At 49.2% G+C, this 230,686-nt stretch carries 204 protein-coding genes, 5 tRNA genes and 1 pseudogene (2 of these 210 only partly in view); 121 read left to right on the top strand and 89 right to left on the bottom strand.

The window, feature by feature from the left end:
* Positions 1 to 358: the final stretch of a mechanosensitive ion channel family protein gene (locus EL216_RS06630; RefSeq protein ID WP_085390027.1), read on the top strand. The gene continues 497 nt to the left of window position 1, outside the view; only the last 358 of its 855 coding nucleotides appear in the window; its start codon lies off the left edge, out of view; the stop codon is at positions 356 to 358.
* Between the two features lie 67 nt (positions 359 to 425).
* Here EL216_RS06630 and EL216_RS06625 read toward each other — a convergent pair whose 3' ends face one another.
* Both EL216_RS06625 and asd read right to left on the bottom strand, forming a co-directional pair.
* Positions 426 to 2,249, bottom strand: coding sequence for a BCCT family transporter (locus tag EL216_RS06625; RefSeq protein WP_232005222.1), 1,824 nt, complete (start codon positions 2,247 to 2,249; stop codon positions 426 to 428).
* A gap of 318 nt (positions 2,250 to 2,567) precedes the next feature.
* The gene (gene asd, locus EL216_RS06620; protein ID WP_085390028.1) at positions 2,568 to 3,686 is read right to left on the bottom strand and encodes an aspartate-semialdehyde dehydrogenase; all 1,119 of its coding nucleotides are present in this window, start codon (positions 3,684 to 3,686) and stop codon (positions 2,568 to 2,570) included.
* 171 nt (positions 3,687 to 3,857) lie between these two features.
* Here asd and EL216_RS06615 point away from each other — a divergent pair, with 171 nt between their 5' ends.
* Positions 3,858 to 4,475 carry an RDD family protein gene (locus tag EL216_RS06615; RefSeq protein WP_085390029.1) on the top strand — a complete coding sequence of 206 codons (618 nt, stop codon included), beginning with the start codon at positions 3,858 to 3,860 and terminating at the stop codon, positions 4,473 to 4,475.
* Positions 4,476 to 4,599: 124 nt separating this feature from the next.
* Here EL216_RS06615 and EL216_RS06610 read toward each other — a convergent pair.
* The 3 genes from EL216_RS06610 to EL216_RS06600 all read right to left on the bottom strand — a co-directional run bounded on the left by EL216_RS06610 (position 4,600) and on the right by EL216_RS06600 (position 6,091).
* A tRNA-Ala gene (locus EL216_RS06610) sits at positions 4,600 to 4,675 on the bottom strand.
* A 6-nt stretch (positions 4,676 to 4,681) separates the two neighbouring features.
* Positions 4,682 to 4,758 (bottom strand) — tRNA-Met (locus tag EL216_RS06605).
* A 184-nt stretch (positions 4,759 to 4,942) separates the two neighbouring features.
* Positions 4,943 to 6,091: a class I SAM-dependent methyltransferase gene (locus tag EL216_RS06600; RefSeq protein WP_085390030.1), complete on the bottom strand. Its 1,149-nt coding sequence runs from the start codon at positions 6,089 to 6,091 to the stop codon at positions 4,943 to 4,945.
* A gap of 319 nt (positions 6,092 to 6,410) precedes the next feature.
* On the opposite strand from EL216_RS06600, the gene mraZ reads away from it, so the two are divergent.
* From mraZ to ftsZ, 24 genes are all read left to right on the top strand, one after another.
* Complete coding sequence (gene mraZ / locus EL216_RS06595; RefSeq protein ID WP_054600487.1) at positions 6,411 to 6,866, top strand: division/cell wall cluster transcriptional repressor MraZ; 456 nt, start codon at positions 6,411 to 6,413, stop codon at positions 6,864 to 6,866.
* On the top strand, positions 6,863 to 7,831 hold the full coding sequence (gene rsmH / locus EL216_RS06590; RefSeq protein WP_085390031.1) for a 16S rRNA (cytosine(1402)-N(4))-methyltransferase RsmH: 969 nt from the start codon (positions 6,863 to 6,865) through the stop codon (positions 7,829 to 7,831). The genes mraZ and rsmH overlap by 4 nt, the downstream gene beginning before the upstream one ends.
* Before the next feature lie 36 nt (positions 7,832 to 7,867).
* The gene (gene ftsL, locus EL216_RS06585) at positions 7,868 to 8,128 is read left to right on the top strand and encodes a cell division protein FtsL (RefSeq protein ID WP_085355564.1); all 261 of its coding nucleotides are present in this window, start codon (positions 7,868 to 7,870) and stop codon (positions 8,126 to 8,128) included.
* A gap of 43 nt (positions 8,129 to 8,171) precedes the next feature.
* Positions 8,172 to 9,923 (top strand): peptidoglycan D,D-transpeptidase FtsI family protein, encoded by a 1,752-nt coding sequence (locus EL216_RS06580; protein ID WP_054600490.1) that lies wholly within the window; start codon positions 8,172 to 8,174, stop codon positions 9,921 to 9,923.
* A 12-nt stretch (positions 9,924 to 9,935) separates the two neighbouring features.
* Positions 9,936 to 11,411, top strand: coding sequence for a UDP-N-acetylmuramoyl-L-alanyl-D-glutamate--2,6-diaminopimelate ligase (locus EL216_RS06575; protein WP_085390032.1), 1,476 nt, complete (start codon positions 9,936 to 9,938; stop codon positions 11,409 to 11,411).
* Positions 11,412 to 11,500: 89 nt separating this feature from the next.
* Complete coding sequence (locus tag EL216_RS06570; protein ID WP_197720421.1) at positions 11,501 to 12,019, top strand: M23 family metallopeptidase; 519 nt, start codon at positions 11,501 to 11,503, stop codon at positions 12,017 to 12,019.
* Positions 12,020 to 12,112: 93 nt separating this feature from the next.
* Entirely contained in the window at positions 12,113 to 12,892 is a 780-nt protein-coding gene (locus EL216_RS06565) for a hypothetical protein (RefSeq protein ID WP_126300849.1), read from the top strand.
* A gap of 83 nt (positions 12,893 to 12,975) precedes the next feature.
* On the top strand, positions 12,976 to 14,340 hold the full coding sequence (locus EL216_RS06560; RefSeq protein ID WP_085390034.1) for a UDP-N-acetylmuramoyl-tripeptide--D-alanyl-D-alanine ligase: 1,365 nt from the start codon (positions 12,976 to 12,978) through the stop codon (positions 14,338 to 14,340).
* Between the two features lie 55 nt (positions 14,341 to 14,395).
* Positions 14,396 to 14,839 carry a lipoprotein N-acyltransferase Lnb domain-containing protein gene (locus tag EL216_RS06555; RefSeq protein ID WP_126300848.1) on the top strand — a complete coding sequence of 148 codons (444 nt, stop codon included), beginning with the start codon at positions 14,396 to 14,398 and terminating at the stop codon, positions 14,837 to 14,839.
* A complete protein-coding gene (locus EL216_RS06550; RefSeq protein WP_085359200.1) occupies positions 14,836 to 15,102 on the top strand; it encodes a DNA mismatch repair protein MutS in 267 nt (88 codons plus the stop codon). The genes EL216_RS06555 and EL216_RS06550 overlap by 4 nt, the downstream gene beginning before the upstream one ends.
* Positions 15,103 to 15,126: 24 nt before the next feature.
* Positions 15,127 to 15,297, top strand: coding sequence for a hypothetical protein (locus EL216_RS11070; RefSeq protein WP_164713859.1), 171 nt, complete (start codon positions 15,127 to 15,129; stop codon positions 15,295 to 15,297).
* Between the two features lie 88 nt (positions 15,298 to 15,385).
* Positions 15,386 to 16,468 carry a phospho-N-acetylmuramoyl-pentapeptide-transferase gene (gene mraY / locus EL216_RS06545; protein WP_085390036.1) on the top strand — a complete coding sequence of 361 codons (1,083 nt, stop codon included), beginning with the start codon at positions 15,386 to 15,388 and terminating at the stop codon, positions 16,466 to 16,468.
* 16 nt (positions 16,469 to 16,484) lie between these two features.
* Positions 16,485 to 16,982, top strand: a complete 498-nt coding sequence (locus EL216_RS06540; RefSeq protein WP_085390037.1) for a group II truncated hemoglobin — start codon at positions 16,485 to 16,487, stop codon at positions 16,980 to 16,982.
* 79 nt (positions 16,983 to 17,061) lie between these two features.
* The gene (locus EL216_RS06535; protein ID WP_085390038.1) at positions 17,062 to 17,562 is read left to right on the top strand and encodes a hypothetical protein; all 501 of its coding nucleotides are present in this window, start codon (positions 17,062 to 17,064) and stop codon (positions 17,560 to 17,562) included.
* A 41-nt stretch (positions 17,563 to 17,603) separates the two neighbouring features.
* Positions 17,604 to 18,941 carry a UDP-N-acetylmuramoyl-L-alanine--D-glutamate ligase gene (gene murD, locus EL216_RS06530; RefSeq protein ID WP_085390039.1) on the top strand — a complete coding sequence of 446 codons (1,338 nt, stop codon included), beginning with the start codon at positions 17,604 to 17,606 and terminating at the stop codon, positions 18,939 to 18,941.
* Between the two features lie 65 nt (positions 18,942 to 19,006).
* Positions 19,007 to 19,210, top strand: coding sequence for a hypothetical protein (locus EL216_RS11300; RefSeq protein ID WP_107878431.1), 204 nt, complete (start codon positions 19,007 to 19,009; stop codon positions 19,208 to 19,210).
* Positions 19,211 to 19,212: 2 nt separating this feature from the next.
* Positions 19,213 to 19,437 (top strand): L,D-transpeptidase, encoded by a 225-nt coding sequence (locus tag EL216_RS11295; protein WP_331852403.1) that lies wholly within the window; start codon positions 19,213 to 19,215, stop codon positions 19,435 to 19,437.
* A gap of 171 nt (positions 19,438 to 19,608) precedes the next feature.
* Positions 19,609 to 20,769, top strand: a complete 1,161-nt coding sequence (gene ftsW, locus EL216_RS06520; RefSeq protein ID WP_085390040.1) for a putative lipid II flippase FtsW — start codon at positions 19,609 to 19,611, stop codon at positions 20,767 to 20,769.
* 3 nt (positions 20,770 to 20,772) lie between these two features.
* Positions 20,773 to 21,840, top strand: coding sequence for an undecaprenyldiphospho-muramoylpentapeptide beta-N-acetylglucosaminyltransferase (gene murG, locus EL216_RS06515; RefSeq protein ID WP_085390041.1), 1,068 nt, complete (start codon positions 20,773 to 20,775; stop codon positions 21,838 to 21,840).
* 191 nt (positions 21,841 to 22,031) lie between these two features.
* A complete protein-coding gene (murC, locus tag EL216_RS06510; RefSeq protein WP_085390042.1) occupies positions 22,032 to 23,429 on the top strand; it encodes a UDP-N-acetylmuramate--L-alanine ligase in 1,398 nt (465 codons plus the stop codon).
* A gap of 63 nt (positions 23,430 to 23,492) precedes the next feature.
* Positions 23,493 to 24,404: a D-alanine--D-alanine ligase gene (locus tag EL216_RS06505; protein WP_085390043.1), complete on the top strand. Its 912-nt coding sequence runs from the start codon at positions 23,493 to 23,495 to the stop codon at positions 24,402 to 24,404.
* On the top strand, positions 24,394 to 25,158 hold the full coding sequence (locus EL216_RS06500; RefSeq protein ID WP_085390044.1) for a cell division protein FtsQ/DivIB: 765 nt from the start codon (positions 24,394 to 24,396) through the stop codon (positions 25,156 to 25,158). Before EL216_RS06505 ends, EL216_RS06500 begins: the two co-directional genes overlap by 11 nt.
* A 21-nt stretch (positions 25,159 to 25,179) precedes the next feature.
* On the top strand, positions 25,180 to 26,415 hold the full coding sequence (gene ftsA / locus EL216_RS06495) for a cell division protein FtsA (protein WP_085390045.1): 1,236 nt from the start codon (positions 25,180 to 25,182) through the stop codon (positions 26,413 to 26,415).
* Between the two features lie 127 nt (positions 26,416 to 26,542).
* Positions 26,543 to 27,715, top strand: coding sequence for a cell division protein FtsZ (gene ftsZ, locus EL216_RS06490; RefSeq protein WP_085390046.1), 1,173 nt, complete (start codon positions 26,543 to 26,545; stop codon positions 27,713 to 27,715).
* A 96-nt stretch (positions 27,716 to 27,811) separates the two neighbouring features.
* Here the strand turns inward: ftsZ and EL216_RS06485 are convergent, their stop codons facing one another.
* On the bottom strand, positions 27,812 to 28,495 hold the full coding sequence (locus EL216_RS06485; RefSeq protein WP_085390047.1) for a 2,3-diphosphoglycerate-dependent phosphoglycerate mutase: 684 nt from the start codon (positions 28,493 to 28,495) through the stop codon (positions 27,812 to 27,814).
* A gap of 389 nt (positions 28,496 to 28,884) precedes the next feature.
* On the opposite strand from EL216_RS06485, the gene metE reads away from it, so the two are divergent.
* Positions 28,885 to 31,161 carry a 5-methyltetrahydropteroyltriglutamate--homocysteine S-methyltransferase gene (metE, locus tag EL216_RS06480; RefSeq protein ID WP_085390048.1) on the top strand — a complete coding sequence of 759 codons (2,277 nt, stop codon included), beginning with the start codon at positions 28,885 to 28,887 and terminating at the stop codon, positions 31,159 to 31,161.
* 349 nt (positions 31,162 to 31,510) lie between these two features.
* Here metE and EL216_RS06475 read toward each other — a convergent pair whose 3' ends face one another.
* The 8 genes from EL216_RS06475 to EL216_RS06440 form a co-directional block, all read right to left on the bottom strand.
* A complete protein-coding gene (locus EL216_RS06475; protein WP_085390049.1) occupies positions 31,511 to 32,854 on the bottom strand; it encodes a sodium-dependent transporter in 1,344 nt (447 codons plus the stop codon).
* Positions 32,855 to 33,032: 178 nt separating this feature from the next.
* Positions 33,033 to 33,461: a hypothetical protein gene (locus EL216_RS06470; RefSeq protein ID WP_085390050.1), complete on the bottom strand. Its 429-nt coding sequence runs from the start codon at positions 33,459 to 33,461 to the stop codon at positions 33,033 to 33,035.
* A gap of 181 nt (positions 33,462 to 33,642) precedes the next feature.
* Positions 33,643 to 34,974: a phosphate regulon sensor histidine kinase PhoR gene (phoR, locus tag EL216_RS06465; protein ID WP_085390051.1), complete on the bottom strand. Its 1,332-nt coding sequence runs from the start codon at positions 34,972 to 34,974 to the stop codon at positions 33,643 to 33,645.
* Positions 34,975 to 34,976: 2 nt separating this feature from the next.
* Positions 34,977 to 35,678, bottom strand: a complete 702-nt coding sequence (gene phoB / locus EL216_RS06460) for a phosphate regulon transcriptional regulator PhoB (RefSeq protein ID WP_331852346.1) — start codon at positions 35,676 to 35,678, stop codon at positions 34,977 to 34,979.
* Between the two features lie 150 nt (positions 35,679 to 35,828).
* The gene (gene proB, locus EL216_RS06455) at positions 35,829 to 36,953 is read right to left on the bottom strand and encodes a glutamate 5-kinase (RefSeq protein WP_085390052.1); all 1,125 of its coding nucleotides are present in this window, start codon (positions 36,951 to 36,953) and stop codon (positions 35,829 to 35,831) included.
* 24 nt (positions 36,954 to 36,977) lie between these two features.
* Positions 36,978 to 37,277 carry a DUF2818 family protein gene (locus EL216_RS06450; RefSeq protein WP_085390053.1) on the bottom strand — a complete coding sequence of 100 codons (300 nt, stop codon included), beginning with the start codon at positions 37,275 to 37,277 and terminating at the stop codon, positions 36,978 to 36,980.
* Positions 37,278 to 37,352: 75 nt separating this feature from the next.
* Entirely contained in the window at positions 37,353 to 38,336 is a 984-nt protein-coding gene (locus tag EL216_RS06445; protein WP_085390054.1) for a TerC family protein, read from the bottom strand.
* A 124-nt stretch (positions 38,337 to 38,460) separates the two neighbouring features.
* Positions 38,461 to 38,907 carry a CopD family copper resistance protein gene (locus EL216_RS06440; protein WP_085390055.1) on the bottom strand — a complete coding sequence of 149 codons (447 nt, stop codon included), beginning with the start codon at positions 38,905 to 38,907 and terminating at the stop codon, positions 38,461 to 38,463.
* Between the two features lie 125 nt (positions 38,908 to 39,032).
* On the opposite strand from EL216_RS06440, the gene EL216_RS06435 reads away from it, so the two are divergent.
* The gene (locus EL216_RS06435) at positions 39,033 to 39,236 is read left to right on the top strand and encodes a glycine zipper 2TM domain-containing protein (RefSeq protein ID WP_085390056.1); all 204 of its coding nucleotides are present in this window, start codon (positions 39,033 to 39,035) and stop codon (positions 39,234 to 39,236) included.
* 68 nt (positions 39,237 to 39,304) lie between these two features.
* Here EL216_RS06435 and waaA read toward each other — a convergent pair whose 3' ends face one another.
* Both waaA and EL216_RS06425 read right to left on the bottom strand, forming a co-directional pair.
* Positions 39,305 to 40,561, bottom strand: a complete 1,257-nt coding sequence (gene waaA / locus EL216_RS06430) for a lipid IV(A) 3-deoxy-D-manno-octulosonic acid transferase (protein ID WP_085390057.1) — start codon at positions 40,559 to 40,561, stop codon at positions 39,305 to 39,307.
* Between the two features lie 150 nt (positions 40,562 to 40,711).
* On the bottom strand, positions 40,712 to 41,257 hold the full coding sequence (locus EL216_RS06425) for a gamma carbonic anhydrase family protein (protein WP_085390058.1): 546 nt from the start codon (positions 41,255 to 41,257) through the stop codon (positions 40,712 to 40,714).
* A 133-nt stretch (positions 41,258 to 41,390) separates the two neighbouring features.
* On the opposite strand from EL216_RS06425, the gene EL216_RS06420 reads away from it, so the two are divergent.
* From EL216_RS06420 to pyrH, 4 genes are all read left to right on the top strand, one after another.
* Entirely contained in the window at positions 41,391 to 41,600 is a 210-nt protein-coding gene (locus EL216_RS06420) for a hypothetical protein (protein ID WP_085390059.1), read from the top strand.
* Positions 41,601 to 41,851: 251 nt separating this feature from the next.
* On the top strand, positions 41,852 to 42,577 hold the full coding sequence (rpsB, locus tag EL216_RS06415) for a 30S ribosomal protein S2 (protein ID WP_085390060.1): 726 nt from the start codon (positions 41,852 to 41,854) through the stop codon (positions 42,575 to 42,577).
* 139 nt (positions 42,578 to 42,716) lie between these two features.
* On the top strand, positions 42,717 to 43,571 hold the full coding sequence (tsf, locus tag EL216_RS06410) for a translation elongation factor Ts (protein WP_085390061.1): 855 nt from the start codon (positions 42,717 to 42,719) through the stop codon (positions 43,569 to 43,571).
* 274 nt (positions 43,572 to 43,845) lie between these two features.
* Complete coding sequence (gene pyrH, locus EL216_RS06405) at positions 43,846 to 44,565, top strand: UMP kinase (RefSeq protein WP_085390062.1); 720 nt, start codon at positions 43,846 to 43,848, stop codon at positions 44,563 to 44,565.
* A gap of 292 nt (positions 44,566 to 44,857) precedes the next feature.
* Here the strand turns inward: pyrH and EL216_RS06400 are convergent, their stop codons facing one another.
* Entirely contained in the window at positions 44,858 to 45,139 is a 282-nt protein-coding gene (locus EL216_RS06400) for a hypothetical protein (protein ID WP_126300847.1), read from the bottom strand.
* 318 nt (positions 45,140 to 45,457) lie between these two features.
* Here EL216_RS06400 and frr point away from each other — a divergent pair, with 318 nt between their 5' ends.
* From frr to EL216_RS06310, 18 genes and pseudogenes are all read left to right on the top strand, one after another.
* On the top strand, positions 45,458 to 46,015 hold the full coding sequence (frr, locus tag EL216_RS06395; protein ID WP_085390064.1) for a ribosome recycling factor: 558 nt from the start codon (positions 45,458 to 45,460) through the stop codon (positions 46,013 to 46,015).
* Positions 46,016 to 46,105: 90 nt separating this feature from the next.
* Positions 46,106 to 46,852, top strand: coding sequence for an isoprenyl transferase (locus EL216_RS06390; RefSeq protein WP_085390065.1), 747 nt, complete (start codon positions 46,106 to 46,108; stop codon positions 46,850 to 46,852).
* A gap of 6 nt (positions 46,853 to 46,858) precedes the next feature.
* Positions 46,859 to 47,656: a phosphatidate cytidylyltransferase gene (locus EL216_RS06385; RefSeq protein ID WP_085390066.1), complete on the top strand. Its 798-nt coding sequence runs from the start codon at positions 46,859 to 46,861 to the stop codon at positions 47,654 to 47,656.
* Between the two features lie 49 nt (positions 47,657 to 47,705).
* Positions 47,706 to 47,900: pseudogene (locus EL216_RS06380) on the top strand (SIMPL domain-containing protein); the annotation flags it as partial.
* A gap of 252 nt (positions 47,901 to 48,152) precedes the next feature.
* A complete protein-coding gene (gene ispC, locus EL216_RS06375; RefSeq protein WP_085390067.1) occupies positions 48,153 to 49,340 on the top strand; it encodes a 1-deoxy-D-xylulose-5-phosphate reductoisomerase in 1,188 nt (395 codons plus the stop codon).
* Between the two features lie 13 nt (positions 49,341 to 49,353).
* The gene (gene rseP, locus EL216_RS06370; protein WP_085390068.1) at positions 49,354 to 50,694 is read left to right on the top strand and encodes an RIP metalloprotease RseP; all 1,341 of its coding nucleotides are present in this window, start codon (positions 49,354 to 49,356) and stop codon (positions 50,692 to 50,694) included.
* 6 nt (positions 50,695 to 50,700) lie between these two features.
* The gene (bamA, locus tag EL216_RS06365) at positions 50,701 to 53,133 is read left to right on the top strand and encodes an outer membrane protein assembly factor BamA (protein WP_085390069.1); all 2,433 of its coding nucleotides are present in this window, start codon (positions 50,701 to 50,703) and stop codon (positions 53,131 to 53,133) included.
* A gap of 30 nt (positions 53,134 to 53,163) precedes the next feature.
* Complete coding sequence (locus EL216_RS11290; RefSeq protein ID WP_085390070.1) at positions 53,164 to 53,676, top strand: OmpH family outer membrane protein; 513 nt, start codon at positions 53,164 to 53,166, stop codon at positions 53,674 to 53,676.
* A 47-nt stretch (positions 53,677 to 53,723) separates the two neighbouring features.
* A complete protein-coding gene (gene lpxD, locus EL216_RS06355; RefSeq protein ID WP_085390071.1) occupies positions 53,724 to 54,779 on the top strand; it encodes a UDP-3-O-(3-hydroxymyristoyl)glucosamine N-acyltransferase in 1,056 nt (351 codons plus the stop codon).
* 3 nt (positions 54,780 to 54,782) lie between these two features.
* Positions 54,783 to 55,238, top strand: coding sequence for a 3-hydroxyacyl-ACP dehydratase FabZ (gene fabZ / locus EL216_RS06350; protein ID WP_085390072.1), 456 nt, complete (start codon positions 54,783 to 54,785; stop codon positions 55,236 to 55,238).
* A gap of 130 nt (positions 55,239 to 55,368) precedes the next feature.
* Positions 55,369 to 56,145: an acyl-ACP--UDP-N-acetylglucosamine O-acyltransferase gene (lpxA, locus tag EL216_RS06345; RefSeq protein WP_085390073.1), complete on the top strand. Its 777-nt coding sequence runs from the start codon at positions 55,369 to 55,371 to the stop codon at positions 56,143 to 56,145.
* Positions 56,146 to 56,312: 167 nt separating this feature from the next.
* Complete coding sequence (pdxA, locus tag EL216_RS06340) at positions 56,313 to 57,293, top strand: 4-hydroxythreonine-4-phosphate dehydrogenase PdxA (RefSeq protein WP_085390074.1); 981 nt, start codon at positions 56,313 to 56,315, stop codon at positions 57,291 to 57,293.
* Positions 57,294 to 57,666: 373 nt separating this feature from the next.
* On the top strand, positions 57,667 to 58,476 hold the full coding sequence (locus tag EL216_RS06335) for an ABC transporter ATP-binding protein (protein ID WP_085390075.1): 810 nt from the start codon (positions 57,667 to 57,669) through the stop codon (positions 58,474 to 58,476).
* 64 nt (positions 58,477 to 58,540) lie between these two features.
* Positions 58,541 to 59,317 (top strand): lipid asymmetry maintenance ABC transporter permease subunit MlaE, encoded by a 777-nt coding sequence (mlaE, locus tag EL216_RS06330; protein WP_085390076.1) that lies wholly within the window; start codon positions 58,541 to 58,543, stop codon positions 59,315 to 59,317.
* 5 nt (positions 59,318 to 59,322) lie between these two features.
* Positions 59,323 to 59,832 carry an outer membrane lipid asymmetry maintenance protein MlaD gene (mlaD, locus tag EL216_RS06325; protein ID WP_085390077.1) on the top strand — a complete coding sequence of 170 codons (510 nt, stop codon included), beginning with the start codon at positions 59,323 to 59,325 and terminating at the stop codon, positions 59,830 to 59,832.
* A 30-nt stretch (positions 59,833 to 59,862) separates the two neighbouring features.
* The gene (locus EL216_RS06320) at positions 59,863 to 60,465 is read left to right on the top strand and encodes an MlaC/ttg2D family ABC transporter substrate-binding protein (RefSeq protein WP_085390078.1); all 603 of its coding nucleotides are present in this window, start codon (positions 59,863 to 59,865) and stop codon (positions 60,463 to 60,465) included.
* 3 nt (positions 60,466 to 60,468) lie between these two features.
* On the top strand, positions 60,469 to 60,747 hold the full coding sequence (locus EL216_RS06315) for an STAS domain-containing protein (protein WP_085390079.1): 279 nt from the start codon (positions 60,469 to 60,471) through the stop codon (positions 60,745 to 60,747).
* Positions 60,744 to 61,673 carry an MlaA family lipoprotein gene (locus tag EL216_RS06310; protein ID WP_085390080.1) on the top strand — a complete coding sequence of 310 codons (930 nt, stop codon included), beginning with the start codon at positions 60,744 to 60,746 and terminating at the stop codon, positions 61,671 to 61,673. Before EL216_RS06315 ends, EL216_RS06310 begins: the two co-directional genes overlap by 4 nt.
* A gap of 103 nt (positions 61,674 to 61,776) precedes the next feature.
* Here EL216_RS06310 and EL216_RS06305 read toward each other — a convergent pair whose 3' ends face one another.
* A complete protein-coding gene (locus EL216_RS06305) occupies positions 61,777 to 62,190 on the bottom strand; it encodes an META domain-containing protein (RefSeq protein WP_085390081.1) in 414 nt (137 codons plus the stop codon).
* 196 nt (positions 62,191 to 62,386) lie between these two features.
* On the opposite strand from EL216_RS06305, the gene murU reads away from it, so the two are divergent.
* From murU to EL216_RS06290, 3 genes are read left to right on the top strand one after another with little or no spacing between them, the layout of a single operon-like run.
* Positions 62,387 to 63,085 carry an N-acetylmuramate alpha-1-phosphate uridylyltransferase MurU gene (gene murU, locus EL216_RS06300; RefSeq protein WP_085390082.1) on the top strand — a complete coding sequence of 233 codons (699 nt, stop codon included), beginning with the start codon at positions 62,387 to 62,389 and terminating at the stop codon, positions 63,083 to 63,085.
* Positions 63,060 to 63,308, top strand: coding sequence for a hypothetical protein (locus EL216_RS06295; protein ID WP_085390083.1), 249 nt, complete (start codon positions 63,060 to 63,062; stop codon positions 63,306 to 63,308). The genes murU and EL216_RS06295 overlap by 26 nt, the downstream gene beginning before the upstream one ends.
* On the top strand, positions 63,298 to 64,539 hold the full coding sequence (locus EL216_RS06290) for an aromatic amino acid transporter (protein ID WP_085390084.1): 1,242 nt from the start codon (positions 63,298 to 63,300) through the stop codon (positions 64,537 to 64,539). Before EL216_RS06295 ends, EL216_RS06290 begins: the two co-directional genes overlap by 11 nt.
* 77 nt (positions 64,540 to 64,616) lie before the next feature.
* Here the strand turns inward: EL216_RS06290 and pyrI are convergent, their stop codons facing one another.
* The 9 genes from pyrI to carA form a co-directional block, all read right to left on the bottom strand.
* Complete coding sequence (gene pyrI, locus EL216_RS06285) at positions 64,617 to 65,075, bottom strand: aspartate carbamoyltransferase regulatory subunit (RefSeq protein ID WP_085390085.1); 459 nt, start codon at positions 65,073 to 65,075, stop codon at positions 64,617 to 64,619.
* A 12-nt stretch (positions 65,076 to 65,087) separates the two neighbouring features.
* Positions 65,088 to 66,008, bottom strand: a complete 921-nt coding sequence (gene pyrB, locus EL216_RS06280) for an aspartate carbamoyltransferase (RefSeq protein WP_085390086.1) — start codon at positions 66,006 to 66,008, stop codon at positions 65,088 to 65,090.
* Positions 66,009 to 66,312: 304 nt separating this feature from the next.
* Positions 66,313 to 66,444, bottom strand: a complete 132-nt coding sequence (locus EL216_RS11435; protein ID WP_267894211.1) for a hypothetical protein — start codon at positions 66,442 to 66,444, stop codon at positions 66,313 to 66,315.
* Positions 66,445 to 66,514: 70 nt separating this feature from the next.
* Entirely contained in the window at positions 66,515 to 69,724 is a 3,210-nt protein-coding gene (carB, locus tag EL216_RS06275) for a carbamoyl-phosphate synthase large subunit (protein WP_085390150.1), read from the bottom strand.
* A gap of 888 nt (positions 69,725 to 70,612) precedes the next feature.
* A complete protein-coding gene (locus EL216_RS06270; protein ID WP_197720420.1) occupies positions 70,613 to 70,816 on the bottom strand; it encodes a PhzF family phenazine biosynthesis protein in 204 nt (67 codons plus the stop codon).
* Between the two features lie 245 nt (positions 70,817 to 71,061).
* Complete coding sequence (locus EL216_RS06265; RefSeq protein WP_085390087.1) at positions 71,062 to 71,565, bottom strand: isoprenylcysteine carboxyl methyltransferase family protein; 504 nt, start codon at positions 71,563 to 71,565, stop codon at positions 71,062 to 71,064.
* Positions 71,566 to 71,618: 53 nt separating this feature from the next.
* Positions 71,619 to 72,269 (bottom strand): leucine efflux protein LeuE, encoded by a 651-nt coding sequence (gene leuE / locus EL216_RS06260; protein WP_085390088.1) that lies wholly within the window; start codon positions 72,267 to 72,269, stop codon positions 71,619 to 71,621.
* 25 nt (positions 72,270 to 72,294) lie between these two features.
* On the bottom strand, positions 72,295 to 72,432 hold the full coding sequence (locus tag EL216_RS11065) for a hypothetical protein (RefSeq protein ID WP_158087725.1): 138 nt from the start codon (positions 72,430 to 72,432) through the stop codon (positions 72,295 to 72,297).
* Positions 72,433 to 72,506: 74 nt separating this feature from the next.
* Positions 72,507 to 73,640, bottom strand: coding sequence for a glutamine-hydrolyzing carbamoyl-phosphate synthase small subunit (gene carA / locus EL216_RS06255; protein WP_085390089.1), 1,134 nt, complete (start codon positions 73,638 to 73,640; stop codon positions 72,507 to 72,509).
* 513 nt (positions 73,641 to 74,153) lie between these two features.
* Here carA and pilC point away from each other — a divergent pair.
* The 10 genes from pilC to EL216_RS06205 all read left to right on the top strand — a co-directional run bounded on the left by pilC (position 74,154) and on the right by EL216_RS06205 (position 86,833).
* Complete coding sequence (pilC, locus tag EL216_RS06250; RefSeq protein WP_085390090.1) at positions 74,154 to 77,501, top strand: PilC family type IV pilus tip adhesin; 3,348 nt, start codon at positions 74,154 to 74,156, stop codon at positions 77,499 to 77,501.
* Between the two features lie 337 nt (positions 77,502 to 77,838).
* Entirely contained in the window at positions 77,839 to 79,251 is a 1,413-nt protein-coding gene (locus EL216_RS06245) for an amino acid permease (RefSeq protein WP_232005282.1), read from the top strand.
* A 306-nt stretch (positions 79,252 to 79,557) separates the two neighbouring features.
* Positions 79,558 to 80,664: a putative lipopolysaccharide heptosyltransferase III gene (gene rfaQ, locus EL216_RS06240; RefSeq protein ID WP_331852402.1), complete on the top strand. Its 1,107-nt coding sequence runs from the start codon at positions 79,558 to 79,560 to the stop codon at positions 80,662 to 80,664.
* A gap of 150 nt (positions 80,665 to 80,814) precedes the next feature.
* Positions 80,815 to 81,645, top strand: coding sequence for a peptide chain release factor N(5)-glutamine methyltransferase (gene prmC / locus EL216_RS06235; protein ID WP_085390093.1), 831 nt, complete (start codon positions 80,815 to 80,817; stop codon positions 81,643 to 81,645).
* Positions 81,646 to 81,891: 246 nt separating this feature from the next.
* On the top strand, positions 81,892 to 82,641 hold the full coding sequence (locus tag EL216_RS06230; RefSeq protein WP_085390095.1) for a Nif3-like dinuclear metal center hexameric protein: 750 nt from the start codon (positions 81,892 to 81,894) through the stop codon (positions 82,639 to 82,641).
* 122 nt (positions 82,642 to 82,763) lie between these two features.
* Complete coding sequence (gene petA, locus EL216_RS06225; RefSeq protein WP_085390096.1) at positions 82,764 to 83,348, top strand: ubiquinol-cytochrome c reductase iron-sulfur subunit; 585 nt, start codon at positions 82,764 to 82,766, stop codon at positions 83,346 to 83,348.
* An 11-nt stretch (positions 83,349 to 83,359) separates the two neighbouring features.
* Positions 83,360 to 84,709, top strand: a complete 1,350-nt coding sequence (locus EL216_RS06220) for a cytochrome b (protein WP_085390097.1) — start codon at positions 83,360 to 83,362, stop codon at positions 84,707 to 84,709.
* A 14-nt stretch (positions 84,710 to 84,723) separates the two neighbouring features.
* The gene (locus EL216_RS06215) at positions 84,724 to 85,512 is read left to right on the top strand and encodes a cytochrome c1 (protein ID WP_164713858.1); all 789 of its coding nucleotides are present in this window, start codon (positions 84,724 to 84,726) and stop codon (positions 85,510 to 85,512) included.
* A 203-nt stretch (positions 85,513 to 85,715) separates the two neighbouring features.
* Positions 85,716 to 86,321 carry a glutathione S-transferase N-terminal domain-containing protein gene (locus EL216_RS06210; RefSeq protein ID WP_085390099.1) on the top strand — a complete coding sequence of 202 codons (606 nt, stop codon included), beginning with the start codon at positions 85,716 to 85,718 and terminating at the stop codon, positions 86,319 to 86,321.
* Between the two features lie 56 nt (positions 86,322 to 86,377).
* Entirely contained in the window at positions 86,378 to 86,833 is a 456-nt protein-coding gene (locus EL216_RS06205) for a ClpXP protease specificity-enhancing factor (RefSeq protein WP_085390100.1), read from the top strand.
* A 55-nt stretch (positions 86,834 to 86,888) separates the two neighbouring features.
* Here the strand turns inward: EL216_RS06205 and hpaC are convergent, their stop codons facing one another.
* The 6 genes from hpaC to rpmH form a co-directional block, all read right to left on the bottom strand.
* Positions 86,889 to 87,347 (bottom strand): 4-hydroxyphenylacetate 3-monooxygenase, reductase component, encoded by a 459-nt coding sequence (gene hpaC / locus EL216_RS06200; RefSeq protein ID WP_085390151.1) that lies wholly within the window; start codon positions 87,345 to 87,347, stop codon positions 86,889 to 86,891.
* A gap of 68 nt (positions 87,348 to 87,415) precedes the next feature.
* Positions 87,416 to 87,853 (bottom strand): homoprotocatechuate degradation operon regulator HpaR, encoded by a 438-nt coding sequence (hpaR, locus tag EL216_RS06195; protein WP_085390101.1) that lies wholly within the window; start codon positions 87,851 to 87,853, stop codon positions 87,416 to 87,418.
* Positions 87,854 to 88,362: 509 nt separating this feature from the next.
* Entirely contained in the window at positions 88,363 to 90,009 is a 1,647-nt protein-coding gene (gene yidC / locus EL216_RS06190; protein WP_085390102.1) for a membrane protein insertase YidC, read from the bottom strand.
* A gap of 131 nt (positions 90,010 to 90,140) precedes the next feature.
* Positions 90,141 to 90,353 (bottom strand): membrane protein insertion efficiency factor YidD, encoded by a 213-nt coding sequence (gene yidD / locus EL216_RS06185; RefSeq protein ID WP_085390103.1) that lies wholly within the window; start codon positions 90,351 to 90,353, stop codon positions 90,141 to 90,143.
* 2 nt (positions 90,354 to 90,355) lie between these two features.
* Entirely contained in the window at positions 90,356 to 90,694 is a 339-nt protein-coding gene (gene rnpA, locus EL216_RS06180; protein ID WP_085390104.1) for a ribonuclease P protein component, read from the bottom strand.
* Positions 90,695 to 90,697: 3 nt separating this feature from the next.
* The gene (gene rpmH / locus EL216_RS06175; protein ID WP_004283944.1) at positions 90,698 to 90,832 is read right to left on the bottom strand and encodes a 50S ribosomal protein L34; all 135 of its coding nucleotides are present in this window, start codon (positions 90,830 to 90,832) and stop codon (positions 90,698 to 90,700) included.
* Positions 90,833 to 91,178: 346 nt separating this feature from the next.
* Between rpmH and dnaA the strand changes: the two genes are divergently transcribed.
* The 3 genes from dnaA to gyrB all read left to right on the top strand — a co-directional run bounded on the left by dnaA (position 91,179) and on the right by gyrB (position 96,434).
* Positions 91,179 to 92,732 (top strand): chromosomal replication initiator protein DnaA, encoded by a 1,554-nt coding sequence (dnaA, locus tag EL216_RS06170; protein ID WP_085390105.1) that lies wholly within the window; start codon positions 91,179 to 91,181, stop codon positions 92,730 to 92,732.
* Between the two features lie 21 nt (positions 92,733 to 92,753).
* Positions 92,754 to 93,857, top strand: coding sequence for a DNA polymerase III subunit beta (gene dnaN / locus EL216_RS06165; RefSeq protein ID WP_085390106.1), 1,104 nt, complete (start codon positions 92,754 to 92,756; stop codon positions 93,855 to 93,857).
* A 183-nt stretch (positions 93,858 to 94,040) separates the two neighbouring features.
* On the top strand, positions 94,041 to 96,434 hold the full coding sequence (gene gyrB, locus EL216_RS06160; RefSeq protein WP_085390107.1) for a DNA topoisomerase (ATP-hydrolyzing) subunit B: 2,394 nt from the start codon (positions 94,041 to 94,043) through the stop codon (positions 96,432 to 96,434).
* Positions 96,435 to 97,164: 730 nt separating this feature from the next.
* On the opposite strand, the gene EL216_RS06155 is transcribed toward gyrB, so the two are convergent.
* The gene (locus EL216_RS06155) at positions 97,165 to 98,154 is read right to left on the bottom strand and encodes an extracellular solute-binding protein (protein WP_172594920.1); all 990 of its coding nucleotides are present in this window, start codon (positions 98,152 to 98,154) and stop codon (positions 97,165 to 97,167) included.
* Between the two features lie 242 nt (positions 98,155 to 98,396).
* Between EL216_RS06155 and EL216_RS06150 the strand changes: the two genes are divergently transcribed.
* The 3 genes from EL216_RS06150 (at position 98,397) to EL216_RS06140 (ending at position 101,429) form a co-directional block, all read left to right on the top strand.
* Positions 98,397 to 100,010 carry an ABC transporter permease gene (locus EL216_RS06150; RefSeq protein ID WP_085390152.1) on the top strand — a complete coding sequence of 538 codons (1,614 nt, stop codon included), beginning with the start codon at positions 98,397 to 98,399 and terminating at the stop codon, positions 100,008 to 100,010.
* A complete protein-coding gene (locus tag EL216_RS06145) occupies positions 100,007 to 101,044 on the top strand; it encodes an ABC transporter ATP-binding protein (RefSeq protein WP_085390109.1) in 1,038 nt (345 codons plus the stop codon). The genes EL216_RS06150 and EL216_RS06145 overlap by 4 nt, the downstream gene beginning before the upstream one ends.
* A gap of 124 nt (positions 101,045 to 101,168) precedes the next feature.
* Positions 101,169 to 101,429 carry an acetamidase/formamidase family protein gene (locus EL216_RS06140; RefSeq protein WP_085390110.1) on the top strand — a complete coding sequence of 87 codons (261 nt, stop codon included), beginning with the start codon at positions 101,169 to 101,171 and terminating at the stop codon, positions 101,427 to 101,429.
* A 354-nt stretch (positions 101,430 to 101,783) separates the two neighbouring features.
* On the opposite strand, the gene adhP is transcribed toward EL216_RS06140, so the two are convergent.
* The gene (gene adhP, locus EL216_RS06135; protein WP_085390111.1) at positions 101,784 to 102,821 is read right to left on the bottom strand and encodes an alcohol dehydrogenase AdhP; all 1,038 of its coding nucleotides are present in this window, start codon (positions 102,819 to 102,821) and stop codon (positions 101,784 to 101,786) included.
* A 614-nt stretch (positions 102,822 to 103,435) separates the two neighbouring features.
* On the opposite strand from adhP, the gene EL216_RS06130 reads away from it, so the two are divergent.
* The gene (locus EL216_RS06130; RefSeq protein WP_085390112.1) at positions 103,436 to 103,744 is read left to right on the top strand and encodes a Kazal-type serine protease inhibitor family protein; all 309 of its coding nucleotides are present in this window, start codon (positions 103,436 to 103,438) and stop codon (positions 103,742 to 103,744) included.
* A 64-nt stretch (positions 103,745 to 103,808) separates the two neighbouring features.
* Here EL216_RS06130 and EL216_RS06125 read toward each other — a convergent pair whose 3' ends face one another.
* Positions 103,809 to 104,318, bottom strand: a complete 510-nt coding sequence (locus EL216_RS06125; protein ID WP_085390113.1) for a protein disulfide oxidoreductase — start codon at positions 104,316 to 104,318, stop codon at positions 103,809 to 103,811.
* Between the two features lie 206 nt (positions 104,319 to 104,524).
* On the opposite strand from EL216_RS06125, the gene EL216_RS06120 reads away from it, so the two are divergent.
* Positions 104,525 to 105,781, top strand: coding sequence for an NRAMP family divalent metal transporter (locus EL216_RS06120; protein ID WP_085390153.1), 1,257 nt, complete (start codon positions 104,525 to 104,527; stop codon positions 105,779 to 105,781).
* A gap of 140 nt (positions 105,782 to 105,921) precedes the next feature.
* The gene (locus EL216_RS06115) at positions 105,922 to 107,391 is read left to right on the top strand and encodes a DASS family sodium-coupled anion symporter (protein WP_085390114.1); all 1,470 of its coding nucleotides are present in this window, start codon (positions 105,922 to 105,924) and stop codon (positions 107,389 to 107,391) included.
* 93 nt (positions 107,392 to 107,484) lie between these two features.
* Here EL216_RS06115 and EL216_RS06110 read toward each other — a convergent pair whose 3' ends face one another.
* From EL216_RS06110 to EL216_RS06100, 3 genes are read right to left on the bottom strand one after another with little or no spacing between them, the layout of a single operon-like run.
* Complete coding sequence (locus EL216_RS06110) at positions 107,485 to 108,111, bottom strand: alpha-ketoglutarate-dependent dioxygenase AlkB family protein (protein ID WP_085390115.1); 627 nt, start codon at positions 108,109 to 108,111, stop codon at positions 107,485 to 107,487.
* Between the two features lie 28 nt (positions 108,112 to 108,139).
* On the bottom strand, positions 108,140 to 109,039 hold the full coding sequence (locus EL216_RS06105; protein WP_085390116.1) for a tyrosine-type recombinase/integrase: 900 nt from the start codon (positions 109,037 to 109,039) through the stop codon (positions 108,140 to 108,142).
* 27 nt (positions 109,040 to 109,066) lie between these two features.
* The gene (locus EL216_RS06100) at positions 109,067 to 109,897 is read right to left on the bottom strand and encodes a mechanosensitive ion channel family protein (protein ID WP_126300846.1); all 831 of its coding nucleotides are present in this window, start codon (positions 109,895 to 109,897) and stop codon (positions 109,067 to 109,069) included.
* Positions 109,898 to 110,030: 133 nt separating this feature from the next.
* Here EL216_RS06100 and hemL point away from each other — a divergent pair, with 133 nt between their 5' ends.
* Positions 110,031 to 111,314, top strand: a complete 1,284-nt coding sequence (hemL, locus tag EL216_RS06095; RefSeq protein WP_085390118.1) for a glutamate-1-semialdehyde 2,1-aminomutase — start codon at positions 110,031 to 110,033, stop codon at positions 111,312 to 111,314.
* Between the two features lie 77 nt (positions 111,315 to 111,391).
* On the opposite strand, the gene hemG is transcribed toward hemL, so the two are convergent.
* The 7 genes from hemG to EL216_RS11430 form a co-directional block, all read right to left on the bottom strand.
* Positions 111,392 to 111,937: a menaquinone-dependent protoporphyrinogen IX dehydrogenase gene (hemG, locus tag EL216_RS06090; protein ID WP_197720419.1), complete on the bottom strand. Its 546-nt coding sequence runs from the start codon at positions 111,935 to 111,937 to the stop codon at positions 111,392 to 111,394.
* A gap of 147 nt (positions 111,938 to 112,084) precedes the next feature.
* On the bottom strand, positions 112,085 to 112,627 hold the full coding sequence (locus EL216_RS06085; protein ID WP_085390120.1) for a carboxymuconolactone decarboxylase family protein: 543 nt from the start codon (positions 112,625 to 112,627) through the stop codon (positions 112,085 to 112,087).
* Positions 112,628 to 113,404: 777 nt separating this feature from the next.
* Complete coding sequence (locus tag EL216_RS06075) at positions 113,405 to 115,612, bottom strand: AAA family ATPase (RefSeq protein ID WP_085390122.1); 2,208 nt, start codon at positions 115,610 to 115,612, stop codon at positions 113,405 to 113,407.
* Between the two features lie 42 nt (positions 115,613 to 115,654).
* Positions 115,655 to 119,809 carry an ATP-dependent RNA helicase HrpA gene (gene hrpA / locus EL216_RS06070; RefSeq protein ID WP_085390123.1) on the bottom strand — a complete coding sequence of 1,385 codons (4,155 nt, stop codon included), beginning with the start codon at positions 119,807 to 119,809 and terminating at the stop codon, positions 115,655 to 115,657.
* Positions 119,810 to 119,904: 95 nt separating this feature from the next.
* Positions 119,905 to 120,906, bottom strand: coding sequence for a S49 family peptidase (locus EL216_RS06065; RefSeq protein ID WP_085390124.1), 1,002 nt, complete (start codon positions 120,904 to 120,906; stop codon positions 119,905 to 119,907).
* 148 nt (positions 120,907 to 121,054) lie between these two features.
* A complete protein-coding gene (locus EL216_RS06060) occupies positions 121,055 to 121,705 on the bottom strand; it encodes an HAD-IA family hydrolase (protein ID WP_085390125.1) in 651 nt (216 codons plus the stop codon).
* 101 nt (positions 121,706 to 121,806) lie between these two features.
* The gene (locus EL216_RS11430; protein ID WP_269471211.1) at positions 121,807 to 121,938 is read right to left on the bottom strand and encodes a hypothetical protein; all 132 of its coding nucleotides are present in this window, start codon (positions 121,936 to 121,938) and stop codon (positions 121,807 to 121,809) included.
* 186 nt (positions 121,939 to 122,124) lie between these two features.
* Here EL216_RS11430 and mgtE point away from each other — a divergent pair, with 186 nt between their 5' ends.
* Entirely contained in the window at positions 122,125 to 123,561 is a 1,437-nt protein-coding gene (mgtE, locus tag EL216_RS06055; RefSeq protein WP_085390126.1) for a magnesium transporter, read from the top strand.
* Between the two features lie 54 nt (positions 123,562 to 123,615).
* On the opposite strand, the gene EL216_RS06050 is transcribed toward mgtE, so the two are convergent.
* The 12 genes from EL216_RS06050 to wecB all read right to left on the bottom strand — a co-directional run bounded on the left by EL216_RS06050 (position 123,616) and on the right by wecB (position 137,544).
* On the bottom strand, positions 123,616 to 124,104 hold the full coding sequence (locus EL216_RS06050) for a TlpA disulfide reductase family protein (protein ID WP_085390127.1): 489 nt from the start codon (positions 124,102 to 124,104) through the stop codon (positions 123,616 to 123,618).
* Positions 124,101 to 124,496 carry an acyl-CoA thioesterase gene (locus tag EL216_RS06045; protein WP_085390128.1) on the bottom strand — a complete coding sequence of 132 codons (396 nt, stop codon included), beginning with the start codon at positions 124,494 to 124,496 and terminating at the stop codon, positions 124,101 to 124,103. The genes EL216_RS06050 and EL216_RS06045 overlap by 4 nt, the downstream gene beginning before the upstream one ends.
* Before the next feature lie 19 nt (positions 124,497 to 124,515).
* Positions 124,516 to 124,878, bottom strand: a complete 363-nt coding sequence (locus EL216_RS06040) for a VacJ (protein ID WP_085390129.1) — start codon at positions 124,876 to 124,878, stop codon at positions 124,516 to 124,518.
* A 199-nt stretch (positions 124,879 to 125,077) separates the two neighbouring features.
* Positions 125,078 to 126,493, bottom strand: a complete 1,416-nt coding sequence (locus tag EL216_RS06035) for a tetratricopeptide repeat protein (RefSeq protein ID WP_085390130.1) — start codon at positions 126,491 to 126,493, stop codon at positions 125,078 to 125,080.
* 193 nt (positions 126,494 to 126,686) lie between these two features.
* Entirely contained in the window at positions 126,687 to 127,988 is a 1,302-nt protein-coding gene (locus EL216_RS06030; protein ID WP_085390131.1) for a capsule biosynthesis protein, read from the bottom strand.
* A 50-nt stretch (positions 127,989 to 128,038) separates the two neighbouring features.
* Positions 128,039 to 130,072, bottom strand: a complete 2,034-nt coding sequence (locus EL216_RS06025; protein WP_197720418.1) for a capsular polysaccharide biosynthesis protein — start codon at positions 130,070 to 130,072, stop codon at positions 128,039 to 128,041.
* Between the two features lies 1 nt (position 130,073).
* The gene (locus EL216_RS06020; RefSeq protein ID WP_232005220.1) at positions 130,074 to 130,970 is read right to left on the bottom strand and encodes a CgeB family protein; all 897 of its coding nucleotides are present in this window, start codon (positions 130,968 to 130,970) and stop codon (positions 130,074 to 130,076) included.
* Between the two features lie 108 nt (positions 130,971 to 131,078).
* The gene (locus EL216_RS06015) at positions 131,079 to 131,918 is read right to left on the bottom strand and encodes an alpha/beta hydrolase (RefSeq protein WP_085390133.1); all 840 of its coding nucleotides are present in this window, start codon (positions 131,916 to 131,918) and stop codon (positions 131,079 to 131,081) included.
* On the bottom strand, positions 131,919 to 132,998 hold the full coding sequence (locus tag EL216_RS06010) for a CgeB family protein (protein ID WP_085390134.1): 1,080 nt from the start codon (positions 132,996 to 132,998) through the stop codon (positions 131,919 to 131,921). It lies immediately after the preceding gene.
* A gap of 3 nt (positions 132,999 to 133,001) precedes the next feature.
* Positions 133,002 to 134,948, bottom strand: a complete 1,947-nt coding sequence (locus EL216_RS06005) for a CgeB family protein (protein WP_126300845.1) — start codon at positions 134,946 to 134,948, stop codon at positions 133,002 to 133,004.
* A 23-nt stretch (positions 134,949 to 134,971) separates the two neighbouring features.
* Entirely contained in the window at positions 134,972 to 136,267 is a 1,296-nt protein-coding gene (gene wecC, locus EL216_RS06000) for a UDP-N-acetyl-D-mannosamine dehydrogenase (RefSeq protein ID WP_331852401.1), read from the bottom strand.
* A gap of 29 nt (positions 136,268 to 136,296) precedes the next feature.
* Positions 136,297 to 137,544, bottom strand: a complete 1,248-nt coding sequence (gene wecB, locus EL216_RS05995; RefSeq protein ID WP_331852400.1) for a non-hydrolyzing UDP-N-acetylglucosamine 2-epimerase — start codon at positions 137,542 to 137,544, stop codon at positions 136,297 to 136,299.
* A gap of 255 nt (positions 137,545 to 137,799) precedes the next feature.
* On the opposite strand from wecB, the gene EL216_RS05990 reads away from it, so the two are divergent.
* The 5 genes from EL216_RS05990 (at position 137,800) to EL216_RS05970 (ending at position 143,877) form a co-directional block, all read left to right on the top strand.
* On the top strand, positions 137,800 to 138,969 hold the full coding sequence (locus tag EL216_RS05990; RefSeq protein WP_269471210.1) for a polysaccharide biosynthesis/export family protein: 1,170 nt from the start codon (positions 137,800 to 137,802) through the stop codon (positions 138,967 to 138,969).
* Between the two features lie 26 nt (positions 138,970 to 138,995).
* Positions 138,996 to 140,201: a capsule biosynthesis protein gene (locus tag EL216_RS05985; protein ID WP_197720417.1), complete on the top strand. Its 1,206-nt coding sequence runs from the start codon at positions 138,996 to 138,998 to the stop codon at positions 140,199 to 140,201.
* Positions 140,201 to 140,998, top strand: a complete 798-nt coding sequence (locus EL216_RS05980; RefSeq protein ID WP_085389139.1) for an ABC transporter permease — start codon at positions 140,201 to 140,203, stop codon at positions 140,996 to 140,998. Before EL216_RS05985 ends, EL216_RS05980 begins: the two co-directional genes overlap by 1 nt.
* On the top strand, positions 140,995 to 141,645 hold the full coding sequence (locus tag EL216_RS05975) for an ABC transporter ATP-binding protein (RefSeq protein ID WP_085389140.1): 651 nt from the start codon (positions 140,995 to 140,997) through the stop codon (positions 141,643 to 141,645). Before EL216_RS05980 ends, EL216_RS05975 begins: the two co-directional genes overlap by 4 nt.
* 63 nt (positions 141,646 to 141,708) lie before the next feature.
* Positions 141,709 to 143,877, top strand: coding sequence for a primosomal protein N' (locus tag EL216_RS05970; protein WP_085389141.1), 2,169 nt, complete (start codon positions 141,709 to 141,711; stop codon positions 143,875 to 143,877).
* A gap of 50 nt (positions 143,878 to 143,927) precedes the next feature.
* Here the strand turns inward: EL216_RS05970 and EL216_RS05965 are convergent, their stop codons facing one another.
* The 6 genes from EL216_RS05965 to EL216_RS05940 all read right to left on the bottom strand — a co-directional run bounded on the left by EL216_RS05965 (position 143,928) and on the right by EL216_RS05940 (position 151,665).
* Positions 143,928 to 145,520, bottom strand: coding sequence for a YtxH domain-containing protein (locus tag EL216_RS05965; RefSeq protein WP_085389142.1), 1,593 nt, complete (start codon positions 145,518 to 145,520; stop codon positions 143,928 to 143,930).
* Between the two features lie 164 nt (positions 145,521 to 145,684).
* Positions 145,685 to 145,900 (bottom strand): 50S ribosomal protein L31, encoded by a 216-nt coding sequence (rpmE, locus tag EL216_RS05960; protein ID WP_085389143.1) that lies wholly within the window; start codon positions 145,898 to 145,900, stop codon positions 145,685 to 145,687.
* Between the two features lie 173 nt (positions 145,901 to 146,073).
* The gene (sodC, locus tag EL216_RS05955; protein WP_085389144.1) at positions 146,074 to 146,598 is read right to left on the bottom strand and encodes a superoxide dismutase family protein; all 525 of its coding nucleotides are present in this window, start codon (positions 146,596 to 146,598) and stop codon (positions 146,074 to 146,076) included.
* 102 nt (positions 146,599 to 146,700) lie between these two features.
* Positions 146,701 to 148,113 carry a cysteine--tRNA ligase gene (gene cysS / locus EL216_RS05950; RefSeq protein WP_085389145.1) on the bottom strand — a complete coding sequence of 471 codons (1,413 nt, stop codon included), beginning with the start codon at positions 148,111 to 148,113 and terminating at the stop codon, positions 146,701 to 146,703.
* A gap of 415 nt (positions 148,114 to 148,528) precedes the next feature.
* Positions 148,529 to 149,680 carry a GTPase ObgE gene (gene obgE, locus EL216_RS05945; protein WP_085389146.1) on the bottom strand — a complete coding sequence of 384 codons (1,152 nt, stop codon included), beginning with the start codon at positions 149,678 to 149,680 and terminating at the stop codon, positions 148,529 to 148,531.
* A 143-nt stretch (positions 149,681 to 149,823) separates the two neighbouring features.
* Positions 149,824 to 151,665 carry a glycine betaine ABC transporter substrate-binding protein gene (locus EL216_RS05940; RefSeq protein ID WP_085389147.1) on the bottom strand — a complete coding sequence of 614 codons (1,842 nt, stop codon included), beginning with the start codon at positions 151,663 to 151,665 and terminating at the stop codon, positions 149,824 to 149,826.
* 637 nt (positions 151,666 to 152,302) lie between these two features.
* Between EL216_RS05940 and EL216_RS05935 the strand changes: the two genes are divergently transcribed.
* Positions 152,303 to 152,692, top strand: coding sequence for an META domain-containing protein (locus EL216_RS05935; RefSeq protein WP_126300844.1), 390 nt, complete (start codon positions 152,303 to 152,305; stop codon positions 152,690 to 152,692).
* A 91-nt stretch (positions 152,693 to 152,783) separates the two neighbouring features.
* Here the strand turns inward: EL216_RS05935 and EL216_RS05930 are convergent, their stop codons facing one another.
* Positions 152,784 to 154,832: a M3 family metallopeptidase gene (locus EL216_RS05930; RefSeq protein WP_085389149.1), complete on the bottom strand. Its 2,049-nt coding sequence runs from the start codon at positions 154,830 to 154,832 to the stop codon at positions 152,784 to 152,786.
* 362 nt (positions 154,833 to 155,194) lie between these two features.
* Between EL216_RS05930 and EL216_RS05925 the strand changes: the two genes are divergently transcribed.
* The 3 genes from EL216_RS05925 (at position 155,195) to EL216_RS05915 (ending at position 157,382) form a co-directional block, all read left to right on the top strand.
* The gene (locus EL216_RS05925; protein WP_085389150.1) at positions 155,195 to 155,491 is read left to right on the top strand and encodes an ArsR/SmtB family transcription factor; all 297 of its coding nucleotides are present in this window, start codon (positions 155,195 to 155,197) and stop codon (positions 155,489 to 155,491) included.
* Between the two features lie 29 nt (positions 155,492 to 155,520).
* Positions 155,521 to 156,291: an exodeoxyribonuclease III gene (gene xth, locus EL216_RS05920; RefSeq protein WP_085389151.1), complete on the top strand. Its 771-nt coding sequence runs from the start codon at positions 155,521 to 155,523 to the stop codon at positions 156,289 to 156,291.
* Between the two features lie 125 nt (positions 156,292 to 156,416).
* The gene (locus EL216_RS05915; RefSeq protein WP_197720416.1) at positions 156,417 to 157,382 is read left to right on the top strand and encodes an MBL fold metallo-hydrolase; all 966 of its coding nucleotides are present in this window, start codon (positions 156,417 to 156,419) and stop codon (positions 157,380 to 157,382) included.
* A 173-nt stretch (positions 157,383 to 157,555) separates the two neighbouring features.
* Here EL216_RS05915 and glnA read toward each other — a convergent pair whose 3' ends face one another.
* Complete coding sequence (gene glnA, locus EL216_RS05910) at positions 157,556 to 158,974, bottom strand: type I glutamate--ammonia ligase (RefSeq protein ID WP_085389557.1); 1,419 nt, start codon at positions 158,972 to 158,974, stop codon at positions 157,556 to 157,558.
* A gap of 301 nt (positions 158,975 to 159,275) precedes the next feature.
* On the opposite strand from glnA, the gene aroE reads away from it, so the two are divergent.
* Both aroE and mtgA read left to right on the top strand, forming a co-directional pair.
* Positions 159,276 to 160,097 carry a shikimate dehydrogenase gene (aroE, locus tag EL216_RS05905; protein WP_085363331.1) on the top strand — a complete coding sequence of 274 codons (822 nt, stop codon included), beginning with the start codon at positions 159,276 to 159,278 and terminating at the stop codon, positions 160,095 to 160,097.
* 1 nt (position 160,098) lies between these two features.
* Complete coding sequence (mtgA, locus tag EL216_RS05900; protein ID WP_085389153.1) at positions 160,099 to 160,785, top strand: monofunctional biosynthetic peptidoglycan transglycosylase; 687 nt, start codon at positions 160,099 to 160,101, stop codon at positions 160,783 to 160,785.
* An 81-nt stretch (positions 160,786 to 160,866) separates the two neighbouring features.
* Here the strand turns inward: mtgA and aroB are convergent, their stop codons facing one another.
* From aroB to pilM, 7 genes are all read right to left on the bottom strand, one after another.
* The gene (aroB, locus tag EL216_RS05895; protein WP_085389154.1) at positions 160,867 to 161,946 is read right to left on the bottom strand and encodes a 3-dehydroquinate synthase; all 1,080 of its coding nucleotides are present in this window, start codon (positions 161,944 to 161,946) and stop codon (positions 160,867 to 160,869) included.
* Positions 161,947 to 162,329: 383 nt separating this feature from the next.
* Positions 162,330 to 162,860, bottom strand: a complete 531-nt coding sequence (locus EL216_RS05890) for a shikimate kinase (RefSeq protein WP_085389155.1) — start codon at positions 162,858 to 162,860, stop codon at positions 162,330 to 162,332.
* Positions 162,861 to 162,907: 47 nt separating this feature from the next.
* A complete protein-coding gene (pilQ, locus tag EL216_RS05885; protein WP_085389156.1) occupies positions 162,908 to 165,091 on the bottom strand; it encodes a type IV pilus secretin PilQ in 2,184 nt (727 codons plus the stop codon).
* Between the two features lie 17 nt (positions 165,092 to 165,108).
* Entirely contained in the window at positions 165,109 to 165,645 is a 537-nt protein-coding gene (locus tag EL216_RS05880; protein ID WP_085389157.1) for a pilus assembly protein PilP, read from the bottom strand.
* A 17-nt stretch (positions 165,646 to 165,662) separates the two neighbouring features.
* Positions 165,663 to 166,307: a type IV pilus inner membrane component PilO gene (locus EL216_RS05875; protein WP_085389158.1), complete on the bottom strand. Its 645-nt coding sequence runs from the start codon at positions 166,305 to 166,307 to the stop codon at positions 165,663 to 165,665.
* Between the two features lies 1 nt (position 166,308).
* Positions 166,309 to 166,911, bottom strand: coding sequence for a PilN domain-containing protein (locus EL216_RS05870; protein ID WP_085389159.1), 603 nt, complete (start codon positions 166,909 to 166,911; stop codon positions 166,309 to 166,311).
* A gap of 1 nt (position 166,912) precedes the next feature.
* Positions 166,913 to 168,010, bottom strand: a complete 1,098-nt coding sequence (gene pilM / locus EL216_RS05865; protein ID WP_085389160.1) for a type IV pilus assembly protein PilM — start codon at positions 168,008 to 168,010, stop codon at positions 166,913 to 166,915.
* Between the two features lie 150 nt (positions 168,011 to 168,160).
* Here pilM and EL216_RS05860 point away from each other — a divergent pair, with 150 nt between their 5' ends.
* Entirely contained in the window at positions 168,161 to 170,602 is a 2,442-nt protein-coding gene (locus EL216_RS05860; protein ID WP_085389558.1) for a penicillin-binding protein 1A, read from the top strand.
* Between the two features lie 290 nt (positions 170,603 to 170,892).
* Here the strand turns inward: EL216_RS05860 and yihA are convergent, their stop codons facing one another.
* The gene (gene yihA, locus EL216_RS05855; RefSeq protein ID WP_085389161.1) at positions 170,893 to 171,513 is read right to left on the bottom strand and encodes a ribosome biogenesis GTP-binding protein YihA/YsxC; all 621 of its coding nucleotides are present in this window, start codon (positions 171,511 to 171,513) and stop codon (positions 170,893 to 170,895) included.
* Positions 171,514 to 171,654: 141 nt separating this feature from the next.
* Here yihA and EL216_RS05850 point away from each other — a divergent pair, with 141 nt between their 5' ends.
* The 3 genes from EL216_RS05850 (at position 171,655) to ccsB (ending at position 175,598) form a co-directional block, all read left to right on the top strand.
* Positions 171,655 to 172,278 carry a c-type cytochrome gene (locus EL216_RS05850; protein WP_085389162.1) on the top strand — a complete coding sequence of 208 codons (624 nt, stop codon included), beginning with the start codon at positions 171,655 to 171,657 and terminating at the stop codon, positions 172,276 to 172,278.
* A gap of 181 nt (positions 172,279 to 172,459) precedes the next feature.
* Positions 172,460 to 174,412, top strand: coding sequence for a cytochrome c biogenesis protein ResB (locus tag EL216_RS05845; RefSeq protein WP_126300878.1), 1,953 nt, complete (start codon positions 172,460 to 172,462; stop codon positions 174,410 to 174,412).
* Positions 174,405 to 175,598, top strand: coding sequence for a c-type cytochrome biogenesis protein CcsB (gene ccsB / locus EL216_RS05840; protein WP_085389164.1), 1,194 nt, complete (start codon positions 174,405 to 174,407; stop codon positions 175,596 to 175,598). Before EL216_RS05845 ends, ccsB begins: the two co-directional genes overlap by 8 nt.
* Before the next feature lie 73 nt (positions 175,599 to 175,671).
* On the opposite strand, the gene mtrR is transcribed toward ccsB, so the two are convergent.
* The gene (gene mtrR, locus EL216_RS05835) at positions 175,672 to 176,307 is read right to left on the bottom strand and encodes a multidrug efflux system transcriptional repressor MtrR (protein WP_085389165.1); all 636 of its coding nucleotides are present in this window, start codon (positions 176,305 to 176,307) and stop codon (positions 175,672 to 175,674) included.
* Positions 176,308 to 176,552: 245 nt separating this feature from the next.
* Between mtrR and EL216_RS05830 the strand changes: the two genes are divergently transcribed.
* From EL216_RS05830 to EL216_RS05820, 3 genes are read left to right on the top strand one after another with little or no spacing between them, the layout of a single operon-like run.
* Positions 176,553 to 177,809, top strand: a complete 1,257-nt coding sequence (locus tag EL216_RS05830) for an efflux RND transporter periplasmic adaptor subunit (protein ID WP_085389166.1) — start codon at positions 176,553 to 176,555, stop codon at positions 177,807 to 177,809.
* A gap of 9 nt (positions 177,810 to 177,818) precedes the next feature.
* Positions 177,819 to 181,088, top strand: a complete 3,270-nt coding sequence (locus EL216_RS05825) for an efflux RND transporter permease subunit (protein WP_085389167.1) — start codon at positions 177,819 to 177,821, stop codon at positions 181,086 to 181,088.
* Between the two features lie 2 nt (positions 181,089 to 181,090).
* Positions 181,091 to 182,524: an efflux transporter outer membrane subunit gene (locus EL216_RS05820; RefSeq protein WP_085389168.1), complete on the top strand. Its 1,434-nt coding sequence runs from the start codon at positions 181,091 to 181,093 to the stop codon at positions 182,522 to 182,524.
* A 149-nt stretch (positions 182,525 to 182,673) separates the two neighbouring features.
* Here the strand turns inward: EL216_RS05820 and speA are convergent, their stop codons facing one another.
* Positions 182,674 to 184,575: an arginine decarboxylase gene (speA, locus tag EL216_RS05815; protein WP_085389169.1), complete on the bottom strand. Its 1,902-nt coding sequence runs from the start codon at positions 184,573 to 184,575 to the stop codon at positions 182,674 to 182,676.
* A 163-nt stretch (positions 184,576 to 184,738) separates the two neighbouring features.
* Between speA and EL216_RS05810 the strand changes: the two genes are divergently transcribed.
* Together EL216_RS05810 and orn are read left to right on the top strand one after the other, a co-directional pair.
* Entirely contained in the window at positions 184,739 to 186,415 is a 1,677-nt protein-coding gene (locus EL216_RS05810; protein WP_085389170.1) for a formate--tetrahydrofolate ligase, read from the top strand.
* Positions 186,416 to 186,528: 113 nt separating this feature from the next.
* Complete coding sequence (orn, locus tag EL216_RS05805) at positions 186,529 to 187,092, top strand: oligoribonuclease (protein ID WP_085389171.1); 564 nt, start codon at positions 186,529 to 186,531, stop codon at positions 187,090 to 187,092.
* A gap of 38 nt (positions 187,093 to 187,130) precedes the next feature.
* Here the strand turns inward: orn and EL216_RS11425 are convergent, their stop codons facing one another.
* The gene (locus EL216_RS11425) at positions 187,131 to 187,253 is read right to left on the bottom strand and encodes a hypothetical protein (protein ID WP_269471209.1); all 123 of its coding nucleotides are present in this window, start codon (positions 187,251 to 187,253) and stop codon (positions 187,131 to 187,133) included.
* 124 nt (positions 187,254 to 187,377) lie between these two features.
* On the opposite strand from EL216_RS11425, the gene EL216_RS05800 reads away from it, so the two are divergent.
* The 3 genes from EL216_RS05800 to aroG all read left to right on the top strand — a co-directional run bounded on the left by EL216_RS05800 (position 187,378) and on the right by aroG (position 190,693).
* Positions 187,378 to 187,692, top strand: coding sequence for a hypothetical protein (locus EL216_RS05800; protein WP_085389172.1), 315 nt, complete (start codon positions 187,378 to 187,380; stop codon positions 187,690 to 187,692).
* 74 nt (positions 187,693 to 187,766) lie between these two features.
* On the top strand, positions 187,767 to 189,407 hold the full coding sequence (pgi, locus tag EL216_RS05795; RefSeq protein WP_085389173.1) for a glucose-6-phosphate isomerase: 1,641 nt from the start codon (positions 187,767 to 187,769) through the stop codon (positions 189,405 to 189,407).
* A 242-nt stretch (positions 189,408 to 189,649) separates the two neighbouring features.
* Positions 189,650 to 190,693 carry a 3-deoxy-7-phosphoheptulonate synthase AroG gene (aroG, locus tag EL216_RS05790; protein ID WP_085389174.1) on the top strand — a complete coding sequence of 348 codons (1,044 nt, stop codon included), beginning with the start codon at positions 189,650 to 189,652 and terminating at the stop codon, positions 190,691 to 190,693.
* 91 nt (positions 190,694 to 190,784) lie between these two features.
* On the opposite strand, the gene folD is transcribed toward aroG, so the two are convergent.
* Positions 190,785 to 191,642: a bifunctional methylenetetrahydrofolate dehydrogenase/methenyltetrahydrofolate cyclohydrolase FolD gene (gene folD, locus EL216_RS05785; RefSeq protein ID WP_085389559.1), complete on the bottom strand. Its 858-nt coding sequence runs from the start codon at positions 191,640 to 191,642 to the stop codon at positions 190,785 to 190,787.
* A 265-nt stretch (positions 191,643 to 191,907) separates the two neighbouring features.
* Between folD and EL216_RS05780 the strand changes: the two genes are divergently transcribed.
* The 7 genes from EL216_RS05780 (at position 191,908) to tldD (ending at position 197,461) form a co-directional block, all read left to right on the top strand.
* Positions 191,908 to 191,985: transfer RNA gene (locus EL216_RS05780), tRNA-Pro, on the top strand.
* Positions 191,986 to 192,031: 46 nt separating this feature from the next.
* Positions 192,032 to 192,108, top strand: a tRNA-Arg gene (locus EL216_RS05775).
* A gap of 18 nt (positions 192,109 to 192,126) precedes the next feature.
* Positions 192,127 to 192,202 (top strand) — tRNA-His (locus EL216_RS05770).
* A 154-nt stretch (positions 192,203 to 192,356) separates the two neighbouring features.
* Complete coding sequence (gene rfaE2 / locus EL216_RS05765; RefSeq protein ID WP_085389560.1) at positions 192,357 to 192,866, top strand: D-glycero-beta-D-manno-heptose 1-phosphate adenylyltransferase; 510 nt, start codon at positions 192,357 to 192,359, stop codon at positions 192,864 to 192,866.
* A complete protein-coding gene (locus EL216_RS05760; RefSeq protein ID WP_085389175.1) occupies positions 192,863 to 194,614 on the top strand; it encodes a bifunctional biotin--[acetyl-CoA-carboxylase] ligase/type III pantothenate kinase in 1,752 nt (583 codons plus the stop codon). The genes rfaE2 and EL216_RS05760 overlap by 4 nt, the downstream gene beginning before the upstream one ends.
* Entirely contained in the window at positions 194,611 to 195,525 is a 915-nt protein-coding gene (locus EL216_RS05755) for a hypothetical protein (protein ID WP_085389176.1), read from the top strand. The genes EL216_RS05760 and EL216_RS05755 overlap by 4 nt, the downstream gene beginning before the upstream one ends.
* A gap of 493 nt (positions 195,526 to 196,018) precedes the next feature.
* Entirely contained in the window at positions 196,019 to 197,461 is a 1,443-nt protein-coding gene (gene tldD / locus EL216_RS05750) for a metalloprotease TldD (RefSeq protein WP_085389177.1), read from the top strand.
* 122 nt (positions 197,462 to 197,583) lie between these two features.
* Here the strand turns inward: tldD and EL216_RS05745 are convergent, their stop codons facing one another.
* The gene (locus tag EL216_RS05745) at positions 197,584 to 198,558 is read right to left on the bottom strand and encodes a KpsF/GutQ family sugar-phosphate isomerase (RefSeq protein ID WP_085389178.1); all 975 of its coding nucleotides are present in this window, start codon (positions 198,556 to 198,558) and stop codon (positions 197,584 to 197,586) included.
* A gap of 84 nt (positions 198,559 to 198,642) precedes the next feature.
* On the opposite strand from EL216_RS05745, the gene tal reads away from it, so the two are divergent.
* Positions 198,643 to 199,698, top strand: coding sequence for a transaldolase (gene tal / locus EL216_RS05740; protein WP_085389179.1), 1,056 nt, complete (start codon positions 198,643 to 198,645; stop codon positions 199,696 to 199,698).
* A 242-nt stretch (positions 199,699 to 199,940) separates the two neighbouring features.
* On the opposite strand, the gene EL216_RS05735 is transcribed toward tal, so the two are convergent.
* On the bottom strand, positions 199,941 to 200,126 hold the full coding sequence (locus EL216_RS05735) for a hypothetical protein (protein WP_197720415.1): 186 nt from the start codon (positions 200,124 to 200,126) through the stop codon (positions 199,941 to 199,943).
* A gap of 264 nt (positions 200,127 to 200,390) precedes the next feature.
* On the opposite strand from EL216_RS05735, the gene fba reads away from it, so the two are divergent.
* Together fba and EL216_RS05725 are read left to right on the top strand one after the other, a co-directional pair.
* A complete protein-coding gene (gene fba / locus EL216_RS05730) occupies positions 200,391 to 201,455 on the top strand; it encodes a class II fructose-bisphosphate aldolase (RefSeq protein WP_085389180.1) in 1,065 nt (354 codons plus the stop codon).
* A 120-nt stretch (positions 201,456 to 201,575) separates the two neighbouring features.
* The gene (locus tag EL216_RS05725; protein ID WP_085389181.1) at positions 201,576 to 201,992 is read left to right on the top strand and encodes an RDD family protein; all 417 of its coding nucleotides are present in this window, start codon (positions 201,576 to 201,578) and stop codon (positions 201,990 to 201,992) included.
* 81 nt (positions 201,993 to 202,073) lie between these two features.
* Here EL216_RS05725 and EL216_RS05720 read toward each other — a convergent pair whose 3' ends face one another.
* Positions 202,074 to 203,414, bottom strand: coding sequence for an NCS2 family permease (locus tag EL216_RS05720; RefSeq protein ID WP_085389182.1), 1,341 nt, complete (start codon positions 203,412 to 203,414; stop codon positions 202,074 to 202,076).
* A 318-nt stretch (positions 203,415 to 203,732) separates the two neighbouring features.
* Between EL216_RS05720 and mnmG the strand changes: the two genes are divergently transcribed.
* From mnmG to EL216_RS05700, 4 genes are all read left to right on the top strand, one after another.
* Positions 203,733 to 205,622 (top strand): tRNA uridine-5-carboxymethylaminomethyl(34) synthesis enzyme MnmG, encoded by a 1,890-nt coding sequence (mnmG, locus tag EL216_RS05715; protein ID WP_085389183.1) that lies wholly within the window; start codon positions 203,733 to 203,735, stop codon positions 205,620 to 205,622.
* A gap of 99 nt (positions 205,623 to 205,721) precedes the next feature.
* On the top strand, positions 205,722 to 206,348 hold the full coding sequence (gene rsmG, locus EL216_RS05710) for a 16S rRNA (guanine(527)-N(7))-methyltransferase RsmG (RefSeq protein WP_085389184.1): 627 nt from the start codon (positions 205,722 to 205,724) through the stop codon (positions 206,346 to 206,348).
* 118 nt (positions 206,349 to 206,466) lie between these two features.
* Positions 206,467 to 207,234, top strand: coding sequence for a ParA family protein (locus tag EL216_RS05705; RefSeq protein ID WP_085389185.1), 768 nt, complete (start codon positions 206,467 to 206,469; stop codon positions 207,232 to 207,234).
* Between the two features lie 162 nt (positions 207,235 to 207,396).
* Entirely contained in the window at positions 207,397 to 207,894 is a 498-nt protein-coding gene (locus EL216_RS05700; RefSeq protein WP_085389186.1) for a GlcG/HbpS family heme-binding protein, read from the top strand.
* A gap of 244 nt (positions 207,895 to 208,138) precedes the next feature.
* Here the strand turns inward: EL216_RS05700 and miaB are convergent, their stop codons facing one another.
* The 4 genes from miaB to EL216_RS05680 form a co-directional block, all read right to left on the bottom strand.
* Positions 208,139 to 209,458 (bottom strand): tRNA (N6-isopentenyl adenosine(37)-C2)-methylthiotransferase MiaB, encoded by a 1,320-nt coding sequence (gene miaB, locus EL216_RS05695; protein ID WP_085359763.1) that lies wholly within the window; start codon positions 209,456 to 209,458, stop codon positions 208,139 to 208,141.
* Between the two features lie 18 nt (positions 209,459 to 209,476).
* On the bottom strand, positions 209,477 to 209,857 hold the full coding sequence (locus EL216_RS05690) for a hypothetical protein (protein ID WP_085389187.1): 381 nt from the start codon (positions 209,855 to 209,857) through the stop codon (positions 209,477 to 209,479).
* Between the two features lie 375 nt (positions 209,858 to 210,232).
* Complete coding sequence (locus tag EL216_RS05685) at positions 210,233 to 211,117, bottom strand: Slam-dependent surface lipoprotein (protein WP_085389188.1); 885 nt, start codon at positions 211,115 to 211,117, stop codon at positions 210,233 to 210,235.
* 361 nt (positions 211,118 to 211,478) lie between these two features.
* Positions 211,479 to 214,754 carry a TonB-dependent receptor domain-containing protein gene (locus tag EL216_RS05680; protein ID WP_085389189.1) on the bottom strand — a complete coding sequence of 1,092 codons (3,276 nt, stop codon included), beginning with the start codon at positions 214,752 to 214,754 and terminating at the stop codon, positions 211,479 to 211,481.
* Positions 214,755 to 215,236: 482 nt separating this feature from the next.
* Between EL216_RS05680 and EL216_RS05675 the strand changes: the two genes are divergently transcribed.
* From EL216_RS05675 to EL216_RS05655, 5 genes are all read left to right on the top strand, one after another.
* Entirely contained in the window at positions 215,237 to 216,709 is a 1,473-nt protein-coding gene (locus tag EL216_RS05675; protein ID WP_085389561.1) for a protein adenylyltransferase SelO, read from the top strand.
* Positions 216,710 to 216,885: 176 nt separating this feature from the next.
* Positions 216,886 to 217,683, top strand: a complete 798-nt coding sequence (locus EL216_RS05670) for a sulfite exporter TauE/SafE family protein (protein ID WP_085389562.1) — start codon at positions 216,886 to 216,888, stop codon at positions 217,681 to 217,683.
* Positions 217,684 to 217,852: 169 nt separating this feature from the next.
* Positions 217,853 to 218,395 carry a crossover junction endodeoxyribonuclease RuvC gene (ruvC, locus tag EL216_RS05665; protein WP_085389190.1) on the top strand — a complete coding sequence of 181 codons (543 nt, stop codon included), beginning with the start codon at positions 217,853 to 217,855 and terminating at the stop codon, positions 218,393 to 218,395.
* A 218-nt stretch (positions 218,396 to 218,613) separates the two neighbouring features.
* Positions 218,614 to 219,483: a lipid A biosynthesis lauroyl acyltransferase gene (locus EL216_RS05660; RefSeq protein ID WP_085389191.1), complete on the top strand. Its 870-nt coding sequence runs from the start codon at positions 218,614 to 218,616 to the stop codon at positions 219,481 to 219,483.
* A gap of 460 nt (positions 219,484 to 219,943) precedes the next feature.
* A complete protein-coding gene (locus tag EL216_RS05655) occupies positions 219,944 to 221,542 on the top strand; it encodes an isocitrate lyase (RefSeq protein WP_085389192.1) in 1,599 nt (532 codons plus the stop codon).
* Between the two features lie 331 nt (positions 221,543 to 221,873).
* Here EL216_RS05655 and fabF read toward each other — a convergent pair whose 3' ends face one another.
* The 3 genes from fabF to EL216_RS05640 all read right to left on the bottom strand — a co-directional run bounded on the left by fabF (position 221,874) and on the right by EL216_RS05640 (position 225,802).
* Positions 221,874 to 223,121 (bottom strand): beta-ketoacyl-ACP synthase II, encoded by a 1,248-nt coding sequence (gene fabF, locus EL216_RS05650; protein ID WP_085389193.1) that lies wholly within the window; start codon positions 223,119 to 223,121, stop codon positions 221,874 to 221,876.
* A 141-nt stretch (positions 223,122 to 223,262) separates the two neighbouring features.
* Positions 223,263 to 223,499, bottom strand: coding sequence for an acyl carrier protein (gene acpP / locus EL216_RS05645; RefSeq protein ID WP_054599558.1), 237 nt, complete (start codon positions 223,497 to 223,499; stop codon positions 223,263 to 223,265).
* A 299-nt stretch (positions 223,500 to 223,798) separates the two neighbouring features.
* On the bottom strand, positions 223,799 to 225,802 hold the full coding sequence (locus tag EL216_RS05640; RefSeq protein WP_085389194.1) for a prolyl oligopeptidase family serine peptidase: 2,004 nt from the start codon (positions 225,800 to 225,802) through the stop codon (positions 223,799 to 223,801).
* Between the two features lie 218 nt (positions 225,803 to 226,020).
* Between EL216_RS05640 and EL216_RS05635 the strand changes: the two genes are divergently transcribed.
* From EL216_RS05635 to EL216_RS05615, 5 genes are all read left to right on the top strand, one after another.
* Positions 226,021 to 226,578, top strand: a complete 558-nt coding sequence (locus EL216_RS05635) for a hypoxanthine-guanine phosphoribosyltransferase (RefSeq protein ID WP_085389195.1) — start codon at positions 226,021 to 226,023, stop codon at positions 226,576 to 226,578.
* Between the two features lie 165 nt (positions 226,579 to 226,743).
* Positions 226,744 to 227,166 carry a PTS sugar transporter subunit IIA gene (locus EL216_RS05630; protein WP_085389196.1) on the top strand — a complete coding sequence of 141 codons (423 nt, stop codon included), beginning with the start codon at positions 226,744 to 226,746 and terminating at the stop codon, positions 227,164 to 227,166.
* Complete coding sequence (locus tag EL216_RS05625; RefSeq protein WP_085389197.1) at positions 227,160 to 227,429, top strand: HPr family phosphocarrier protein; 270 nt, start codon at positions 227,160 to 227,162, stop codon at positions 227,427 to 227,429. The genes EL216_RS05630 and EL216_RS05625 overlap by 7 nt, the downstream gene beginning before the upstream one ends.
* A gap of 1 nt (position 227,430) precedes the next feature.
* The gene (gene ptsP / locus EL216_RS05620) at positions 227,431 to 229,182 is read left to right on the top strand and encodes a phosphoenolpyruvate--protein phosphotransferase (RefSeq protein ID WP_085389198.1); all 1,752 of its coding nucleotides are present in this window, start codon (positions 227,431 to 227,433) and stop codon (positions 229,180 to 229,182) included.
* A 105-nt stretch (positions 229,183 to 229,287) separates the two neighbouring features.
* Complete coding sequence (locus tag EL216_RS05615) at positions 229,288 to 229,707, top strand: DUF2628 domain-containing protein (protein ID WP_085389199.1); 420 nt, start codon at positions 229,288 to 229,290, stop codon at positions 229,705 to 229,707.
* Between the two features lie 130 nt (positions 229,708 to 229,837).
* On the opposite strand, the gene EL216_RS05610 is transcribed toward EL216_RS05615, so the two are convergent.
* Positions 229,838 to 230,686, bottom strand: partial view of an Rne/Rng family ribonuclease gene (locus EL216_RS05610; protein ID WP_085389563.1) — the final stretch only. Its footprint extends 2,022 nt past the window's final position; 849 of the gene's 2,871 nt are visible here — the last part of the coding sequence; its start codon lies off the right edge, out of view; it ends in the stop codon at positions 229,838 to 229,840.

Here is a 230,686-nt window from a genome sequence, read left to right as displayed (position 1 = left end):
TTATTCGGTGCAGCGGGATAATATTTTGGGTATGTATGTAATCCACACATTTGAGATTCCGGTGCCGCTTCATTTGGATTCGGACGAAATCGTGCCGCCGCTGCAAGTGTTGCTTGATCGTTTATGTGCCCCTTATATCCCTTCTGTTGAGCGGCACTTGGAAGAGGTACAAACGCAGAAGTTGTTTATTACGCCGGCTGCCCAACCGCGCATCAGCCGTGTGCCACATGATGATAAAACCTATACGGTTGTGGTGCGGTTTGCTGCACCTGTGGCGAAACGGCTGGAAATCCAACAGGCTTTGCTGGATGAGTTTATCCGTATACAGCACAGGTTGTTGAAAGCAGTAGGAATGTAAATTTGATTACAAAAAAGGCCGTCTGAAAAAATATTTTCAGACGGCCTTTTATATTTTTGCCATGTTGTCAGATATCTTCGGAATCGGTATCGCCGCTACTCTGGCGCTGTTCTTCATATACTGCTTTTTGTGCCAATACCGAACCCTCGGGAGCTTGCGATGTTTCGCCGTATTCCCACGGTGCGTTGTCGGGCAATTCTTCAATATGGATGGTTTTAAGTGAGTAGTCGGGTTGGTAATACAGGTCATATTTTGCGGCTTTAATGATGGAAAGCATCATCATGCTCATAATCACCAGTAACGGTGCGCCGGAGAAAATGGAGGCCGTCTGAAGAGTATCGAGGTCACCGATAAACATCAGTGCGGCAGGCATAAAACAAAGTGTGAATGCCCAGAAAAGGCGGTTCCAGCGGTGTGGCTCGCCGTCCACTTCGTTCTGTACTACCGAAGCGAGAATATAGGAAATACTGTCGAAAGTGGTGGCGGTAAAAATTACGGCGAGCAGGGTAAACACGGCAATCGCCAGCGGTGCGGCGGGCAGGGTGTTTAGAACGGCAAAAATAGTGGCGGTTGCGCCTTTTTCGTTGAGTATGGCAACCACATCCAGTGCGTCGGAAAGCTGGAGGTAAAGGCCGTAGTTTCCTAAAATGATAAAGAATACGGCACAGCCGAGCGAGCCGTAAAACATCGAGCCTATGGTCATCTGGCGGATGGTTCTCCCTTTTGATATTTTGGCGATAAACAATCCGATAGTAGGGGCATAAACCAGCCACCACGCCCAATAGAATATTGTCCAGTCTTTTGGAAAACCAGTGTTTTTGAAGCCGTGATGCCCAAACCGGCCGAACGATTCCGTCCATGTCATCATGCTGAACATTTGTGTGAGCGAACGGCCGAGGCTTTCTAAGCCTGTGTTCAGGATGAATACAGTCGGACCGGTAACCAAGACGAAAACCAGAAAGGCAATAGCCAGATAAAAGTTGATATTGGATAAAAACTGGATACCGCTCCGTAAGCCTTGATAGGCGCTGTATGCAAAAATCATGGTAGTAACCAGCAATACTGCCAGCTGCATAGTCAGGCTGTTGGGAGTGCTGAACAATTCATACAGCCCCTCTGTAATCATCGGTGATGCCAAGCCCAAAGTGGTTGCCCCACCACCTATCATGCCGAATACGAAAAATACATCAATCAGTTTGCCCCAATTACTTTTGGCAAATTTTTCTCCTGTGAGTGGCATAAGGCTTTGGCTGACTTTCAACACAGGAGAGTTGCGCACGTGGGCGAAATAGGCGATGGCGATTGCAGGAACAAGGTAAATCGCCCATGCTACCGGTCCCCAGTGAAAGAGACCGTAAGTGCTGGCCCAACGCACGGCTTCGGGGGAAGCGGGTTTGATGCCGAACGGCGGGCCTTGATAATAATAAGCCCATTCCAACATGCCCCAATACAGGATACTGGCACCGATACCGCCGCAAAACATCATTGCCGCCCACGAGCCTGTTTTGAACTCGATTTCATCTTCGGGTTTGCCGAGTTTGATGTTGCCGATGTCAGAAAACGAAATATAAGTAACAAAGATAAAAGCCAATACGCCGAAAGCCAGATAACCTACGCCGAATGTATCGGTAACAAATGCTTTGGTTGCCGCAACCCAGTCTGCGCCTTGCACAGGAAAAATGATCAGCGGCAGAGTTATACCGAAAAGCAGTACCAATACGCTGAAAAAAGTGAATTTGTCGATACGGGTGTCGGGCATTCCCGATGTGCTGTGGGGTTGGAAGTTTTTATCAGCATCAAATGTACCTAAATGCCGGAAAGACATACGGCGGTCGGCGGGTTTATAGCGGAAATGGATCGATTCGTGGTTGTTTTGGTTTTGAACAGACAATGTTTTACTCCTTAACCAGACTTTAAAAAGTAATGTTTCGTGAGCAGCATGTCGGTTGTTATTGTTTTTTATTGTGGTTAGTTATTATTGATTGAATAATCTTTTGTGAAGATATATAAGTAATTTGTACGGGCAGTTTATTATAGCATATTTATATCCTATTGATTTTTTTAGAAATATTTAAATAAAAGCGTTCATTTTTACATTGGCAGGTTATACGCATATACAGAGGCCGTCTGAAATCTTTTTTCAGACGGCCTCTGTAAAAAAGCAACGGCAAAATACCGTTGCTTCGGAGCAAACCTGTTTAAGCAGACCTTAGTCCAAATTACCCAAAACAATCCGCAACATGCGGCGCAGCGGTTCGGCAGCGCCCCACAAAAGCTGGTCGCCTACGGTAAATGCGCTGATGTATTCGCCGCCCATCCCCAGTTTACGGATACGGCCCACAGGTACGCTTAATGTGCCGGTTACTTTGGCGGGGGTTAGCTCGGTCATGCTGGCTTCTTTTTGGTTGGGGATAACTTTCACCCAATCATTTGCTTCGGCCAGCAGTTTTTCGATTTCTTCCAACGGCAGGTTTTTAGTGAGCTTCAGTGTAATGGCTTGGCTGTGGCAGCGCATCGCGCCTACGCGCACGCACAGGCCGTCGATAACGATAGGGTTGCTGCTGCGTCCAAGAATTTTGTTGGTTTCCACGCCGCCTTTCCATTCTTCTTTCGATTGGCCGTTGCCTAAATCGGCATCAATCCACGGAATCAGGCTACCTGCCAACGGTACGCCGAAATTGGCTTTGGGATAGTTGTCGCTGCGCAGAAAATCGGATACTTTGCGGTCGATATCGAGAATCGCGCCGGCGGGGTCGGCCACTTCGGCTTTGACTTCGTTATGGATGGCTCCCATGCCTTCGATCAGCTCGCACATGTTTTTGGCTCCTGCGCCGGATGCGGCTTGGTAAGTCATGCTGGTGGCCCATTCAACCAAGCCGTTTTGGAACAAACCGCCCAAAGCCATCAGCATCAGCGATACGGTGCAGTTGCCGCCGATATAGTTTTTCACACCGTTTTTCAGGGCGTTGTCGATAACGTTGCGGTTAACGGGGTCGAGGATAATCACGGCATCGTCATCCATACGCAGGGCCGAAGCCGCATCAATCCAATAGCCGTTCCAGCCGCTCTCGCGCAAGGGTTTAAACACGGCTTTGGTATAATCACCGCCCTGACAGGTAACGATAACATCCATCTTTGCCAACTCACTGATATCATTGGCATCCAGCAGGGTTTTGGCTGCTTGGCCGAAATCGGGAGCAGTGCCGCCTACATTGGAGGTGGTGAAAAACACAGCTTCTGGAATATGTGTAAAATCATTTTCTTCCTGCATGCGCTGCATCAGCACTGAGCCGACCATGCCACGCCAGCCGACGAATCCTACTTTCATTATTGTTTGCTCCTTTGAAAAATTGTTTACAAAACGGTGAGTAATGATGAAGATAGCGTTTTAACGCCGAGGGGCATAAATGTAAAGGTTTTTTTGTGGTATTTTGATAAAAAATGGAATAAATACCGGAAGTAAGATCGGATTCGGATAACATTAAAACGGAGTGTATAAATGAACGAAATCAATACAAACGACGTGCAAATGCCGCCGCCGGCAGAAGTGGAAGTTGAAATTGCCTCGGCAGGCCGCCGTATCGGAGCCTATTTGCTGAATGTTTTATTTTCGGTTTTGGCTTATCTGCCACTTATCGGCGGTATTTTCTCATCAGTGAGCGACGGCTATGTAAAACGGTCAAGCGGCATGGAAAATTTGGAGAACCTATCTGTTGAAAACATCAATTTTATGTGGGTGTTTGGCGGGTTGCTGGTATTACTGGCTTATGTAGTGATACAAATTTGGTATATGAGCCGGGATGGCCAATCTCTCGGTAAGAAAGTATTGAATATCCGGTTGCTGAAAACCGACGGCAGCAATCCGGGTTTCTGGGGCGCTGTCTTGCTGAGGGAAGTGGCGTTCAATATTATGCTGACCATCGGTGCTTTGATTGCAGGCTATCTGCTTGCCTTGCTTTTCGGCAGCGGGGGAGAAATCGCAGATGTGATTGCCAATGTTATATCGCTTATCGTTTGGTTGGTTTGCTTCGTGATGTTGTTCAACCGCTCGAAAGACCGCCGCACATTGCAGGATTATCTGGCTGATACTGTGGTGGTGCGTTTGCCGAAACGTTAAATAAATTGCAGGGAAAGTGGCTGCGAAAGCGGAGGCCGTCTGAAAACCTTTTCAGATGGCCTCTAAAGAGTTGGTTATAAAAAAACAAAAAGACTTGGTTTTATACCAAGTCTTTTTTGTTCTATGGTGGAGGTAAGCGGGATCGAACCGCTGACCTCTTGCATGCCATGCAAGCGCTCTACCAACTGAGCTATACCCCCGAAATTTGGTGGCGAATCAGGGACTCGAACCCCGGACACAAGGATTATGATTCCTCTGCTCTAACCGACTGAGCTAATTCGCCGTTTCGTGAAAGCGTGATTATACGTTTTTTTTGCGGTCAAGCAACTGATTTACAGCCTTTCTTTTTTTTTTATTTGATTTTTATGGGAAAAAAATATCAGTGAACCGTAGATGTAAAGGCCGTCTGAATCATCTTTAATAAGTGCCGGAATGGCCGTAACAATGTTTTCAGACGGCCTGCTGCATCATAATTTGTGGCAGATGTCGCCAAACATAAAGCCTTGCCACTCAACATCAATATTTCGACCGAATGCGATAACTTTGAATAATTCCCCCATTTCGTGTTGCCCGAGCAATTTGTGTACGGCGGCAGTTTCACGAATGTATTCGGGTGAGCCGGCAGGTGTGGACTGTGCCAGCAGATCGGTTATGCCTAAATTCATCAGGAAATGAGCTTGCGTGGTGTAGCCGATTAAATCCAAACCCGCATTGGTGCCCGCTTGTGCCGTATCGGTAAAGTTAACATGGGCGGTTAGGTCGGTAAGGCCGATATGGAAAAACGGGTCGTGTACGGTGTGGTGGCGGTAGTGGCCGATGAATGTACCCATGTGCCGTTGCGGGTGGTAATACTGGTCGGCATCGAAACCGTAATCGATAAAAATCATGGCGCCGCGCACGAGTTTTTCAGCAAGGGTGCGAATAAAAGCGTGTTGGGTGGGGTGCAATTCGCTGGTGTATGGCTCGGGCGCGGGGAAGTATTCGGCGGCGGCTTTGAGCAGTTCTTCTTGCACCAGAGGGCGGACGGTTTGGATAAATGATTGGTTTTCTAAGGACACGCCCATCTGCCAAAAGCTGCTGTGTTCGCGTTTAACGATTTCGCAAGGCATGGCATCCAGCACTTCGTTACCGATAATGATGCCGTCGAGCTGCTTGGGAAGTTCGGTAAGGTGGATAACTTTTTCGACAGCATGGGGGGCTTTTTTCAGAATGCGCTGTTTTTGCCGTTCGGCTAATTCATTCGATATTTCAATAATGTAGTAGTTGCTAAGGCCGTCTGAAAGCTGTTGCAGCAGCGTTGCGGCCAACTCGCCCGTGCCTGCGCCGAATTCGTAGATGTTGCCTGCGGTTTGCGGCAATAAGGAGGTTAATTGGCGGGCTAAGGTTTGGCCGAATAAGGGGGATAAGGTGGGTGCGGTAATGAAGTCGCCGGCGGCTCCGATTTTGTGTGCGCCGCCGGTGTAATAGCCGTAGTGAGGGGCATAAAGTGCTAGCTTCATGAAACGGGAAAAAGGAATGAAGTTACCGTTTTGGCGTATTTCTTCTGCAATCAGGTTTTGCAGGGCTTGGGAGGAGGCTGCGGCTGTTGCGGAGGGGGTGGGCAATTGCAGATTCATTAGTGTTAGATAATGTAAATTTTATATGAGTACGGCCATATTATAACGTAGATTGAAACAGTATGTTTTTTATGATTTTTTACTAAATATAGTATTTAGTGTAATTGAACTACACCATATGTAGTATTTTATGCATATGGGGAAGTGGAGAAGGCGGGCATACGGCTGTTTTTTTGAGGTGTAAGTGGTTGTCTGTACATTTGTTTTTGCCAAAAAGCCGATTTGACCGTATCTGCAAAATTTCATATAGTGTGGGCATGTGGGGCAATGTGTGTCAAAGTGTCTGATTTGCCCGATTTTAGCGGCGGAGTGGGATAAAGTGTTTGGTGGCGTTCACGAGTTGAGCATAGACAGCAAAGGGCGGTTGGCGATTCCTGCCAAGTTCCGCGAGCTTTTGCTGCGCCATTACACACCGGCAGTAGTGGCAACGCTGGATTCGCGCAGCCGCCTGCTGATTTATCCCGAGCCAGAATGGGGCAAGGTTGCGGAGCAGTTGTTGTCGTTGAAGGTGGCGGGCAACCCGACTTTGCAGCGCTACCAAAATCTGCTGCTGCACAATGCCGATACGTTGGAACTGGATACCGCCGGCCGTGTGCTGTTGCCTGCCAATTTGCGCCGCCGTGTGGATTTCGATAAAGAAGTAACATTGGTCGGCCGCGCCAACCGCTTGGAGCTGTGGGGTCGCGAACATTGGGAGGCCGAGATGAATCAGGCTTTGGATATTGACCCCGACGAGCTGGCCTTCCAATTAAGCCAAACGGATTTACAGCTGTGAGTATTTGTGAACCTTTACAGCATGTAACCGTGCTGCTGCATGAAGCGGTTGACGCTTTGAATATCCGTCCGAACGGTATTTATGTGGACGGCACGTTCGGCAGGGGAGGGCATTCCCGCCTGATTTTGTCGAAGTTGGGCGAAGAAGGCCGATTGGTGGTTTTCGACAAAGACCCGCAGGCCATTGAGGTGGCAAACGAATTGGCGTCGCAAGACAAACGCGTGAGCGTGGTGCACAACGGCTTTGCTACTTTTCAGACGGCCTTAGACGAACTGGGCATTGAGAAAATCGACGGCGCATTGTTTGACTTGGGCATTTCGTCGCCGCAGATAGACGAAGCGGAGCGCGGATTCAGTTTCCGTTTCGATGCGCCGCTGGATATGCGTATGGACCCCACGAGAGGAATGTCGGCGGCGGAATGGATTGCCGCAGCCGACGAACAGGAATTGCACGAGGTAATTAAGAATTATGGTGAAGAGCGGTTTAGTCGCCAAATTGCGCGCGCCATTGTTTCGCAACGCGAAACGGCACCCATCGATACAACCCGCAAGCTGGCGCAGCTCGTGGCGCAAAACGTCCGTACTCGTGAGCGCGGTCAAGATCCGGCGACCCGGACGTTCCAAGCCGTTCGGATTTTCATCAACCGTGAGCTTGAAGAAGTAAAAGAAGTTTTGCCGCAGGTTACAGGCCGTCTGAAAGAGGGCGGCAGGCTGGCTGTGATTGCGTTTCATTCGCTGGAAGACCGCATTGTGAAGCAGTTTGTCAAGCAGTATTCGCAGCCTCCGCAGCTGCCGCGTTGGGCGGCGGTGAAAGAAGCCGATTTGCCGCAGCCGCCTTTGAAAGCGGTGGGCAAGGCGGTTAAGCCAAGCGAAGAAGAAACCGCCGCCAATCCGCGCGCACGTTCGGCCGTATTGCGTGTGGCCGAGCGCACAAGCGGCAAGTTTGAAGTACAACAGGCCGTCTGAAAAGGCAGATGCAGTCGGAAGGCCGTCTGAAAAAATATGAATAAATTGAATGTGATTTTGCTGGTGTTGGCGTTGTTGTCGGGTTTGGCGGTGGTTACCGTGCAAGACCAGTCGCGCCAATACTACATTTCGCTGGATAAGGCGCAAAAGCATGAAATCCAGCTTGAACAGGATTATGCGCGTTTGAAGCTTGAGCAGGCCAAGTTGTCGAATCATAAATTGATTAAAGAAGCAGCCCAAAAACAAAAATTACAGCCTCCGAGCGCAGCAGACACCCGCATGATTGAAATGAAGTAAATAACAGCACGGCAAGTTGCTGAAATAAAAAAGAGAAGTTGCTATGTTAATCAAAAACGAATATAAGCCGCAGATGCTGTCTAAGCAGCCGAAGGCAAAAAAACCCGTTTCTACCAACGGGCGGATTGCGTTTGTGCTGGGCGGATTGGCATTGGCTTTTGCGGCATTGGTGGGCAGAGGCGTGTATCTGCAAACCACCCAACATGAATTTCTGAAAAATCAGGGCGACCAACGTTTCGTGCGTACCATCACCCTGCCCGCGTCGCGCGGCACGATTACCGACCGCAACGGCGCAACGCTGGCTTTGAGCGCACCCACCGAATCGCTGTATGCCGTGCCCTCCGGCATGGATATCCAACCGACCGGCGAGCAATTGGCCAAACTTTCCGCCTTAATCGGCGTGCCGGTTGAAACCATCGAAGCGCGTTTGGCGAAGAAAGACAAAGACTTTATTTATCTGAAACGCCAATTGAGCAAAGAAACCGCTGATAAAGTGGCCGCTTTGGGCATTAAAGGTTTGGCGTTCCAAAAAGAATCCAAACGCCATTACCCGATGGGCAACCTTTTTGCCCATGTGATCGGCTTTACCAATATCGACGGCAAAGGCCAAGAAGGTTTGGAGCTGGCGCGCGAAGACGATTTGCACGGCAAAAACGGTGCCAAAGTGGTGCTGCGCGACAATAAAGGCAATATCGTCGACAGCCTCGATTCTCCGCGCAACCGCGATCCGCAAAACGGCCACGATATGGTGATGTCGCTCGACCAACGCATCCAAACGCTGGCCTACGACGAGCTGAACAAAGCCGTTGACCACCACCGTGCCAAAGCGGGCAGCGCCATTGTGTTGGACGCGCAAACCGGTGAGATTTTGGCGTTGGTCAACAGCCCCGCCTACGACCCGAACAATCCGGGCGAAGCGGGCAGCGAACAGCGCCGCAACCGCGCCGTTACCGATATGATCGAGCCGGGTTCGACCATGAAACCGTTCCCGATAGCCAAAGCCTTGGATGCCGGCAAGGTAAACGTGAACACCCTTCTCAACACCCATCCTTACAAAATCGGCCCTGCCACCGTGCGCGACACCCATGTGTATCCTTCATTGGACGTGCGCGGCGTGATGCAGAAATCTTCCAACGTCGGCACCAGTAAGCTGTCGGCCATGTTCAAGCCTGAAGAAATGTACACGTTTTATCAGAGCTTGGGCGTAGGCCAGCGCATGCATTCGGGCTTCCCCGGCGAAACTCCCGGCTTGTTGCGTAAGTGGCAAAATTGGAAACCGATCGAGCAGGCCACCATGTCGTTCGGCTACGGTTTGCAGTTGAGCCTGCTGCAACTGGCGCGCGCCTATACCGCCTTAACCAACGACGGCGAACTGCTGCCGGTGAGCTTTGAAAAACAAGTGGCTCCGCCCAAAGGCGTGCAGATTATCAAACCCGAAACCGCCCGTGCGGTGCGTAACATCATGGTTTCCGTTACCGAAAAAGGCGGCACCGGCACTATGGGTGCGGTGGACGGCTTTGATGTCGGCGCGAAAACCGGTACCGCGCGCAAACTGGTTAACGGTCGTTATGCCAGCGACAAACACGTTGCCACCTTCATCGGTTTCGCCCCCGCAGACAAACCGCGCGTGATTGTGGCGGTAACTGTGGACGAACCGACGGCCAACGGTTACTACGGCGGCGTGGTGGCAGGCCCCGTGTTCAAAGGCATCATGAGCGGCAGCCTGAATATTCTCGGCGTATCGCCTACCAAACCCTTAAAAGATGTACCCGTTCAGACGGCCTCCAAAAATTAAAGAGTAAACAATATGTTCAGCGACTTAGTTCCTTTAGCTGAAACCGACTTACCGCCCTTGCTGTGTGAAAACGCAGCAGGGCGTTTGTTGCATTCAGACAGCCGAAAAATCAAACAAGGAGACATTTTCATTGCCTGTCAGGGCGAATACACCGACGGGCGCGAGTATATCCCCGCCGCCGTTGCCAACGGCGCGGCTTTTGTTTTTTGGGACGACGACGGCAAATTCGTGTGGAATCCCGAATGGAACGTGCCCAATCAAGGCATTAAAAACCTGAAAACCCGCGCCGGAATCGTAGCCGCCCAAGTGTACGACAATCTTTCAGACGGCCTCAAAGTGTGGGGCGTAACCGGCACCAACGGCAAAACCTCCGTTACCCAATGGCTGGCGCAAGCAGCGGATTTGCTGGATGAAAAATGCGCCATCATCGGCACCGTCGGCAACGGCTTTTGGGGCGAATTGCAGGAAGCCACCCACACCACGCCCGACCCCGTTTCCGTGCAAACCCTGCTGCACCAGTTCAAACAGCAAGGCGCAAAAGCCGTAGCGATGGAAGTGTCCAGCCACGGCCTCGACCAATTCCGCGTTAACGGCGTGCCTTTTCAGACGGCCGTGTTCACCAACCTCACCCGCGACCATCTCGACTACCACGGCAGCATGGAATCCTACGGCGAAATCAAATCCCGCCTGTTTTACTGGCAAGGTTTGCAACACGCCGTGATTAATGTGGACGACCCGTTCGGCGCAGAACTGGCAGGCCGTCTGAAAACAGAACGCCCCGAATTAAACGTATACGGCTACGGCTTTGCAGAACAGGCCGACATCCGCATCACCCGATTTACCGCCTCTTCAGACGGCATGACCGTGCAGCTCGACACCCCGTGGGGCAGCGGCGAAGTCAAAACCCGCCTGCTTGGTCGCTTCAACGCCCAAAATCTCGCCTCATGCGTCGGCGTATTGTGTTCGGCAGGCTACCCGTTGGCCGAAGTATTGCGCGTGCTTGCCCAAATCTGCCCCGCCACCGGCCGTATGGACTGCATCATGAACACCGGCAAACCGTTGGTTGTCGTCGATTACGCCCACACCCCCGATGCCCTCGAAAAAGCGCTTGCCACCTTGCAGGAAATCAAACCGCAAGGCGCAAACCTGTGGTGCGTGTTCGGCTGCGGCGGCAACCGCGACAAAGGCAAACGCCCGCTGATGGGCGCGGCAGCCGTGGCCGGCGCAGATAAAGTCGTCGTAACCAGCGACAACCCGCGCATGGAAGAACCGGCCGACATCATCAACGACATCCTCCCCGCCGTGCCCCAACCCGAACACGTCGAAACAGACCGCCGCACGGCCATCGAATACGCGGTTAAACACGCCGCCGCCAACGACATCATCCTGATTGCCGGCAAAGGCCACGAAACCTATCAGGATGTGCAGGGTCAGAAACACTATTTTTCCGATTTCGACGAAGCGCAAAAGGCTTTGGCGGGAAGATAGTTTTGGAAAAGCTCACAAAGTTTGCTTTCAGACGGCCTCTTCCTAGCTAGCAGGCCGTCTGAATGGCAAGAAAGGATGTTAACCACGTGATGTTGAAATATACAGGCAAGATATTGTGCGTTATCGGCTTAATCTTTCTATGGGGTTGCCAAACAAAACACACCGCACGCCCCACCCAAGAATTAGCCGCACTCAGAGCCATGCCCGCGCCCACCGAGCAAAGCCTGATCAACCCGGTAAAAGGCCACTCCTTCGACGACAGTTGGCATGCACCGCGTAGCGGCGGCCGCAAACACGAAGGTGTGGATATTTTCGCCAAAACGGGCACGCCGGTACGCAGCACCACCGCAGGCATCGTGACCAAACTCGGCAAAAACCGCTTGGGCGGCAAAGTGATCGGCATACAAGGCCCGGGCGCGTGGCATTATTACGCCCATTTGGACAAATTCGCCAACCGCCAACTCTACCGCCGCGTGAAAGCGGGCGAAGTGATCGGCTATGTCGGTAAAACCGGCAATGCTAAAAACACCCGCCCGCATCTGCATTACGGTGTTTATTTGCCAAGCGGTGCGGTGAATCCTTATCCGTTGATTGATCAGAGTAGATAAGGAAAAGCTTGAGTCAATCAAGGCAATGTTTGGAAAACAAAAAATGAAGTAATTTAATCAAAATATAACAAGAATATTAAGGGGTAAATGTTGATGGATAGCTTACAAGCGATGTTGGTAAAGCGGTATGTTGAAATTCTAAATAAAGCGGAATATCAAGATTTACTGCGAAAAACAGGCTGTAAAGAAAGCGGGTTTTCTAATGTCCATTTGGGTTCCGTTCCTGAAAATTATGAAATTGCAGAACATAAAATTTTAATTGTGGGAAGGGAAACAAGAGGGTGGTTGAAAGGCAAACAGTTTGATGGTTATTGTGCCGAAAATGTTGAGTATTCCATGTGTCGCAGCCAGCATTGGGTTAAAGAAAATTTAACAGGCAAATTGAAGAGAGGTACCAGAGGATCGACGTTTTTTAATTTTGTAAGAAAAGTTGCGAAACGAAGTGGTTATGACGGCATATTGTGGGCAAACATTTTTGCTATCGACTATAAAAAGAGTCATCCGAAATATTCGGATATGTTTGAAGAGATAAAAAAGCTTTCGCGCGAGTTATTGTGTGCACAAATAGATATTTTAAAACCCGATATCATTCTTTTTGTTTCCGGTAATGGCGGTATTAAAGCGCGTCGTGAATATTTCCCAAATTTAGTTGGGTCGGGGGAAAGTATAGATGGAATTGAAAAAAGCCTTTTGGAAAGATTCTTTTTTCAGGATGGTAATTATCAAAAAATAGCATGCTATCGCGCACCACATCCTTCCACAAGAAAACTACACGGCAAAAGAGCCTTGAAAAAACTTATCGAATTACTTCCTGTGCAGATGCCTGAGCATGAGAGAAACAAAAGTAATCAAAATAGCCATGAAGATCGTTGATGCAAAATACTGTATGAAGCAGTCCAAATAATTAACAGGCCGTCTGAAAAATACGCCTGTCTGAAAAAGAAAACAGAAACAACATGAAACCCTTAGACCTAAACTTCATCTGCCAAACCCTAAACCTACCGATGCCGTCTGATAACCAAACCGTCAAACGCATCGTTACCGACAGCCGCGATATTCAAAGCGGCGATGTCTTTTTCGCACTGGCGGGCGAACGCTTCGACGCGCATGATTTTGTGGCAGACGTATTGGCAAAAGGCGCGCTTGCCGCCGTGGTGTCGCGCGAAGATTGCGCCGCTCTGCCGGGTGCGTTGAAAGTGGCCGATACGCTCAAAGCCCTGCAAGATTTGGCGCGCTCGTGGCGGGAAAATATCAACCCGTTTGTGTTCGGCATCACCGGTTCGTCCGGCAAAACCACCGTCAAAGAAATGCTGGCCGCCGTGTTGCGCCACCGTTTCGGCGAAGAAGCCGTGTTGGCGACGGCGGGCAATTTCAACAACCATATCGGCCTGCCGCTCACTCTGCTCAAGCTCACGCCCGCGCACCGCTATGCCGTGATTGAAATGGGTATGAACCACTTCGGCGAATTGGCCGAGCTTACCCGCATTGCCAAGCCCGATGTGGCTTTGGTCAACAACGCCCTGCGCGCCCATGTCGGCTGCGGTTTCGACGGCGTGGGCGATATTGCCAAAGCCAAAAGCGAGATTTATCAAGGGCTGGATTCAGACGGCCTCGCCCTGATTCCCTGCCAAGACCCGAATGCCGCTGTTTTCCAAGCCGCAACACAAGGCTTGAAATGCCAAACTTTCGGCACGGAAGAGGGCGGTATCCGCGCGGAAAATATCGTGTTGAACCCGCTTTCCTGCGAATTTGATTTGGTGTGCGGCAACCGGCGCGCCGCCGTCAAACTGCCCGTACCCGGCAAACACAACGTCCACAACGCCGTGGCCGCCGCCGCGCTCGCCCAAGCAGCCGGATTGAGCCTGCAAGAAATTTCAGACGGCCTCGCCGGTTTTGCCAACATCAAAGGCCGTCTGAATATAAAAAAAGGCATCAAAGGCGCAACCGTGCTCGACGACACCTACAACGCCAACCCCGACAGTATGAAAGCCGCCATCGACGTGCTCGCCCAACTCTCCGCCCCGCGCGTGTTCGTGATGGGCGATATGGGCGAACTCGGCGAAGACGAAGCCGCCGCCATGCACGCCGAAGTGGGCGCATACGCCCGCAGCAAAGGCATCGAAGCGGCCTATTTTGTCGGTAACGACAGCGCGCACGCGGCGGAAACCTTCGGCGGCAACGGCCTGTGGTTCGCCGACAAAGACCCGCTGATTCAAGTGCTGGCACACGATTTGCCGCAAGGGGCAAATGTGTTGGTAAAAGGCTCGCGCTTTATGAAGATGGAGGAAGTGGTGGAGGCGTTGGTTAATGAGAGTAAATAAGAAGTAAGCAATTTTAGTTATTTATCACTTTGATTATATTTACGCATGGAGTGTTTTGTGGAAGAAACTGTCGAAAATCTTAGTTAGTGATTCAAGTTTGCGGCATATGGGTTCTCAATTTGGACATGTTGCAGTTGATATTGACGGAACTGTTTATGGAAGAGCGGTCAGAGCTTGGGATGTCGACCACAAGGTAAACTATGTACTTAGGCAACAATCAAGAATGCATAGAGATACTTGGGGCTATACTTTGGCTGCTACTAAGGAAGAGAAAAATGCAATTTTAAGAGAGATACAAAAGCAGAGAAAAGATAATAAACCATACAATTTGATTAATAATAGTTGTTCTTCTGCTATGGCAAATGTATTTGGTGTAACCGATATTCTTATAGTGGATCCTCGTTGGAGCTTAGGTGGAATGCTTTCTCCTTCAGACATAATGGATGGCTTAAATAAATCTCCTCGAGTAATTAAAAGAAGGATTTATCCTAAAAAATGAAAAAATATTTTTGCATGATATTTTTCCTGTTGGGTGCGTGCCATTCACAAGAAATCAAAGTAAAAGCGTTAAGAGACGTACATGGATATAACAGTACAGATGCGGCTTACAGCCTTGTGGATTTTGTTATTCCCAAAGGAAGTATCTGTTTTTTAGGTAATGAAAAATATGGAAAAACCGATCGGTTTGTCGAAATCCGTTGTGAAAACGGTTTAACAGGGCTGATTATCGAAGATGAAGCTTTTATGCCTTTGGATGAATAGGTAATTAAATTCAAAATCTTAAATATGAACAAAATACTCAAAACCATTATTTTCCTCGCCGCTCTGGTGGCCGCTTTTTACGCAGGCATGAAATTCCAAGCCTATGTTTATGATGATTTATGCCTGGATTTGGGCGGCGGCAAGCAGCCCGGCGGTTATCCGATATGCGTGATTGAACATAAAACCGATCAATAAAATGCCTGCTGTAAACGGATTCGATCATGTTTGAAGCCTTTTCAGACGGCCTGATGAATAAAAACACAAATAAAAAGGAAATACTTCCATGCTTTTATGGCTAGCCCACTTCAGCGACTGGATTTCTGCGCTGAATATTTTCCAATACACTACATTCCGCGCCGTGATGGCGGCATTAACCGCATTGGCATTCTCGCTATTGCTCGGCCCGTGGACCATCCGCAAGCTCACCGAACTGAAAGTCGGGCAGGCCGTGCGCCACGACGGGCCGCAAACCCATCTGATTAAAACCGGCACGCCTACGATGGGCGGTTCGCTGATTCTGACGGCGATTACCGTGTCGACCTTGCTGTGGGGTAATTTGGGCAATCTGTATATTTGGATTTTATTGATGGTGCTGCTGGCTACCGGTGCGCTGGGTTTTTACGACGACTGGCGTAAGGTGGTTTATAAAGACCCGAACGGCGTGTCGGCACGGTTCAAAATGGTGTGGCAGTCGGGCGTAGCATTGGCGGCGGGTTTGCTGCTGTTTTATGTGGCACAAAATTCGGCCAACAATATTCTGATTGTGCCTTTCTTCAAACAAGTCGCCTTGCCGCTGGGCGTGATCGGCTTTGTGGTGTTGGCTTATCTCACCATCGTCGGCACGTCCAACGCCGTGAACCTTACCGACGGCTTGGACGGCTTGGCCGCTTTCCCCGTGGTGCTGGTGGCGGGCGGTTTGGCGATTTTTGCCTACGCCAGCGGCCACTCCGAATTTGCCGCCTATTTGCAGCAGCCGTATGTGGCAGGCGCGAACGAAGTGGTGATTTTCTGCGCGGCCATGTGCGGCGCATGTTTGGGCTTTTTGTGGTTCAACGCCTACCCCGCGCAAGTGTTTATGGGCGACGTGGGTGCGCTGGCTTTGGGCGCGGCACTCGGCACCGTGGCCGTGATTATCCGCCAAGAGTTCGTGCTGGTGATTATGGGCGGCCTGTTTGTGGTGGAAGCCATTTCGGTGATGCTGCAAGTGAGCTGGTACAAACGCACGAAAAAACGCATTTTCCTGATGGCACCGATTCACCACCATTACGAACAAAAAGGCTGGAAAGAAACGCAGGTGGTGGTGCGCTTTTGGATTATTACCATCGTGTTGGTGTTGATTGGTTTGAGTACGCTGAAGGTGCGTTGAGGCCGTCTGAAAAAATATGACACAACAAACCCTCTACAACTTATTGGGCGGCGAAGCGGGCGTGCAGGAATTGACCGACCGCTTCTATGATTTGATGGACTTGGAGCCGCAATACACCGAACTGCGTGAACAACACGGCGAAACGCTGGATTATGCCCGCGAACGACTGTTTCAATTTTTAAGCGGCTGGCTCGGCGGCCCGCTGCTGTACGAACAGGCGAACGGCCATCCGCGCTTGCGCCAGCGGCATTTTCCTTTTGCCGTAAGCATGAACACGCGCAACCAATGGATCGCCTGTTTCGCCCAAGCCTTGAAGGAATTGTCGGTCAAACCCGAATGGGCACAACCGCTGCTGCTGCGCCTGTTTGTGTTGGCCGACTGGATGCGCAATCAAAACGAACCGGAATACGCCCCGCCCATGCCGCCGATGGCGGGGAATCCTGAAGATAGGCTGGCGGAGTTGGTAGCGGTGTTGAAGGTATTTGGGGTGGCAGGATTTTTTGAGGCCGTCTGAAAAAATGGAATAAACATTTAGAAGCAAGTTTTTTTAAGTTAAGCATTTAGATTTAAATGATCAAAGGGAGATTTAAATAATGTCTGATGTACACGACCACAATACTATTATTATCAAATGGCAAGGACCATATAACTATAGTGAAATAGAGGCTTTAAAAGATAAGGGTAATGGTCTTTATTTGGCATCTGGGAAAGTTAAGTATCAACGAGAAGATAGCTTTATTCAATATTGCGGAATCACTGAGGGTAGTTTTTTTAATCGTTTAAAGAAACATCATAAAATTTGGGAAATTAACCGTGAGCAGGAGTTTTGGTTAGGAGAACTACTGGTTCCTAATGCAACTAAACATTTCTTAGAAATGGCAGAAAAATTAATTATTTATTTTTGGCAGCCTAATTTAAATAATAGAAAAAAAGTTTTGTTGCCGAAGTCAACAACTGTAATCAATTATTGGTTTAAAAAAGATGGTTCTCCTCGAAAAAATCAAATGAATATTTATCGTGAATTACCTGATGTTTTATCTTGGGATGGCAAACATTGGAGAACTGGTAATTTATCAGTATATGAGGATTATTAAATTTAAAAATTTTTCAAGTTATTGAATATTTGAAGATAAAAATGAACTGGCAAAACAAAAAAATCCTAGTCGCCGGCTTGGGCGGCACGGGTGTTTCGATGATTGCGTTTTTGCAGCGGCAGGGCGCGCAGGTGGTGGCTTATGATGCCTGTCTGAAAACCGAACGCGAGGCGGAATTGAAGCAGCGGTTTAACGGCTTAAGCTGCTATACAGGCCGTCTGAACGATGCTTTGGTACACGGCTTTGATATTCTTGCCCTCAGCCCCGGCATCAGTGAGCGTACGCCCGAAATCGAGGCGTTCAAACAAAGCGGCGGCGTGGTGTTGGGCGACGTGGAAATTCTGGCGCACGAGTTGAAAGGCAAAAGCGACAAAATCATCGCCATCACCGGCAGCAACGGCAAAACCACCGTAACCAGTTTGGTCGGTTATTTGTGCGAAAAATGCGGGCTGGGCACCGTGGTGGCGGGCAATATCGGCACACCCGTGTTGGAAGCCTATATGCAGCGCGGCGGTAAAGCGGCGGACGTGTGGGTGCTCGAGTTATCTAGCTTCCAGCTTGAAAATACCGACCATCTTGCCGCTGATGCTGCGGTGGTGCTGAATATTTCCGAAGATCATCTCGACCGCTACGACGACCTGCTCGACTATGCTCACGCCAAAGACAAAATCTTCCGCGGCAACGGCGTGCAGGTGCTCAATGCCGACGACGCGATGTGCCGTGCCATGAAACGCCCGAACCGCGACATCAAATGGTTTTCGTTGGAAGGGCAGGCCGATTATTGGGCGGATGTTCAGGCAGGCCGTCTGAAAGCCGGTGCAAACGATTTGTTGGACACCGCCGCCATTCCCCTGCAAGGCTTGCACAACGCGGCAAACGGGTTGGCGGCTTTGGCTTTGTGCGAAGCTATCGGCCTGCCGCGAACCGAATTGCTGCAACACATTCAAACCTTTAAAGGCTTGCCGCACCGCGTGGAAAAAGTCGGCGAGAAAAACGGCATCACGTTTATCGACGACAGCAAAGGCACCAATGTCGGTGCCACCGCCGCCGCCATTGCCGGTTTGCAAAGCCCACTGGTGTTGATTGCGGGCGGGCAGGGCAAAGGGCAGGACTTTACGCCCCTGCGTGCCGCGCTGCACAACAAAGCCCGCGCCGTGCTGCTGATCGGTGAAGATGCGCCGCTTATCCGCCGCGATTTAACAGGCTGCGGTGTGGACTTGATTGACTGCGCATCGCTGGAAGAAGCCGTTCAGACGGCCTACAAGCTGGCGCACAGCGGCGACATCGTTTTACTCAGCCCGGCTTGCGCGAGCTTCGATATGTTCAAAGGCTATGCGCATCGGGCGCAGGTGTTTGTTGAGGCGTTTGAGGCGTTGTAGTCAAGCCGTCTGAAAAGCATCACTGTGAAACCGAATTTTATTTTTCAGACGGCTTTGAGCAGAATATGAACCGACATAAAAAATGGCAACGCCGCCTCTTCGCTACGATATGCCTGTTGGCCGCGGTGCTCGATGCAGCACTGTTTTTGCTGAAACCGCCGGAGGTATCGGAAGGCGCGGCGGAATCCAAACCCGAAGCGGTTAGCAGCAAACCGCTGCCGCCTGAAGCCGTGATAGACCGATCGGTGGTTTATCAAGAAAAACGCTAGAGATGGCGTATCATGACGGCCGATTGATGAAAATCTATCCGGTATCGTCGGGTTTCAATTCCGTCGGCTGTAAGAGGTTTGAAGGCGGTAAAACGCCCGAAGGCATTTACCGGATTAACAAATGTAACCTTCCGCTGCCTTGCAAGGCAAACCATCGGGGGACTGATGAAAATCTACGGCCTGCCGCCGGGTTGTTATCGGCCCTCGACATTGCTGTGATTGGGTAGACAGCCGTAACGCTGTTACCGATGAAGAAATTGACAAACTTTACCGAAGCGGTACACATAACGCTGAAATCAATATTAAATCCAATTTAACCTGTAAGTTTTTTCAGACGGCCTACTTGACGGGGCCGTCTGAAAACATGAAGCAACAGAAATATATCCAAAACCAGAAATATGATTACCGAATCCAAAATTCTCGACCGTAAAATCTTACGCAACGGCCATAAAATCGACCAGTCCCTGTTATGGATGGTGGTGTTGATGGCGGCATTCAGCCTGATGATGATTTACTCGGCATCAATTGCCTATGCCGCACACGACGGAGGCGATAAATGGTTTTACTTCAACCGCCAAGCCATGTTTTTAAGTGCGGGGGCGTTATTCGGTTTGATCGCCGCCAAAATTCCGATGGTCAGATGGAAAAAGATGACACCGCTGGTATTGTCGGTCAGTCTGATTTTATTGGTGGCCGTGTTGGTGGTGGGGCGCGAGATTAACGGTGCGAAACGCTGGATTCATCTGGGACCGGTCAACTTGCAGCCCACCGAAATTTTTAAAATGGCGGTGATTCTGTATCTGTCGAGCTTCTTTACCCGCCGTGCCGAAATCCTCAAGCAGTTTAAAAAGGTCGGCTTCTCGGCCGTACCGGTCGGCATCGGTTTGGGTTTGATTATGTTGGAGCCGGACTTCGGTTCGTTTGTGGTGGTTACTGCCGTAGCGATGGGGCTGCTGTTTCTGGCCGGTCTGCCGTGGCGTTGGTTCATGATGATGGTCGGTATCGGCTTGGCGAGTATGATAGGGCTGATTGCCGTTGCCCCGTACCGTATGGCGCGGGTGGCGGCGTTCCTGAATCCGTGGGAAGACCCGCTCGGCAAGGGTTACCAGCTTACCCATTCGCTGATGGCGATTGCCCGCGGCGAGTGGTTCGGCGTGGGTTTGGGTGCGAGTTTGGAAAAACGCTTCTACCTGCCCGAAGCGCATACCGACTTTATTTTGGCGGTTATCGGCGAAGAATTCGGCTTTGTCGGCATTTTCGTGCTGATTCTCTGTTATGCATGGCTGGTGTGGCGTGCGTTTTCCATCGGTAAGCAGGCGCGCGATCTGGAATTGTATTTCGGGGCGTATGTGTCGAAAGGTATCGGTATCTGGCTGGGTATTCAAAGTTTTTTCAATATCGGTGTGAATATCGGTTTGCTGCCGACCAAAGGTTTGACGCTGCCGCTGATGTCTTACGGCGGCTCGGCAGTGATTATTATGCTGGTGTGCATGGCTTTATTATTGAGGATAGATTATGAAAACCGCTTAAAACTGCGCGGTTATAAAGTAGAAGGATAAAAAATGGCAAGAAAAACATTCATGCTGATGGCGGGGGGCACGGGAGGCCACATTTTTCCGGCATTGGCAGTAGCCGAATCATTACGGGAGTACGGACATCGTGTGATTTGGCTGGGCAGTGAAGATTCGATGGAAACGCGCATTGTGCCGCAGCATAATATTCCGATGGAAACATTGGCGATTAAAGGAGTACGTGGTAACGGTTGGAAACGTAAGCTGATGTTGCCGTTCACTTTGTTCAAAACCATACAGGATGCGTTGCAAATCATCAGAAAACACCACGTGGATTGCGTTGTCGGTTTCGGCGGTTTCGTTACTTTTCCGGGCGGCGTGGCGGCGAAGCTGGCCGGTATTCCGATTGTGATTCACGAACAAAATGCCGTAGCAGGGCTGGCAAACAAGCAGCTTTCCCGCTGGGCGCGCCGTGTGCTGTATGCTTTCCCCAAAGCATTTGATAATCCCGACGGTTTGGTCGGCAATCCGGTGCGGGCCGATATTGCCGCTTTGCCCGAACCTGCCGAGCGTTTTGCCGGTCGCGAAGGCCGTCTGAAAATATTGGTAATGGGCGGCAGTTTGGGTGCCGACGTGCTGAATCGAGTCGTCCCGCAGGCATTGGCATTGCTGCTGGAAAGCGAACGCCCGCAAATCTACCATCAGGCGGGGCGCAATAAATTGGGTACATTACAGGCCGATTACGACATTTTGGGTGTGGAGGCCGAGTGCGTGGAGTTTATCGACGATATGGTATCTGCCTACCGCGATGCCGATTTGGTGATTTGCCGTGCCGGTGCGCTGACGATTGCGGAGTTGACTGCAGCCGGAGTCGGTGCCTTCTTGGTGCCTTATCCGCATGCGGTAGACGACCACCAAACCGCCAATGCCCGTTTTATGGTGAAGGCCGATGCAGGTTTGCTGCTGCCCCAATCACAACTGACTGCCGAGAAACTGTCTGAAGTGTTATGGGCATTGAACCGCGAGCGCTGTTTGGAGTGGGCGAAAAACGCCCGCACGCTTGCTATGCCGTATAGTGCGGATGATGTGGCGGTAACGGCGATTGCCACCACCATGTAAGGTTTTAAGACGGCCTGTTTCGAACCCGAGGCCGTCTTAATAAAGAGAGCTTCATGCCTTTCAGACGGCTTCGTTCAATGTTAAACGCCCTTTACATTAAAATCATGGCGTATATCGCTTCAGGCCTTTAAAATAATGGCTTTTCAGGCTCCGAGAAGGCCGTCTGAAACGGAGCTTCGGGATAATTCCAAATGATGAAAAACAGAGTTAACAACATTCATTTTGTGGGCATCGGCGGTGCAGGTATGAGCGGGATTGCCGAGGTCTTGCACAATCTGGGTTTTAAAGTATCCGGTTCCGATCAGACCCAAAGCGCAGTAACGCAGCATTTGAGCAGCTTGGGCGTTCAAGTTTATCCCGGCCATACCGCCGAACATGTGGCCGATGCCGATGTGGTGGTTACGTCTACCGCCGTGAAATCCGACAACCCCGAAGTGGTTGCCGCACAAGAGCGCAAGATTCCCGTGATTCCCCGCGCCCTGATGTTGGCGGAGCTGATGCGCTTCCGCGACGGTATTGCCATTGCCGGCACGCACGGTAAAACCACTACCACCAGCCTTACCGCTTCCGTGCTGGCAGCAGCAGGTATGGATCCGACTTTCGTTATCGGCGGCAAACTGACTGCCGCCGGCACCAACGCACGGTTGGGGCGCGGCGAATACCTTGTTGCCGAGGCCGACGAATCCGACGCTTCGTTCCTGCATTTAACGCCCGTGATGTCGGTGGTTACCAATATCGACACCGACCATATGGATACTTACGACCACAGCGTCGAGAAGCTGTATCAGGCGTTTGTTACCTTTATCCACCGCATGCCTTTCTACGGCAAGGCGTTTTTGTGTATCGACAGCGAGCACGTCCGCGCCATCATTCCGCGTATCAGCAAACCTTTCGCTACTTACGGGTTGGATGAATCTGCCGATATTTATGCCACCGATGTGTGTACGGAAGGCACGCAGATGCGTTTTACCGTGCATGTGAAGCAAGACGACATCAAGCCGTTCGAAGTGGTGTTGAACATGCCGGGCCGCCACAATGTGCTGAACGCGCTTGCCGCCATCGGGGTGGCATTGGAAGTCGGCGCGTCGGTCGAGGCCATACAGAAAGGTTTGTTGGGCTTTGAAGGCGTAGGCCGCCGTTTCCAAAAATATGGTGAAATTGCGTTGCCGAACGGGGGAGAAGCCACATTAATCGACGATTACGGCCACCATCCGGTAGAAATGGCCGCTACGTTGGCCGCCGCACGCGGGGCTTATCCGAACAACCGTTTGGTGTTGGCATTCCAACCGCACCGCTATACCCGTACCCGCGATTTGTTTGAAGATTTCGTGGGCGTGCTGAATACCGTCGATACTTTGGTATTGACCGAAGTATATGCGGCCGGCGAAGACCCGATTATAGCCGCCGACAGCCGCGCATTGGCACGTGCCGTACGGGTGTTGGGCAAGCTCGAGCCGATTTACTGCGAAGATGTCAACGCCTTGCCGGAAACACTGCTGAATGTGTTGAAAGACGGCGACGTATTACTGACTATGGGCGCAGGCAGCATCAACAAGACCCCGCAGGCGCTGGCGGGTAAGAATATTTGAAACAAATATAAAAACAGGCTGTCTGAAAACCAACAGGCCGTCTGAATAAGAAAGAAGCAAACCATGAAAAAATTTGGCAAAGTTGCCGTATTGATGGGCGGGTTTTCAAGCGAACGCGAAGTATCGCTCGACAGCGGAGCCGCCATTGTTGCTGCGCTGAAAAGCAAAGGCATAGATGCCCATGCGTTCGACCCGAAAGCAACCCCACTGCACGAATTAAAAACACAAGGTTTTCAGACGGCCTTCAATATCCTGCACGGCACTTTTGGCGAAGATGGTACCGTGCAGGGTGCACTGGAATTATTGGGCATTCCCTATACCGGCAGCGGTGTGATGGCTTCGGCGGTCGGTATGGACAAATACCGCTGCAAACTGATTTGGCAGGCCGTCGGCTTGCCGGTGCCCGAATTTGCCATATTGCATGAAAACACTGATTTTGAAGCCGTCGAGCGGCAACTCGGTTTGCCCATGTTTGTGAAACCTGCCGCAGAAGGCAGCAGCGTAGGAGTGGTTAAAGTCAAAGAATCAGGCCGTCTGAAAGATGTTTACCAAGAATTGAAGAACTTTCACGGCGAGATCATTGCCGAACGCTTTATCGGCGGTGGCGAATATTCCTGTCCGGTGATTAACGGCCAAGGCTATCCCAGCATCCGTATTATTCCCGCTACCGAGTTTTACGATTACGAAGCAAAATACAACCGCGACGATACCGTGTACCAATGCCCGTCCGATTTAAGCGAAGAAGACGAGAAACTGATGCGCTCGCTGGCGGCCCGCGGAGCGGCAGCGGTAGGTGCCGAAGGCGTATCGCGGGTGGATTTCCTGAAAGATACCGACGGCAAACTGTATTTGCTTGAAATCAATACCTTGCCCGGTATGACCGGCCATAGCTTGGTGCCTAAGTCTGCCGCCCAAACCGGCTTGAGCTTCGCCGATTTATGTGTTGAAATTCTGAAAACTGCTCATGTGGGATAATGCCGGCGCCTTGCGGCGCATTACCCGTTGGTTGATGCTTCTGGTAGTGCTGATACTACTGGGAGCTTTTAGCGTTTGGGTTTACAATTCACCTTATTTTCCGGTAAAGCAAGTTAAAATCGAAGGTGATGTGAAGCGTACCGGCAATAAGCAACTGCAAACCGTTGCTCAAAAATACATACGTGGCAATATTTTAAAAGCCGATTTGAACGGGGCGCAAAAAGCATTCGAACAACTGCCGTGGGTAGCCAAAGTATCAGTGCGCCGCCGTCTGCCGGATACGGTGGAAATCGATTTGGTCGAACGCATACCGGTTGCCCGTTGGAAAGAGTCGGGATTGGTCGACAGCAACGGCAACTTGTTTAAAGCCGCTACCGATGAACCATTCCCGTTGTTTGACGGGCAACCGGGAGCAGCAAAAGTTATGGTAAGGCATTATAATGAATTCAACGGTATACTTAAACCGTTGGGGTTGGAAATTGCCAAGCTCGAATATACACCGCGTTCCGCGTGGTCGGTAGAATTGAACAACGGCATTTCCGTACGTTTGGGGCGGGAACACGAAACCAAACGCTTGCAACGGTTTGCCGAAATCTGGCCGGATATTTTGCGCTCGCAGCAAAGCAACCTGATGTATGTGGATATGCGCTACAAAGACGGTTTTGCTGTGCGTTACCGTAAACAGCAGGAAGAAATAGACGGGTCTTCTGAAAGCAATGCTTCAGAGACAGAGGAAGTACAGAATCAACAGTAAAACAGAAATGAATGGGACATCATGGTAAAAGGCAAATACATCAGTGCTTTGGATATCGGCACATCTAAAGTAATCGCATTAATCGGCGAGATACAGGAAGATAACGAAATCCATATCATCGGCTTGGGCCAAGCTCCATCGCGCGGGTTGAAAGCCGGTATGGTTACCAACATCGATGCAACCGCCCAAGCCATTAAACAGGCAATGAATGAAGCCGAGCTGATGGCTGATTGCAAAGTAGACAGCGTTACCACCGGCATTGCCGGCAACCATATCCGCAGCCTGAATTCCCAAGGGGTAGTCAAAATTAAAGACGGTGAAGTTACCCAAGCCGACATTGACCGGGCCATTGAAACCGCCAAGGCCGTAAATATTCCGCCCGATCACAACATTCTGCATACTGTGGTTCAAGAATATATTATCGACAACCAACCTGGCGTGAAAGAACCCATCGGCATGAGCGGCGTTCGTTTGGATACCCGGGTGCACATTATCACCGGTGCCATTACCGCCCTGCAAAACATCCAAAAATGCGTTAACCGCTGCGGTCTTCACATGGATCAAATCATGTTGCAGCCTTTGGCAAGCGGGCAGGCCGTCTTAACCGAAGACGAAAAAGATTTGGGTGTGTGTGTAATCGATATCGGTGGCGGCACTACCGATATTGCCGTTTATACCAATGGTGCTATCCGCCATACCGCGGTGATTCCGGTTGCCGGCGATTTGATTACCAAAGATTTGGCACAAGCCCTGCGCACCCCGCACAACGCTGCCGAATACATCAAAATCCATCACGGCGTAGCTATTGCTACCATGGACGGCTTGGATGAAATGATTGAAGTACCCAGCGTGGGCGACCGCCAGCCCCGTCAGATTTCACGCCGTGTTTTGGCCAGCGTTATCGGCCCGCGTGTGGAAGAAATTTTAGAATTAACCTTAAACGAATTACGCCGTTCGGGTTTTCCCGAAGAAGTACTGACTTCAGGCATCGTTTTGACCGGCGGTGCATCGCTGCTTACCGGTATTGTTGATTTGGCCGAAGACGTGTTCAACCTGCCTGCGCGTATCGGTGTTCCGCACGAAATGGGCGGTGTTTCCGAACGCATCCGCAATCCCCGTTATGCCACGGCCATCGGCCTGCTTCAGGCCGCACGGGGCGAAGTTTACGGTGCACCTGTTACCGGTGCGGTTGCCATTAGGGAGCCTAAAGAAAGCCTTTGGATTAGGATCAGGGATTGGCTGAAAAATAATTTTTAAAATGAACGTAAAAATATAATAAAAATATAAGAAGCCTTTTGCCAGCCACATCATGCTTCTTATATAATATTAACTATCGACATCGTTTTTATTCGTCCTGACGCAGGGCGCAAAGGAGCATATATATATGGAATTGGTTTACGACGTAGTAGAATCCGCCGCAAGCCCTGCGGTCATCAAAGTAATCGGTATTGGCGGCGGCGGTTGCAATGCTATCAATAATATGATTTTAAACACCGTTCAAGGTGTGGAATTTATCAGTGCCAATACTGATGCACAATCTTTAGGCAAAAATAATGCAGCCAAACGCATTCAATTAGGTACCAACCTTACCCGCGGCTTGGGTGCAGGTGCCAATCCTGAAATCGGCCGAGCTGCCGCACAAGAAGACCGTGAAGCTATTGCTGATGCTATCCGCGGTGCAAATATGTTATTCATTACTACCGGTATGGGTGGCGGTACCGGTACCGGTGCTGCTCCTGTTGTAGCGGAAGTGGCCAAAGAGCTTGGTATTTTAACCGTAGCAGTAGTTACCCGTCCTTTTGGTCATGAAGGCAAGCGGGTTCATATTGCCCAAGACGGCTTAGATCATCTGAAGAGCCAAGTCGATTCTTTGATTGTGATTCCTAACGACAAACTGATGACCGCTTTAGGTGAAGACGTAACCGTGCGTGAAGCGTTCCGCGCCGCCGATAACGTCTTGCGTGATGCCGTAGCCGGCATCTCTGAAGTGGTTACCCGACCCGGCTTCATCAACTTGGATTTTGCCGACGTTAAAAACGTGATGAGCATCATGGGTATGGCGATGATGGGTTCCGGTTTCGCGCAAGGCATCGACCGTGCCCGTTTGGCTACCGAACAAGCCATTTCCAGTCCGCTTTTGGATGACGTAACTTTAGATGGTGCTCGCGGCGTATTGGTAAATATTACTACTGCTCCCGGTTGCCTGAAAATGTCCGAATACCGCGAAATTATGAAAGTGGTTGACGAATATGCACATCCGGATGCCGAACGCAAATACGGTACTGCCGAAGATGAAAATATGGAAGAAGACGCTATCCGCGTTACCATTATCGCCACCGGCTTGAAAGAGAATAACGGAGTTTCCTCCGGTAGCAATTTACGTATGGTAAAAACCCAGCAGGCTACCGGTACCGATGACGGATTTTCGAATATTGACGGTTTGATCCGCTCAGGCCGCAGTACGCGCAGCATGAATTTAACTGCTTCAGATTTCTCAAACCAATCTGTTTTGGATGATTTTGAGATTCCTGCAATCCTGCGTCGCCAAGCAGACTAAGTAAGTCTTTTAAAACGGTTTAGGCCGTCTGAAAAAAACCTGCAAAATTGCAGGTTTTTTTCAGACGGCCTTTTGATAGATCAGGCCGGCCGGGAATTATAAATAGAACTTTTCAACCACTTTCAAATGCTCGTCTAATTTGTATACCAGCGGCTGGCCGGTTGGAATTTCCACGCCCATAATATCTTCATCGGAAATACCTTCGATATGTTTTACCAATGCACGCAGGCTATTGCCGTGGGCAGCTATCAATACACGTTTACCACTCAAAATGGCGGGAGCGATTTGATCTTCCCAGAAAGGCAATACGCGTTCAAGGGTTACTTTCAGGTTTTCACCATCCGGTACAACATCATCCGGCAAGTTGGCATAGCGGCGATCGTTGCGGGCGGAAAATTCGTCGTTCGGATCAAGAAGAGGAGGCAGGGTATCGTAACTGCGTCGCCAGATATGTACTTGTTCATCACCGTATTTTTCAGCAGTTTGTTTTTTATCCAAACCTTGGAGTTGGCCGTAATGGCGCTCGTTCAAACGCCAAGTTTTGATCTGCGGCACCCATAACTGATCAGATTCTTCCAGCACGATATTGCAGGTTTTGATGGCACGGGTTAAAACCGAAGTAAATGCAATGTCAAACTGATAGCCTTTTTCTTTCAGTTTTTTGCCCGCAGCAGCTGCTTCGGCCAAACCTTGCTCGCTCAGTTTAACGTCCCGCCAACCGGTAAAGAGATTTTTGGCATTCCATTCGCTTTGCCCGTGGCGGATAAATACTAATTCCATCGTGTCTCTCCAAAATAAAGGTTTTGAAAACCGTCTTTATAACATATTTCATGTGCACCGTTGTATGTTGCAAAGATAGACTTGAGCCATATTAAGTTTCTAAGGCCATCTGATTTTTAACAATTGGGAGTTCTTGGTAAAATTAAAGCCACTACTTAAAAATAGCACAAATAGAAAAGGAGAAAACGATATAGCCATATAACAAAAAAGTTGTTATTACGTTTAGTGGCCTTGATTTATCATTCGTAATGGCAGGGTGTCTGAAAATATATTTATTAAAATTATTCATACAAACCGTTCAAATTTATCGTTTGCGTCATGCAATAAAAGCATTCAAGATGTAACCATCCAATTAATATCTGATTGATATCCGTTAAACAGGAGAAGTTATGAACACATTTCATCTATCCGGCTACCCGCGCATCGGTGCGAAGCGCGAGCTGAAATTTGCCGTAGAAGCCTTTTGGAAAGGTGCGAAAAGCGAAGCCGAGCTGCAAGAAATTGCCGCCGAAATCCGCCGTCTGAACTGGGCCACCCAAAAAGCCGCCGGCGCCGATTTGCTGCCCGTGGGCGATTTTTCTTTTTACGACCACGTTTTAGACTTGCTCTGCACTTTGGGCGCAATCCCCAAACGTTTCGGTTTCGACGCGGCCAATCTGAGCCTGCCCGAATACTTCCAACTGGCGCGCGGTAACGCCACCCAGTTTGCGATGGAAATGACCAAGTGGTTCGACACCAACTACCACTACATCGTACCCGAATGGCACGCCGACACCGAATTTAAAGTCAACGCCAAAAACCTGATTGCCCAAATCAAAGAAGCCAAAGCACAAGGCCACGACATCAAGCCCACGCTGGTCGGCCCCGTTACCCTGCTGTGGTTGGGCAAAGCCAAAGACGACAACTTCAAACGCATCAGCCTGCTGCCCAAGCTGCTGCCCGCTTACGCACAACTGCTGCGCGAACTGGCCGCCGAAGGCGTAGATTGGATTCAGATCGACGAGCCGATTCTCTCTGCCGACGCCGATGCCAACTGGATCAAAGCCGTTGAAACCGCTTACAAAGAATTTGCCAACACCGGCGTGCGCATCATCATCGGCACCTACTTTGCCTCTGCCGCCGAACACCTCAACCTGCTCAAAGCCCTGCCTGTTCACGGCGTACACATCGACTGCGTGCGCGCACCCGAACAGCTCTCCGTGTTTGTCGACGCATGGCCGGAAAACAAAGTATTGTCGGTCGGCCTGATTGACGGCCGCAACGTATGGCGCGCCAACTTGAGCAAAGTGATCGACACCCTGAAACCGGTTCAAGAAAAACTGGGCAACAACCTGTGGATCGCACCGAGCTGCTCGCTGCTGCACAGCCCGCAAGACTTGGCCGTAGAAGAAAAACTCGATGCCGAAATCAAAAACTGGATGGCTTTCGCCGCCCAAAAACTGGTTGAACTGGGCGTAGTGAAACAAGCATTGGCACACGGCAAAGACAGCGTAAAAGAAGCCATTGCCGCTTCCGATGCCGCCGCAGCCGACCGCGCCACCAACAAAAAAATCCACAACGATGCCGTTAAAGCCCGCGTGGCCAACCTGCCCGAAGGTGCCGACCAACGCAAATCACCGTTTGCCGAGCGCATCAAAGCGCAACAAGCTTGGATGAACCTGCCCGTATTGCCCACCACCACCATCGGCTCGTTCCCGCAAACCACTGAAATCCGCCAAGCGCGAGCCGCCTTCAAAAAAGGCGAACTCTCCGCTGCCGATTACGATGCCGCGATGAAAAAAGAAATCGCCTACTGCGTGGAAGTGCAGGAAAAACTGGAACTCGACGTACCCGTACACGGCGAAGCCGAGCGTAACGACATGGTGGAATACTTCGGCGAACAACTGGCCGGCTACTGCTTCACCCAATTCGGCTGGGTGCAGAGCTACGGCTCGCGCTGCGTAAAACCGCCCATCATCTTCGGCGACGTATCGCGCCCCGAACCGATGACCGTTTACTGGTCTGCCTACGCGCAAACCCTGACCAAACGCCCGATGAAAGGCATGCTCACCGGCCCCGTAACCATGTACAAATGGTCGTTCGTGCGCGACGACATTCCGTTGAGCGAAGTGGCCAAACAAATCGCCTTGGCCTTGAACGACGAAGTGTTGGACTTGGAAAAAGCCGGCATCAAAGTGATTCAGATCGACGAACCGGCCATCCGCGAAGCCATGCCGCTGAAAAAAGCCCAATGGGACGAATTTTTGGCTTGGGCGTGCGAAGCCTTCCGTTTGAGCAGCACCGGCGCGGAAGACAGCACCCAAATCCATACCCACATGTGCTATTCCGAGTTTAACGACATCCTGCCAGCCATCGCCTCTATGGATGCCGACGTAATTACCATCGAAACATCACGTTCCGACATGGAATTGCTCACCGCGTTCGGCGACTTCAAATACCCGAACGACATCGGCCCCGGCGTGTACGACATCCACAGCCCGCGCGTGCCGACTGCCGCCGAAGTGGAAAAACTGCTGCGCAAAGCCATGGAAGTGGTGCCGGTCGAGCGCTTGTGGGTTAACCCCGACTGCGGCCTGAAAACCCGCGGCTGGAAAGAAACCATCGAGCAGCTTGAAGTGATGATGGAAGTAACTAAAAAACTGCGTGGCGAGTTAGCCGCAAAATAAAGCCGAGTCTGTGAAATAGAGAAGTGAGGCCGTCTGAAAAAGTTTTCAGACGGCCTTTTTTAATGGATTGAATGTTTGAAAATAATGTGCTTTTGATGGCAGCATTTACTTTAACTGAAAGCTTCACAAGATAGATTGTAGGTGAAATAGTTTTAGGAAATGCTTGATTAAACAGGGTTTCTCGTGCAAAGATAAGACGAACGTACCAGAAACAGATATGGGTTAAAACAGGAAAGTTATTTAGGTCGGAGGGTATTTGGATGGAACGGAGGCCGTCTGAAAACCATTTTCAGACGGCCTCGTTATCATGATTCGGGAACGAAACCGGCTTGAACCCCGCAGTTTCCCGTCAAACCGTTATCCAACCCAAGGTATTGGCAAATACCAGCAAAATCGCTATCGGCGCGAGATAGCGCAACGCAAAATACCATGCGGCAGTCAGTTTTTGCGGTACGGAGGTTCCCTGCCGCATGTGTGCCAAAACGTTTTCCCGTTTTTGCATCCAGCCGGCAAATATTGCGATGAATAGAGCACCTACCGGCATAATCCACGAGGTAATCAGATAATCCCACAAGTCGAAAACGGTTTTACCGAAGATTTTGGTTTCCGCCATAATGCCGAACGACAGGGCGGAAGGAATGCCTACCACCAAAATGGCCGCCCCTAAAGGCCAAGCGGCTTTGCGGCGTCGACTTTCATGGTTGTGTATAGTGGCGGCCAGCACGGTTTCAAGCATGGCGAATGCCGAAGTAAGGGTGGCAAATGAAACCAGCAGCATAAATACGGCGAACAATACGTTTCCGAACGGAATATTTTGAAATACGGCAGGCAGCACGATAAAAATCAGCCCCGGCCCCGCGCCCGGTTTGAAACCGAATGCGAATACGGCAGGGAAAATCACCAAACCTGCCAGCAGCGATACCAACATATTGAGCCACATCACGCTGTTGGCAGAGCGGAACAGATCCTGCTCTTTTTCTAAATAAGCAGCGTAGGTAATCATGGCAGACACTCCCAAACTGAGTGCGAAAAAAGCTTGACCCAAAGCAGTCAACACCGAAGAAGTGGTAACGGCACTAAAATCGGGTTGCAGGAGGAAGGCCACACCTTCCATAGCACCGGGCAGGGTAAGTGAACGGACGGCCAACAGCAGGAACATCACAAACAAAGCCGGCATCAGCCAGCGGCTGGCTTTTTCAATCCCTTGTGCAATCCCGCCTTGCACCACGGCTACGGTAAGCAGCATAAACAAAGCTTGATAGCCGATAGCGGAGGCGGGGCTGCTGATGGTTTGGTTGAACAATGCTTCAAAATCGGTTTGCGCCGATACGGCCCCTTGAAAAGCATGCACCACATAGGCCAGCACCCAGCCGCCGACAACACTGTAAAACGACAGCAATATAAAACAAGCCAGCACGCCCATACGCCCCACCCAATGCCACGGAGTACCCGGAGCAAGTGTTTTAAACGCATCGATGGCATTTTTGCCTGATTTTCGTCCAATATAAAATTCGGCCAGTAAAATCGGCAGGCCGATTAATATTGTAAACAGAAGAAATAGCAGGAAAAATACCGCACCGCCGTTGGTTCCCGCCGTATAGGGGAATTTCCAGATGGCACCGAGTCCGATGGCTGAACCGGCAGCCGACAGAATGAAGCCGATTTTAGACGACCAATGTGTTGATTTAGACATATTTTTTCGATTAATTTAGAAAGCCCGCAAGTGGTGTCGAATATGGGCCAAAGTTGCAAATTGTAGCATTTTCAGTGCCGGCGTGCTTATTTAAAACGGTGAATTTGTTGCAAAAAACAGAGAGCGGGAAGAGGCCGTCTGAAAGGTATTTTCAGACGGCCTCTTCTTACGGCTGCGTTCAATTAACTTTAAACGGCAGGAACGATAAATCCATCACATAGGCTTTGGGGTTGGACCAATCTACCGTTACCTTGATGCTGTCGCCCAGATAAGGTTGGGGGTTCTGGCTCATCGGCGGGCTGACGAACTGTTGGATTTTGCCGTTTTCGGGGTTGGGGGCGACGGCGATGATTTCATACTGGTCGATGTAGTTGCCGTCACCGGTTTTACGGCTCCACGAGCGCACTTCCTGCACTGCAGCCTGAATTTTCACCCCCTGCCGCACCGCTTGTTGTTCACCTTGGTATTTGGGCAGCAGAATGAAGAAAAATACTGCACCGAACGCCAAAGTCATGATCCAAGTAATCGGATTGGGAGCGAAAATGCTGACCAGAAACAGAGCCAGTACGAAGATGCCGGCAATGACCAATGTAGTGAGCGAAATCATGAAAAGTCCTCGGTAAATCAAATAAATCAGGGATGGTGCGGTTGTTGTGAGGCCGTCTGAAAAGATATTGCGGCTGACGTTCAGACGGCCTCGCCGCCAAGTATATCGGTTTGGCAAACGGCAGGCCGTTCATTGGTTATGACCGATTCGGACGACTGCCTGTTCATGCTGTCGGGGAAATTTATGCGGCTTCCGGTGGGGCGGTTTGTCTGAACTCGGCGGAAAACTCGCTGCCTTTACCCACTTCGCTCCAAATCTGTAAAACACTGCCGTGGGCGGCGAGAACGTGTTTCGCAATCGATAATCCCAGCCCTGTTCCTCCGTTACGGCGGGAGCGGCCTTTGTCCACCCGATAAAAACGTTCGGTCAGATGGGGCAGGTGTTCGGCGGCGATGCCTGGGCCGTTGTCGTGTACGGCAAAACGGATTCTCGGTTTAATCAGCGGATTGCCGGACGGCACGAGATGCAGGCGTATGGTAATGGTACCGCCTTCCGGTGTGTAGCGTACGGCATTGAACACCAGATTGCTTAAAGCAGTATATAAATCGTTCGGTGCGCCTTTTATCCACAAACCGGCTTCTATTTCGGTATGAATGGAGTGTTTGCCTGCCGACAGATTATCCGCATCGTCGGTTAAGGAAGCCGCCAATGCAGACAGGTTTACCGGAGAAACTTCTGCTTTTACGCCTGATTCCAAACGGGACAATGTCAGTAGGTCTGTGAGCAGTATTTGCATGCGGCGACCTTCTTTCTGCATTAAGCCGATAAATTGCTGTGCCTGATCGCGCGGCAGGTCGGGCATATCTGCCATGGTTTCAAGAAAACCGTTAAGCACGGTTAGCGGGGTGCGCAGTTCGTGCGATACATTGGCTATAAATGTGGTGCGTGTGGCGTTGAGTTGCTCGGCCTCGCTGATGTCGCGGGTAATCAGCAGTTTTTCGTTTCCGTCGAATACCGCTTGCGCTACCAGTAGCGTGCGCGTACCTATACCGCCGCTTTTGGGCAGAGTGATTTTGATTTCGGGGGCGGTTGCGGGCGGGCTGTCGAGAAAATTCAGCAGGGCGGGAATGTGCACGCGGTTTTTTAACAGGCTGTTCCAGTCGGAATGGGGACTGAGGTTGAGGTGTTGTACCGCCAGCGGGTTCATCCAACTGATGCGCCCTTGGTTGTCGAGTATCAGCACGCCGTTGGGCATGGCTTCGACGGCGCGGTTGAAGCGTTGCAGGGAAGAATTCAGTTTTTGTTCGCGGTCGTTACGGTTTTGGGCTTGCCGCCCGAGAGTGTTGAAAACATGCCGCCACATGCCGTATGTTTGAGGGGAGGCATTAGGTTTTGCAGCAGATAGCCAGTGCACCAACTTGAAAATATAGTAAAACTGATAAACCAACCACCCTCCCAGCCAGCAGCATGAAGCCAGTAGCAAGCCGTTGGTTTCGTTCGCAGCATAGCCGATAAGTGCCACTGCGGTCAGCCCGAATAGTGCACCGGCGATATGGTGCCATACAAACCCCATGTTCAGACGGCCTCCGGTTGGTTTGAAAAGCGGTATCCGCTGCCGCGCACGGTTTGGATGAAACAGTCAAAACCTGTCGGTTCTAAAGCGCGGCGCAAACGGCGGATATGTACGTCTACCGTGCGCTCTTCAACAAATACGTGGTCGCCCCACACTAAATCCAACAGTTGTCGGCGGCTGTATACACGTTCGGGATGGGTCATGAAGAAGTGCAGCAGTTTGAATTCTGCAGGGCCGAAATTGACGGATTGCCCATCGGCATATACACGCCGTTCGGCAGGGTCGAGTGACAATCCTTCTATTGAAATGGGGTTGCTGGTTTTTTGTGGGGCACATCGGCGCAGTAAAGCATTGATGCGGGCAATCAGCTCGCGTGGGGAAAAAGGTTTGGTGAGGTAGTCGTCGGCTCCCAGGTTAAGCCCCCGTTCTTTATCGGCATCTTCACAACGGGCGGTGAGCAGGATAATCGGCAGATCTTTACTGCGCGGGTCTTGGCGAAGCTGCTTGGTGAATTGTACGCCGGAAATACCGGGCAGCATCCAATCCAATAAAACCATATCGGGTAAGGTTTCGGTCAACATCGGCATAGCTTCTTCTGCACTGGCTGCCAACCATACGTCAAATCCGGCCTGTTCGAGCGTGAAGCGGATCAGCATCTGGATGGATTCTTCATCCTCTATTACCAGCACGTTGGCTTTCACCATGTTTGTTTCTCCTTTGGTGATATTATGTTGTTTTGGTGCGGGGATTAAGGGTTGTCTGGTTAAAAGTAATGATTATGGCGGCCTTGTCGGTATGAGGCCGTCTTAAAAATATTTCTTCAGACGGCCCCATCAAGATTATCTACAATACCACTACCAGTGTAGTGCCATATTGTCGCGGTGAATTAATTCATCTTCTGCCGCGTAACCGAGCCTGTTTGCAATTTGGTCGGACGGTTCGCCCAGAATCTTGGCCGTATCGCCGCTGCCGTAATTTACCAAGCCGCGGGCGATTTCTTTGCCTTCAGTGTTGAGTACGGCCACCAGTTCGCCGCGGTAAAAGTGGCCCTCTACCCGCACACAACCTACTGGCAGCAGGCTGGCGTGTTTTTCGGCAACGGCGCGTTCGGCACCTTTGTCGACAATCAGCCTGCCGCTCAATTGCACGTGGCCGAGCAGCCATTGCTTGCGGGCACTGATGCGGCTGTGTTCGCTGGTAAACAGCGTGCCGATGCTCTCACCCTGTTTCAAACGCACCAGTACGTCGGGTTCGCGCCCACTGGCCACTACCGTAGCCGCACCGCTCAAGGCCGCGCGTTTGGCCGCCAGCACTTTGGTGTACATGCCGCCGGTGCCGACGCTGCTTCCTGCACCGCCGGCCATGTTTTCCAGCTCGGGATGCTCGGCGGCAATGGTGGAAATCAATTCGGCTTGCGGGTTTTTACGCGGGTCGCTGTCGTACAGCCCTTTTTGGTCGGTCAGGATTACCAATGCGTCGGCTTCGACCAGATTGGTAACGAGTGCGCCGAGCGTGTCGTTGTCGCCCAGTTTGATTTCGTCGGTGGTTACGGTGTCATTTTCGTTGATGATGGGCACGATGCCTTTGTCCAGCAGGGTTCTCAGCGTGCTGCGGGCGTTGAGGTAGCGGGTGCGGTTGCTTAAATCTTCATGGGTGAGCAGGATTTGGGCGGTGTGGATATGGTGCGGTGCGAACGCGTTTTCATACGCTTGCGCGATGCCCATCTGCCCGACTGCGGCAGCAGCCTGCAGTTCGTTGAGAGCGGTCGGGCGTTTCGGCCAGCCGAGCCGTTTGATGCCTTCGGCAATCGCACCGCTGGATACGAAAATAATCTGTGTGCCGTCGGCCTTGAGTTTGGCAATTTGCGCCGCCCAGTTGTCAAGGGCGGCTTGGTCAATGCCTTTTCCCTCGGCGGTAACGAGACTGGAACCGACTTTAACCACCAATAAATGGGCTTGGGATAGATTTTCAATGTGCATGATGGTGTTCCGTTTCAGGCAGCCTCACTGCTGATGTTTGCCGTGCCAGAAATAACGCCAGACAAAGGCGGGGAAAGCGAAGATCAGATACAGGCAGGCAACGGTTGCGTAAAATTCCCAATCCTGAGGGTGTATGCTGCCTGCACGGGATTCAAGCAGGCGGGCAAGTGCGGCGATGATGCCGAAACCGGTGAACAGTTCGAGCAAATGATGGCCGAAATGTTTGCTGCGCAATTGGAATACGCCGAGCAGACGCGGGGTAAGAAACGGGGCATTGGCAAAAATAAGTGCCAACAGCAATAAGACATACATGGATGCAGTCATGGAGAGATACCTTCTTTTTCAGACGGCCTGCCGTATCGGGAGGGTGATGCCCGCACCCGACAGGCCGTCTGAAGATTAATTTCCGTTTGCCTTGCGGCGGTTATACATCAGCGAAATCAGAATCGACACACCCAGCGCGCCGAACACCACCGCCAGCGATGCTCCGACGGGAATGTGTACCCAGTGCATAATCAGCATTTTGATACCGATGAAACTCAGCACAAATGCCAAGCCGAATTTCAGGAATACGAAGCGGTCGGCAATATCGGCCAGCAGGAAATACATGGCACGCAAGCCGAGGATGGCGAAGATGTTGGAAGTCAGTACGATAAACGGGTCGGTAGTTACCGCGAAAATGGCCGGAATGCTGTCCACCGCAAAAATCACATCGCTCATCTCAATCATAATCAGCACCAGCAGCATGGGTGTGGCGATGCGGCGGCCGTTTTCGACGGTAAAGAAATTTTCGCCGTGAAAATCTTTGCTTACCGGAATATGGCCTTTCACCCAGTTGAGCAGTTTGTTTTGCGATAAATCTTTATGTTCGTCTTCGCCGCCCGATTTAATCATCTTGATACCGGTGTAGAGCAAGAATGCGCCGAACACATAAAGCACCGCCTCAAACTTGCTGACCAATACCGCGCCGATGAAAATCATGATTATCCGCAATACAATCGCGCCGAACACCCCGTAGAGCAACACGCGGTGCTGGTATTGCGGCTGCACTTTGAAATAAGAAAAAATCATTAAAAACACGAAGATGTTATCGACAGCCAATGATTTTTCCAGCACATAGCCGGTAAAGAATTCCATTACTTTTTCTTTCGCAACCATGTGCCCGTAGAGCGGATTGCCTGCTAGCTCGAAATACAGCCATCCTGCAAAAATGCACGATACGGCCACCCAAACACATGACCATGCCAACGCTTCTTTTACGCTGACTTTATGTGCGCCGGTTTTTTTCAGCGACAACATATCGATAGCAATCATGATCAATATCGCAATAAAAAAGACCGCATAAAATAACGGCGATCCGACGGAAGGGTGTTGCTCTACCATAGTGTGTGTTTCCTCAGCAGAAATTCCAGAGAGTAAATATTAAAACGTATATTTTAGCATATCCCGCTGAAAGGCCGTCTGAAACAGCGTATTATGTTTCAGACGGCCTTTGCGGTAAGCATGCCTACCAGCTTACATAAAACATCGTTTTTGCCAGCAGCACAATCAATATCATGTGCATCAGCACTGCCGTATGGATGTATTTCGACCAAGCCACCGTGAGCGTGCCGCGCCGCATTTTGGTCACGGCAATCACAAAATGCACCAGCACGCCGAAAGCCAGCAGCACTTTCAAACATAACTGAAGGTTGAAAGAAGAGGTGAACGGTCGGGCAAAAGCGGCGGCATATCGGTGCGACATTGCGAATCCGGAAAGAAAAAGCGCGAAGACCACCCACGGCATCACTTTTACCGCACGGCGGGAAATGGCTTTTTCCGTTTCCCGTCGCGCCTCGCGCGACACCTGTTTGGTGTGCAGCACGGACAGTATCAGCGTTTCAAAGAATACACCCCCGACAAAAGCGATGGCACAGAACAAGTGTATGATGTGGGCAACAGCGTAAACGGACATATTTTATGCTTTCACAATCTTTTCGCAGTTTTAACAGGATTTACGTCAGGTAATATACCATTATCTGCCGTCTATGCCATACTGTTTACGGATTTTACCCAACTACTCTATCCGGAGGATATTTTATGAAATCAGTAGTAGTTAAAATAGTTGCTTTGATGGCTATTGCCGCTTCCCTTACCGCTTGCGAAAGCCTGAACCGTACTCAGCGCAATACTGCTGCCGGTGCCGTTATCGGCGGGGTGGCCGGCAACCTGATTGGCGGCGATACAGGTTCCACTTTGGGTGGTGCGGCTTTGGGCGGTGTTATCGGCAGCCAAGTCCGCTAATTGTGGTAAGCAGTATACAGAAGGCTATCTGAAAACAATTTCAGACGGCCTTTTCTCATCAGCCGTTTTCAGACAGCTTCTGCCATAATCTCCGCCATTTTTTTGCTGGCACCGCGGTGCCGGCCCACAAACGCTTCGGCACGCCCCGCATATTGCGCCCGCTCTTCGGGGTGGGCCAGCCAATGCGTTACCGCATACAGCCATTCCTGCGCACTAAACACCTGTTTCGCTGCTCCCGCTTCCAATGCCCCTTTGCAGGCGGCAGCAAAATTATAAGTGGACGGGCCGAACAAAACCGGAACCGCACAGGCCACCGGTTCGATAATGTTCTGGCAACCCGTATCCACCAAACTGCCGCCCACAAACGCTACATCGGCCGCCAGATAATAACCGAACAGCTCGCCCATACTGTCGCCTATCCATACCTGCGTATCGGCGGCCACTTCGGTATTGTCGCTGCGTTTCTGGGTTTTAAAGCCCATGCCGGTAGCGGTGCCGAAGGCCGTCTGAAAACGCTCAGGGTGGCGGGGCACAATCACCAGCAAAGCATCGCCGTGATAACCCTGCCATGCTTTGAGCAGCAGTTCCGCTTCGTCAACGCCTTTATATTCGCGGGTGCTAGCGCACACCACCACAGGGCGGTTGCCGATTCGCCGGCGGAATGCCGCCGCACATTCGCGCATATCGGCGGTCGGAGAAATATCGTATTTGCTGTTGCCGCACACATGCACATTGGATGCGCCGATCAAATGCAAACGCTCGGCATCGGCGGCGGTCTGCGCATAACAGCCGCGCAAGGTCTGCATGGCAGGCTCGACCAGCGAACGTATTCTCAGATAGCCGTTTTGAGATTTTTCCGACAAACGCGCATTTGCCAGAAACAGCGGCACACCGGCTTCGGAGCATTCGTGCATCAGGTTTGGCCAGATTTCGGTTTCCATCAGCACACCGAAGTGCGGCCGGTGTTCGCTTAGAAATTGCCGTATGAATTCAGGTTTGTCGTAAGGCAGATAACGGCATTGCGCATCGGGGAACAGCTTTTCCGCAGCGGCTCGGCCGGTCGGTGTCATTTGCGTCAGCAATAAGGGCGTATCGGGAAAATGTTTCCGCAACTCCCGCACTAAAGGCTGGGCGGCACGGGTTTCACCCACCGATACGGCATGTATCCAGATGGGGTTTTGAACGGGATTGGGATAAGGTTCGCCGAAGCGTTCGCCCCAATGTTCCAAATAAGCCGAGGCTTTCTCTCCTCGCCGGCGCAGATAGCGGCGGATAAAATACGGTGCGGCTCGCCATAAGGCGGTATAAAACCAACGTACATTCATAAGGTTGTTCTTACCGAAACGGAATGGCGGTTATTGTATAGCAAATAAACCGAATCATTCCATAAAGTTCAGGATTTCACGTCTGACATCAAAAAAGGCCGTCTGAAAAGATTTTTTCAGACGGCCTGTTGATTGCAGATACGGCGATGGTTAGCCTGCTTGCTGCGCCGTTTTTTTGTAATTGGCCAACACCCGCATATAATGCGCGGCGGAATACAGCAGCGAGCTTTTTTCGGCTTCGGTGAGCGCACGCACTTTTTGAACTGGTGAGCCGACATATAGATAACCGCTTTCCAGACGTTTGCGCGGCGGTACCAAACTGCCCGCACCGATCATCACATCATCTTCGATAACCGCGTCGTCCAGAATAATCGTGCCCATGCCTACCAGCACACGGTTGCCGACGGTGCAGCCGTGCAGCATAACCTTGTGGCCGATGGTAACATCCTCACCGATAATCAAAGGTGAGCCGTCGGGTTTGGCATCGTTTTTATGCGAAACGTGCAGCATGCTCAAATCCTGCACATTGCTGCGGTTGCCGATGGAAATGCGGTTAACGTCGCCGCGGATAACAGCGAAAGGCCATACCGACACATGTTCGCCCAGCGAAACATCGCCGATAATGACTGCAGCCGGGTCGATCAGGCAGCTTTCATGAATTGCAGGGAAATGGTCGAGATAAGGGCGGATATTCATTTTTATGCTCCTTTGGGCGGCGGATTGTTTTCAGATGGCCTCACGCATTGTAAGCGGATTTCGCACCGGCGGAAAAGCCGGAACAGGCCGTCTGAAAAAACAGTTTTAAATTATTTATTAAGGAATGATTCGTATGTGGCACATCATCGCCATAGGTTATTTGTTTGTTACCGTTTTATTTGCCGCCGTACAACCGAGTATAGAGCGGGCGCTGATTTACTTGCTGTTTTGGTCTGTACTGCCGAGCCTGTTTACCTTCTGGGTGGTAAAAACACGGCGGCGTAACAAAATGATGAAACTCAGTGAAAAACAACAGGCTGAAAACAGGTTCAACCGACAGTAGCCATGCTTGGTTTTTCTGCCGCATTCTTCCGCGCAGTCAAAACCTGCGTGTGTAAGAATTTAATCGCAGCCATATGATACAAATACTTTTCAAACCGCTTCCTTATCCTATATAATTCCTCGGTTTCCGTTTTTGCGGAAGCATTTTTATTTTTACTCAAACGCCCGCACTTTGCGCGAAAGGGTGCTTACTGTATATAAGGTGAGTTCTATGCGACAAAGTGTATGCTTTAACCCTTTTAAGGAAATTTTATGTCTCAAATTACTATGCGCCAGATGCTGGAAGCAGGCGTTCACTTCGGCCACCAAACCCGTTACTGGAACCCGAAAATGGAGCAATACATTTTCGGCGCGCGCAACAAAATCCATATCGTAAACCTGGAAAAAACCCTGCCGCTGTTCCAAGAAGCGCAAGAAGCCGTACGCCGTCTGGTTGCAAACAAAGGTACCGTATTGTTTGTAGGTACCAAACGCCAAGCCCGCGAAATCATCCGCGAAGAAGCTACCCGTGCCGGTATGCCTTTCGTTGACCACCGCTGGTTGGGCGGCATGCTGACCAACTACAAAACCGTTAAACAATCTATCAAACGTTTGGAAGAAAAAGCTGCGGTTTTGGAAAATGCTGCCGAGAGCGGTTACAGCAAAAAAGAAATCTTGGAAATGCAACGCGAAGTTGAAAAACTGGAGCGTTCATTGGGTGGCATCAAAAACATGAAAGGCTTGCCCGACGCGATTTTCGTGATCGACACCGGCTACCAAAAAGGTACTTTGGTTGAAGCTGAAAAACTGGGCATTCCCGTGATTGCCGTAGTGGATACCAACAACAGCCCCGACGGCGTGAAATACGTTATCCCCGGCAACGACGACTCGGCAAAAGCCATCCGTCTGTACTGCCGCGGCATGGCCGATGCCGTATTGGAAGGCAAAAACCAAGCCATCCAAGAAACCGTAGCTGCTGCCCAAGCCGCTGCCGAATAAGGCTTTTCAAAAAGGGGGCTTCATGCCCCTTTTCTCGAAACAGGCCGTCTGAAAATATGTGAAATACCTTTTCAGACGGCCTCACCAAGATTCACAAGCACCACAAACCGTGCTTGCCCCAATTTCTAGGAGATTCAAAATGGCAGAAATTACTGCAAAAATGGTTGCCGATCTGCGTGCCGCTACCGGTCTGGGTATGATGGAGTGCAAAAAAGCACTGGTTGAAGCTGAAGGCAACATCGAAAAAGCCGAAGAAATCCTGCGCATCAAATCAGGTGCCAAGGCCGGTAAACTGGCCGGTCGTACCGCTGCCGAAGGCGTATTGGCTTACGCTATCGAAGGTAACGTAGGCGCTTTGGTTGAAGTAAACTGCGAAACCGACTTCGTAGCAAAAGATGCCGGCTTTGTAGAATTTGCCAACTTTGTTGCCAAAACCGCCGTTGCCAAAAAACCGGCTACTGTGGAAGAGTTGAGCGAGCTGGTTGAAGAAGAGCGCAAAGCCATCATCGCCAAACTGGGCGAAAACATGTCTGTACGCCGTTTCCAAGTGATCGAAACCGCCAACAGCCTGACTGCCTACATCCACGGTGCTTTGGCTACCGAAGGCGTATTGGTTGAATTCAAAGGTGCCGAAGATGTTGCCCGCAAAGTAGGTATGCACATCGTTGCCGCCAAACCCCAATGCGTGTCTGAGGCTGAAGTAGATGCGGAAACCGTTGAAAAAGAACGCCGCATTTACACCCAACAAGCCATCGAATCAGGCAAACCTGCCGAAATCGCCGAAAAAATGGTTGAAGGCCGCATCAAAAAATTCTTGGCTGAAGTTACCCTCAACGGCCAAGCATTCGTGATGAACCCTGACCAAACCGTAGCCCAATTCCTGAAAGAAAACGGCGCGGAAGTTATCAGCTTCGTACGTTACAAAGTAGGCGACGGTATCGAAAAAGCCGTTGTAGACTACGCTGCCGAAGTAGCTGCCGCTGCGAAAGTATAAAGCTTATGAAAAACAAAGCACTCAGATTCTTATCGAATCGGGGTGCTTTTTTTTGAGGGCATTTTTCAGACGGCCTGCCGTTTATAGCAAAAAAACCGCAGGCCGCAACGTTGGCAACGGGCGGAAAACAAACCGCCCGAGATTTGACCTAGCGCTTTGAAAAGCCCTGAAAAACGCACTACAATCAGTGCAGTATCCGTTCCCCGAAACATGATAGGCCGTCTGAAACGGTTTCAGACGGCCTCCCCGCAACCTGAAGAAAGCAAGGTATCCCATGACACAGCAAACCAAATACAAACGCGTTTTATTAAAACTTTCCGGAGAAGCCCTGATGGGTAAAGACGCTTTCGGTATCAACCGCGACACCATTATGCAGATTGTCGGGCAGGTAAAAGAAGTCGTGGACATGGGCGTGCAGGTGGCCGTGGTGATTGGCGGCGGCAATATCTTCCGCGGTGTTGCCACCCAAGCCCAAGGTATGGATCGTGCCACTGCAGACTATATGGGGATGATGGCAACCGTGATGAACGCATTGGCTTTGAAAGATGCTTTCGAATCATTAGGCCTCAAGGCGCGTGTGCAGTCTGCTTTGAGTATGCAGCAGATTGCTGAAACTTATGCCCGCCCGAAAGCCATCCAATATTTGGAAGAGGGGAAAGTTGTGATTTTTGCGGCAGGTACCGGCAACCCGTTCTTTACCACCGATACGGCCGCTTCGTTGCGCGGTGCGGAAATGAACTGCGACATCATGCTGAAGGCCACCAATGTAGACGGCGTGTATACTGCCGACCCTAAAAAAGATCCGTCGGCTACACGTTACCAAACCATCACTTTTGACGAGGCTATTAATAAAAACCTGCGCGTCATGGATGCCACTGCATTTGCCTTATGTCGCGAACAAAAACTGAATATTGTGGTGTTTGGTATCGCAAAAAACGGTGCATTAAAACGTGTAATTGCGGGGGAAGACGAAGGCACATTGGTGCATTGTTGATTTTCAAATCATTCGATTCAATCAAGAAGGCCGTCTGAAAATTTTCAGACGGCCTCTTTTGTATTATTTTGTATGAAGTAGATAAAAATTGAATTTTAATGATGAAACAGCCTATATACTGATGAGACTTGATATTTTAATTTGATGGTTGTTCATCGTGCCAATATGACGGGTAAGTCAAATAATTTTTATAGAAAAATATTGTGGAATAATTTGGTTTATCTACTATTAAGAAGTGAAAATATAGTTGCTGTGTAAAGAGCGTAATCAAATAAAGATTCAAAAGCGACCGTTAATCATCCGTAAAATCAGGAAACTCCGACAGCGGCGCAGTATCGAATATCTGGAAAACCGATATTTCCAATAGCGAATTTTTCGGAGAAGAATGCAGGATTTTTTCAAGTACCGGTGTTGCTCCTGCACGAAAAAAGGCACTGAAAATAAAGAATAAAAACATAGTTAATATGGTGCGGATGGTGTGTGAATTACTGTGAATGATTTTTCTTGCCAACCAATGTGCGCTGATTGCACACATGATGATTGCCGCAACATATATCAAAGCTAATGTAAACAAGTTTTCCCCTTAACAAAAAAATATACAAAACAAACAAAAGATTTCAGTTTATAACAAATATTTATGACGAATGCAAATCATATGAGATATAAGGAGCAAATTTGAGGGTTGCCGTTGTTGAATATGCGATTATGTTTAGTTTTTATAAAACAAATAAATCAGCTTCTTGAACCCGAATACTCGGAGTATGCGGCTTGTCGGGAAACCTTAAGCACGGTACCATGTACCGTTTAGCAAAGTTCAGGCCGTCTGAAAAACAGGATTTCAGACGGCGTATAACCCTATCTGTTTGATTTTAATTATTTTCAAGGTTCAATAATGATTAGCGACATTCAAAAAACTGCCGAAAGCAAAATGCAGCGTTCACTTGAAGTATTACGTGAAAATCTGGCTAAAGTCCGCACCGGCCGTGCCCACACCGGCTTGCTGGATCAAGTGGAAGTGGAATATTACGGCAGCCCTGTGCCGGTAAGTCAGGTAGCCAACGTTACCCTGATTGATGCCCGCACCATTGGCGTGAAGCCCTATGAAAGCAATATGGCTTCTGCTATCGAAAAGGCCATCCGTGATTCCAATCTGGGGTTGAATCCCGCCTCAATGGGCGACTTAATCCGTGTACCAATGCCGATGTTGACTGAAGAACGCCGTAAGGACTTGATTAAAGTTGTACGGGGTGAAGCCGAAGAAGGCCGCGTGGCCATCCGTAATGTGCGCCGTGATGCCAATAATGATTTCAAACGTTTGTTGAAAGACAAAGAAATTTCTGAAGATGACGCACGCCGCGGCGAAGAACAAATTCAAAAGTTGACCGACAAATATATCGGCGAAGTCGATAAGATGCTGGCAACTAAAGAAGAAGATTTGATGGCGATTTAAATATCCGAAAGCAGGCCGTCTGAAAACAGCAGGCGGCGATAATGCAGGTTCGTGTGAAAACCGCTTAAACAAACGGCAGGAACAGCAAATATGAACAGTAGCACACAAACCATTTTGGAATATACGCAGATTCCGCGCCATATCGCCGTGATTATGGATGGAAACGGCCGCTGGGCAAAAAAACGTTTCCTGCCTCGTGTGATGGGGCATAAACGCGGTCTTGAAGCGCTTGAAAATATGGTCAGACGGTGTGCCGAGCTGGGTGTTCGGTATCTGACGGTGTTTGCTTTTTCCACCGAAAACTGGCGCAGGCCTGAAGATGAAGTATCTTTTCTGATGGGACTGTTTCTGCAGGCATTGCAAAAACAGGTGGAGCGCCTGCACAGTAACAATATGCGCTTAAAAGTTATTGGCAACCGAAACCGGTTTAATGCCGAAATTTGTAAAGGCATCGAAGAGGCGGAGGCTTTAACCGCCGGTAATACCGGTTTGACTTTGGTTATTGCTGCCGATTACGGCGGCCGTTGGGATATTCTTCAGGCGGCCAACAAATTGGTTAAGGCGGGTGTTGTCGAAATTACCGAGGAAGCGTTGGCTGAAAATCTGACACTGGCCGAAGCGCCGGAGCCGGATTTATTTATCCGCACGGGTGGAGAAACCCGTGTCAGCAATTTTCTGCTGTGGCAGATAGCCTATGCCGAGCTGTACTTCACCGATATTTTATGGCCTGATTTTGATGCGGAGGCGTTGGATGCCGCCATTCAGTCATTTCGGACACGCGAACGCCGGTTCGGGCGTACCTCAGAGCAACTGCCGATCGAGCAGCAACGGGGTTAAGGGATTATGTTAAAACAAAGAATAATTACTGCACTGGTGTTGCTGCCGCTGATGTTGGGCATGCTGTTTTATACTTCAGACGGTCTCTGGGCGGCATTCAGCGGATTAATCGCACTGGTGGCGCTGTGGGAATACGGACGCATGGCAGGCTTTACGCCGACACAAAACAATCACTATTTGGCAGCAACAGCCGTATTCGGCTTGGTGGCTTATCTGGGTGGTTGGGCATTGCCTTCGCTGGTGTGGCTGGTTGTGCTGGCGTTTTGGCTGGTTTTGGCACCGATGTGGCTACTAAGCAAATGGGCCTTGCCGTCGGGCTGGCAGGCTTATGCAGTAGGTTGGTTGCTGATGGTATCGTTCTGGTTCGCATTGGTGATGTTGCGCCCGGATGTAGACGCAGCCGTTTCATTGCTTGCAGTGATGGGTTTGGTATGGGTTGCCGACATCTTTGCCTATTTCTGCGGCAAAGCATTCGGCAAACGCAAACTGGCTCCGGCCATCAGCCCCGGCAAAAGCTGGGAGGGCGCACTCGGAGGCGCATTATGTGTGGCTATTTACATGACTTTGGTGTGGAATGCCGGTTGGTTGGCGTTTGAAGTTTCATGGTTTGGTGCCATTATAGTAGGGCTGTTGCTGACTGTCGTGAGCATTGTCGGGGACTTGCTGGAAAGCTGGTTGAAACGTTCGGCAGGCATTAAAGACAGTAGCGATTTACTGCCTGGGCACGGTGGTGTTTTCGACCGCGTAGACAGTTTGATTGCCGTGCTAAGTGTGTATGCTGCGATGATGACGGTATTTGCTTGATTGTTTTCAGACAGCCTTCAGGTCTATAAAAAGATTGTTTTTGGAAAAGGATAAGCGTGCACAGGAATTTGCCGAAACCGGCGGCGGCAAAGTCGGTGCCATGCGTTCCGCTTCCCAAGGCTCGTTTAATATTTATGCCGATACCGGTAGCAGCGAAAGCGATGAATACGGCGGTATTTATGATAAATCCACTGTCGGCAAACAAGTGCGTTTGGTCGTAACGATTGAATACGGCGTTGATTAGAAAAACCTTTCAGACGGCTTCATGCCTGGATGGGCAATTGATGATAAACAGGCCGTCTGAAAACATAACGGAGTATGCTGTTGTCTGCTTTTTATATTGCGATTCTGTATGATTTGCAAAATCTTTTCGTCATATCGTGACGGGATTAAGTTCTGTGACAATAGAAAATACATACCTGTAAGGCCGTCTGAAAGATTAATTTGTTTCACCGGTTTGATCTTGCTTCAAACGGCCTAATTAAAGAACCGAATCATGACACAACAAGTCTTAACTATTTTGGGTAGCACCGGCAGCATAGGCGAAAGCACGCTGGATGTTGTTGCCCGTCATCCCGATAAATTCCGCATTTTTGCTTTGGCAGGCCATAAACAGGTTAACAAACTGGCCGCACAGTGTGAGCGGTTCAAGCCGTGTTTTGCCGTTGTTGCCGATGCCGAACATGCCGCCGCTCTGGAGCAGCTTTTAGAGTCCGCCGATTGCCAAACCGAAGTGTTGTATGGCGGTCAGGCTTTGATTGAAGTGGCTTCGGCTTCCGAAGTAACCGGAGTGATGGCGGCTATTGTCGGCGCGGCGGGATTGCCATCGGCACTGGCCGCAGCCAAAAACGGTAAAACCATTTATCTGGCCAACAAAGAAACATTGGTGGTGTCGGGTGCATTGTTTATGGAAACTGCCCGGGCAAATGGTGCGAAAGTATTGCCGGTAGATAGTGAACACAATGCGGTTTACCAAGTATTGCCTCAGGATTATTCAGGCCGTCTGAATGTTCACGGTATTCAGTCGATTATTCTGACAGCTTCCGGAGGTCCGTTTCTTGATACCGATTTAAGCACGTTTGATCATATTACGCCCGCACAAGCGGTAAAACACCCCAACTGGTCGATGGGGCAAAAAATTTCAGTTGATTCCGCCACTATGATGAACAAAGGTTTGGAATTGATCGAGGCACATTGGCTGTTCAACTGCCCGCCGGATAAATTGGAAGTCGTGATACATCCGCAAAGCGTGATTCATAGTATGGTGCGTTATTTGGACGGCTCGGTGCTGGCACAAATGGGTCATCCCGATATGCGCACGCCGATTGCTTATTGTTTGGGCTTACCTGAGCGCATTGAATCGGGAGTGGGTGCGTTAGATTTTGGTAAACTGTCGGTTTTAACGTTTCGGGAGCCGGATCTGAATCGGTTTCCTTGCCTGAAGCTGGCTTACGATGCCATGCATGCAGGAGGCGGGGCTTCTTGCGTTCTGAATGCAGCCAATGAAGAAGCCGTTGCCGCTTTCTTGGCAGGAAAAATCCGTTTTACCGATATCGCCCGTATTGTGGCGCATTGTTTGGAACAAGGCTTTTCAGACGGCCTGAATGATATTGACAGCTTGTTGGCGCAAGATGCGCAAACGCGTGCACAAGCGCGGCAAGGTATAACTGCTTTAAGCAGATAAGGGAAGTGAAGTTGTGGTAACTGTATTGGCTTTTATCGTTGCGATTTTGATTTTGGTTAGCTTGCATGAGTTTGGCCATTACATCGTAGCGCGTTTGTGCGGCGTGAAAGTGCTGCGTTTCAGCATTGGCTTTGGCAAACCGTTTCTAAAGAAAAAACGCGGTGATACCGAATGGTGCCTGGCACCGGTTCCGCTGGGCGGCTATGTCAAAATGGTCGATACCCGCGAAGGTAATGTGGCGGCAAAAGATTTACCGTATGCTTTTGATAAACAGCATCCTGCCAAACGCATTGCCATTGTTGCCGCAGGACCGCTTACCAATTTGGCATTGGCGATTTTGTTGTTCGGTTTGAGTTTTTCATTCGGCATAACCGAAATCCGCCCTTATGTCGGTACGGTTGAACCGTCCAGTATTGCCGCCCAAGCCGGATTCGAGCCGGGTGATAAAATCTTGTCGGTAAACAATACGGCCGTGGAAGATTGGGCGCAGGCGCGTACCGAAATCGTTTTGAACATCGAAGCAGGCAGGGTTAATGTGGAGGTGCAAAAGGAAAACGGAAAAAACGCTTTGCGCATAATAGATATTGCAGACACGCTGCAAGCAGGTAAAGTAGCCAAAGAAGAAGGGCATATCGGTATTCTGCCGTTTAAGATTACCAACCATATCGGTATGGTGATTGCAGGCAGCCCAGCCGAACGGGCCGGTTTGAAAAAGGGCGACAAACTCTTGATGGCCGACGGTAGAAGTATCGAAAATTGGATTGAGTGGGCGGAATTGTTCCGCAGCAGCCCGGGGCAAAAAATTGCCGTGCAGTATGAGCGTGACGGCGCAGTGATGACTACCAGCGTACGGCCCGATTCCGAAGAGCTTTCAGACGGCACCTTGATCGGGAGGGTTGGTGTAGCGGCCTCTACCGATGAGGCGTGGCGACAAAAGGTCAGCCATCATTATGTGCCTTCTGTGCCGGAAGCATTCAAAATGGGTTGGGAAAAAACACAGAATTATTCCGTGATGATGGTAAAATTTTTCGGTAAACTACTAACAGGGCAGGCTTCATTAAGCCATATTTCCGGCCCGCTTACGATTGCCGATGTTGCCGGGAAAACCGCTTCAATCGGTGTGCAAAGTTATTTGGAATTTCTTGCGCTGGTGAGTATCAGCTTAGGAATCATGAATTTATTGCCTGTACCTGTGTTGGATGGCGGGCATTTGGTGTATTATGCCGCCGAATGGATACGCGGAAAGCCGCTGAGCGAACGTGTTCAGATGCTTGGTGTGCGTTTCGGCTTGGCCGTCATGCTGATGCTGATGATGGTGGCCTTCTTTAACGATATAACCCGTATATTTGGATAAAATGTTATGAAATTAAAAAAGATTGCTTCAACCTTAATGCTGATCGGCCTATCCCCGCTGGCTTTGGCTGATTTCACCATTCAGGATATCCGTGTAGAAGGTCTGCAACGTACCGAACCGAGTACAGTATTTAACTATCTTCCCGTAAAAGTAGGCGACACATTCAGTGATGCCAAGAGTGAGGAAATCATTAAAAACCTTTATGCCACAGGTTTTTTTGATGATGTGCGCGTAGAAACTATGGGTAATCAGGTTTTGTTGACCGTGGTGGAACGTCCCACTATCAGCAGCCTCAATGTTACCGGCGCGAAGATGCTTCAAAACGATGCCATCAAGAAAAATTTCGACGCATTCGGTTTGGCACAATCACAACCTTTCAATCAAGCCACGCTGAATCAGGCAATCGCAGGCTTGAAGCAAGAATACATTACCCGCGGCAAACGGTCGGTAGAAATCACGCCTACTGTTACCAAGCTGGCACGTAACCGTGTAGCAATCGATGTCAAAATTGAAGAAGGTAAAAGCACGACCATTACCGATATCAATTTTGAAGGCAATGAACGTTATTCGGATCGTAAGCTGCGCAAACAAATGTCGTTGAGTGAAGGCGGCGTATTTACATGGTTAACGAAAAGCAACCGTTTCAACGAACAGAAGTTTGCCGAAGATATGGAGCGGGTAACTGAGTTTTATCAAAATAACGGCTATTTCAGCTTCCGGGTTTTGGATACCGATATTCAAACGAACGATGATAAAACCAAGCAAACCATTACTGTAAAAGTACATGAAGGTGAGCGTTACCGTTGGGGCAAGGTACAGATAGAGGGTGATACCCGCGAAGTATCTAAAGAAAACCTTTATAAGCTTCTGACCATGAAAGAAGGCAAATGGTATGAGCGCCAAAAGATGGTTGACAGCCTGCAGGCAATGCAGAATGCAATGGGCAGCGCAGGATATGCCTTCAGTGAAATCAATGTGCAGCCGATGCCAAATCAGCAAACCGGCATAGTGGATTTTGTATTGCATATTGAACCCGGCCGTAAGGTTTACGTAAATGAAATCAATATTACGGGTAACAATAAAACCCGCGACGAAGTAATCCGCCGTGAGCTGCGTCAGATGGAAGCCGCTCCATACGATACTTCCAAATTGCAGCGTTCCAAAGAGCGTGTGGAGTTGCTCGGTTATTTCGACAACGTACAGTTTGATGCCAAGCCCGTAGAAGGTACGCCGGACCAAGTAGATTTGAATATGTCGGTACAAGAGCGCTCAACCGGCTCGCTTGATTTGAGTGCAGGTTGGGTACAGGATACCGGTTTGGTTATGTCGTTTGGTGTGGCACAAGATAACTTGTTCGGTACGGGTAAATCCGTATCTGCCCGAGTTTCGCGCAGTAAAACAACCCAAAACGCCTCGTTGTCGTTTACCGATCCTTATTTCACTCCTGACGGCGTGAGCTTGGGTTACGATTTATATGGCAACATTTACGACCCACGTAAATCTTCATCAAGTACCCAGCAATATAAACAGACCAAATTGGGCGGCGGTTTACGCATGGGCGTACCGGTAACGGAATACGACCGAGTGAATTTCGGCCTTGGTGCGGAGCACTTGAATGTCGACATTTACTCGGGAGCTCCCCGCCGTTACCGCGACTTTATCCAGCAGTACGGCAAATTTAATGATCCTACCTGTGTCCAAGGTAATGACACAACTTCCTGTACCGGTAAGTTTAAAGGTTGGACATTTAAAGGCAATATTGGCTGGGGTCGTAATAAAACCGATAGCGCATTATGGCCTACACGCGGTTATCTTACCGGAGTGAACGGAGAATTTGGTTTACCCGGCGGTGATTTGCAATATTACAGCTTAACTCATAATCAAACATGGTTTTTCCCCCTCAGTAAAAATCTTACTCTGATGCTGGGCGGAGAAGTAGGTTATGCTAACGGATATGGTAAAACCAAAGAATTACCGTTCTTTGAAAACTTCTATGGCGGCGGTTTAGGTTCGGTGCGTGGTTTTGAAAGCGGCACTTTGGGGCCGAAAGTTTATGATCAGCATGGTGATTTGATCAGTTACGGCGGCAACAAAAAGGCCAATGTGAGTGCAGAATTGCTGTTCCCGCTGCCGGGCATTAAAGATTCGCGTACTGTGCGTTTGAGCTTATTTGCCGATGCGGGCAGTGTGTGGGACGGTAAGACCTATAATGACAACAGCAGCGACCGCCTCCAATCCAGCAAAAGAGTTCAAAACGTTTACGGGTTAGGCACCACCCATAAGTCGACCTTTAAAGAAGAATTGCGTTACTCTGCCGGTGCGGCCGTTACTTGGTTATCTCCGCTCGGGCCGATGAAATTCAGTTATGCGTATCCGATGAATAAGAAGAAAGGCGATGAAATCCAACGTTTCCAATTCCAATTGGGTACGACATTCTAAGCCTTACCCGGCAAGCATGAAGGATTTGTTATGAAAAAATCATCACTTATCATCCGTTGGTGTGCTGTTGCAACATTGGGTTTCAGCCTGATGGGACAGGCAGTAGCAGCAGAAAGCTTACAGAAGCTTGGTTTTATTAACACCGAGCGGGTGTATCAAGAGTCCAAGCAGGCTAAGCTTATCCAAAAAACGCTGGAAAAAGAATTCAGTAGTCGGCAGAAGGCTCTGCAAAAATTGCAAGCGGAAGGTACGGAACTTGAGAAGAGAATCGCATCCGGAAAATTGCAAGGGGCGGAGCGGGAAGCTGCCGTTCAAAAACTGGGCGAAGCCGTTCAGAAATTCCGCTTGGAGCAGGCTCAGTTGGCTGAGGAATACAACTTGCGACGTAATGAGGAGTTTGCAGCCTTGCAGCAAAACGCCAACCGCATTATTGTAGAACTGGCTAAAAAAGAAGGGTACGACCTGATTTTGCAGGAAGCTGTTTATGTTAACAGTAAGTTTGATATAACTGACAGCGTTATCAAAGCCTTAAATGCACGTTAATTACTTCAAACGTGCAGGCATTACTTTTCAGACGGCCTTTGATGTAGATGAAACCAGCTTTTTACACCCTATCGCAAATTGTGGCAGAGTTGGGCGGCGAATGGCGCGGCGAAGATGTGAGCATTGCTGCCGTTCAGCCGCTTTCAGCGGCTACGGCAGACCATATCAGTTTTCTGGCTAATCCCAAATATAAATCCGATGTTGCGGCAAGCAATGCGGGCGCAATCATTGTTAGCCCGAAAGTGGCGGATGAATTTGCCGGGCATAACCTGATTATTGCACCAGACCCATATCTCTATTTTGCCAAAGTAGCCCGATTGTTTTCCCCTGTTGAGCGTGCAGTAGCAGGCGTACACCCGACGGCGGTTATCGAACCCACTGCTACGGTGCCGGCAAGTTGCGAAATCGGAGCACATGTTTATATCGGTGGCAATACCGTGTTAGGCGAAGGCTGCCGTATTCTGGCATGTGCCGTAGTCGAGCATGATTGCACGCTTGGAGATGAAGTGGTTATTCACCCGAATGCGGTTATTTATTATGGCTGTACATTGGGAAACCGTGTAGAAATACATAGCGGCAGTGTGATTGGTGCGGACGGATTTGGCTTGGCATTTGCCGGTGATTCGTGGTTTAAAATTCCGCAAACCGGCGGCGTAACACTCGGCGATGATGTTGAAATCGGATCCAACAGCAACATTGACCGTGGTGCGATGAGTGATACTGTAGTCGGTAACGGCACCAAAATCGATAACCAAGTGCAGATCGGTCACAATTGTAAAATCGGTTCGCATACCGTTATTGCTGCCAAAACCGGTATTTCCGGCAGTGTTACCATCGGCAATTACTGTATTCTCGGCGGTGGAGTAGGCACGGTCGGTCACATTGAAATTGCCGATAAAACCACCATCGGCGGCGGCAGCAGTATCACTCACAGTATTAAGGAAAGCGGCCAACATATTGCCGGCCCGTACCCGATGCAAACCCATAAAGAGTGGGCGCGTAATGCCGTGCATATCCGCCATTTGAGTGAAATGAGCAAACGCATCAAACAGCTTGAAAAAGCACTTGAAGTATCACAATTCACTGAAAATAATAAGGAATAAACTATGGAATTTACCCTTCCGATTGAAGCCAAAGACATCCAGAAACTGATACCTCACCGTTACCCGTTTTTATTACTTGACCGTATTACCGCGTTTGAATCTATGAAAAGCCTCACGGCGATTAAAAACGTGAGTATGAATGAGCCGCATTTCCAAGGTCATTTCCCAGATTTTCCTGTGATGCCAGGCGTGCTGATTATTGAAGCATTAGCGCAAGCATGTGGCACACTGGCTATTTTGAGTGAAGGCGGACGTAACTCTAATGAAATCTATTTTTTTGCAGGTATCGATAATGCCCGCTTTAAACGCCAGATTATTCCGGGTGACCAGTTGGTTTTCGAAGTGGAGCTGATTGCGAATAAACGCGGTATCGGTAAATTCAAAACCGTGGCTAAAGTAGACGGCCAAGTAGCCGTAGAAGCCGAAATTATGTGCGCTAAACGCGCCGTCGAACTGTAATCTATTATTGAGGCCGTCTGAAAACACTAAATCGAAGGTTGTTTTCAGACGGCCTGATTGTTTATTTGTATGGCAGACAGATTTTTGTACAACATAAATCAACCTGTTTGCCACATGAAGGAAAGCCTGAATGAGCTTAATCCATCCTACAGCGATTATTGACCCCAAAGCTGAACTCGACAGCAGCGTTAAAGTGGGAGCCTATTCCGTTATCGGCCCGAACGTTAAAATCGGTGCCAATACTGAAATTGGTCCGCATGCGGTGATTGAAGGCCATACCACCATCGGTGAGAATAATAAGATTTTCCAGTTCGCTTCGCTAGGAGCGCAACCGCAGGATAAAAAATACCGCGACGAGCCGACCCGTCTGATTATCGGCAATGGTAACACCATTCGTGAGTTCACCACGTTTAACACCGGTACGGTAACAGGCATCGGTGAAACCCGAGTTGGCGACGATAACTGGATTATGGCTTATGTACATCTTGCACACGATTGCGTGGTCGGCAGCCATACCATTTTCGCCAACAATGCTTCACTGGCGGGTCATGTAACCATCGGCGATTATGTGGTTTTGGGGGGCTATACTTTGGTTTTCCAATTTTGTCAGATTGGCAGCTATGCCATGACCGCTTTTGCGGCCGGTGTTCATAAAGACGTGCCTCCGTATGTTATGGCATCGGGCTACCGTGCCGAACCGGCCGGTTTGAACACTGAAGGTATGCGTCGTAACGGTTTTTCCGCTGAAGAAATTGCACGTGTGAAAGAGGTTTATAAAATCCTCTACCGTCAGGGTTTGGGCTTGGAAGAAGCCAAGACGGAAGTGTTGAAACTCAGTCAATTTTCGCCCGAGCTTGCTGTATTTAAAGAATTTTTTGCAGCATCTAGCCGTGGGATTATCCGTTAAGGCAAGATAACGGAAGGCCGTCTGAAAACTTTTCAGACGGCCTTTTCGATATAACGGTGAAAATCCGGCGATTCAGCCGTATTACCCGACTTTTCCTTTCATATCATTATTCGGACTATGGTTATACAATGCCTGACACCATTATCTGTCATGCAAGCGAGAAAAATATGACTTTACCTGTTTTGGCCATAACCAGTGGCGAACCTGCCGGTATCGGTCCCGACATTTGTTTGGATCTTGCCGCAGCAGAATTGCCTTGTCATTGTGTCGTTTTAGGCGACAAGACTCTACTGCAACAACGCGCTGCCGCTCTTGGGAAAAAAGTAGCAATACGTGATTACGATGCCTCGGTAGCTCCTGTGCATGGGGTGTTGGATGTTTGGCATATTCCGTTAAACGCACCTTGCGAGGCAGGCCGTCTGAACCCTGAAAATTCGCCGTATGTATTGGAGTTGTTGGACACCGCATTGGAAAGCGTGCAAAACGGCACATTTGCAGCGATGGTAAGCGCACCTTTGCATAAAGGCATCATCAATGATGCCGGAGTGCCTTTCTGCGGCCATACCGAATATTTCGCCGAAAAAAGCGGTGCCGAGCAAGTGGTTATGATGTTGGTAGGAGGAGGTTTGCGGGTTGCACTGGTAACGACGCATCTACCGCTGAAAGATATTGCCACAGCCATTACCCAGCCTTTGGTGGAGTCAGTTGCCACCATTTTACATCGTGATTTGCGTACCAAATTCGGCATTGAAAATCCCCGCATTTTGGTAACCGGTTTGAATCCACATGCCGGAGAAGGGGGACATTTGGGGCGGGAAGAAATCGAAGTGATTATGCCGGCGCTGAAAAATCTGCAAACGCAAGGTATAGAAGTCAGCGGTCCTTATCCTGCTGATACACTATTTCAGCCTTCCATGTTGCAAGGTTTTGATGCCGTTTTAGCGATGTATCACGACCAAGGGTTGCCCGTGTTGAAATATGCCAGTTTCGGTAAAGGCGTAAACATTACGCTTGGTTTGCCTTTCGTGCGCACATCGGTCGATCACGGTACGGCATTAGATTTGGCGGGCACCGGTAAAGCCGATTCCGGCAGCCTGATTGTGGCGGTGGATACGGCTTTAGCTATGGTACGGAATCATAAGCACTGAACATGCAAAGAAATAATAGGGTAACTAGTGATAGATCCGCAGGAAAACCATCATTGATGTTTGGGAAGGCAAGCTCGTTTTTGCGGAGAGAAACATAAAAATGGGGCATCTGAATAATTTTTACCACATATTTTAAAGCTGCCTGTTCAAAAGTTGTTTGAGCATATTCAGACGGCCTCTATGCCACTTGAAACATTATTACGCCGTTTGTCGTTATGTCGACCAATTTTGTTGCATTTTCTACGAAATCTAAAGAATGCAATATCAATAATTTACATACATCCATGTATTTTTTCACAAGTGAGCCGTTTGAAAAATTGCCCCTAACGTGGTTAATTATTAAAATACAAACATTTGAAACCCACACATCCGCATGACAAATACTCCTTTTATCGAAATGAAAGATGTGGCTTTCGCTTATGGTGAACGCCCGATTCTCAACAACATTAATTTCACCATCGAACAAGGTAATTTTGCTGCAATCATGGGCGGTTCAGGCAGCGGTAAAACTACGTTGATGCGTCTTGTTACCGGTCAGATTCATCCACAGCAAGGTAAGGTGCTGGTGGAGGGGAAGGATTTGGCCACATTCGGTTCGACCGAGCTTTACGAACACCGTCGTCGTATGGGTGTACTGTTCCAACACGGTGCGCTGTTTACCGATTTATCAGTGTTTGACAATGTTGCATTTCCGATGCGCGAGCTGACTAAGCTGCCAGAACCGGTGATTCGCGACTTGGTCATATTGAAATTAAATGCCGTAGGTTTGCGTGGTGTAGAAAAGTTGATGCCGTCCGAACTTTCCGGCGGCATGGCGCGGCGTGTGGCTTTGGCCCGTACTATTGCGCTTGATCCGGAAATCATGCTTTACGATGAACCGTTTACCGGTTTGGATCCGATTTCTTTGGGCGTGATTGCACATTTAATCAGTCGTATCAACAAGGCCCTCCATTCCACCAGTGTGATGGTATCTCACGATATCGAACAGTCGCTTTCTATTGTCGACCAAGTGATTTTTCTGGCACATGGAGAAATAATGTTTTCGGGTTCCCCTGAAGAGATGCGTGAGTTGGATTCGCCGTGGGTGCAGCAGTTTATTGGTGGTTTGCCTAACGGACCTGTACCGTTCCGTTATCCGGCGGAGACCAGTCTGCAGCAAGATTTACTAGAGGCAAACCGATAGTTTCAGACGGCTTCTCCCGACAATATTACAGGTCGTTTGGCGGTACTAAATAATTTGAAACCATATGAATTTTATCCAAACCATCGGGCATAACACCCTGAAATTTATCCGTTCGCTCGGCAGTGTCTGCCTGTTTCTGTTGCAGATTCTGGCGAAATCGGGAACAGCGCTCACACGGTTCCGTTTGAGTGTGCGCCAAGTATATTTTGCCGGTGTATTGTCGGTGTTGATTGTAGCTGTGTCAGGCTTATTTGTAGGCATGGTGTTGGGTTTGCAGGGGTATACACAATTATCGAAGTTCAAATCAGCTGATGTCTTGGGCTTCATGGTTGCTGCTAGTCTGCTACGCGAGCTCGGCCCCGTATTGGCTGCCATTTTGTTCGCAAGCAGTGCGGGCGGTGCGATGACGAGCGAAATTGGTTTGATGAAAACTACCGAGCAGCTTGAAGCCATGAACGTGATGGCAGTAAACCCCGTAGCCCGTGTGGTTGTGCCGCGCTTCTGGGCAGGTGTTGTTTCAATGCCGCTTTTAGCTTCGATTTTTAACGTAGCGGGTATTTACGGTGCGTATTTGATCGGCGTGCAATACTTAGGCTTGGACGGCGGTATTTTCTGGTCGCAAATGCAGAGCAATATCTCTTTCGACTATGATGTACTTAACGGCCTGATCAAATCTGTGGTGTTCGGGGTAGCGGTAACGCTGATTGCCGTGCACCAAGGGTTTCACTGCGTACCCACGTCGGAGGGTATTTTGCGTGCCAGCACCCGTACGGTAGTGTCTTCCGCCCTTACCGTGTTGGCGATTGACTTTATCTTAACTGCATTGATGTTTACTGAGTAAGTGCGATGAAAAAAAGTATTTTGGAATTTTGGGTAGGTTTGTTTGTCTTATTGGGTGTTGTCGCCATTGGCTTCTTGGCATTCCGTGTGGCCGGCGGTGCGGCGGTTGGCGGTGGCTCCGGCAAAACCTATACCGTGTATGCCGACTTTACCGATATCGGCGGATTGCGTGTGAATGCGCCGGTAAAAGCGGCCGGGGTGCTGGTGGGAAGGGTAGGCGGTATTCAGCTTGATCCCAAAACCTATCAGGCGAAAGTATCACTGAATTTGAACAGCAAATACCAGTTCAGCAGCGATGTGTCTGCGCAGATTTTAACCTCCGGCCTTTTGGGTGAACAATATATCGGCTTGATGCAAGGCGGAGATGAAGAGGAATTGGCAGCAGGAGATACTATTACTGTTACCGGCTCGGCTATCGTGTTGGAAAACTTGATTGGTAAGTTTATGACCAATTTTGCCGAACAGAACGCAGGCAGTAAAAAGGCCGGAGAGAGCAGCCCCGCTGTTTCGGAATAAGCAATCTATTCATATTGATAGGAATTTATAATGAAAAAAACTTCTTTAATCAGTGCTTTGAGTATCGGTGTTTTAAGCATCGGCTTGGCCGTTGCTGCTCCTGCCGATGCAGTAAGCCAGGTACGTGAAAATTCGGTTCAGGTTTTGAGTATCCTGAAAGAAGCCAACGGTAATAACGATGCCGCCGTACGCCGCAAAGCAGAAAACTATGCGCTGCCTTATTTCGATTTCCAACGTATGACGGCTCTTGCCGTCGGTAACCCGTGGCGCGAAGCTACTGCCGAGCAGAAAAAAGCATTGTCTCAAGAATTTCAAAGCCTGCTGATCCGCACTTATTCAGGCACTATGTTGAAATTCAAAAATTCTGCCGTTACCGTAAAAGACAATCCGGTAGTAAACCGGGGCGGCAAAGAAATCGTTGTGCGCACCGAAATCACCCAGCCCGGCGGCAAACCGGTGAACATGGATTTCACCACCTATCAAAGCGGTAGCAAATACCGTGTTTACAACGTTGCCATCGAAGGGGCGAGTTTGGTAACCGTGTACCGCAACCAATTCGGCGAGACCATCAAAAACAAAGGCATCGACGGCCTGATTGCCGAATTGAAAGCCAAAAACAACGGCGGCAAATAAAAGATGAATACCGAAGTAAAAGACGGCGTATTGTATTTGAGCGGCGATGTTACCGTAAAAACGGTAGCATCTGCCGCTTATGCACAATTTGAACAGCAATGCCGCCTGAAAGAAGTGCATACGTTGGACTTATCCGGCGTCAATCGCGCAGATTCTTCCTGTGTGTCGCTGTTGCTGACGGCTCTGCGCCTAAATGCTTCCGGCGTAAAACTTTGTGCAATTCCCGAATCAGTGCAAGATCTTACCGAACTGTACGAAATCAAAGACTGGGTGAATACATGAAAAAATCAGCAGTTCCAGTGATGGTGTTGACGCTTACCCTTTCTCAGCCCGTATGGGCGGAGCGCAACCCCGCCGACCCCTACGAACCGTATAACCGGGTGATGTTTAAAATCAACGATACCGCTGACCGCTATGTGCTGACACCGGTGGCACGCGGTTATCGTGCCGTTACTCCGCAGCCCGTCCGCACCGGTGTAAGCAATTTTTTCAATAACCTGCGTGATGTGGTGAGTATGGGCAGCAATCTGCTGCGTTTGGATATCAAACGGGCAAGTGAAGATTTTGTACGTGTTGGTGTGAATTCCACTTTCGGTTTGGGCGGCTTGATTAATATTGCCGATGCCGGCGGCATTCCCAATAACAAAAACACACTAGGCGACACTTTTGCCTCATGGGGCTGGAAAAACAGCAATTATTTTGTGTATCCGCTCACCGGCCCTTCGACTGTGCGCGATAGTGTGGGCAACACCATTACCAGTGTTTACCCCGTTGATAATGCAGTGTTTCACACTGCGGCCAACCGCATAGGCAATAAAGCGGTCAGAGCAGTCAGCCTGCGCGAGCAATTGCTGGATTTAACCGATAGCTTGGGCGATGCTTCGATTGATAAATATGCGTACACCCGTGATATTTATATGAAAGTGCGTGCCCGCCAGCTTGGTATTACTCCGCCGCAGGGTGAAGAAGATAATATTGACATTGACGACTTGGTTGGCGAAGGCGATGCGCCGAAGACCGGTGATTATCAAGCTCCTGCCGAAGCACCGTTACCTGACAGCAGTGCTAATACCGTATGGCCCGAACGTACAGGGACTCTCACTTTATGGACTCCGGATGATCCGCAAGATGCAAGCCCTCTACACACTGATGGTATAGAAATGGTTGAAGTTGCCCAATGGGGCGAGCCGGTGGGATACGGCTTTTAATGAGTTCGTTTTGCCGACCTGAAACGCTCGATTGAGCCGTAAAACAGCTTTAGGCCGTCTGAAAAGAATTCAGACGGCCTAAAGCTGTTTTACGGAAGTAAATTTATTGACTGGAAAGTCGTTGGCCTTGCAGCAATATCCGGCCTTGCTTATCCAACATTTCAATACGGCGTTTGTTGAAACGGTAACTGTCCACTTTCGGCAATGTGTCGGCCAGTAATTGTTCTACGCGCATATCGGGGCAGGCTTTCAGAGAAGAGGCTACATCTTTGAAATGCAATTTTTTATCGGTGGATAAAGTGTATTCACCAAATAAATTATTACAGTCTGTTTGTGCACTGAAGCTGGAATCCGAAGAGTTTAAGACTAGCGTTGCCTTATCCACGCTTTGTTTGTTTATTTGGGTAATCTGCCATTTTCCATAGACCTGTTGGGGTACGGAAGGCGCACTTTGTGCCGGAACAGGAATGACACATGCGGAGAGAAGCAGGGGAGACAATAAAGTCAAAAGTTTCATTGTTGATCCTTTTAGAACGAGTTAATCTGAACAGTCTATATACCATAAAACGACTAAGGTTGTCTTAGTGATTGTTTGTAAGGAATATCTTATACCTCCCATAATATATGACCGAATCTTCTGTAAATAATTCGGTTTTCTTTTCAGACGGCCTTTGTTATACAATTCTGCCGGTTTAAAACATAACGGAATATCCATGAAAGCCATGATTTTAGCGGCAGGGCGCGGCGAACGGATGCGTCCGCTCACCGATTCCTGCCCAAAACCGCTGTTGAAAGTGGGGAGCGAACCTTTGATCGGTTGGCATTTACGCCGTCTGAAAGCCGCCGGCATCGATGAAATTGTGATCAATCATGCTTGGCTGGGGCGGCAGATTGAAGAAACATTGGGCACAGGCGCGGCTTACGGCGTGCAGATTGCTTATTCTCCCGAAGGCGAAACCGGTTTGGAAACCGCCGGCGGTATAGCAACTGCATTGCCTTTGCTGGGTAACGAACCCTTTTTAGTGGTAAACGGCGACGTGCTGACCGATATTGATTTTCAGACGGCCTTTGAAGCGGCGGCAAGTCTGAAGCAGCAACAGCGGTTGGCACATTTATGGCTTGTACCGAATCCGGCGCACAACCCAGCCGGCGATTTTGCATTGCTGGATAATGGCCGAGTGGCTTCGCAAAGCAGCGCGGGGCAGCCGTTAACGTTCAGCGGTATGGGTGTTTACCATCCCGATTTGTTTGAAAACACGCCGCCCGGAAAGGCCGCCAAACTTGCCCCTCTGTTGCGCGGAGCCATGGATAAAAATCTGGTATCCGGCGAGAAGCATAACGGTTTGTGGCTGGATGTCGGCACGGTAGAGCGGTTGGCGGAAGCCGATGAATTGGCACGGCATTGGTATTGAGCAGGCCGGCAGCAGTTGGGCTGAAAAACTTATCGGTTTATGGCTCGGAGGCCGTCTGAAATCTTTCAGACGGCCTGCTCTGTATATTCAATATCCGTTATTAAACCGTAAAGGTTACATACTGTTCCGAACAACCGCCACTTGCGCCATCATTCGGTTTATCGGCTATAATGCCTTTACATTTCTTAATACAGGCCGTCTGAAAGGATTTTATGTCTGCTAAAAACCCGTCGCTCTTAGGTGGCGCATTGATTATTGCAGGCACCATCATCGGTGCCGGTATGTTTGCCAACCCCACCGCTACTTCGGGCGTTTGGTTTATCGGATCGCTCGTCGTGCTGTTTTATACATGGTTTTCCATGCTTTCCAGCGGGCTGATGCTGTTGGAAGTCAATACCCATTATCCGCACGGTGCCAGCTTCGACACGATGGTTAAAGATTTGCTCGGGCGCGGTTGGAATGCGGTAAACGGTATCGCCGTTGCTTTTGTGTTGTACCTGCTTACCTATGCTTACATTTTTGTAGGCGGCGATTTGACTGCCAAAGGCTTGGGCAATTTGGCGGGCGGCACGGTCGGGCTGCCGGTGGGACAACTGGTGTTTTTCGCAGTATTGGCGTTTTGTGTTTGGGCATCCACTTATCTGGTCGACCGTTTGACCAGTGTGTTAATCGGCGGCATGGTTATCGCTTTTTTCTGGGCAACCGGCGGATTGCTGACCAATGTGCAACTGCCTGTGCTGCTGGATACGCAGGTTACCGCAGGCACGCAATACTGGATTTATGTAGCTGCCGCTTTGCCGGTTTGCTTGGCTTCATTCGGTTTTCACGGCAATGTGTCGAGCCTGTTGAAATACTTTAACGGCGACGCACCCAAAGTGGCCCGTGCCTTGCGTTTGGGCACATTGATTGCGCTGGTGATTTATACGTTGTGGCAATTGGCGATTCAGGGCAACCTGCCGCGCAACAAATTTGCACCGGTTATTGAGGCGGGTGGGCAGGTGTCGGTGTTGATTGAAACGCTGTCGAAATTCGTGCCTACGGGCAGTATGAACACGGTGTTGTCGTTTTTTGCCTATATGGCGATTGCTTCGTCATTTTTGGGCGTAACGCTGGGCTTGTTCGACTATCTCGCCGACTTGTTCAAATGGGACGACAGTGCCGCGGGGCGCACCAAAACCGCAGCATTAACCTTTTTGCCGCCGCTTATCTGCTGTTTGCTGTTTCCTACCGGCTTTGTTACCGTAATCGGCTATGTGGGTTTGGCGGCAACGGTGTGGACGGCGCTGATTCCCGCCATGCTGCTTTATAAGGCGCGTAAGAAATTCAGTGAAAACAAAGGTTATCGAGTTTACGGCGGAATGTGGTTGATTGTGTGGGTATTCGCATTCGGTGTAATCAACATTGCCGCACAAATATTGAGCCAATTGGAGGTGGTGCCGGTATTCAAAGGCTGACAGCAATCGGTTACACAAGGCATCATTCATCAAAAAGGCCGTCTGAAAAGTTTCAGACGGCCTTTTTGATTTCCGTTTTATGCTTCGGCAACAGATTCGCGCGAGAACGTTTTTTCGCAGTAATGGCATTTCAGTTTGGTCTGTCCGCTCTGATTCCGTACGTAAAAACGGCTTTTAACCGGTTCGCCGTGGCTGGCGCAGTTGGCATTCGGGCAGCGGAACACTTCGCTGATGGTTTCCGGCAGGTTCAGCCGCATTTTTTGCACCACTTTGAAATCTTCAATCACATTGACGGTGGCTTCGGGGGCGAACAAGGCCAAGCGATTGGCGGCTTTTTCATCAAGATGTACACCCGAGATTTTTACGATGTCTTTACTGCCTTGGGTTTTACTCGGTAGATTGAAACCTACGGTTACGGCATTGCCGTAGTGCAGCAGTTTGAACTGGCGCAGAATGGCCAAACCTTTTCCGGCGGGGATATGGTCGATAACCGTGCCGGTTTGAATTGCTTCAACGCTGTATTGTTTCTTTTCCATGACGCGTTCTCCTTATACTTCTTCGTTCAAAATCAAAGACAAAATTGCCATCCGCGCATACACGCCGTTGGTAGCCTGCTGGAAATAATAGGCATACGGCGTATCGTCGACATTCGGATGGATTTCGTCTACGCGAGGCAGCGGGTGCAGCACGCGCAGGTTGCTTTTGGCGTTGGCGAGCATGGAGGCTTCCAAGTTGAATTTGCCTTGAATCTTGGCGAATTCCTGCTCGTCGAAACGTTCGCGCTGTACGCGGGTCATGTAGAGAATGTCGGCCCACTCGGCGGCCGCTTCAAGTGAAGGCAGAATCTGATATTCGCAACCCGCTTCTTCCAACTCTTCGGTAATGTATTCGGGCATGGCCAGGCTAGGTGGCGACACAAAAGCGAATTTGCAGCCCCAGCGTTTCAAGGCTTGTGCGAGTGAGTGCACGGTACGGCCGTATTTCAAGTCGCCCGACATGGCAATATTCAGGTTGCTCAGCGTGCCTTGCGTTTCGTAAATCGTTACCAAATCGAGCAAGGTTTGCGAAGGATGCTGGTTGGTACCGTCGCCCGCGTTGATAACGGGCACGCTGCTGAATTCGGCCAACACACGAGCGGAACCGTCGCGCGGGTGGCGTTGGATAATCGCATCGGTGTAGCTGCTGATGATGCGGGCGGAGTCGGCGATGGTTTCCCCTTTTTTCGCGCTGGTGCTGGAGCCGTCGGAAAAACCGATTACCTTGCCGCCCAAGCGTTGCACGGCGGTTTCAAACGACAACCGCGTACGCGTGGAAGGCTCGAAAAAGCACGAGCCGATCAGCTTGCCTTCAAGTAAGTCGTCTCGAGGTTCGGCTTTCAGCTTCAGAGCCGTATGCAGCAGCAGCTCAAGTTGCGGCGTGCTCAAATCGGCGATGGAAATCACATTTTGGCGGTAAAGCAGATTAGGCATGGTGTTTCCTTTTTCCATAAAAAAGCCCGTCTAATACGGGCTGTGTGATTGAAAATGGCAAAACTGCTGCGGCATGCAGCGGAATATGGGCTACGGTGCGGGCAAACTAAGTTCATAACAGTTTTGCAGATTCGGGTTAAATCGGGTTGTACATACATTGAGCGGGGGCGATTATCGCACAAAACGGAGGCCGTCTGAAAGGGGGGAAGACGTGAAAAAATGAATATCAAGTCTTCAGGCCGTTTGAAAATAAGCATGGTAACATTTTTGCAAAGCGGAATTTTTCAGACGGCCCCTCCTATCATTAACGGCCTGAGCGGATGTGGCTGGTTTCCACTCCGCCTTTGATTTCACCATACGCCTGTGTTCCACCCGAAGTGCCGGCACAGGCCGACAACACCAAGGCTAAAACTGCGGCAGTCAATAACGTTTTCATAAAATTCCTTTCTATCAGTAATTTAGGTCATCACGGTTGGGGTGCTTTGACAACGCTCCGGCAGGGGACGTTACTTCTTCAAACGTCCATGCAGTTCCTGCACGCTGTAAACGCCCATAGCATTCAAACTTCTAACGCCTTCGCTCATGGCTCTGCCGCCGGCAGTGGTGGTGTATTGCGGCACGCGCTGAGTGAGGGCGCTACGGCGGATGGAATGGCTGTCGGCAACGGCTTGCGGGTTATTGGTTACCGTGTTGATAACCAATGCGATCTCGCCGTTTTTAATTGCATCCACAATATGCGGCCGGCCTTCCAGTACTTTGTTTACCACCTGTACGCTCACGCCTTGTTCCTTCAGATAGGCTGCGGTGCCGCGGGTAGCGCATACGCCGTAGCCGAGCGACTGGAAGTTTTTGGCGGTTTGCAAAATCAGCGGTTTGTCTTCGTCGCGCACGGCAATGAAGATTTTTCCCACGGCAGGCATGCGCTCGCCCGCGCCGAGTTGGGCTTTCATATAGGCTTCGGAGAATGTTTCGCCCACACCCATCACTTCGCCGGTGGAACGCATTTCCGGGCCGAGAATGGTATCCACACCGGGGAATTTGATAAACGGGAACACGGCTTCTTTTACCGCGTAGAAATCCGGAATCACTTCTTTTTCAACGCCTTGTTCTTTCAAGCTGATGCGGGCCATTGCGCGCGCGCCCACTTTGGCCAGCGGCACGCCGGTGGCTTTCGATACAAACGGCACGGTACGCGAGGCGCGCGGGTTCACTTCCAGCACGAACACCACCCCGTCTTGCACGGCAAATTGCACGTTCATCAGGCCGACCACATTCAGCGCATAAGCCATCGCTTTGGTTTGGCGGCGGATTTCGTCTTGTATTTCTTGGCTCAGGGAGTGCGGCGGCAGCGAGCAGCCGGAATCGCCGGAGTGGATGCCGGCTTGTTCGACGTGTTGCATAATGCCGCCGATCACGACTTCGTGGCCGTCTGAAACACAGTCTACGTCCACTTCGATGGCATTATCGAGGAAGAAATCCAGCAGCACGGGGCTGTCTTCGGATACCTGCACGGCTTCGCGCATATAGGTTTTGAGCTGCTCTTGCGTATGCACCACCTGCATGGCGCGGCCGCCCAATACGTAAGACGGGCGAACCACCAGCGGATAGCCGATTTCTTCGGCCAACACCAACGCTTCTTCTTCGTTGCGCGCAGTGCGGTTCGGCGGTTGGCGCAGACCCAATTCGCGCAACACTTTTTGGAAACGCTCGCGGTCTTCGGCGGCATCAATCGAATCGGCGGAAGTACCGATGATGTTCACGCCGTTTTCCACCAACGCATTGGCCAGTTTTAACGGAGTTTGGCCGCCGTAATGCACAATCACGCCCCACGGGTTTTCGATGCGTACGATTTCCAGCACGTCTTCCAGCGTGAGCGGCTCGAAGTAAAGGCGGTCGGAAGTGTCGAAGTCGGTGGAAACGGTTTCGGGATTGCAGTTCACCATAATAGTTTCAAAACCCGATTCGCGCAGGGCGAGAGAGGCATGTACGCAGCAATAGTCGAATTCGATGCCTTGGCCGATGCGGTTGGGGCCGCCGCCGAGAATCATCACTTTGCGTTTTTCAGACGGCCTCGCTTCGCATTCCTCTTCGTAAGTGGAATAGAGATAAGCCGTATCGGATTGGAATTCCGCCGCGCAAGTATCCACGCGCTTGTACACGGGGTGCAGCTTCAAGCCGTAGCGGTGTTCGCGCACTTCTTTTTCGCTCACGTTTAACAATTGTGCCAAACGCTTGTCGGAAAAACCTTTGCGTTTCAGACGGCGCAGGGTGGCGTAGTCCAAATCGTTCAGACGGCCGTCTGAAACCTTTTGCTCTTCTTGAACAATGTCTTCGATTTGCGCCAAGAACCACGGATCAATCGCGCAAATTTCGTGGATTTCTTCCTTGCTGAAACCGGCGCGGAACGCATCGGCCACATACAGAATGCGCTCGGGGCCGGGGTTGGCCAGCTCGCGGCGGATTACGTTTTTATCGTCGCTGCGCGGATTAAAGCCGCACAAACCGGTTTCCAAACCGCGCAGGGCTTTCTGCATCGATTCCTGAATCGTGCGGCCCATCGCCATCACTTCGCCCACCGATTTCATTTGCGTGGTCAGGCGGTCGTCGGCAGCGGGGAATTTCTCAAACGCAAAACGCGGGATTTTGGTAACCACATAGTCAATCGAAGGTTCGAAAGACGCAGGCGTGCGGCCGCCGGTGATGTCGTTGCGCAACTCGTCCAAAGTGAAACCCACCGCCAGTTTCGCCGCCACTTTCGCAATCGGGAAGCCCGTGGCTTTGGAAGCCAGCGCCGAAGAACGGCTCACGCGCGGGTTCATCTCAATCACAATCATCTCGCCGTTTTCGGGGTTGATGGCAAACTGCACGTTCGAACCGCCCGTGTCCACGCCGATTTCGCGCAGCACCGCCAGCGAAGCATTGCGCATGATTTGGTATTCTTTGTCGGTAAGCGTTTGCGCGGGCGCAACCGTAATCGAGTCGCCGGTATGCACACCCATCGGGTCGAAGTTTTCAATCGAACAGATGATGATGCAGTTGTCGTTTTTATCGCGCACCACCTCCATTTCATACTCTTTCCAGCCCAGCACCGATTGCTCGATCAGCAACTCATGCGTAGGCGAGGCATCGAAACCGCGTTCGCAAATCGCCAAAAACTCGTCTTTATTGTAGGCAATGCCGCCGCCCGAACCGCCCATGGTAAACGACGGACGAATCAGCGTAGGAAAGCCCACCTGTTCTTGCGCCGCCAGCGCTTCGTTCATGGTGTGGCACACAAAAGATTTCGGGCAATGCAAGCCGATTTTTTCCATCGCCTCTTTAAAGCGGCCGCGGTCTTCCGCTTTATCGATCGCGTCTTCCGTTGCGCCGATCAGCTCGACGTTATACTTCGCCAGCACACCGTTGCGCGCCAAATCCAGCGCACAGTTCAGCGCCGTTTGGCCGCCCATGGTCGGCAGCACCGCATCGGGGCGCTCTTTGGCGATAATCTTTTCAACCGTCTGCCACATAATCGGCTCGATATAGGTTACATCGGCCATTTCAGGGTCGGTCATAATCGTGGCGGGGTTGGAATTGACGAGAATGACTTTATAGCCCTCCTCGCGCAAAGCCTTACACGCTTGCGCGCCAGAATAGTCAAACTCGCAGGCCTGGCCGATCACAATGGGGCCAGCGCCGATGATTAGGATGGATTTTAGGTCGGTACGTTTGGGCATGGTGGGGTCTTTCTTAATGGTACGATAAAAATTAATAACCTCATTCATTAACAAACTCCCCAATAAACAATGCGTTCCAATAAAAGGGAAATTTGCATGGGAATAATTCAGATAAGTAAACGCAATGGGAATAATAATAAAAATAAATATTAAAACAGTTATCTTGCATAAAATCTTATCTAAATCTTCCAAATATTTGCTTGTTTCAAAGTAAAGAAAGAATAATGTAAATTCATAAATGAGAGTAATCAGGAACCCATATAGGTAAGCTAAGCCTGCTTGTTTTAGAAACTCAAGCATGCCATCACATTTATTAAAACTATCACAATTAAACGCGATTTCTAATATTTTAGATAAAATTCGAAAATAAAATAACAATAAAAAACATAATAAAAACCAATGGAATATAATTTTTCCGATATCTTTATTGTATCTTCTATCATGAAATCCAATAAGATAAACCACTACAGCTAAAACAAATAAATAAAAAATTAACCAACATAATTCATTAATATTAGAAGCTACTAACAATGTACCAAAAGCAAAAGAAACGGGATCATTAGTAATCTTGTTAATTACATTAATAAATTCATCTGTAAATATTCTGCTTATATCCAAAACAAAAAGATTTATGATCAAGAAAACAATCACTATCAATCGAAAAAAACTTTTTTTATCCATAGTTCTTGTACTCCTGCTTGACTGAAATGCAAGCAAGCGTAGATCGGATACACGTATCCAACAAAATCAATTTCAGGCTACCTGAAAACATTTTTTCTTGCTGTGCATTTCCTATTTGTCGAATTCAAGAATCCGACCTACATCTGAATAATTTAAAAAACCAACCTTAAGCATGGTAAATATAGCGCCGGTAAAATATTTTACAGATTAACTCGGCAGCTTGAACATGCCGCGCCCGACTTCCACCACGCGCCCGCCCACATAGATATTTTCGGCTTCGTCCACGCGCAAACTGAGGCGGTTGGGGCGGCCGGTTTGGTCGCCTTGCCGCACGCTGCGTGTGAGCGGGAATGTGCCGCGCGAAAGGTAATAGCAAGCGTAGCCTGCATGTAGGGTGTGTGGCGTAGCCACGCACGCGTTGTTAATTTCTAATGTAAACCCCAATCACCGCGTGCGTGCCGTTGGCACACACCCTACCGGTTTTCAGGCAATGCCGTCTGAAATTATTTCAGCGGCTTTGTAGCCTCCTTTGTATCTGCTCCCGAATGTCTTTTTCATATCGGGCGGGATGGTACGTTATTTTATAGCCTCCCGATTGGGGGCTGGTGCTTCCGAGGCCGTCTGAAAATGGGCTTTCAGACGGCCTCGGCAAATGTTTACCACAAATGGCGCATGGCTTCGTGTTCTTGACGGATGCGGATGGCAAGAATCACCAAATAAACGGGCAGGCCGATGGCCATGGTTGTCCATGCGTGGCAGAGCAAGCCGATACCGATGAGTTCGGGAATGATGTTTAAAAAGTAGTTGGGATGGCGCACATGGCGGAACAGCCAAGAGCGGTTGATTTTGTGTTGCGGGTGGATATAGATTTTCAGTGTCCAGATTTCGCCGAGCGCACGGATTACGTAAAACAGCATCACGAGGGCGAAGGCGGTAACGGTGGTGCCGACGGTGGAAACGACATCAAACTGCACGCCGCGGATATGGGATTCGGCTAGGGCGGCGAAGTAGTAGGCGATATGGGCGGCGGCAAGCAGCTTGGAGTTTTTCTCGCCGAACTGTTTGGCTCCGGCGGCGATCAGGCGTTTTTCGTTTCGGATGGAAATGGAAAGGGAAACGAGGCGGATGGAGAAGAAAATGATGAAAATGGCTGTAATCATGAAGTATTTCCTTATGTGAGTGTTTTAAGTAGATACGTTTTTCAGACGGCCTCTTATATTGTTGCCGCCCACATTTTTACGGCAAACCCGATAAACATCAACCCGACCGTACCCATTGCGGCGGAGGATATTTTCCGATGCCGTCTGAAAAGCCTTGTCATGTTGTGTCCGGTAAATGCCAAAAGATTCAAATAGATGAAACTGGTGCTTTGCAAAATCAACGCCAAGATTAAAAACGACAGTGCGGGATGCGGATAAGCCGGGTCGACAAATTGTACGAAAAACGATAGGAAAAACAATATCGCCTTCGGGTTGGTTAGGCTCAACAACAGGGCGCGTTTGAAGATGTGCCGTGCAGGTTGGCGTTGAGGCTCCGAATCGGCTTCTATCAAGGACGAGGGGGCTTGCCATTTCCTTACAGCCCCGCGCAGTAAATGCCAACCGATATAAACCAGATAAAGGCCGCCTATTAGTTTGAGGGCGTAAAAAAGCGCGGGATAGAGTTTTAATAATGTTCCCGCACCCAATACGGTAAAAAGAATCAGCAGGGAATCACCCAATAAAATGCCTGTCACCGAACGGTAAGCCGCTTTTACGCCGTGTTGTGCAGCAATGGCCAGGCAAAACATGGAGTTTGGCCCGGGTAGCAGAATAACGGCAATGGTGCCGATAATGTAAGTGGTAAGGTGGGTGATGCCGAACATGGATTTGCCAAAGGGTTAGGGTTGGTTATTCGGATTGGCGGGTTTGCAAATTGGCTTCGCGTTGTGCCGTATAAGTCTGCCGCGGCTTGGGTTTGTCGCCGCTTATAAAGTCAACTGCTGATCGGAGTACGTTAGCATCGCGTTTGACTTCGGCAGGGATCATGGCGGTTTAGCTATGCTGGTTGGGAAAATGTTTTTCAGACGGCCTTTGTGTTTGTGAAAAGCCGTCTGAAAACCTTAAGCGGCTTTTGCTGCTTTGATGCTGTCGATAAATTTATCAAACAGATAAGCCACATCATGCGGGCCGGGGCTGGCTTCGGGGTGGCCTTGGAAACTGAACGCCGCCCGTTCGGTCAGCTCAATGCCTTGCAACGAGCCGTCAAACAGCGAACGGTGCGTTACTTTTACATGAGCGGGCAAAGTATCCGCATCCACTTCAAAACCGTGGTTTTGGCTGGTAATCATCACTTTGCCGCTGTCCAAATCTTGAACAGGGTGGTTGGCTCCGTGGTGACCGAACGCCATTTTGCGGGTTTGGCCGCCCACCGCCAAACCTAATAATTGATGCCCCAAACAAATACCGAACAGCGGTTTTTTGCTTTCCAACAGTTCTTTTACCGCCGCAATCGCATAATCGCACGGCTCGGGATCGCCGGGGCCGTTGGAAAGAAACACGCCGTCGGGGTTCATCGCCAGTACGTCTTTTGCCGGAGTTTGTGCCGGCACAACGGTTAAACGGCAACCGCGCTCGGCCAGCATACGCAGAATATTGGTTTTCACGCCGAAATCGTAAGCAACCACATGAAACGGCTGTTCAGACGGCCTCTCAAAGCCTTTGCCCAGCTTCCATTCGCCTTCCGTCCATTCATAAGATTCGCTGCACGTTACTTCTTTCGCCAAATCCTTGCCGACCATGCTGCCGAACGCCGCAATCAGCTCGCACGCTTTTCCCTCGGTAGCGTCCGCACCGGCCAGAATCGCACCGGCCTGCGCCCCTTTGTCGCGCAAGATGCGGGTGAGACGGCGGGTGTCGATGTCGGCAATCGCAACGGTTCGGTTGCGAACCAAATATTCCTGCAAACTCTCGCTGCTGCGGAAATTGCTGTGCAGCAGCGGCAGGTCGCGAATAATCAAACCGGCGGCATGAACGGCAGTGCTTTCAGTGTCTTCGCTGTTGGTGCCGGTATTACCGATGTGCGGATAGGTAAGGGTAACGATTTGTTTGCGGTAAGAAGGATCGGTAAGGATTTCTTGATAACCGGTCATGGAAGTATTGAATACCACTTCGCCGGAAGTGTATCCTTCATAACCAATTGATATTCCGTGAAAAATATTGCCGTCTGCAAGAACAAGGATTGCTGGTGTCGTCATGATGATTCGTTCCTGTGTTGTGTGATTTATCCGCTGAAAGGCCGTCTGAAAAATAAAGCAGCTTTACAGATTTTCAGACGGCCTAAAGTATCCGGTCAAAAAAAAACACGTCGCACAGTTTGTCGGAAAACTGTGTTACGTGCTTTGAGGGCATGGTGTATGCCGCAGAAGCAACACATTTTAAGCGAAAAAAAAAATTAGCTCAAGCACTGGGAAAAATATGTTGGAGGCAATTTATTTAATTTTTCTGGAATTTTATCTAAATTAAATCAGTTACTTGATTGGAGTGTACAAAATTATTTTCAAGGTTATCCGAGATGTAGCGTGATAGATATATCTCTGATATTGTTGATTTTATGTATCAATATGTGAATATGCTAAATAATGTGAATGTGCTAAAATAGAATTAGGTCTAAAAATATACTTTGAAATCCTTTCTATTCGATTCTTACTCTATTAATTAAGTAGCTCTAAATTTGAGTTTAGACGCTAACATATGAAAGTTTGCACATTATGAAAAAATCTAATTCTCGCTTTAAAGGCACTGTGCGGCCGATAATTTGCAGCATAGTTTCTGCTTTGGCCTTAATTGGCGATAGTGCATATGCCCAGTTTGCTCAGATTCCTTTACACCTTCAAAATAAAACAGTTACGACAACGGGCGATGGAGTCAAGCCTAATGTAATGTTATTCATTGATGATTCCGGAAGTATGAAAGATACGCCAGCTGGTAGAAAATTAAATAATACTCAAGATTATTATCATTATAATTATTATAATGATAATTATTATAATAATTATGTTAGGGATTATTATGATGACGATGATGGATATTATAGTAGATATGGTGCGGGATATTATGATCCTTTTTACGGCGCTTATTCTTCGGGAAGCCCTAACTACTATTCCTCATCCCGGCGATCTTCATCTCAGCAGGGAAGTCGTAGCACGGTTGATAGAAATTTTGCCAACCAAAGAGATAATGAATCTAAGTTAGACATTACTAAGAAAGCACTTTTTGCAATATTGCAACATTATAACAATAGAATTAATTGGGGTTTGCAAACACTGCATAATAATGGTAAATCTGATTTGACAGGATATAGCGATGATTGGCGGCATGTTCAGAGGCAAGTGCAGTTAATCAAAGCTGATAGTGGCACGCCAACAACCCGCCGTTATTATGAGATTTCTGATATTGTGAAAAACAATACACTTTATCGCTGCCAGAAAAACTATATTGTTTTAATGTCTGACGGAGATGCGAATACAAGTTGTGGTTACGAAAGAAATGCTAAAAATCCTCCATTTAACTATAATGGAGATGCTTATTTTGGGTTTCCTAAAGACTTCTCTAATGGATGCAATAGGCAAAAGGATAATGACAAGTATCATATATTTTGGGATCAGAATGATGGATTACGTTTTTTCAGCCAAACTTTTGCTACGAAGGACTTTAAAACAGGTGGGTTTGATAAGACAGGGAAAAGTTGGGATGGTGCTGATATTGACTTTAAAGATAAGAAAACAGGAAAAAGCATATACGCTAATCAAATTGCAGAAACATTTACAGTTGGGTTTGGTACAGCTATCAGTCAACGAGGTGAAACTTACCTTAGGAGCGGAGCCAGTAAGCCCGAATATTACTATAATGCAAAAAATACAAATGATTTGATTAATGCGTTTGCAAAAATTTTTGAAAGCATTGAAGCAGAAAGTTTAAACCAACCCATAGAAATAGAAGGATCTGTTGCTCCTGCTGTAACCGGTAATAAGGTTCCCAATATGGCTGCTATTGTTCAATTGGATACCGGATCATGGAGCAGTCAACTGCAATTTTTTGATGTCAATCCCGATGGTAAAATTAATGCTTCCCTTAAGCCTAAAAATCCTTCTTTTGCCGATAGAAAAACTTTGATAAATACAGGAGAAGGTGTTTATTGGATAAAAGACCTGCAAAAAGATAATGCTTATTTTGGAATAGAAAGAGGCAGTGCAGTTGATGATAAGGAATGGAAAGATGCACTGATACCATGGGTAGCAGCTCGTCCAGAACAATCAGATGAAGCAATTAAAACTCTTGCCCAAAATAAAAAATACAGCCAAGCCTATCGAGTGCGTGCACAAGGTCAGGAGATAGGTGATATTTTGGATAGCCCGGTTGCAGCTATTGGCAAGGAACGGTATGGTAGGCAAGCGTTCTTGGTTACTGCGGCCAATGATGGCATGGCTCATATCTTTGTGAGTCAAGATGATAAAGAGCATCCTTATAAATTAGAATTGAGTTATATACCTGCAGCTATGGAGCAAGACGGGTCGAATACTTTGGCAAAAGGGCTTAAATATCTTGCTAATGAAAAGTATGGTCAAACAGTTCCTCATCGCCATATGATTAACGGAGGATTTGTTTTACGCCGCACAGCATCACATAACGGTACAGATGAAAACCAACAAATTTTTATGTTTGGTTCAATGGGGCAAGGAGGGCGCGGAGCCTATGCTTTAAATATTGGTGGAATCAATCGTATTACAAGGAAACCGACAGGTGTACGTAGTGATGATCCCAAAACAGATGTGCCGCTTTTTGAGACGAAAAAAGGTACAGTGAATGAGCTGGGTTATACGGTAGGTTCTCCACAAATTGGTCGTGTTTCTATTCAACGGAATGCGAATACGGCTGCTGTTGATATCAGTAAAAATATTCGCTATGCTGGTTTCTTAGCAAGTGGATATAGTTCGTCAAAATGGAAAAAAGTGGATAACCCGAAATCTGACGAGAAAAAACAAGAAACTGCTTTGTATATTTATGATATTTTAGGTCAAGAAGCGAATGTAGGTACTAAGACCGGTAATCCCGGTGAATTGCTTCGTAAAATTTCTGTAGCGGAAGGAGTAGGAGGGTTGTCCAGTCCTACATTGGTTGATGTTGATTTTGACGGTATTATTGACATCGCTTACGCTGGAGACTACGGTGGTAATATGTATCGGTTCGATTTTAGAAAAGAGGACCCAAATAAATGGTCTTATCAGCGTATTTATGAAGGGAATGACAAACAACCCATTACTTCTGCTCCGGCCGTTTCTCGCCGAGGCACAGAGAAATATGTTGTGATTTTTGGTACCGGTAGCGATATTTATCAAGAAGATTTAGAAGATAAAAACCAACAGGCGGTTTACGGTATTTTTGATGATGTTTCTCCAACAAAAAATGGTAGTACTAACGTTACGGCTGCAACAGATAAAGATTTACAGACGCAGACGATCTCTTCTAGAACTATTGACGGACAAGAATATCGTTTCTTATCTAACAACGCTATTAGTCCGAATCATAAAGGTTGGAAAGTTGATTTGGCTTCAAACGGTGAACGGGTAGTAATCAAACCGACGATGATTCTACGGACTGCAGTAGTAAGTACACGAATTTATGATGCGGCTAAAACCGACAACTTTGAGGGAGACCTGTGTGTTAGACAGAGTAGTAACAAAATCAGCAGTTCTAGCTGGGTATTTGGCTTGAATGCGGAAACCGGCGGGGCGTTGAGAAAATCAGATGCGCACTTGGTTTTCAAAAACAATCCCATGAATGGAGAGTTTTATGCAAATGGCCGTAAGAGTTCGGGATTGCTCAACTTTACCTACGTTGATACAGCGAAGGGTGACGATAATCCTGTAACTGTTGACGGTGATAGCGGCGGTACAGGTACTGATAGAATGATCACTACCATGCCGTTTATTCCTCAAAATAAATGTTTTGTGGATAAAGCAAGTCGAACTCTTATTACCAATAAAAAAGAATCTATTGGTGTCGAAGGTCGGATTTGTGGATTGCGCCGTATTAGTTGGAGAGAGATTTTCAATTAAAGTGCGTTTAAAAGGTAAAAAGCTGCTTGAGAAATTATCAAGCAGCTTTTTTATTAACTTTAATAAAGTAAAGAGGGTTGATTGTATTAGTTGCCTTTATTATGTCGTATGGTGGCTTTCTATCTTATGTGCCGTATCAGGTTATGATTTTAGAGGTTGGATTATTGATATGAAACTTTTATTGACACGCTACAGAAGTTTTTAGGTATCATAACAAAAGTTAAATTATTTTATTCTTCAGTTTATAAGTTCAGTTTTGCTGATAATGTTTTAAATTATGTCAAATATTCAACACAATACACAGGTACAGCGCCGTTTGAAGACACGCCATTTGTCGATGATTGCGATTGGGGGCTGTATCGGTACTGGGCTGTTTATGGCCAGTGGTACGGCTATCAGCTCTGCTGGTCCGGGTGGTGCGCTTGTTGCTTATGCAGCCATTGGACTGATGGTTTATTTTTTGATGACTTCGCTTGGGGAGATGGCAACTTACCTGCCGACTTCCGGTTCGTTCAGTACTTATGCTGCACGCTTTGTCGATCCTTCTCTTGGCTTTGCGTTGGGTTGGAACTATTGGTTTAACTGGGTGATTACTGTTGCGGCCGATGTGGTTATTGCAGCGGTTGTGGTTACATATTGGGAGCCGATGCGGTTTATGGCTCCGTGGGCATGGAGTTTGGCATTTTTCTCCGTGATTTTTTTATTAAACACCTTGTCGGTGCGGGCTTACGGTGAGTCGGAATACTGGTTTGCGCTGGTTAAAGTGGTTACGGTTATTGTGTTTTTGGCAGTGGGCGTGTTGACGATTTTCGGTATTCTTGGCGGTGAATACGTGGGTTTGACGAATATGACGATGGGTGATGCGCCGTTTTTGGGAGGCGGATTTTCCGGACAGTTTCTGACTATTCTGGGTGTTTTCTTGATTGCTGGTTTTTCGTTCCAAGGTACGGAGTTGATCGGTATTACTGCAGGTGAATCCGAGCACCCTGAGGAAAGTATTCCTAAAGCCATCAAGCAAGTATTTTGGCGGATTTTGATTTTTTATATTCTGGCTATTTTGGTGATAGGTTTATTGATTCCTTATACCAGTCCCCAATTGTTGGGTGCGGATGTAAACGAAATTGCCAAATCGCCTTTTACGTTGGTGTTTGAACGGGCGGGGTTAGCGTTTGCAGCGGCCGTGATGAATGCGGTTATTCTGACATCGATTTTATCTGCCGGTAATTCGGGCATGTATGCTTCCACACGTATGTTGTATGCGATGGCAAAAAACGGTTTAGCCTATAAACAGTTTTCTCGAACTAATGAAAAAGGTGTTCCGATATTTGCTTTGTTTGCAACGGCAATTATTGTGCTGGCGATTTTTTTGTTGCAGTTGGCAAGCGATAAGATGTATCAATATATTCTTGCCGCCTCGGGATTGACCGGTTTTATTGCGTGGCTGGGCATTGCCATCAGCCACTATAGATTCCGCCGTGCTTATATCGCTCAGGGTAAAGATTTGAAGACGTTGGTCTATCGCGCCAAGTGGTTTCCGTTTGGCCCTTTATTGGCGTTGGCTTTGTGTATTTTGGTGATTATCGGCCAAGATACCGAATTGGTGTTGAAAGGCAGTTTTGACTGGGATCGCGTGGTTATCACTTATATGGGGTTGCCGGTGTTCTTGGGTTTTTATTTCTACCATAAACTGCGCTATAAAACACGTAAGATTCCATTGGAACAGGTGGATTTGAGTCAAGATGCACATTGATTTGAATAAAAAGCTAAGGCCGTTTGAAAAGTATTTTTCAGACGGCCTTTTTTTGTTGCAGCCGGTTAGATATCATATTTGTTATACGTCTTCTATAGAAGTATATCGGCAGTAAATTTATCTATGCCTTGCATGGTTGAATTTGCGATTTTTATTTAAAAGAGTTTTTCGAAACAATGGAATGGTTTGTATATCTTTACAGCAGGATGGCCAGAAGCATGAGTGAGGGGTATGCTATGAGCGGATGCTTATACCTGTATATTTCAAACGGCATATAATTTGAAAGACGTTTACCGAGTTATGAATATGCAAAATAAACCGCATAGAATATTGATTTGTAAGCTTCGCCATCATGGTGATGTGTTGCTTGCTACTCCTGTGGCGGATGTAGTGAAGCATGTTTTCCCGGACTGTGAGGTGGACATGCTTGTGTATCAGGAAACCGCCGATATGGTTCGCAATAACCGCCAACTCCGGCGTATTTTTACCATAGACCGCAATTGGAAAAAACAGGGTCTATTGAAGCAGGCGGCTTGTGAATTTCGATTGCTGAAAGAATTGAAAGAACAGCATTATGATTGGGTGTTGAACTTATCCGATCAATGGCGGGCCGGCATATTGGCCAAATTATGCGGGCGGCAAAGTGCCGGAATTGCTTTTCAAAAGCGAAACAATGTATTGTGGAAGTTTTGCCATACTTTTCTCGGTAAAGACTTAGGGAATGAGCATCATATTACGAAACACAATTTGGCTGTCTTGGGTCCATTGGGCTTTTCTCTCGACCATTACCATCCCGAAGTGCGTCTTGATGTTTGCGAAGCTGACCGCTTGAGTCTGCAAAACAAATTGAGAGGGCTTGGTTGGCAAGGAGAGGGCTATGTGCTGGTGCATCCTGGATCGCGTTGGATATTCAAATGTTGGGATGATGATAAGACTATGGAACTGCTTCAGCGTTTGTTGGATAGCGGGGAAAATATCGTATTGACTGCCGCTCCTGATCAAAGAGAACGGCGTGTATTGGAGCAAGTAACAGGCCGTCTGAAAACTACCGGAAATGCAAAATTGTGGGTTTTGTCCGGTAGCTTGAATCTATGCGAGCTTGCTGCGGCTATTGACAGATCAAAATTATTTATTGGCGTGGATTCAGCACCTATGCATATGGCTGCGGCGTTGGATAAGCCGCAAGTTGCATTGTTCGGCCCCAGCTGGGTAAGCCGCTGGCGGCCCTATTCAGATAAAGCATCGGTAGTATGGGCAGGCGATTATGGCGATTTGCCGCATCCGGACAGTATCAATACCAATGATGAGAAGCGTTGGTTGGGTGCGATTCCTGTCGAAGCGGTATGGCGGGCTGTGCAGGAGAAGTTAGTCTATCTCCGGTCTGAAGCCGAACATGATAGCGGCGAAGCTTAATTCGTCATACAGCCTTACGCCGTTGTTTATCAGTCATCAGTGAAATCATTGCCCCGGCTCCATATCAAGGCCGTCTGAAAAGGTTTTTCCACTTTTTCAGACGGCCTTCTTTATAATAGCAGGCCGTTTGAAACACAGAGGCCGTCTGAAATGCCGCAAACCCTCGCCGAATGGATAAAAACCTGCCCGCTGCCCAAACTGGAAGCACGGATGCTGCTGCAACATGCTACCGGTTATACCCGCGCCCAATTGATTACCCGTGAGCATGAAGTTCTCGAAGAGAATGTTCAGACGGCCTTAAATGCATTGGCTTGCCGTCGCATACAAGGAGAACCGATGGCCTATATTTTGGGCAATCGTGAATTCTACGGACGCATGTTTAAAGTCAATCCTCATGTATTGATACCGCGCCCGGAAACCGAACATTTGGTTGAGGCCGTTATCCGATATTTGCCTCAGGGCGGCAAAGTGTGGGATTTGGGTACGGGAAGCGGCATTATCGCAGTAACGATCGCGTTGGAGCGCCCTGATGCACAGGTTTCCGCTTCCGACATCAGTGCTGCCGCCTTGCAAACCGCTGCCGACAATGCCCGGGCATTAGGGGCGGAAGTTGAGTTTTCATGCGGTTCGTGGTTTGAGGCGGGGAGGCCGTCTGAAAACCATACTTTCGATATTATTGTTTCCAATCCCCCTTATATCGAAGCCGAAGACAGCCATCTGCAGCAGGGCGATTTGCGCTTCGAACCGCAGTCCGCACTCACCGATTTTTCAGACGGCCTGAGCTGTATCCGTGCTTTGGCCGAAGGTGCGCAGACTTATTTGAAAGAAGGCGGCCGCCTAATGGTTGAACACGGTTACAACCAAGGCCGGGCCGTACAGGAATTATTCAAACAAAACGGTTTTCACGAAATAGAAACTTTGCAGGATCTTGCCGGGCAAGACAGGATTACACTGGGAACCATCGGTCTTGAGGCCGTCTGAAAATCTCATGCCCAATAGACTTGATGATTCAGGCCGAGTGCCGCCCGTTGTGCCGCCTCGTGCGGGGCTATATCGGTATTCTCGCAAAGAGCGTGGTAGTGAAATGTAGTTTTAAACGATTAAAATTACACTACTTTGTTTTTTATCAAAATTCTAATTTTGAAATTCAGGAAAATAAAAAAATCTGCAACAAAAATCCGGTTTAACCTTGCAAGCAGATTAACGTTATAAAAAGAAAGGAAGCACATGACCACACGCCAAGAAATTCTCGATTGGTGCGATCAAACCTTGCAAACCGACCTATTTAAAGACTATGCGCCAAACGGTTTGCAAGTTGAAGGGCGGAACGACGTGAGTAAGATCATCACCGCCGTTACCGCCAGTCGCGCTGCCATCATCTATGCAGCAGAGCAAGGTGCAGACATGCTGCTGGTGCATCACGGCATGTTTTGGAAGAGTGAGCCGGTAACCATCACCGGATGGAAAAAAGAACGCATTGCAACTTTGCTCGGCCACGGCATCAATATGGCAGGCTACCATCTGCCGCTCGATGCCCATCCCGAATTAGGCAACAACGCACAATTGGCTGAAAGAATGGGATGGGTTCGCGAAAAACAATTCGGCGAACAAAATCTTCTGAACATAGGCCGTCTGAAAACCCCGCAAACTTTAGATGAACTGTGTGCAGATTTGCGTAACCGGCTCGGACGGGCTCCCACTGTGGTTGGCAGCGGAGAGCGCATCATCAGCCGTATCGTATGGTGTACCGGTGGTGCACAAGGATTTTTTCAAGAAGCCGTAGAAGCCAGTACGGATGCCTACATCACGGGCGAAATTTCCGAAGCACAGTTTCATTTGGCTAATGAAACCGGCACCGCTTTTATCGGAGCAGGCCACCACGCTACGGAACGTTACGGCATACAAGCGCTGGGGGAGGCTCTTACCCGCGAATTCGGTGTGGAAACCCTTTTCTTCGACGAGCAGAATCCTGCATAAAGTTGAAAAATACGGCAAAACTTTACGTTATTTTAAATAGTGCTTTAAGTATTCCTATAAAATCAGGTAGAATTGATAAGTTTAATGGCTCGGTATTCCCAAAATTTTAGGATGACTGAATAATGGAAAATCAAGAAATCAATCAAGGCCGCCGCCGCTTTCTAACGTTGGCGACGGCCGGTGCAGGCGGTGTTGCCGCATTAGGCGTGGCAACACCGTTCCTGGCTAGTTTTTTCCCGTCGGAAAAAGCCAAAGCTGCCGGTGCGCCCGTAGAAATAGACGTAAGTAAAATCGAACCCGGCCAGTTGGTTACAGCCGAGTGGCAAGGCAAACCCATTTGGGTGCTCAACCGCACAGAAAAACAGTTGAAAGACTTGGCATCTCTGAACGGGGCAGTTGCAGACCCTAAATCGGAAGTCGAGCAACAGCCTGAATACTGTAAAAACGAAATGCGTTCGATTAAACCCAATATCTTTGTGGCCATCGGTATTTGCACCCATTTGGGTTGCTCGCCGACTTTCCGCCCCGACATCGCCCCCGCTGATTTGGGAGCAGATTGGAAAGGCGGCTTCTTCTGCCCGTGCCACGGTTCCAAATTCGACTTGGCAGGCCGCGTATATAAAGGCGTACCCGCACCTACCAACCTGATTATTCCGCCCTACAAATACCTGAGCGACACCACCATTTTGGTAGGCGACGACAAATAAAGGGACTTATCATGGCAAACCAAACCAATAATGAAAATAAATCATTGTTAGGCTGGGTGGACGCACGTTTCCCTTTGTCTAAAATGATGAAAGAGCACGTAACCGAGTATTACGCGCCCAAAAACTTCAACTTCTGGTATTTCTTCGGCTCGCTGGCCATGCTGGTACTGGTGATTCAAATCGTCAGCGGTATTTTCCTGACCATGAATTACAAGCCCGACGGCAACCTGAACTCATACCACCTGCCCGCCGCTTTTACCGCCGTAGAATACATCATGCGCGACGTATCGGGCGGCTGGATTATCCGCTACATGCACTCCACCGGCGCATCCATGTTCTTCGTCGTGGTCTATCTGCACATGTTCCGCGGCCTGATCTACGGCTCATTCAAAAAACCGCGCGAATTGGTGTGGGTATTCGGCTCATTGATTTTCTTGGCTTTGATGGCCGAAGCATTCATGGGTTATCTGCTGCCTTGGGGTCAAATGTCGTTCTGGGGCGCACAGGTAATTATTAACCTGTTTGCCGCCATTCCCGTTATCGGCCCCGATTTATCCACTTGGATCCGAGGCGACTTCAACGTATCCGACGTTACCTTGAACCGTTTCTTCGCTCTGCACGTTATCGCCGTACCGCTGGTATTGGTCGGCTTGGTGGTTGCCCATCTGATTGCCCTGCACGAAGTAGGCTCCAACAACCCTGACGGCGTAGAAATCAAAAAACTCAAAGACGAAAACGGCATTCCGTTAGACGGTATTCCGTTCCACCCCTACTACACCGTTAAAGATATTCTGGGCGTAGTGGTATTCCTGATCGTATTCTGTGCCATCATGTTCTTCGCTCCCGAAGGCGGCGGTTACTTCTTGGAAGCACCCAACTTCGACCCGGCCAACCCGCTGAAAACGCCTGCACACATTGCACCGGTATGGTATTTCACACCGTTCTACGCCATTTTGCGTGCCATTCCTTCTTTCTTCGGCACACAGGTTTGGGGCGTAATCGGCATGGGTGCCGCCGTTGTATTGATTGCCCTGCTGCCATGGCTTGACCGCTCTCCGGTAAAATCCGTCCGCTACCGCGGCCCGATTTTTAAAATCATGTTGGTACTGTTTATCATTTCCTTCATCGGTTTGGGGATTTTGGGTGCTTTAGTGGCTACCGACACTCGCACGATTGTCGCACGTATCCTGTCTGTCATTTACTTTGCATTCTTCTTAGGTATGCCGTTCTATACTAAACTGGATAAAGACCGTCCGGTTCCTGAGCGTGTAACCATGAGTACCGGCAAACAAAAACTGATGTTTTTTGTTTATGTTACCATTACTGTGGTGGGTGCATATCTGTTTGCAACTAACATTTAATGAGGGCAGCGAAAATGAAACAAACACTGAGAAATTGGGTGGCTGCCTTATTATTGGCAGCACCTATGAGCGTAGCGTTTGCCGCGGGCGGGCATGCCCACTATGAGAAAGTTGATATCGACTTAGGCGATCAAGTCAGTTTGCAACGTGGCGCACAGATTTTTACCAACTATTGTTTGTCTTGCCATTCTGCAAGCGGCATGCGTTTTAACCGTTTGCAGGATCTTGGGTTGACTGAAGATGAAATTAAGAAAAATCTGATGTTTACCACCGATAAAGTTGGTGATGTAATGCAGTCGGCTATGGCTCCGGCAGATGCTAAAAAATGGTTCGGAGCAGAACCGCCTGATTTAACTTTAATTGCTCGTTCCCGCGGTGCCGATTATCTGTATGCTTATATGCGCGGTTTTTATAAAGATCCGACTCGTCCTACCGGCTGGAATAACACCGTGTTTGATAAAGTGGGTATGCCGCACCCTTTGTGGGAACAGCAAGGTGTTAAAGCAGTTGAACTGGATGCCAAAGGCCAGCCTGTTATGGTGAAAGACGAGCACGGCAATATGGTTCCGAAATTGATCTGGGAGTCTACCGGATTGCACAGCCGTCGTTTACCAAATGGCAAAGTTATTGAAAAAGAATATGATAGCTATGTCCGTGATTTGGTAAATTATTTGGTTTATATGGGTGAGCCGGCTCAACTGGAGCGTAAACGCACAGGATATATCATTTTGATTTTCCTCTTGGCAGTAATGTTGCCGTTAGCTTATTTCTTGAAAAAAGAATATTGGAAAGACATTCACTAGAAGCACATTCTATAAAAAAGGTAAAACCAACTTGGTTTTGCCTTTTTTCTTTTGTATATTATTTTGAAATTTTTTATAAAACAATAGTTTATGTTGAATTTGTGGATAAATTGATTAGAAGCGGCTATAATTCTTCAACTGATAGATATTATCTTCTAGGCCGTCTGAAAAAGGCGGTATAGATTTTGCCGGAGCCCAAGATTATGATGACTTTATATTCGGGTATTACTTGCCCGTTTAGCCAACGCTGCCGTTTTGTATTGTTTGAAAAAGGTATGGATTTTGAAATTAAAGATGTTGATATCTTTAATAAGCCTGAAGACCTTGCAATTATGAACCCTTATAACCAAGTGCCGGTACTGGTAGAGAGGGATTTGATTTTGCATGAATCAAATATTATTAATGAATATATTGACGAACGATTTCCTCATCCGCAATTAATGCCGGGAGATCCGGTTATGCGTGGTCGTGGCCGTTTGGTTTTGTTCCGTATGGAAAAAGAATTATTTAGTTTGGTACAGGTTTTAGAAAATTCCGAGGCAACTAATAAGGAGCAAGCCAAGGCACGTGAAGCCATTGGGCAAGGGCTAACTGTGCTGGCACCTTCATTTGCAAAAAATAAATATATCTTAGGTGATGAATTTTCTATGATTGATGTTGCACTCTCTCCATTGTTATGGCGATTGGATTATTACGACATCAAACTGGGTAAATCAGCTGCTCCTATTTTGAAGTATGCAGAACGTATTTTTCAGCGCGAAGCTTTTATTGAGGCTTTAACACCGGCTGAAAAAGCAATGCGCCGTTAAGTTTATCGTGAGTAAGAGGCCGTCTGAAAGCCGTAATTTTTCAGAAGGAAGATTCAATGAACACTAGTACCAAACCTTATCTGCTCCGTGCTCTATATGAGTGGTGTCTGGATAATAATCAAACACCGCATATCGTAGTGTGGGTTAATGAGCATACTCGTGTTCCCATGCAATATGTACGTGAAAATGAGATTGTTTTGAATATCGGTCAGACGGCAAGCCATAATTTGACCATAGATAACGAATGGATTAATTTTTCAGCGCGTTTTGCAGGGGTTGCTCATGAGATTTGGATCCCCGTTGGGCACGTAATCAGTATCTTCTCCCGTGAGAGTGGCGAAGGCATGGGATTCGAGGTTGAGCCATATCAGACTGAAAGTGAAAAGAAAGGTGAAGAGCCTCTGCATTTTGTAGAAAATAAACAGCCTGTCGTAGAAGAAGATAAACGAACAGAACACCGGGAAACGAATGGTGAATCTAAATCCAAAAAAGGGTTGAAATTGGTTAAATAAAAAATGCTGCTATAAGGCAGCATTTTTTATTCTCATTATTTTTACAAATATCGAGTTAAATCAACTGATTGAAATTTCGGCGAAAGTAGACAAGAGCAGGCGTAGGAGGGTTGTCATGTACTCGAATTTCATCTATTTCTACATAAAACACATCATGCGTACCTATTTCATGTTTTGCGATGATTTTACCGTGTAAGTGTGCTAAAGCACCTTCTATTTGCAGTTGTCCGTTTTGCCCTCGGTGCCAAATATGGTATTCAAAACGCTCTTCGGGGGATAATTTGGTAATGCCTGCAAAGTGTTCAGCCACATCTCGTTGTACGGCGGACAATACATTAATGCATAGATGACGGTTAGCAGAAATAATGGGAATAATGGCCGAACGACGATTGATACACAACATCACAGTAGGTGGTTCATCTGTAATGGATGTAACTGCCGTCATGGTAATACCGTATCGTCCGGCCTCACCGTCAGTAGTGATTACATGAACACCTGCCGCGCATGAAGCCATTGCGTTGCGAAAATCGTGTTGTAATATTTGGGCAGAATGATTTTTTGCCATTATTAAGGTGGTGCAAATTATTTGAGAAGCTGCTCGAGACGTGATAATTCGCCAAGTAAAGTTTGAAGTTGCAGCATTTTTTCTTTTGATAAAACAGTTTCAATTCTGTCGTAGCACTCGTCGACTTTCTCTCCGATGGATCGGTAAAGTTTTTCGCCTTCTGTTGTAAGTTTCAAGTATACACGACGTTGGTCATTAGAAGGTTTTAGCCGTACCACGTATTCAGCCTTTTCTAAACGTGTCAAAATTCCTGTGAGGCTGGGCCGTAAAATGCAGGCTTGATTGGCTAAATCTTGAAAATCAAGTGTGCCGTTCTCGGCCAGTAGCCGGATAATGCGCCATTGTTGGTCGGTAATGCCCGCATTGTTGAGAATGGGACGGAATTGAGTCATTAACGCTTCCCGGGCCTGAATCAGGCAAATGTTCATAGATGCATGTTTAGATTGATGTATCATGCTTTTTGTCTCCGTTTTTGTGTTTCATTGTCGCCATGTTAAGTAGGTTTTTTTGTCGTAAGGAATAAAGTGTTGCTATAAGTAATTGGGTTTTTGAATAAGCAACATTTAATCAGACGAATCATCATTATCCGGCGATATTTTTGTTGGGATGTTGTAATTGTTAATATTATTCTAATCTGCTTGAAATCACAATAAAATCCTCAAGAAAGTTAGGATATTAAGGAAAGGGTGTGACTTTGAGTGCGGATTATCCAGAATAAGACGGATGATTTATCCAATAAATGGATGAAGATAGATAAAGTAAATTATTTATAACGTCGTGGTATGGATTCAAAAAGTCGGTTTGTAAGTTTTTCAAGAGAGAAACCGGATTCTGTTTTTGATTTTTTTATAGTATATGGTTTGTTAGCTTTTCGTTATTTTTATTCCGAATTAGTGTGAAGTGAATGATATATAAAAGGCTGTCTGAAAACTTTTCAGACGGCCTTTATCTTTTAACTGATTGTTTAAGATACTACCTCACCTGCAGCACGTTGCTTCTCAATGCTGCGGTTGATATACCACTGTTGGAAAATAGTCAGAATGTTGTTAACTACCCAATACAATACCAAGCCAGCAGGAAAGAAGAAAAACATTACTGAGAAAATAATCGGCATAATTTTCATCATTTTGGCCTGCATGGGATCGGTAGGCGGCGGGTTCAGGTAAGTTTGGATGAACATGGTGGCCGCCATAATAACGGGCAGAATAAACCACGGGTCGGGTCGGCTCAAGTCGTGAATCCAACCAATCCATGGGGCTTGGCGCAATTCTACAGATGAGAAAATTGCCCAATATAAACCGATGAATACTGGAATTTGCAACAGCATTGGCAAGCAGCCGCCAAGAGGGTTGATTTTTTCGTCTTTATACATCTTCATCATGGCTTGCTGCATAGCCATACGGTCGTCGCCGTATTTCTCTTTCAATGCTTGCAATCTCGGTGCTACGGCACGCATTTTTGCCATTGAGCGGTAAGATGCGTTGGTTAGCGGGTAGAGGATGGCTTTCACAATGATAGTCAGTAAAACAATCGCCCAGCCCCAGTTGCCGACGAAACCGTGGAGTTTATCCAGCAGCCAGAACAGCGGCGAAGCAAAAATATGTACTTTGCCATAGTCTTTTGCCAGTTGCAGGTTGTCAGCAATTTCGCTGATGGTGCCGGTTGTTTGCGGACCGGCATACAGGCCGACAGGGAAGTCGAGTTTGTTGCCGTTTTGAATCGCAGGCATCGGTACGCGGACGCTGGCGGAGTAAAGATTGTCGCTACGGCGTTTCAAGTCAATTTGGCAGCCGCCATTGTTGCAGACGGATTGGCCATCTTTAGGTTGCAGAATCCAAGTAGACATGAAGTAATGCTGAATCATGCCAAGCCAGCCAGAGTCGGTTTTACGTACATACTCTGCTTGGTCGCGGCCTGAACTGTAGTCATCATCCAAATCTTCGAATGTTACTTTTTCGAATTTGCCGGCAGGAGTGTAGACAACAGGGCCGGTGTAAGTATGGTTGAAGTACCCTTCGCCGTCGGGCTTACTGTTGTCTCGCAGCAGACGGTATACGGCATCAAGTTTTACAGGAGCGCCGCTTTGGTTGGTAACATCGAAACGGATGTCGATCAAATAGCTGTTTTTATTGAAAGTATAGATTTTATCAATTTTCAGGCCGTTGGTTTCAGGTGCGCTCAGGCGTACTTCCACTTTATCACCGTTCAGGGAATACTGTTTCTGAGGAGCTTGGAAAGTAATGTTTTTTAATATGTTTTGGCCGTCTGAATTGAACAACTCGGATTGTGCAACGTAAGTATAATTCTTGCTGTCATTGAACAAGACGAAATCTTTGCTTTCATCGCTACTGGCATTGTATTTCAGCAAAGTCAGCTGGCGGAGGTCGCCACTTTTTTCATCAATGACTGCTTTCATCGTATCGGTGGTTACCGTGATGGGTGCGGCAGGAGTCAAAGCGGATGTGTCGGCTTGGATTTTTGCCGGAGATTGTTGGGTTGGTGAGGTTTGTTGTTGCGCCGGTACCGGCTTGGGAGAAGGGAATAATTGTTCCCAGCCAAGAAGGATAACCAGTGCAATGGCAAAAAAGGCCATTAATCGTCTAAAGTCCATAGAGTTTTCCTGATAGTGCCGAGTGATAAGGCGTTATTGCTGTTTCAGACGGCATTATATAGAAACAGATAAATAAACCAATAAAAACGAACAGAAATATGTGTTCGGTAGGTAGTCTTTTTACGGTTTGTTTAAGGTACGGGGTCATGCCCGCAACCGCCAAACGGGTGGCAGCGTGCAATACGTTTGGCTGCCAACCAGCCGCCTTTGAATGCGCCATATTTTTTTACTGCTTCTACGGCATATTGCGAGCACGTCGGTGTATAACGGCAACGGGGCGGCAGCATCGGGCTGATGGCGTATTGATAAAAGCGGATGAGGCCGAGCAGTAATTTGGCAAGCATAGTCAGCGCTTCTGCATCAAATGTGCCAGTTGGCGGCAGGCTTCGGCCGAGGTTTCGCGGCTAAATGGTTGGCGCACGCGAACGATAAAATCGTGCGGCGGCAGATTGTCTCTATTGCAACGGAACCATTCGCGTATGATCCGCTTCATATAATTGCGGTCATGGGCACGTTTAGCCGTTTTTTTGCTGACAATCAAACCGATGCGGGGGTAGTTCAGGCCGTTGTCGTCTGATTGCAATACTTGCAGTAAGCCGCGGCTGCGCTGGTTTTTTAACGCAAAAACGGATGAAAAATCATCCGTTTTTAATAAGCGGTACTGCTTGCTGAAGCCTTGGTCCAAGTTTTAAACAGCCAAGCGTTTGCGACCTTTGGCGCGACGTGCAGCCAAAACAGCACGACCGCCGCGGGTTTTTGAGCGTACCAAAAAGCCGTGGGTGCGTTTGCGGCGGGTAACGGAAGGTTGATAAGTGCGTTTCATGTTTCTTTCCTAAGTTTTATCAGAAAATTAAACCGCAAATTACACCTGAATTTAGTGGTTTTGTCAATCAATATAAACGGTTTGCGTGTAAAACCGGCAGCTTGTGAGATAAATTGCCCACATGTTTTCACCATTTACCGCATGGCTTCGGCAGATAGCGGCTGTGGATAAATTTCGGTATAATCCGCGAAATCTTGGCATGCAGTTTTCAGGCCGCCTGAAATAAAGAGACTGGATAAATGCTTAATGTTTTGATTAAAGGGACTTTCGGGCGGTTTTCTAGCCTGTTTTAAGTATTCCATTCAAATAAAAATCAGTTGTATTAGCTATAATCGAGCCACCCCACATGACGCTTGCAGAATTTTGGCCTATTTGCCTACGCCGACTTCACGATAAATTACCACCGCAACAGTTTGAAAAATGGATTGCTCCGTTAACTGTCGGTGAGGAAAGCGGTATGTGGGTAGTTTATGGCAAAAATCAGTTTGCTTTCAATATGCTGAAAAATCAGTTCGCAGCTGAAATTGAAGCGGTGCGAAAGGAGTTGGTGCCGTCGCAGCAGGCTTTCTCATTTAAAACCGGTAGTGGCCAGTGTTATGAAATGGCACCGTCGGATGTATCGGAACCGAGCCGAAATACGGATAAAGGCAATGCTGACAACATCTTTTCAGACGGCCTCGAAGATAAACACACAATAAAGCCGTCTGAAAAAGCACCGAAAACCAATACGGCAGGTAAAAAAAGTGCGCAAGATATTTTGGCCGAGCGCATCAAGCAGTTGCCGCCGGAGAATGGAGCAGGCAAAAAGGCGGTGGAAACCAAACCCGTAAAGCCTACGAAAAACGAACCTGTATGCGAACAAGATGATGTGCGTTACACGCAAACCAATTTGTCCCGTGATTATACTTTTGAAACTTTAGTTGAAGGTAAGGGAAACCGCATTGCGGCTGCTGCGGCGCAATCGATTGCTGAAAGCCCCGGCCAAAGCTATAACCCGTTTTTCCTTTACGGCAGTACGGGTTTGGGTAAAACCCACTTGGTACAGGCTATCGGTAACGAATTGCTGAAAAATAAACCGGATGCAAAAGTGCGCTATATGCACTCCGACGATTATATTCGCAGCTTTATGAATGCCGTGCGCACCAATGGCTACGACATGTTCAAGCAGCAATACAAACAATATGATTTGCTGATTATCGATGATATTCAGTTTATCAAAGGCAAAGACCGTACGATGGAAGAATTCTTCTATCTATACAATCATTTTCATAATGAAAAAAAACAGCTTATCCTCACCTGCGATGTACTGCCCACCAAAATCGAAGACATGGATGACCGTTTGAAATCACGGTTTTCATGGGGCTTGACTTTAGAGCTGGAGCCTCCCGAATTGGAAATGCGGGTGGCGATTTTACAGAAGAAAGCAGAAACGGCCGGTGTGGATTTGAATGAAGATGCTGCATTTTTTATTGCCAACCTTATCCGTTCCAATGTGCGTGAGCTAGAGGGCGCATTTAACCGCGTGAGTGCCAGCAGCCGTTTTTTGAACAAACCCATTGATATTGATTTGGCACGAAAAGCATTGCAAGATATTGTGGCGAGCTCGTATAAAGTGATTACGGCTGATTTGATTATTGATGCCACGGCAAAATATTACCGCATAAAAATCAGTGATATACTCGGTAAGAAGCGTACACGTAACATTGCACGCCCGCGCCAGATTGCTATGAGTCTGACCAAAGAACTTACCAATCTGAGTTTGCCGTCTATCGGAGAAGCTTTCGGCGGGCGCGACCATACTACGGTAATGCACGGAGTCAAGGCGGTGGCCAAGTTGCGCGAAGAAGACCCCGAATTAGCACAAGATTATGAAAAATTGTTGATAATTATTCAAAATTAAATTTAGCCCGAAGGGATAACCATGTTGATTTTACAAGCTGAACGCGATGCTTTGCTCAAACCTTTGCAGGCAGTAACCGGTATTGTCGAACGACGCCATACGTTGCCGATTCTGTCGAATGTACTGCTCGAGAACGTACACGGGCATACCAACATTTTAGCTACCGATTTGGAAATTCAAATCAATACCTCGGGCCCTCATAGCGAGGCGGGTGATTTCCGCATCACAACCAACGCGAAAAAATTGCAAGATATTTTGCGTGCGCTTCCCGAAAGCTCGTTGGTTTCTTTAGATTGGGCACAAAACCGCCTGACTTTGAAAGCAGGCAAATCCCGTTTTGCTTTGCAAACGCTGCCCGCGGAAGATTTTCCGTTGATGAGTGTGGGCGAGGAAGTGAGCGCTGCATTTTCACTATCGCAAGAAGCATTTAAAAACATGTTGTCGCAAGTGCAATACAGCATGGCCGTACAAGATATCCGTTATTATCTCAATGGTTTGCTGATGCAGGTTGAAGGCAGTCAATTGCGTTTGGTGGCGACCGACGGACACCGTTTGGCTTATTCGGGTACCACCATTGATGCCGATTTGCCCAAAGCCGAAGTGATTTTGCCGCGTAAAACGGTATTGGAACTCTTTAAATTGTTGAACAACCCCAGTGAACCGCTTACGGTGGAGTTGTTGAACAATCAAGTGCGTTTCCGTTGTAACGATACTGTTATTGTCAGCAAAGTGGTAGACGGTAAATTCCCCGATTTTAACCGTGTTATCCCATTGGACAATGACAAAATCTTCTTGGTGGGGCGAACCCAACTGCTTGGCGCATTGGAGCGTGCGGCGATTTTGGCAAATGAAAAATTCCGTGGTGCGCGTTTGCACATCCAACCGGGGTTGCTGAGTGTGGTGTGTAGCAACAACGAGCAGGAAGAAGCGCGTGAAGAGTTGGAAATTGCTTATCAGGGCGGTGAGCTTGAAGTCGGCTTTAACATCGGCTATCTGATGGATGTGCTGCGTAATGTTCATGCAGATGATATGCAATTGGCGTTTGGCGATGCCAACCGTTCTACGTTGTTTACCATTCCCAATAATCCCGATTTCAAATACATTGTAATGCCGATGCGAATTTAAGTTTTTTATGGATAAAAGGCCGTCTGAAATAATTCAGACGGCCTTTTTAATGGCTTTTGAATTGCACAAAAACGCTGAAAATACACGCAAAATCAGGTATAATTCAACAGTTGTTTTGCCGTCTGGTTGCTGATGATTTTCAGACGGCCTCCTTATTTAAAATCAGTAAGAAAAGACTTTTCTATGACGAAGCAGGAAGAAGAATATGGTGCCGAAAGCATTCAGGTGCTGGAGGGTTTGGATGCAGTGCGTAAACGCCCGGGGATGTATATCGGCGACACGCAAGACGGTTCCGGCTTGCACCATATGGTGTTCGAGGTGCTTGATAATGCCATTGACGAAGCATTGGCAGGGCATTGCGACAAAATTACTGTGGCAGTAAATGCCGATAATTCGATTACGATTGAAGACAACGGCCGTGGCATTCCTACCGGTATTCATCCGAAAGAAGGCCGGTCTGCTGCCGAAGTGATTATGACCATCTTGCATGCAGGTGGGAAGTTTGACAACAACAGCTACAAAATTTCAGGCGGTCTGCACGGAGTAGGGGTTTCCGTCGTCAATGCTTTGTCGGATTGGCTGCGTTTGACTATTTACCGCGACGGCAAAGAGTATTTCGTCGAATTCCGCCGCGGCGTGGCTGTTGAACCGTTAAAAGTGGTCGGTGATGCGCCCGAGAGCCATACCGGTACTAAAGTTCATTTCTTAGCTAGTGAAGAAACATTTGGCCTGATTGAATACCATTTCGAAATTTTAGCGAAGCGCATCCGAGAATTATCTTTCTTAAACAATGGTGTAGGTATCAAATTAATTGATTTGCGCGACGGAAAAGAAGAGGATTTCGCTTTTTCCGGAGGTGTGGCGGGCTTTGTGCAATACATGAACCGCAAAAAAACGCCGTTACACGAAAAAGTATTTTACGCTTTCGGTGAAAAAGAAGGCATGAGCGTGGAATGCGCGATGCAGTGGAACGACAGCTACCAAGAATCCGTGCAATGCTTCACCAACAACATTCCCCAGCGCGACGGCGGCACACACTTGACCGCTCTGCGCCAAGTGATGACCCGCACCATCAACAGTTACATCGAATCCAACGAAATCGCCAAGAAAGCCAAAGTCGATACCAGCGGCGACGATATGCGCGAAGGCCTGACTTGTGTGTTATCGGTTAAATTGCCCGATCCGAAATTCAGCTCGCAAACCAAAGATAAACTGGTTTCCAGCGAAATCGGCCCGGTAGTCAATGAAGTTATCAGTCAGGCATTAACGGACTTTCTGGAAGAAAATCCCAACGAGGCCAAAACCATTTGCGGCAAAATCGTTGATGCCGCCCGTGCCCGTGAAGCAGCCCGTAAAGCCCGCGAAATCACCCGTCGAAAAGGCGTGATGGATGGTTTGGGCTTGCCCGGGAAACTGGCTGATTGTCAGGAAAAAGACCCTGCTTTATCGGAGCTTTATCTGGTCGAGGGTGATTCGGCAGGAGGGTCGGCCAAGCAAGGGCGGGACCGTAAGTTTCAGGCTATTTTGCCGCTGAAAGGTAAAATTCTGAACGTGGAAAAAGCCCGTTTTGAAAAAATGCTGGCCAGTCAGGAAGTGGCTACATTGATTACCGCTTTGGGAGCCGGTATCGGCAAAGAAGAGTTCAACCCTGAAAAACTGCGCTATCACCGCATTATTATTATGACGGATGCCGATGTGGACGGCGCACACATCCGTACCTTGCTGCTTACCTTCTTCTACCGCCAGATGCCTGAATTGGTTGAACGCGGCTACATCTACATTGCCCAGCCGCCGCTGTATAAAGCCAAGCACGGCAAGCAGGAGCGTTATCTGAAAGATGAATTCGAGAAAGACCAATTCCTGCTTGGTTTGGCCTTAGACAAAGCCAAAATTGTTTCAGACGGCCGTGTAATCGAAGGTCAGGAATTGGAGCAAACCGCCAAGCAGTTTTTATCGGCAAAAAACGTTATTGCCCAAGAAAGTCGGGTAATAGATGATTTGGTGCTAAAAGCCATGCTGTATGCGGATACGGTGGATTTATCTTCGGAAGAAAGCACCGATGCCGCTATTACTGCACTAAATTCATTATTGGATGAAAAAGAAGTGGCTTTAGAGCGTGTTAACGGCCATGAAGGCGGGCACTTTATCAAAATTACCCGCAAACTGCATGGCAATGTGATGGTAAGCTATATTGAACCTAAATTCTTGAGTAGTAAAGCGTATCAAACATTGGTGCAAACCGCCGCATCACTCAAAGGTTTAATCGGTACGGATGCCAAATTGTATAAAGGCGAAAATGAATTCGATGTCGACAGCTTTGAAGATGCCTTGGAAATTTTGATGGGCATTGCCCAAAAAGGTTTGTCTATCCAACGGTATAAAGGTTTGGGCGAAATGAATCCCGAGCAATTGTGGGAAACCACAATGGATCCTGCGGTACGCCGTTTGTTGAAAGTGCGTATTGAAGACGCAATTGCTGCCGATGAAGTGTTTGTTACCTTGATGGGGGATGAAGTCGAACCCCGGCGTGCCTTCATCGAAAATAATGCGCTTGTTGCCCAGAACATAGACGTGTAATAGCTGCCGGAAATTAAGAGGCCGTCTGAAATATCTTTTCAGACGGCCTCTTATCATAGACAAACCAATAAGCGTAATTTGGTATCCGCAATATTTTTTGCCAGCATATTACCGATCATATCGACCTAATCCTGCCATCCCAACTTTTCCGGCTTCAGTTCCAATCCCTTTGTTGTCTCCTTCGCCGCTACAAAGGCATTAAACGGCACCTACTGCTTTGACATCAAACTCATCTCCGTCGATGCCGATCTACCGCTGTCGTCGTATATTAACCAAACTGTTGCTTTTACCGTTACTCCAATCAGCTCCGATGCTTTAGGGTTGAACGAAGGTATGCCCGCCCCCCGATGCGTTGAAAAGCAGGCATGGCATCATCATTTGCTGCGAGCGGTTGGGCATTTCTCTCTGTTAACGAAATCTGTTACCGTTTGACGCTAGATCCGTGTTTAGCGGTTCTAACACACTATTTATATCAACAGTATTGACCGTTCGCACAGCTACTGCAAAGCCGATGTTGAATTTGTCAGCACTGATTGAGGTAGAAGTTGGCGTAAAGAAGACAACGGTTCCAATGTATACGGCAGATATTTCAACCCGCAAACCAGCGAAGCTTGGATGTTGAAGATATACAGCCTGTATTCGTGAACAGTAAAGGGAAGTAGGTTGAGAGAAGGCCGTCTGAAAACCATTTAGATTTTTCAGATGGCCTGCAAACATCAAGTTAAACCGATTATTTATAGCCGACTTGTTTCATCAGCATCACGGCTTTTTTCTGGTTGCTGCCAGCTATCGATACATTGATTACGTCTTGTTTGAATTTGCCCCATTTGGCTACTTTCGGATCAGGATCGATTTTCGGGTTGGCCGGGTATTCGTGGTTTAGGTCGGCAAACAGGTTTTGCGCTTCGCTACCGCTCAACCATTCGATGAATTTTTGGGCTTGGGCGGCTTTTTTGGTGTATTTGGTTACACCGGCACCGGATACGTTAACGTGGGTGCCTTTGCCTTGTTGGTCAGCGAAGAATACGCCTACGGGCAGGTTGGGCTGTTTGTCCATCAGACGGCCGTAGTAGTAGGTGTTGGCAATGCCTACGTCGCAACGGCCCGCACCGATGGCTTCAAGCATGGCGGTATCGTTGGGGAAGGGATCGGCAGCCAAGTTGTTTACCCAGCCTTTAACGATTTTCGCGGTTTTGGCATGGCCTTGATTGGCAATCATGGTGCCGACTAAGGATTGGTTATAAACGTTGTTGGACGTGCGCAGGCACAGGCGGCCTTTCCATTTAGGATCGGCAAGGTCGGCATAGCCGGAAAGCTCTGCGGGCTTAACTTTGTTGGTGTTGTAGAAAATGGTGCGGGCGCGTACGGAAAGGCCGAACCATTGGTTTTTGGGATCGCGCAGGTTTGCAGGGATGTTGGCCTTCAAGGTGGCGGAGTTAATCGGTTGCAGCAAGCCCATTTGAGTGGCTTGCCACAGGTTGCCGCCGTCAACGGTGATGAATACGTCGGCAGGGCTGTTGCTGCCTTCGGCCTTGAGTTTTTCCATCAGCGGGCCTGCTTTGTCGTTAACCAGTTTGACGGTTACGCCGGTTTTCTTTTGATAGGCTTCGACAACGGGGCGCAACAGGTTGTCGGCACGTGAAGAGTAAACCACCAGTTCTTCGGCAAATGCAGGGGCAGCGGCCATCAGCGCTACGGAAACGGCAAGTGCTTTTTTCATCATGTTTGATCCTTTCGGGAAAATGGGATGGTGGCAAACTGTTTCTAACCGGTTGAATCAGTATGTTTTTAGGCGGGCCGGTTGAGCAGGTTTGCCGTACGGCTGTTATTTTAAAGAACAATCCAATCAGGAACAATATAAATTATCATTATTAACCAAAACAAGGTGATGTGATTTGCATTCTTCTTCTGCTAAACCGATAATAGCGCTCTGTTTCAATTCGAGTGCCGTCTGAAAAATTTATGAAGCTGTCTGTATCCAAACTGTTATTGCCGCGCCTGTGGCTGACGGCCTGTATTGTGCTGGTGTTGATACCGCTGGCCGTTATCGTGGCGGCATTGGGTGAGTTTGATGCCGAAATTTGGTCGTTTCTGCTCGAATACCAATTACCCGAGCTGCTGAAAAACACGCTGTTTCTGGTGTTGGGTGTCGGCTCGGGCGTAGCGGTTTTGGGCACTTCCTGCGCGTGGCTCACCGCGATGTATGATTTTCCGCTGCGGCGTTTTTTCTTTTGGGCATTGATGCTGCCGCTGGCGGTGCCGGCTTATGTGCTCGCGTTTACCCAGCTCGGTTTGTTTGACTACACCGGCCCGCTGAATACGCTGATACGCGAACGCTACGGCATTGAGCAGTTTTTGCCCGATGTGCGTAACGGTTTCGGTTTGGCGGTGGTGATGAGCCTGACGTTTTATCCGTATGTGTACCTGTTGGCGCGAAATGCTTTCGGCAGCATGGGGCAGCGTGCGCTGGAAGCGGGCGCGTCGTTGGGTTTGTCGCCGCGGCGGGCGTTTTTCAAGCTGGCTCTGCCGATGGCACGGCCGTGGATCGGCGGCGGCGTGATTTTGGCTTTGATGGAAGTGCTGGCGGATTTCGGCACGGTATCGGTGTTCGGCTACGACACGTTTACCACGGCGATTTATCAGGCATGGTTTGATTTTTATTCGCTGGAAACGGCCAAACAGCTCGCCGCTTTGTTGATTACGCTGGTGTTTGTGTTGCTGGCTTTGGAACAGCTCAGCCGCGGCAACCGCCGTTTCAATCAGTCGGGCAAGGCGCAGCAACACCGCCGCAAACCGCTTTCAGACGGCCTCAAGTGGTTTGCAACGGCTTATTGCAGCTTGATTTTGCTGTTTGCGTTTGTTATTCCGCTGGTGCAACTGATCGTATGGGCGCACGAAACTTGGAACGACGGTTTCAACACTTCGCTGTGGCTGCACGCATGGCATTCTTTTGCCGCCAGCTTTGCCGCCGCCGTATTGGTTGCCGTCGTCGCTTTGTTGCTGGCTTTGGCCAAGCGTGCGGATAAAAGCCGTTTCGCCGCCGTTGCCGCACGCATTGCTACGCTGGGTTACGGCATTCCGGGCACGGTGTTGGCAGTAGGGGTGTTCGTGCCGGTGGCGTGGTTCGACAATATTTTGATTGAACACTTAAATTTGCCCGAAGGCACTACCGGCATTTTGAAAGGCACGTTGGCAGTAATGTTGGCAGCGTATCTCATCCGCTTTCTTGCCGTCGGTTACGCGGCGGTGGAGGCGGGGCTGGAGCGCATCAGCCCTTCGCAGGCCGAAGCGGCGCGTTCGCTCGGCTGCACCGGCGGCGGCGTGTTGCGGCGCGTGTATCTGCCGTTGCTGAAAGGTGCAATCGGCACGGCGGTGCTGATGGCGTTTGTGGATGTGATGAAAGAAATGCCGATTACGCTGATGACGCGCCCCTATGATTGGGATACGCTCGCCGTGCGGGTGTACGCTTTCACCATCGAAGGGCAGTTTGCCAATGCCGCGCTGCCCGCCCTGCTTATCGTTTTAACTGGCTTGCTGCCCGTTATCCTGTTTTCGCGCACGGAGCAAAACACATGATTTTAGAAGTTTCCCAAATTAATCTTTCGTTCGACGGCAAACCCGTGTTGCAGGATTTCGGTTTTGCATTGGAACAAGGCGAAATCGCCTGCCTGCTCGGGCATTCGGGCTGCGGCAAAACCACCGCGCTGCGCTCGATTGCAGGGTTTGAACAGCCCGAAAGCGGCAAGATCGTGTTGAGCGGCACCACGCTTTCAGACGGCCTCACATCCATGCCGCCGCACCTGCGCCGCATCGGTATGGTGTTTCAGGATTACGCGCTGTTTCCGCATCTTACCGTCGCCCAGAATATCGCGTTCGGCATCAGTAAACAGCCCGCCGCCGAACGCCATGCGCGGGTGGGCGAGCTGCTCGAATTAATCGGCTTGCCCGACTACGGCAGCCGTTATCCCCATCAGCTTTCAGGCGGCCAACAACAGCGCGTAGCCCTTGCGCGTGCCCTTGCACCCAAGCCCGAGCTGATTTTGCTCGACGAGCCGTTTTCCAACCTGGATGCCGACTTGCGCGCACGCCTGTCGAAAGAAGTGCGCCAACTGCTGAAACGCGAAAACACCAGCGCGATTCTGGTCACGCACGACCAGCAGGAAGCGTTTGCCATGGCCGACAAAATCGGCATCATGCACGAAGGCCGTCTGAAACAATGGGATACGCCCTACAAGCTCTACCATGAGCCTGCCGACACTTACACCGCCCGCTTTATCGGCACCGGCGTAATGCTGCGCGGCAAGGTTAAAAGCTCGGCTTGCGTACAACTGGCCGTCGGCGAGTTTTGCGGCACCGTGCCGTTTGCCTGCCAATGTTGCAGCGAAGTGGACGTACTTATCCGCCCCGACGATATCGTGCACGACCACGCCAGCCCGATTACCGCCGAAGTGCTGGATAAGGATTTCAAAGGCAGCTATTTCATCTACACGCTCAAGCTCGACAGCGGCGAAACCGTTGCCGCCCAAGTGCCCGCCCACCACGACCACCCCGTCGGCAGCCGCATCGGTATCCGCATGGATTTGGAACACTTGATTGCGTTTGGCGTGTGAGCTGGATACGCATTCATAAAGAGGCCGTCTGAAAACCTATTTTCAGACGGCCTCTTTATGAATGCCAACACGTTATAATACTTAAAAATCAATCTGATAAACATTATCTGCCACGAGGTGTGCGATGATGCCGATTGTTCCGTCAAATCAAGTGGTTTTTGCCATATCGCCCGAGCATCCGCCTGTGCTGCGGGTGGCGGATGGCAGTCGCGTGCGGTTTGAAACCTGCGATTGTTTTGCCGACCAAATCCGAAGTGCCGACGATACGTTAAACAGTTTAGATTGGAACCGCATCAATCCGGCTACCGGCTCGGTGTTTATCGAAGGGGAGAAGCCGGGTGATACTTTGCGGGTACATATCTGCAGTATCGAGTTGGGCAGGTAGGCGGTGTTGGCGGCACAGTATCGGTAGGAGAGGCCGTCCGTTCTGCTTTGTGTGCACAGCAAGCTGGATATTAATCAGGCTGCCGCTTTGCAAAGCATTGCGGGAGATTTGCAGGTTTGCCAAGTGGCCGGCCCGAATAAAACCTGCCGTTTTGCGCTGCCGCGTGCAGTAACCGACCAACTCTGGGTATTCGGCTGCCGTAAGTATCGGGGTTTGGCGTACCGTATGGATTCCGATTGTGGCGGCTTGTGCGTCAAACCGAATGAGTCTTACTATAAAAAAGCCTGCCCGAATCATTGTCAGGCAGGCTTTCTACCGCTATTTATCACGATATTGTCCGGTTATTATCCGCCGTTAATGGCAGCCGCAGCTTTTTTTCATATCGATAACCATACGCCCTTGGATTTTGCCGTCGCGCATTTCTTGGAAAATATCGTTGGTTTCGTCGAGGGTTCGCGTTTGCACCACCGGCACTACGATGCCTTCCGCGCCGAATTGGAAGGCTTCTTCCAAATCTTTGCGGGTGCCGACCAGCGAACCGACCACTTCGATGCCGTCGAGCACGATGCGGGGAATCGACAAATCCATTGTTTCAGACGGCAGCCCGACCGCCACCACGCGGCCGCCCGCGCGCACGGCATCAACCGCCGAATTGAAAGCGGCACGGGATACGGCAGTAACCACGGCGGCATGCGCTCCGCCGGTTTTTTCCTGAATAAATTTGGCCGCGTCTTCTTTGACGGGGTTGACGGTTAAATCGGCTCCGACTTCTTTTGCCAAAGCCAGTTTGTTGTCGTTGATGTCGATGGCGATCACATGGGCGCCGAATACTTTTTTCGCGTATTGCACGGCAAGGTTGCCCAAGCCGCCGGCACCGTACATGGCAATCCATTGGCCGGGTTGGATGCCGGAAACTTTAATCGCTTTATAAGTGGTTACGCCCGCACAGGTAATGCTGCTGGCTTGGGCGGGGTCTAATCCGTCGGGCACTTTGACGGCGTAGTCGGCATCGACAATACAGTAGGTTGCCATTGCGCCGTCAGCGGTGTAGCCGGCATTCACTACCGAGCGGCAAAGGGTTTCGCGGCCGGTAACGCAGTATTCGCACGAACCGCAACTTTTAAACAGCCATGCGATGCTCACACGGTCGCCGGGTTTGAGTTTGGTTACGCCCGCAGCGGTTTCTTTCACGATACCGATGCCTTCATGACCGAGGACGCGGCCGGGTTTTTTGCCGAAATCGCCGGCAGCAACATGCAAATCGGTATGGCACACGCCGCAATATTCCACTTCTACCAAGGCTTCGCCGTTTTCAAGCGGGCGGATTTCGCGTTCGATAATGTCTACATTGCCGTTGCTGTCGGGTGTAACAACTGCTGCTTTCATTTTCATGATGCTTCTCCTCTAAACTGGTTTGATATGGGAAAAGGCTGACCGAAGTACGCTGGGTATTTGCTTTACGCAGTCATTTTTCTGAGACCACTCCGGCTGTACCTAAGTACCAGTATGCGCCGATTTTGCTATTAAGTAAAATCATTTTTATTTATAACCTATTGAAATTAAAAGATTTTGATATGTTATAACGATAGGAAATCTATTCCGGCTCCACTCTTCGGGCAGAGGGAATCCGTTTATACTTTTAGCAGCTGCGTTCAATTATTCCGGTGTCTGCTTTTATGTTGGGAAATTGTTTTCTTTCCCGTTTAAAGGTTTCACTGTATCGGCGGCTTTGACAGCGTTGTACTCTTTAAAACAACTGACCCGTTCCGGTTTTCTCATGCTACGGCTACGGTGATCACGATGTGTTTTACGAAGCGAACGGCCGGTGCAGCCTTTTGACGACCTGTAACTTGGACCAACCGCCATCTGAAAAACAGCGGCTTGAAAGCGGGGGTACGGACACCGTTTGCGGGCAGTTTGATGCATGCCTACCGCAATCAGCAGGAACTTTAGCAGCCTTATTAAAATCTAAATAATATCAATATGTTTTTGTAATAAGCATATCCATGAAAGCCGCATTTTCCGCGTTATTGTGCATACTGTGCCTGGCTGCCGCCGGCAGCGTTGCCGCCGAATCCCGCCCCCGTTCACCGCTGTTGAAACAACCCAAATCCGAGCTGGATTTTCCGCTTCAAGACAACCGTTGCAAACAGCGGATTTGCACGATGCAATACGAACCCGTTTGCGCCACGATCGAAGTCGGCGGCCGTACTTACCGGCAAACTTTCAGCAACAGTTGTATGGTTTGTTCGAGTCGGGGGATTATTACCAAAATCCGCAAAGGGGCTTGCGGCAACCACTATACGGTGATGTGATTTGCGCCGCATCGGTTTTTCAGACGGCCTGTTTGACGACGGGAGGCCGTCTGAAAACATATTATCAATACAGCCGATCGGCCAACCAGACACGGCTGCGCAAACCCCAATAACTGCTTAATCCCGTGGTGTTATGCACCGTTTTGCCGTTTTTCATCACAACTACCGTCGGTGTAACGGCCACCTGCCATTCCCGAGCCGTTTGCCCTTTCGGGTCGTTCACCGTTTCAAAGTCCAATCCCTGGCTCCTCATATACTTTTGCACCTGTTCGGGAGAGCCGGACTGCATGGCTACCCCCAATACCGGCACGCCCGCCCGATGCAGGCGGTCGATAACGGGGGAGGTGTATTTGCAGACACCGCACCAGCTCCCCCAAAAATAAACCACCACGGTGCGGTTGCGGCTCAGTTCGGTTAAAGTGAACTGCCGGCCGGAAAGCGTGTGCACCTGTTCGTCGGTAAAACCGGCAGGCTGTTCGGGTTTGCGCCACCAGTCGACCGCCAGTGAGACCAACAACAAAATAACGGCGGTTTGAAGAATTTGTTTGAACCAATATTTTGCTTTTTTCCGCATTTATCTATCCTTTAATTTTTTAAGGCCGTCTGAAACATTGCTTTTTCAGACGGCCTTATAGCATAAAAATACCTGCTTATGGTGATTAAGCCTGTATGATACGGATTGTAACAGTTTGTAATGACAGTATAATCACACGCTTATGGTTTGCCGCCCACTTTGCGGCAGCTTTCCTCAAAATGAAAAAACAGAAAGAGATTTACGTAATGACAAACAACACTGCAAACGGTGCTTCGTGCTGGAGAACGCGGCTGCGGGCAATGGGGCCCGGCATCATGATGGCTTCGGCGGCAGTAGGCGGCTCGCACATTATTGCATCTACACAGGCAGGTGCGCTTTACGGCTGGCAACTTGCGTTGATTATTATTTTGGCAAACCTGTTTAAATATCCGTTTTTCCGTTTCGGGCCACAATATACTTTGGAAACCGGCAAAAGTCTGCTGGAAGGTTATGCGGAAAAAGGCCGCATATACCTTTGGGTGTTTTTCTTAATGAATCTGTTTGCCACCATCATCAACACTGCGGCGGTCAGCGTGCTGTGTGCGGCTATTTTGAGTTTCGTGTTGCCCATCGGTTGGTCGGTAAACGTGCTGTCGGCGGCAGTGCTGGCCTCGGCGGTCGTTCTGCTGCTGGTCGGCCCCTACCGAACGGTGGACGCGGTTTCAAAAATCATCATGATCAGTTTAACGGTAACCACCGTAGCGGCGGTGGCGGTAGCCGCTTCCAACGGTGCGGCCGTGAAGCCCGGTTTCATCGAACCGAACCCGTGGAACCTCGGCGCGCTGGCGTTTATCGTGGCACTGATGGGCTGGATGCCCGCACCGATTGAAATTTCGGCTATTAATTCGATGTGGGTCGCCACCAAACGCAAACTTGAGCATGTGAGCTATGAAGACGGATTGTTCGACTTCAACGTCGGCTATATCAGCACCGCACTGCTGGCTTTAGTATTTCTGGCATTGGGTGCATTGGTTCAATACGGTTCGGGTATCGAGTTGAAAATGTCGGGGGCAGCCTATATCGGCCAACTGATTGATATGTATGCTTCAACCATCGGAGAGTGGTCGCACTGGTTGGTTACCTTTATCGCTTTTGCCTGCATGTACGGAACAACGCTTACTGTTCTCGACGGTTATTCGCGTACCAATATGGAATCGTTCCGCCTGCTGCTCAAAGGCGAGCGCAGCACCAACCGTATTTTTGCAGTATGGGTTGTTTTTGCGGCCGTTGCCGGGTTGTGTGTGGTGCTGTTTTTTAAAGGCGCGGTGCTGGCGATGCTGAAATTTGCCATGATCGCCTCTTTTGTCAGCACGCCCGTATTTGCCTGGCTGAATCTGAGCTTGGTGCGCAAGGGACGACATGCATTGCAGCCGTGGCTGATGTGGCTGGCATGGGTAGGATTGCTCTATCTGAGCGGTTTTGCCGTGTTGTTTTTGCTTAACCAAAGCGGGCTGGTTGCCTAGCCGGATTTACTATCCGTTACCGAGGCCGTCTGAAAGATTAAGTTCTTTTCAGACGGCCTTTTCGGTAGAATAAGCAAGGATTTACAGCCGCGCATAATATTCAGGTTATGCTTACCGTTCCAACCTAAAAGGATATCGATATGGATAGCAAACTCGGCTTTAAACCAATACCCGCTGCCATTGCAGTAGGGTTGGCCTTATTGATTTGGTTCGTTATTCCCGTGCCCGAAGGTGTAACACCCCAAGCATGGCATCTGCTGGCGATGTTTGTCGGCGTGATTGCGGCGATTATCGGCAAAGCCATGCCGATCGGCGCACTTTCGATGGTGGCGGTTATGTTGGTGGCCGTTACCGGCGTAACCGCCGAAAAGCCCGTCGACGCCATTAAAGATGCCTTGAGCAGTTTCGCTAGCCCGTTGATTTGGCTGATTGGCGTATCCATTATGATTTCGCGCGGTATTCTGAAAACCGGTTTGGGCGCGCGCATCGGTTATCTGTTTATTTCCCTGTTCGGCAAAAAAACCTTGGGCATCGGTTACAGCCTGGCCTTGTCGGAGCTGCTGCTCGCCCCCGTTACGCCGAGCAACACCGCACGCGGCGGCGGCATCATTCACCCCGTGATGAAAGCGATTGCCTCCAGCTACGATTCCGACCCCGAAAAAGGCACGCAAGGCCGCATCGGTAAATATCTGGCGCTGGTGAACTATCACAGCAATCCGATTACTTCGGCCATGTTCATCACGGCCACCGCGCCCAACCCGCTGGTAGTCGACATTATCGCCAAAGCCACCCATTCCGACATTCATCTGAGCTGGGGCACTTGGGCGTTGGCCATGTTGCTGCCCGGTTTGGCGGCGATGTTTTTAATGCCGCTGGTGCTCTATTTCATCTATCCGCCCGAAATCAAAGAAACGCCGAATGCCGCACAGTTTGCCAAAGAAAGGCTGAACGAATTGGGAGCGATGAACCGCGGTGAAAAAATCATGCTGGGCATTTTCGCGCTGCTGCTGATCTTGTGGGCGGGCGTGCCTGCCATGCTGTTCGGCAGCGGTTGGAAAGTCGATGCCACTACCACCGCCTTTATCGGCCTTTCGCTGCTGCTGCTTTCCGGCGTGCTGTCTTGGGACGACATTCTCAAAGAAAAAAGCGCGTGGGACACCGTAACCTGGTTTGCCGCGCTCGTGATGATGGCCACTTTCTTGAACAAACTCGGCCTGATTGCATGGTTTTCCGGCGTATTGGAAAACAGCATCGAACACCTCGGTTTGGGCTGGGTAGGGGCATCGGCACTGTTATTGCTGGCCTATATGTACGCGCACTATATGTTTGCCAGCACCACCGCCCACATCACCGCCATGCTCGGCGCTTTCTACGCCGCCGGTATCGCCTTGGGCGCACCGCCCATGCTGTTCGCCCTGCTGATGGCGGCCGCCTCCAGCATCATGATGACGCTTACCCACTACGCCACCGGCACGTCGCCCGTGATTTTCGGCTCGGGCTATACCACGCTCGGCGAGTGGTGGAAAGCCGGCTTCGTGATGAGCGTCGTCAACCTGCTGGTGTTTGTGGTTATCGGCGGTATATGGTGGAAAGTTTTGGGTTATTGGTAACTTTCATATTCATGTTAATGAGGCCGTCTGAAAAGCACTTGATAGAGTGTTTTCAGACGGCCTCATGCCGACAGCCGAACGCTATTCCGACATTTATCCGACAATCGTCCTAAACGTTAAGCTGATGCGCGGCCCGCTGATGCGCGTGCTTTTCATAACCGCATGCAGCCAATGGTTTTGGGTGTCGCCGCGCATCACAATCAACTGCCCGTGTTGCAGCATCATTTCCTTTTTTTCTTTGGTGCGCTTGTGTTTGAACGCAAACTTGCGCGGTACTCCGAAACTCACCGATACAATCACCGGCTGTCTGCCCAGCTCCGGCTCGTCGTCGCTGTGCCACGACATTCCTTCGAGGCCGTCTGAATAAAGATTGAGCAAACATGAATTGAACAGCGTCGGGTTATAGCGGGCGAGACGGCTTTCCACGACTTGTTTGACGGCTGCCAAAGTCGCCGTCCACGGCAAAGCGCGGCGCGTGATGCCCGAGTAGGTGTAGGCGAACGGCTCGTCGCCATACCATGCCGTTTGCCGGGCGGTGGTAATGTGTTTGCCGTAAAGCACAGCTTCGTCATGCCGCCACGGGGTTTCGCGCATCAATACGGCAAAATAACGGTCGGCGGTTTCGGCAGGGAACACTATGCCGTAATCGTTTACGATGCCGTCGTAAGGCAAAAGGTTGTTTTCCTGCTGCGGCAGGAGGGAGAATAGGTCGGTGGTCATACTGCAAACCGTTTTCGGACGGCCTCTGTTATTTCTCTTTCTTTCTCTTTGCCCGCGGGTGGGCATCGTCATACACGGCGGCGAGATGGTCGAAATCGAGTTTGGTGTAAATCTGGGTGGTCGATAAATTGCTGTGCCCTAAGAGTTCCTGCACGGCGCGGATGTTTTTGGCGGATTGCAGCAGATGGCTGGCGTAGCTGTGGCGCAGCATGTGCGGCGAAATGTGCTGCGGGCTGCCTTGCCGCAACGCCCATTCGCGCAGGCGGTTTTGGATTTGGCGGCAGCCGAGCCGCTTGCCGAGGCGGTTGGTGAACAGCGCGGTTTCCTCTCTGCTTGCGGCGCGGTGGGGGAGGTAGGCGCAGACGGCTTCGATGCTTTTGCCGCTTAACGGCACGCGGCGTTGTTTGTTGCCTTTACCGAGCACGCTCACCCAGCCTTCGTCGAGCAGAATATCATTCAGGTTTAAGCCGTGGACTTCGCTCAGGCGCAGGCCGCTGCCGTACATCAGCTCGAAAATAGCATGATCGCGCAGGCGCAGGGCTTCGTTGTCGGAGTCGTTGTCGAGCAGGTTGTTGAGTGTTTCCTGTTCGATGGCTTTGGGCAGGCGTTCGGGCGGCTTGGGGGCTTTGAGGTTGTGGGTCGGGTCGGCTTCGAGTAGGCCGTTCTGCACCAACCAGCCGCAATATTGCCGCCATACCGAAAGTTTCCGTGCCATGCTGCGCTCGTGCAGGTTTTGCTGTGAAAGTTTTTTCAGGGCGGCGACAAAATGACGGCGGTGCGGCAGCTCTTCACCGGTGTTTTCGGACAGCAGGCGGAACAGTTGCGCCAAATCGCGCCGGTAGGCATCAACCGTGTGCTGCGATTTGCCCTGCTGTTGCAGGGTTTGCAGATATTGCTCTTGATAACCGGTTAATTGGAAAAGCTGCATGGAAGAGGCCGTCTGAAAAATAGTTGGCTAAACCTGCTGTTTCAATAAGGGTTGGATATGCGACAGCACTTCGTCGAGAACGCGGTTGTTGTCGGCAATCCCCCGCACCCACCAGCGCAGTTCCAACGTGGTCGAGCTGTCGGAAACGGCGGTAACGGCGATTTCGGGGTCGGAAACATTGTCGCCGCACTGTTGTTCGACCGTACGGATAATCTGCTGTTTGACGGCCTCCGCATTCAAACCGGCAGGCAGTGTAAACGTGGTGCTTTGGCGGTAGCGGCCGCTGCTGGTGTTGACGGTAACGGGGGAGGTAAACAATTGGGAATTGGGTATCACGATGCGCCGGTCGTCATAAGTGCGCAGCGTGGTCGCCCGTATTTCAATGCTTTCCACCGTGCCCTCAAAGCCGCCGGACGAAATGCGGTCGCCGATTTTAAACGGCTCGCTCAACAGCAATAAAATGCCGGAAAGCAGGTTTTGAAAAATATCTTTGAAAGCAAAACCGATGGCCACCGAGCCGATGCCGAGCGCACTGATCAACTGCGCCGGTGTGAAATCGGGAATGGCAATCATCATGGCAGCGAGAAAGCCGGCAAAAACAATCAGCGCACTGCCGATGCGCTTCAACACCAGCAGTAAATTCATACGGTTGCTCAACCGGCGGGAAAGCAGTTTGACCGCCAAATACTTAAACAGCTTGGATGCAAACCAAAACAGTATGAATACCGCCAAAGCCACAATCAGATAAGGCACCCGTAACCAGAAGGCTTCCACCATGCTCTGGATGCTCGCAGTCATGGCTTGGTAACGGTCAAGACTTTGATAAATGCTGTTGCTGAATTTTTCTATGCTGTTCATACGGGTACCGAATCTTTTTAAAAAGGCCGTCTGAAAAATACGGCGGAGGGCAAACCGAATATACCATATCTCCCACTTGAAACGACGGCAGATAAAGCTGTTAGAATATCGATTATTTACTAAGGAGCCTGTTATGAACCGCAACGAAGCATTGTTCAACCGTGCCAAAGCCATCATTCCCGGCGGTGTCAACTCGCCCGTGCGCGCATTCGGCAGCGTCGGCGGTGTGCCGCGCTTCATCAAAAAAGCCCAAGGCGCATATGTTTGGGACGAAAACGATACCCGTTATATCGACTATGTAGGCTCGTGGGGGCCCGCGATTGTCGGCCACGCCCATCCCGAAGTGATCGAAGCCGTGCGCGAAGCAGCCTTGGGCGGTTTGTCGTTCGGTGCGCCTACCGAAGGTGAAATCGTGATTGCCGAAGAAATCGCCAAACTCGTGCCCAGCGTGGAACAGGTGCGCCTCGTCAGCTCCGGTACCGAAGCCACCATGAGTGCCATCCGCTTGGCTCGCGGCTTTACCCAACGCGACAAAATCATCAAATTCGAAGGCTGCTACCACGGCCATTCCGACAGCCTGCTGGTTAAAGCGGGCAGCGGCCTGCTCACGTTCGGCAATCCCAGCTCCGCCGGCGTGCCCGCAGATTTCACCCAACACACGCTGGTTTTGGAATACAACAACGTCGCCCAGCTCGAAGAAACCTTCGCCCAAATCGGCAGCGAAATAGCCTGCGTGATTCTCGAACCGTTTGCCGGCAATATGAACTTGGTAAGGCCGTCTGAAAACTTCATCAAAGCCCTGCGTTCGCTTACCGAACAACACGGCGCGGTGTTGATTTACGACGAAGTGATGACCGGCTTCCGCGTGGCATTGGGCGGCGCGCAATCGCTGCACGGCATCAAACCCGACTTAACCACCATGGGCAAAGTGATCGGCGGCGGTATGCCGTTGGCGGCGTTCGGCGGCCGCAAAGACATCATGGCCTGCATCTCCCCGCTTGGCGGCGTGTATCAGGCAGGCACGCTGTCGGGCAACCCCGTGGCCGTGGCCGCCGGTTTGAAAACCCTAGAAATCATCCAGCGCGAAGGCTTCTACGAAAACCTTACCAAGCTCACCGAACAACTAGTTAACGGTTTTCAGACGGCCTCGAAAGAAGCCGGCGTTACCTTCAACGCCGATTACGTCGGCGGCATGTTCGGCCTCTATTTTGCCGACAGCACGCCGCAAAGCTATGCCGACATGACCCGCTCCAACATCGAAGATTTCAAACGCTTCTTCCACGGCATGCTCGAGCGCGGCGTGGCGTTCGGCCCCTCGGCCTACGAAGCCTGCTTCATGTCGGCCGCACATACGCCTGAATTGATAGACGAAACCGTTGCTACCGCCAAAGAAGTGTTTGCCGAGATGGCGAATTAGCCTGTTTTAACTTAGCCGAAGCATTGGAGAGGCCGTCTGAAAAAACATTTTCAGACGGCCTCTCTGTTCATATCCGTTTATATCTGCGTCGGCTCCGCTGCCGCTATCTGTTCGGCAAAACATTCTACCGCCGCCCAATCGGTAAACTCAAACGTACCGGAAATATCCGTAGGGCCGTGAGTAATATGCATGATCATGCGGATAATCCACTTTTCAAGCAGCGAATATTTCGGATAGTCGATTTTACCCGCAAACACCGCAGCCAATGGCGGAACCCAGCCGCCCTTACGCACAAACTTGGCAAAATACGGATTGCCTTCAGGCGTATCCTTGCCGGGTTTACGCGCTACCGCACCCACGGAAAAGAACGCCGAAGCCGCCCGTTCTAAATCGGCGCGGTGGCGGTTTATAAACCGATATAAAACAGGCCGGTGGCTGCCGTAGCGGATACTCGCTCCGACGACTATCTTGTTAAAACGACGGCAATCCATTTCTATTGCCCCGCCGATTTCCACCAATACCGTCTCCTCGCCGTGCTTTTCCAATATTTCGGCAATGTGCCGACAGATTGCCAACGTATGGCCGTCGACAGTCGAATAAACAATCAAAGTAGCTGACATCATGGCACCGTTTCTTTCCGGCAGGAGGGATTGCTGATAACGGTAAGATTATACTGCGGATTAGGATAAAAGAAATGAGCAATAAATCGACAGAGGCCGTCTGAAAACAATGTTTCAGACGGCCTTTTAAACATACCAAACAGCTTTTTATCAAGCAAAAGGCTGTAATTGCTCGTTGATTTCCGTGCGCGCCAGATTATTCGCATAATTGCACAAAGTGGCCAACGCCACGCCCAGCACCACTTCCAAAGCCTGTTGCTCGTTATACCCCACATCAAAAAATGCCTGCAACTCGGTATCACCCACATTGCCTTTATTCGTCATCACCGCTTGGGTAAACAAAGCCAAGCGGTTGAATTTAGGGTCCTCTAAAGCCTGCGTGTTGCGCAAAGCCTCAATCGCCTGCGGGTCAAGCAAATTCTTTTTCGTACTCAAAGCAGTATGCCCCGCTTTGCAGAAACCGCACTCATTCAACACCGCCGCCGTAATCTGCACCACCTCACGCTCGCCCGCAGTCAGGCTGGTGGTGGCATTCAGCGCACCCACTTCCTGATACATCGCCAAGGCCGCCGGCGCATTGGCCAATACGCCAATCAGATTCGGCAAAAAGCCGTTGTTTTTCAGAGCCGTTTCCACACGACCTTTTGCCGCCTCAGGCGCGGATGCCACACTATGTACAGTTAAACGGGCCATACTTTCCTCTCTAGTTCTTTCTTTTGATTGAAAAAGCATTCTAGCAAGGCTACCTGAAAGGCTGAAATAACTGTAAGCAATATCGAAAAAAGGAAAAATTATATCTTGGTCGCTATATCTGTTTAGATTGCGGGTAAGACAAGGTCGTCTGAAAAACTTATGATACGTATTTTTCAGATGGCCTTAAATTCTATAAATAAACTGCCATATCATAGTGAGTTTTACCCTCACTTCTGGCATAAAGGTCAAAAGTGTGCCCGATGTTTTTAAATGGCAAAACACATTCATGTGGTTGCAGCGAAATAGCGAATCCGATCCGAAAATTCAACATTATCAATCATTTTGCTTACCCAGCTATGCAATATTGCTTCCACCGATTACCAACTTATATACCGGCTAGACAAACGAACCAGGAGAAAACAGCACGGTAAAAGTAAAGGCATTATTGTTCAGCCTGCCGGACATGCGTTTCATCACAAGTGTTTTCACTCCTGTTCCCAAACCCACAGAAAACAAAATATTCACGGTCAAATATCTAAAAATCGAACCGCAAGCCCACAGGCACGTCGCAACCGGTGAAATTATGGAGTACACCTTTGACTTCAAACCCATTGTGTTGGAAGAGAATAAATAGCTTGTTACATCTAACTGCCAACGAGTACCCATATAAAAAAGGCCGTCTGAAAATCTTATGGCAAGAATTTTCAGACGGCCTTAATGTTTATATACATCAATTATCATATTATCGACAGTAGTTGCTACGACGGGCTACACTGCCTATTTCATCATCATCTCGTAATGAGCAATTTGTTGTGTCTCTATAAAGATTTTTTTAAAAACATCTAAAAACTTCCGAATAGTATCATCATTCATCGCGAAATATTGCTCGTCATCAAGAGAATGCGAACCCGCATTTGCCCAATATAATAGCATTTCGCATAATCGTTGCTCCTGAATATCAGAAAATTTCTGTGGCAATTCATCTAACTCAACACCTCCCCAGATATGAAAATAATTCTCCAAAATCCTGCGCATAGTATTAGGTAAGTTATGATTTGATAAGTCCTGTTTTCTAACCTCCGACCATAGCAATTCATATGATGTATTTATAGGATTTCTATCATCATACCCTTCAATAGTTGAAAGCATATTATGTTTACGAATAATCCAAAATTTCTTTTTCCATGGTTTATAAGTTTTCAATTTTCGATGATTCGGAATTCGTTTTACAAATGTAATTTCTTTATAAAAATAAACGTTGTGAGTTAAAACAAAAATTTGCTTTATATATCCATTTCCATTTTCTGCATCAAGCAGTAAGTTCCTAATTAAAGTGCTAACAATAAATAAAATATCACTATCTAGACTTGAAATAGGGTCATCAAATACCACTACTCTATCAGCTGTAATGCCGTTATCGTCGGTACCTCCTCGCAAGAGGTGATAAAAATATAGAAAAGTAATAAAAGTCTTTTCCCCCTCACTTAAATTTTTAGCTATCTCTCCGGTATTTCGGATTAACTGATAGCCTCTCTTATTGTCAGAAATTTTGAGACTAAATCCATTAAAACCAAAATTTCTAAGCATTGAGTTAATTCCATCAACTGTTGGTTGAATGCTAGTTAATTTTACAGCCAACTCTTTAATTTCATGTTCTTTCTTAGTTTTTTCATCTTCTTTTTCCGATATTTTGGTAATTAAGCTAGAAATTCCATCACTAAAACCTTTAACACTCTTATTATATTTCTCAATTTCTGATTGAATTTCTTTTATGATAAATAACCAAATTTCACTATTCAATTTTTTCTTTTCATTTTCCGAATTGATAACAATGTTATTATGCTCATTAATTTTTTCATTAGCCTCAATAATTAATTCATTAATCTGGTTGATCACATCACCAATTGGATTTATTTTTAGACTTCTGCTAGGCTCATTAACCTTTTCATTTAGTATCCTAAGATTATTACTTAATCGTTCTGAAATTATTTTTTGCTCTTGTTGCAACTTTTCTATATCTAGAAATTTAGGATTTGATTTAATTAGAGATTCTAATGTTTCATTCAAGATTTTAATTTCTTCTTCGTATTGTTCTTTTATATCAATGATAGCTTGACTATCCTTTAAGAAAGCTTCATCAAAATAAATTTCAATTTGATTTTTTAGATTTTCTTGAACCTGCTGCTGGCAAAATGGACAAATATTATTACTTACTTTAAAAAAACTAATCCCTTTACGCACCCAATCACTATTGCCGAGTTCTGCAATTAGAGTTGAAATATTAACATCAGCACTACCTATAATTTTCTTTTGTAGAATAGGGTTAGTTTCGCAATCAATCAGAAATTCAACACTAATAGATGAAAGTTCAATTTCTGACTTTAAATCTGACTGAAATAAAGTGATATATTGTTTTTTTAAATCATCAATTTGCAGGTTATTAGCTTGCATATTATTTTTATTCTGTTCATATTCTTTTAAGACTTTATTCTTAAATTTTTCTTTACTGCTCATCAATCCAGTAAATATTTCTTGAAAGCAGCTTGCATATTTATTTTTTAACTCCCATACGGTTTCTTTAAAATTTTTCTCTAAATTCTGTTTTTCAATTTCTTTTTGTTCTTTTGATTTTTTGTCACTATCGATATTTTTCTGAATTTTTTCGTATTCTTGTTTGGCTACATTTATCTTTTTTTCAGCATCTACTTGGTCTTCACCAAGAGTAAAAATTCCTTTTAACTCTGCGCATTGATCGAAATTAAAATTTCTACTCACAAAATCATGATTGTATACCATTGATTGTAATGAATTTCCGTTTTCCCATATTAATGAACAGTTTGTAAATTGTGCAGGATTAGCAATAACTTTACTAATAGTGGTTTTCCCACTTCCATTTGCACCATAGAAAAAATTGATTTGAGCTAAATTATCAATAGTAGCTAATTGATAGGTAGCAGTATCTTGTAAAGTGATAGATTTCAACATTATTTGATAACCCCATAAAGTAATAGTTAAAAATTTATGATTTTATTTCAAACTTTCCCACTCCTTCACCAACCTCTTCACCGACACCGGATACGGTGTCTTCAATTCCTGTGCAAACAGCGACACGCGCAGTTCTTCTATTTGCCATTTGAACATCTTCAGGCCGTCTGAAACGGGTTGGTTTTGTTTGGTTAGAGATTCCACTTTTTCCCGCCACATCTGCTCCAATTCTTGAATATCGGCTTCGCGTGCGGCATCGCGGGCGGGGTTGCCGGAATATTTTTCCATTCTCAACACCATTGCTTTCAAATAGATAGGTAGGCGCGGCCATTGGCTCCAGGGGGTGCGGCCGGCGAATCCGGCGGACAGCAGGGTTTGGGTGCGTTCGCGCAGCAGGTGGGTGAGCGGGTGTTTGCCGAGTTTGCCGTTGAGTTCGGCGTAGGCGGCGGCGGTGTCTTGCAGGTAGCGGCTCATGGCTTCTTTGACGGCGGGCAGGCGGCTGCGGGCGCGTTTGATTTGTTCTTTAAAGGCTTTTTCGCTGCGGGGCAGTTCGTCGTCGCCGATAAAGGCGCGGTCGCAGATGGCGGCGGTGAGGTCGTCGCGCAGGGCGTCGGCGGGGATGTGTTTGAGCAGCATGGCGGCTTGGGTGAAGCCTTGGATGCCTTTGCCCAGCTCTTTCATGTGCTCTTTGAGCTGGAGCTGCATGAGGGCGATCACGCCTTGGCGGTGGGCTTGTTCGGCGGCTTCGGGGGTGTCGAAAAGGCGCAGGGCGATGGTGTTGTTTTTTTCTTTTTGCAGACCGAGGTAGCCGGTGAGCTGTTGTTTGCCGCGGGCGAATTTGATGCTTTCAGGTAGCGTGCCGATGTCCCAGTTGGTGAGGTTGTCGCGCTCGAATTCTTGGGTGTTGTCGCGGAAGGTTACGGCGGCGGCTTGGCCGAGTTCTTGCTGGAGTTTGGCTAAATCGCGGCCGGTGGCAAGCTCTTGGCCGCCGTCGTCGATGATGCGCAGGTTGAAATAGCAATGCTCGGGTAGTTTGAACGCGCTCCATTCGTCTTGGTCGATTTGCTCGAGCAGACGCATGTCGCCGGCGGTTTTGGCGATAAAGCGGGCAAGCTGGGGGATGATCGGCTCTTGGCGGTTGGGGTTGCTTTCTAAAAATTGTGTGATGAAGTCGGGCACGGGCACGCAGATGCGGCGGATTTGTTTGGGCAGGGCTTTGATAAGCAGTTGCAGTTTTTCGCGCAACATGCCGGGCACGAGCCATTCGAGCGCGGGGGCGTGGAGGCGGTTGAGCACGGTAAGCGGCAGGGTGAGGGTTACGCCGTCGAGTGGGTGGTGCGGCTCGAAGCGGTAGCTGAGTTTGAATTTGCCGTCGGCGTTTTTCCAATGTGGCGGAAACTGCTCTTCAGTGATGTGCGCGGCGGCGTGCTGCATGAGGTCTTCGCGGGTGAGGAAGAGCAGGCGCGGGTTGTCGCGCTCGGCGGTTTTGAGCCAGCTTTGGAAGGTGCGGATGTCGGCAAGGGGCAATGGTTTTTTCAGACGGCCTGTGTGATGCGGGCTACCTGAAAGGCCGTCTGAAACAGGGGTATTTTGAGTAGGTCGGATACTGGTATCCGACATTGTATTTACTGCCTTTGTTTCTGCCGCGTTGTCGGATTCTGGAATCCGGCCTACGTTTTCCGCCTTTTCAGACGGCTCGTAAAACTGCGGTAAACGCTGGTTGTAAAACTCAAACAAGGCTTCTTCGTCCACCAACACATCCTGCTTGCGCGATTTGTGTTCCAACTCGCTGATTTCTTTAATCAGTTTTTTGTTGTGAATAAAAAAGGCCGTCTGAAGATTGCATTCCTGCGTCACCAGTGCGCTGCGGATAAAGATTTCGCGGGCTTCTTCGGGGGCGACTTTGCCGTAGGCAACAGGGCGGCGCGGCAGCACGGTCAGCCCGTAGAGGGTAACGCGCTCGCTGGCGACGACTTCGCCGCGTTTCTGCTCCCAATGCGGCTCGAAATAGTGGTAGCGCACGAGGTGCGGGGCTTCCTGCTCAATCCATTCGGGCTGAATGGCGGCGACATCGCGGGCATAAAGGCGGGTAGTTTCGGTGAGTTCGGCGGCCATCACCCATTTGGGTTTGGATTTGAACAGGGCGGAAGCGGGAAACAAATGAAAGTGCGAACCGCGTGCGCCTGTGTAGTCGTGGCCGTCGGGCGATTTCATGCCGACATTGGCAATCAGGCCGGTCAGCAAGGCACGATGGATTTGTTCGTAGCCGGCTTCTTTGGCGGCGCGGATATGGGCGCGATGCTGTTTTTTATCTAATTGTTTTTGTTTGAGTTTGGCAGATAAATCTTGGTCGCCGGTGTTTTCAGACGGCCTCAGTTGCTCTTGTGCAGGAGGCCGTCTGAAAGCCTGCTCTTTGGTGGTCAAACCCATTTCCACGGCAATGTCGGCGAGCTGGTGGTGCAGTTCGCGCCACTCGCGCATCCGCAGGTGGGAAAGGAAATATTGGCGGCACCATTGCACTAACTGTTTGTTGGATAAACCTTTGTCGCGCTCGCGCTGGAAGCTGTCCCAAATATTGAGGTAGGCGAGGAAATCGGATTGCTTATCGGTAAAACGTTCGTGCCCCTTTTGGGCGGCTTCGCGGGCTTCGAGCGGGCGTTCGCGTGGGTCTTGGATGGATAGGGCGGACACGATAACAAGTATTTCCGCCATACAGTCGTGCTTTTGCGCCGCCAGTAGAATGCGGGCGACCTTCGGGTCGATGGGGAGGCGTGCCATTTGTTCGCCCAGCTTGGTCAACCCGTTTTGGTCGTTTACTGCGCCGAGCTCAAGCAACACCTGAAACCCGTCATTAATATAACGCTGGTCAGGTGCTTCGAGGAACGGAAACGCCGCCACATCGCCCAGTTTCAACGCGGCCATGCGCAGGATGACTGCGGCCAGATTGCTGCGGATGATTTCGGGGTCGGTAAAGGCGGGGCGCTCGTTGAAATCGTCTTCGCTGTACAGGCGCACGGCTACGCCGGCGGATACGCGGCCGCAGCGGCCGGAGCGTTGACGCGCGGCGGCTTGGGAGATTTTTTCCACATGAAGCTGCTCCACTTTGGCGCGCGCGGAATAGCGTTTGACCCGTGCCAAGCCGGTATCGATCACATATTTGATGCCCGGCACGGTGAGCGAGGTTTCGGCCACGTTGGTCGCCAGCACGATGCGCCGTTTGCCGCCGCTGGGGTGGAAAATTTTGTGTTGTTCGGCGTTCGACAAACGGGCAAACAGCGGCAGGATTTCGTCGTCACGGCGCAGCGGCGATTTGCGCAGGGCTTCGGCGGCCTCGCGGATTTCGCGCTCGCCGGGCAGGAAGACGAGAATATCGCCGTCGCCCAGCTGCGCCAGTTCGTCGGCAGCATCGACAATCGCGTCGGTCAGCTCGATTTCCGCTTCGTCTTCGTCTTGCGAATGCAGCGGGCGGTAGAGAATGTCGACGGGGAAGGTGCGTCCGCTCACTTCCAGCACGGGTGCGTTGTTGAAATGTTTGGAAAAGCGCTCGGCATCAATGGTGGCCGAGGTAATGATGACTTTCAAATCGGGGCGGCGCGGCAGAAGCTGTTTCAGGTAGCCGAGCAGAAAGTCGATGTTGAGGCTGCGTTCGTGCGCTTCGTCGATAATAATCGTGTCGTAGGCGGTGAGGAAGCGGTCGGTTTGCGTTTCGGCGAGCAGAATGCCGTCGGTCATCAGCTTCACATAGGCATCGCGCGAGATGTTGTCGTTGAAACGTACTTTGTAGCCGACGGTTTGGCCGATGTTGCTGCCCAATTCTTCGGCAATCCGCTCCGCTACTGAACGCGCCGCCAAGCGCCGCGGCTGCGTATGCCCGATCAAACCTGCGGCACCGCGCCCGAGCTCCAAGCAGATTTTCGGCAGCTGGGTGGTTTTGCCCGAACCGGTTTCGCCGCAAATAATGGTTACTTGATTGTTTTGAATGGCGGTTTTGATGTCATTCAAACGCTCGTGTACCGGCAGTGTGCCGTCATACTGCGGCTTGGGCAGTGCGGCTTGGCGTTTTAAAAACGCGTCGTGCGATTTTTGATATTTTTTCTGCACCGCTTCGATGCCACCGAAACGTTTGGGGTTTTTGAAGGCGTTTTGCAGAAAATGGCGGTCGCGGGAGAGCGTTTGGATGAAGTCGGGCTGCTGCATGGTGTGTGTAAAAATCTAGGTAAAACAAAGGCGGTAATTATAACAGAAGGCCGTCTGAAAACTTTTTCAGACGGCCTTTCATACAAGCAGGAAATTTACCAAATGCGGCTGGCTGCTGTTTGTAGTGCTGATGAGATTTCGGTGCCTAAACGGCGGCCGAAAATTTTACTGAAGCTGTCTTCCGGCGTGTAGTCGACGATTTTCGGTGCTTTTACGACATCGCGGGCAATGCTGTAAATGCTGCCGTAGTCGTCGATAAGGCCTACTTGTTTGGCTTCGTTGCCGGTGTAGATTCTGCCGCTGAATACGTCGGGGTATTGCTTGTCTTTCAGACGGCCTCCTCGACCGAGTTTAACCGCTTTGATGAATTCGTTGTGAATGTCGGCAAGCATGCTTTCCCAGATTTTGGTTTGCTCCGGTGTTTCGGGGCTGAACGGGTCGCCCATGCCTTTGTTGCTGCCGGCGGTTTTCAGACGGCGTTTGATGCCGATTTTATCGATCAGCCCGGTAAGGTCGAAACCGCCGCCGATTACGCCGATGCTGCCGACGATGCTGGAGGGGTCGGCATAGATTTTGTCGGCGGCTGAGGCGATGTAGTAGCAGCCTGAGGCGCATACGTCTTCGGCAACCACATAAAGCGGAATGTTTCTGCTTTTATATTGTTCTTTTAAGTTGCGGATTTCGTTGAAGGCGGTGTTGGATACCACGGGCGAACCGCCGGGGCTGTTGGCACGGATAATGATGCCTTTTACTTTGTGGTTTTCGTAAGCGGCTTTCAGGCTGTCGCGCAGCATGGCGGTTTGGTCTTCATATTCGCCGCCGATGATGCCGGTGAGCGAAATCACGGCAGTATGGTCTTCGGTGCGGGTGGCCATGTTCAGCTTGTTGCCGGTGTCGCTGCTGCTGCAGGAATTTACTACGACAGCCAAGAAGATTAGCACTCCGACGGAGCGCCAGAGGTTGCGCCAGAAGCGGCCGCGGCGTTGTTCTTTATAGGCTTCGAGTAGCACGTCTCGCAGGGTGTTACGCTCCCAGTTGTCGGCTTGCTGTTGCGGGTTGGACGGATTGTCGCCGTCGCGACGGATTCGGTATTGCATAATGATGTCCCATAAAAAGAATGGCGGCTATTGTATAGCAAAGTAACCGGATATTTCCATGCCTTATACGGTTGGTTACGGCATATTTTGTCCGGTTGCCGGCAAAGATACGCCTGAAAGGTTTTCAGACGGCCTTCAGATTAGGGACTTATAAAGCAGCTAAAAATTCGGGCAGCTCGGATAAATCTTTTAAGACGGCCAAACAGGGCTGTTCGGCCAACTGTGCGGCGGAATGTGCGCCGGTGGCTACGGCGATGGAGGGCGCGCCGGCATTGGCAGCCATTTCCAGATCGTAAACGGTATCGCCGACCACCATGCTATCGACGGGGAGCAGCCCCAGTTCGTCGCACAGTTTGAAAACCATATCGGGTGCGGGTTTGGAAGGCTGCTCGCTGGCACAAGTGGTGGCCAGCCAGAAATCCGCCGTACCGGTTTGGGCGATGGCTTTGTCCAGCCCGATGCGGCCTTTGCCGGTGGCAACGGCCAACCAGTAACCTTGTTCTTTTAAGGTGCTCAGGCACGGCAGGGCGGAGTCGAAGAGGCGCATGTTGTGGTTGTTGGGGTTGAGATAGTGGTGGGCGTAGGTTTCGGCGAGTTGTTCTTTCAGATGCTGGTCGGCATCGGGAACAAGATGGTGGATGATGGTAATAAGGTTGTAACCGATTAAACCCCGTATCGTGTCGGCTTCGGGTGGAGGCAGTCCGCAGTCGGCAAAGGTGTGTTGGAAAGTGTTGATAATCGGGCCGGTGGTGTCGGCGAGTGTACCGTCCCAATCGAAAATAATCAGTTTGGGTTTCATAGTGTCATCCTGTCGGTAGGAGGGTTGCTGCTGCATCAGATGATTGATTATACAGCGGGATTATTGGAATCTCTAATGGGCGTAAGAGCGAGTTGTCGCAGTTAGCACGGGCTTGGCGGCGGGTTGTCGATATGAGGCCGTCTGAAAAATGTGGCTTCGGGTTTGCGGTTTTCAGACGGCCTCACACTCTGTAAAACCTTGCCCGAAGATGTCGGCAAGATTCTTGACGGCATATGTAAGCATTGGTAAAGCGTGCCGAATCGGTGTAGAATATGCGCCGTTTCCAACTCAAGACCTGCAAAGCGCAGGCACATGCCATGGACCTTCCCAGTTCATTATTACAACCTTATAACGACAACCTTACCGTTTAATCACCCTGCCTGAATACTGCTCCCGCAACACAGGCGGGCGGAGTATTTATGAGCATCGAGCAAGACACCCCGACTCAAACCGATTTAGATCGCTTGCCGCTTGATATCGAGCGCATTCACGAATTGTCTGAAGCGCTTCTGCCCGTTTCTTCGCAAATCGAAGAAGGGCAGGAGATTGAAGACATTGAACTCAACACCAAGTTGGTCGAATTAATCAGCATTCTGCACGAACTGCATCCGGCGGACGTGGCCAATGTGCTGGAATCGCTGCCGCCGAAAGAGCGGACGCTGGTGTGGCATTTGGCTGCGCCCGAAGAAGACGGCGAAGTTTTGCTGGAAGTATCCGATGCGGTACGCGAAACGCTGATCGAATCGATGGATACCGAAGAGCTGCTGGCGGCGGTAGACGATTTGGATGCCGACGAACTGGCCGAGCTTGCCGGCGATCTGCCGCACCAAGTGGTGTATGAGGCCCTGCAAACCCGTGATGCCGAAGAGCGTGCACAAGTGCAGGCGGCGATGTCGTATGAAGACGACCAAGTCGGTGCGATTATGGACTTCGAACTGGTAAGCATCCGTGCCGATGTCGCTTGCGAAGTGGTGTTGCGTTATCTGCGCCGTTTTGAAAGCCTGCCCGACCACACCGATAAAATTTTCGTGGTTGACCACGACGACGTATTACAAGGCGTGCTGCCCATCCGCAAACTGCTGGTGGCCGACCCCGAAGAGTTGGTGGAAAACGTGATGGCCACCGACGTGGTGCGGTTCCGCCCCGAGGACAACGTGGAAGAAGCGGCTCAGGCGTTCGAGCGTTACGACTTAGTAACTGCGCCCGTGGTCGATGCCGACAAAAAGCTGATCGGTCGTATCACCATCGATGAAATGGTGGACGTGATCCGCGAAGAAACCGAAGCCGATATGTTGAACATGGCCGGTTTGCAAGAGGAAGAAGACTTGTTTGCGCCGATTCTGGATTCGGTGAAAAACCGCTGGATGTGGTTGGCCATCAACCTCTGCACCGCATTTATCGCCAGCCGCGTGATCGGCGCGTTTGAAGGCAGCATCGAAAAAATCGTCGCCCTTGCCGCATTGATGCCGATTGTGGCCGGTATCGGCGGCAACTCCGGCAATCAAACCATCACCATGATTGTGCGCGCGATGGCGATGGGTCAGCTTTCCGGTCTGCAAGCCGGGCGGCTGTTGAAAAAAGAAGTGGGTGTAGCTTTGGTGAACGGTTTGATTTGGGGTACGGTAATGGGCGTGGTGTCGTGGTTGCTGTACGATAATTTCGGCATCGGCTTGGTAATGATTGCCGCTATGACGCTCAACTTACTGCTGGCCGCTACCGTCGGCGTGCTGATTCCGGTGGCGATGGATAAAGCAGGGCGGGATCCGGCACTGGGCAGCTCGGTGCTGATTACCGCGGTTACCGATTCCGGCGGTTTCCTGATTTTCCTCGGCTTGGCAACGATGTTTTTGATGTGATGAAATAAATATTGGAAGAGGCCGTCTGAAAGTTTTCAGGCGGCCTCTTTGGGTTTATTTGGCTAATTCGCTGTCGATTTCTTTGTATAACGCATTGAAGTCAGGTTCGCCTACGAAGGTTTTCAGCAGCTCGCCTTTTTTGTTCACAAAAAACGAAGTCGGTGCCACTTTCACGCCGAATGCTTTACCGGTATTGCCGTGTTTGTCGTACATGACGGTAAACGGCAGGGCGCGTTGGGCTGCATAGTTTTGCACGCTTTCCAGCGGATCGTAAGGTAATGAGATGGCGATAATCTGGAAATCTTTGCCTTGATAGTCGCGTGCGGTTTGCATCAGCTTGGGCATTTCGCTCACGCAGCCGGGGCAGGAGGGATACCAAAAGTTAATCAGGGTAACTTTGCCGTGCAAATCGGCATTACTGACCGTTTTCCCATTCAGGTTGGGCAGAGAGAAAGCGGGTACGGGTTTATTTTGGGGAAATAATAGAAAAGCCAGCAAGCCAACGATGACAAGGGCTGCGGCGGCGGTAAGGATTTTTTTCATGATGTCGTGTGTAATCGGTTAAGGTGAAAGGAAAGTTCGGCAGGGAGGTCTGTGGAGCGTCCGTTGCCGCTGCTTACCGGTACTAAGGTAATGTCGGCTTCGACGGCAACTTTGCGGGTATCTGCCCTAATGATGCGCTGTGTGAGCAGAATCCGGCGCGGTTCGATGGTGTTTATTCGGGTGTCGATGTGCAGCTCTTGGCCTTCGGTAGCGGCACGCAGGTAACGGATATCGATACGGGTAACAACCATCATGATACCGTCAAGCAGTGCCAGCAGCCCGTGCCGTTCGAAAAATGCCCAGCGTGCTTCTTCAAGAAATTCCAGATAGCGCGCGTTGTTGACGTGCCCGTAGCCGTCGAGGTGGTAGCTGCGTACTCTGATGGCGGTCATAATGAGGCTGTCTGAAAAATCAGTTTAGGGTAATGGGCTGGAAGATTTCGCGGCCGAGCGGTTCTTGCTCGAGGTCGGTAACGACAGTAGAGAGCTGAATATCGAACCATTCGCCGAAAATATCGGCGTGCAAATCCGGCCAATAGCTTTCGTCTTCGCACCAGTCGCCCAATTCGGCGGCGAAAATCTCTTCGAAGTGGTTTTCTATTTCATCCCACACTTCATCGACAGTTTCGCAGGGTTTGACCATATAAGCGTTGGCATCGGCCTGCAAGTCTTCCAAGCGGATGTCGTCCAAATCTACTTCGGGGAGTGACTGCAACCAATTCCAAAACGGCTCGAGGGGAACTAACAAAAATACGCTGCGATTTACTTCATACATAGCTATGCTCCTGCGGGTGGGAGTGGAAATGATATAGCAAAGGTGTTCTAAAATCTATAATCACGCAGAATCAAATTGTGAGGTGGGAAGTGTAGGGCAAATAACGGCTATATGATTTGGTTTGTTTGCGAACGGGTGCGAATCAGGCCGTCTGAAATTTTTCAGACGGCCTCTTTGCTGTCCGTCGGACACGCATGGTTCAGACAGGATGTATTTCTTGCTGCCATTGCGCCAATAATTGTTTTAACACGGTAGCCTGCTCGTGGCCGCTGCTGATGGCGGCTTGGAGCCAGTGGCAGGCGGTTTCGGTGCTGCGGGGAACGCCACGCCCGTGGTAATACAGGCAGGCAAGGTTGTATTGGGAGATGACATCGTCTTGGTTGGCAGCCTGCTCAAACCAGTAAGCCGCTTGTTCCGGGTCGGTTTCTACGCCTTGGCCGTTGTAATACATCATGCCGAGATTGGTTTGGGCCTTGCGATGGTTTAATTCGGCAGCCTCTATATAAAACTTGCGTGCCTGCATGTAGTCTTGCGAACGGCCTAAACCGTAGTGATAGGAGAAAGCGGTTTGGTAGGCCTTGTCTGCTTTTTGGTAGAGCAGGGCGGCTTGTTTGGCTTCGTTGTAATGTTCGCTGTGCGACAGTGCGGTATCGGTCAGCAGTTTCTGGTGCGCGGCCATATTGCCGAGTTCGGCTGCACGTTGGTATTGGCGCAGTGCGGTATCGGCATCGGCTTCGATACCCAGACCGTAGCGGAAGATGTCTCCGAGCAGGCGGAGGGCTTCGGGGTGGTTGCAGCGGGCGGCGGTGGAGGCATGCTGACGGGCTTGCTGGTAATCGCGTTCGACATATTTGCCTATGAGATAGACGTTTGCCAGTAAAGCATGGGCATTGATATCACCTTGCCGTACCGCTTTTTGCAGCCATTCCACTCCGCTGCCGTCGCCGTTTTCGAGCAGGATTTCGCCCAATGCGGTTTGTGCCGCCGAAATATCGTCTTGTGCGGCAGGCAGAAAATGTTCGGCCGCTTTTTTCAAGTCTTTTTCGACGAATTGCCCGTAGCGGTATTGGTTGCCGAGTTGCCAGTGCGCGGCAATCAAACCTTGCTCCGCCGCTTGTGTAAACAGGCGGTGGGCTTTTTCGAGATCGGGCTGTGAAGCCTGCTGATAGTGTTTGGCCAGAAAATATTGGGCATCGGGGCTGTTTTGTGCTGCGGCCAGTTCCGCCCAATGCACTGCCTGAGGGTCTTTGTTTTCGGCGCAATATTCGAGCATACGCAGTTGGGCGTGAAGAATGCCTTTTTCGGCCAACTCGGTATATTCGTCAACTTGGGCAGAAAAAGGTTCGCCGTCAAATGCACGCATTTGCAAAAGGTTGTAGCGGGCATACGGATGGCCGGCATCGGCGGCTTTTTGCAGCCATTGGCGGGCAGCCGTGTAGTCGGGGCGGGAACCGCCGCCATTCAAGAGGCAGCCGGCAAGTTGGAAAGCGGCTTCAACATGGCCTTGTTCGGCGGCTTGCCGTAAAAGCGGGATGGCCGGAGCGCAATCGTCGGGATTGTCCAGCAATAGCGCATGGCCTTGTTCAAAAAGAGAGTCGGGGGTGGGATGAGTCATTTTTCGGATTGGTGATGACGAAAAAAGGCATTGTATAGCAATCTTATGCCAATAAGGAGAAGGCTGTGCTCTGTGGTTTCAGAGCCGTCTGAAAGGCAGGTGGACTTTTTGCAAAAACCCCAATACGCTGCATTCTGCGTTGGGAGGCGGTGCTTCAAAACGTATCCGGTTTTGCAAAGGTTTGGGCTTGTTTTCAGACGGCCTTAAAGCGGTTGCTTTTTTGAACCAACGGATCGTCCTGGCGAATGTGCTGGTACGCGTAACTATGGGTAGGAAGATTCACTTTGCTGTAAAAGCTGCCGTTAATCTGAGTAACGTTAATATGATACATACGGAAAGCATGGAATAATTTGCTGTCCGGCGGGGTAGGGCGGTTCCAGAATTCAGCCAGGCTGTTTTGGAAAGTAATGCCTGCAATATCGTAGCTTGCCCGGCCGATTACTTTAACCGGCATATTGTGAATCAAAGCGGAAAGCCCGCAAGTGCTGTTGAGCGTAACCATACCGGTGCCGTGGCGTAGTAAAACCGGCAACGGAGTGTCGTGAACATAAAAAACACGGCCTTTCAGCTTGGGGTGCTGTTTGATGAAATGATTGATGTCTTTGCGGTAATCGATAAAACCTCTGTCCATCGGATGGTGTTTCACAATCAGGTTCACATTATCCGGCGCGTGGGTGGCGAATGATGTGAGGATGTGCAACAGGAAGCTGCGGACGGATGAAAAATCGCTGTGCACCCGTACTTGGCTGTCGTTCATCACTTGCAGCGGCAGAATGAAGAATTTACCGAATTTGCCGTTTGTTACCCGTTTGGCGAATTTACGGTCTTCAAACACATAGTTGGCGCGTTTCAGCCCTGAAAAAGCCCATGATTTGATGTAATGTCTGAGATTGCTGACACGATGGTGGATGTAATAAGGATATTTGTCATGGTGTCTGCGGGCGGCAAAATAGTAGCGGACGGCATGTTTGGCCATGGGTAGGAAGCCGCCGGGAACGGCCGGAGGTTCTTGGTATTGTTGTGTGTGCAGGTTCGGTAACGCTTTCAGAAAGAAATCGGCATTACGCGGCAGTGAGGAAAAATCATTTACACCGTCTTTTTCCAACGTTACATAGAAGGGGCGGAAATAGCCTTCTTCAAATGCCCAAAAACTCCGGTTTTTCTGCCCGGCAATCTGTCTGGCAACGATGTGGTACGGGCGGGTGTCGCCAAAGCAGACAACAGCCTGTATATCGTTTTTCTCAATGAAATCAGACAAAAAATCGGGGAATGCCTGATAAGTGTCGCGGTAGGCAAACGTATTGGGGGTGCTTGACGGATAAAACAGTTCGTCGCCGTAATTAAAGTTAATCTTAAATACGGTTTTGGATTGTTGGGTGGAAAGCCAGTTTGAAAAGTCGTAAAAAAATGTGCCGATAGGCCCTTGCAGCAGTAAAACATGATCACTTGTGCTGATCAGCTCTTCCAGGTAGCTTTGAGTGTTGACATTTTCCATATGCACTATTTTTCTTTTTTATAAAAAAGAATAAAACTATAACATTAATTTTATTTAATTAATACATAAAGTTGTTTAATTTTGAACCATTGCTTGGAAAAAAAGCTCCGGTGCAGGCGGTTGCTGTGTTTGTGCTGTTGTTTTTGTGCCCGCAGAATTCCAATAGCGGTGTCGGCATCAATGAAGTTGCGTGTTTGCGGATGAACATAGTTCGGGTAATGAATTAAGGTGCCGGCCACCAGCTCCCATAATGCCAATTTTCGAGTGCGGCGCGGCAGGTGCAGATAATCTTGAGTTAATCCCCAGCCGGCATAAAACGGCAGGCCGTAGCAATGTACGGTTTTACCGCGCAACAAGGCCTCGAATCCGGATAGGGAAGTCAGAGTATGGACTTCATCGACATGTTTCAGGCAAGTTAGGATGTCGCACTCGGTAACGGTTTGGTCGGCGTAGCGTGATGCTTCTTCCGGCGGAATTGCGCCGACGCGGTTGCCGCTCACAACATCGGGGTGGGGTTTGTAGATGATGTAGGCATCGGGATTCAGCTCGCGCACTTTTTTCAATAAACCCAAATTAGTGTGGATTTCAGGCGAACCGTAGCGGATGGAGGCATCGTCTTCTACCTGACCGGGCACCAGCAGCACTTTACGGTCGGTATCCGGAATATTGAGTGTGCCGTTGCCGACGTTGTATTTGCTGATTTCCGCTTCGGTAAGTGCTTGCTGCAAATAAGAGGCCGTCTGAAAATCCTGTGCGGTAAATTCACGGTTCTGCAAAATGTGTTCCAAGCGGGAGGGCCGTTCTGCGTTGAAGTAAATGCCTTGATCGTCGATAACGAGCGAGAGCGGCGGCACCAAATTGGAGCCTAATCCCACCGAACGTATGAAGCCGTCTTCTATCCGCAATACTGGCAGATTGTATTTTTGAGCAAAATCAGCCGATTTCTGACTGCCGTTTCCCCAAACCAAAAGCCGTGCGTCGGACGGCAATGTGGATTTTTCCAGTTTTTTGAAGGACGAAACAAAATGCAGGCGGCAGGAGGGTACGTTGAAAAACGGCTTAATTACTGCCTGTTTCCACAAAGACATGCCGACACAGTAAAGATTGCCGCGCAGCTTTTCATTTAAGCGGCGGGCAGAAGAAAGATAGTCGATAACATCGAATATCGTTCCCGTTTTACTGGTGTTCGGGTTGATGTAGCGGCTGTATTGCAGATAGGCGGTAGCAAAAAGCTGCAACAGTGAGCGGGGGGCGCGACGTTTTTGTGCGGTTAAACCGGCTACACCGGAATGGCGGTCGTCGGAAACGCCCCAGCCTGCATACCACGGTAGTCCGAAAGTGACCACGGGCTTGCCCAGCAGCAGGGCTTCAAATCCCATTTGAGAAGTAACGCAATAAATTTTATCTACTTGCTCCAAAAGAGAAATCGGATTGATGTCTTCTGCCACCAAGCGCACATTTTCCGCCTGGTTAGAGAGATCGGTAAGGTAGCCGCGTTTTTTACCGCTCAATACATCGGGATGGGTTTTCACCCAGATTTCCGCATCGGGATTCTCAGATAAGGCCGTCTGAAACATGCGCTCGAAAGTATTTGCATCCGCGCCGCCGTATTGCACCGCCATATCGCCGAAAGTTTGGTCGATAACCAACACAACTTCTTTTTCAGACGGCCTTTTGACAAAGAGGCCGTCTGAAAAGATTGGCGCATGGTTGTATTTGGAAAGTTTGTTTGTAACGATAAGGCCGATTGCTTTTCTAGCATCTTCAATGATTTCAGACGGCATGCTGTCCGCAGCCAAAATCAACTGTTCCAAACGTGAAGTGCGGGTGGTGTCGTAGTAAATACCCGAATCGTCAACAACCAAAGCAAGTGGCGGGCAGCCTGCTACGCCCAAACCGATTGAACGCAGAAAGCCGTCTTCTAAATAAACAGTAGGCAGTTTAAATAAATGTTGAGCAACAAACTTGCGTTTTGGATGTTTTTTTCCCCACAACACAAAATAATTATTGCATCGAATATTAGAGGGTAAAAAAGCATGCAAATGCTTACGTTGTAGATATAAACCTAAGCTGGAGAGCATCATATTATTTTTTAGAAGCAATCACCGCTTCAATTTTTTCCAAAAATTTTTGCCATGTAAAATGATTCAACACGAAATCTGCTCCAGCCTTAGCCATTTCCAAATCTTGTTTGGATGGGCCATGTTTCAAACGCTCAAATAAAGCTACGGCCTCATCTTCAGAGTGAGCAATATGGCAATAATCTTTAAATAACCTATCCATCGCCAAACTTGGTGTCGAAACCAAAATACCACCACAAGCCAATACTTCCACCACGCGGCGGGAAAACATGGTAGGAGAATCCTCAATTGTATTTACGTTGAGCGACACGGCGAATTGTCTGTAAATATCAGCGGTTTGCACATAATCTACGGCCGGGCGTATTGTTAGGTTGAATTCATGTTCGGGGTAGCGGTAATTATCTGATTTTCTATCGGAATTTCGATCAAAAATCGTTACTGGTAGCCCCGCTTTATAAGCTGCTCGAAACAGCAATTCTTGCCGCTCCCTACGCTTATCATGGATATGTTTGCTGTAGCTGCCAATAAAATTAGCAGCCATATACTTGAAATTAAACCCTTGATAATTGTGGATTCGAGGTTGAACAGGGAACATGGCTACGTCAACCGTAGTTTCCGGTGGTACAACTGATCTATATCGTTCTACACAATTTTGATCTACGGTAAAAATATGGTCGAAATGTTTGGCAGAATCAATAAAACGGTCGAAGTGAATCGAATCTTCTTTATTCCAAAAAACAGTTGGGATCCCCTTGTCTTTGGCCGTTTGGACCAACCGCACCAACTTTTTATTGGTGCGGTTCGGATCTTCAGGATAAGCAGCAACCTTATACTTCCAGCGATTTTTATAACCTTGCCAGGCTGATTCAACGAATAAAAAAGAATCATATTTTGCTGCCAACTTCCACCACGATGATTGTATATTTTCAGAGCTATACGATAGAGCTTCTCTTGTTAATGTATCGCTTATCAGATATATCTGTATCATGCCATTACCAAACTTTTATAATTATTTAACTTTATCAATCATGTAATTGATAGCCCGCATAATCTCTGGCATACATTCTTTGGGCTCGGCAGCATGTCCTGATTCATGCTTGTACCATAATACTTGAACCCTTGATTGATTTTCTTCATCAATCTCAAAATTTTTTTGCCAATTAGTGATGCCTAATTGAGTGATGAATGGTTCAAAGTGGTGTTTCACATGAAAATTATCGGTCTCATTTTGAATGTAAAGAATTTTTGTATTATTTAATTTTACATTCTCAATTGCATTGAATCGGTGATTTTTTGACAATTCTTGATGATCATTCCAAGAGGCAGAGAAGCATTGCGCTAAAAAAGGATCCCTATTTGTTTCAACATATTTGATAATATTGGTTTGCGGATTAATACATACGGCCAATGCACCACTCGCAATAAATGATGCTAATTGAATAGCCGAAAATCCCCCGCCACTGGAACCATACAACACCAACTTAGATGTTGAGATATTCAATCCTGATGCAACAGACAATATAAAATCTTTTAAATAAGGGTATAGAGGAGTATATTTATCTCCCATGTACCATGCTAATGATATACTGGAATGCTTAAATAATGTTGGATCTGCAATGTATAGTACAGAACCATCAAATAAAGGATGCCAAGAGTATCTGTGATAAGTTAATGCTGTTGTTCTATTGCGATCTAATGCGCCATTTAATATAACAAACAGCTTATCGCTGCTTTCTTTTTTATATAAATAAGAGGATAGCGGCATATCATTAATTTCATATTTAAATGAAACTTCTGATTTGCCTAACGAACTTTGAAGTTTCTCCTTTGCATAATTTGAGATATTCATTTAGTACGTCTCCTGTTGATAATCTGCATCATATGTCATAAACATCAAAGAGCGTTCTTTGATATTTTTATTCTGTAACGAATTAAGATTATTAACTAAATCAATAAGCATCATCGCTCGTGATATTGCTGAGAAATTCTTTTGGAATCTATTAAGTATTTTTTTAGACTCTTTGAGTGCAAAGGAATAGTTTGTGGTAATTTTAGTAATATACGATTCTAACTCTGCAATATTGTTTGCCACAAAAATTTCAGGAAATGCTTCTTTCATTCTTTGATCGCCAACAGCGGCAATGGGTAAGCCACTTGCTGCATATTGAATTACGCGGCTTGGAAATTGAAAATACCCTAAATCCGCAAGTTCAGGAAAATCGTAATCCAACCCATTATACTCTGTAAAAAATTGAGGAATACTAACCCCCATTTTGGCTTTTGAAAGCACTTCTGATACTCTTTGAGTATGCAAATAAGCTTCACGAATGAATCCACCATGCATAGCAAGTGGATCTGAATCAATTAAGCCAAATACTTTTTTCGTAAATGGTAGTAATGCTAACTCCATATAACGTTTACGGCGAACTTGTCCATTCATATTTCCTAAAAATGCAATATCATATTCAGCAAAGATAGGATCATAAACAATAGGGAAGCTAATATGGTCTGTCCAAAACGGGAAATTAAACCCTTTCGGATGTCCTTTTTTTTCATAAAAATCCATTACATCTGCATATCCGCAGTGTAATAAAATATCATAGGAATTAACAACTCCTCCATAACAGGTTTTGTAAAGCACGGGATCATCTGACAACCATATTGCGGTTTTCATTCTTTGACCGATATATTCAACCATTTCTGGTAATAAATTCATCGGCCTAAATGCAATAAAAAGATCTACGGGTTCTGAGCAAATTTCTTTAACCTTACTCCACATAAACTCAATATCTTTTTGTGAACTAATCATTGAGTGTCCGTGTAAAATAAGGTCAGTAAAAACAACCTCATGTCCCAAATACTCTAATGCGCGCTTTAAGCTTTCGCCCAAATGTCTTTCTAAAATGGAATCAAATAAAATAAACTTCATAGCTTAAATGCCTAAATATGGGGATGTTTTATATATAAAATCTATCAGCTTTTCTTTACTATTTAACTTGGTAGCATCATCAATTTGAACTGCATTAAATGGATCTACCAACAAAATATTTTTTACGTCTGACGTTGATTTGATTTTCTTATCATGTAAATTGACGATCAAATTGGTGAAATTCTTATCTTTAATTAAACAGCAAGAAGTAGAAACCTCTTTCATTGGGACATACCAATTTGGATTCTCAATGGAGTAATCAAATTTGTCGCATAGTTTTGAGACTTTGTAATATGTGCTTCGAGAAATGGCATCTGAATCAGAATATTCAAATGCAACACACATACCCCAAATAGAGTTTTTATAATGTAATGTTCTATCATCGGTAAATAAAGTGTATTCAATCTCTGGATTGATATTCACATATTCTTTTGCCTTGAAATCAGACAAGTTTACAACTTTCACATTGTGTTGCTGAGTAATTTCTTCATTGATCTGTAAGGTTGAAGACTTTACAATTACCAATTCTTTAATATCTATATTATTCTGATTTATTAAAGAGTTAATGTAAATTGATAAGTCAATATAGCCATGATACTGGGCAATCACTCTAACATTTAATTGATGAGAGTTAACTTGTTCAGAAGAATTAATGACACTATTAATATAATCCCAACGCTTTTCATAAGTATGAGAATGCATAATTTCTCTGATACCTAAAACTGACTGTTTATGCCAATAATAACTATCAGTTAATAATTTATGGACAGCTAATTTGGCTTCTTGCTCATTATTAACAGTAATAACAATACCTGGAAACTGTTCAGTAATTGCCTTAGATGTAGTAGAAACAACGGGTGTCCCACTTGCTAGTAGCTCATAAACTCGACGAGACATCATTGTTGTTGATTGGGTAATAGTATTTACATTTAAAAAAACTTTAAATTTTTTATAAAGTGAAATCATTTCATTAAAGTTAACAGCATTCCGAATGATAGAGTCATAAATCTTAGGATAGGCATATTCTTCTTTTTGTTCTTTGGAAGCTCTGTCATAAATCACACCATTATTTTCAAGCAAAGCTGGTAAAAGCATATCCATTTGTTTTTTTCTGTTCTCATGATTTTTTGCATAATATGTCCCGGCAAAACAGACAGTTTCAGTTTTTAAAGCAAAGCGTCCGATTGGATTAGTTTGTTTTACAGGTGCTGCAAATGGGACTGCCCAAACATTATTATTACCAAGCTCTTTTTTATATTTATCTACAATCAAGCTATCCGTTGTAAAGATATAATCAGCATATTTGGTGATTGGTTTGAACATTTCATAATGCATGGGATCTTCTTTGTTCCAAAAAATAATTGGAATTTTTTTCTTCTTCAACAAAGAGATTGCCGTAAGTAATGCCTGAGCATTGTCATGTTTTAATCCGGGTGATGTGAATGCATATAACCAAGATCCTTTGTTTGCTCTCCAAGCACTCTCAAAAAAAGCAAATTGGCTAGTGGTTGATTTAATTTGTTTTTGGAAATCCTTTCGAACAATAGGAAATCCTGTAAATGCATCGGACCAGCATAGTTCAGAAATAGGATCTAATAGTGTCAGCCCCTTGGTAAATTTTGCTATCGTATTTTGTTTTTTACTTACTTTTATCTCGATAGGTTCTTTAGGCTTAGCAGTAGCAGTAGTTATTTTTGCCTTTTTTCTTTCTTTGTTTACTTGATATAATTTAAATAATTTATTAGGCGTAGAGATAAAATCATTAAAACTTTTAGTGCTATTAATTAAAATACTGCCTAATTGAAAAGAAACTGTATGCTTTTCATCTGATTTTGGGAGAGAAATATTTGGTTTATTTAATTTACTAATTTCTTTTTCAATATTTTTCAAGACATCTATTTGTATATGCAATTCTTTTAAAAGAGTTGATAAATCTCTATTTTGTTTCATAATTTATTTTCTTTCTCTCAAAATCACCAAATGCCTTTGGTATCCACTACAACAGCATTTACTGATGCCGTCTGAATTTCTTTAAACTCTTTATGGTCAACCAGCACTACTAATACATCTGAGGCCTCTAAGGCTTGCGATAAAGATGAATGTTTAATATTTTTAGCGGTTAATTTTTCTGGTAGCGCTTCTATGTTTGGTTCAGCAGCCAAAAGTTGATTTGGATATTTTTCGGCCAGTTGTTCCGTAATTTTTAACGCAGGGCTTTCACGCAAGTCATCAATATCGGGTTTGAATGCTAGACCTAGGCAGGCAATTTTGATGTCGCTTAGGGTTTTATTGGGATTTTTTTGTAAGGCCTCAATCACGGCATCGTTTACTTTATTGATGACCCATTCAGGCTTTCCGTCGTTTACTAAGCGAGCTGTGTGAATCAATTTGGCTAAATCAGGCGTTTTATTAACGATAAACCATGGATCAACGGCAATACAATGCCCACCTACGCCACAGCCTGGTTGTAAAATATTGACACGGGGATGTCGGTTGGCAAGGGAGATTAATTCCCAAACGTTGATGTTCAATTTATCGCAAATAATAGAGAGTTCATTGGCAAAGGCAATATTAACGTCTCTGAAAGAATTTTCGGTTAGCTTGCACATCTCGGCGGTGCGGGCATTGGTAATGATGCAGTCGCCTTTGACAAAAATTTTATATAAGGAAACAGCCTGTTTAGAGCATTTGAGTGTGATACCACCGATAATGCGATCATTTTCGGTCAGTTCTCGCATTACTTGGCCGGGCAATACTCTTTCGGGGCAATGAGCAATGCGGATATCTGAGTTTTCTCCGGTTTGTTGAGGGAAAGTGAGATCAGGACGAGCCTTTGCCAGCCATTCGGACATTTGCTCTGTCGCTCCTACTGGAGACGTTGACTCGAGAATAACGAGGTCGCCTTTTTTCAGTACCGAAGCAATCGCTTTGCTGGCCGCTTCAATATAGCTGAGATCGGGCTCGTAATTTGAACCTTTAAATGGAGTGGGAACAGCGATTAAAAAAGCATCTGCAGGTTCCGGAACCATTGTTGCTTTTAATGTTCCCTTTGCTACGCACTCGTGTACGGCAATATCTAATTCCGGTTCTACAATATGAATTTTGCCTTGATTAATCGTGTCTACGGCGCGTTGATTAACATCTACGCCGATTACGTTAACCCCGTGTTGTGCAAAAGCTGCAGCGGTAGGAAGGCCAATATATCCTAATCCAATTACTGAAATGGTCTCAAATTTTGACATGACGTTTTTCTCTTTGAAAAATTTCAAGGGATAGACTTTTTGTAGAAGCCGGTTTGCTAAATTGCGAGTTGTTGATTTATTTGTTCGTTGGTAAATATGGAGAGAATCCTGTCTACGGCTGTGCCATCTCCGTATGGGTTATGAGCTCCTGCCATTTTTTCATACTCGCTTCGGTTGTTAAGCAGCACATTTACTTGCTCAATAATGGTTTTTTGAGAAGTTCCTACCAGTTTTACTGTTCCTGCTTCTACGGCTTCAGGGCGCTCTGTTGTATCACGCATAACCAGCACAGGCTTGCCTAACGACGGGGCTTCTTCCTGAATACCACCTGAATCGGTTAGGATGATATAAGACATTTTCATTAAGTAAACAAAGCTTAGATAGTCTAAAGGTTCTATCAAATGGACATTGGGCTTGCCTGCCAGTAAGCGGTTTACAGGCTCGCGCACACTTGGATTGAGGTGGACAGGATATACGAATTCCACGTTATCATTTTGAGAAGCTAACTCTGATATTGCTTGGCAAATATTTTCAAAACCATTTCCGAAATTTTCTCGGCGGTGTCCTGTGATCAAGACAATCTTCTTATTATTTAAATATGAAAATTCATTTTGGTATTTGTCTAGAAGCTCTTTTTTGCTTTCAATTTTCTGGCAAGCTAAAAATAAGGCATCAATAACGGTGTTGCCCGTTACATAAATGTTTTGGGCTGACACTCCTTCTTGGAGCAAGTTGTTTTTTGTACTTTCAGTAGGTGCAAAGTGATATTTAGCTACCGCAGCGGTAATTTTACGGTTGCCTTCTTCCGGCCAGGGTGAATAGATATTGCTGGTTCTCAACCCAGCTTCAATGTGGGCGATATCAATTTGGTTGTAGTAAGCAGCTAAAGATGTTGCCAATGTTGTAGCTGTGTCACCATGAACGCAAATAACAGTTGGTTTGTAATCTTCGATAACAGGTTGTATTTTCTGAAGAATAGCTGATGTTACAGTAGACAATGTCTGTTTACTGTTCATAATGTCTAAATCGTAGTGAGGTGTAATCTCAAATAAATCCAAAACTTGATCAAGCATTTGGCGGTGTTGCCCAGTTACACACACTCGAAAATCGATTTTTCTTTTTTTTAATCCGTCAACTAATGGGGCCATTTTGATGGCTTCAGGTCTTGTCCCAAAAACAACTAATAGTCTTGGCATTTTTGAGACTGTTATCTTCCCATTATGACTATGTGGGTATGGTAATCTGAAAGTGGGTAAGGTAGAGGGGATTGAAGAGATGTTACCGATTGATGGTTTTTTTTCCATAATGAATATTTCCCGTGAAAATAATGAGTAAGACTTTGTCTTATTTGACTAAGTTGAAGATTATAGTGTAATTTGTTATTGTTTTGTTAAAGAAATATTGTAAAATTTATCCTATTCTTACGGGTAAGTTACAAATGTCATGTAGACAAAAATTTCTTATATTTATATTGCATATTTAAAGATTTTATTTTTAAATTGTAATATATTGAATTAAATACGTTATTTTTAATTTTTTCTTGAAATGAGAATTAGGTGATGGCTATATATAAGATGGCTGGTGTTATTTTTGCATCAGTAATTTTGTGTGCTTGTGGTAATTTGCCAACATCAGGTCCGGCACAAGTTGAAGTAACTGGTTTGAAAAGCCAAACTTCTCAAGTTTCTTTACCTGATGTGGCAGTGATTGATGTTGATGAGAAGGTAACTTCAGGATTGCATCGTATGGCTTACGGGGATTCTTTTACAGGTTTTGGCTTGGGAGGTTCAAGAACAATTGATGTGATTGGTGCTGGAGATGTGCTCGAAATCACTCTGTGGGAAGCCGCTCCGGCCGTACTTTTTGGTGGGGCTTTGAATTCAGTGGGTTCGGGTTCTGCTCAAACAGTCAGCTTGCCTCCGCAGATTGTGGATACTAAGGGCATGGTTTCGGTGCCCTTTTTAGGGAATGTGTCGGTTAGTGGAAAAACTCCGGTGCAGATACAAAAAGAGATTGTAGGCCGTCTGAAAAAAATGGCGAACCAGCCGCAGGCCATGGTGAGGGTTGTTCAAAATAACTCCAGCAATGCTACGGTAATTCGAGCCGGGCGCAGTATCAGAATGCCTTTAACCGGCCATCGTGAGCGTGTTTTAGATGCGGTAGCTGCTATTGGCGGAACGGATAGTGGCGTACAAGATATATCGGTACAGATGACCCGTGGAAACATGGTTCGTACGGTTGCCTTGGAAACGATTACAGCCCAACCCGCGCAAAATGTTGTTTTGCAACCGGGGGATGTGATCACTTTGCTTTCGAAGCCTCTCAGTTTCACTGCATTGGGGGCACTTGGTAAAAACCAGCAAATCTCTTTTTCGGCCAAGGGTATGAATTTAGGTGAGGCGATTGGTGCTTCGGGTGGTTTGTTGGATCGGCGTGCCAATCCTAAGGGTGTTTTTGTGTTTCGATATCAGTCTTTGGAGTTGCTGCCACAAGAAGAGAAAGAAAAGTGGTTGGCCAAAGGCTATGATATTTCAATGGAAGTGCCTACTGTTTACAGAATGAATCTTCTAGATGCAAATTCGTTGTTTTGGTTGCAGAAATTTCCTATGAAGGATAAAGACATTGTATATGTGGCCAATGCTCCGCTGGCTGAAATGCAGAAGTTTTTACAATTTGTATTTTCTCCAGTGGTAAGCGGTGTGAACAGTGTGAACAATATAGCTAATTGATCGCTAATAGAAAGTGTAAATCAAAAATGTCTGAAAAAAATACAGATGCGGAAATAAGTCAGAAACCATTCGAATCAAACCAAAAGGCTGCGGATGATGCTCAACGTGATGTAATTCGGCAGCAGCAGAAAAAACAGATTCGTTTACCCAAACCCGGCTTATTGGCTTGGATGACGATTATTATTCCAACCGTATGTTCAGTGGTCTATTTTTCCGGATGGGCATCAGATCGATATACGTCTGAATCCAGCTTTGTGGTGCGTTCGCCCCATAATCAAACTTCTACAGGCGGTTTGGGGGCTTTGCTGCAAAGTGCAGGCTTCACCCGTTCTCAAGACGATACTTATACTGTTAGAGACTACATGGGATCGCGTACCGCTTTAGATGAATTAAGTAAGACGATTCCCGTTCGTTCGTATTACGAAGAAGAAGGTGATGTTTTCAGTCGCTTTAATGGCTTCGGATTCAGTGACTCCGCTGAAGCTTTTTATCAATACTATAAAGATAAGGTTTCTATTGCTTTTGATCCGGTATCCGGAATTTCTACGCTGGGGGTGGAGTCGTTTGATGCGCAAGAATCACAGCAAATTAATGCGGCATTGTTGAGTAAGGGTGAGGAGCTGATCAATAAGCTTAACGCCCGAGCCCGTAAAGATACTATTGAACAAGCTCAGCAAAATGTAGCGGTAGCGGAAGAGCGTGTTAAGAATGCGGCTGAAGAAATGGCCGTGTATCGAACCAAACACGGTATTTTTGATTTGAAAGCACAATCCGAAGCACAAATGGGGCTGGTGTCTAAATTGCAGGATGAGTTAATTGTGATTCAAACACAATTAGACCAAGTAAAAGCGGTTACACCTGAAAACCCCCAAATCCCCGGCCTGAAAGCACGCGAAAAAAGTTTGCAGCGTGAAATCAAGCAGCAAATGCAGATGATTTCAGGGGGATCAAGCAATTCTATAACGGCTCAAGCGGCAGCATATCAGCGTTTGTTTTTAGAAAACGAGCTGGCGGAAAAGCAGTTGTCGGCAGCCATTGCGGCACTGGAAAATGCGAAAGCAGAGGCGGAGCGCAAGCAGCTTTATCTTGAAGTCGTGTCTAAGCCCAATCGCCCTGATATGGCTTTGAAGCCGCAACGCTTATATAACATCGTGGCAACATTTTTTATCGGTTTGATGTTGTATGGCATTTTGAGTTTGTTGACTGCCAGCATAAGAGAGCATAAAAACTGATGAAAGCGCTGCATGAAACTACTTTTTGGGAGTCTTTAGCCATTCAAAAGCGGGTAGTCGGTGCGCTTTTGATGCGTGAAATCATTACCCGTTACGGGCGCAACAACATCGGCTTTCTGTGGCTGTTTGTAGAGCCGTTGTTAATGACGGTGCTCATCGTTATGTTGTGGAAGTTTATTCGCGCAGATCATTTTTCCACCCTTAATATTGTGGCTTTTACACTGACAGGCTATCCGATGGTCATGATGTGGCGTAATGCGTCAAACCGTGCCGTCGGTGCGATTTCGGCAAATGCCAGTTTGCTCTATCACCGCAATGTGAAAGTGTTGGATACCATATTGGCTCGCGTGTTGTTAGAAGTTGCCGGAGCTACTGTGGCACAAGTCATAATTATGGTGGTTTTGATTGCAATAAGATGGATTGAGCCGCCCGCAGATATTTTTTATATGCTTATTGCGTGGTTATTGATGGCCTTATTTGCTTTTGGATTGGGTTTGATTATTTGCTCCGTCGCTTTTAAATTTGATTCTTTGGGTAAACTTTGGAATACCTTCAGTTTCATTATGCTACCTTTATCCGGAGCTTTTTTCTTTGTTTCTTCATTGCCGCTCCAAGCTCAGAAATACATATTATGGATCCCGATGGTACACGGTACGGAAATGTTCCGGCAGGGATATTTTGGCCATACGGTTACTACATTGGAAAACCCGTGGTATTTGTTATTGTGCAATTTGGTCATGTTGTGGATAGGATTGGCAATGGTGGCTAAATTCAGCAAGGGGGTGGAGCCCCAATGATTTCTGTTGAACATGTTTACAAAAAATATCAAACACGATTAGGCTGGCGGACGGTGTTGGAGGATATTGATTTCAAACTCGAAAAAGGCGAAAAAATCGGTATCTTAGGCCGGAACGGAGCGGGCAAATCCACGCTGATACGCCTGATCAGCGGTGTGGAACCACCCACCGAAGGCGAGATTAAACGCACGATGAGCATCTCTTGGCCACTGGCGTTCAGCGGGGCGTTTCAAGGCAGCCTTACCGGTATGGATAATTTGCGTTTTATCTGTCGGATTTATAACGTAGATATGGATTACGTGAAGGCGTTTACGGAAGAATTTTCCGAGCTGGGGCAATATCTGTATGAGCCGGTAAAACGCTACTCTTCGGGCATGAAAGCACGGCTGGCGTTTGCATTGTCACTGGCGGTAGAATTCGACTGTTATCTGATTGACGAAGTAATTGCGGTGGGTGACTCGCGTTTTTCGGAAAAATGCCGCTACGAACTGTTTGAAAGGCGTAAAGACCGCTCGATAATTTTGGTTTCCCACAACCATAGCGCGATGAAGCAATATTGCGATAACGCAATGGTGCTGGAAGCGGGGAAGCTGTATAAGTTCGATAATATGGACGAAGCATATCAATACTATAACGCTCTTCTGTAAGCCGCCGTATTCGTTTGGAGGCCGTCTGAAATCTTTTCAGACGGCCTCGGTTATAATACCCGCATGAACTACCACCACATCGCGCTCAACATCCCCATTTCAGACGGTCTCTTCACCTACGGCCACCCGACCGCCTTGCCCAAAGGCTGTCGGGTGGTGGTGCCGTTTCGCGGCAAGCCTGTTGTCGGCGTGGTGTGGGCGAACGGGGTAACGCCGGAGATTGACGCGGCAAAAATCCTGCCGGTTCAGACGGCCTTTACCGGCGAGCCGCTGTTTTACGAAAGCTGGTGCAAGCTGCTGGCGTTCACTTCGCGCTATTACCATTATCCGCTCGGGCAGGCCGTGTTTACCGCGCTGCCATTGGGTTTGAAAGAAGCCAAGCCCGTAGAAACACCGCAGCCGCCGCAGTTTTATGCTTTGAACGATGCAGGCAAAGCGCAAACTCCGCCGCCGGAGCGTTTCCACAAAAAACATGCCTTGTGGCAGGCTTTGTTTTCAGACGGCCTCAGCATGGCGGCCTTGAAACACATCCACAACCAAGCGCCTAAGCTGTTGCAAGAATGGATGGAAAACGGCTGGATACGCACCGCTCAAGCCGCCGCGCCCGTGCTGAGGCCGTCTGAACACCAATTAAACGCTGAGCAGCAAGCCGCCGCGCAAGCGATTCAGACGGCCTCCGATACCTTCAAACCTTTCCTGCTCTACGGCATTACCGGCAGCGGCAAAACCGAAGTCTATTTCGACGTGATGGCCAAAGTGCTGGCAGCGGGCAGGCAAGTGCTGTTTCTGCTGCCCGAAATCAACCTTACGCCGCAACTGCTCAAGCGCGTGGAAGCCCGTTTTGCCGACGTGCCGGCCGCCGTGCTGCACAGCCAAACCGCGGCAGGCAAGCGCACGCAAGACTATCTGCGCGCCATGCTCGGGCAGGCCAAACTGATTATCGGCACGCGGCTGGCCGTGTTCACCCCGCTGCCCGATTTGGGCTTGGTGGTGGTGGACGAAGAGCACGATTCCTCGTTCAAACAAGACAACGAACTGCGCTACCACGCCCGCGATTTGGCCGTTTGGCGTGCACAGCAAAGCAGTTGCCCCATCGTGCTCGGCAGCGCCACCCCCAGTTTGCAAAGCTGGCACAAAGCGCAAACCGGCGCGTACCAACTGCTGGAGCTGACCGAACGCGCCCATTCCGCCGCCCAACTGCCGCAAGTCGACATCTTAGACGTACGCCGCCTGCCGCTCGACAACGGCTTCTCGCCGCAAGCCCTGAAACTGCTCAAAACCAACCACGAACAAGGCGGCATGTCGCTGGTGTATCTCAACCGCCGCGGCTTCGCGCCAGCCCTGTTTTGCGGCGACTGCGGCCACACCTTCGGCTGCCCGCGCTGCTCCGCCAAAATGGTGCTGCACCAACGCGCCCGCCAACTGCGCTGCCACCATTGCGATTTCAGACGGCCCGTACCCTACAAATGCCCCGAATGCGGCAACCAAGACCTTACCGCCGTTGGCCACGGCACCCAGCGCGTCGAAGAAACCCTGCGCAACTTCATCCCGCAAGCCAAAATCGCCCGCGTCGACCGCGACAGCACCGCCCACAAAAACGACTGGGCCGATTTATACCGACGCATCGCCGCCAACGACATCGACATCCTCGTCGGCACCCAAATGCTCGCCAAAGGCCACGACTTCGCACGGCTGAACCTCGTGATCGTATTAAACGCCGACGGCAGCCTCTATAGTGCCGACTTCCGCGCCCCCGAAAGACTGTTTGCCGAACTGATACAGGTTTCCGGCCGGGCAGGGCGCGCCGAAGCCGCCGGCAAAGTGCTGATCCAAACCCAACTGCCCGAACACCCCGTATTCGCCGCCGTAAAGGCACAAAATTACCGCATCTTCGCCGAAAACGAGTTAAGTGAACGGCAAACATTCAATATGCCGCCCTTCGGTTTTCAGACGGCCATCCGCGCCGATGCCGTCAAAATCAACGAAGCCGTGCAGTTTCTCAACGACATCCAAGCCGTTACCCAACCGCTGCTGCCCGAAACCGTATCCGCCTTCGGCCCCGTGCCCATGCTGATGGCGCGGCTGGCCGAACGCGAACGCGCACAAGTGTTTTTAGAATCCGCTTCCCGCAAAGACCTGCACCACGCCGTGAGCCTGTGGGTGCAGGTGTTGCAGCAGTACCGCGACGGCAAGGTAAGATGGTCGGTGGATATCGACCCGCAAGAGATGTGAAGAGGCCGTCTGAAAATGATTTTTCAGACGGCCTTTAAGGTTATGAATGGTTAGCTTTCGGCAGAAAATTCGGGAAAAGCTTCTTTAAACCATGCTTGGAATTCAGGGGTGTGGCGGATGTTGTCCAATCCGCCGTCTTGTTCAATATGTTCTTTGTTGAGGAAATGATTTGAACGTTGTGCAAGGCGTAATTGTTTTATTGCTTCGGCTGTATTTCCTTCCAAGGCAAACAGGCAGGCATGGTTATAGGCAAAGTTTTCTTGATGTTGAGGATATTTATTTAAGAATCCATCAATCAAATTGCGGGCTTGTTGCAATTTGATTTGTGCTTCGGCAGGTTGATTGTCTTTTAAAATATGGAGTTCATGTAGTAAAGCGCTTAACCAGTTATAGGCGGCTTCATGCATGTCAGGCTTGATAGTCAATGCTTGCCGGTATTTTTCTCCTGCGTCGCTCCATTTTTCCAAGGCTGTCGCGGTGTCGCCCTGTGTGGCCAAAACCTGCGCTTCGTCAGCTAAGGCCTTTCCCCAGTTATCGGCGACTTCGTGTATGTCAGGCTCAATAGCCAATGCTTGTTGGAATTTTACTCCTGCGTCACGCCATTTTTCCAATGCCGTTACGGTATAGCCCTGTATAGCCAAAGCCTGTGCTTCTTCAGCTAAAGCACTTCCCCAGTTATTGGCTGCTGGATAAAAGTCATTTTTAATTTGTAATGCCAATCCGTATTTTTCTCCTGCACTTTGCCATTTATCGAATGCTGCCGAAGTTTGATTTTGTATGTATAAATTTCGTGCTTCCATACATAAGGCACGTCCCCAATTATAGGCAGCAATATATTTTCTAGGATTGGAGCGTAATGTTTCTTGGTGGTACTGTTCGACTTTCGGGAGCCAATAATTCTGTTGTTTGCGATTACCTTTTTCGTATAAATAACAAGCGTGAAATCCTGCGTTGAAGTTGGCTTGTTCATCTCTGCTATCTTGTAGAAGAACAGCTTGCCAAGCATAAAGAGCGTTTTCATTATCTTGATAATTTTGGCTTCTTTTCGCTTGATCTGAAAGCAAAATAGCTTGAGCGCGTAGTTGTTCGATAAGGGGAATTTCTTCATTTTTAGACAATTGTTTTGCTTTTTCAATGCTGCTTGTTTGTGCTTCCTGATTTTGTTCTTTGGGGTTCCATTGCTTCATTTCTGCAATGTCTTGAGTATATTTTTCAGCGCTGTCGTGATGTTCTTTGATTTTTTCTACATATTCTTTAGCTTGTTCTAGGTCTTGTTCTAATTGACGTTTTTCTTTTTTATAAAGTAAGAGTGGAATGGCAACGCCTATGGCTGCAATAACAATGCCTGCGACGGCGAAGACTATGGTAATAAAGGTCATCCACCAGTTGAGGTTTTGTTGCTGGTTATCCATAACCTGCATACGCAATGCTGAAATATTGTCTTGCAACATTTCAGCTTGCGAGGCAGTCAGATTGTTTATTTTAGGTTGTTCATCTGTTGCGGTTTCCGATGTTTTTGTTATGGGAGAGTTGCTTGCAGTCGTTTGTTTCGGCTCGGCTAATGTATCGGCAGCTGCGGAAAAGGCAAACGGCAAACTGAGTATCAAAGCTGAGAGGAAGGATCGAAAAAAGCGGTTGTTCATCGGCGTGTCCTAATTGATAGCGTGTTGATTATAATGGGTCAAACCGTAAATGGATACTTCCCGCATATCCGGAAAAAGGCAGTTGTTCGTAACCTTGAGGCCGTCTGAAAAGCGGCAAACAAAAAAGACTGCCGAAGCAGTCTTTTTTGTTATTCTTCCGCCGATTAGCGTTTGAACATGTTGCCGAATTTTTGGTTGAATTTGTCCACACGACCGGTGGTGTCGACGATTTTTTGTTGGCCGGTGTAGAAGGGGTGGCACTCGGAGCAAACCTCGATAGTGAAGTTTTCTTTAGCCATAGAAGATTTGGTAACGAATTTGTTGCCGCAAGAGCAGGTAACGTTTACGTCGTGATATTCTGGGTGAACGCCTTGTTTCATTTTGATTTCCTTTTAGGTTGCGGGCATAGGGATTGTGCCTATGCTTCAAGAGTCAAGTCGGGCATTATGGCAAGAACTTGTTGTTTTGGCAAGTTTTGCGTGGCCGGATAAGTATTCAGACGGCCTGAAATGATACAGGCCGTCTGAAAAGGAGAGATTATGGTTGGCGGGCTTTAACGGATAACGCCGCATGCCATTCTGTGGCCGCCGCCGCCCAAGGGTGCCGGATGGTCGTGATGGTTGTCGCCGCCTTCATGAATCATTAAAGAGAGCCCGCGCAGGTCTTCGATGTTTTTAATCCGCGGTGCCAATACGGGCTGGGTGGCTTTGCCGTCAGCGGTTACGGTTAGAACGGGCAGGTCTCCCAAGTGGCCGCTGTCGTCCCACGGGCCTTTATGTGCGCCTGTGTGGGCGGGATCCCAATGGCCGCCGGCTCCGTGGCCTTCGGTTAGTTTGCCTTTATGCATGGCAGGGGCGCAACTGGGTTTTTCATGAACGTGGAAGCCGTGGATGCCTTGCGTTAAACCGCGTAGATTGGGTGTGAAAACCGCTCCGTATTTGTTTTGGGTGATGCGGATTTCGCCGATGGGTTTGTTGCCGGTTTTCGCGTTGAGTAGGGATATTGGAACGACGATTTCAGATTGTGCGTATACGGTGGCAGACAAACAGCATATCAATGCCAATAATGTTTTTTTCATTTTATAAACCTCTTGAATGTGTGTTTGGCAATATAAAGAATTTTACAGGAAATATATAAAAATATATTGACATTTATATATCGACGTCATCATTTAAATCAATCAACCGCGCCGCCAAGTCGTACCGCCTGCGCCGTCTTCCAAAATAATGTTTTCGGCGTTGAGCAAATCGCGGATGCGGTCGGATTCGGCCCAGTTTTTCTCGGTACGCGCTTGTTTGCGCTGTTCAATCAGGCTTTCGATTTCTTCGTTGGAGAGGCCGTCTGAAACGCTGCCGCCCTGCAAAAATTCCTGTGGATCGCGTTGCAGCAAACCGATAATGCTGCCGAGTGCTTTCAGGCAGCCCGCCAGTTCGTTGCTGTTGGTTTTGTTGACTTCGTTGGCCAATTCAAACAACACGGCTATCGCTTCTACGGTGCCGAAGTCGTCGTTCATGGCGGCGAAGAAACGGCGGGTGTAGTCGTTGGCGTTTTCGTTTACGGCAAACTCGGCAGGCGGCGTGTTTTTCAGGGCGGTGTACAGGCGGGTTAACGCGCCTTTGGCATCGTTCAAATGGGCATCGGAATAGTTCAAGGGGCTGCGGTAGTGGGCGCGTAAAATAAAGAAACGCACCACTTCGGCATCGTATTTTTCCAACACTTCACGGATGGTAAAGAAGTTGCCCAGCGATTTGGACATTTTCTCGTTATCCACGCGGATAAAACCGTTGTGCAGCCAATATTTCACATGGCTTTCAATCGCTTTGTCGCCCGAACGGTTGTGGCCGCAACTGCCGCCGCGCGCGCCGCAGCTTTGGGCGATTTCGTTTTCATGGTGCGGAAACTGTAAATCCGCGCCGCCGCCGTGAATATCGAAGGTGTCGCCGAATAATTCTTCGCTCATGGCCGAGCATTCGATATGCCAACCCGGCCGGCCTTGCCCCCACGGGCTTTCCCATGCCGGTTCGCCGGGCTTGGCAGCTTTCCACAACACGAAGTCCAGCGGATCGCGCTTGAAGCCGTCTACTTCCACGCGTTCACCTGCCCGTAAATCGTCCAGCGATTTGCCAGAAAGCTGGCCGTATGCGGCAAATTCGCGCACGGCATAGTAAACGTCGCCGTTGTCGGCGGCATAGGCTTTGCCATTGTCGATCAAACGTTGAATCATGGCTAGCATCTGCTGCACATGCTCGGTGGCTTTCGGTTCCAGATCGGGGCGGATCACGCCTAAAGCCGCCGCATCTTCATTCATGGCTTGGATAAAACGTTCGGTAAGCTCGCCAATGGTTTCGCCGTTTTCCGCAGCGCGGGCAATGATTTTATCGTCGATGTCGGTAATGTTACGCACATAGGTGAGAGGGTAACCCTGAACACGCAACCAACGGGCAACCATATCGAACACCACCATCACGCGGGCATGACCCAAGTGGCAGTAGTCGTAAACGGTCATACCGCAGACATACATGCGCACGTTTTTCGGGTCGATGGGGATGAATTCTTCTTTTTGGCGGGTGAGGGTGTTGTAAATGGTTAGCATGGGTTTGCTCTTTTTTTGTTCAATCTATTGGTAAAAATCGGATTATATCGATAAGTGGAGGCTTATATTTATTTTCAAGATGTTTTTTCAGACGGCCTCATCACTCAATATCTGCTCTTTCTTCAGAAAATCTGTCGGTTCTTTCGAATGGTAAAACGCCCGAGTTATTTTTTCAAAAATTCACCGAGTCTGCGTTCCCGAAGCCAATGTTTCTTGTTACCTTTGCCGCCGATAAATGCACCGCCGCGGTTCGTGTTTGGCCAATTCCGCCCAGCATTTGGAAATAGGCGGATAAAACTCACTGCCGGGTATGGTTTTATTGCACTTAACCATATCTGCTCAAGCCAGTTTTTCGGGTTTGGCCGGCCGTGAGGTGCTGCCTGTCGCCGGTGGATTCACACGGCCTCGTTGTGCTTTATTCGGCTTTAAATACCGAAGTATCGGTTTGTTGTTCTGCCGCAGTTTCAACCGCTTGGTTTTGTTTGGCCGCTTCTTCGGCTTCGGCTGCCAAGCGTTTTTTCTCGTTCAGGTAGGTGTTGATCTGGTACACCAAATCCTGCGTGCCTTGGCGGGACAATGCGCTGATTTTAAACAGGCGCGGAGTGGTCATGTCGAAGTCGAATCTGTCGTCGGGGGCGGGGTGGTTCCAGCCGATTTGTTTTAAAAATTCGGCGGCGCGCTCTTCGGCTTCTTCTTCGCTCAATATATCGAGTTTGTTCAGCACCAGCCAGCGCGGTTTGTCGTAGAGTTCTTCGTCGTATTTGCGCAGTTCTTCCACAATCGCCAAGGCTTCTTCGGCGGGGTTGACGCTTTCGTCGAACGGTGCCAAGTCCACCACATGCAGCAGCAGGCCGGTGCGGGAGAGGTGTTTCAGGAAGCGGTGTCCCAAGCCCGCGCCTTCGGCGGCACCTTCAATGAGGCCGGGAATGTCGGCCATGACGAAGCTGTTGTTTTCGTCCATACGCACCACGCCCAAGTTCGGGTGCAGGGTGGTAAACGGGTAGTTGGCGATTTTGGGGCGGGCGGCGGAAACGGCGGAAATCAGGGTGGATTTACCGACGTTCGGCATGCCGAGCAAGCCTACGTCGGCCAATACTTTCAGCTCGAGCTGCAGGCTGCGGGCTTCGCCTTCTTCGCCCGGGGTGGCTTGTTTGGGGGCGCGGTTGACCGATGATTTGAAATGGATGTTGCCCAATCCGCCTTTGCCGCCGCGGGCGAGGCATACTTTTTGGCCGTGGTGGGTGAGGTCGGCGATGATTTCGTCGGTGTCGATGTCGCGGATCAGCGTGCCGACGGGCATGTGCAGTTCGATGTCGTCCGCACCTTTGCCGTAGCGGTCGGAACCGTGGCCTTTTTCGCCGTTTTTGGCTTGGTAGCGTTTGACGAAACGGTATTCGACAAGGGTGTTGACGTTTTCGTCGGCCACGGCAAATACGCTGCCGCCTTTACCGCCGTCGCCGCCGTCGGGGCCGCCGCGCGGTACGAATTTTTCGCGGCGGAAGCTGACGGCTCCGTTACCTCCTTTGCCGGCAACTACTTCGATTTTTGCTTCGTCAATAAATTTCATGGTGTTCTCTGGATGGATTTCAGACGGCCTTCAACAGACAGGCCGTCTGAAAAAGTATTCAATGGATTGATATTATAAAGGATGTGTCAAGAGGCCGTCTGAAAATCTGTTTCAGACGGCCTCTTCCGCATGAAGCAAGGCTACTATTTGCTTTTTTCGCCGCAGCCGTAAGCCTGCGTAATGCGGTCGATGATAATCGCCAGAATCACGATGGCGGCACCCGCTTCGACGCCTTGGCCGATGTTGAGCGTTTGTACGGCTTGCAGCACATATTCGCCCAGCCCGCGCGCGCCGATCATGGAGGCCAGCACCACCATGCCGAGCGACATCATCACGGCTTGGTTTACGCCGGCCATGATGCTGGGCTTGGCTTGCGGCAGCAGCACCCATTTCAGCAGCTGCCAGCGGTTGCTGCCGAATGCGATGGCGGCTTCAATCATTTGCGGGCTGACTTGGCGGATGCCGAGGGCGGTAAGGCGGATAAGCGGGGCGAGGGCATAGACTACAGTGGCGAACAGCGCGGGCACTTTGCCGATGCCGAACAGCATCAGCACCGGAATCAGATACACAAAACTCGGCATGGTCTGCATCACGTCGAGTGCGGGCGAGAGCAGCTTGTAGAGGCGCGGGCGGTAGGCGGTGAAGATGCCCACGGGGATGCCGATGATCACGGTGAGCAATACCGATGCGGCCAGCAGCGCGAGCGTCTGCATCAACGCCGACCACAGGCCGAACGAGCCGATTACGTAGAAACCGCCGATGCACAAAGCGGCAAACCACCATTTGCGCGTGGCGTGCCAGCCGACTGCGCCGGTGAGCAGCAGCACCAACCACGCGGGCATGGCTTGAAGCAGGCGTTCGAGCGGCAGCAGCAGTGCGAGTGTGGCATCGCTGGCTTGGCGCAAAGTGTCGCCGTGGTTTTGCACGGTTTGCTTGAGTGTGCGGTTGAGGCCGTCTGAAACCGACCATACGCGGAAAATGCCGTTACTCTCGGCCGATTGAATATCGAGTTTGGCTTTCAGACGGCCTGCGGCTTCTTCGGAAACCCATTGCTGCCATACTTCGGGGTACTGCTGCAAAAACAGCTTGGCTTGGGCTTCGCCGCTGCGTTTGTTTTCCGACATTTCGAGAATGGTGCGGTTGAGCATATCCGGCTCGAATTGCAGCCGTTCGATCATGGCGGCGAGTTCGGGGTGGGCCGTCTGAAACGGGGTGGACACGGCAACGGCGAGCTTGGAAACGGGAAAGCCCGATACGCATTGATTGCTGCTGTCGGCTTGCAGCAGGGTTGCCCAGCAGGTGGCATTGTGTTCGGGAAAGTCCAGCGGCTCGAAACGGTATTTCGCCATCAGGCCGGTGGGCTGCCAATAATAAAATAAGATCGGTTTTTTCTGCTCGTAGGCAGACGAAATGGCAGCATCCAAAGCCGCGCCGGTGCCGGGGCGGACGTTGTTGAAGTTGCGGTTGAGGCCGGTGGTGTCGAGCAGACGGGTGTTGAAGACTTCACATGTCCATCCGGTAGGGCAGTTGAGAAAGCGTGCCTTTTGCGGCGATTCGGGGTCGGGGAACAAATCTTTGAAGCGGGGCAGGTCGGCCATGCTCTTTAAATCGGGGTGTGCCTGTTTCACATAATCCGGCACATACCAGCCCTGCTGCGCCCCGCCTTTGAGCGTGTCGCCGATAACGGCGGCTTTCTTTTCATCGACGGCTTTCTGCATCACCGGCGAACGGCCGACCCATTGTTCGGCAATAATCTGAATGTCGTTTTGCGCCAGCGCGGTTTCCAAAGCGGTGGTGGTGCCGGGCACGCTTTCGGTGGCACAGCCGTAGCCGTCGCGCAAGATGGTGTTTAAGACGGCGGTGGTGAACTGCCCGCTTTCCCAATCGAGTGCGCCGAGCTTAACGGGATTGTCGGGAGCACAAGCCGCGGCAAACGGGCTGGCGGCAAGTAATAAGGTGAACAAAAGGGGCTTGAAAAAAGACATCAGCTGAGCTTTCGGGTGGCTAAAGGCGGGGTTGGCAGCGAGCGGTATGGCGTGGCGGTATCGATTCGGCTTTCGGGTTCTAGGCCACATTGCGCGAATAGGGCGGCAGAAGTGGAATAATGTGATGAATCCATGATGGTTTTCAAGATATTAATACAGATAGCCGGCTTTGCAAAACTTATTCAGGCCGTCTGAAAACAGCCGCAGGCCAATCGGTGCTGCGGAAAAGCGTTGTACAGAAGTCTCCGCCCGATAAAAAAGCCGTCTTTTTCTATGGCGGTTACGCCCGTTGCAAAAACGCCATTCCCGGCAAACGGGTTGATTTTGATTGAAGCAGCTGTGCCGTGTTAGGTTCGGTTAAACAGGCGTTTTATGGTGCCGACGAGTGTACAATCCGCAATGCTATAGTCAATCAACTTAACTTTACTACGGCGTTGCTGCACCTTAGCTTAAAAAGAACGATTGTGTAAGCCGCTGAAGCGGCAACAGAATCGGTTCCGTACTGCTTGTACTGTCTGCGGCTTGCTGCCTTGTATTAAAATTAAGTTGATTGACTATATACCAACAACCGAAAGGCTTGATATGAAAACTTGGATTGCTTTATCCGCATCAACTCTGGTTCTGATGACAGGCTGTTTTGCATCGCCTGCCAAACCGCAACCCGAAGCAGCCCGCGCCATCCGGTGTAACCCTTAAAAGGGTGTGGATGCTGTCCGGTTTGGAAGGTTTTACCCGCCAACAGCTGGTTGCCGCCCGCGCTGAAATGGATTTGCGCACACTTCCCCGCGTCAATGCCTATATGGGTTGCAATCGCTTAATGCTGAGTGCCGGTTCCGTTACCGACCAGCAGATTTCATTCGGCAATGTGGCCTCAACCCGTATGTATTGCGATAAAAATATGGCATTGGAACAAGCTTTTGCGGAGCGCATCGCAGGCACTTTCACTTACCGTATCGAAGGGCACAAACTGGTGTTGCGCGATGCTTCGGGCAGGGAGATACACTTTGTTGCCCAAGATTGGGATTAACCGTTGCCTATGATTGTTCAACACCGTTCAATCTGTGCAGTAAAGGCCGTCTGAAAAACATTTTTTCAGACGGCCTTTAGTTATCTGCCCGTTAAGCGGCTTCTACATCAAACCCGCTGTGGCGCAGTAAGGCATCGATTTGCGGTTCGCGGCCGCGGAAGGCTTTGAACGATTCCATCGCGCTGCGCGAACCGCCCACGGCGAGGATTTCCATCCAAAAGCGTTTGCCGGTGGCTTTGATGTCGTCGCTTTCTTCAAAAGCGGCGTAGGCATCGGCCGACAGCACTTCCGCCCATGCGTAGCTGTAATAGCCTGCCGAATAGCCGCCCGCAAAGATATGGCTGAAGCTGTTGGCAAAGCGGTTGTAGGCAGGCGGTTGGATAACGGCCACTTCTTTACGCACGCTTTCCAACACCTGCGCCCAGTTTTTCAGACGGCCTTCGTCGCTTTCACTGTAAATCAGCATGTCGAACAGGGCAAATTCCATTTGGCGCACGAGGAACATGCCGCGCTGGAAGTTTTTCGCTGCCACCATTTTGTCGAACAATTCGCGCGGCAGGGCGGCACCGTTGTCTTCGTGCGACGACATTTCCGCCAGCACGTCGTATTCCCACGCAAAGTTTTCCATAAACTGGCTCGGCAGCTCCACCGCATCCCATTCTACGCCGTTGATGCCGGATACGCCCAGTTCGTCAACCTGAGTGAGCAGGTGGTGCAGGCCGTGGCCGGTTTCGTGGTAGAGCGTGATGATTTCGTCGTGGCTTAAGCGTGATTCTTTGCCGTTAACGGGCGGAGTGAAGTTGCACACCAAATAGGCAACGGGTGTTTGCGTTTGGCCGATGCGGTTGCCGGAAATGAAACGGCGGCGGCCGCGGTAGTCGTTCATCCAAGCTCCGCCGCGCTTGCCTTCGCGGGCAAACAAGTCCATATATACGCCGCCGATGATCGAGCCGCCTTTTTCCAGCTCGAAATAACGCACGTCGGCGTGCCACACGGGTACGGTTTTTTCAATGAAGTTCACGCCGTACAAACGGTTGATCTGGGCAAACAAACCGGCCAGCACTTTGCTTACCGGAAAGTATTTTTTCACTTCGGTTTCGCTGAACGAATATTTGGCCTGACGCAGTTTTTCGCTGGCATAGGTCAAATCCCAAGATTGCGGTTCGGTAATGCCCAAGGTTTCGCGGGCAAACGCCTGCACTTCGGCCAAGTCTTTCTCGGCAAAGGGTTTGGCGCGGCGTGCCAAGTCGTGCAGGAAGTCCAGCACCTGCTGCGGGGTGTCGGCCATTTTGGTGGCGAGCGACAATTCGGCGAAATTGGCAAAGCCCAGCAGTTTGGCTTCCTGCAAAGCGATTTCCAAGCGGCGGCCGATGTTGGCGGTGTTGTCGAACTTGCCTTCGTCGCTCAACTCGCTGGCGCGGGTAACGTAGGCTTGATAGATTTTTTCGCGCAGTTCGCGGTTGTCGGCATACTGCATCACGGCGATGTAGTGCGGCATTTGCAGGCCGATTTTGTAGCCTTCCTTACCTTCGGCTTGGGCTGCGGCGGCAAACATGGCCATTGCGTCTTCGGGCAGGCCGGAGAGTTCGCTGTCGTTATCGAAATAAAGCGCGAAGGCATCGGTGGCATCGAGCACGTTTTGCGAGAACTGCGCGCCGAGTTGTGCGCCTTCGGTTTGCAGCGCGGCAAACTCGGCCTGCTGTTCGGGCGGCAGTTCGGCACCGCTCAATACGAAGTCGCGCAGGTCGTGATCGAGTTTGGTTTGCTGGGCGGCATCGAGTTTGGCAAATTCGGGCGAATTTTTGATGGCTTTAAAACGCTCGTAGAGTTCGATGTCTTGGCCGATTTCGGTAAAAAATACGGTTACTTCGGGCATCAATTCGTTGTACACGGCACGCAGTTCGGGCGTGTCGACCACCGAATTCAGGTGCGCCACCACGCCCCAAATGCGGCCGACGCGTTCGGTAATGTCGGTAAGCTGCTCGACGGTGTTGTTCCAAGTGATGTCGCTTTGGGCTTTGACGGCGGCGATTTGGGCGCGTGCTTCGCTCATGGCGGTTTCCATCGCGGGGCGGATATCGGCGGTTTGGATGTCGTGATAACGCGGCTCGTCGGCAAGGTTCAGTAATACGTTGCTCATGTTTTTCCTTATTAGGTGTTTTCAGACGGCCTTTTCAAAGCGGGCGGCCGTCTGAATAAAAACGGGTAAGAAAAGAAATCAAACGGGGTTTATATAGTGCCGGATGCGGTAAATTCAAAGCCCGTTTGATGTTAAGACGGTTGACTTAGGGCAATATAACAAAAATCATACCGGCAGGGGCGGCCGGATTCATTGTTATTGTTAAACCGAGTTATTAAAACCGCAAATGCAAAAAAGCCCATCGGCATGGAAACTTTTGAAAAAGCATGCACTTCAGATGTGCTTGGCTGTATCAGTTTGCTTCGCTATCTTCCTTGAATGGTATAGAATAGCTCTATAACAAACCGCTACTAACTATAACTATGGAAATATCATCCGATACCGTCCGCACAGCCATGCAGCTCAAGCTGATTGCCCATCCTCAGCGGTTGGCTATTGTGAAGCTGCTGTTGGAAAGCGAGCATAGTGCAGGAGAAATTGCCCAAGCAACGGGCATTCACGTAACCACCGTATCCAACCATTTGAACAAAATGCGTAGCAACGGAGTAGTTGATTTCACCCGCTACCACCGTGTGATGCAATACCGGCTTACTTCACCACTGATTGCTGCCGTACTCCGTGCCGTACAGGAAAACAGTGGTCATAAGGAGGCCGTCTGAAAACTATTTGGAAACAGACAAAACATATCATGAAAATTGCCACTTGGAACGTAAATTCCCTCAATGTGCGCCTGCCGCAAGTGCAAGACTGGCTGCAACAGCACAACCCCGACATTCTGGTATTGCAGGAACTGAAACTCGATCAAGACAAATACCCCGCCGCCGTTTTCCAAATGGGCGGCTGGCATACCGTATGGAGCGGCCAAAAAACCTATAACGGTGTGGCCATCATCAGTAAAACCGAACCGCAAGACGTACACACCGGCCTGCCTGCGCTGCCCGACGACCCGCAGCGGCGCGTGATTGCCGCCACTATCGGTGGCGTGCGCGTGATTAATGTATATTGCGTGAACGGCGAAGCACCCGACAGCCCGAAATTTCAATATAAAGAACAATGGTTTGCCGCGTTAACCGAATTTGTGCGCGATGAGATGAGCCGCTACGAAAAGCTGGTGTTGCTGGGTGATTTCAATATCGCTCCAGCCGATTTGGATTGCTACGACTCCGAAAAATGGCGCGAAAAAATCCATTGCACCAGTATCGAACGTTCGTGGTTCCAAAACCTGCTCGATCTGGGTTTAACCGACAGCCTGCGCCACCGCTATCCGCAAGAAGTGATGTACACATGGTGGGATTACCGCGGCGCGATGTTCCAACGCAAACAGGGTTTGCGTATCGACCACCTGCTGATCACCCCCGCCTTGCGCGATGCCCTGCAAGACGTGCAGGTGGATTTGGAAACCCGTGCACAAGAACGCCCCAGCGACCATGCACCGGTGTGGGCGAAGTTTGCCGTTTGAGCCACATTAGCCCGAGTGCCCGATGGCATGAGGCCGTCTGAAAACTTTCAGACGGCCCCGACTTCGCCCTTATGCTTACACCATTGCTTAAATCCTTTTTCATAACAAGACTTAAGGTTAAAAAAATGTACTCACGATTCTTAAAACCCAAATTCTTTTTCAACCTCATGTTGGGGGTGGCCGCCGTTCCTGCCGCCGCACACGCCGCTCAGTGCACGAATGCCGGCTTGGACGTAGTGGTGCTCGGTTCGGGTGGTCCTGAGCTAAGCGACAAACGAGCGTCTACCGGCTATCTGGTGCGCGAAAACGGCAAAGCCCGTTTCATTATCGACTTCGGCGCAGGTTCGTCGCTCAACTTCGAGCGGGCGGGCGGCGACATTAAAGACTTGGAAGCTTTGCTGTTTACCCATTTCCACGTTGACCATTCCAACGATTTGCCCGCATTGGTCAAAGCCTCCTTTTTCTCAGGCCGCAACCGCGACTTACCGGTCTACGGACCCACCGGGAACCACACTATCCCGACCACGCCGTTATTCGTAGAGCGGCAGTTTGGCGAAAAAGGCGTTTATCCTTATTTGTCGGATTTCCTCACAGGAGAAGCGGCTTTCGCCCTGAAACCGATAGCCGTTAACGCCGATAAAAAACAGCCCAAACTGTTTGAAACCAAACTCGGCGGTTTTACCTTGAAAGCGATTCCCGTAGAACACGGCCTGCTGCCTTCTTTAGGCTGGCGTATCGAGAAAAACGGCTGCTCAGTAACCGTGTCGGGTGATACCAGCAACATCGGTAAAACTTTGGATGTGCTGGCGAAAAATACGGATATTTTCATCGCCCACAATGCCGTACCGGAAAGCAGTACCGACCGTGTTGCCGTCAAACTGCATATGATACCTTCCGAAATCGGCAGGATTGCCCAACAAACCGGCAGCCGCAGTGTGGTGCTTACACATTTCATGCGCCGTACCGAAAATGTGAAACCGGCAACATCCGCAGCTATCCGCAAAACCTATCAGGGTAAGCTGGCATTTGCGGAAGATTGTGATATTTACTCCCTGAAAAGCGGTACTAAGACGGGAAGTTGCAAGAAGTAATATAAAGACCGAGGCCGTCTGAAAAGTATATTGAGCTTATGTTCAGACGGCCTGAAGTTAGTTGTCATTGAAATGCTGTTATTTCTGGAATACTGAAAAGTTTTGGCGCCGTAAGCTTATATAAAAATCCCAAGCCCTGTTTCAAGGCTTGGGATTTTTGCTTGCCGAGATGTTTACAGTGAATAATACATTTCAAATTCCAGCGGATGCGGTGCCATGCGGATGCGTTTCACGTCTTCCGATTTAAACGCGATGTAGCTCTCGATCCAGTCTTTACTGAACACACCGCCGCGCAACAGAAATTCGTGGTCGGCTTTCAATGCCTCCAAAGCTTCTTCGAGCGAAGCGCACACGGTCGGCACCAATGCGTCTTCTTCAGGCGGCAGGTCGTAGAGGTTTTTATCGGCCGGGTCGCCCGGATGGATTTTGTTTTGAATGCCGTCCAAACCTGCCATCAGCAAGGCGGCGAAGCACAAATAGGGGTTGGCGGTCGGGTCGGGGAAGCGCGCTTCGATGCGGCGGGCTTTGCTGCTGTTTACCGACGGAATGCGGATGGAAGCAGAACGGTTTTTGGCAGAATAAGCCAGCTTGGTCGGCGCTTCGAAGTGCGGCACCAAACGCTTGTAGGAATTGGTGGAGGGGTTGGTAATCGCATTCAGGGCTTTGGCATGTTTGATGATGCCGCCGATGTAATACAGGGCGGTGTCGGACAAACCGGCATAACCGTCGCCTGCAAACAGGTTTTGGCCGTCTTTCCAAATGGATTGGTGAACGTGCATGCCGCTGCCGTTGTCGCCCATCAGCGGTTTGGGCATAAAGGTGGCGGTTTTGCCGAAGTTGTGGGCGACGTTGAGAATGACGTATTTCATGTTTTGCGTCCAGTCGGCGCGTTTCAGCAGGGTACTGAATTTGGTGCCGATTTCCATTTGCGTGCCGGTGCCGACTTCGGAGTGGTGCACTTCAACGGGGATGCCGATTTCTTCGAGCACGTTTACCATGGCCGAACGCAGGTCTTGGCCGGCATCTACGGGGGCAACGGGGGCGTAGCCGCCTTTCACGAAGGGGCGGTGGCCGGTGTTTTGGCCGTCGAAGTGTTTGCCGCTGCTCCATGCGCCGCTTTCGGAAGTGATTTCGAAACGCGCTTTGTGCATGTGGGTTTCAAATTCAATGCCGTCGAACACGAAAAATTCAGGCTCGGGGCCGAAGAACGCGGTATCGCCGATGCCTGAAGATTTCAGGTAGGCTTCGGCGCGGCGGGCGATGGAGCGCGGGTCGCGGTCGTAGCCTTGACCGTTGGCAGGGTCGATTACGTCGCAGGTCAAAACGAGGGTGGCATCGTCGTAGAAAGGGTCGATGTAGGCGGTGGATGCGTCGGGGCGCAGCTGCATGTCGGAAGCCTGTATACCTTTCCAGCCGCCGATAGACGAGCCGTCGAAAGCTTGGCCGTTTTCAAACCATTCTTCGGGGTCGTCCAAAACAACGCGCGAGGGAATCGTGAAGTGGTGCTGTTTGCCTTTGGTATCGGTAAAGCGCAAATCAACGAAACGTATTTCGTTTTCTTCAATCAGTTTGACAACATCTTTAACAGACATATAAAGCTCCTGCTGGGGAATAGGGAAGATGAAAACGTGCCGGATTTGGAGTGCGCGGAGCGCAAATCGGGTATGGGCGTATTGTGCCATAAGCAAGCCTGAAAAAGGCGGCGGCGTAAAAATAAATCTGCCTTGCCGCGGTTTCGGCGAGGTGTTTTTCAGACGGCCTAGGACGGTTAAATATAAGTTTAGCGGGTATAGATTGTCAACAATTTGTAAGGTTTTGCAGCACAAGCGATACGGATGCGGCAGGGTGTGGGTTTCACTATATAATACGGCGGTTATTCCACAGCAGGTTTTTATGATGAACAGCACCAAACCCCGTTATGCCGTGTTCGGCAACCCGATTGCACACAGCAAGTCGCCGCAAATCCATCAGCAGTTTGCCGCTCAGGAAGGCGTGCAGATTGAATACGAACGCATTTTGGCCGAACCGGGTGCGTTTGCCGAGGCGGCGGCACGTTTTTTTGCCGAAGGCGGGCAGGGGGCGAATGTAACCGTGCCGTTTAAAACCGATGCTTACGATTGGGTGGACGAGCATTCCGAACGGGCGCAGGCGGCGGAGGCGGTGAATACGGTTATTCCGTTGGGCGGCGGGCGTTTTCGCGGCGACAACACCGACGGTGCAGGCTTGGTCAACGATATTCTTCAGGCGCAGGGCGTGGAGATTGCGGGCAAGCGGATTCTGATTTTGGGTGCGGGCGGAGCCGTGCGTGGCGTGATTCCCGTGCTGTTGGCGCAGCAGCCCGCCGCCGTTACCGTTGCCAACCGCACACCGGCCAAAGCGGAAGAGCTGGCGGCGCGTTTCGGTATTCAGACGGCCCCGTTGGATGCTTTGCCGCATCATCATTTCGATATCGTTATCAACGGCACGTCGGGCGGTTTGAGTGGCAGCATTCCCGATGTAGAGGCAGGCGTGTTCGGCGCGTGCGAATTGGCCTACGATATGGTGTACGGCGAAGGTGCGCAGGCGTTTCTGGATTTCGCCCGCCGTTCGGGTGCGCAGAAAACGGCCGACGGCTTGGGCATGTTGGTGGGGCAGGCCGCGTGTGCTTATGCCTTGTGGCGGGGTTTCGAGCCGGACATCAAGCCCGTTATCCGATATATGAAAGAGGCCGTCTGAAATGATTAAATGGCTGATTGCACTGCCTTTTGCCGCCTTTATTCTGTTTAACGCCTATGTGTACGGCAACATCATTACCTACCGCGCCGTGGCACCGCACAAAACCGCGTTTATGAGCATGCGCATGAGCGATTTCCGCGATAAGGGCAAAGACGTGGAACTGGATTACCGTTGGGTGCCTTACGACCAAATTTCCATCAATCTCAAAAAAGCCCTGATTGCCTCGGAAGATGCCAAATTTGCCGCCCACGGCGGTTTTGATTGGAGCGGCATCCGCAACGCCATCAAACGCAACCAGCGCAGCGGCAGAATCCGCGGCGGCGGTTCGACCATCAGCCAGCAGTTGGCTAAGAACCTGTTTTTAAACGAAAACCGCAGCTACTGGCGCAAGGCGGAAGAAGCGGCGATTACGGCGATGATGGAAGCGACCACCGACAAAGACCGCATTTTCGAGCTGTATTTGAACTCCATCGAATGGGGTTACGGCATTTTCGGGGCGGAAGCCGCGTCGCAGCACTTTTATAAAAAACCGGCAGCCAAGCTGACCAAGCAGCAGGCCGCGCAACTGGCCGCGCGTGTGCCGCGCCCGCTGTATTACGCCGAAAACCCGCGCGACAGAGGACTGCGTGCGAAGACGAACATTATTTTGCGGCGCATGGGTTCGGCGGAGTTGCCGGATACGGATTAGCAGAACCATTGATGAGCATAAAACCGGCAAGAGGCCGTCTGAAAAGGGTTTCAGACGGCCTCTTACTTTCATTATCAGGCTTTATACGTAAGGTTGCAGTGTTTTTCTTAAAATTTCCATATCGGTAATTTCAGTAATGTTTGCTTCGCCCAAACGGTTTAAACCGACAAAACGCATAACGCCGCTGCTGACTTTTTTGTCGTGCTGCATATGGGCAATCCATTTTTCAAAGTCGAAGCGGGGCGGAGCAACCGGCAATTCCGCTTTTTCGAGTAATGTGGCAATGCGCTCGGTATCTTTACTTTTCAGACGACCTAATTGTTCCGAAAGACGGCAGGCCAATACCATGCCTGCGGCAACTGCCTCGCCGTGCAGCCATACGCCATAGCCCATTTCTGCTTCAATGGCATGGCCGAAAGTGTGCCCCAGATTCAGCCAGGCGCGTATGCCTTGCTCGGTTTCGTCTTGGGCAACGATGTCGGCTTTCATGCGGCAGCAATGATAAACGGCTTCGGTTAAGACAGCCTGATCCTGCCGCATCAGGGCGGTTATGTTTTGTTCCAGCCATTCAAGAAAATCAAGATCGCCGAGTGCTCCGTATTTGACAACTTCGGCCATGCCGGCTGAAAGCTCACGGCGGGGAAGGGTACCAAGGGTGCTTAAGTCTGCAAGTACAGCCTGAGGTTGGTAAAACGCACCAATCATGTTTTTGCCGAGCGGATGGTTGATGGCCGTTTTGCCGCCGACAGAAGAATCGACTTGGCTGAGTAGAGTGGTTGGGATTTGAATAAAAGGGGTCCCGCGTTGATAAGTTGCGGCGGCAAAGCCGACCATGTCACCGATCACGCCGCCGCCTAAGGCGATCAGGGTGGTTTTCCGTTCGGCGCGGTTTTGCATCAAACCGTCAAAAATCAGATTGAGTGTTTGCCAATCTTTATATCGTTCTCCATCGGGCAGAACAATGCTGAAGTGCGGGATGCCGAGCTTGTCCAAGGCTGTCTGAAGCGTATGCAGATATAACGGAGCAATGGTTTCATTGGTTACAATTGCTGCTTTTTTTCCTATGTAGGGCCGGAGTAGGGTGTCGGTTTGTGCAAGTAGGTTTTCGCCGATGAAAATAGGGTATTGATGGGAAGGTGTTTCAACAGTTAGTGTGCGCATTTATAGCTCCGTATACATGGTTTCAGACGGCCATTAGTAATGGATATGTTATCGACAAAGGTGTTCTGCATTTTGTTGTACAACAGATAAACCACATGATTTATATGCCCCTATATTTGGGCCGGTCCGGGTATTCCTTAACCGATATAGCAGGTGGATATTGCGAATAAAAAAGAGTTATCGTTTTTTAAACCGTTATTTATTGTGTATTTGGCACAGTTGGCAGTTATTTTAAACTGCGTTTGTATTGGGTATTTTTATTTAAACTCTCAATTTATCCGTTTTAATATCAACATTTTTAATATAAGCAGGCCGTCTGAAACAAGATGAATTATGTTTTCAGACGGCTCCTGAGAGTTTTTAAGCATACCGTCGGGCGGTACCTATTTTTGTGACAACAGTTGTAGTAATTTTTCTACGGTTTTATGGCAGTTTTGGTGAGTTGGTTCAATCACAATGTCAGCAACAGAGCGGTAAACGCCGTCTCGGAGATTGTATAATTCTTGCAATTTAACCAATGGATCTTCTACTTGTAGCAAGGGGCGGTTGTTGTCATGACGTGTACGCTCCAGCAGAATTTCGGGACGAGCATGTAGATAAATAACTGTTCCGCGTGTACATAGTTTGCTGCGATTCTCCTCACGCATTACCGCCCCGCCGCCTGTAGCCAAAACAATATTGTTTAACGCAGTCAGCTCATCAATAACAGCGGCTTCGCGTTCACGGAAACCGTCTTCTCCTTCCAATTCAAAAATAGTTGGAATAGATACACCGGTACGCTTACAGATTTCTTGATCACTATCGTAAAAAGGGCGACCTAAAGCTTGGGCAGTATATTTGCCTAAAGTCGTCTTCCCCGCTCCCATCAAGCCGATAAAAAATAAATTGCCTGCTATGTTCTCCATAGCAGGCATTTTAAACGAAAACTTACACAAAGTGTTTGCTTACGTACGGTTTATATTTAGTAGCGCAAGTTGCTGCCGACATTATCCATAATGCGCGGCGTAATGAAGATCAGCAATTCGCGACGAGCTTCATTGCGAACACGTGATTTGAACAAATTGCCTACCACAGGAATATCACCCAACAGAGGAACTTTGCTTACGGTATTGCCGTTTTCTTCCTCATAAATACCACCAACGATCAACGTACCGCCATCTTCAACCATAGCTTGGGTTTGCAGTTGTTTGGTATTGATACACTTAGTGGTTGTGCCGCTTGCTACGCAATCGGTGGGGCTGTCTTTATTAATTTTGACAGACATAATTACCTGACCGTCAGGAGTAATGTTGGGTGTAACTGTTAAACCCAATACAGCCTTTTTAAAGGTAATTGATGTTGCACCGCTGGAAGTGGCTTCTTCATAAGGAATCTCTGTACCAGATTCAATAATTGCTTCCTTACGGTCTTGAGTCAATACACGCGGATTGGAAATAACTTTACCTTTACTTTGCTCTTGCATAGCTTGTAATTCCAGTCCCAATGCACCTGATGAGATTGCACGTACCAAAGCAATGCTTGAAGTGGCGGATGCCAAAGGCAAGTTAACATTGGGGTTCAGTATAAATGGATCCAGTGTAGGGCGGGTTTGGGAGCCACTTAAAGCCGAGTTAGCCAACGTGTTGTTATTTTTTGCTTTAGTGTTTAAGTTATTAATAGCATTAGCCCAGTCGGAACCTATGCTGCTTCTGCCATTGATACCTTGATAGCCAAACTTCACACCTAAGCTGCGAGAAAAACCGTCGTTAGCTTCAACAATACGGGCTTCCACCATGACTTGGCGTGTTGGGACATCCAATTCGTCAATGAGTTTTTGGAATTTTTGAATAACTCCCCGGTTATCAGAAATAATTAACGTGTTTGTAGCAGGATCAATTAAGGCGCTACCACGACTGCTCAACATAGAGTTACGGCTATCGCCATTTCCACCATTTTCGTCTAAACGAAGGATTTTGCGGAATTCCTCTACATTTTTGTATTTCAACTGGAAGGTTTGTGAAAATAATGGACCTAAGTCATCAATTTCTTTTTGTGCTTGCAAAGTTGCCTTATCTTTAGCCAACAGCTCATCGCGCGGAGCAACATTAATGATATTACCTTGGCGGCGCATATCAAGATTACGAGCTTGAAGAACCAAATCCAAGGCTTGATCCCAAGGTACATCTTTTAGAGATAAGGTCATTCTTCCATTAACGGTGTCGCTGGCCACAATATTTAACCCAGATTCTTTCGCAAGAATTTGCAGGATAGTACGTACCTCAATATCTTGGAAGTCTAAAGAAACTTTCTTGCCGTTAAATGACTTATTACTATTTTTGTTCAAACCCAAAGCACTAACATTGCTTTTGGGGTTAATCTCGAAGCTGAATCGACCTGATCCCGTTTTGGTACGTACTTCCCAACTGCCATTGTTTTTAATTACCAGCTGAGTATCGTTTCCAATACGCTTCATAGTAATGTTACGTACAGGTGTATTGAAGTCGGTTACATCTAAAGCACGCTGTGCTTGCGTAGGCAAAGGATAATTTTTAAGGGTAACAATAATACGGTCACTTTGCTGTTTGACTTCAGGTTCTCCTGTAAAGGATGGCGCACTTAGCTCTACAACACCTGAATTGCGTGGACCCTTACGGAAGTCGATGTTTGCCGACGTAGTAAGTTGCTCCAATGGCACTTTGGAAGCAGTCTTACGAGTATGACTAGATGCAGCAACATAATCGGTTTTGTTTGATGTGGGGTGTGCAACAGAATTATTTGCTTTAGAAGCTTCATTCACATACACCCACACCTCATTGCCTTTAATCTCGGTGCTGTATTGGCCAGTTTTATTTAATCCGAGCACAATACGACTGCGATTATTATTTTGTGCAGTAGTAATTTGATTTAGCAATGGATCGGCATATTCCAAAACTGGTTGGGGTAGTTGAAGGTTCGTGCCGCTGAAATCCAAAGCGATGCGGGGAGGTGCATTGGTAATGAAACCTCGAGGGAGGGCAGCCCCCTCATCAAATTTGATTTTGATGATTTTTTGGTTGCCAGGCAAAGTGGAAACATGGATATCGGTAATATTGCCTGCAAAAGCTGCCTGAACAGCAAATCCTACGCCGATGGCGGAAAGAACTTTTTTTACATTGTATAATTTCATAATGTGATGCCCCTTTATTATTTATTGTTTTGAACTGTTGCGGTATTCTTTTCTGATCCGCTGCTCAATGGTAATTCAGTTTTTCGGTAAGTCCAGTTGCCGTAGCTATCTTCTACAACTTCTGTCAGCAAAATCTTATCGGGTACTATTGACTGGATATGCCCAAAGTTCTGTCCAATATAGTTACCCACATGAACGGTGTAAACATGACCGTTTGCTTCTACATATCCGGAAGTTTGGTTATCTTTCTTTAACATTCCAACATATTTCAGATTTTCCAAGCTAAAACCCTCAAGTACTTCTTTGGGCCGATCCATATTGGGTGCATTTGCGCCTTGTTGAGCATTGTTAAGGCGTTTGTTGTCGAAAGCGTTTAATCCGGTATGAGCAGGTGGTGTATAGGGTTTCGGTGGATTGATTACTGGTTCTTCAAAAGGAATTATCTTCGCTTTTGCTTGCTGTTGGGTTTCTTGCGTCCAAGTTTTCAAGTCTTCATGGGCAGGTGTGCAGGCGGCTAGAGCCAATATGCCTGCGAGTAATATTTTGTTTTTCATAATGCATCTCTCAGGAATTATTGGTTGCTTTGTGCTTTTTCGGCCGCAGTGGCTGCCGCAATTTCTGCTTCTACTTCTTCCACCGGGCGGGCTTTATAGGTATTTGCAGTGGCACTAAACGTCAACTGGTTGCTATTTTTATCATCTTTGTGGCCGATTTTTAGAGACTCTAGGGTAATGATACGAGAAAGAGCTCCTACGTCACGGGCAAATTGGCTAATTTGATTATATTTGCCTGTGATAGAAATTTCATAAGGTAAAACTTGAATTGGCCCTTCATTCATTGATGCTTGTGGTGTTACGCTATCCATACGTAAGCCATTTGTAGCCCCTGCTTGATGTAGTTCCTGTATCAGATTGGGAATTTCAGCATCTGTTGGTAATTGTTTTAACAAAACGTTGAATGAGGAGCGGATAGCACTTAATTCAGCCTTCAAGTTATCCAAATTTGCCGCTTCAATACTCTTCTTTGTATAAGTATCTTTTAGTTCGATTTCTTTATTTTGAACCGAATCTAATGTTTCAATTTGCATACGAAAGAGGGCGAAATAACTAATTGCCAAAATACCAACAATGGTTAGGCCAGCTAAAGTGAGTTTGGCGGGTGTACTTAATAAATGTAAAGTATGTACATCAATATCTTTTAATTTTTTTACTGACATATTAATTCCCCTGTTTGTTGACAGCAGCATTTATATCGGAAGTTTCAATTGGTACGGTGCGGCTGGTTTGGTTTAAGAGGACTTTTAATGTAAACTCTTGAGAATTATCTACTTTTTTAATGCTTAATAATTCCGGTTGCGTGAAAAGACCAGTACTGGGAAGAGAGCGCATAAACATAGCAATCTTGTTATCGCTGGTTGCTTTGCCACTAATAGTATAAGAACTTGGGTTTTCAGCGTTAATAGAAGTAATATAAGTACCCTCTGGAATTAATACATTAATAGAATCAATAAGATGAGCTGCCTGAAACCGTTTTTCTTGCAATTCTTCTACTTTCTGTTTACGGGCTAAAAAGTCTTCTTTTTCTTTTTTTAATTTATTGATTTCAAGAAGATTTTGATCAGTCTTGGTAATTTCTTGATTCAAAAAATCATTTCGCTTTTCTTGGCTTCCTATTGCATTGTTGATTGTTAGATAAGTTAATGCAGATAGGCCTAGGCCTGTAAATAATGCAAGCAACATTAATGCCTTAAATTGTTGCTTTTTTTTCTGTTGGATCTCTTCTCTATAAGGAAGGAGATTAATTCTAGTTAATTCAATCATGTTACAGACCCCTTAGTGCTAAACCGAAAGCGAGTGTTAGTGATGGTGCATCTATTTGTAATTGTGACAAATCTACTTTATTACTTTGAGCTGCATAGTTAATTGGATGGATGCACTCAGTTGCTGTATTTGTGTGCGAGAAAATAGTTTCTGCTAAGCCTGGTTGCTGAGAAGCAGTTCCTGTTAAGAAAATGTGCTTGATATTGGAAAAATTCTCGCTTGATTGGGTGGTATAGTAAAATTGCAATACGCGCTGAATTTCTTGGGCTACTTGGATGTTAAACCGATCAGCTACTGCAGTTTGATAATCAGAAGGCTTGCTGGCAGCATTCATCATCTGTGCAGCTTTTTCCTCTGTAACTTGATAAGTTCGTTGGATAAGCTGGTTTAGTTGCTCTGTGCTAACAGGTGTTTCTTGTTTGTAGAGAACTTGGCCATTTTGAGCAATTAGTGCATATGTTTGTGTTGCGTGAATACCGAAAACGGCTATTTTTTCGTTCTCTAATTCAGGAGCATGTTGGTTAATCCAAAAAGAAAAGGCGTTGTTTTGAGCAAAGAGGTCTATGTCTAATGTTGAAAGGGGTAAACCTGCATTGTCAAAAGCTTCAATGCGTGGCTCCACATCATCTTTCTTGGCAGCAGTAAGCAATACTTGCTGGCCAGCAGGAACTATTGAGGTGCCTATGACTTGGTAGTCAAAGTTCATCTCTTCAATGGGTGCAATTTGAGATACTTCGAACTCAGCAAAGTTTTCTAGGTCAGTATCAACCTCTTTCGGGTTGTATACAACAGTTTCAATCGTAGCTAAACTTTGTGGTAAAGATGCAACAAGATTTTTAGACGATGTATTAAGCTGCGCATAAGAATGTTGCAGATATGTAACAAGTTGCTCGTAGTCTTGAATTTTATTGCCTTTAACAATATTTTTAGGCAGTTTTGTAATAACGTATTTTTCCAACTGAATTTGGTTTAAACTACGGGCTGACAGCTGAACCATTTTGATAGCATGCTGCCCGATATCTATGCCAATAGCATTTGAGTTGCTAATGTTGGAAGAGACTTTACCTTTTGTATTCTTTTGATTTTTTGCTAAACGCATAATGTAAATTCCCTATTTTGGGGTGTGAGTAACAGTTTTGGCATCCGTAAGAGATTTCATTTTTTTACACAGTGTGTAAGAGGTGTTTATGAAATCTTTAGCTATTTTACTTTATTTAATGCTTTTGATGGCAACTTTGTTGATTTAGTCATGATTAAAAAAATTATAACGACCTGTATAGGTCTGATTTTAGGGTTGACTCTCTTTGTTGTAGGGTTGGTTGCAATAGCCATTTTGGTTACTTATCCAAAACTACCATCATTAGAGGCTATACAACATTACCAACCGAAGATGCCGCTGACTATTTATTCCTCAGACGGCAAGGTTATTGGTATGTATGGAGAAGAGCGGCGTTCGTTTACCAAAATCGCTGATTTCCCTAAAGTGCTGAAAGATGCGGTTGTTGCTGCTGAAGATAAAAGATTTTATGAGCATTGGGGAGTGGATGTGATTGGGGTTTTGCGTGCTGCTGTTGGTAATATAACTGGCGGTGTACAGTCGGGTGCAAGCACGATTACCCAACAGGTGGCGCGTAATTTTTATTTGAGCAATGAACGTACGTTTACACGAAAATTTAATGAAGCGTTGTTGGCTTATAAGATTGAACAGTCTTTGAGCAAAGACCAGATTATGGAGCTGTATTTTAATCAAATCTATTTGGGTCAACGTGCTTATGGTTTTGCCGCAGCATCGCGAATTTATTTTAATAAAGATGTTAAAGACTTAACGTTAGCCGAGGCTACAATTTTGGCAGGTTTGCCGAAAGCGCCTTCCACATTTAATCCTATTGTTAACCCTGAACGTGCCAAGCTGCGCCAGCGTTACATTTTAAATAATATGGTGCAAGAAAAAATGATTACGCCCCAAGAGCGTGATCGGGCAGTGGCGGAAGATCTGCATTATGAGCGTTATGTGCAGAAGATTGATCAAAGTGCACTTTATGTTGCCGAAATGGTACGCCAGGAACTGTATGACAAATATGGTGAAGATGCTTACACTCAAGGATTCAAAGTATACACGACAGTAAGTACGGATCATCAACGTGTGGCTACTGCTGCGCTACGTAAAACTTTGAGGGGTTTTGATCGCGGTAGCAGCTATCGGGGAGCAGAGCATTATATTGATTTGAGCAAATCTGACAATCCTGAAGAAACCATCAGCCAATATCTTTCTACGTTGTATACCGTAGATGATTTAGTGCCAGCCGTTGTATTGGATGCTTCGAAGAAAGGTGTACAGATCCAGCTTCCGAATGGTAGAAAGATTACATTAGATAATGCAGCACTGGGATTTGCTGCAAGAGCCGTTAATAATAAAAAGATGGAAGATGCGCAAATCCGTCGTGGTGCAGTTATTCGGGTGAAAGGTAGCGGCAAACGTTGGACGGTTGCACAAGAGCCTTTGCTCCAAGGAGCATTAGTAGCCCTTGATGCAAGAACAGGTGCGGTACGTGCATTGGTAGGTGGCTATGACTTCCACAGTAAAACTTTCAACCGAGCAACACAAGCACAGCGTCAGCCTGGCTCTTCGTTTAAACCGTTTGTTTACTCTGCGGCTTTAGCTAAAGGAATGACGGCGTCTACACAAATTAATGATGCTCCTTTGTCTTTGCCAGGAAAAGGGCCGAACGGCTCGACATGGAATCCTAAGAATGCAGATGGGCGATATGCAGGGTTTATTACTCTGCGCCAAGCATTGACTGCTTCTAAAAATATGGTGTCTATCCGTATTTTAATGTCTATCGGTGTAAATTATGCACAACACTATATCCAGCGTTTTGGATTCAAACCTTCTGAAATACCTGCGGGGCTTTCCATGGCATTGGGTACAGGAGAAACAACGCCGTTGAAAATGGCGGAGGCTTATACGGTATTTGCCAATGGGGGATATAAAGTTTCAGCTTATGCAATTGACCGGATATATGACAGTCAAGGACGATTAAGGGCGCAGATGAGACCTTTGGTTGCGAGAGAAAATGCTCCGCAGGCAATTGATGCTCGCAATGCTTATATTATGTATAAGATTATGCAGGATGTAGTTCAATATGGTACTGCATCGCGTGCACGTGCAGTAGGGCGTTCGGATATCGCAGGTAAAACAGGTACGACCAATGACAATAAAGATGCCTGGTTTGTTGGTTTTAACCCTGATATCGTAACGGCGGTATACATAGGTTATGATAAACCGCGCAGTATGGGACGAGCGGGGTATGGTGGCACAATTGCTTTGCCTGTGTGGGTGGAGTACATGCGTTATGCTCTGAAAGGAGTACCCATTAAAGGTATTAAAGTGCCAGATGGAATTGTAATCAGTGGCGGTGAGTATTATCTGAAGGAGCAGCAATCTACCAGTCCTAACTTGGCGTTGGATAACCGCTCAAGTAGACCGGTTCGTAGTGAAGAACGGGATTCTACAGTTGGTTCTGACGGAGCTACAGCGCGTTCGGGTAATAGTTCGCGTAGTGGAGAATCCGCACCAGCAGAATCCTCCGGTCAGGAAGTTCCAGTAGAACCAGTTAATAATACGGACGGTGATACTGCTCCGTCTCCTGCACCTCAGGGACAGTCCGGTCAGCTTGATTCATTATTTTAAAAGTGCATAAGTAAACAGGCTGTCTGAATATTTTCAGACGGCCTATTTATATCGATAAATTAAAGTGATGGTATTTTAGAAAAAGTTTGATTCGATTGAATTATAGAAGAATTTATTTGAAAGTTTTACAACGAATTATTTTGTGACCGTTAGGGAATAGTCTGTGCCTTAGTCGTACTACCTGAAATATTACTTTCAGTTTGCAATCTTGCTTTAGGAATTGATTTGACTGAGTATTAAGCGCTTTTTCGAGTGTAAGTAAAAATACTTTAGAAATAAAGTTAGCTCTTTTAAGAATCGACGAATAAGCCATCGTTTATGGCAAACCATTCAGCGACAACTTTGTTTACTTCTTCTATGCCTTGTTTCTTCAGGCTGGAGAAGAGCTGAATGCTGATTTGCTGGCGTTCGCTATAAGGTTTCAGTGCTTTTTTGACTGAACTGAGTGTTTTAATTTGGTCGTTTTTGGGGAGTTTGTCTGCTTTTGAAAGTAAGATATGCACAGGACGGCCTGTTTGGTGAAAGAAATCCAACATTTGTATGTCTAGTGCTTTGAGCGGATGACGGGCATCCATAATCAGAATCAGACCGATAAGCTGGGCACGCTTTTGAAGATAGTCGCCAAGCAGTTTCACCCAATGTGCGCGTACTGCTTCGGGAACTTGAGCATAACCATATCCAGGGAGGTCGACCATGAACCCCCCGTTAGTCAGCTCGAAAAAATTAATATGTTGGGTGCGCCCGGGAGTTTTGGAAACATAAGCTAGTCTGACATGGTTAGTTAATGTGTTGATTGCACTAGATTTTCCGGCATTGCTGCGGCCGACAAAAGCAATTTCGGCAGATGTGGTAGGCAGATCTTTGAGATGGTTGACGGTAGTAAAGAATTTAGCATTTTGAAATAGGTTCATAACTGGTAAAATTGTGTGAATTTAGTATAGAATACCATGATTACAAAATCATCGGTTTAACCAAGCAGTAAAAGCTTGGTGTTGAGTATATAAAAAGAGTGTTGCAGGCAGGGATTGCAACGCTGATTCAGGAGCACTTCCATGAAACATTTTACTTTATTGGCTTTTGCGTTGGCCGTAGGAACAGTAATGGCTGCGCCTAAAGCCGATATTGCTAAAGGCAAAGAAATTGCAACCACTATTTGTGCGGCCTGCCATGCGGCTGACGGTAATAGCGGTATCGCTATGTATCCGAAGCTGTCTGCACAACACGCCAGCTATCTTTTCACTCAGACCAAAGAAATTAAAGAAGGTAAGCGCACTACGGGAGCTTCGGCTGTAATGATGCCGCTGGTGGCAAACTTGTCGGAGCAAGACATCTTAAATGTGTCTGCCTACTATGCCAAACAGTTCCCTAAAGAAGGCGAAGCCAATCCGAAAGAAGATTTTGAACTAGGGGCAAAAATCTTCCGTGGTGGTCTTATCGATAAAAAAATTCCCGCATGTATGTCTTGTCATGGTCCAAATGGAGCAGGTATGCCCGGAGGAGGTACGGATATCGTAGCTTATCCGCGTTTGGGTGGACAGCATAAGGCTTATATTGTGGATCAGATGAAGGCTTATAAATCGGGCCAGCGTAAAAACAGCATAATGCAGGATATTGCCAGCCGTATGACAGATATGGAAATGAATGCAGTAGGAAACTTTATCCAAGGATTGCATTAATTACTGCATATGATTATGGTATGAAAACAATAGGCCGTCTGAAAAGAGCATTGTCTTTCAGACGGCCTTAAATGTGATTATACTCATTTTTTAATTTGTTGTATAAAATCGACATTATATGCCTACTCCAAAGAAAACAGTTCCTTTGATACGCCGACCGTGGTTTGCTTTTCTCAGCTCCATGCGGTTTGCCATAGCCTTACTTAGTTTGTTGGGTGTGGCTTCAATTGTCGGAACGGTGTTGCAGCAAAACCAACCACAAACCAATTATGTGGTGAAATTTGGTCCGTTTTGGACGGAAATTTTTGGCTTTTTGGGTTTGTTTGACGTATACGCATCGGGATGGTTTGTCGTCATCATGCTGTTCCTGGTGGTGTCGACCGGATTATGTCTGTGGCGCAATATCCCACCGTTTTTGCGGGAAATGAAGTCTTTCCGCATCAATGCCGGCAATAAGTCATTAGCAGCTATGAAACATACCGTGTTAATAGATGGTGGAATATCGCCTGAAATTGTTAGCCGTTATCTTGACGTTCGGGGATTCAGCACTAAAACGGTACAACGTGAAGACGGTTCCGTATTGATTGCGGCTAAAAAAGGGGCAATGAACAAATGGGGTTATATTTTTGCCCATGCAGCGATTATTGTTATTTGCCTGGGCGGGTTGATTGACAGCAACTTATTGCTGAAATTCGGTATGCTTACCGGAAAAATCGTACCCGACAACGACTCCCAATTCGCACGGGATTTCAAACCTGAAAGCATTCTTGGGAGTAATAATATTTCTTTCCGCGGTAATGTAAACATTATCGAAGGGCAAGGTGCGGATGTCGTGTTTTTGAATGCAGATAAGGGAGTATTGGTACAAGACTTGCCTTTTACTGTTGATCTGAAAAAATTCCATATTGATTTTTACAATACCGGTATGCCGAAAGATTTTGCCAGCGATTTGGTGGTAACGGATAAGGCGACGGGTAAAAAAATAGAGAAAACCATTCGGGTAAACCATCCGCTGACTGTGGACGGCATTACCATTTATCAGGCCAGTTTTGCCGACGGAGGTTCAGATTTGAAGCTTAAGGCATGGAATTTGGCGGGGAAAGGGCGTATGCCGGCAGCGATGAATGCCGTGTCGATGCGCGAATTTCCTTTGAATATCGGAGGGCAGCAATACCGTTTGGAATTCGACCAATTTACTGCTATGAATGTTGAAGATGTGAGCATGCCGTCTGAAAAAGGCACGCAAAATCTTCAGACGGCCATCCAAGATGTGCGTTCCGTGAAACAAGATAGAAAGTTTTCCAACATTGGTCCGTCTATTGTTTATCGTATCCGCGATCAGGCCGGGCAGGCAGTAGAATACAAAAATTATATGTTGCCGATAAAACAGGAAGAAGATTTTTTCTTCATTACCGGCACGCGTACAGGCTTGGAACAGCAATACCGTTGGTTGAGGATTCCCGCCGATGCCCAAGGTAAACTTGATACGTTTATGGCGTTGCGTGAGTTGATTAACCAACCGGATATTCGTAAACGGGCAGTGGAAACAGCTACGCGCGGTACGCCCGATAATGTGCGCAGTCAATTTAACCAAGCTGCCGAAAACACATTAAGCCTGTTTGCTCGCGGCGGTTATTTGGCGTTGAATGATTTTGTTACCAATAATATTCCTCAAGCCCAGCAGGAAAAGATGCAGGGTTATTTCTATCAGATCCTGTACGGTACGATAAATGCCGCATTGGATGAAGCAATCAAGGAATATGGCCTGCCCGAATGGAAACAAGGTGATGACCGTAACCGCTTCTTGTTGAACAGTATGGACGCGTATACCGGTTTGACTGAATATCCGGCACCTGTGTTACTGCAATTGGATGGGTATAAAGAAGTGCGCTCTTCCGGTTTGCAGATGACCCGCTCACCAGGAGCATCATTGGTTTACCTCGGTTCGGTGCTGCTGGTATTGGGTACGGTATTTATGTTTTACATCCGCGAGAAACGTGCTTGGCTGCTGTTTGATAAAGGAACGATACGCTTTTCTATGTCGTCGGGCCGTAACGAACGCGATTTACAAAAAGAATTTCCTGAACACATCCAATGCTTGAAGCAGTTGGAGAAGGACCTGAACCATGACTGATTATACTGAAACTCAAAAATTATCCGGGCATGCGCTGTTGACGCATAAATCGTTTTTACGCCGTTTGGATGTTTGGGATTGGCTGTTTGCTGTTGTTATCGCATTGACGGCCATGTTTGTGCAAACGCAAGCTAGCCATCATATGGATGGCTATGAGATGGCAATTTTGTGGTTTAGTGCCGCCTCTACCGTACTGTTGGGTTGGTTTTTCAAGCCGTTGCGTTGGTTTACCGTGTTGAGCCTCGTGTTGGCTTATGGGGCAATTAAGTTGTACGGAGGCGATATCGGTAATACTGATCGTTTTCTCCTTAAATACTTTTTGAGTAGCCAGTCGGCCATCATGTGGCAGTGCGCCACAGTATTTTTTGCCTTGTTTTGTTATATTGCCGGTGTGCTGTTGGCTAAAAAACAGAATGCCGACCGCAATACTTTGCTGGGTATGGGGACGGCGTTGACATGGGTGTCTGCTTTGGCAGGCTTTACCGGCTTACTGGTACGTTGGCACGAAAGCTACCTGTTGCGCCCTGATGCCGGCCATATTCCCGTATCGAATCTGTATGAAGTATTCATTCTTTTTCTGGTGATTACCGCTTTGATGTATTTGTATTATGAAAGCAAGTTTGCAGTGCAGAAGCTGGGCGGTTTCGTGTTGTCGTTTATGTCGGTAGTGGTGGTGTTTGTGTTGTGGTACAGCGTATCACGTGAGGCGCATACCATTCAGCCGTTGATTCCGGCATTGCAATCTTGGTGGATGAAAATCCATGTGCCGGCAAACTTTATCGGTTACGGTGCGTTCTGTATGGCCGCTATGTTGGGCATCGCCGAACTTTGGGCTATTCGTAGTGAGTCTGCCGGTAAGAAATCATGGTTGCCTGATTCGCAAACGATTGAAGAGGTAATGTACAAAGCTATTGCAGTAGGTTTTTTATTTTTCACTATCGCTACAATCTTAGGTGCACTTTGGGCTGCCGATGCCTGGGGCCGCTATTGGAGTTGGGATCCGAAAGAAACATGGGCGTTTATCGTATGGCTTAATTATGCCGTGTGGCTGCATTTGCGTTTGGTTGCCGGTTGGCGTGGTAAAGTGTTGGCTTGGTGGGCGATTATCGGTTTATTTGTCACTGCGTTCGCTTTTATCGGTGTGAATATGTTTTTAAGTGGTTTGCATTCTTACGGAACACTTTAATGCTTTTCTAATAGGCTGATTTGAGCAAGAGGCCGTCTGAAAACTTTCAGACGGCCTCCTGTTGTTGGAAGTTTTAATTTTGATACCGCAATGATGGACAGTGTTGCAGGTTGCTCATTAAAGTTTCTACGAGACGGGGGGCGGTTTCGCTAAGATCAATACGCTCGGGTTTAATCAGCCATTGGTAAATCAGACCGTCGATAGCAGATTGCAGATAGATCACGGAGGTAGCGGTATCCAGATTATCGGGTAAGGATTTTTGCTTGATACACAGCGTGAGAATATCGGTAAGCCGTTGTTCCCACATGTTTTGGTATTTTTCGATAACGGCAATGATAGCCTGATTTTGCTCGATATGCTCGCATTTCAAGTACAGAATACTGCAAAATTTGTAATGAATTTTATTTCTTTGCAGACGTTCGAAAGTGTTTAGCAGGCTTGCGTGCAGGCTCTCTAAAATATTGCCCGACTCATTGGCTACATCTTCTTCCAGTTTACTGCCTACTTCATCACATAAACGTTGGAACAAACCGTCGAATAAATCTTCTTTATTTTTAAAATGCCAATATAGCGCACCGCGGGTTACCCCGGCTGCTTGGGCGATTTCGTTGAGAGACGCACGGGCAACACCTTTGTGATAAAAAGTTTCAAGTGCGGCGAGCATCAGATCTTCGCGGGTTTTTAGGGCTTCGACTTTGGTTTTTCTCATAATAAAGAGGTAGGGTTATTTTTTGTAAAAATTTTTCTCAATTATAATAAATATCTTTGGAACATACAACGGTGTATGTATAATCTTGGGCATTCCCAAAATGCTGATATTCCAGCGTCTTGAGCAATGCAAGTGATTTTAGATTATCCGTTTTCCGTAGAATTGGATAAATCGGGTGATTGCTTATCAAATACAGAATTTGTAAAGAATCTTATGGAAGTCTAATGATAAAGATAGGAAAATTAATGATATTTCATCCTGCTCATCAAACATTGCGCCTAGCGGCTTTGGCAGTGGCAACAGCATTGGCATTGACCGCATGTGGAAAAGGAGATTCCAAGCATCAACAGACCGAAGGAGCACAAAAGCAGGCTCCCGCCCCTGTGGTTGGTGTGGTTACGGTGCATCCGCAAAAGGTTACCATCAGCACGGATTTGCCGGGGCGGTTGGAGTCGCACCGCTCGGCGGATGTGCGGCCGCAAGTAGGCGGTATTATTAAGAAACGCCTGTTTCAGGAGGGAAGCTATGTGCGTGCAGGCCAACCGTTGTATCAATTGGATGATGCAACTTATGTGGCGGCTCTGGAAAGTGCAAGGGCTCAATTGGCTACTGCCGAAGCTTCGTTGGCGAAGGCTGCCGCCGATGTTACCCGCTATAAGCCGTTGGTGGCGGCGGATGCCATCAGTAAGCAGGAATATGATGCCGCAGTAGCTGCAAAACGTTCTGCTGAAGCGGGAGTGAAAGCAGCGAAAGCGGCGATTAAGTCTTCCCAAATCAATGTGAATTATTCCCGTATTACCGCTCCGATTTCAGGTTATATCGGACAGTCTTTCATCTCGGAAGGTTCGTTGGTAACAGCGGGTAATGCGTCCAAACTTGCCACTATCCAGCAAACCAATCCCATGTACGTCAATCTCACTCAATCAGCTACAGACGTGATGCAGCTGCGCCAGAATATTGCCGACGGAAAAATGCAGTCAGTAAACGGTGCGGTTGAAGTGGGCATCCGCTTGGAAAACGGTAAGGAATATGCTCATAAGGGCCGTTTGTTGTTTACAGACCCTACTGTCAATGAAGCAACCGGCCAAGTTACGTTGCGTGCGGAGGTACCTAACCCCGACAATATCCTGTTGCCCGGGCTGTATGTACGCGTGAATCTGCCGCAAGCTGATGTGCAGGACGTATTTGTTGTGCCGCAGCAAGCAGTTACGCGCGGCAAACAAGATAGTGTTATGGTAGTGAATGCCGACGGTTCGATAGCACCGCGCATGGTAACTGTGGTGCAGCAGCAAGGCAGCAACTGGATTGTTTCAGACGGCCTCCAAGACGGCGATAAGGTTATTGTGGAAGGCTTGGCGATTGTCGGCTTGACGCAGGCAAAAAAAGTAACGCCGAAAGAATGGTCGCCGGTCGGTAATGCAAGTGCTCAGAATAATGCCCAAGCCGCCTCCGCACCTGTTAAGACGGCCTCAGAACCCCAAGCGGCTTCAGCGGATAAATAAGGAACCCTCATGGCTAAGTTTTTTATTGACCGCCCCATTTTCGCATGGGTAATTGCGATATTTATCATCATTGCAGGCGTTCTCGGCATCAGAAGCTTGCCGGTATCGCAATATCCTTCTGTTGCCGCGCCGACTATCCGCCTTTCTGCCGTTTATCCCGGTGCTTCGGCACAGGTGATGGAAGACAGCGTATTGTCGGTTATCGAGCGCAACATGTACGGTGTGGAAGGATTGGATTACATCAGCACCAATGCGTCTTCAAGCGGTGGCGGCACGATTACGCTGACGTTTACGCCCGAAACTGATGAAGATCTGGCACAGATGGAAGTGCAGAACAAGCTTTCGGAAGTAGAAGCCCAACTGCCTGCCACTGTTAAGCAAAACGGTATTACCGTTTCCAAGTCTCGCTCCAACTTTTTGATGGTTTTGATGCTTTCTTCAAAAACCATGAGCACGGAAGACATTGCCGACTATGTGGAGCGCAATATCAAGCCTGAAATCCAACGGGTAAACGGTGTAGGTGAGGCACGCCTATTCGGTTCGCAACGGGCCATGCGCGTGTGGATCGACCCTAAAAAACTGCAAAACTACAATTTGTCGTTTGCCGATGTGTCCGCTGCAATCAGTGCGCAAAACGCGCAGATTTCCGCTGGCTCTTTGGGTGCGCTGCCGGCGGTACAAGGCCAAACCATCAGCGCTACCGTAACAGTACAAGGGCAGATGAGTACGCCGGAAGAATTCGGCAATATCGTATTGCGCTCGACTACGGGTGGTGCCAATGTGTATTTGAAAGACGTGGCTGAAATCCGCTTGGGTAGCCAAGACTATTCCACCTCGACCCGTTTGAACGGCGAGCCTTCCGTCGGTATGGCAGTAATGCTTTCCAACAGCGGCAATGCGATCGAAACCGCAGCGGCGGTACGCGACAAAATGACGCAGTTGGAGCGGTTCTTCCCGTCGGATATGACTTGGTCCTCGCCGTATGATACGTCCAAGTTCGTTTCCATTTCGATTGAAAAAGTAGTACATACGCTGCTTGAAGCGATTGTGCTGGTGTTTATCGTGATGTACCTGTTTTTGCAGAACATCCGTTATACGTTGATTCCGACTATCGTCGTGCCGATTTCTTTGCTGGGTGCATTTGCTTCGATTTGGTATCTGGGCATGTCGATTAACGTGCTGACCATGTTTGCGATGGTGTTGGTTATCGGTATCGTGGTGGATGATGCCATCGTAGTGGTGGAAAACGTCGAAAGGATTATGTCCGAAGAAGGATTGCCGCCGCTTGAAGCCACTAAAAAGGCCATGAGTCAGATTTCGGGTGCGGTTATCGGTATCACGGCCGTCTTAATTTCTGTATTCGTACCGTTGGCAATGTTCAGCGGGGCAACCGGCAATATTTACCGCCAGTTCGCTATTACCATGGCGATTGCGATCGCGTTCTCCGCTTTTCTGGCTTTATCGCTCACTCCCGCATTGTGCGGAACCTTGCTGAAGCCGATTCCCAAAGGCCATCATGCAGAGAAAAAAGGATTCTTCGGCTGGTTCAACCGCAAGTTTTCAGACGGCACCCACCGTTATGAAAGTTGGGTGGCCAGATTGCTGCGAAAAGCAGCGCGCATGATGGTGGTTTATGTAGCATTGGCTGCCGTAGCAGGGTTGTTGTTTGTCCGCATTCCCTCTTCTTTCCTGCCGCAGGAAGATCAGGGCACTTTGTTGATGCTGGTCCAACTGCCGTCGGGTGCCACCAAAGAGCGCACCGATGCGACGCTGGCTGTGGCGAATAAAGTGATTATGTCTATGCCCGAAGTTGAGAACTTCATCGGCGTATCAGGGTTCAGCTTTGCCGGTTCGGGGCAAAATGCGGGTTTCGGCTTTATTACGCTGAAAGACTGGGCGAAACGCAGCACTCCGGGGAGTGATGCCGCATCGGTAGCCGGAAAAATCACTGGTGCGTTGATGGGCAGCGTGAAAGACGGTTTTTCCATTGTAATCAATCCTCCCGCCATTTTAGAGTTGGGCACCAGCTCGGGTTTTGAAATGTATCTGCAAGACCGCAATAACAGCGGCCATGAAGCTCTGCTGGCAAAACGTAACGAGTTGATCGGCAAAATGCGACAAAATCCGATGTTTGATGCCAGTAATGTGCGCGCTTCGGGTTTGGAAGATGCACCGCAGCTGAAAATCGACATCAACCGTCAGGCCGCCGCTGCACAAGGTATCGACTTTTCCAGCATCCGCAACGTATTGGCAACGGCTTTGGGTTCGTCTTATGTCAGCGATTTTCCAAACAAAGGCCGTTTGCAGCGCGTTATTGTGCAGGCAGATGCGGCAGGACGTATGCAACCTTCCGATATTCTGGCGTTAACCGTGCCGAATAGTCAGGGTGTGGCTGTACCGTTGTCTACGATAGCCACGGTTTCATGGGAAAAAGGCATTGAGCAAAGCATACGTTTCAACGGTTATCCCGCCATGCAGATTTCCGGCGCAGCCGCTTCGGGCTACTCTTCGGGCGAAGTGATGGCCGAAGTGCAGCGCATGGTTGATGAAATGGACGGTTACAGCTTGGAATGGAGCGGTCAATCCCGCGAGGAAATCAAAGGCAGCTCGCAAACCACGATACTTTATACATTTGCAATTATCGCCGTATTTTTGGCATTGGCCGCATTGTATGAGAGTTGGTCGATTCCGCTGGCGGTGATTTTGGTGGTGCCGTTGGGTTTCCTCGGCGTGGTATTGGGCGTAACCGGCCGCAACCTGTTCGGAGGTTTGTTCGGTGCGCCGCCTTCTTATCTCAATGATGTTTATTTCCAAGTCGGTTTGATTACGGTAATCGGCTTGAGTGCGAAAAACGCGATTCTGATTATTGAGTTTGCCAAAGACCTTCAGGCTCAAGGCAAAACGGCATTGGAAGCTGCCCTTGCAGCCGCACACTTGCGTTTCCGCCCGATTATCATGACTTCGTTTGCCTTTATTTTGGGCGTAGTGCCGCTGTATATCGCTTCGGGAGCCAGCTCTGCCAGCCAGCGTGCCATCGGTACGACCGTTTTCTGGGGCATGTTGATCGGCACGGTGTTGTCGGTATTTTTGGTGCCGCTGTTTTATGTGGTGGTGCGCAAATTCTTTAAAGATACGCCTCGGCAACTGGAACGTGCCAAACTGCATGCCGCCGAAGCGGGGATGACTGCGGAAATGGTCGATAAATATGTGGGCGATGCCGAATCGGGTGCAGGTTTGAGTGAAGAAGAAAAACGCGCCTTGCACGAGGATAAGGATTAAACATGAAAACAGTAAATTTCAAACCAGCTCTGAGTGCTGTGGCTGCCGCCGTTGTGCTTTCAGCCTGTACCATGATTCCCAAGTACCAAGAGCCGCAAGTAAGCGTGCCGGAAACTTTCAGGCACGACACGCAGCCCGAAACGGGTATTCAGGCGGCCTCATTGGGTTGGCAGGATTATTTCGCCGACCCTCGTCTGCACCGCTTGATCGAACTGGCTCTGGCACGTAACACCGATTTGCGTACCGCGGCTTTGAATGCGGAAGCGATACGCAAGCAATATATGATTGCCCGCGCCGATTTGCTGCCCGGCATCAACGCTTCGGGCAGCGGGCAGCGCGGTCGGGTGGCGGCAGATTTAAGTACCACGGGCACTTCGAGGGTTTCTTCGTCTTATACCGTGGGTTTGGGTGTTACCGCTTATGAATTGGATTTGTTCGGTAGGGTGCGCAGCACTGCCGAAGCGGCCAAGCAAAACTACTTTAACAGTGCGGCAGCCCGTGATTCCGCTCATTTGAGTTTGGTGGCAACCGTTGCCAAAGCCTATTTCAACGAGCGTTATGCTGAAGAAGCGATGAAATTGGCGCAGAATGTGTTGAAAACCCGCGAGCAGACTTACAAACTGACGCAGTTGAAACATAAAGCGGGTGTGGTTTCCGCCATTGATTTGCGCCAACAAGAAGCCTTGATCGAATCGGCCAAGGCGGATTATGCCGCTGCCGTGCAGAGTAAAGAACAAGCGCGCAATGCGTTGGCCGTCTTAATCAACCAACAACTGCCGGAAGATTTGCCTGCCGGTTTGCCTTTGAACAAGCAGTTTAAAATCAGCAAACTACCTGCCGGTTTGACTTCCGATGTGCTGCTCAACCGCCCCGATATCCGCGCGGCCGAGCATTCTTTAAGGCAAGCCAATGCCAATATCGGTGCGGCGCGGGCGGCATTTTTCCCCAGTATCAGCCTTACCGGCACCATCGGTACCGGCTCCACCGAATTGAGCAGATTGTTTAAAGGCGGTAACGGCACATGGGCATTTGTGCCGACCATCAATCTGCCGATTTTCAATTGGGGCAGCAATAAAGCCAATCTGGATGCCGCTAAAATCCGCCAACAAATTCAGGTGGTGAACTATGAAGCCGCCGTTCAAGCCGCTTTCCGCGATGTGTCCGATGCGTTGGTTGCGCGCGAGCAGCTCGACAAACGTTATGAGGCCGCTGCCAAACAAGGAAAATCTTATGCCGACTATCTGCGCTTGGTGCGCTTGCGTTACAGGCACGGCGTTTCTAGCGCACTGGATTTGCTGGATGCCGAACGCAGCAGTTACGGTGCAGATACTGCCTTGCTGGGTATACAGCGAACCCGTTTGGAAAATCTGGCCGATCTCTATAAAGCCTTGGGAGGCGGTTTGAAACGCCATACGCAGGATAGGGCACAGCAGTAACGCCATAGCTGTTTTAGATGCGAAAGGCCGTCTGAAAACGCTTGCTTTGTTTGCAAATTGTGTTTTCAGACGGCCTTTTCGGCAGCGGGTTCTTTCACGGCCATCTATGATGTTTCAGACGGCCTGACCGACCCCGTTCATAAGGTTTTTCAGTTTTCTTCCACTTCTATGCTCAGATACGAGCTTTGTTTCAAACCGCGGCAGAATTCGGCAAAGTAGCTGTTGCGTTCGTTGCTGCTCAATTTTGCCCAGCGGGATTTTTCTTCGAATTTATTCAGTACTTCTTCAGGTGAAAGATGCACGTAGTGCAGCATGTCTTCGATGGTGTCGTGTTCTTCCATGCCGCCGAAAACGATTTCGCCGTTGTCGCGCACGTAAACGTTAACGGAGTCGGTGTCGCCGAAAAGATTGTGCATGTCGCCGAGAATTTCTTGGTAGGCTCCGACCATGAAAACGCCGAGCAGATAAGGTTCTTTAGGCTTCGGTTCGTGTACGCGCATGCTGGATTCTATGCTCTGCTGGTCGACGTATTGGCTGATTTTACCGTCCGAATCGCAGGTTAAATCTTGCAGCACGGCACGGCGGGTCGGGTATTCGTCTAACCTGTGCAACGGCATGATGGGTAATACTTGCCCGATGGCCCATGTGTCGGGCAGGCTTTGGAAAACAGAGAAATTGCAGAAATATTTATCGGCCAATTTGTCGTTCAAATCATCGTAAACTTGCCGTTGCGAACGCCGGCTGGCCTGAAGTTGCTGTTTCAGACGGCGGCAGAGAACGGCATGCAGTTGTTCGGCCAATGCTTTTTCTTTGAGCGGCACTTTGCCTTCGAGATATTGCTCGGTAACTTCGGTAAAGTAATGGCCGATGCGGTAATAGGTTTCGGTAACCATTTCGCTGTCGTTGATGTCCAAATAAGCGATCAGCTTTTGGGTGGCGAACGAAAGGTTTTCTTCGTCGGTAATTTCCGGCACTTCCTCGGGAAGGCGTTCGACATCGGTAACATTCATTACCAGCACCGCATGGTGTGCGGTCATGGCGCGGCCCGATTCGGAAAAAATATTAGGATGCGGCACGCCGTTTTCGTTGCAGTATTCGGCCAACATGGAAACAATCACATGCGAATATTCGCCCATATCGTAGTTGATGGAGCTGGCATTGCGCGAGTGGGTGCCGTCATAATCCACACCTAATCCGCCGCCCACGTCCACATACTCGATCGGCAGTCCCAATCCGCGCAATTCGGCAAAATAGCGCACCGCCTCTTTAAACCCTGCGCGGTAGTCGGCAATATTGGAAATTTGCGAACCCATGTGGAAATGCATCAGTTTTACCGTGTCGGCCAGCCCCGCAGCAGTCAATTTTTCCGCCGACGAAATCAGTTGTGCGGCGGATAAGCCGAATTTGCCTTTTTCGCCGCCGGTATCCGCCCATTTGCCTGAAGCCAGTGAAGACAAACGTACGCGCAGGCCCAAATTGGCTTTCACGCCGAGTTTTTGCGATTCTTCAATAACCAGATCGACTTCGGTTTCTTTCTCAATCACGATGAAAACCTGATGCCCCAGTTTCTGACCCATCAAGGCCAGGCGGATGAAGTCGCGGTCTTTGTAGCCGTTGCACACGATGGTGCCGCCTCTGGGGGCAAATGCCAGCACAATCATCAGCTCGGGTTTGGAGCCTGCTTCCAAGCCGATGGATACTTGGTCGTTTTTCGGCACGATAATGTTTTTTACTACCGATTCTTGTTGGTTGACTTTAATCGGGTAAATCGCCGTATAGCGGCCTTGGTATTCGTTTTTCCGGATGGAACGGTTGAATGCCGCGCACAAACGGGCTACCCGGTCTTGCAGAATATCGGGGAAGCGGAACAACATCGGCAGGTCTTGGCCGCGCTCGTTGAGTTGGCCGACCAAATCGTATAAGTCGACCTGCACGTCGCTGTTGTCGTTGGGTCTGACCACGACGTGGCCTTTGTCGTTTACCGAATAATAGCAGTCGCCCCAATGACGGATACCGTATAGCGAGGCGCTGTCTGCAACCGACCAAGACATAATTTGACTCCTTGAGAAAATTGGGAAAACGGCTTGCATCATAGCACAGACAAGGAAACGGAGCGGAAGAAAAAAAGCCCTTTCAAAACAATCTGCTTTCACGTTTTCAGACGGCCTTTGCTATATAATACCCACACTTTCAACCTATCCACAGGAATCCGTTATGAGCCATAAAACCGATGCCGAAATCGCCCAAGCCGCTGCAATACGACCAATAGGCGAGATTGCCGCCAAACTCGGCCTGAATGCCGACCAATACGACCCTTACGGTAAATACAAAGCTAAAATCAATCCGGCCGACGTATTTGCCTTGCCGAAAAAACAAGGCCGTCTGATTTTGGTAACGGCCATCAACCCAACACCTGCGGGCGAAGGCAAAACCACCGTAACCATCGGTTTGGCCGATGCTTTAAACTACATCGGCAAGCAGGCCGTTATTGCCCTGCGCGAACCTTCGCTCGGCCCTGTGTTCGGCGTGAAAGGCGGTGCGGCAGGCGGCGGATATGCGCAAGTGTTGCCGATGGAAGACATTAATCTGCACTTTACCGGCGATTTCCATGCCATCGGTGCGGCCAACAACCTGCTGGCCGCCATGCTCGATAACCATATTTATCAAGGCAACGAATTGAATATCGACCCCAAACGCGTGCTGTGGCGGCGCGTGGTCGATATGAACGACCGCCAGTTGCGCAACATCATCGACGGCATGGGCAAGCCTACCGACGGCGTGATGCGCCCCGACGGTTTTGACATCACCGTTGCCTCCGAAGTGATGGCCGTGTTCTGCTTGGCCAAAGATTTGGCCGACTTAAAAGAACGCTTGGGCAATATTCTCGTGGCTTACACCAAAGACGGCAGCCCCGTTTACGCACGAGATTTGAAAGCCAACGGTGCAATGGCGGCATTGTTGAAAGATGCGGTTAAGCCCAATCTGGTGCAAACCATCGACGGCACACCGGCTTTCGTACACGGCGGCCCGTTTGCCAACATCGCCCACGGCTGCAACTCCGTAATTGCCACCCGTGTTGCCCGCCATTTAGGCGATTATGCCGTTACCGAAGCCGGTTTCGGTGCGGATTTGGGCGCGGAAAAATTCTGCGACATCAAATGCCGCTTGGCCGGAATCAAACCCGATGCCGCGGTAGTGGTGGCCACCGTGCGTGCGCTTAAATATAACGGCGGCGTGGAACGTGCCAATTTAGGCGAAGAAAACCTGAACGCGCTCGAGAAAGGCCTGCCGAACCTGCTCAAACACATCAGCAACCTGAAAAACGTGTTCGGTTTGCCGGTGGTGGTTGCACTCAACCGCTTTGTTTCCGATACCGATGCCGAACTCGATATGATTCAGACGGCCTGTGCCAAAGAAGGCGTTGAAGTATCGTTAACCGAAGTGTGGGGCAAAGGTGGCGCGGGCGGTGCCGATTTGGCTCAAAAAGTGGTGAATGCCATCGAAACCCAGCCCAATAACTTTACGTTCACCTACGACAACGATTTGAGCGTGCAAGACAAAATCCGCACCATCGCCCAAAAAATTTACGGTGCGGCCGATGTCGATTTCAGCAGCGAAGCCCTTGCCGAAATCGCCTCGCTTGAGAAGCTCGGTCTCGACAAAATGCCTGTTTGTATGGCGAAAACCCAATATTCTTTAAGCGACAACGCCAAACTTTTGGGTAAACCCGAAGGCTTCCGTATCACCGTGCGCGGTATCACCGTGTCGGCCGGCGCAGGCTTTATCGTCGCCCTGTGCGGCAACATGATGAAAATGCCCGGCCTGCCGAAAGTGCCCGCCGCCGAGAAGATTGACGTGGATGAAAACGGCGTGATTCACGGGTTGTTCTGATATTGAGCTTGTAGAAGGCCGTCTGAAAATTATTTTTCAGACGGCCTTTTCTTATCGGATACCCTATAATAACGGCCATTCGATTTATCTCACTAAGAAGGCCGTCTGAAAATATGACCCAAAACACAAACAACCTCTGCTGGCTCGATATGGAAATGACCGGATTGGATCCGGAAAAAGAACGCATTATCGAAGTTGCCATGATCATTACCGACCCGCACCTGAATGTTTTGGCGCAATCCGAGGTTTACGCCATCCACCAAAGCGACGAAGTGCTGAACAATATGGACGAATGGAACACCGCCACCCACCAACGCACGGGGCTTACGCAGAGGGTGCGCGAATCGGCTTATACCGAAGCCGAAGTGGAACAGAAACTGTTGGACTTTATGGCACAGTGGATTCCCGAGAAAACCACGCCGATGTGCGGCAACACCATTCATCAAGACCGTCGTTTTATGGTGCGTTATATGCCGAGGTTGGAGGCCTATTTCCACTATCGCAATTTGGACGTTTCCACCTTAAAGGAGCTTGCCCGCCGTTGGAACCCTGCGGTTTATAAAGGTGTGGTGAAAAAAGGTTCGCATCAGGCATTGGACGATATTCTGGAAAGCATTGAAGAAATGCGTTATTACCGTGAAAACTTTCTCAAGTTGCCCGGGCAATTGTCTGAGTAAAGCCGGTTTGCCGTTTTTTGTGTTTTATTTACAGAATTTTAATCCATCTCAAACAAGCCGTCTGAAAAACCTTGAAGCCTGTTGGCGGTGGCGTTTTCAGACGGCATTCCGTGTTTTCCGACCGCTATCGGGCGCGTCGGACTTTCTGCTTTTTTAGCCAAAATTTGAGCAAAATCAAGCTGTTTTTCCGTACGGTATTTAGACTGACGGCCGGTGTTGGCGACAGTCGCCCGACCGCCGGTAAATAATTATGTGTGCGGGATTGGTATAAAAGTTGGATAACGAATGGAATGGATAAAAAAAAATTGGCCAATCATATTGGTTGCTTTTGTTGTTGCACTGATTAGGAGCGTTGCTTTTGATCAAATCTCGGATAATGCCTGCTGGAACGTTAAAAATATTCCAGTAGGTTTGAGTTGGCGGCAGCAAAAAGAATTTTGTCAGTGTGTACGTAGAACGGGCGATTACTATATTACCCTTGAAGCTGTTAAAAGGATAAGCACTGGAGAGGGGAGGCCGGATGATTTTAAAAGGTATGACAAGCTTTTTAATGTTAGTTGTGAAGAAAATGCTTTAAAAGTATCCAAATATTTTTGGTAACCACGTTTTTAAACTTGGTATACTACAAGTAACTACAAATAATTTAAGCCGTTTCAGACGGCCTTGCTGTTTTTATGAATAAAATTACTCAGACTTCAGCCTGGCAAAATTTGCAGGCCCATCAAATCAATACCGCCAATCTGCATATGCGCGACCGGTTCGCCGCAGACGGCCAGCGTTTCGACAAAATGCATGAAACCCTGCACGGCATGCTTTTCGATTACAGCAAAAACCGCGTTAACGAAGAAACGCTTAACCTGCTCTGCATGCTGGCCGATGCCGCCGGTGTCAAACAACAGGCCGAAGCGATGCGGTGCGGCGAAAAGATCAACATCAGCGAAAACCGTGCTGTGCTGCACACTGCTTTGCGTCTGCCCTTGGATGCCGAACCGGTAATGGTGGACGGCGAAAACGTGCTGCCGAAAATCCGACACGAACTTAGCCGTGCGCTCGCTTTTGCCGAGAACCTGATTAACGGGGTGCATTTGGGCGTAACTGGAAAACGAATTACCGACTTTGTGCATATCGGTATCGGCGGTTCCGACTTGGGACCGCAAATGGTTACGCAGGCATTGCAGCCGTATCACAAAACCGTGCGCGTACATTTCGTATCGAATTCCGACGATGCGAATATTGCCCAAGTGCTTGCTTTGTTAAATGCCGAAACCACGGTATTTTGCGTTGCCAGTAAATCGTTCGGCACCCCCGAAACCCTGTTGAACGCCCATGCCGCACGGACATGGTACCGCGAGCAGGGTTTGCCCGAAGCAGGGATCGCCCGCCATTTCGTCGCCATTTCCAGTGATGTGAATGCCGCACAGAATTTCGGCATTGCCGAAGATAATGTGTTTGCCATGTTCGATTGGGTGGGTGGGCGCTATTCCGTATGGTCGGCCATCGGCCTGCCCGTGATGGTGGCGGTTGGAGAGAGCAAGTTCCGCCAGTTTTTAAACGGCGCACATGCGATGGACGAGCATTTTTTCACTGCAGAATACCGTCGCAATATCCCCGTGCTGTTGGCATTGCTTGGCGTGTGGTATGGTAATTTTTGCGGCGCAGCAGGGCAGGCAGTTGTGCCTTACAGCCACAATTTGCGTCGCTTCCCCGGTTATTTGCAGCAGCTTGATATGGAAAGCAACGGCAAGTGCCGCACTTTGCACGGCGAAGCGGTGGAATATCACACCGGCGGCATTCTTTTCGGCGAAGAAGGCGTAAATTGTCAGCATGCGTTTTTCCAATTATTGCATCAAGGTACGCGGCTGATTCCGGTCGATTTTATCGTACCGATGCGAACACCTTATAAAATTGGCCGCCAGCACCGCTTTACCGTGGCTAATGCTTTTGCCCAGGCCGAAGCGTTGATGCTCGGCAAAACATTGGAGGAGGCGCGCGCCGAGCTTGTTCTTTTGCCCGAAGCCGAGCGTGAAGAGCTGGCTCCGCAGAAAGAGTTTCCCGGCAACCAACCCAGCAACAGTATTTTGTTGGACGAACTCAGCCCGTTCAATCTGGGGATGCTGATGGCGATGTACGAACATAAAATCTTTGTTCAAGGCGTTATCTGGGGCATCAACCCCTTCGACCAGTGGGGGGTGGAATACGGAAAAGTGTTGGCGAAAACCATCGAGCCGGAGCTCAGCCAGCCGCGCGATTTGCAACACGATACTTCTACCTGCGGCCTGATTGAGTATTACCGCCGCTGTCAAAATATCAAATAGAAAGGTTCTTAAAATAAGCTAAAAGGCCGTCTGAAAAATTTTTCGGCGGCCTTTTGAAGTAAATAAATTTTGATTTGATATTTAATTTCAAAAAATGCAAATATTAAAAATTAAAATCTCTAAAAATCTAAAAATAATAGATTTACACAATAAAATAGCTAGAAATAAACTTTCAGCCTTGCCATAGGCCGTCTGAACCGTTAACCTTAGCAACCTGATTCATTGCATAGAAAAGAACAATCATGACACCACGCCACCAAACAGACGATGTAAAAATTAAAGAAGTAAAAGAACTGCTTCCTCCCATTGCCCACCTTTACGAACTCCCCATCAGCGATCACGCCGCCGATCTCGTGCACCAAACCCGCGGCGAAGTGACCAAACTCGTTCACGGCGAAGACAACCGCCTGCTGGTGATTATCGGCCCGTGTTCCATCCACGACCCCAAAGCCGCGCTGGAATACGCCGAGCGTTTGCTGCCGTTGCGTAAAAAATACGAAAAAGAGCTGTTGATCGTGATGCGCGTTTACTTTGAAAAACCGCGTACCACCGTCGGCTGGAAAGGGCTGATCAACGACCCGCACCTCGACGGCACGTTCGACATCAACTTCGGTTTGCGCCAAGCCCGCAAGCTGTTGCTCACACTCAACAATATGGGTATGCCCGCATCAACCGAGTTTCTCGACATGATTACCCCGCAATACTATGCCGACCTGATTTCGTGGGGCGCTATCGGTGCGCGTACCACCGAAAGCCAAGTGCACCGAGAGCTGGCCAGCGGCTTGTCTTGCCCGGTCGGCTTCAAAAACGGCACCGACGGCAACCTGAAAATCGCCATCGATGCCATCGGCGCAGCCAACCATCCGCACCATTTCCTGTCGGTAACCAAAGCCGGCCATTCGGCGATTGTCCACACCGCAGGCAACCCCGACTGCCATGTGATTTTACGCGGCGGCAAAGAGCCGAATTACAGCAGCGAGCATGTGAAAGCAGCTGCCGAACAGCTTACCCAAGCAGGCGTAACACCCAAACTGATGGTCGATTTCAGCCACGCCAACAGCCGTAAAGACTACAAACGCCAAATGGAAGTGGCTCAAGATGTCGCCCAACAAATCCGCGACGGCGAAAACAACATCATGGGCGTGATGGTGGAAAGCCACTTGGTAGAAGGCCGCCAAGACAAGCCTGTATGCTACGGCCAAAGCATCACCGATGCCTGCATCGGCTGGGAGCAAACCGAAGAGCTGCTGTCTTTGCTGGCAGAAGCCAACCGCAGCCGCGTGTAAATATTATTTCCCCAAATAGCAAAAAGGCCGTCTGAAACTTTTCAGACGGCCTGAAGCTTTTTTCAAGCTGAAAAGCAATTATCCGAAAATCCTATCGGTTATCATGCAATTCGGCCGCATGAAGTGTATTTTCCAATAACGTGGCGATGGTCATCGGGCCGACTCCGCCGGGTACGGGCGTAATCATAGAGGCACGTTCTTTGGCCACTTCAAATTCCACATCGCCACACAGTTTGCCGTCTTCCAAACGGTTGATGCCCACATCGATAACCACTGCCCCGGGCTTAATCCATTCGCCTTTCACGAAGTTCGGTTTGCCCACGCCGACAACAACAATATCGGCGGCACCGACTTCTTCCGCCAAGTTTTGAGTGGCGCTGTGGCAAATGGTAACGGTGGCGCGTGCCAGTAATAATTCCAAGGCCTGAGGGCGGCCCACGATGTTGGATGCTCCGACAACCACGGCTTTTTTTCCCGTAACGTCAATGCCGTATGCTTCCAGCAAAGTCATGACACCTTTGGGCGTGCAAGGGCGCATCAGCGGCATTTTGACAACCAAACGTCCGACATTGTAAGGATGGAAGCCGTCAACGTCTTTATGCGGCAGAATGCGCTCCAGCACGGCTTGGCTGTCGATTTGTTTGGGCAGCGGCAGTTGCACGAGAATGCCGTCTACTTCGGCGTTGCCGTTTAATTCGTCAACCAGTTTCAATAGTGCTTCCTGTGAGGTGTCGGCGGGCAATTCGTAAGAAAGGGATTCAAAGCCTACTTTTTCGCAAGCCAGTTTCTTATTGCGGACATAAACTGCGCTGGCCGGGTCGTTTCCGACCAGTATGACGGCCAAGCAAGGAGTGTGAAGGCCGGAGGCGCGGCGTTCGGCGGTTTTTCGGGCGAGAATCTCCAAGCGTTGGCGGGAAACCTCCTTGCCGTTGATTAATTGTGCGGTCATGGTTTTCTTTCTGCGAAACGGGATGGGTAACGAGTGGCAGATTATCGCATTTTTGTTGCCCGCTTTCATCTGTTTGTGTCGAGGCCGTCTGAAAAGAGGGCACAGGCTTTCGGTTGCCGGCGTGCGGCGGTCTGTTTGGAGTCGGGTTGCTTGTCGGATATTTTAAATCGCTTAATAAAATAAACAGATAGCGTGAGAGTGCCGCTTTTTATATAAAGCGGACTTGACGTATTTTAAGGCTGCAGGTATAGTTCGCTTCTCTCGTCGGGGCGTAGCGCAGTCTGGTTAGCGCACCTGTTTTGGGAACAGGGGGTCGTGAGTTCGAATCCCACCGCCCCGACCAGTTTACGTTCCATCCAGCCCGATGTTTGAGGCGCGAAAACCGCAACGCGCCCGTAGCTCAACCGGATAGAGCACCCGCCTTCTAAGCGGGCGGTTACAGGTTCGATTCCTGTCGGGCGCGCCAAATCAAGTTTCTTTTGCGGTGGCTGTAGCTCAGTTGGTAGAGCCCCGGATTGTGATTCCGGTTGTCGTGGGTTCGAGCCCCATCAGCCACCCCAAATCATTTAAACCCGTGTATGAAAATACACGGGTTTTTGCTTATGATTTGTTTCAGCTTAAGGGTTTGGAATAACCGTTTCAAACGGCCTAACCTTTTCCAACGGCGGGCACTTCGGTATCATGGCGGCAACTTGTTTATTCGAAAGTGAAATCATGTCTGAATGGCAGCTTCCAGAGTTTGAGTGCAAAATCTGCCCACCGGAGCAGTTGGTGGAGCGTATTGCCGCACTGCCGCGCCCGCTGGTGTTTACCAACGGCTGTTTCGATATTCTGCACCGCGGGCATGTAACTTATTTGGCACAGGCGAGGGCGACCGGTGCAGCCATGGTGTTGGCTTTAAACACCGATGCTTCGGTGCGCCGTTTGGGTAAAGGGGGCGACCGCCCGATCAATCCTTTGGAAAACCGTGCGGCGGTTGCGGCTGCATTGGAATGTGTGGATTTGGTTACTTGGTTTGACGAAGATACGCCGGCCGAACTTATCGAACAGATCTGCCCGGATATTTTGGTTAAAGGCGGCGATTGGGCTCCTGAAAATATTGTCGGGGCGGCAGAAACTCTTGCGCGTGGCGGTAAAGTGTATTCGATTCCCTTTTTACATCAAACTTCTACCACTCAAACGCTGGCGAAAATCCGTGCGGCAGAAGTGGCAGCCGAACGATGATGCCGCTCAAGCCGCAACATTGGAAATTGTTGGCAGCGCTTTCAGACGGCCTGCCGAAGCATGTGTCGGAGCTGAGCCGTTTGGTGGACATCAAACCGCAGCAAATTAACGGCTTCTGGCAGCAGATGCCGCCGCATATCCGCGGCTTGTTGCGCCAGTATGACGGCCAATGGCGGCTGGTTCGCCCGTTGGCCGTGCTCGACGAAGCACAAGTACGGCAAATCGGTGCGGAACACGGTTTTCAGACGGCCTTGAAGCACGAATGCTCTTCCAGCAATGATATTGTGTTGGAACAGACCAAACAGTCGGTTGAATCGGTGCACCGCTTTTTGTGTGTTACCCATCATCAGAAGAAAGGGCGCGGCCGCCAAGGTAAGGCGTGGGAAGACCGTTTGGGCGAATGTCTGATGTTCAGTTTCGGCTGGGCGTTTGATAAGGCGCAAGGCGAACTGGGGGCGTTGGCGTTGGTTGCTGCGTTGGCCTGTCAGCGTGCGTTGGCGGCGTTTGGCGTGGCGGCACAGATCAAATGGCCGAACGATTTGGTGGTCGGTCGGCAAAAACTCGGCGGGATTCTGATTGAAACCGTGCGTAGCAGTGGCAAAACCGTTGCGGTAATCGGTATCGGTATTAACTTTGTTTTGCCTAAAGAAGTGGAAAATGCCACTTCTGTGCAGGCTGCTTTTCAGACGGCCTCACGTCAGGGACTGGCAGTTGCACGGTTGTTATCGCTATTGTTGAAAGAACTGGGCGGGTTGTTGGCACAGTTCGAGCGGCACGGTTTTGCACCGTTGTTGCCGACTTACATCGATGCCAACCGCGATTTCAACCGCCCTGTACGTCTGCTTCAAGACGGAGTAACCATGTACGAAGGCACGGTGGCGGGGGTAACCGAACAGGGGGCTTTGCGTCTGCTGACTGAAAAGGGTGAAAAGGTTGTGGTTAGCGGTGAAATCAGTTTGCGTCCCAACGACGATCTGGTGCCGGTTCCGGCAGCCAAGCCCAAACGCCATTTGTTGTTGGATGGCGGCAACAGCCAGCTCAAATGGGCATGGGTGGAAAACGGGCAAATCGTCCACATGAACCGCGCACCTTACCGTGATTTGGGTTTGCTCGGTGCCGAATGGCGTGAACGTTCAGACGGCCTCATCCGCATTACGGGTTGTGCAGTGTGCGGCGAAGCCAAGAAAGAGCTCGTTGCCGCGCAGTTGCCGCAGCCGGTTGAGTGGTTGCCGTCTATGCCGCAGGCTTTGGGGATTCGCAACCATTACCGTAATGTGGCCGAACATGGTTCCGACCGTTGGTTCAATGCACTCGGCAGCCGCCGTTTCACTCAAAATGCGTGCGTGGTGGTAAGCTGTGGTACGGCAGTAACGGTTGACGCACTGACGGACGACCATCATTATCTTGGTGGCACCATTATGCCGGGCTTTCATTTGATGAAAGAGGCGATGGCCTTGAAAACCGCCAACCTCAACCGGCCGCTCGGACGGGTGTATCCTTTTCCCACCACTACCGCCAATGCTTTGGCCAGCGGGATGATGGATGCCGTATGCGGTTCGGTGATACTGATGCATAGCCGTCTGAAAGAAAAAATCGGCAGTGAAAAGCCCGTCGACTTGATTATTACCGGCGGTGGTGCGGCAAAAGTGGTGCAGGCGTTGCCGCAAACTTTTGTTTTGGACAATACAGTTAAAATTGTAGATAATCTCGTGATTTACGGCTTACTCAACTGGATAGAACAACAATGAAATGGTTATTTGCCGTGCTGGTGGCGCTGAACATCATCGTATTCGGTGGAATGGTTGCCAGCCGTGTCGCAGAAAAACAGAAAACCGTTGTCGAACCGACCGTTCCCATTGTCGGCAATACGCAACACGAACTCAGTGTGCCGGAGGTGCTCAACAAGTCGTCCGAGTCCCCCGTTTCTGCCTCTGATTCCTCTGCTCCCGATTGGATTACCTCGACCAAATCTTCTGCCGAAGTGGCATCCGAATCTTCAGATGATGAAAAAGCGGTGGCCGAGCGTAAAGCCAAAGAAGAGCAGTCGGCCAAAGAAAAAAAAGAACGCGAAGAGAAAGAAAAGCGCGAGAAAGAAGCGGCATTGGCAAAAGAACAGGCTGACGGGAAAGAACAAAAAGACTCTAAAGAAACAGCGACCGCCGCCAATGACAGTCGCCAGTGTACGGCCTCGGCTAACATCACTTTGGATGAAGACGACTACCACCGTATCAAAGGCTTGCTCAAAAATTGGCCCCATGTTGCCGCACGTAAAGTGGAAAAACGGACAAACGGTGCCAAAAACAGTAACCAAGCGCAGAAAACCTACCGTGTATTGCTGCCTTCCGGCGGTGATGCGGTGGCGCAGTTGAATAAACTTTCTGATAAAGGGTTTAGCGCAACGATTTACGAAGGCGACATCAGCGTCGGTATTACCCGCAGCAAGTCTGCCGCCCAAGTACTGATTTCGCGTTTGGCTACTGCCGGTTTCGGTGGTGCACGGATTCAGGAACAGGAAGACCGCAGCAATACCCGTGTAGACAGGGGGCTGAGTGTGGCGAAAATGCAGATTACGTTTGTTTCGGTGGATGATAAGAGTGCTAAAGAAATCCAAAGTTTGCTTGAGCGCTACGGCAAATTGAACCGTCGAGGATGTAAGTAATTCCTGTCGGTACGTGAAGCCGTCTGAAAACCGTTTGGTAAGGGTTTTCAGACGGCCTCATTACTCCTTATGCTTTTTTGTGCTTGCATAAGCATTTTTTTAAACGGCAATCTTTCTCCAAAACACAAACCCGCTGTTCAGGCAGCGGGTTTGTGTTTTCGGTTTTGAGTATTTGATGTCAAGGGAACTGTATCTTTCGTATACACACACTCCGTATGAAAAAAGGATGAAAGAAAAGGGGGAATAAGCTGTTCGGTGTTTAATGGCTCGGATTCAGGATAACTTCCGAGTGACTGTATTTTGATACAAATAATAATAATTATCAATACAAATTAAGAATAAAATCTTTAATTTTATTTAAGTTATTGAAATATAAATGAATATATTTTATCTATCGAGTGATTAGAGGAGTCTGTCCGAAGTGAAGTCCACATATCGGGCAGGAAATAAATCCCGTATAATCTGCGTATTACTATCAAGGCCGTCTTAAAACATGTTGCAAACCTATCAAACCGTACAACGCGATTTGCTTGAAGCCAATCAATTATCTCCTGAAATCCTATCTGAAAGCCTGAGCTTAATCGGAAGCCATCATGTTGATTATGCGGATATCTATTGCCAGCGCACGGCTTTTGAGAGCTGGCATTTGGAAGAAGGCATTGTGAAATCGGGCAGTTTCCAGATTGATCAGGGCGTGGGCGTGCGTGCGGTTTCCGGCGATAAAACCGCGTTTGCTTATGCCGACAGTTTAGACGCAAGCTCCATCCGCCGTTCCGCCCAAGCCGTGCGTGCCATCGGTGCGGCCGGTCGGAAGACGGAAGTGCGTGTGCCCGTGCCCCGTTATGGCAAGGATGTGCATGCTACGATTAATCCTATCTCCGGGTTGGATTCGGCCGCCAAAGTGGCCTTGCTGAATAAAGTGGAGATGCTGGCCAAAGCCGCCGACCCACGTATCGTGCAAGTGATGGCGGGGCTGACGTGTGAATATGATTTGATTTACATTGCCCGTTTGGACGGCAAGCATACCGCCGATATCCGCCCGATGGTGCGGTTGAATGTAACCGTAATTGCCAAACAGGGTGACCGTCGCGAACAGGGTAGTGCCGGTGGCGGGGGCCGTTATGATTTGGCTTATTTCAGCGAAAAATTGGTGCGGCAATATGTGGATGCCGCCGTTAAGCAGGCATTAATCAATTTGGAATCCCGTCCCGCCCCGGCTGGGGCCATGACGGTCGTATTGGGCAGCGGTTGGCCGGGGGTGCTGCTGCACGAAGCGGTGGGGCACGGTTTGGAAGGCGACTTCAACCGTAAAGGCACCAGCGCGTTTTCCGGCAAAATAGGCGAACGTGTGGCCGCCAAAGGCGTTACCGTGGTGGATCAGGGTGATATTGCACACCGTCGTGGATCGCTTAATATCGACGACGAAGGCAACGAAACCCGCCGCACCGTATTGATTGAAGACGGCATTCTCACCGGTTATCTGCAAGATGAAACCAATGCCCGCTTGATGGGCGTGCAAAGCACCGGCAACGGCCGCCGCGAAAGCTATTCGTCCGTTCCGATGCCGCGTATGACCAATACTTTTATGGAAAACGGCAGCCACGATCCGCAAGAAATCATCGAATCGGTGCATAAAGGCATTTATGCCGTCAATTTCGGCGGCGGGCAGGTGGACATCACCAGCGGTAAATTCGTTTTCAGTGCGTCGGAAGCGTGGTGGGTGGAAAACGGCAAACTGCAATATCCGGTGAAAGGTGCCACCATTATCGGCAATGGCCCCGAAGTGCTGAAGCATGTGAGCATGGTCGGCAACGATACCGCACTCGATACCGGTGTGGGCGTGTGCGGTAAAGACGGACAAAGCGTGCCGGTGGGCGTAGGGCAGCCGACATTGCGGATTGATGCCGGATTAACCGTAGGCGGAAGCGAAGTTTAGATTGACGAGGCAAGCTGCGGTAAGAATGCTGAAAAGTATTTATTTGCCGTTTATTTAAAACTTGTGGAAACCGTGAGGCCGTCTGAATAATTTCAGACGGCCTCACGTTATCTGCATTCGAATCAGACAATCCGCGCTTTGAGCAGATCGTGCATATTCAGCGCACCGACCAACACATTGTCTTCCCTGACTACCAAAAGACCGTTGACGTGGTTTTGCTGCATGTGCTTCAAGGCTTCGGTGGCGAGTTTGTCGGCAGTAATGGTTTTGGGGTTGGCGTGCATGATGTCGTTTACCGTCAAACCCGCGAAGTTGTCGCGCTGCTGGAACAGGCGGCGCAGGTCGCCGTCGGTAAACACGCCTTTCAGACGGCCTTCTTCGTCAGTAACGGCCAGCATACCCAAGCCTTTTTCGCTCATACGCACGATGGCGTCTTTCAGCAAAGTACGGCTGGTAACGGCAGGCAGCGATTCGCCGCTGTGCATGATGTCGGACACGCGCAGCAGCAGCCGTTTGCCGAGGCTGCCGGCGGGGTGGCTAAGGGCGAAGTCGTCGGGCGTGAACTCGCGTGCTTTAAGCAGCACCACGGCCAATGCGTCGCCCAAAGCCATCACGGCTGTGGTGCTTGAAGTGGGTGCCAAACCGAGTGGGCAGGCTTCGTGCGATACGGAGGCGGTAATGTGGACATCGGCATGGCGCGCCATGGTGGAAAGCGGTTTGGCGGTAATGCAGATGAGCGTGATGTTTTTACGTTTGAGGGCGGGAATAATGGCGGTGATTTCGTCGCTTTCTCCCGAATTGGAAATCGCCAGCACCACATCGCCGTCGACAATCATACCCAAATCGCCGTGCGCGGCTTCGGCGGGATGTACAAAAAAAGCCGGCGTGCCGGTAGAAGCCATGGTAGCGGCCATTTTGCGCCCGATATGCCCCGATTTGCCCATGCCCATAATCACCACACGGCCTTGGCAATGCAAAATGGTTTCGGCGGCTTGGGCAAAATGATGATCCAGCTCGGAAGAGATTTCGTGCAGACTTTCGGCTTCGATGCGCAATACGTCGCGCGCCCAGTCCAAATATTGTTCGGTATTTTCCATGATTAGTTTTCCCGCAGGGCTACCCAAATACGCTGAATCGGGTTAGGATTTCCACTTCATATAGAAATAACAAGGATTTCAGAGATGACTATTTTATCGGACGTTAAAGCATTAGGCCAACAAATCTGGCTCGACAACCTTTCCCGCTCGCTGGTGCAAAGCGGCGAATTGGCGGAAATGTTGCAGCAAGGCGTGTGCGGCGTAACTTCCAACCCCGCCATTTTCCAAAAGGCTTTTGCGGGCGACGTGCTTTACGCCGATGAAGTCGCCGCACTGAAACAGCAAAACCTTACTCCGAAACAACGCTACGAAACCCTCGCCATTGCCGACGTGCAAGCCGCTTGCGACGTGTGCCTGCCCGAATTTGAACAAAGCGGCGGCAAAACTGGTTTTGTCAGCCTTGAAGTTGCCCCCGACTTATCGCACGATGCAGAAGGCACGGTAGCCGAAGCCAAACGCCTGCATGCCGCCATCAACCGCCCCAACGTAATGATCAAAGTGCCCACCACCGATGCAGGCGTAGCCGCATTGGAGCAGTTGGTTTCAGACGGCATCAGCATCAACCTGACCCTGCTGTTCTCGCGCAAACAAACCCTGAAAGCCTATGCAGCCTATGTGAAAGGCATTGAAGGCCGTCTGAAAGCAGGTAAGCCGGTTGACCATATCCAAGTAGTGGCCAGCTTCTTTATTTCGCGTATCGACAACGCGCTGGATGCCACCCTGCCCGAACATCTCCAAGGTAAAACCGCCATCGCGCTCGCCAAAGCCGCTTATCAGGATTGGCAGGATTTCTTCGGCGGCGAACCGTTTGCCGCACTGAAAGCACAAGGTGCCAACCCCGTGCAGCTTTTGTGGGCATCCACCGGCGTGAAAAACCCCGCTTACCCCGACACACTGTATGTGGACAGCTTAATCGGCCCCAACACCGTCAACACCGTGCCCGATGCCACCTTAAAAGCCTTTGTCGACCACGGCACGGCCAAACCGACCCTTACCGAAGGCACTGCAGAAGCAGCGGCGCAACTGGCCGAAGTGGAAAAACTGGGCATCGACGTAGAAGCCCTCGCCACCCGCTTGCAGGAAGACGGCCTGAAACAGTTTGAAGAGGCGTTTGAAAAATTGTTGGAGCCGTTGGCGTAAGGTCGTCTGAAAGTATGTGAAGATTCGCTTGGAACGAGGCCGTCTGAAAAGATTTTTCAGACGGCCTTAGTCTTATTTTCGATATAGGGCGGCCATTCCTGCCCGCCGCTTATGGTTACCGTTGCCGTGTCTTAACTCAAAGAAAACGATTGTATAAGCTGCTGAAGCGGCGGCAGAATCGGTTTCATACTTCTTGTACTGTCTGCGGCTTTCCACCTTTTATCAAAGCTAAATTTTATTGGTTATAAAGTTCGGACGCGGTTTTCAGACGGCCTCCAATACATCCCGCAATGCTTGCGGCATTCGTGGCAAAGACGCAGCACGGCATGGTTGGCGAGGTGGTTGCCATAGTTGAGGTTGCTGATCTGTACGCTAAGTGCAGTAGGGTATGTAGTAGGTGAAGGCGGCGGTACGGAAATATGAGCCATCATTTCTCCTGAACTATCCGAATTAAAAACCGTCGCATATTTTATCGCGGAGCAGCTTAATCCGCGCAATAAACCCGATGTGTTTGGCAAGGTATTCCGATGGCGGTTGACGCTTGCATGCCGCACAGGCGGAAAACGCCGTGTAGCGTCATTTCCGTGATTTATTTTATTGGAATATTCTTGTTGCGCTGTGTAGTTTTCGACGGAGAAACTGCTATAATCGCGGCATTATCTGATTTGTTTTAACCATTTTTGGAGAAACCTATGGCACTCGTTTCCATGCGCCAACTTTTGGATCATGCAGCAGAAAACAGCTACGGCCTGCCTGCTTTCAATGTGAACAATCTCGAACAGATGCGTGCGATTATGGAAGCCGCCGACCAAGTGAATGCGCCTGTTATCGTGCAGGCCAGTGCCGGTGCGCGCAAATATGCAGGCGCGCCTTTTTTACGCCATCTGATTTTGGCGGCGGTTGAAGAGTTTCCGCATATTCCCGTGGTGATGCACCAAGACCACGGCGCGTCGCCCGATGTGTGCCAACGCTCGATCCAACTCGGTTTTTCATCGGTGATGATGGACGGTTCGTTGTTGGAAGACGGTAAAACTCCGTCAAGCTACGAATACAATGTCGAAGTAACCCGTAAAGTGGTTGAATTTTCCCATGCCTGCGGCGTGTCGGTGGAAGGCGAAATCGGCGTGTTGGGGAACTTGGAAACCGGAGAAGCAGGCGAAGAGGACGGCGTGGGTGCGGCCGGCAAACTGAGCCACGACCAAATGCTCACCAGCGTGGAAGACGCTACCCGTTTCGTGCGCGATACCGGTGTGGACGCTTTGGCGATTGCCATCGGCACCAGCCACGGTGCGTATAAATTCACCCGTCCGCCCACAGGTGACGTGTTGCGTATCGACCGTATCAAAGAAATCCACGAAGCTCTGCCCAACACCCATATCGTGATGCACGGTTCCAGCTCGGTGCCGCAAGAGTGGCTGAAAATCATCAACGAATACGGTGGCGGTATCGGTGAAACTTACGGCGTGCCGGTTGAAGAAATCGTGGAAGGCATCAAACACGGTGTGCGCAAAGTGAATATCGACACCGATTTGCGCTTGGCATCCACCGGTGCCATCCGCAAGTTTATGGCGGAAAACCCTGCCGAGTTCGACCCGCGCAAATATCTGGCGAAAACCGTAGAGGCGATGAAACAAATCTGTATCGACCGCTACTTGGCTTTTGGTTGCGAAGGACAGGCTTCCAAAATTAAGCCGGTTTCTTTGGATAAAATGGCTATCCGTTACGCCAAAGGCGAATTGGATCAAATCATCAGATAAATCAGTCTGATATATTATTAAAAGAGGCCGCCTGAAAACTTTTCAGACGGCCTTTGGACAAATAAACAACTTCAGCTTGCTTTGCCGATGCGTCGGTATGAGAGAAGAGAAAGGAAAATAATGAAATACGCCGGATTTTGGATTCGCGTGGTTGCCAACCTTATCGACGGTTTGATTCTGGCCGCGGTTATTGTGCCTTTAATGTATCTGTTTTATGGCGACCAATATTTCACAGCCCAAAATACGGCACCTTTGGGTGCCGCCGATATTTTTGTGAATTATATTTTGCCGTTGCTGTTTACCGTCGGTTTCTGGGTAAAAATGTCTGCCACGCCGGGCAAGATGCTGCTCGGCTTGAAAATCGTAGATGCGAAAACAGGCGAAGGCATCAATTTGATGCAGGCCGTCATCCGTTACGTCGGCTATTTTATTTCTGCCATGGCATTTTTGATCGGCTATATTTGGGTGGCGTTCGATGCCAAGAACCAAGGTTGGCACGATAAAATGGCCGGTACGGTGGTGGTGCGTACCCGTTAATGGCGATGAACCGATTGAAAAGGCCGTCTGAAAAGCATACACAGCATTTTCAGACGGCCTTTTTCGATAGCCAGATGAGTTTTAAGCCCCCAAGAACCAAAATTTGGCCGCCCATGCCACAGCCACAATCCATACCATGGGCGGTACTTCTTTGGCACGGCCGCATACCAGTTTGATCACGGCATAGCTGATAAAGCCCATGGCGATACCGTCGGCAACCGAGTAGGTGAACGGCATGAAAGCAATGGTCAGGAAGGCCGGAGCGGCTTCGGTGATGTCGAACCATTCTACTTCAAGTACGCTACGCATCATTTGCACGCCGATGTAGAGCAGGGCGGGAGCAGTGGCGAAAGCCGGTACGGCCTGTGCAAGCGGAGAGAACCACAAGCACGCCAGCATCAGCACGCCCACGGTAATGGCAGTCAAACCGGTGCGGCCGCCTGCCGATACGCCTGATGCACTTTCGATATAAGGTGTAGTGGACGACGTGCCCAATACCGCGCCCGCTACGATGGCGGTAGAGTCGGCAAACAGTGCTTTTTTCAAGCGCGGCAGTTTGCCGTCAACCAATAAGCCCGCACGGTGCGATACGCCCACCAGCGTGCCGGTGCTGTCGAATAAATCCACCAGAAAAAAGACGAAAATCACGGCAATCAGGCTACCGTTAAACAGGCCGTTGAAATCCATCTGCATAAAGGTGGGCGCAATGCTGGGAATCGGTGCCACAAAGCCTTTGAATTCGGTTAAACCCAAAAAGATGGAAATCAGCGTAACGGAGAAAATGCTGAGAATAATCGCGCCGCGCACACGGAAATAATCCAGCACGATAATCATAAAAAAGCCCAGTAGGGCCAATAAAACCGGCCAATTGGGCAGTTTCACACCGTTTTCGATAACATACAGCTCGCCCATTTTCACCAAAGTGGCTTCGCTGGCCACAATCAGGCCGGAGCCTTTCAGCGCAATCAGAGCCAAAAACAGGCCGATACCGGCGGCAACAGCCATTTTCAGGCTCATGGGTAGGGCATTGACCAGCATTTCGCGGATTTTGAAAAAGCTGAACAAAATAAAGATGATGCCGGACACAAACACCGCAGCCAGAGCAACCTGCCACGGCACGCCCATGCCTTTTACCACCGAAAACGTAAAATAAGCGTTTAAGCCCATGCCCGGGGCGAGGGCAATCGGATAGTTGGCCAGAGCCCCCATAATAAAGCAGCCGATGGCGGCAGAAATACATGTGGCTACAAACACTGCACCGAAATCCATGCCTGTAGTCGAAAGGACGCTGGGGTTGACGATGATGATGTAGCACATGGTGAGGAATGTCGTGAAACCGGCAATAATCTCGGTGCGTACATTAGTGTCGTGTTCGCTTAATTTGAACAGACGTTCCAAGAGGCTGTTTTGAGAAGTGTTCATAACGTGTCTTTGGGTTAAAAAAAGTAAAGCAAGTGTGCATTATAACGGATTCGCCGCCTATTGACGCAATCGGGCGCTGCATCAAGGCAAGGTATGACAAGTGCTGTGGCAGGAATGGCACGGAACGCGAAAGGCCGCCTGAAAAGTCTGCGACATGTTTTCAGACGGCCTCTCGGCATCAATATTTAAAGTGTACTGATCAAATAAAAAAGCGTACAATCCCACCTATTTTTCCAACCATCCGAAGCAGCGGTTTTTATGGGCTATCATGATGTTTTTACATAAAAAACCGCTCAATAGAAACACTCACGTCCAATTATGATTTACCCCAAAACCTATGATGTCATCGTGGTCGGCGGCGGCCATGCCGGCACCGAAGCCGCCCTCGCCGCCGCACGCATGGGCGCGCAAACGCTTTTACTCACACACAATATCGAAACCCTCGGCCAAATGTCGTGCAACCCCTCCATCGGCGGCATCGGCAAAGGCCATCTCGTGCGCGAAGTCGATGCACTCGGCGGAGCAATGGCCTTGGCCACCGATATGTCGGGCATTCAATTCCGCCGCCTAAACGCCAGCAAAGGCCCCGCAGTACGCGCCACCCGCGCACAGGCCGACCGCATTCTGTATAAAGCCGCCATCCGCGAAATGCTCGAAAACCAGCCCAATCTGGAAATTTTCCAGCAGTCGGTTGAAGACATCACGCTCGAAGGCGAACGCGCAAGCGGCGTGAAAACCGCCATGGGCGTCGAATTCAAAGGTCGTGCCGTTGTGCTCACCGCAGGCACATTCCTTGCCGGCAAAATCCACATCGGCTTGGAAAACTATGCCGGCGGACGCGCAGGCGACCCCGCCGCACAAGGCTTGTCGGGCCGTCTGAAAGAACTCAACCTGCCGCAAAGCCGCCTCAAAACCGGCACCCCGCCGCGCATCGACGGCCGCACCATCGATTTCTCGCAGCTTACCGAACAGCCCGGCGACACCCCCGTGCCCGTGTTTTCCGTGCGCGGACATGCCGCACTGCACCCGCGCCAAGTGTCGTGCTGGATTACCCACACCAACCTGCAAACACACGACATCATCCGCTCCGGTTTCGACCGCAGCCCCATGTTTACCGGCAAAATCGAAGGCGTCGGCCCACGCTACTGCCCCTCGATTGAAGACAAAATCAACCGCTTCGCCGATAAAGACAGCCATCAGATTTTTCTCGAACCCGAAGGTCTGACCACCAACGAATACTACCCCAACGGCATTTCCACCAGCCTGCCGTTCGACATCCAACTCGCCCTCGTGCGCTCCATGAAAGGCTTGGAAAACGCCCACATCCTGCGCCCCGGCTACGCCATCGAATACGACTATTTCGACCCGCGCAACCTCAAAGCCAGCCTTGAAACCAAAAGCATCGCCGGCCTGTTTTTCGCCGGACAAATCAACGGCACCACCGGCTACGAAGAAGCCGCCGCACAAGGCCTGTTGGCCGGAGCCAACGCCGTACAGTATGTGCGCGAACGCGACCCGCTGCTGCTGCGCCGCGAACAAGCCTATCTCGGCGTGTTGGTAGACGACTTAATCACCAAAGGCGTAAACGAGCCTTACCGCATGTTTACCAGCCGCGCCGAATACCGCCTGCAACTGCGCGAAGACAACGCCGACATGCGCCTTACCGAAGACGGCTACAAAATCGGCCTCGTTACCGAACCGCAATGGCAGGCTTTCGAGCAAAAACGCGAGCAGATCGAACGCGAAATCCAACGCCTGAAATCCACTTGGTACACCCCCGCCAAGCTGCCCGAAAGCGAGCAAACCCGCGTATTCGGCCAAAAACTGTCGCGCGAAGCCAACCTGCACGACCTCTTGCGCCGCCCCAATATCGACTACGCCGCCCTGATGACCCTGCCCGATGCAGGGCCGTCTGAAAACCTGCCCGAAAGCGTGGTCGAACAAGTGGAAATCCAAGTGAAATACCAAGGCTATATCGACCGCCAAAACGAAGAAATCGAAGGCCGCCGCGATATCGAAACCCTAAAACTGCCGTCTGAAATCGATTACGGCAAAGTCAAAGGCTTATCCGCCGAAGTGCAGCAGAAACTCAACCAGCACCGCCCCGAAACCGTAGGCCAAGCCTCGCGCATTTCCGGCGTAACCCCCGCCGCCGTCGCCTTGCTGATGGTGCATTTGAAACGCGGGTTTAAAGATGCGAAGCAGTAGTTCCATATGAATTCTTTTTCAGACGGCCTATCAAATAAATCAACCAACACGGAGCCGTTTTCAGCTAAGATTCATACAAATTAAGTGGGATGGATACAAATGGACAACAAACAAAAATTACAAGACGGCCTGCAAAAACTCGGCCTCGAGCTTTCCACCGCGCAGCAGTTGCTGCTGCTCGAATATGTTTCCTTGCTGAAAAAATGGAACAGCACCTACAACCTGACCGCATTGCGCGATGAAAATACGATGATCAGCCACCACATCCTCGACAGCTTGACGCTGCTGCCGTATGTGAAAGAAGCGAAAACGTTGATGGATGTGGGTTCCGGCGGCGGTATGCCGGGCATTCCCACTGCGATTTGCCGCCCCGATTTGCAGATTACGCTGCTGGATTCCAACACCAAAAAAACCACGTTTCTGCAACAGGCCGTGATTGAGTTGGGGTTGAACAACGTAACCGTTGCCAGCGGCCGTGTGGAAGCGATGTACGATAAGAAAGTGGACGTGGTAACCAGCCGCGCGTTTGCAGAGTTGGCGGACTTTATCGCGTTGACTAAGCATTTGCTGAACGAAAACGGTTATTGGGCGGCGATGAAGGGCGTGTATCCGTATGAAGAATTGGAGCATGTGCCGGCTGATGTGGAAGTGGTTTGCGTAGACAAACTCGAAGTGCCGCAGCTTGATGCCGAGCGGCACATGGTGGTGATGAAGCCTAAGAAATAAAACAAAAAACTTTAAATGAAGGCCGTCTGAAAGCTGTTTTTCAGACGGCCTTCATACCATTAAACTGCAAATAACGGTACAATTCAGCCAACTTCAGAATACACAGGTTTAAACGCAGATGGGCACAAATATTATTGCTGTCGCCAACCAGAAAGGCGGCGTAGGCAAAACGACAACGGTAGTCAATCTGGCGGCTTCGCTGGCACACTATGGTAAACGGGTACTGGTGATTGACCTTGACCCGCAAGGTAATGCCACTACCGGCAGCGGTATCAATAAAAGCAATATCCACAGCGGTGTTTACCAAATTTTATTGGGTGATGCGAAAGTGGAAGATGCGATTATCCGCAGCGAGGCGGGCGGTTATGATGTGTTGGCTGCCAACCGTGCATTGGCGGGGGCCGAAGTGGAACTGGTGCAGGAAATCGCCCGTGAAATGCGTCTGAAAAATGCGCTGGCCGAAGTAGCGGACGATTACGATTTCGTTTTGCTCGATTGCCCGCCCACGCTGACTTTGCTGACCTTAAACGGTTTGGTGGCCGCCAACGGCGTGATCGTGCCGATGGTATGCGAATATTATGCATTGGAAGGTATTTCCGATTTGGTGGCTACGGTGCGCAAAATCCGCCAAGCGATCAATCCCGAACTGGATATTATCGGTATCGTACGCACGCTTTACGACAGCCGCAGCCGCCTGTCGCAGGAAGTGTCGGAACAATTACAGGCGCATTTCGGCGAACAGCTTTTTGAAACGACTATTCCGCGCAATGTGCGGTTGGCCGAAGCGCCCAGCCACGGTATGCCCGCACTGGCTTATGATGCGAAAGCCAAAGGTACGGTGGCTTATTTGGAATTGGCAGAAGAGTTACTGCAAAGAGTAAAATGACATTCCTATGGGTTATTGGTAAAGAGGCCGTCTGAAGAGGTTTTTCAGACGGCCTTTCGAATGCACAGTTAGTTGGAGAGTTTCTTGATCCTGTTTCTTGACCTAAATAAAAAAAGGGTTTTAAATCAATGAAAAAGGCCGTTCATTTTTGAGGAGAGAAACATGCGTAATTCCAAAGTGGCTGTATGGTTATTCTCATTATTTTTGGCTTACCCCGCCGCATCTTCCGGGCTGACCAAAACCTTGCCGGGCGATATCACGCTGGGGCAGGCGCAGGCGGTGGTTCAGGCGGCATTGAAGAAAGCCGAAACCATGAAAGTGCCGATGAATATTGCCGTTGTAGATGCAGGCGGCAATCTGAAAGCGTTTGCTCGCATGGATGATGCGTTTTTGGGCAGCATAGACATCGCCGAACGCAAAGCGCGTACCGCACGTTATTTCAATATGTCCACCCGCGACTTGGGCAAAGCGTCGCAGCCGGGGCAGCCGCTGTTCGGTATCGAATCGACCAACGGCGGGTTGGTGATTTTCGGCGGCGGCGAACTGCTCACTGATAGAAAAGGCACGATTATCGGCGGTATCGGCGTGAGCGGGGGCACGGTGGAAGAAGATGAAAGTGTGGCCAAAGCCGGTGCCAAAGCGTTACTTGGCCGTTGGTAAATGGCGATAACGGTAGAGGCCGTCTGAAAAATTTTTTTCAGACGGCCTCTTGTTTGATGCTTACCGTAAATGATGATTACGATTCGGCACTTATGGCTGTGAAAATGAGGTTTTTATACAAGGCGGCGAGCCGCAGACAGTACAGATAGTACGGAATTGATTTTGTTGCCGCTTCAGCGGCTTACAAAATCGTTCTCTTTGAGCTAAGGCGAGCCAACGCAGTATAAAAGATTCAGTTTCACAGCTATACGATTTCTCCGCGAAGAGAGAAGGTGTAGGCCTCGGTAATCTTCAAATCCACCATTTCATTAATCAGGCGCGGATTGCCGGTGAAGTTCACTACGCGGTTGTTGGCGGTGCGTGCTTGCAGTTGGTCGGGGTCTTTTTTGGAAATACCTTCCACCAAGCAGCGTTGTATTGTGCCGAGCATGCTTTGGTTGATGCGGGCGGTTTCGGCTTCGATTACTTCGTTCAAAGCCTCCAAACGGCGCACTTTTTCTTCATGCGGCGTGTCGTCGGGCAGGTTGGCGGCCGGTGTGCCGGGGCGCGGGCTGTAAATGAAGACAAAGCTCAAATCGAAGGCAACATCTTTTACCAGTTTCAGCGTTTGCTCGAATTCGCGTTCGGTTTCGCCGGGGAAGCCGACAATAAAGTCGGAGCTTAAGCACAAATCGGGGCGGATGGCGCGCAGTTTGCGGATGATGGATTTATATTCCAGTGCGGTATAGCCGCGTTTCATCGCGCTCAACACGCGGTCGGAACCGCTTTGCACCGGCAGGTGCAGATGCGATACCAGCTTGGGCAGGTCGCGGTAGCATTCGATAATCGCATCGGAAAACTCGCGCGGGTGGCTGGTGGTGAAACGCATACGCTCGATGCCGGGGATTTCATGCACGATACGTAGCAAGGTGGCGAAGTCGCAAATGCCGCCGTCGTCCATCGCACCGCGGTAGGCGTTCACGTTTTGCCCCAGCAGGTTGATTTCTTTCACGCCTTGCTGGGCGAGATTGGCGATTTCGGTGAGTACGTCATTCAACGGGCGCGAAAACTCTTCGCCGCGGGTGTAGGGCACCACGCAGAAGCTGCAATATTTCGAGCAGCCTTCCATAATCGATACGAACGCGCTGCCGCCTTCCACGCGGGCGGGGGGCAGATGGTCGAATTTTTCGATTTCGGGGAAGGAAATATCCACTTGCGAGAGGCCGGTGGTTTCTTTATCCACAATCATCTGCGGCAGGCGGTGCAGGGTTTGCGGGCCGAACACCACGTCTACATAAGGCGCGCGTTTCACAATCGCTTCGCCTTCCTGAGAAGCCACACAGCCGCCCACCCCTATGATTAAATTAGGGTTTTTGGCTTTTAAAGGTTTGATGCGGCCTAAGTCGGAAAACACTTTTTCCTGCGCTTTTTCGCGCACGGAGCAGGTGTTGAACAGAATGATGTCGGCTTCTTCGGCCTCGCTGACTTGCACCAGCTCGTCGCCTTCGGCAAGCACCGACAGCATTTTTTCGCTGTCATACTCGTTCATTTGACAGCCGAAGGTGCGGATAAATACTTTTTTCATGTTGTAAGGATAAAGGGATTATTGTTGGTTGGCAGCGGCACGGCGTTTAACGGCTTCTTTTTCGCCTTCGGTCAGTATCCAGATTTCGTTGATACTGCCTTCGGCATTCCGCCGTATGGCAACAGTTTTACCGGTTTGTGCAGTGAGTTTGCCGCGCACGATAAAGCGGTTTCGTTCATCTCTGATACGTAGATCGGGAGTGATGTTGAAGGCGGAAACGTTGTTGTCGAGCCAGCCCAAAGTGAGGATTTTCAACCATGGAACACCGCCGTTGCTCAACACCACCTGCGGATAGGCCACTTGTTTTAAGACGGCCACATTCATGTCTTCAGGGATGGCACGTTGTGCCCAAGTTAAGGAAGAGCATAATAAAATCAAAAGGGTAAAAAGTTTTCTCATAATCGTTTTTCTTGTATCTGAGTGAGTAGGAAGACGGCGGATTATAGCACAGCACGGTTTTAAACGGTGAAGGGGATGTTGTTTTTAATAGGATTTTTATCTCTGGAGTATTACAGAGGCCGTCTGAAAGATTTTTCAGACGGCCTTATTGTTTAACCGGCTTGGGTAAGAATCATCTGATCCATACGCTTAACTGAAACTGCCGCGTAATCCATTTGATACGCGGCATCGTTGTAAATAAACGAAGTTCGGCAGCGCCGGCAATTTCATCGTTTATTTCAAAGTTTTTTTGGGAAGTCTTTATAGTATTCAGTTTGTGTGCGGGCAGGGTGTGCAGGCCGCCTGCCCGCTGTTCGAGTCATTCATAAAATGTTGTTATTTCTTGGTGCCGCCGAATGCAGTATTGAATTTATGGTTCTTACCGAAATCGGCTATACCGGCAATGGCTGCGCCACCGTTACCGAAGAAATGACCGTGGGTTTTGCCGTTTACGCTGTTATTCGCTTTGGCTGCACCGCTAAATGAGGCGGCTTTGGTATTGATGGCGGCGTTGTTGATGGCAATGCTTAAGCCGGGGCGGGCAATCGTGCCGTTGAGTTTTTTAGCGCCGAAGTCGGCGGTGAGGTTGCCTGTCAAGACTGCGGTACCTTGGCTTACATGGTTGTTGATGCCTTTAACCGCATAAGTGGCTTTGCCGCCGGTGGGCAGGTTGGTGGTTTTGCCGGTGCCGCTGTAGAACACCGTGTAGTTGGTGCCTGCGGTGTTGGCTTTCGCTCCGGAAGGCACGCTTGCCCAATCTCCGAAGTAAACGTCCAAATTACCTGCTTTTGCGTAAGAAAGGCGGCCTAAGTGGGAATGATCCGGCATTTTGGGGATATTGTCCCATACCACACCCTTCATGCGGTAAAGCTGGGCTACGGTTACACCGTTTTTGTCTTTGCCCAAGACGCTCTTGGCAAAAGTTTTTACAAAGAAGTTGTTTGCGGTTCTGTCGATCTTGGCAAATGATACGTGAGTATTGTTGGCAAGGCCTTTATTGGGATTTGAAGGTTTGGCATTTTGATCACGTACATAAATCGCGGCTTTCCCTGCATCTTTACCTTTGTCTTCGACTGTGGCGGCAATATGTTTGACTGCTTCACGTTGGTCGGATACAGATGTTGCTCCCGCGGGGTTGGATTTAAATCCGCCGGGCAGAGCCATGGCAGCCGAAGCGGCAAACATTGCGCCTAATGCCAAGATCAGTTGTGTTTGTTTCATAGTCAAACTCCTTAAAAATATTTGAACGATTAGATACTAGATACCTTTCCGCTTTGCTGCCTTTGTTTCGGGCTTTTTCGATGCTGTAATTGAGATAAACGGTATTTTATTTTGCTGAAAGGTGTAGTGATTATACCTTCTAAAAAATATTATGCAAATAAAAATCACTTTTATTACAGTTGGTTATGCTGAATTTATATTGTCTGTTTACCTTGTGCTTGGAATGGTTGACAGCTTGAAGGCAGGGTAAATCGGCCGGGTGTTTAAATGCCGGTTGTCTGTTTGGAGGGGATAGAGCCTTTAAAACTTTGAGGCCGTCTGAAAACGGTTTTCAGACGGCCTCAAAGTCCGGGCAAGCTGTTTAGAATTTGCCGCTGATGCCCACACGTATGCCCCTGCCGGGAGCGGGCAGGTAGGAACGGCTTAAGGGGTCGAGGTAGTAACGGTCGGTTAAGTTGGTACCCACCAGTTCGGCTGTGAAGTGCTTGCCGATTTTATAGCGCAGATAAGCATCCCATACTGCCGCGGGTTGCCAACGCATGTCGTTGTAGCTCGGTTTGTGGTCTGTACCCTTCAATTTATTGTAATCCTGCCAATAAGGCCGCCAAGCATCGTTACGGTTTTTGTAAACGCGGCTGTGATAATGCAGGCGTACACCGGTTTCGAGTTTGTTTTTGAAAAAGCGCCCGCCCAAATCGGCATCTACCGACCAGCGCGGCTGGATGGCGGTGGCCAGATACCCTGAATCGGTCAGACCGCCGTGGTTGCAGGAAGGTGCCCTCAACCATTCTCTTTTTTTGATGTAGTTGCCGATGGAGATACCGCTCAACCGGTCATCTGAAAGCTGCCAGGTCAAACCGAAAGAATCATCGCACATTTTGTTCTTTAAATTCCTCAATACGCCTATGCCGCCGAAGAAGCGTCCGGTGTCGAAGCGTGCCTGCAATTCCACACCGCTGCGGATGTGTTTGTCGAATTGTTCGAATTCGAGATTTTCATCACGGTCGATTACATTTTCGGTTTTATTGTGGAAATAGTTGATGCGGAAATCGGCTTGGCGCATTTTGGGGAACAGGCCGGTCAAATCGTGGATGTAGCCTACTTCCCAGTTTTTGGCGTGTTCGGGCTTCCAGCCGTAGCCCGCGCGGGCGAAGGTGCCGGCGGCAGTGGAAAATCCGTAAGTACCTTCGAAAATGCTGGGATAGCGCAGGCTTTCGGTGTAGCGCAGGTAGGCACGGGCTTTGTCGGTGAAGTGGACGGTGGCGGAAAAAGCGGGTGTCCAGCCGTTGCCGCTTTGCTTTCGGGCAAGTTTCCGTTCGGCATCGGTCATCGGGGTTTTATAAACAGAACCATCACCCCGGTATTTCCTTACCATGCGTGGGCTGGCAGGATCGGCGGGATTGTAGGCAGGATTGGGAACCCAAGCATGCAGATCGGGTATGCTGCCATTGGTTAGCGGGTTGTTTTTCATATTCAGACGGCCTGAGGTATCTTTCAGCCAAGCAAATTTCAGCGAATTGACCAAGGCTGCAATTTCAGGGTCGGAGTCGGCCATGGTATTCAGCGTGGGGCGGTCAAGCCAAGGCACGCCGTCTTCGATTTTTATTTTCTTAAATGCTTTTTCAAGTGCGGGGTTGTCATATCCATAGTCGCCGCCGTTGATGATTTTGGCGGCATGCAGGTAATCGGCATATTCTTTTTCGGTGGCAACGCGGGAAAAATCGTGCATTATGCCTCTGTTCATCAATAGCGGCAGGCCGTATTTGTCCAAGCCGGTTTTGAGCGGTTTGCTGTAATCCTGTATGGAAAAATTGGTGTAGCGTGCGCCGGCAGTGAGGCTCAGCCAGTGGAAGGGGTCGTATTTGAAATTGAAGCCCAAATTGTATTCGCGGCGTTTGCCGTTGCGGGGCACGCCCAATTCGTTGAGCTGGTAGTTTGGACGCAAGATGTTGTCGTCTCTTTCTTTCTGGTATTTGCCGCCGTCGGCCAACTCTTCTGAAAAATTATCCCTCGAAGAGAGCTTTTCGTTTTGAAAATCGCCCAGCAGTGTGAGTGCGAGCTTGTTATGTAGTTTCATTTGGTTGGAAAAGTGAAAACCGGTGCGTGTATTGTTGGCGTAATAGGCTTGGCCTTCGATGGTGTTGAAGCGGCCGTTGGTGTTTGGGGTGGTGAGGGTCGGAGGAGAGGGCGGTTTTACACCGGCTTCGATCAATTGACGGCGCACTTCGGGAGAGTGTTGCTGCCATGCGCGCCATTCTTCAAGAGCACGTTGGAATACATGGTCTTCATAAAGGGTATCGCCCGGAGAACCGCCTGCCGTGTTGGTTTTGGATTTGGTGCGCGTTGTCCACAAGGTGGCATGGAAATCTATCCAGCGGCTGCCTTCGGGTTTCCAGGTATAGTCGATGTTGTATGATTTTTGTTTGACTTTGGCATCGGGCCATTCGGCGATTTTGTTGAGTACTTTTGCATCCCAAGAAATCGGCCCGATAATGCGCGAGGGCATCACTTCGCCGAATACGGTATCGGTGTGGCGCAGGCCGAATTTCAGTGTTTGGCGGTTGGGCAGGCGGAAAGTGGTTTTGCCCAGCCATGATTTGGTTTCGAGCGAGGTGTTGCTTACTTCGCCGCCGGGGTGGTAAAACAGGCCGATTTTGGCGATATCGGGAGCACCCAGCATGTTTTTGCCACCGAAGAAATTCTCCCCCCGTGAGGCGGCATCCTCTTGCAGACGTTTGAGCTCGTCTAAGGTTTCCTGTGTCCACGGCCCGATGTAGCCGTAGCGTTGCGCGCCTTTTTTGCCGGAAAAATAATTGCCTTTATTGCGGTAGGCATAGGCAATTACGGCATCGAAGTTTTCCTGTTTGGTGGCGGCTGCAATGCGGTAGGCTTTGTCTTCAAAAAATTTGTTGCGCCCGCCGAAGCGTTGGTCGACGCGGTCGGTATCGTCTAAAAGAGCGCGCCAAATGCCGCCGGTGGAAACTTCAGGATAGGGTAGGGTACGGTAATCCACCGATTTTTCGTAGGCGTTTTGCCGCGGTTTGATGGAATTGGAGGAAGTTTCGGCTTTGATTTCAAGTCCGTATTTCTGGCCTTCCGGCACGATGTCGTCGGCATCGATGGTTTTGAGGGCAACAGAACCGCCTATGCCGCTTTTGGCATCACGGCTGAAAGAAGGGCCTTTTTCAACGTAAACGCTGCTGATGATATTGGGGTCGACATAGTTGCGGTTGTTGGTTCCCGCATAGCCGCGCCATACGGTAATGGCCTGCTCGGTACCGTCTATGGTTACCGGCACCCTCCCCTGTCCTTGTACCCCGCGGATATTGGGGTCGAGTGCGCCGCTGTTGCGGGCATCGCCGCTGTATACGCCTACCAATCCGCTGAAGAGGTCGGATACGGTATTGCCTTTGAAGGTTTCTACTTCTTGTTTGCCTTTGTAGAGGTTGACTACTTCGCGGGTGTAAACGCGGTTGCGTCCTTTTTCGTCTTTAGAAGTCCGCGAACCTTTTACTTCGACAGTGCCCAGCGTTGCTTCCTGTACCGGTTGGTTTTCTTCTTCTGCCGCCCGCACATAGGGGGTATACCATAAAACGCTCAAACAAATCACTATGGTTTTTAAAGGGTATTTTGTCATGGGGACTCCTGTTGTTCTCTTATTCTCGATATGTTTTGGCTGAAAATAAAAAATAGGAATATTTTTTTATAAATAATTACATTTGATTCTTATTATCATTTGTAGAGTGGTTTTTATATATTTTGTTTCCAAAGCGGGGATTTTTTACAAATGAAAAATTTATTTTTTAAAACAATAGCATATAAATCAATTTTAATATCAGATTGAGAATTCCTCCTATTAGGAGCAGGAGTGGTTTGAGGTCGTGTGTGAGGCTGAAATGTTTCGCTAATGAGGATTTGGAAAAGGTTTCAAATTTCGGTAGGCAAAGGGTAGTGAGGCCGTCTGAAAAGGTAAGGCATGGCTCTGAACATCTGGCTTAAGACGGCTGTGGTGGATTTTGTTTATTTTCAGGCAGTGCATTTCAGTTACAGATGCCGATTGTTTGAATGCACAGTTCGGCGTATGCTTCGCCGCATACTTACAATATTGGGAATGATTCCATGCCGCACACACTTCCTTTAAACCCGCCCGCATTTGCCCGCTTGCCGGAAGCGTTTTACGGCCGCGTCCGCACCGAACCGTTGGGCGAGCCGTATTGGGTGGCGCAAAATCATGTTTTGGCGGGAGAAATGGGCTTGAGGCCGTCTGAAATTTTCGATAACCCCGACAACTTGCTTTATCTGGCGGGCAGTGCCGAACAATACGACCCTGCACCGATTGCCACAGTGTATAGCGGCCACCAGTTCGGCGTGTATGTGCGCCAGCTGGGAGACGGTCGCGCGGTGTTGATCGGCGGTTCGGCAGGTTCAGACGGCCTTTTGTGGGAATGGCAGCTTAAAGGCGCAGGCAAAACGCCTTATTCGCGCTTTGCCGACGGCCGTGCCGTGCTGCGCTCCAGCATCCGCGAATATCTTTGCTCCGAAGCCATGCACGGCTTGGGCATTCCGACCACGCGCGCGCTGGCGATTACGGGCAGCAATGATACCGTTTACCGCGAAGAAGCCGAAACGGCGGCGGTGGTTACGCGCATTGCGCCGAGTTTTATCCGTTTCGGCCATTTTGAATATATGTATCACACCGGCCAACATCACAACCTGCCCGTGTTGGCGGATTTTCTGATTGACCGCCATTTTCCCGAATGCCGCGAAGCCGACCAGCCTTATCTGGCCTTGTTTCAAACCGTTTCCTGCCGCACCGCCGAGTTGGTGGCCGCGTGGCAGAGCGTCGGCTTTTGCCACGGCGTGTTGAACACCGACAATATGTCGGCTTTGGGGCTGACCATCGACTACGGCCCGTTCGGTTTTCTCGATGCTTACGACCGCCGCCATGTCTGCAACCATTCCGACACGAGCGGCCGCTATGCCTACAACGAGCAGCCGTATGTGGTGCATTGGAACTTGTCGCGCTTTGCCTCGTGCCTACTGCCGCTGGTGTCGCAAGACGATTTGGTGGCAGAGTTGGAACGCTTCCCCGATATTTTTCAGACGGCCTATCTGCAAAAAATGCGGGCGAAACTCGGCCTGCAAACCGAAGACAAAAGCGACGACGAGCTGATTACCGATATGTTTACCGCCCTGCAAAGCCGCAAAGTCGATTTCACGATGTTTTTCCGATATTTGAGCGAAGTGGGCAATGTCCACGGCGAACCGCTGCCCGAAAAGCTGTTGGCACTGTTCAACGGCCCCACCGAAGCGTTTACGGCGTGGATAGGCCGTTACCGCGGCAGGCTGCGGGCGGAAAACAGCAACCCCGCCGAACGCGCCGAGCGGATGAATGCCGTTAACCCGCTGTATGTGTTGCGAAACTATTTGCTGGAGCAGGCCATACAGTTGGCAAAAAGCGGCGACTTCCGCGAAATCGACCGCCTGCACCGATGTATGCGGAATCCGTTTGTCGAGCGCAAAGAGTTTGCCGACTTTGCCGAACTGCCGCCGCAATGGGCGGAAAGCATCTGCGTGAGCTGTTCGAGTTGAAATGAGGCCGTCTGAAAACCTCTTGGCAGACATGGTTTTTCAGACGGCCTAATCTTTCCTTATGGTCAATCAACCCAACCTTTACGACAGGCTCCTTATATGAATGAGGTTTGATTGACTCTATTGCTGCCCTGACCGCTGTCGGGCAGATTGTGTCAAACCGCAAGGAAAAAGAAATGTTGGTTATCGTATTGAGTTGCATGCTGCTGGGCGCAGTTGCCGGTTTTTTGGCCGGGCTGTTCGGCATCGGCGGCGGACTGGTGATCGTGCCGGTGCTGTTTTACCTGCTGCCGCAGGCAGGCGTGGCCGACAATTTGGCGTTGCCGATTGCGCTGGGCACGTCTTTTTCCACCATCGTGATCACGGCTTTTTCCGCCAGCCACCGGCATTACCGTTTCGGCAACATCAATTGGCAGGCCGCAAAATACCTTGCACCTGCGCTGATTGTTGCGGTATTTGTTTCCGGCTTGCTGGCAGGCAGCCTGCCCAAAGCGGTGGTGTCGAAAATTTTTGCCTGTTTGGTGATTTATCTGGCACTGAAAATGCTATTGTCGCTGAAGCCGAGCCCGAAAACAGACGGCAAGCCGCTCTCTTCGAGGGTTTTGGTTGTCGGCGGCTTCGTTATCGGTGCTTTGTCGGGCATGGGCGGCATTTCCGGCGGCGCGTTTGTGGTGCCTTTTCTGAACGGCCGCGGCATGGAAATCAAAAAAGCCATCGGCACGGCTTCATTGTGCGGCGGCCTGCTGGCGGTATCGGCGACTTTGAGCTTTGTTATCGGCGGCTGGCATGTGCCGAATCTTCCCGCATATTCTTTCGGATATGTTTATCTGCCTGCGCTGGCGGGCATTGTGTCAACCTCGTTTTTTACTTCCAAATTGGGCGCGAACGCCGCCAACGTTTTGCCGGTGATGGTGTTGAAACGCGCTTTTGCCGTTTTTCTGCTGTTGATCGCTTTGAATATGTTGCTGAAGTAGCAAGGATGCCGAGAGGCCGTCTGAAAAAACTTTTATTGGAAGGTTTTCAGACGGCCTTTTGCTTTGGGCTGCCGATAATGATGAATTCCACCGCTTGGGCTATAATCCGCATTTTATCAGGCCGATGCCCTACCGAAGGGTTCAGGCCGTCTGAAAAGAATGCTTCCTTATGGCACAACACCCCATCCGCATCTTAGGCATAGACCCCGGCAGCCGCGTTACCGGCTTCGGCGTGATTGATGTGCGCGGGCGCGAGCATTTTTATGTGTCGTCCGGCTGCATCAAAACTCCGCCGGATGCGCCGCTGGCCGAGCGAATTGCGGTGATTGTGAAGCATATTGATGAAATCATCACTCTTTACCAACCGCAGCAAACCGCTATCGAGCAGGTGTTTGTGAATGTGAACCCCGCATCCACACTGATGCTCGGGCAGGCGCGCGGGGCGGCAATGGCGGCTTTGGTGATGCGTAACCTGCCTGTGTTCGAATACACCGCCCTGCAAGTGAAGCAGGCTGTGGTGGGGAAGGGCAAGGCGGCAAAAGAGCAGGTGCAGCATATGGTGGTGCAGATGTTGGGCTTGTCGGGCACTCCGCAGGCCGATGCCGCCGACGGTTTAGCCGTCGCCTTAACCCACGCTTTGCGCAACCACAGCCTTGCCGCACAATTGCAACAGGGCGGTTTGCAAATCAAGCGCGGGCGGTTTCAGCTTTGAGCCGCTCCGGTTTTACGTTGGAAGAAGCAGCCGAAAGCCTTTGGCAAGCGGCATTTACTGCAGATTTCCGCATACTGGGCCTGTTGCGTTTTGCATCCCGTCAATCCCCGACGTTGCTGTAAAGATGCCTACCAGCACATCGGCCGTTTCTGAAAATTCTGCCCTTTTATCCGCTATAATGCCCCGTTCCCTAATCGAGGCCGTCTGAACGGGCTGTCATGAAATTTGCTTTTTTTATCCTTTATCTGATCCAACTGCTGCCATTCCGTGCGGTTCAGAAGCTGGCCGATTTTATCGGTTGGCTGGCCTATTACGCCGTGGTGCCGCGCCGTCGTGTCGGTACGGTAAATCTTCAAAAATGTTTTCCAGAATGGAGCGAAGCACAACGCCAAGCCGTGCTGAAACGCCATTTCCAACATATGGCCAAGCTCATGCTCGAATACGGCCTGTATTGGTATGCTTCGGCAGACCGCCTGCGCAGCTTGGTGCGCTATCAGGATAAGCACCATCTCGACAATGCTTTGGCTGCCGATGAAAAAGTGATTTTGCTGTATCCGCATTTCACCGCTTTTGAAATGGCGGTCTACACGCTCAATCAAGACGTGCCTTTGGTCAGCATGTATTCCAATCAGAAAAATGAAACGTTGGACGGGCAAATACTCAAAGGCCGCCACCGCTATAACAATGTATTTCTGATCGGCCGCACGGAAGGGTTGCGGGCGATTATCAAACAGCTTAAAAAAAGCAGTGCACCGTTTCTTTATCTCCCCGACCAAGATTTCGGGCGGGCCGATTCGATTTTTGTAAACTTTTTCGGTATTCCCACCGCCACCATTGTCGGATTGAGCCGTATCGCCGCGCTTACCGGAGCCAAAGTGATTCCCGCCATTCCCACCCGCGAAGCAGACGGCACGGTTACGCTGCAGTTTTATCCGGCATGGGAAAACTTTCCCAGCGAAAGCACCGAAGCCGATACCCAACGCATGAACGACTTTATCGAAGCGCGGGTGCGCGAACACCCCGAACAGTATTTCTGGTTGCACAAACGTTTTAAAACCCGCCCCGAAGGTGAGGCAGGGTTTTATTAACGGCTTCTTTTATTTTGAATGTATGCAAGAGAAACCGGATTTTCAGATTGTCTGAAATTTAATTTCATTAAACTACATTTAATTATTTAAATTACTATTTCCATCGGTTTTATATGTAGTTCTCGTTAAAAAAATATAAAATAAATTTTCTTAAAATTCAATTTATTACTATTTTATCATTATCGTAAAAACAAAATCTCCATTTCATTTCACTGATAATAAATGCCGAAAAATCAGTGTAAATTAGCTAAAAAGCCTGCTTTCTTTTTTAAATACTTTTAAAAATTTCAAAAAACGCTACCTTTCGGTTTTAATGAGAACATCTATATAAATCAAAAACTTTGTTTCGAGGGCTTGGCAAGCTGAAAAAAAGAAGGTACATTCCGACTACACCGAATTACACGAATCTGATGTATGCCGGTCATCCAAAAATCAAGCGAGAACAAAGGAGTAGAGATAAATGGCAAATTACCAAAACGAGATTAAAGTTGCAGATGAACTGAAACAGAAAAACGGCAACGGCTGGCACAATATCACACCGGAATACGTAGCCCGCATGCGTCTGCAAAACCGCTTCAAAACAGGCTTGGATATCGCCCGATATACCGCAGCCATCATGCGTAAAGACATGGCCGAATACGATGCCGACCACGGCAAATACACCCAATCTTTGGGCTGCTGGCACGGCTTCGTTGCACAACAAAAATTAATTTCCATTAAAAAACACCAAAAAACCACCGACAAACGCTATTTATATCTCTCCGGCTGGATGGTTGCCGGTTTGCGTTCCAAATTCGGCCCCCTGCCCGACCAATCTATGCACGAAAAAACTTCCGTGCCCGAATTGATCGAAGAAATCTACACCTTCCTGCGCCAAGCCGATGCCCGCGAGCTGGATTTGCTGTTTACCGCGCTGGATGAAGCCAACAAAGCCGGTGATTCTGCCAAAGCCAAAGAAATCCAAAACCAAATCGACAACTACGAAACCCACGTTGTGCCGATTATTGCCGACATCGATGCCGGTTTCGGCAACGCCGAAGCCACTTACCTGTTGGCGAAAAAACTGATTGAAGCCGGTGCCTGCTGTATCCAAATCGAAAACCAAGTGTCCGACGAGAAACAATGCGGCCACCAAGACGGCAAAGTGACCGTTCCGCATACCGACTTCTTGGCGAAAATCAATGCCGTGCGCTACGCATTCTTGGAGCTGGGCGTTGACGACGGCGTAATCGTTGCCCGTACCGACTCTTTGGGTGCCGGCCTGACCAAACAAATCGCTTTCTCTTCCGAAAAAGGCGATTTGGGCGACCAATACAACAGCTTCTTGGACGGCGAAGAAATCACCGACCTGAGCCAAGTGAAACCCGGCGACGTGATCGTGAACACCAACGGCAAAACCATCAAGCCGACCCGCTTGGCCAGCAACCTGTTCCAATTTCGTAAAGGCACCGGCATCGACCGCGTGGTATTGGACTGCATTACCTCTCTGCAAAACGGTGCCGATCTGCTGTGGATCGAAACCGAAAAACCGCACGTCGGCCAAATCAAAGAGATGATGGACAAAATCCGTGCCGTGATTCCGAACGCAAAGCTGGTATACAACAACAGCCCGTCGTTCAACTGGACGCTGAACTTCCGCCAACAAGTGTTCGACGCTTGGCAAGAAGCCGGTAAAGACGTATCTACATACGACCGTGCCAAACTGATGAGCGCCGATTACGATAACTCTGAATTGGCTAAAGAAGCCGACGAGAAAATCCGCACTTTCCAACGTGATGCTTCACGCGAAGCCGGTATTTTCCACCATCTCATCACCCTGCCGACTTACCACACCGTCGCATTGTCAACCGACACTTTGGCAAAAGGCTATTTCGCCGACGAAGGTATGCTGGCTTATGTGAAGAACGTTCAACGTCAAGAAATCCGCAACGGCATCGCATGTGTGAAACACCAAAACATGGCCGGTTCGGATATTGGCGATAACCACAAAGAATACTTTGCCGGTGAAGCTGCACTCAAAGCAGGCGGCAAAGACAACACCATGAACCAATTCTCGTAAGAGAATGTTTCAGACGGCCTTATTTACCTTCGGAGGCCGTCTGAAACACCTCCTTTGTCTGCATAGAGTTGAGCTGTGCGGATGAAGACAGGCGTAAGCCTGTATTGTTTGTGAAGCGTAAATCTCTGATTTGAGGTATTTGGGCAATCCTTTTCGGATTGCCCCTTTTTAATGCCGTTCTGTATAGAGGCAATACAATATATGAGTGGTTCCGAGGTTCTATTGCCGGCAAAAGCGTTTCTTTAAGCATCGGATTCAAAAGTGCAAAATGAAAAAGCCCGGAAAAGCCCGGGCATGATTTTTGTATCGTACGGTTTTCCGATGGACGGAGTTAGCCGGTAAAGCGTTTGAAAACCAATGTACCGTTGGTGCCGCCAAAGCCGAACGAATTGGAGATGGCCACATCGATTTTGAGGTCGCGCGCTTCGTTGGCACAGTAGTCCAAATCACATCCCGATTCGGTATCTTGCTCAAAGATGTTAATGGTGGGAGGAGATTTTTGATGGTGTACGGCTAAAACGCTGTACACGGCTTCCACACCGCCGGCCGCACCTAGAAGATGGCCGGTCATGGACTTGGTAGAGTTTACCACTACTTTGTAGGCATGGTCGCCCAAAGCCAGTTTCAGAGCATTGGTTTCGTTGGCATCGCCCAGCGGGGTGGAAGTGCCGTGTGCGTTGACATAATCAATATCCGTCGGATTTAAGCCCGCATCTTTCAGGGCGCGGGTAACGGCGAGAGCGGGGCCTTCTACGTTCGGGGCGGTAATATGGAAGGCATCGGAACTCATGCCGAAGCCGACCAACTCCGCATAGATTTTTGCACCGCGCTTCTTGGCATGTTCCAGTTCTTCCAACACCAAAACACCCGAGCCTTCGCCCATAACGAAACCGTCGCGGCCTTTGTCCCACGGGCGGGAAGCGGTTTGCGGGTCGTCGTTGCGGGTAGAGAGGGCTTTCATTGCGGCGAAACCGCCTACGCCCAATGTGCAGACCGCACCTTCGGCTCCGCCGGCAATCATCACATCGGCATCGCCGTACTTGATGATACGGGCCGAATCGCCGATAGAATGGGCACCGGTAGTACAGGCGGAAACCATGCCGTAGCTGGGGCCGCGGTAGCCTTTCAGAATGGTAACGTGGCCGGCAATCAGGTTGATCAGCGACCCGGGGATAAAGAAGGGGTTGATTTTGCGGGAGCCGTTTTCTACTACGGTTCGGCCTGTGGCTTCGATACTGGGCAAGCCGCCGATGCCCGAACCGATATTCACGCCAACTCGGTCTTTATCTAGATTTTCTACATTATCCAAGCCTGCATCGGCGATTGCCTGCAAGGCGGCGGCGATACCGTAGTGGATGAAAACATCCATGCGGCGGGCTTCTTTGGGGCTGATGTATTCGCCGATATCGAAATCTTTTACTTCGCCTGCGACTTGGCAGGCCAGATCAGAGGCATCAAAGCGGGTGATGGTGTTGATACCGCTTTTGCCTGCGAGCAGGTTGCTCCATGCGGTAGAAATATCATTGCCCACAGGGGATACCTGCCCCAAACCTGTGATGACTACTCTTCTCTGACTCATAATTGTCTCGCTGTGATAAGGGCGGCGGCCTTTAGGATGGAACAGGCCGTCTGAAACCCTGCTTTAGATGGTTTAATATGCCAAAAGCCTCTGATGGCAGGCAAACCCGCAACAGAGGCCGATTGAATAGGAAATATATGCTTAGGCGCTGTGTGATTGTATGTAGTCGATAGCCAGTTGCACGGTAGTGATTTTTTCGGCTTCTTCGTCGGGGATTTCGCAGCCGAAAGCTTCTTCCAGAGCCATTACCAGCTCAACGGTGTCCAGAGAGTCTGCGCCCAGATCGTCTTGGAAAGAAGATTCGTTTTTTACTTCGGCTTCGTTAACGCCCAGTTGTTCGGCAACAATTTTCTTAACTTGTTGTTCAATGTTTGACATGTCGGTTGATCCTTATATGCCTTGCGGCGGTTTCAAAAAAGTTGATTCGGGACGATTGTACCGAATTCGTTTAGAGTTTTCCATCGATTAAAGCGGGTTTCTACGCCGACAGAAACGGTAATGGATTATGCGGCATATTATCATAGGCTGATTTTGAACGACAAGCGCCTTTTGGTTTTGTTTTGTTGTCAGTAAGTTATGCCTTATGTTCGATAAAAAGCGCGTTGGTTTGCGGCCGATGTGCGGAATGTGGGAAAAATGTCGGTCGACTCTTGAAATAAGTAATAATTCTCAGGCGGTTATTCTAAAAATTTATTGAGAAAATGCATAATGCAGGTAAATTCGGCGGCAGAGTCTTCCTGCGTCGAATTGCCCGTGTGTCCGCCGGCTCCGCCGACATACAGCCAGCTTTGCGGGGAAAGGAGGCGCAGCTTGGCGTAAAACTTCAAGGCATGGCCGGGGTGGACGCGGTCGTCGCTCAAGCTGGTTGTGATCAGGGCGGGCGGATAAGCGAGGCCGTCTGAAAGGTTATGGTAGGGCGACAATCGGGATAAGGCCGTCTGAAAAACTGGGTCTTCGGGGTGGCCGTATTCGTCGACCCAACTTGAGCCTGCGGATAAATACGGGTAGCGCAGCATGTCGGTTAACGGCATTTCGCATACCATCACGCCGAAACTTTCGGGTTTGCGCACGAATGCGGAGGCGACGATTAATCCACCGTTGCTGCCGCCTTGCAAGCCGATGTGTTGCGGCGAGCTGAGTTTGCGCGCACTGATGTCTTGCACGACGGCCAAGAGGTCGTCGACGCTTTTGTGTTTGTGGGTGCCTTGCGCGGCTTGGTGCCAGCGTGGGCCAAACTCTCCGCCGCCGCGTACGTTGGCTAAAACGAAGGATTTGCCTTGTTCGAGCCAGTATTTGCCGATAATACCCATGTAGTGCGGCAGTTCGGGCACGGCAAAACCGCCGTACACATAAACGAGGGTGGGGGTGTCGGGTGAGGTGTTTTTGCCGACGTGGTAATAGGGTATGGCGGTGCCGTCGTCGGACAGGGCGTGGAATTGGCGTATTCGGATGCCGGCGGTGTCGAATTGTTCGGGTTGGCGGCGCACGACCACTAGTTCCATCACGTTCAAGTCGAGTGCAAACAGGGTGAGCGGGGTAACGAAGTCGCTGGTGGCGATATACAGCACGTCGCCGCCCCACGGTTGGTCGGTCAGTTCGAGCGCGCCTTGCGGCAGCTTGGGTAGGGTTGCTTCCTGCCAGAGGCCGTCTGAAAAACGCCATGCTTTCAGACGGCCCGATACGTTGTCGAGCAGGCTGGCGACCACGAAACGTTTGGTGGTTTCGACACATTCCAGCGCTTGGGAGTCGTTGGGGGAAAACAGCAGATGTGCCGCGCCCAATTCGCCTTTGTTGAGTTTGACTGCCACCAAGCTGCCGGCGGGATAGCTTTGGTTGGCGCGTTTCCAGTCGTCGCGCAGGTGCAGCATCAGATGGCCGGCCAAATAGCCGGAAAGCTCGCAGTTTTTAGGCAGGTTCAGCGGTACGGTTTGGCTGTCGGCGCAGATTTGCAGATAGGTTTTGGTGTAAAAACCGGTGGAGGCTTCGATTAAGTCGATCGGTGCGCCTTGTGCATCGAGGTAGCGCCAAGCGTTGACCATCATGCCGTCTGAATCCATTCGGTAAACCGGCGTGCTTTCTTCAAAACTTTGGCCGCGCCCGACCAGCCATACTTCGCGCGGATAGCCCGCTTGCGTGGTTTGCTGTTCGTCCCAAGCGGGGCAGACCCATACGCTGTTTTCGTCTCGCCATGAAATATGGTTTTTACCGGCGGGAAAGTGAAAGCCGCCTTCTACGATTTTGCCGCTGCCCAAATCGAATTCGAGCGTGTAGGCGGTGTCTGCTCCGGAGCGGCTGAGAGTAAGCAGCACCCGTTCGGGTTGTTCCACGTAATGCGATACGCCGCCGAGATAAATATCGTCGCCCAGTATTTCGTCGAAGTCTGCCACCGAAAACAAGGTCTGCCATTCGGGATAGCCCGAGCGGTACGATGCTGCCGAGCACACCCGATACACGCCTTTAGGGTGTTCTTCGTCTTGGTGGAAATGATACATTCGTGCGCGGTGTTCCTCGCAAAACGCAATCTGGCGCGGGTTTTGCAGCTGCTTCACGATGTCGGCGACGGTTTGCCGGAAAGTATCTCCGGTAGTAAAGCGTGCCTGCGTTTCCGCATGGGCTTCTGCTGCAAATTGCTGTGTGGCAGGATCGGCGAGGTCTTCTAAGCGGATATAAGGGTCTTGCATGGCTGGAGGCCGTCTGAAAAAAGAAAAAGCGGATTATATAGTCAAACGGCCTCTATGATGCTTTTAAGACGGCCTGACGGAGTGTGCCGGTTCCGTTCGTATGTAAAAATAAAACCCGAAGGTTATGGTTTCCGTTGCAAGATAAGCCTTAAAAAGCAGCGGGAAGGCAAGCGCTGTAATATAATGCGGTTTTATTTGTATTACCGAATTGATTGAAAATGGACATCGAAACCAAACGCCGTTATACCCAAGCCATGCTCGACAGCGCAGAACTGCTGTTCGATGAAGACGAGTGCCGCCGCAAATTGCAACGCCTTGCAGATGAAATCACAGCCGATTTGGGCGGGAAATACCCGCTGGTTTTGCCGGTGATGGGCGGGGCTGTGGTGTTTACCGGCCAGCTTCTGCCGCTGCTGCGTTTTCCTTTGGATTTCGATTACGTTCATGTTTCGCGCTACGGCGACAAATTGAAAGGCGGCAACTTCAACTGGTTGCGTGCACCGCAAGAGAGCGTGGCCGACCGCCATGTGCTGATTCTCGACGATATTCTCGACGAAGGGCATACCATGGCCGCCATCAAAGAGCAGGTGTTGGCATTGGGAGCCGCATCATGCTCAACCGCCGTGTTTGCCAACAAACTGATCGATAAAGAAAAACCGATTACGGCCGATTATGTCGGCATCAACGTGCCCAACCGCTATGTGTTCGGCTATGGTATGGATGCTGCCGGTGCATGGCGTAATCTGGGCGCGGTATACGCCTTGCGCGAGCAGTAAGCCGTAGCCGGAAAACGTGCCGTTACATACGCCGTCTTGTTTGAAGGCCGTCTGAAAAGCCGTTTTCAGACGGCCCGTTGTATATCCGGCACACGGTTTCACTTATAATATTTCCCGTTTAAACATCAGCCTGCATTCGAACGGCAGGCCGAACAGGATACTTTTATGATAGGCATCATCATTGTTACCCACGAGGCCATAGGTGCCGCTTACCGTGGGTTGGCACAGCATTTCTTTATGGAAACGCCGCCGCATATCCGCCTTTTGGGGGTGGAACCGAACGACGGGCACGACGAAATCATTGCAAAAATCCAAAATCTGATTAGCGGAATAGACCCGGAAGGGCAAGGTGTGTTGGTGCTCACCGATATTTTCGGTGCAACGCCGTGTAATGCCGCCCGCCAGTTGGTCGTGCCGGGAAAAGTGGCCATGCTCACCGGTCTCAATGCGCCGATGATGGTAAAAGCAGTGCAGTATTCCGCAGCGGCAGAAGATCTCACGGCCTTTACCGAAACCGTGAAACAAGCCGCCGTTAACGGTATTTTATCCATTACCAATCCGCCCGAGGGAGAGTATGAGGTATGCTGAAACAAGAGATTGAAATCATTAACAAGCTCGGCCTGCATGCCCGTGCTTCGAGCAAGTTTACTCAAACGGCGGGGCAGTTTCAGAGCGAAGTCTGGGTAAGCCGAAACGGGAAACGGGTGAATGGTAAAAGCATTATGGGATTGATGATGCTGGCGGCGGCCAAAGGTACGGTAATCGAACTGGAAACCGACGGTGCCGACGAAGCGGCTGCAATGCGGGCATTGGTAGATTTAATCAACGATCATTTCGGCGAAGGCGAATAAAATGAGTATCGTGTTACACGGCGTGAGTGCCGGTAAAGGCATTGCTATCGGGCGCGCCCACCTGATTACGCGCGGCATGACCGAAGTGCCGCAGTATGATGTAGAAGAAAAAGACATTCCGGCCGAAGTAGCACGTTACGAAGCAGCGGTTAAAGTTTCCCGAAAGGAATTGGAACAGTTGCGCAGCGCCATTCCCGAAAACGCCCCCACCGAGCTTGGGGCGTTCATTTCGCTGCATCTGATGTTGCTGACCGACGTTACTTTGTCGCGCGAACCCGTCGATATCATCGAAGAGCAGTTTATCAATGCGGAATGGGCGTTAAAACAGCAAACCGACAAGCTGGCGCAGCAGTTCGACGAAATAGACGATGCCTATTTGCGCGAACGCAAGCAAGACATGCTTCAGGTGGTTGAGCGCATCTACAACAACTTGGTCGGTTTGAGCAACGAATTGAACCTTGATGCCAACCTGCTGGAAGACACTATTCTGGTGGCGCACGATATTTCTCCCGCTGATACTGTTTATTTCAAAGAACAACGCGTTGCCGCGTTTGTTACCGATGCCGGCGGCCCGACCAGCCATACCGCGATTTTGGGCCGCAGCTTGGATATCCCGTCGGTTATCGGCCTGCATAACGCCCGCAAACTGATTACCGAAAACGAATGGGTGATTGTAGACGGTATAAACGGCATACTGTTTATCGCCCCCGACGAAGTGGTTTTGAACGAATACCGCGCCCGCGCCCGCGAATACCGCAACCGCAAGCGCGAGCTCAATAAAATCAAAAAAACCGCTGCCACCACCGAAGACGGTCAAAATATCGAGCTGCTGGCCAATATCGAATCGCTCGACGACATCAAGCAGCTTCACAATATGGGAGCCGACGGTGTTGGTTTGTTCCGTAGCGAATTCCTCTATCTTAACCGCGACACGATGCCGTCTGAAGACGAACAATACGAGGTGTACAGCCATTTCGTTAAAAAGCTCAAAGGCAAAAACCTGACCATTCGCACCGTTGATTTGGGAGTGGATAAAAACCCGCGTTGGTTCGGCCAGAGCAGCACACCCAACGGCAGCATCAACCCTGCGCTGGGGCTGACCGGTATCCGTCTGTGCCTTGCCGAGCCGGTAATGTTCCGCACCCAGATGCGGGCGATTCTGCGAGCCGCCTTGCACGGGCCGGTAAAAATGATGTGGCCGATGATTGCTTCTATTTCCGAGGTAAAGCAATGTTTGGTGCATCTTGAAACCGCCCAACGGCAGCTTACCGAGCGTAACGAACCTTTCGGGGAAGTTTCCGTCGGCTGCATGATAGAAATACCGTCCGCCGCGCTGACCGTCGGCAGTTTGCTGAAACATGTCGACTTTATTTCCATCGGCACCAACGACTTAATTCAATACACTTTGTCGGTGGACCGCGGCGACGATGCCGTAAGCTATCTTTACCAGCCGAGCCATCCCGCTGTGCTCAAGCTCATACAGCACGTTATCCGCACGGCCAACCGTATGGGTAAAACGGTGTCGATTTGCGGGGAAATGGCAGGAGACACCACATTTACCCGCCTGTTGCTCGGTATGGGGTTGCGCCGTTTTTCGATGAATCCCAATAACCTGTTGGCGGTGAAAGATATTGTGTTGCGCAGCAACACGATGAATCTGGAAAATGAAACCGCCCGTCTGATGCGCAGTGAAGATCCGGAAAAAGTGGAAAAAATGCTGAAAACCATGAATGCTGAAATGGAAGCCGTGTGAACCGGCAAGTATGCGACAGGCTGTCTGAAAACTATTCAGACGGCCTGTTGTTTTAATATAATGGCATATTTGATTTGGTTTTACCGCAATTGAAAGGGAGGCAAAATGAACGCCAATGATTATTCGGGACTGAGCGGCAAATGGCAAAAGAGATTTGAATTTTTCGACAAATACGGCACCAATCCCAATGTACCGGAATTCAAAGCTGCCATCAAAGCAGTGCCGTTTATGCAGCGAAATCTTTATCTAATCAATTTCATAGCATTCTTTTTCGGTTTTATCTATTTTTTCGTTTTGGGTTTGTGGCGCAAAAATTTGACATTGTTGGGCATTACCGTGGCTTGCTCCATTCTGCTTGATGCGGCGATAATGCTTTTTGCTCCCGATATCACCGAGCACTCTTTAAATGCCATCAATAGGGGAGTAGGTTTTGCGTTTGCCGCGCTTTACGCTTTGACGGCAAACCGGGCCTATTATCTGCACAAGGTTAAAGGATCGAAGAGCTGGAACCCTTTTGAACAGTAATACCGATTGGGGCCGTCTGAAAAACAAGATATATCGGGTTATCTGCCGGTTGCTTTTGTTTTCAGACGGCCTCAATAAAACAGCCCGGCTGAGTAAACAGTCGGGCTGTGCGTTTTTGAATGCAGCCGGCTTATTGACGCGTTTCAATCTGAACCATCGGTAGATCCGAAATGTCGGTCTCAACGGCTTTGGGGACATCCGAGCGACGCAAGCCGTTTACCGTTTCGGGCTGGATTTGGGATACGGCTGCTTTTAATGCTTCGGCACGGGTTTGTACCAAAATCAAGCCGCCTAAATCCAAGTTGTCCACGGCAGGCTGCAAGGGTGTAACTTCAGCCGTTTCGACAATTGCGGCTACGGTTGTTACGGTTTCAGGTTCCGAGGGTACAACAGACTCAAAAGGCGGTACGCCCACGATCTCGGCAACGGCTTGTTCCACATTATCGATGGCCTGTATCACAAAATCCTGTTCTGTATGAGAGGCAACGGGAAGTGTGTCGTCGAGGTCATCTTCAATGGCGAATAATAAGGGTGTGGGTTCGTTTTCGTCCTGCTGCGGAACCACAACCACCAGCGGTGCATCGTCTTTGGATTCGACAATGGAGGTATCTGCCAGCGGAGCGGCAACAGGAATAGAAACCGGAGTTTCGATTTCCTTGCCAAAAATATGCGCTACGGCAAAACGCACCTTGTTACCCGTTTCTTCGATACTCAAATATTGTTCGATTTTTGCTGCAGACGGAATATTACGTTTTTTAGTATTGTTCCGGCGTTCACGCTGATCGCGTTGGTCGCGGTTGCGGCCATTGCGTCGGCGGTTGTTACGGTTTTCATTCGAGTCGGATGTGCTTTCAGCAGGTACCTCGGCTTCGTTTATATCGGCAACTTGAGGTTCCGCCGCAGTATCGGCAGTTTCAACGGCGGCTGAAGGAGCAGCGGTGGTTTTTTCTTCGGGGCGGCTGTTGCGGCGGCGACGGTC

It is taken from the genome of Neisseria animaloris (assembly GCF_900637855.1).
GTDB lineage: Bacteria > Pseudomonadota > Gammaproteobacteria > Burkholderiales > Neisseriaceae > Neisseria > Neisseria animaloris.
The sequence above is the reverse complement of the archived record's forward strand: the minus strand, read 5'-3'. Positions and strand labels throughout refer to the sequence as shown.

Coding starts and splice junctions, on each gene's coding strand:
- asd (WP_085390028.1), bottom strand. CDS start 3,686: ATGAAAGTAGGATTCGTCGGCTGGCGTGGCATGGTCGGCTCAGTGCTG.
- EL216_RS06615 (WP_085390029.1), top strand. CDS start 3,858: ATGAACGAAATCAATACAAACGACGTGCAAATGCCGCCGCCGGCAGAA.
- EL216_RS06600 (WP_085390030.1), bottom strand. CDS start 6,091: ATGAATCTGCAATTGCCCACCCCCTCCGCAACAGCCGCAGCCTCCTCC.
- ftsL (WP_085355564.1), top strand. CDS start 7,868: ATGAATAAATTGAATGTGATTTTGCTGGTGTTGGCGTTGTTGTCGGGT.
- EL216_RS06580 (WP_054600490.1), top strand. CDS start 8,172: ATGTTAATCAAAAACGAATATAAGCCGCAGATGCTGTCTAAGCAGCCG.
- EL216_RS06575 (WP_085390032.1), top strand. CDS start 9,936: ATGTTCAGCGACTTAGTTCCTTTAGCTGAAACCGACTTACCGCCCTTG.
- EL216_RS06570 (WP_197720421.1), top strand. CDS start 11,501: ATGTTGAAATATACAGGCAAGATATTGTGCGTTATCGGCTTAATCTTT.
- EL216_RS06565 (WP_126300849.1), top strand. CDS start 12,113: ATGGATAGCTTACAAGCGATGTTGGTAAAGCGGTATGTTGAAATTCTA.
- EL216_RS06560 (WP_085390034.1), top strand. CDS start 12,976: ATGAAACCCTTAGACCTAAACTTCATCTGCCAAACCCTAAACCTACCG.
- EL216_RS06550 (WP_085359200.1), top strand. CDS start 14,836: ATGAAAAAATATTTTTGCATGATATTTTTCCTGTTGGGTGCGTGCCAT.
- EL216_RS11070 (WP_164713859.1), top strand. CDS start 15,127: ATGAACAAAATACTCAAAACCATTATTTTCCTCGCCGCTCTGGTGGCC.
- mraY (WP_085390036.1), top strand. CDS start 15,386: ATGCTTTTATGGCTAGCCCACTTCAGCGACTGGATTTCTGCGCTGAAT.
- EL216_RS06540 (WP_085390037.1), top strand. CDS start 16,485: ATGACACAACAAACCCTCTACAACTTATTGGGCGGCGAAGCGGGCGTG.
- EL216_RS06535 (WP_085390038.1), top strand. CDS start 17,062: ATGTCTGATGTACACGACCACAATACTATTATTATCAAATGGCAAGGA.
- murD (WP_085390039.1), top strand. CDS start 17,604: ATGAACTGGCAAAACAAAAAAATCCTAGTCGCCGGCTTGGGCGGCACG.
- EL216_RS11300 (WP_107878431.1), top strand. CDS start 19,007: ATGAACCGACATAAAAAATGGCAACGCCGCCTCTTCGCTACGATATGC.
- EL216_RS11295 (WP_331852403.1), top strand. CDS start 19,213: ATGGCGTATCATGACGGCCGATTGATGAAAATCTATCCGGTATCGTCG.
- ftsW (WP_085390040.1), top strand. CDS start 19,609: ATGATTACCGAATCCAAAATTCTCGACCGTAAAATCTTACGCAACGGC.
- murG (WP_085390041.1), top strand. CDS start 20,773: ATGGCAAGAAAAACATTCATGCTGATGGCGGGGGGCACGGGAGGCCAC.
- murC (WP_085390042.1), top strand. CDS start 22,032: ATGATGAAAAACAGAGTTAACAACATTCATTTTGTGGGCATCGGCGGT.
- EL216_RS06505 (WP_085390043.1), top strand. CDS start 23,493: ATGAAAAAATTTGGCAAAGTTGCCGTATTGATGGGCGGGTTTTCAAGC.
- EL216_RS06500 (WP_085390044.1), top strand. CDS start 24,394: ATGTGGGATAATGCCGGCGCCTTGCGGCGCATTACCCGTTGGTTGATG.
- ftsA (WP_085390045.1), top strand. CDS start 25,180: ATGGTAAAAGGCAAATACATCAGTGCTTTGGATATCGGCACATCTAAA.
- ftsZ (WP_085390046.1), top strand. CDS start 26,543: ATGGAATTGGTTTACGACGTAGTAGAATCCGCCGCAAGCCCTGCGGTC.
- EL216_RS06485 (WP_085390047.1), bottom strand. CDS start 28,495: ATGGAATTAGTATTTATCCGCCACGGGCAAAGCGAATGGAATGCCAAA.
- metE (WP_085390048.1), top strand. CDS start 28,885: ATGAACACATTTCATCTATCCGGCTACCCGCGCATCGGTGCGAAGCGC.
- EL216_RS06475 (WP_085390049.1), bottom strand. CDS start 32,854: ATGTCTAAATCAACACATTGGTCGTCTAAAATCGGCTTCATTCTGTCG.
- EL216_RS06470 (WP_085390050.1), bottom strand. CDS start 33,461: ATGATTTCGCTCACTACATTGGTCATTGCCGGCATCTTCGTACTGGCT.
- phoR (WP_085390051.1), bottom strand. CDS start 34,974: ATGGGGTTTGTATGGCACCATATCGCCGGTGCACTATTCGGGCTGACC.
- phoB (WP_331852346.1), bottom strand. CDS start 35,678: ATGGTGAAAGCCAACGTGCTGGTAATAGAGGATGAAGAATCCATCCAG.
- proB (WP_085390052.1), bottom strand. CDS start 36,953: ATGCACATTGAAAATCTATCCCAAGCCCATTTATTGGTGGTTAAAGTC.
- EL216_RS06450 (WP_085390053.1), bottom strand. CDS start 37,277: ATGACTGCATCCATGTATGTCTTATTGCTGTTGGCACTTATTTTTGCC.
- EL216_RS06445 (WP_085390054.1), bottom strand. CDS start 38,336: ATGGTAGAGCAACACCCTTCCGTCGGATCGCCGTTATTTTATGCGGTC.
- EL216_RS06440 (WP_085390055.1), bottom strand. CDS start 38,907: ATGTCCGTTTACGCTGTTGCCCACATCATACACTTGTTCTGTGCCATC.
- EL216_RS06435 (WP_085390056.1), top strand. CDS start 39,033: ATGAAATCAGTAGTAGTTAAAATAGTTGCTTTGATGGCTATTGCCGCT.
- waaA (WP_085390057.1), bottom strand. CDS start 40,561: ATGAATGTACGTTGGTTTTATACCGCCTTATGGCGAGCCGCACCGTAT.
- EL216_RS06425 (WP_085390058.1), bottom strand. CDS start 41,257: ATGAATATCCGCCCTTATCTCGACCATTTCCCTGCAATTCATGAAAGC.
- EL216_RS06420 (WP_085390059.1), top strand. CDS start 41,391: ATGTGGCACATCATCGCCATAGGTTATTTGTTTGTTACCGTTTTATTT.
- rpsB (WP_085390060.1), top strand. CDS start 41,852: ATGTCTCAAATTACTATGCGCCAGATGCTGGAAGCAGGCGTTCACTTC.
- tsf (WP_085390061.1), top strand. CDS start 42,717: ATGGCAGAAATTACTGCAAAAATGGTTGCCGATCTGCGTGCCGCTACC.
- pyrH (WP_085390062.1), top strand. CDS start 43,846: ATGACACAGCAAACCAAATACAAACGCGTTTTATTAAAACTTTCCGGA.
- frr (WP_085390064.1), top strand. CDS start 45,458: ATGATTAGCGACATTCAAAAAACTGCCGAAAGCAAAATGCAGCGTTCA.
- EL216_RS06390 (WP_085390065.1), top strand. CDS start 46,106: ATGAACAGTAGCACACAAACCATTTTGGAATATACGCAGATTCCGCGC.
- EL216_RS06385 (WP_085390066.1), top strand. CDS start 46,859: ATGTTAAAACAAAGAATAATTACTGCACTGGTGTTGCTGCCGCTGATG.
- ispC (WP_085390067.1), top strand. CDS start 48,153: ATGACACAACAAGTCTTAACTATTTTGGGTAGCACCGGCAGCATAGGC.
- bamA (WP_085390069.1), top strand. CDS start 50,701: ATGAAATTAAAAAAGATTGCTTCAACCTTAATGCTGATCGGCCTATCC.
- EL216_RS11290 (WP_085390070.1), top strand. CDS start 53,164: ATGAAAAAATCATCACTTATCATCCGTTGGTGTGCTGTTGCAACATTG.
- lpxD (WP_085390071.1), top strand. CDS start 53,724: ATGAAACCAGCTTTTTACACCCTATCGCAAATTGTGGCAGAGTTGGGC.
- fabZ (WP_085390072.1), top strand. CDS start 54,783: ATGGAATTTACCCTTCCGATTGAAGCCAAAGACATCCAGAAACTGATA.
- lpxA (WP_085390073.1), top strand. CDS start 55,369: ATGAGCTTAATCCATCCTACAGCGATTATTGACCCCAAAGCTGAACTC.
- pdxA (WP_085390074.1), top strand. CDS start 56,313: ATGACTTTACCTGTTTTGGCCATAACCAGTGGCGAACCTGCCGGTATC.
- EL216_RS06335 (WP_085390075.1), top strand. CDS start 57,667: ATGACAAATACTCCTTTTATCGAAATGAAAGATGTGGCTTTCGCTTAT.
- mlaE (WP_085390076.1), top strand. CDS start 58,541: ATGAATTTTATCCAAACCATCGGGCATAACACCCTGAAATTTATCCGT.
- mlaD (WP_085390077.1), top strand. CDS start 59,323: ATGAAAAAAAGTATTTTGGAATTTTGGGTAGGTTTGTTTGTCTTATTG.
- EL216_RS06320 (WP_085390078.1), top strand. CDS start 59,863: ATGAAAAAAACTTCTTTAATCAGTGCTTTGAGTATCGGTGTTTTAAGC.
- EL216_RS06315 (WP_085390079.1), top strand. CDS start 60,469: ATGAATACCGAAGTAAAAGACGGCGTATTGTATTTGAGCGGCGATGTT.
- EL216_RS06310 (WP_085390080.1), top strand. CDS start 60,744: ATGAAAAAATCAGCAGTTCCAGTGATGGTGTTGACGCTTACCCTTTCT.
- EL216_RS06305 (WP_085390081.1), bottom strand. CDS start 62,190: ATGAAACTTTTGACTTTATTGTCTCCCCTGCTTCTCTCCGCATGTGTC.
- murU (WP_085390082.1), top strand. CDS start 62,387: ATGAAAGCCATGATTTTAGCGGCAGGGCGCGGCGAACGGATGCGTCCG.
- EL216_RS06295 (WP_085390083.1), top strand. CDS start 63,060: ATGAATTGGCACGGCATTGGTATTGAGCAGGCCGGCAGCAGTTGGGCT.
- EL216_RS06290 (WP_085390084.1), top strand. CDS start 63,298: ATGTCTGCTAAAAACCCGTCGCTCTTAGGTGGCGCATTGATTATTGCA.
- pyrI (WP_085390085.1), bottom strand. CDS start 65,075: ATGGAAAAGAAACAATACAGCGTTGAAGCAATTCAAACCGGCACGGTT.
- pyrB (WP_085390086.1), bottom strand. CDS start 66,008: ATGCCTAATCTGCTTTACCGCCAAAATGTGATTTCCATCGCCGATTTG.
- EL216_RS11435 (WP_267894211.1), bottom strand. CDS start 66,444: ATGAAAACGTTATTGACTGCCGCAGTTTTAGCCTTGGTGTTGTCGGCC.
- carB (WP_085390150.1), bottom strand. CDS start 69,724: ATGCCCAAACGTACCGACCTAAAATCCATCCTAATCATCGGCGCTGGC.
- EL216_RS06265 (WP_085390087.1), bottom strand. CDS start 71,565: ATGATTACAGCCATTTTCATCATTTTCTTCTCCATCCGCCTCGTTTCC.
- leuE (WP_085390088.1), bottom strand. CDS start 72,269: ATGTTCGGCATCACCCACCTTACCACTTACATTATCGGCACCATTGCC.
- EL216_RS11065 (WP_158087725.1), bottom strand. CDS start 72,432: ATGATCCCTGCCGAAGTCAAACGCGATGCTAACGTACTCCGATCAGCA.
- carA (WP_085390089.1), bottom strand. CDS start 73,640: ATGACGACACCAGCAATCCTTGTTCTTGCAGACGGCAATATTTTTCAC.
- pilC (WP_085390090.1), top strand. CDS start 74,154: ATGAAAAAATCTAATTCTCGCTTTAAAGGCACTGTGCGGCCGATAATT.
- EL216_RS06245 (WP_232005282.1), top strand. CDS start 77,839: ATGATTGCGATTGGGGGCTGTATCGGTACTGGGCTGTTTATGGCCAGT.
- rfaQ (WP_331852402.1), top strand. CDS start 79,558: ATGCAAAATAAACCGCATAGAATATTGATTTGTAAGCTTCGCCATCAT.
- prmC (WP_085390093.1), top strand. CDS start 80,815: ATGCCGCAAACCCTCGCCGAATGGATAAAAACCTGCCCGCTGCCCAAA.
- EL216_RS06230 (WP_085390095.1), top strand. CDS start 81,892: ATGACCACACGCCAAGAAATTCTCGATTGGTGCGATCAAACCTTGCAA.
- petA (WP_085390096.1), top strand. CDS start 82,764: ATGGAAAATCAAGAAATCAATCAAGGCCGCCGCCGCTTTCTAACGTTG.
- EL216_RS06220 (WP_085390097.1), top strand. CDS start 83,360: ATGGCAAACCAAACCAATAATGAAAATAAATCATTGTTAGGCTGGGTG.
- EL216_RS06215 (WP_164713858.1), top strand. CDS start 84,724: ATGAAACAAACACTGAGAAATTGGGTGGCTGCCTTATTATTGGCAGCA.
- EL216_RS06210 (WP_085390099.1), top strand. CDS start 85,716: ATGATGACTTTATATTCGGGTATTACTTGCCCGTTTAGCCAACGCTGC.
- EL216_RS06205 (WP_085390100.1), top strand. CDS start 86,378: ATGAACACTAGTACCAAACCTTATCTGCTCCGTGCTCTATATGAGTGG.
- hpaC (WP_085390151.1), bottom strand. CDS start 87,347: ATGGCTTCATGCGCGGCAGGTGTTCATGTAATCACTACTGACGGTGAG.
- hpaR (WP_085390101.1), bottom strand. CDS start 87,853: ATGATACATCAATCTAAACATGCATCTATGAACATTTGCCTGATTCAG.
- yidC (WP_085390102.1), bottom strand. CDS start 90,009: ATGGACTTTAGACGATTAATGGCCTTTTTTGCCATTGCACTGGTTATC.
- yidD (WP_085390103.1), bottom strand. CDS start 90,353: ATGCTTGCCAAATTACTGCTCGGCCTCATCCGCTTTTATCAATACGCC.
- rpmH (WP_004283944.1), bottom strand. CDS start 90,832: ATGAAACGCACTTATCAACCTTCCGTTACCCGCCGCAAACGCACCCAC.
- dnaA (WP_085390105.1), top strand. CDS start 91,179: ATGACGCTTGCAGAATTTTGGCCTATTTGCCTACGCCGACTTCACGAT.
- dnaN (WP_085390106.1), top strand. CDS start 92,754: ATGTTGATTTTACAAGCTGAACGCGATGCTTTGCTCAAACCTTTGCAG.
- gyrB (WP_085390107.1), top strand. CDS start 94,041: ATGACGAAGCAGGAAGAAGAATATGGTGCCGAAAGCATTCAGGTGCTG.
- EL216_RS06155 (WP_172594920.1), bottom strand. CDS start 98,154: ATGAAAAAAGCACTTGCCGTTTCCGTAGCGCTGATGGCCGCTGCCCCT.
- EL216_RS06150 (WP_085390152.1), top strand. CDS start 98,397: ATGAAGCTGTCTGTATCCAAACTGTTATTGCCGCGCCTGTGGCTGACG.
- EL216_RS06145 (WP_085390109.1), top strand. CDS start 100,007: ATGATTTTAGAAGTTTCCCAAATTAATCTTTCGTTCGACGGCAAACCC.
- EL216_RS06140 (WP_085390110.1), top strand. CDS start 101,169: ATGATGCCGATTGTTCCGTCAAATCAAGTGGTTTTTGCCATATCGCCC.
- adhP (WP_085390111.1), bottom strand. CDS start 102,821: ATGAAAATGAAAGCAGCAGTTGTTACACCCGACAGCAACGGCAATGTA.
- EL216_RS06130 (WP_085390112.1), top strand. CDS start 103,436: ATGAAAGCCGCATTTTCCGCGTTATTGTGCATACTGTGCCTGGCTGCC.
- EL216_RS06125 (WP_085390113.1), bottom strand. CDS start 104,318: ATGCGGAAAAAAGCAAAATATTGGTTCAAACAAATTCTTCAAACCGCC.
- EL216_RS06120 (WP_085390153.1), top strand. CDS start 104,525: ATGACAAACAACACTGCAAACGGTGCTTCGTGCTGGAGAACGCGGCTG.
- EL216_RS06115 (WP_085390114.1), top strand. CDS start 105,922: ATGGATAGCAAACTCGGCTTTAAACCAATACCCGCTGCCATTGCAGTA.
- EL216_RS06110 (WP_085390115.1), bottom strand. CDS start 108,111: ATGACCACCGACCTATTCTCCCTCCTGCCGCAGCAGGAAAACAACCTT.
- EL216_RS06105 (WP_085390116.1), bottom strand. CDS start 109,039: ATGCAGCTTTTCCAATTAACCGGTTATCAAGAGCAATATCTGCAAACC.
- EL216_RS06100 (WP_126300846.1), bottom strand. CDS start 109,897: ATGAACAGCATAGAAAAATTCAGCAACAGCATTTATCAAAGTCTTGAC.
- hemL (WP_085390118.1), top strand. CDS start 110,031: ATGAACCGCAACGAAGCATTGTTCAACCGTGCCAAAGCCATCATTCCC.
- hemG (WP_197720419.1), bottom strand. CDS start 111,937: ATGATGTCAGCTACTTTGATTGTTTATTCGACTGTCGACGGCCATACG.
- EL216_RS06085 (WP_085390120.1), bottom strand. CDS start 112,627: ATGGCCCGTTTAACTGTACATAGTGTGGCATCCGCGCCTGAGGCGGCA.
- EL216_RS06075 (WP_085390122.1), bottom strand. CDS start 115,612: ATGTTGAAATCTATCACTTTACAAGATACTGCTACCTATCAATTAGCT.
- hrpA (WP_085390123.1), bottom strand. CDS start 119,809: ATGCAGCAGCCCGACTTCATCCAAACGCTCTCCCGCGACCGCCATTTT.
- EL216_RS06065 (WP_085390124.1), bottom strand. CDS start 120,906: ATGCAATACCGAATCCGTCGCGACGGCGACAATCCGTCCAACCCGCAA.
- EL216_RS06060 (WP_085390125.1), bottom strand. CDS start 121,705: ATGAAACCCAAACTGATTATTTTCGATTGGGACGGTACACTCGCCGAC.
- EL216_RS11430 (WP_269471211.1), bottom strand. CDS start 121,938: ATGCCGTCAAGAATCTTGCCGACATCTTCGGGCAAGGTTTTACAGAGT.
- mgtE (WP_085390126.1), top strand. CDS start 122,125: ATGAGCATCGAGCAAGACACCCCGACTCAAACCGATTTAGATCGCTTG.
- EL216_RS06050 (WP_085390127.1), bottom strand. CDS start 124,104: ATGAAAAAAATCCTTACCGCCGCCGCAGCCCTTGTCATCGTTGGCTTG.
- EL216_RS06045 (WP_085390128.1), bottom strand. CDS start 124,496: ATGACCGCCATCAGAGTACGCAGCTACCACCTCGACGGCTACGGGCAC.
- EL216_RS06040 (WP_085390129.1), bottom strand. CDS start 124,878: ATGTATGAAGTAAATCGCAGCGTATTTTTGTTAGTTCCCCTCGAGCCG.
- EL216_RS06035 (WP_085390130.1), bottom strand. CDS start 126,493: ATGACTCATCCCACCCCCGACTCTCTTTTTGAACAAGGCCATGCGCTA.
- EL216_RS06030 (WP_085390131.1), bottom strand. CDS start 127,988: ATGGAAAATGTCAACACTCAAAGCTACCTGGAAGAGCTGATCAGCACA.
- EL216_RS06025 (WP_197720418.1), bottom strand. CDS start 130,072: ATGATGCTCTCCAGCTTAGGTTTATATCTACAACGTAAGCATTTGCAT.
- EL216_RS06015 (WP_085390133.1), bottom strand. CDS start 131,918: ATGAATATCTCAAATTATGCAAAGGAGAAACTTCAAAGTTCGTTAGGC.
- EL216_RS06010 (WP_085390134.1), bottom strand. CDS start 132,998: ATGAAGTTTATTTTATTTGATTCCATTTTAGAAAGACATTTGGGCGAA.
- EL216_RS06005 (WP_126300845.1), bottom strand. CDS start 134,948: ATGAAACAAAATAGAGATTTATCAACTCTTTTAAAAGAATTGCATATA.
- wecB (WP_331852400.1), bottom strand. CDS start 137,544: ATGGAAAAAAAACCATCAATCGGTAACATCTCTTCAATCCCCTCTACC.
- EL216_RS05990 (WP_269471210.1), top strand. CDS start 137,800: ATGGCTATATATAAGATGGCTGGTGTTATTTTTGCATCAGTAATTTTG.
- EL216_RS05985 (WP_197720417.1), top strand. CDS start 138,996: ATGTCTGAAAAAAATACAGATGCGGAAATAAGTCAGAAACCATTCGAA.
- EL216_RS05980 (WP_085389139.1), top strand. CDS start 140,201: ATGAAAGCGCTGCATGAAACTACTTTTTGGGAGTCTTTAGCCATTCAA.
- EL216_RS05975 (WP_085389140.1), top strand. CDS start 140,995: ATGATTTCTGTTGAACATGTTTACAAAAAATATCAAACACGATTAGGC.
- EL216_RS05970 (WP_085389141.1), top strand. CDS start 141,709: ATGAACTACCACCACATCGCGCTCAACATCCCCATTTCAGACGGTCTC.
- EL216_RS05965 (WP_085389142.1), bottom strand. CDS start 145,520: ATGAACAACCGCTTTTTTCGATCCTTCCTCTCAGCTTTGATACTCAGT.
- rpmE (WP_085389143.1), bottom strand. CDS start 145,900: ATGAAACAAGGCGTTCACCCAGAATATCACGACGTAAACGTTACCTGC.
- sodC (WP_085389144.1), bottom strand. CDS start 146,598: ATGAAAAAAACATTATTGGCATTGATATGCTGTTTGTCTGCCACCGTA.
- cysS (WP_085389145.1), bottom strand. CDS start 148,113: ATGCTAACCATTTACAACACCCTCACCCGCCAAAAAGAAGAATTCATC.
- obgE (WP_085389146.1), bottom strand. CDS start 149,680: ATGAAATTTATTGACGAAGCAAAAATCGAAGTAGTTGCCGGCAAAGGA.
- EL216_RS05940 (WP_085389147.1), bottom strand. CDS start 151,665: ATGTCTTTTTTCAAGCCCCTTTTGTTCACCTTATTACTTGCCGCCAGC.
- EL216_RS05930 (WP_085389149.1), bottom strand. CDS start 154,832: ATGAGCAACGTATTACTGAACCTTGCCGACGAGCCGCGTTATCACGAC.
- EL216_RS05925 (WP_085389150.1), top strand. CDS start 155,195: ATGGAAATATCATCCGATACCGTCCGCACAGCCATGCAGCTCAAGCTG.
- xth (WP_085389151.1), top strand. CDS start 155,521: ATGAAAATTGCCACTTGGAACGTAAATTCCCTCAATGTGCGCCTGCCG.
- EL216_RS05915 (WP_197720416.1), top strand. CDS start 156,417: ATGTACTCACGATTCTTAAAACCCAAATTCTTTTTCAACCTCATGTTG.
- glnA (WP_085389557.1), bottom strand. CDS start 158,974: ATGTCTGTTAAAGATGTTGTCAAACTGATTGAAGAAAACGAAATACGT.
- aroE (WP_085363331.1), top strand. CDS start 159,276: ATGATGAACAGCACCAAACCCCGTTATGCCGTGTTCGGCAACCCGATT.
- mtgA (WP_085389153.1), top strand. CDS start 160,099: ATGATTAAATGGCTGATTGCACTGCCTTTTGCCGCCTTTATTCTGTTT.
- aroB (WP_085389154.1), bottom strand. CDS start 161,946: ATGCGCACACTAACTGTTGAAACACCTTCCCATCAATACCCTATTTTC.
- EL216_RS05890 (WP_085389155.1), bottom strand. CDS start 162,860: ATGCCTGCTATGGAGAACATAGCAGGCAATTTATTTTTTATCGGCTTG.
- pilQ (WP_085389156.1), bottom strand. CDS start 165,091: ATGAAATTATACAATGTAAAAAAAGTTCTTTCCGCCATCGGCGTAGGA.
- EL216_RS05880 (WP_085389157.1), bottom strand. CDS start 165,645: ATGAAAAACAAAATATTACTCGCAGGCATATTGGCTCTAGCCGCCTGC.
- EL216_RS05875 (WP_085389158.1), bottom strand. CDS start 166,307: ATGTCAGTAAAAAAATTAAAAGATATTGATGTACATACTTTACATTTA.
- EL216_RS05870 (WP_085389159.1), bottom strand. CDS start 166,911: ATGATTGAATTAACTAGAATTAATCTCCTTCCTTATAGAGAAGAGATC.
- pilM (WP_085389160.1), bottom strand. CDS start 168,010: ATGCGTTTAGCAAAAAATCAAAAGAATACAAAAGGTAAAGTCTCTTCC.
- EL216_RS05860 (WP_085389558.1), top strand. CDS start 168,161: ATGATTAAAAAAATTATAACGACCTGTATAGGTCTGATTTTAGGGTTG.
- yihA (WP_085389161.1), bottom strand. CDS start 171,513: ATGAACCTATTTCAAAATGCTAAATTCTTTACTACCGTCAACCATCTC.
- EL216_RS05850 (WP_085389162.1), top strand. CDS start 171,655: ATGAAACATTTTACTTTATTGGCTTTTGCGTTGGCCGTAGGAACAGTA.
- EL216_RS05845 (WP_126300878.1), top strand. CDS start 172,460: ATGCGGTTTGCCATAGCCTTACTTAGTTTGTTGGGTGTGGCTTCAATT.
- ccsB (WP_085389164.1), top strand. CDS start 174,405: ATGACTGATTATACTGAAACTCAAAAATTATCCGGGCATGCGCTGTTG.
- mtrR (WP_085389165.1), bottom strand. CDS start 176,307: ATGAGAAAAACCAAAGTCGAAGCCCTAAAAACCCGCGAAGATCTGATG.
- EL216_RS05830 (WP_085389166.1), top strand. CDS start 176,553: ATGATATTTCATCCTGCTCATCAAACATTGCGCCTAGCGGCTTTGGCA.
- EL216_RS05825 (WP_085389167.1), top strand. CDS start 177,819: ATGGCTAAGTTTTTTATTGACCGCCCCATTTTCGCATGGGTAATTGCG.
- EL216_RS05820 (WP_085389168.1), top strand. CDS start 181,091: ATGAAAACAGTAAATTTCAAACCAGCTCTGAGTGCTGTGGCTGCCGCC.
- speA (WP_085389169.1), bottom strand. CDS start 184,575: ATGTCTTGGTCGGTTGCAGACAGCGCCTCGCTATACGGTATCCGTCAT.
- EL216_RS05810 (WP_085389170.1), top strand. CDS start 184,739: ATGAGCCATAAAACCGATGCCGAAATCGCCCAAGCCGCTGCAATACGA.
- orn (WP_085389171.1), top strand. CDS start 186,529: ATGACCCAAAACACAAACAACCTCTGCTGGCTCGATATGGAAATGACC.
- EL216_RS05800 (WP_085389172.1), top strand. CDS start 187,378: ATGGAATGGATAAAAAAAAATTGGCCAATCATATTGGTTGCTTTTGTT.
- pgi (WP_085389173.1), top strand. CDS start 187,767: ATGAATAAAATTACTCAGACTTCAGCCTGGCAAAATTTGCAGGCCCAT.
- aroG (WP_085389174.1), top strand. CDS start 189,650: ATGACACCACGCCACCAAACAGACGATGTAAAAATTAAAGAAGTAAAA.
- folD (WP_085389559.1), bottom strand. CDS start 191,642: ATGACCGCACAATTAATCAACGGCAAGGAGGTTTCCCGCCAACGCTTG.
- rfaE2 (WP_085389560.1), top strand. CDS start 192,357: ATGTCTGAATGGCAGCTTCCAGAGTTTGAGTGCAAAATCTGCCCACCG.
- EL216_RS05760 (WP_085389175.1), top strand. CDS start 192,863: ATGATGCCGCTCAAGCCGCAACATTGGAAATTGTTGGCAGCGCTTTCA.
- EL216_RS05755 (WP_085389176.1), top strand. CDS start 194,611: ATGAAATGGTTATTTGCCGTGCTGGTGGCGCTGAACATCATCGTATTC.
- tldD (WP_085389177.1), top strand. CDS start 196,019: ATGTTGCAAACCTATCAAACCGTACAACGCGATTTGCTTGAAGCCAAT.
- EL216_RS05745 (WP_085389178.1), bottom strand. CDS start 198,558: ATGGAAAATACCGAACAATATTTGGACTGGGCGCGCGACGTATTGCGC.
- tal (WP_085389179.1), top strand. CDS start 198,643: ATGACTATTTTATCGGACGTTAAAGCATTAGGCCAACAAATCTGGCTC.
- EL216_RS05735 (WP_197720415.1), bottom strand. CDS start 200,126: ATGGCTCATATTTCCGTACCGCCGCCTTCACCTACTACATACCCTACT.
- fba (WP_085389180.1), top strand. CDS start 200,391: ATGGCACTCGTTTCCATGCGCCAACTTTTGGATCATGCAGCAGAAAAC.
- EL216_RS05725 (WP_085389181.1), top strand. CDS start 201,576: ATGAAATACGCCGGATTTTGGATTCGCGTGGTTGCCAACCTTATCGAC.
- EL216_RS05720 (WP_085389182.1), bottom strand. CDS start 203,414: ATGAACACTTCTCAAAACAGCCTCTTGGAACGTCTGTTCAAATTAAGC.
- mnmG (WP_085389183.1), top strand. CDS start 203,733: ATGATTTACCCCAAAACCTATGATGTCATCGTGGTCGGCGGCGGCCAT.
- rsmG (WP_085389184.1), top strand. CDS start 205,722: ATGGACAACAAACAAAAATTACAAGACGGCCTGCAAAAACTCGGCCTC.
- EL216_RS05705 (WP_085389185.1), top strand. CDS start 206,467: ATGGGCACAAATATTATTGCTGTCGCCAACCAGAAAGGCGGCGTAGGC.
- EL216_RS05700 (WP_085389186.1), top strand. CDS start 207,397: ATGCGTAATTCCAAAGTGGCTGTATGGTTATTCTCATTATTTTTGGCT.
- miaB (WP_085359763.1), bottom strand. CDS start 209,458: ATGAAAAAAGTATTTATCCGCACCTTCGGCTGTCAAATGAACGAGTAT.
- EL216_RS05690 (WP_085389187.1), bottom strand. CDS start 209,857: ATGAGAAAACTTTTTACCCTTTTGATTTTATTATGCTCTTCCTTAACT.
- EL216_RS05685 (WP_085389188.1), bottom strand. CDS start 211,117: ATGAAACAAACACAACTGATCTTGGCATTAGGCGCAATGTTTGCCGCT.
- EL216_RS05680 (WP_085389189.1), bottom strand. CDS start 214,754: ATGACAAAATACCCTTTAAAAACCATAGTGATTTGTTTGAGCGTTTTA.
- EL216_RS05675 (WP_085389561.1), top strand. CDS start 215,237: ATGCCGCACACACTTCCTTTAAACCCGCCCGCATTTGCCCGCTTGCCG.
- EL216_RS05670 (WP_085389562.1), top strand. CDS start 216,886: ATGTTGGTTATCGTATTGAGTTGCATGCTGCTGGGCGCAGTTGCCGGT.
- ruvC (WP_085389190.1), top strand. CDS start 217,853: ATGGCACAACACCCCATCCGCATCTTAGGCATAGACCCCGGCAGCCGC.
- EL216_RS05660 (WP_085389191.1), top strand. CDS start 218,614: ATGAAATTTGCTTTTTTTATCCTTTATCTGATCCAACTGCTGCCATTC.
- EL216_RS05655 (WP_085389192.1), top strand. CDS start 219,944: ATGGCAAATTACCAAAACGAGATTAAAGTTGCAGATGAACTGAAACAG.
- fabF (WP_085389193.1), bottom strand. CDS start 223,121: ATGAGTCAGAGAAGAGTAGTCATCACAGGTTTGGGGCAGGTATCCCCT.
- acpP (WP_054599558.1), bottom strand. CDS start 223,499: ATGTCAAACATTGAACAACAAGTTAAGAAAATTGTTGCCGAACAACTG.
- EL216_RS05640 (WP_085389194.1), bottom strand. CDS start 225,802: ATGCAAGACCCTTATATCCGCTTAGAAGACCTCGCCGATCCTGCCACA.
- EL216_RS05635 (WP_085389195.1), top strand. CDS start 226,021: ATGGACATCGAAACCAAACGCCGTTATACCCAAGCCATGCTCGACAGC.
- EL216_RS05630 (WP_085389196.1), top strand. CDS start 226,744: ATGATAGGCATCATCATTGTTACCCACGAGGCCATAGGTGCCGCTTAC.
- EL216_RS05625 (WP_085389197.1), top strand. CDS start 227,160: ATGCTGAAACAAGAGATTGAAATCATTAACAAGCTCGGCCTGCATGCC.
- ptsP (WP_085389198.1), top strand. CDS start 227,431: ATGAGTATCGTGTTACACGGCGTGAGTGCCGGTAAAGGCATTGCTATC.
- EL216_RS05615 (WP_085389199.1), top strand. CDS start 229,288: ATGAACGCCAATGATTATTCGGGACTGAGCGGCAAATGGCAAAAGAGA.